209 protein-coding genes, 3 tRNA genes and 11 pseudogenes (1 of these 223 cut by a window edge) are annotated in these 227455 nt (G+C 63.1%); 94 read left to right on the top strand and 129 right to left on the bottom strand.

The annotated features are described in order from the left end of the window. From ACQUQR_RS09660 to ACQUQR_RS09680, 5 genes and pseudogenes are all read right to left on the bottom strand, one after another. A pseudogene (locus ACQUQR_RS09660) lies at positions 1 to 485 on the bottom strand (RNA-guided endonuclease InsQ/TnpB family protein); the annotation flags it as partial. Between the two features lie 163 nt (positions 486 to 648). Next, positions 649 to 882: a hypothetical protein gene (locus ACQUQR_RS09665; protein ID WP_435196268.1), complete on the bottom strand. Its 234-nt coding sequence runs from the start codon at positions 880 to 882 to the stop codon at positions 649 to 651. Next, positions 879 to 1001 (bottom strand): hypothetical protein, encoded by a 123-nt coding sequence (locus tag ACQUQR_RS09670; protein WP_435196269.1) that lies wholly within the window; start codon positions 999 to 1001, stop codon positions 879 to 881. The genes ACQUQR_RS09665 and ACQUQR_RS09670 overlap by 4 nt, the downstream gene beginning before the upstream one ends. Before the next feature lie 136 nt (positions 1002 to 1137). Next, on the bottom strand, positions 1138 to 2214 hold the full coding sequence (locus ACQUQR_RS09675) for an archaeosine biosynthesis radical SAM protein RaSEA (protein WP_435196270.1): 1077 nt from the start codon (positions 2212 to 2214) through the stop codon (positions 1138 to 1140). A gap of 42 nt (positions 2215 to 2256) precedes the next feature. Then, complete coding sequence (locus ACQUQR_RS09680; protein ID WP_435196271.1) at positions 2257 to 2643, bottom strand: VanZ family protein; 387 nt, start codon at positions 2641 to 2643, stop codon at positions 2257 to 2259. A 181-nt stretch (positions 2644 to 2824) separates the two neighbouring features. Between ACQUQR_RS09680 and ACQUQR_RS09685 the strand changes: the two genes are divergently transcribed. Together ACQUQR_RS09685 and ACQUQR_RS09690 are read left to right on the top strand one after the other, a co-directional pair. Next, a complete protein-coding gene (locus tag ACQUQR_RS09685; protein ID WP_435196272.1) occupies positions 2825 to 4747 on the top strand; it encodes an aldehyde ferredoxin oxidoreductase family protein in 1923 nt (640 codons plus the stop codon). A 203-nt stretch (positions 4748 to 4950) separates the two neighbouring features. Then, positions 4951 to 5883, top strand: a complete 933-nt coding sequence (locus tag ACQUQR_RS09690; RefSeq protein ID WP_435196273.1) for an alpha/beta fold hydrolase — start codon at positions 4951 to 4953, stop codon at positions 5881 to 5883. On the opposite strand, the gene ACQUQR_RS09695 is transcribed toward ACQUQR_RS09690, so the two are convergent. Genes ACQUQR_RS09695 through ACQUQR_RS09705 form a run of 3 tightly spaced genes read right to left on the bottom strand, consistent with a single transcriptional unit; the run spans position 5870 to position 6737 of the window. Further along, positions 5870 to 6220, bottom strand: a complete 351-nt coding sequence (locus tag ACQUQR_RS09695) for a hypothetical protein (protein ID WP_435196274.1) — start codon at positions 6218 to 6220, stop codon at positions 5870 to 5872. The two genes, ACQUQR_RS09690 and ACQUQR_RS09695, sit on opposite strands and share 14 nt — an antisense overlap. After that, positions 6217 to 6465: a hypothetical protein gene (locus tag ACQUQR_RS09700; RefSeq protein WP_435196275.1), complete on the bottom strand. Its 249-nt coding sequence runs from the start codon at positions 6463 to 6465 to the stop codon at positions 6217 to 6219. The genes ACQUQR_RS09695 and ACQUQR_RS09700 overlap by 4 nt, the downstream gene beginning before the upstream one ends. Continuing rightward, on the bottom strand, positions 6462 to 6737 hold the full coding sequence (locus ACQUQR_RS09705; RefSeq protein ID WP_435196276.1) for a ubiquitin-like small modifier protein 1: 276 nt from the start codon (positions 6735 to 6737) through the stop codon (positions 6462 to 6464). The genes ACQUQR_RS09700 and ACQUQR_RS09705 overlap by 4 nt, the downstream gene beginning before the upstream one ends. A 68-nt stretch (positions 6738 to 6805) precedes the next feature. Between ACQUQR_RS09705 and ACQUQR_RS09710 the strand changes: the two genes are divergently transcribed. Beyond that, positions 6806 to 7603 carry an N-acyl homoserine lactonase family protein gene (locus ACQUQR_RS09710; protein ID WP_435196971.1) on the top strand — a complete coding sequence of 266 codons (798 nt, stop codon included), beginning with the start codon at positions 6806 to 6808 and terminating at the stop codon, positions 7601 to 7603. A 46-nt stretch (positions 7604 to 7649) separates the two neighbouring features. Next, the gene (locus ACQUQR_RS09715) at positions 7650 to 8159 is read left to right on the top strand and encodes a hypothetical protein (RefSeq protein ID WP_435196277.1); all 510 of its coding nucleotides are present in this window, start codon (positions 7650 to 7652) and stop codon (positions 8157 to 8159) included. Positions 8160 to 8163: 4 nt separating this feature from the next. On the opposite strand, the gene ACQUQR_RS09720 is transcribed toward ACQUQR_RS09715, so the two are convergent. The 10 genes from ACQUQR_RS09720 to ACQUQR_RS09765 form a co-directional block, all read right to left on the bottom strand. Then, positions 8164 to 9015 (bottom strand): PGF-CTERM sorting domain-containing protein, encoded by an 852-nt coding sequence (locus tag ACQUQR_RS09720; protein WP_435196278.1) that lies wholly within the window; start codon positions 9013 to 9015, stop codon positions 8164 to 8166. Continuing rightward, positions 9015 to 10223 carry a dockerin type I domain-containing protein gene (locus ACQUQR_RS09725; RefSeq protein WP_435196279.1) on the bottom strand — a complete coding sequence of 403 codons (1209 nt, stop codon included), beginning with the start codon at positions 10221 to 10223 and terminating at the stop codon, positions 9015 to 9017. The genes ACQUQR_RS09720 and ACQUQR_RS09725 overlap by 1 nt, the downstream gene beginning before the upstream one ends. Positions 10224 to 10225: 2 nt before the next feature. Further along, positions 10226 to 16186 carry a PKD domain-containing protein gene (locus ACQUQR_RS09730; protein ID WP_435196280.1) on the bottom strand — a complete coding sequence of 1987 codons (5961 nt, stop codon included), beginning with the start codon at positions 16184 to 16186 and terminating at the stop codon, positions 10226 to 10228. 228 nt (positions 16187 to 16414) lie between these two features. Beyond that, a complete protein-coding gene (locus tag ACQUQR_RS09735) occupies positions 16415 to 18454 on the bottom strand; it encodes a histidine kinase N-terminal 7TM domain-containing protein (protein WP_435196281.1) in 2040 nt (679 codons plus the stop codon). A 70-nt stretch (positions 18455 to 18524) separates the two neighbouring features. Next, positions 18525 to 18917 carry a hypothetical protein gene (locus ACQUQR_RS09740; protein ID WP_435196282.1) on the bottom strand — a complete coding sequence of 131 codons (393 nt, stop codon included), beginning with the start codon at positions 18915 to 18917 and terminating at the stop codon, positions 18525 to 18527. A 43-nt stretch (positions 18918 to 18960) separates the two neighbouring features. Then, positions 18961 to 20709, bottom strand: a complete 1749-nt coding sequence (gene arcS / locus ACQUQR_RS09745) for an archaeosine synthase subunit alpha (protein ID WP_435196283.1) — start codon at positions 20707 to 20709, stop codon at positions 18961 to 18963. A gap of 35 nt (positions 20710 to 20744) precedes the next feature. Next, on the bottom strand, positions 20745 to 21947 hold the full coding sequence (locus ACQUQR_RS09750; RefSeq protein WP_435196284.1) for an LVIVD repeat-containing protein: 1203 nt from the start codon (positions 21945 to 21947) through the stop codon (positions 20745 to 20747). A 37-nt stretch (positions 21948 to 21984) separates the two neighbouring features. Next, positions 21985 to 23475, bottom strand: a complete 1491-nt coding sequence (gene tgtA / locus ACQUQR_RS09755) for a tRNA guanosine(15) transglycosylase TgtA (protein ID WP_435196285.1) — start codon at positions 23473 to 23475, stop codon at positions 21985 to 21987. A gap of 51 nt (positions 23476 to 23526) precedes the next feature. Continuing rightward, the gene (locus tag ACQUQR_RS09760; RefSeq protein ID WP_435196286.1) at positions 23527 to 24084 is read right to left on the bottom strand and encodes an NUDIX hydrolase; all 558 of its coding nucleotides are present in this window, start codon (positions 24082 to 24084) and stop codon (positions 23527 to 23529) included. Positions 24085 to 24106: 22 nt separating this feature from the next. Then, positions 24107 to 24775, bottom strand: a complete 669-nt coding sequence (locus ACQUQR_RS09765) for a DUF502 domain-containing protein (RefSeq protein ID WP_435196287.1) — start codon at positions 24773 to 24775, stop codon at positions 24107 to 24109. A 69-nt stretch (positions 24776 to 24844) separates the two neighbouring features. Between ACQUQR_RS09765 and ACQUQR_RS09770 the strand changes: the two genes are divergently transcribed. Further along, complete coding sequence (locus ACQUQR_RS09770; protein WP_435196288.1) at positions 24845 to 26440, top strand: DUF3604 domain-containing protein; 1596 nt, start codon at positions 24845 to 24847, stop codon at positions 26438 to 26440. Between the two features lie 93 nt (positions 26441 to 26533). Continuing rightward, on the top strand, positions 26534 to 27415 hold the full coding sequence (locus ACQUQR_RS09775) for a twin-arginine translocation signal domain-containing protein (RefSeq protein WP_435196289.1): 882 nt from the start codon (positions 26534 to 26536) through the stop codon (positions 27413 to 27415). 10 nt (positions 27416 to 27425) lie between these two features. On the opposite strand, the gene ACQUQR_RS09780 is transcribed toward ACQUQR_RS09775, so the two are convergent. The 12 genes from ACQUQR_RS09780 to ACQUQR_RS09835 all read right to left on the bottom strand — a co-directional run bounded on the left by ACQUQR_RS09780 (position 27426) and on the right by ACQUQR_RS09835 (position 38310). Then, positions 27426 to 28145, bottom strand: a complete 720-nt coding sequence (locus tag ACQUQR_RS09780; protein WP_435196290.1) for a hypothetical protein — start codon at positions 28143 to 28145, stop codon at positions 27426 to 27428. A 116-nt stretch (positions 28146 to 28261) separates the two neighbouring features. Further along, positions 28262 to 28987, bottom strand: coding sequence for a sugar phosphate isomerase/epimerase family protein (locus ACQUQR_RS09785; protein WP_435196291.1), 726 nt, complete (start codon positions 28985 to 28987; stop codon positions 28262 to 28264). Next, positions 28984 to 30063 (bottom strand): TrmB family transcriptional regulator, encoded by a 1080-nt coding sequence (locus ACQUQR_RS09790; protein ID WP_435196292.1) that lies wholly within the window; start codon positions 30061 to 30063, stop codon positions 28984 to 28986. Before ACQUQR_RS09790 ends, ACQUQR_RS09785 begins: the two co-directional genes overlap by 4 nt. Positions 30064 to 30190: 127 nt before the next feature. After that, positions 30191 to 30676 carry a hypothetical protein gene (locus tag ACQUQR_RS09795; protein ID WP_435196293.1) on the bottom strand — a complete coding sequence of 162 codons (486 nt, stop codon included), beginning with the start codon at positions 30674 to 30676 and terminating at the stop codon, positions 30191 to 30193. After that, complete coding sequence (locus ACQUQR_RS09800; protein ID WP_435196294.1) at positions 30673 to 30969, bottom strand: toxin-antitoxin system TumE family protein; 297 nt, start codon at positions 30967 to 30969, stop codon at positions 30673 to 30675. The genes ACQUQR_RS09795 and ACQUQR_RS09800 overlap by 4 nt, the downstream gene beginning before the upstream one ends. Positions 30970 to 31079: 110 nt before the next feature. Further along, positions 31080 to 31535 (bottom strand): universal stress protein, encoded by a 456-nt coding sequence (locus tag ACQUQR_RS09805; protein WP_435196295.1) that lies wholly within the window; start codon positions 31533 to 31535, stop codon positions 31080 to 31082. A 31-nt stretch (positions 31536 to 31566) separates the two neighbouring features. Then, on the bottom strand, positions 31567 to 31764 hold the full coding sequence (locus ACQUQR_RS09810; RefSeq protein ID WP_435196296.1) for a hypothetical protein: 198 nt from the start codon (positions 31762 to 31764) through the stop codon (positions 31567 to 31569). A 102-nt stretch (positions 31765 to 31866) separates the two neighbouring features. Then, the gene (locus tag ACQUQR_RS09815; protein ID WP_435196972.1) at positions 31867 to 32991 is read right to left on the bottom strand and encodes an ABC transporter ATP-binding protein; all 1125 of its coding nucleotides are present in this window, start codon (positions 32989 to 32991) and stop codon (positions 31867 to 31869) included. Positions 32992 to 33038: 47 nt separating this feature from the next. Further along, positions 33039 to 34298, bottom strand: a complete 1260-nt coding sequence (locus tag ACQUQR_RS09820; protein ID WP_435196297.1) for an oligopeptide/dipeptide ABC transporter ATP-binding protein — start codon at positions 34296 to 34298, stop codon at positions 33039 to 33041. Between the two features lie 6 nt (positions 34299 to 34304). Continuing rightward, positions 34305 to 35435 carry an ABC transporter permease gene (locus ACQUQR_RS09825; RefSeq protein ID WP_435196298.1) on the bottom strand — a complete coding sequence of 377 codons (1131 nt, stop codon included), beginning with the start codon at positions 35433 to 35435 and terminating at the stop codon, positions 34305 to 34307. Further along, on the bottom strand, positions 35422 to 36432 hold the full coding sequence (locus ACQUQR_RS09830) for an ABC transporter permease (RefSeq protein WP_435196299.1): 1011 nt from the start codon (positions 36430 to 36432) through the stop codon (positions 35422 to 35424). The genes ACQUQR_RS09825 and ACQUQR_RS09830 overlap by 14 nt, the downstream gene beginning before the upstream one ends. A gap of 9 nt (positions 36433 to 36441) precedes the next feature. After that, entirely contained in the window at positions 36442 to 38310 is a 1869-nt protein-coding gene (locus ACQUQR_RS09835; RefSeq protein ID WP_435196300.1) for an ABC transporter substrate-binding protein, read from the bottom strand. A 241-nt stretch (positions 38311 to 38551) separates the two neighbouring features. Here ACQUQR_RS09835 and ACQUQR_RS09840 point away from each other — a divergent pair, with 241 nt between their 5' ends. The 3 genes from ACQUQR_RS09840 to ACQUQR_RS09850 are packed head-to-tail and all read left to right on the top strand — an operon-like array spanning position 38552 to position 41738. Further along, the gene (locus ACQUQR_RS09840) at positions 38552 to 39643 is read left to right on the top strand and encodes a Gfo/Idh/MocA family protein (RefSeq protein ID WP_435196301.1); all 1092 of its coding nucleotides are present in this window, start codon (positions 38552 to 38554) and stop codon (positions 39641 to 39643) included. A 2-nt stretch (positions 39644 to 39645) separates the two neighbouring features. Further along, complete coding sequence (locus ACQUQR_RS09845; RefSeq protein ID WP_435196302.1) at positions 39646 to 40614, top strand: sugar phosphate isomerase/epimerase family protein; 969 nt, start codon at positions 39646 to 39648, stop codon at positions 40612 to 40614. A gap of 2 nt (positions 40615 to 40616) precedes the next feature. Further along, the gene (locus ACQUQR_RS09850) at positions 40617 to 41738 is read left to right on the top strand and encodes a Gfo/Idh/MocA family protein (protein ID WP_435196303.1); all 1122 of its coding nucleotides are present in this window, start codon (positions 40617 to 40619) and stop codon (positions 41736 to 41738) included. Between the two features lie 27 nt (positions 41739 to 41765). On the opposite strand, the gene ACQUQR_RS09855 is transcribed toward ACQUQR_RS09850, so the two are convergent. After that, a complete protein-coding gene (locus ACQUQR_RS09855; RefSeq protein WP_435196304.1) occupies positions 41766 to 43046 on the bottom strand; it encodes an RNA-guided endonuclease InsQ/TnpB family protein in 1281 nt (426 codons plus the stop codon). Positions 43047 to 43058: 12 nt separating this feature from the next. Beyond that, positions 43059 to 43131, bottom strand: a tRNA-Pro gene (locus ACQUQR_RS09860). 99 nt (positions 43132 to 43230) lie between these two features. Here ACQUQR_RS09860 and ACQUQR_RS09865 point away from each other — a divergent pair. After that, positions 43231 to 43632 (top strand): VanZ family protein, encoded by a 402-nt coding sequence (locus ACQUQR_RS09865; protein ID WP_435196305.1) that lies wholly within the window; start codon positions 43231 to 43233, stop codon positions 43630 to 43632. Positions 43633 to 43657: 25 nt separating this feature from the next. Here the strand turns inward: ACQUQR_RS09865 and trmY are convergent, their stop codons facing one another. Further along, complete coding sequence (gene trmY / locus ACQUQR_RS09870; protein ID WP_435196306.1) at positions 43658 to 44254, bottom strand: tRNA (pseudouridine(54)-N(1))-methyltransferase TrmY; 597 nt, start codon at positions 44252 to 44254, stop codon at positions 43658 to 43660. Between the two features lie 113 nt (positions 44255 to 44367). Between trmY and ACQUQR_RS09875 the strand changes: the two genes are divergently transcribed. The 3 genes from ACQUQR_RS09875 (at position 44368) to ACQUQR_RS09885 (ending at position 48460) form a co-directional block, all read left to right on the top strand. Continuing rightward, a complete protein-coding gene (locus ACQUQR_RS09875) occupies positions 44368 to 45054 on the top strand; it encodes a hypothetical protein (protein ID WP_435196307.1) in 687 nt (228 codons plus the stop codon). A 93-nt stretch (positions 45055 to 45147) separates the two neighbouring features. Continuing rightward, entirely contained in the window at positions 45148 to 46458 is a 1311-nt protein-coding gene (locus ACQUQR_RS09880) for a hydroxyacid-oxoacid transhydrogenase (protein ID WP_435196308.1), read from the top strand. 49 nt (positions 46459 to 46507) lie between these two features. Next, positions 46508 to 48460, top strand: coding sequence for an STT3 domain-containing protein (locus ACQUQR_RS09885; RefSeq protein ID WP_435196309.1), 1953 nt, complete (start codon positions 46508 to 46510; stop codon positions 48458 to 48460). On the opposite strand, the gene aglM is transcribed toward ACQUQR_RS09885, so the two are convergent. After that, a complete protein-coding gene (gene aglM / locus ACQUQR_RS09890; protein ID WP_435196310.1) occupies positions 48461 to 49753 on the bottom strand; it encodes a UDP-glucose 6-dehydrogenase AglM in 1293 nt (430 codons plus the stop codon). A gap of 87 nt (positions 49754 to 49840) precedes the next feature. Here aglM and aglF point away from each other — a divergent pair, with 87 nt between their 5' ends. The 5 genes from aglF to ACQUQR_RS09915 are packed head-to-tail and all read left to right on the top strand — an operon-like array spanning position 49841 to position 54482. After that, positions 49841 to 50587, top strand: a complete 747-nt coding sequence (gene aglF, locus ACQUQR_RS09895; RefSeq protein WP_435196311.1) for a UTP--glucose-1-phosphate uridylyltransferase AglF — start codon at positions 49841 to 49843, stop codon at positions 50585 to 50587. A gap of 43 nt (positions 50588 to 50630) precedes the next feature. After that, positions 50631 to 51620, top strand: a complete 990-nt coding sequence (locus ACQUQR_RS09900; protein WP_435196312.1) for an NAD-dependent epimerase/dehydratase family protein — start codon at positions 50631 to 50633, stop codon at positions 51618 to 51620. Between the two features lie 33 nt (positions 51621 to 51653). Further along, positions 51654 to 53063 carry a sugar transferase gene (locus ACQUQR_RS09905; RefSeq protein ID WP_435196313.1) on the top strand — a complete coding sequence of 470 codons (1410 nt, stop codon included), beginning with the start codon at positions 51654 to 51656 and terminating at the stop codon, positions 53061 to 53063. Beyond that, on the top strand, positions 53063 to 54166 hold the full coding sequence (locus tag ACQUQR_RS09910; RefSeq protein ID WP_435196314.1) for a glycosyltransferase family 4 protein: 1104 nt from the start codon (positions 53063 to 53065) through the stop codon (positions 54164 to 54166). Before ACQUQR_RS09905 ends, ACQUQR_RS09910 begins: the two co-directional genes overlap by 1 nt. Before the next feature lie 25 nt (positions 54167 to 54191). Continuing rightward, complete coding sequence (locus ACQUQR_RS09915; protein WP_435196315.1) at positions 54192 to 54482, top strand: hypothetical protein; 291 nt, start codon at positions 54192 to 54194, stop codon at positions 54480 to 54482. On the opposite strand, the gene ACQUQR_RS09920 is transcribed toward ACQUQR_RS09915, so the two are convergent. Both ACQUQR_RS09920 and asnB (ACQUQR_RS09925) read right to left on the bottom strand, forming a co-directional pair. After that, entirely contained in the window at positions 54429 to 55622 is a 1194-nt protein-coding gene (locus tag ACQUQR_RS09920) for a hypothetical protein (RefSeq protein ID WP_435196316.1), read from the bottom strand. The two genes, ACQUQR_RS09915 and ACQUQR_RS09920, sit on opposite strands and share 54 nt — an antisense overlap. A 19-nt stretch (positions 55623 to 55641) precedes the next feature. Further along, positions 55642 to 57540 (bottom strand): asparagine synthase (glutamine-hydrolyzing), encoded by a 1899-nt coding sequence (gene asnB / locus ACQUQR_RS09925; protein ID WP_435196317.1) that lies wholly within the window; start codon positions 57538 to 57540, stop codon positions 55642 to 55644. An 88-nt stretch (positions 57541 to 57628) separates the two neighbouring features. Here asnB (ACQUQR_RS09925) and ACQUQR_RS09930 point away from each other — a divergent pair, with 88 nt between their 5' ends. Further along, positions 57629 to 58747, top strand: coding sequence for a glycosyltransferase (locus ACQUQR_RS09930; RefSeq protein WP_435196318.1), 1119 nt, complete (start codon positions 57629 to 57631; stop codon positions 58745 to 58747). Positions 58748 to 58753: 6 nt separating this feature from the next. Here ACQUQR_RS09930 and asnB (ACQUQR_RS09935) read toward each other — a convergent pair whose 3' ends face one another. Both asnB (ACQUQR_RS09935) and ACQUQR_RS09940 read right to left on the bottom strand, forming a co-directional pair. Then, the gene (asnB, locus tag ACQUQR_RS09935) at positions 58754 to 60607 is read right to left on the bottom strand and encodes an asparagine synthase (glutamine-hydrolyzing) (RefSeq protein ID WP_435196319.1); all 1854 of its coding nucleotides are present in this window, start codon (positions 60605 to 60607) and stop codon (positions 58754 to 58756) included. A 128-nt stretch (positions 60608 to 60735) separates the two neighbouring features. Next, a complete protein-coding gene (locus tag ACQUQR_RS09940; RefSeq protein WP_435196320.1) occupies positions 60736 to 61890 on the bottom strand; it encodes a glycosyltransferase family 4 protein in 1155 nt (384 codons plus the stop codon). Positions 61891 to 62048: 158 nt separating this feature from the next. Between ACQUQR_RS09940 and ACQUQR_RS09945 the strand changes: the two genes are divergently transcribed. Beyond that, positions 62049 to 63008 (top strand): glycosyltransferase family 2 protein, encoded by a 960-nt coding sequence (locus tag ACQUQR_RS09945; RefSeq protein ID WP_435196321.1) that lies wholly within the window; start codon positions 62049 to 62051, stop codon positions 63006 to 63008. 26 nt (positions 63009 to 63034) lie between these two features. Here the strand turns inward: ACQUQR_RS09945 and ACQUQR_RS09950 are convergent, their stop codons facing one another. From ACQUQR_RS09950 to rfbC, 4 genes are read right to left on the bottom strand one after another with little or no spacing between them, the layout of a single operon-like run. Further along, a complete protein-coding gene (locus tag ACQUQR_RS09950; protein ID WP_435196322.1) occupies positions 63035 to 64450 on the bottom strand; it encodes a flippase in 1416 nt (471 codons plus the stop codon). 5 nt (positions 64451 to 64455) lie between these two features. After that, positions 64456 to 65340: an SDR family oxidoreductase gene (locus tag ACQUQR_RS09955; RefSeq protein ID WP_435196323.1), complete on the bottom strand. Its 885-nt coding sequence runs from the start codon at positions 65338 to 65340 to the stop codon at positions 64456 to 64458. Beyond that, entirely contained in the window at positions 65340 to 66548 is a 1209-nt protein-coding gene (locus ACQUQR_RS09960) for a DegT/DnrJ/EryC1/StrS family aminotransferase (protein WP_435196324.1), read from the bottom strand. The genes ACQUQR_RS09955 and ACQUQR_RS09960 overlap by 1 nt, the downstream gene beginning before the upstream one ends. A gap of 22 nt (positions 66549 to 66570) precedes the next feature. Then, positions 66571 to 67122, bottom strand: coding sequence for a dTDP-4-dehydrorhamnose 3,5-epimerase (rfbC, locus tag ACQUQR_RS09965; RefSeq protein WP_435196325.1), 552 nt, complete (start codon positions 67120 to 67122; stop codon positions 66571 to 66573). 72 nt (positions 67123 to 67194) lie between these two features. Here rfbC and ACQUQR_RS09970 point away from each other — a divergent pair, with 72 nt between their 5' ends. Both ACQUQR_RS09970 and rfbB read left to right on the top strand, forming a co-directional pair. Beyond that, positions 67195 to 68268: a glucose-1-phosphate thymidylyltransferase gene (locus tag ACQUQR_RS09970; protein WP_435196326.1), complete on the top strand. Its 1074-nt coding sequence runs from the start codon at positions 67195 to 67197 to the stop codon at positions 68266 to 68268. Between the two features lie 247 nt (positions 68269 to 68515). Continuing rightward, the gene (rfbB, locus tag ACQUQR_RS09975; protein WP_435196327.1) at positions 68516 to 69451 is read left to right on the top strand and encodes a dTDP-glucose 4,6-dehydratase; all 936 of its coding nucleotides are present in this window, start codon (positions 68516 to 68518) and stop codon (positions 69449 to 69451) included. 90 nt (positions 69452 to 69541) lie between these two features. Here rfbB and ACQUQR_RS09980 read toward each other — a convergent pair whose 3' ends face one another. Genes ACQUQR_RS09980 through ACQUQR_RS09990 form a run of 3 tightly spaced genes read right to left on the bottom strand, consistent with a single transcriptional unit; the run spans position 69542 to position 73328 of the window. Next, positions 69542 to 70624, bottom strand: a complete 1083-nt coding sequence (locus tag ACQUQR_RS09980) for a DUF1616 domain-containing protein (RefSeq protein WP_435196328.1) — start codon at positions 70622 to 70624, stop codon at positions 69542 to 69544. A gap of 53 nt (positions 70625 to 70677) precedes the next feature. Continuing rightward, positions 70678 to 71343 (bottom strand): ABC transporter ATP-binding protein, encoded by a 666-nt coding sequence (locus ACQUQR_RS09985; protein ID WP_435196329.1) that lies wholly within the window; start codon positions 71341 to 71343, stop codon positions 70678 to 70680. Beyond that, on the bottom strand, positions 71340 to 73328 hold the full coding sequence (locus ACQUQR_RS09990) for a DUF4129 domain-containing protein (protein ID WP_435196330.1): 1989 nt from the start codon (positions 73326 to 73328) through the stop codon (positions 71340 to 71342). The genes ACQUQR_RS09985 and ACQUQR_RS09990 overlap by 4 nt, the downstream gene beginning before the upstream one ends. 81 nt (positions 73329 to 73409) lie before the next feature. On the opposite strand from ACQUQR_RS09990, the gene ACQUQR_RS09995 reads away from it, so the two are divergent. From ACQUQR_RS09995 to ACQUQR_RS10005, 3 genes are read left to right on the top strand one after another with little or no spacing between them, the layout of a single operon-like run. After that, positions 73410 to 74807 carry a DUF58 domain-containing protein gene (locus ACQUQR_RS09995; protein WP_435196331.1) on the top strand — a complete coding sequence of 466 codons (1398 nt, stop codon included), beginning with the start codon at positions 73410 to 73412 and terminating at the stop codon, positions 74805 to 74807. A gap of 1 nt (position 74808) precedes the next feature. After that, a complete protein-coding gene (locus ACQUQR_RS10000; RefSeq protein WP_435196332.1) occupies positions 74809 to 75297 on the top strand; it encodes a hypothetical protein in 489 nt (162 codons plus the stop codon). Next, positions 75294 to 76151 carry a hypothetical protein gene (locus ACQUQR_RS10005; RefSeq protein ID WP_435196333.1) on the top strand — a complete coding sequence of 286 codons (858 nt, stop codon included), beginning with the start codon at positions 75294 to 75296 and terminating at the stop codon, positions 76149 to 76151. Before ACQUQR_RS10000 ends, ACQUQR_RS10005 begins: the two co-directional genes overlap by 4 nt. Before the next feature lie 29 nt (positions 76152 to 76180). On the opposite strand, the gene ACQUQR_RS10010 is transcribed toward ACQUQR_RS10005, so the two are convergent. The 9 genes from ACQUQR_RS10010 to ACQUQR_RS10050 are packed head-to-tail and all read right to left on the bottom strand — an operon-like array spanning position 76181 to position 88215. Next, the gene (locus tag ACQUQR_RS10010; RefSeq protein WP_435196334.1) at positions 76181 to 77155 is read right to left on the bottom strand and encodes an AAA family ATPase; all 975 of its coding nucleotides are present in this window, start codon (positions 77153 to 77155) and stop codon (positions 76181 to 76183) included. Next, a complete protein-coding gene (locus ACQUQR_RS10015; protein WP_435196335.1) occupies positions 77148 to 78116 on the bottom strand; it encodes a DUF4350 domain-containing protein in 969 nt (322 codons plus the stop codon). Before ACQUQR_RS10015 ends, ACQUQR_RS10010 begins: the two co-directional genes overlap by 8 nt. After that, positions 78117 to 78392 carry a hypothetical protein gene (locus tag ACQUQR_RS10020; protein ID WP_435196336.1) on the bottom strand — a complete coding sequence of 92 codons (276 nt, stop codon included), beginning with the start codon at positions 78390 to 78392 and terminating at the stop codon, positions 78117 to 78119. A 22-nt stretch (positions 78393 to 78414) separates the two neighbouring features. Next, on the bottom strand, positions 78415 to 80004 hold the full coding sequence (locus ACQUQR_RS10025; protein WP_435196337.1) for a sodium:phosphate symporter: 1590 nt from the start codon (positions 80002 to 80004) through the stop codon (positions 78415 to 78417). Then, on the bottom strand, positions 79997 to 82798 hold the full coding sequence (locus ACQUQR_RS10030) for an FtsX-like permease family protein (RefSeq protein WP_435196338.1): 2802 nt from the start codon (positions 82796 to 82798) through the stop codon (positions 79997 to 79999). Before ACQUQR_RS10030 ends, ACQUQR_RS10025 begins: the two co-directional genes overlap by 8 nt. A 10-nt stretch (positions 82799 to 82808) precedes the next feature. Then, on the bottom strand, positions 82809 to 84026 hold the full coding sequence (locus tag ACQUQR_RS10035; protein ID WP_435196339.1) for an ABC transporter permease: 1218 nt from the start codon (positions 84024 to 84026) through the stop codon (positions 82809 to 82811). Beyond that, entirely contained in the window at positions 84023 to 85252 is a 1230-nt protein-coding gene (locus ACQUQR_RS10040; RefSeq protein ID WP_435196340.1) for an ABC transporter permease, read from the bottom strand. The genes ACQUQR_RS10035 and ACQUQR_RS10040 overlap by 4 nt, the downstream gene beginning before the upstream one ends. Further along, positions 85245 to 85925 (bottom strand): ABC transporter ATP-binding protein, encoded by a 681-nt coding sequence (locus ACQUQR_RS10045; RefSeq protein ID WP_435196342.1) that lies wholly within the window; start codon positions 85923 to 85925, stop codon positions 85245 to 85247. The genes ACQUQR_RS10040 and ACQUQR_RS10045 overlap by 8 nt, the downstream gene beginning before the upstream one ends. A 43-nt stretch (positions 85926 to 85968) precedes the next feature. Further along, positions 85969 to 88215, bottom strand: coding sequence for a PGF-pre-PGF domain-containing protein (locus ACQUQR_RS10050; RefSeq protein ID WP_435196343.1), 2247 nt, complete (start codon positions 88213 to 88215; stop codon positions 85969 to 85971). A 108-nt stretch (positions 88216 to 88323) separates the two neighbouring features. Between ACQUQR_RS10050 and ACQUQR_RS10055 the strand changes: the two genes are divergently transcribed. Together ACQUQR_RS10055 and ACQUQR_RS10060 are read left to right on the top strand one after the other, a co-directional pair. Beyond that, a complete protein-coding gene (locus ACQUQR_RS10055) occupies positions 88324 to 89412 on the top strand; it encodes a PGF-CTERM sorting domain-containing protein (protein WP_435196344.1) in 1089 nt (362 codons plus the stop codon). A gap of 30 nt (positions 89413 to 89442) precedes the next feature. Continuing rightward, positions 89443 to 89976 (top strand): metal-dependent hydrolase, encoded by a 534-nt coding sequence (locus tag ACQUQR_RS10060; protein WP_435196345.1) that lies wholly within the window; start codon positions 89443 to 89445, stop codon positions 89974 to 89976. A gap of 231 nt (positions 89977 to 90207) precedes the next feature. Here the strand turns inward: ACQUQR_RS10060 and ACQUQR_RS10065 are convergent. Both ACQUQR_RS10065 and ACQUQR_RS10070 read right to left on the bottom strand, forming a co-directional pair. Beyond that, a pseudogene (locus ACQUQR_RS10065) lies at positions 90208 to 90704 on the bottom strand (metal-dependent hydrolase). Beyond that, positions 90704 to 91249 carry a hypothetical protein gene (locus ACQUQR_RS10070; RefSeq protein ID WP_435196346.1) on the bottom strand — a complete coding sequence of 182 codons (546 nt, stop codon included), beginning with the start codon at positions 91247 to 91249 and terminating at the stop codon, positions 90704 to 90706. Before ACQUQR_RS10070 ends, ACQUQR_RS10065 begins: the two are co-directional and overlap by 1 nt. 334 nt (positions 91250 to 91583) lie before the next feature. Here ACQUQR_RS10070 and ACQUQR_RS10075 point away from each other — a divergent pair, with 334 nt between their 5' ends. The 9 genes and pseudogenes from ACQUQR_RS10075 to ACQUQR_RS10115 all read left to right on the top strand — a co-directional run bounded on the left by ACQUQR_RS10075 (position 91584) and on the right by ACQUQR_RS10115 (position 102657). Then, positions 91584 to 92072: an SWIM zinc finger family protein gene (locus tag ACQUQR_RS10075; RefSeq protein WP_435196347.1), complete on the top strand. Its 489-nt coding sequence runs from the start codon at positions 91584 to 91586 to the stop codon at positions 92070 to 92072. Next, positions 92062 to 92987 (top strand): annotated as a pseudogene (locus ACQUQR_RS10080) (transcription initiation factor IIB). Before ACQUQR_RS10075 ends, ACQUQR_RS10080 begins: the two are co-directional and overlap by 11 nt. A 630-nt stretch (positions 92988 to 93617) precedes the next feature. Next, positions 93618 to 94618 (top strand): IS630 family transposase gene (locus ACQUQR_RS10085; protein ID WP_435196349.1). Its coding sequence is split into 2 segments (ribosomal slippage): positions 93618 to 94110 and positions 94110 to 94618, totalling 1002 coding nucleotides; the frame shifts between segments, so codons are not numbered across the junction. Positions 94619 to 94855: 237 nt separating this feature from the next. Then, positions 94856 to 96646, top strand: a complete 1791-nt coding sequence (locus ACQUQR_RS10090) for an ABC transporter ATP-binding protein (RefSeq protein ID WP_435196351.1) — start codon at positions 94856 to 94858, stop codon at positions 96644 to 96646. Between the two features lie 15 nt (positions 96647 to 96661). Next, complete coding sequence (locus ACQUQR_RS10095; protein ID WP_435196352.1) at positions 96662 to 98527, top strand: hypothetical protein; 1866 nt, start codon at positions 96662 to 96664, stop codon at positions 98525 to 98527. 41 nt (positions 98528 to 98568) lie between these two features. After that, positions 98569 to 98907 (top strand): annotated as a pseudogene (locus tag ACQUQR_RS10100) (IS5/IS1182 family transposase); the annotation flags it as partial. 291 nt (positions 98908 to 99198) lie between these two features. Next, positions 99199 to 99459, top strand: coding sequence for a hypothetical protein (locus ACQUQR_RS10105; RefSeq protein ID WP_435196353.1), 261 nt, complete (start codon positions 99199 to 99201; stop codon positions 99457 to 99459). A gap of 64 nt (positions 99460 to 99523) precedes the next feature. Beyond that, positions 99524 to 100726 (top strand): glycosyltransferase family 4 protein, encoded by a 1203-nt coding sequence (locus ACQUQR_RS10110; RefSeq protein ID WP_435196354.1) that lies wholly within the window; start codon positions 99524 to 99526, stop codon positions 100724 to 100726. Positions 100727 to 101076: 350 nt separating this feature from the next. Continuing rightward, the gene (locus ACQUQR_RS10115; RefSeq protein ID WP_435196355.1) at positions 101077 to 102657 is read left to right on the top strand and encodes a hypothetical protein; all 1581 of its coding nucleotides are present in this window, start codon (positions 101077 to 101079) and stop codon (positions 102655 to 102657) included. Positions 102658 to 102817: 160 nt separating this feature from the next. On the opposite strand, the pseudogene ACQUQR_RS10120 reads toward ACQUQR_RS10115, so the two are convergent. From ACQUQR_RS10120 to ACQUQR_RS10130, 3 genes and pseudogenes are all read right to left on the bottom strand, one after another. Continuing rightward, positions 102818 to 103643, bottom strand: a pseudogene (locus ACQUQR_RS10120) (IS5 family transposase). Between the two features lie 582 nt (positions 103644 to 104225). Further along, a complete protein-coding gene (locus tag ACQUQR_RS10125) occupies positions 104226 to 105323 on the bottom strand; it encodes a glycosyltransferase family 4 protein (protein ID WP_435196356.1) in 1098 nt (365 codons plus the stop codon). A 27-nt stretch (positions 105324 to 105350) separates the two neighbouring features. Beyond that, positions 105351 to 106847: a sulfatase gene (locus ACQUQR_RS10130; protein ID WP_435196357.1), complete on the bottom strand. Its 1497-nt coding sequence runs from the start codon at positions 106845 to 106847 to the stop codon at positions 105351 to 105353. Between the two features lie 99 nt (positions 106848 to 106946). On the opposite strand from ACQUQR_RS10130, the gene ACQUQR_RS10135 reads away from it, so the two are divergent. The 9 genes from ACQUQR_RS10135 (at position 106947) to ACQUQR_RS10175 (ending at position 118353) form a co-directional block, all read left to right on the top strand. Continuing rightward, on the top strand, positions 106947 to 108122 hold the full coding sequence (locus ACQUQR_RS10135; RefSeq protein ID WP_435196358.1) for a sulfatase-like hydrolase/transferase: 1176 nt from the start codon (positions 106947 to 106949) through the stop codon (positions 108120 to 108122). A gap of 29 nt (positions 108123 to 108151) precedes the next feature. After that, complete coding sequence (locus ACQUQR_RS10140) at positions 108152 to 109579, top strand: sulfatase (protein ID WP_435196359.1); 1428 nt, start codon at positions 108152 to 108154, stop codon at positions 109577 to 109579. After that, positions 109569 to 110831, top strand: a complete 1263-nt coding sequence (locus ACQUQR_RS10145) for a glycosyltransferase family 4 protein (protein WP_435196360.1) — start codon at positions 109569 to 109571, stop codon at positions 110829 to 110831. Before ACQUQR_RS10140 ends, ACQUQR_RS10145 begins: the two co-directional genes overlap by 11 nt. Beyond that, complete coding sequence (locus ACQUQR_RS10150) at positions 110828 to 112171, top strand: sulfatase-like hydrolase/transferase (RefSeq protein WP_435196361.1); 1344 nt, start codon at positions 110828 to 110830, stop codon at positions 112169 to 112171. The genes ACQUQR_RS10145 and ACQUQR_RS10150 overlap by 4 nt, the downstream gene beginning before the upstream one ends. Before the next feature lie 186 nt (positions 112172 to 112357). Then, positions 112358 to 113380 carry a GDP-mannose 4,6-dehydratase gene (locus tag ACQUQR_RS10155; RefSeq protein WP_435196362.1) on the top strand — a complete coding sequence of 341 codons (1023 nt, stop codon included), beginning with the start codon at positions 112358 to 112360 and terminating at the stop codon, positions 113378 to 113380. After that, complete coding sequence (locus tag ACQUQR_RS10160) at positions 113377 to 114333, top strand: GDP-L-fucose synthase family protein (protein ID WP_435196363.1); 957 nt, start codon at positions 113377 to 113379, stop codon at positions 114331 to 114333. The genes ACQUQR_RS10155 and ACQUQR_RS10160 overlap by 4 nt, the downstream gene beginning before the upstream one ends. Before the next feature lie 113 nt (positions 114334 to 114446). Next, positions 114447 to 115685, top strand: coding sequence for a glycosyltransferase family 4 protein (locus ACQUQR_RS10165; RefSeq protein ID WP_435196365.1), 1239 nt, complete (start codon positions 114447 to 114449; stop codon positions 115683 to 115685). A gap of 217 nt (positions 115686 to 115902) precedes the next feature. Beyond that, positions 115903 to 116670 carry a cytidylyltransferase domain-containing protein gene (locus tag ACQUQR_RS10170; protein ID WP_435196366.1) on the top strand — a complete coding sequence of 256 codons (768 nt, stop codon included), beginning with the start codon at positions 115903 to 115905 and terminating at the stop codon, positions 116668 to 116670. A gap of 999 nt (positions 116671 to 117669) precedes the next feature. Next, entirely contained in the window at positions 117670 to 118353 is a 684-nt protein-coding gene (locus ACQUQR_RS10175; protein WP_435196367.1) for a methionyl-tRNA formyltransferase, read from the top strand. Here ACQUQR_RS10175 and ACQUQR_RS10180 read toward each other — a convergent pair whose 3' ends face one another. Genes ACQUQR_RS10180 through ACQUQR_RS10195 form a run of 4 tightly spaced genes read right to left on the bottom strand, consistent with a single transcriptional unit; the run spans position 118354 to position 122591 of the window. Then, on the bottom strand, positions 118354 to 119403 hold the full coding sequence (locus ACQUQR_RS10180) for an N-acetylneuraminate synthase family protein (protein ID WP_435196368.1): 1050 nt from the start codon (positions 119401 to 119403) through the stop codon (positions 118354 to 118356). 41 nt (positions 119404 to 119444) lie between these two features. Continuing rightward, complete coding sequence (locus ACQUQR_RS10185) at positions 119445 to 120635, bottom strand: DegT/DnrJ/EryC1/StrS family aminotransferase (RefSeq protein ID WP_435196369.1); 1191 nt, start codon at positions 120633 to 120635, stop codon at positions 119445 to 119447. Further along, positions 120632 to 121567 (bottom strand): dTDP-glucose 4,6-dehydratase, encoded by a 936-nt coding sequence (locus ACQUQR_RS10190; protein ID WP_435196370.1) that lies wholly within the window; start codon positions 121565 to 121567, stop codon positions 120632 to 120634. The genes ACQUQR_RS10185 and ACQUQR_RS10190 overlap by 4 nt, the downstream gene beginning before the upstream one ends. Further along, positions 121560 to 122591: an SDR family NAD(P)-dependent oxidoreductase gene (locus ACQUQR_RS10195; protein ID WP_435196371.1), complete on the bottom strand. Its 1032-nt coding sequence runs from the start codon at positions 122589 to 122591 to the stop codon at positions 121560 to 121562. Before ACQUQR_RS10195 ends, ACQUQR_RS10190 begins: the two co-directional genes overlap by 8 nt. A 443-nt stretch (positions 122592 to 123034) precedes the next feature. Here ACQUQR_RS10195 and ACQUQR_RS10200 point away from each other — a divergent pair, with 443 nt between their 5' ends. The 3 genes from ACQUQR_RS10200 (at position 123035) to ACQUQR_RS10210 (ending at position 124609) form a co-directional block, all read left to right on the top strand. Beyond that, complete coding sequence (locus tag ACQUQR_RS10200) at positions 123035 to 123322, top strand: hypothetical protein (RefSeq protein WP_435196372.1); 288 nt, start codon at positions 123035 to 123037, stop codon at positions 123320 to 123322. Between the two features lie 93 nt (positions 123323 to 123415). After that, positions 123416 to 123763: a hypothetical protein gene (locus ACQUQR_RS10205; RefSeq protein WP_435196373.1), complete on the top strand. Its 348-nt coding sequence runs from the start codon at positions 123416 to 123418 to the stop codon at positions 123761 to 123763. A gap of 435 nt (positions 123764 to 124198) precedes the next feature. Further along, entirely contained in the window at positions 124199 to 124609 is a 411-nt protein-coding gene (locus ACQUQR_RS10210) for a hypothetical protein (RefSeq protein ID WP_435196374.1), read from the top strand. 1 nt (position 124610) lies between these two features. Here the strand turns inward: ACQUQR_RS10210 and ACQUQR_RS10215 are convergent, their stop codons facing one another. Further along, positions 124611 to 125858: a glycosyltransferase family 2 protein gene (locus ACQUQR_RS10215; protein ID WP_435196375.1), complete on the bottom strand. Its 1248-nt coding sequence runs from the start codon at positions 125856 to 125858 to the stop codon at positions 124611 to 124613. Between the two features lie 299 nt (positions 125859 to 126157). On the opposite strand from ACQUQR_RS10215, the gene ACQUQR_RS10220 reads away from it, so the two are divergent. Beyond that, positions 126158 to 127075: an NAD-dependent epimerase/dehydratase family protein gene (locus tag ACQUQR_RS10220; protein WP_435196376.1), complete on the top strand. Its 918-nt coding sequence runs from the start codon at positions 126158 to 126160 to the stop codon at positions 127073 to 127075. Between the two features lie 328 nt (positions 127076 to 127403). On the opposite strand, the pseudogene ACQUQR_RS10225 reads toward ACQUQR_RS10220, so the two are convergent. Then, positions 127404 to 128101 (bottom strand): annotated as a pseudogene (locus tag ACQUQR_RS10225) (nucleotidyltransferase domain-containing protein). A gap of 178 nt (positions 128102 to 128279) precedes the next feature. Between ACQUQR_RS10225 and ACQUQR_RS10230 the strand changes: the two are divergent. From ACQUQR_RS10230 to ACQUQR_RS10240, 3 genes are all read left to right on the top strand, one after another. Next, on the top strand, positions 128280 to 129473 hold the full coding sequence (locus ACQUQR_RS10230) for a sugar phosphate nucleotidyltransferase (protein ID WP_435196377.1): 1194 nt from the start codon (positions 128280 to 128282) through the stop codon (positions 129471 to 129473). Further along, a complete protein-coding gene (gene glmS / locus ACQUQR_RS10235) occupies positions 129473 to 131278 on the top strand; it encodes a glutamine--fructose-6-phosphate transaminase (isomerizing) (RefSeq protein WP_435196378.1) in 1806 nt (601 codons plus the stop codon). Before ACQUQR_RS10230 ends, glmS (ACQUQR_RS10235) begins: the two co-directional genes overlap by 1 nt. Positions 131279 to 131855: 577 nt before the next feature. Beyond that, the gene (locus ACQUQR_RS10240) at positions 131856 to 136742 is read left to right on the top strand and encodes a hypothetical protein (protein ID WP_435196379.1); all 4887 of its coding nucleotides are present in this window, start codon (positions 131856 to 131858) and stop codon (positions 136740 to 136742) included. A 164-nt stretch (positions 136743 to 136906) separates the two neighbouring features. On the opposite strand, the gene ACQUQR_RS10245 is transcribed toward ACQUQR_RS10240, so the two are convergent. The 8 genes from ACQUQR_RS10245 to ACQUQR_RS10280 form a co-directional block, all read right to left on the bottom strand. Next, positions 136907 to 138073 (bottom strand): phage NrS-1 polymerase family protein, encoded by a 1167-nt coding sequence (locus tag ACQUQR_RS10245; protein WP_435196380.1) that lies wholly within the window; start codon positions 138071 to 138073, stop codon positions 136907 to 136909. Then, positions 138066 to 140153, bottom strand: coding sequence for a VirB4 family type IV secretion system protein (locus ACQUQR_RS10250; protein WP_435196381.1), 2088 nt, complete (start codon positions 140151 to 140153; stop codon positions 138066 to 138068). Before ACQUQR_RS10250 ends, ACQUQR_RS10245 begins: the two co-directional genes overlap by 8 nt. After that, on the bottom strand, positions 140150 to 141238 hold the full coding sequence (locus ACQUQR_RS10255) for a hypothetical protein (protein ID WP_435196382.1): 1089 nt from the start codon (positions 141236 to 141238) through the stop codon (positions 140150 to 140152). Before ACQUQR_RS10255 ends, ACQUQR_RS10250 begins: the two co-directional genes overlap by 4 nt. Then, positions 141238 to 142362 (bottom strand): hypothetical protein, encoded by a 1125-nt coding sequence (locus tag ACQUQR_RS10260; protein WP_435196383.1) that lies wholly within the window; start codon positions 142360 to 142362, stop codon positions 141238 to 141240. The genes ACQUQR_RS10255 and ACQUQR_RS10260 overlap by 1 nt, the downstream gene beginning before the upstream one ends. Positions 142363 to 142365: 3 nt before the next feature. Beyond that, positions 142366 to 143028, bottom strand: coding sequence for a hypothetical protein (locus ACQUQR_RS10265; protein ID WP_435196384.1), 663 nt, complete (start codon positions 143026 to 143028; stop codon positions 142366 to 142368). 140 nt (positions 143029 to 143168) lie between these two features. Then, positions 143169 to 144947, bottom strand: a complete 1779-nt coding sequence (locus ACQUQR_RS10270) for a hypothetical protein (RefSeq protein ID WP_435196385.1) — start codon at positions 144945 to 144947, stop codon at positions 143169 to 143171. Positions 144948 to 144953: 6 nt separating this feature from the next. Further along, positions 144954 to 145388 carry a hypothetical protein gene (locus ACQUQR_RS10275; RefSeq protein ID WP_435196386.1) on the bottom strand — a complete coding sequence of 145 codons (435 nt, stop codon included), beginning with the start codon at positions 145386 to 145388 and terminating at the stop codon, positions 144954 to 144956. Between the two features lie 231 nt (positions 145389 to 145619). After that, on the bottom strand, positions 145620 to 146033 hold the full coding sequence (locus ACQUQR_RS10280) for an ArsR/SmtB family transcription factor (protein WP_435196387.1): 414 nt from the start codon (positions 146031 to 146033) through the stop codon (positions 145620 to 145622). A 98-nt stretch (positions 146034 to 146131) separates the two neighbouring features. Between ACQUQR_RS10280 and ACQUQR_RS10285 the strand changes: the two genes are divergently transcribed. After that, positions 146132 to 146752, top strand: coding sequence for a DUF7509 family protein (locus tag ACQUQR_RS10285; protein ID WP_435196388.1), 621 nt, complete (start codon positions 146132 to 146134; stop codon positions 146750 to 146752). On the opposite strand, the gene ACQUQR_RS10290 is transcribed toward ACQUQR_RS10285, so the two are convergent. The 3 genes from ACQUQR_RS10290 to ACQUQR_RS10300 all read right to left on the bottom strand — a co-directional run bounded on the left by ACQUQR_RS10290 (position 146736) and on the right by ACQUQR_RS10300 (position 150077). Further along, positions 146736 to 147704, bottom strand: coding sequence for a transcription initiation factor IIB (locus ACQUQR_RS10290; RefSeq protein ID WP_435196389.1), 969 nt, complete (start codon positions 147702 to 147704; stop codon positions 146736 to 146738). The genes ACQUQR_RS10285 and ACQUQR_RS10290 overlap by 17 nt on opposite strands. 70 nt (positions 147705 to 147774) lie before the next feature. Next, positions 147775 to 148692 (bottom strand): DUF955 domain-containing protein, encoded by a 918-nt coding sequence (locus tag ACQUQR_RS10295; protein ID WP_435196390.1) that lies wholly within the window; start codon positions 148690 to 148692, stop codon positions 147775 to 147777. 152 nt (positions 148693 to 148844) lie between these two features. Continuing rightward, positions 148845 to 150077, bottom strand: a complete 1233-nt coding sequence (locus ACQUQR_RS10300; protein WP_435196391.1) for an RNA-guided endonuclease TnpB family protein — start codon at positions 150075 to 150077, stop codon at positions 148845 to 148847. A 58-nt stretch (positions 150078 to 150135) separates the two neighbouring features. On the opposite strand from ACQUQR_RS10300, the gene ACQUQR_RS10305 reads away from it, so the two are divergent. After that, on the top strand, positions 150136 to 150273 hold the full coding sequence (locus tag ACQUQR_RS10305; protein ID WP_435196392.1) for a hypothetical protein: 138 nt from the start codon (positions 150136 to 150138) through the stop codon (positions 150271 to 150273). 138 nt (positions 150274 to 150411) lie between these two features. Further along, entirely contained in the window at positions 150412 to 151809 is a 1398-nt protein-coding gene (locus ACQUQR_RS10310; RefSeq protein ID WP_435196393.1) for an ATP-binding protein, read from the top strand. 197 nt (positions 151810 to 152006) lie between these two features. On the opposite strand, the gene ACQUQR_RS10315 is transcribed toward ACQUQR_RS10310, so the two are convergent. From ACQUQR_RS10315 to ACQUQR_RS10330, 4 genes and pseudogenes are all read right to left on the bottom strand, one after another. Continuing rightward, complete coding sequence (locus tag ACQUQR_RS10315; RefSeq protein WP_435196394.1) at positions 152007 to 152444, bottom strand: SWIM zinc finger family protein; 438 nt, start codon at positions 152442 to 152444, stop codon at positions 152007 to 152009. 98 nt (positions 152445 to 152542) lie between these two features. Further along, on the bottom strand, positions 152543 to 153133 hold the full coding sequence (locus ACQUQR_RS10320) for a DUF6735 family protein (protein WP_435196395.1): 591 nt from the start codon (positions 153131 to 153133) through the stop codon (positions 152543 to 152545). A gap of 158 nt (positions 153134 to 153291) precedes the next feature. Further along, on the bottom strand, positions 153292 to 153585 hold the full coding sequence (locus ACQUQR_RS10325; protein WP_435196396.1) for a hypothetical protein: 294 nt from the start codon (positions 153583 to 153585) through the stop codon (positions 153292 to 153294). 76 nt (positions 153586 to 153661) lie between these two features. Beyond that, a pseudogene (locus ACQUQR_RS10330) lies at positions 153662 to 154396 on the bottom strand (IS6 family transposase). A gap of 115 nt (positions 154397 to 154511) precedes the next feature. On the opposite strand from ACQUQR_RS10330, the gene ACQUQR_RS10335 reads away from it, so the two are divergent. Together ACQUQR_RS10335 and ACQUQR_RS10340 are read left to right on the top strand one after the other, a co-directional pair. After that, positions 154512 to 155312: a nucleotidyltransferase domain-containing protein gene (locus tag ACQUQR_RS10335; protein ID WP_435196397.1), complete on the top strand. Its 801-nt coding sequence runs from the start codon at positions 154512 to 154514 to the stop codon at positions 155310 to 155312. Further along, positions 155305 to 155823 (top strand): hypothetical protein, encoded by a 519-nt coding sequence (locus tag ACQUQR_RS10340; RefSeq protein WP_435196398.1) that lies wholly within the window; start codon positions 155305 to 155307, stop codon positions 155821 to 155823. The genes ACQUQR_RS10335 and ACQUQR_RS10340 overlap by 8 nt, the downstream gene beginning before the upstream one ends. A gap of 215 nt (positions 155824 to 156038) precedes the next feature. On the opposite strand, the gene ACQUQR_RS10345 is transcribed toward ACQUQR_RS10340, so the two are convergent. After that, positions 156039 to 156791: a DNA-binding protein gene (locus tag ACQUQR_RS10345; protein ID WP_435196399.1), complete on the bottom strand. Its 753-nt coding sequence runs from the start codon at positions 156789 to 156791 to the stop codon at positions 156039 to 156041. A 1113-nt stretch (positions 156792 to 157904) separates the two neighbouring features. On the opposite strand from ACQUQR_RS10345, the gene ACQUQR_RS10350 reads away from it, so the two are divergent. Then, the gene (locus ACQUQR_RS10350) at positions 157905 to 161345 is read left to right on the top strand and encodes an ATP-binding protein (RefSeq protein ID WP_435196400.1); all 3441 of its coding nucleotides are present in this window, start codon (positions 157905 to 157907) and stop codon (positions 161343 to 161345) included. 47 nt (positions 161346 to 161392) lie between these two features. Here the strand turns inward: ACQUQR_RS10350 and ACQUQR_RS10355 are convergent. Next, a pseudogene (locus ACQUQR_RS10355) lies at positions 161393 to 162043 on the bottom strand (zinc ribbon domain-containing protein); the annotation flags it as partial. 982 nt (positions 162044 to 163025) lie between these two features. Continuing rightward, the gene (locus ACQUQR_RS10360; protein WP_435196401.1) at positions 163026 to 163391 is read right to left on the bottom strand and encodes a DUF5802 family protein; all 366 of its coding nucleotides are present in this window, start codon (positions 163389 to 163391) and stop codon (positions 163026 to 163028) included. 140 nt (positions 163392 to 163531) lie between these two features. Between ACQUQR_RS10360 and ACQUQR_RS10365 the strand changes: the two genes are divergently transcribed. Together ACQUQR_RS10365 and ACQUQR_RS10370 are read left to right on the top strand one after the other, a co-directional pair. Further along, positions 163532 to 163810 (top strand): hypothetical protein, encoded by a 279-nt coding sequence (locus tag ACQUQR_RS10365; RefSeq protein ID WP_435196402.1) that lies wholly within the window; start codon positions 163532 to 163534, stop codon positions 163808 to 163810. Positions 163811 to 163929: 119 nt separating this feature from the next. Beyond that, entirely contained in the window at positions 163930 to 164310 is a 381-nt protein-coding gene (locus ACQUQR_RS10370) for a hypothetical protein (RefSeq protein ID WP_435196403.1), read from the top strand. A gap of 24 nt (positions 164311 to 164334) precedes the next feature. Here ACQUQR_RS10370 and ACQUQR_RS10375 read toward each other — a convergent pair whose 3' ends face one another. Together ACQUQR_RS10375 and ACQUQR_RS10380 are read right to left on the bottom strand one after the other, a co-directional pair. After that, the gene (locus ACQUQR_RS10375) at positions 164335 to 165294 is read right to left on the bottom strand and encodes an NAD-dependent epimerase/dehydratase family protein (protein WP_435196404.1); all 960 of its coding nucleotides are present in this window, start codon (positions 165292 to 165294) and stop codon (positions 164335 to 164337) included. Next, a complete protein-coding gene (locus tag ACQUQR_RS10380; protein WP_435196405.1) occupies positions 165291 to 166460 on the bottom strand; it encodes an NAD-dependent epimerase/dehydratase family protein in 1170 nt (389 codons plus the stop codon). Before ACQUQR_RS10380 ends, ACQUQR_RS10375 begins: the two co-directional genes overlap by 4 nt. Positions 166461 to 166543: 83 nt before the next feature. Between ACQUQR_RS10380 and ACQUQR_RS10385 the strand changes: the two genes are divergently transcribed. From ACQUQR_RS10385 to ACQUQR_RS10395, 3 genes are all read left to right on the top strand, one after another. After that, positions 166544 to 167284: a DUF4330 family protein gene (locus ACQUQR_RS10385; protein ID WP_435196406.1), complete on the top strand. Its 741-nt coding sequence runs from the start codon at positions 166544 to 166546 to the stop codon at positions 167282 to 167284. Then, entirely contained in the window at positions 167277 to 167621 is a 345-nt protein-coding gene (locus ACQUQR_RS10390) for a hypothetical protein (protein ID WP_435196407.1), read from the top strand. Before ACQUQR_RS10385 ends, ACQUQR_RS10390 begins: the two co-directional genes overlap by 8 nt. A 67-nt stretch (positions 167622 to 167688) precedes the next feature. After that, positions 167689 to 167820, top strand: coding sequence for a hypothetical protein (locus ACQUQR_RS10395; protein WP_435196408.1), 132 nt, complete (start codon positions 167689 to 167691; stop codon positions 167818 to 167820). Here ACQUQR_RS10395 and glmS (ACQUQR_RS10400) read toward each other — a convergent pair whose 3' ends face one another. The 3 genes from glmS (ACQUQR_RS10400) to ACQUQR_RS10410 all read right to left on the bottom strand — a co-directional run bounded on the left by glmS (ACQUQR_RS10400) (position 167821) and on the right by ACQUQR_RS10410 (position 171636). Then, a complete protein-coding gene (gene glmS, locus ACQUQR_RS10400; RefSeq protein ID WP_435196409.1) occupies positions 167821 to 169605 on the bottom strand; it encodes a glutamine--fructose-6-phosphate transaminase (isomerizing) in 1785 nt (594 codons plus the stop codon). Continuing rightward, positions 169605 to 170795, bottom strand: a complete 1191-nt coding sequence (locus tag ACQUQR_RS10405) for a sugar phosphate nucleotidyltransferase (RefSeq protein WP_435196410.1) — start codon at positions 170793 to 170795, stop codon at positions 169605 to 169607. The genes glmS (ACQUQR_RS10400) and ACQUQR_RS10405 overlap by 1 nt, the downstream gene beginning before the upstream one ends. A gap of 67 nt (positions 170796 to 170862) precedes the next feature. Beyond that, the gene (locus ACQUQR_RS10410) at positions 170863 to 171636 is read right to left on the bottom strand and encodes an undecaprenyl-diphosphate phosphatase (RefSeq protein WP_435196411.1); all 774 of its coding nucleotides are present in this window, start codon (positions 171634 to 171636) and stop codon (positions 170863 to 170865) included. Positions 171637 to 171750: 114 nt separating this feature from the next. Here ACQUQR_RS10410 and ACQUQR_RS10415 point away from each other — a divergent pair, with 114 nt between their 5' ends. From ACQUQR_RS10415 to ACQUQR_RS10435, 5 genes are all read left to right on the top strand, one after another. After that, positions 171751 to 172857, top strand: coding sequence for a mechanosensitive ion channel family protein (locus ACQUQR_RS10415; RefSeq protein WP_435196412.1), 1107 nt, complete (start codon positions 171751 to 171753; stop codon positions 172855 to 172857). After that, positions 172857 to 174131: a tRNA pseudouridine(54/55) synthase Pus10 gene (locus ACQUQR_RS10420; protein ID WP_435196413.1), complete on the top strand. Its 1275-nt coding sequence runs from the start codon at positions 172857 to 172859 to the stop codon at positions 174129 to 174131. The genes ACQUQR_RS10415 and ACQUQR_RS10420 overlap by 1 nt, the downstream gene beginning before the upstream one ends. Beyond that, positions 174132 to 174758 (top strand): ribonuclease HII, encoded by a 627-nt coding sequence (gene rnhB / locus ACQUQR_RS10425; RefSeq protein WP_435196414.1) that lies wholly within the window; start codon positions 174132 to 174134, stop codon positions 174756 to 174758. 39 nt (positions 174759 to 174797) lie between these two features. Further along, positions 174798 to 175277: a pyruvoyl-dependent arginine decarboxylase gene (locus tag ACQUQR_RS10430; protein WP_435196415.1), complete on the top strand. Its 480-nt coding sequence runs from the start codon at positions 174798 to 174800 to the stop codon at positions 175275 to 175277. Positions 175278 to 175360: 83 nt separating this feature from the next. Beyond that, the gene (locus ACQUQR_RS10435) at positions 175361 to 175681 is read left to right on the top strand and encodes a DUF5811 family protein (RefSeq protein WP_435196416.1); all 321 of its coding nucleotides are present in this window, start codon (positions 175361 to 175363) and stop codon (positions 175679 to 175681) included. Here the strand turns inward: ACQUQR_RS10435 and ACQUQR_RS10440 are convergent, their stop codons facing one another. The 6 genes from ACQUQR_RS10440 to ACQUQR_RS10465 form a co-directional block, all read right to left on the bottom strand. Next, on the bottom strand, positions 175682 to 175849 hold the full coding sequence (locus tag ACQUQR_RS10440) for a hypothetical protein (protein WP_435196417.1): 168 nt from the start codon (positions 175847 to 175849) through the stop codon (positions 175682 to 175684). Between the two features lie 186 nt (positions 175850 to 176035). Then, positions 176036 to 176476, bottom strand: coding sequence for a hypothetical protein (locus ACQUQR_RS10445; protein WP_435196418.1), 441 nt, complete (start codon positions 176474 to 176476; stop codon positions 176036 to 176038). Positions 176477 to 176479: 3 nt separating this feature from the next. Then, positions 176480 to 177025 (bottom strand): DUF7342 family protein, encoded by a 546-nt coding sequence (locus ACQUQR_RS10450; RefSeq protein ID WP_435196419.1) that lies wholly within the window; start codon positions 177023 to 177025, stop codon positions 176480 to 176482. A gap of 243 nt (positions 177026 to 177268) precedes the next feature. After that, complete coding sequence (locus ACQUQR_RS10455; RefSeq protein WP_435196420.1) at positions 177269 to 178315, bottom strand: hypothetical protein; 1047 nt, start codon at positions 178313 to 178315, stop codon at positions 177269 to 177271. Between the two features lie 109 nt (positions 178316 to 178424). Next, on the bottom strand, positions 178425 to 180227 hold the full coding sequence (gene infB, locus ACQUQR_RS10460) for a translation initiation factor IF-2 (RefSeq protein ID WP_435196421.1): 1803 nt from the start codon (positions 180225 to 180227) through the stop codon (positions 178425 to 178427). A gap of 355 nt (positions 180228 to 180582) precedes the next feature. Then, positions 180583 to 181182: a plastocyanin/azurin family copper-binding protein gene (locus ACQUQR_RS10465; protein WP_435196422.1), complete on the bottom strand. Its 600-nt coding sequence runs from the start codon at positions 181180 to 181182 to the stop codon at positions 180583 to 180585. Positions 181183 to 181292: 110 nt separating this feature from the next. Between ACQUQR_RS10465 and ACQUQR_RS10470 the strand changes: the two genes are divergently transcribed. Next, the gene (locus ACQUQR_RS10470) at positions 181293 to 181532 is read left to right on the top strand and encodes a PRC-barrel domain-containing protein (protein ID WP_435196423.1); all 240 of its coding nucleotides are present in this window, start codon (positions 181293 to 181295) and stop codon (positions 181530 to 181532) included. Continuing rightward, positions 181532 to 181990, top strand: coding sequence for an NOB1 family endonuclease (locus ACQUQR_RS10475; protein WP_435196424.1), 459 nt, complete (start codon positions 181532 to 181534; stop codon positions 181988 to 181990). The genes ACQUQR_RS10470 and ACQUQR_RS10475 overlap by 1 nt, the downstream gene beginning before the upstream one ends. On the opposite strand, the gene ACQUQR_RS10480 is transcribed toward ACQUQR_RS10475, so the two are convergent. From ACQUQR_RS10480 to ACQUQR_RS10490, 3 genes are all read right to left on the bottom strand, one after another. Next, entirely contained in the window at positions 181987 to 182142 is a 156-nt protein-coding gene (locus ACQUQR_RS10480; RefSeq protein ID WP_435196425.1) for a CopG family transcriptional regulator, read from the bottom strand. The two genes, ACQUQR_RS10475 and ACQUQR_RS10480, sit on opposite strands and share 4 nt — an antisense overlap. A 71-nt stretch (positions 182143 to 182213) precedes the next feature. After that, positions 182214 to 182969 (bottom strand): CPBP family intramembrane glutamic endopeptidase, encoded by a 756-nt coding sequence (locus ACQUQR_RS10485; protein WP_435196426.1) that lies wholly within the window; start codon positions 182967 to 182969, stop codon positions 182214 to 182216. Between the two features lie 36 nt (positions 182970 to 183005). Then, a complete protein-coding gene (locus ACQUQR_RS10490; RefSeq protein ID WP_435196427.1) occupies positions 183006 to 184292 on the bottom strand; it encodes a glucose-6-phosphate isomerase in 1287 nt (428 codons plus the stop codon). Between the two features lie 96 nt (positions 184293 to 184388). Here ACQUQR_RS10490 and ACQUQR_RS10495 point away from each other — a divergent pair, with 96 nt between their 5' ends. Together ACQUQR_RS10495 and ACQUQR_RS10500 are read left to right on the top strand one after the other, a co-directional pair. Next, a complete protein-coding gene (locus ACQUQR_RS10495; protein WP_435196428.1) occupies positions 184389 to 184925 on the top strand; it encodes a hypothetical protein in 537 nt (178 codons plus the stop codon). Between the two features lie 31 nt (positions 184926 to 184956). Then, positions 184957 to 185436, top strand: coding sequence for a DUF5812 family protein (locus ACQUQR_RS10500; RefSeq protein ID WP_435196429.1), 480 nt, complete (start codon positions 184957 to 184959; stop codon positions 185434 to 185436). Here ACQUQR_RS10500 and ACQUQR_RS10505 read toward each other — a convergent pair. Beyond that, positions 185433 to 186218, bottom strand: a complete 786-nt coding sequence (locus ACQUQR_RS10505; RefSeq protein ID WP_435196430.1) for an MOSC domain-containing protein — start codon at positions 186216 to 186218, stop codon at positions 185433 to 185435. The genes ACQUQR_RS10500 and ACQUQR_RS10505 overlap by 4 nt on opposite strands. 54 nt (positions 186219 to 186272) lie before the next feature. Next, a complete protein-coding gene (locus tag ACQUQR_RS10510) occupies positions 186273 to 186566 on the bottom strand; it encodes a hypothetical protein (protein ID WP_435196431.1) in 294 nt (97 codons plus the stop codon). Positions 186567 to 186678: 112 nt separating this feature from the next. On the opposite strand from ACQUQR_RS10510, the gene secF reads away from it, so the two are divergent. Together secF and ACQUQR_RS10520 are read left to right on the top strand one after the other, a co-directional pair. Further along, a complete protein-coding gene (secF, locus tag ACQUQR_RS10515) occupies positions 186679 to 187539 on the top strand; it encodes a protein translocase subunit SecF (RefSeq protein ID WP_435196432.1) in 861 nt (286 codons plus the stop codon). Then, positions 187536 to 189077, top strand: coding sequence for a preprotein translocase subunit SecD (locus ACQUQR_RS10520; RefSeq protein ID WP_435196433.1), 1542 nt, complete (start codon positions 187536 to 187538; stop codon positions 189075 to 189077). The genes secF and ACQUQR_RS10520 overlap by 4 nt, the downstream gene beginning before the upstream one ends. 596 nt (positions 189078 to 189673) lie before the next feature. Here ACQUQR_RS10520 and pan2 read toward each other — a convergent pair. The 6 genes from pan2 to ACQUQR_RS10550 all read right to left on the bottom strand — a co-directional run bounded on the left by pan2 (position 189674) and on the right by ACQUQR_RS10550 (position 196513). After that, complete coding sequence (gene pan2, locus ACQUQR_RS10525) at positions 189674 to 190897, bottom strand: proteasome-activating nucleotidase Pan2 (RefSeq protein WP_435196434.1); 1224 nt, start codon at positions 190895 to 190897, stop codon at positions 189674 to 189676. Between the two features lie 69 nt (positions 190898 to 190966). Beyond that, positions 190967 to 192757 carry an oligoendopeptidase F gene (pepF, locus tag ACQUQR_RS10530; RefSeq protein ID WP_435196435.1) on the bottom strand — a complete coding sequence of 597 codons (1791 nt, stop codon included), beginning with the start codon at positions 192755 to 192757 and terminating at the stop codon, positions 190967 to 190969. A gap of 72 nt (positions 192758 to 192829) precedes the next feature. Then, entirely contained in the window at positions 192830 to 193654 is an 825-nt protein-coding gene (gene truA, locus ACQUQR_RS10535) for a tRNA pseudouridine(38-40) synthase TruA (protein WP_435196436.1), read from the bottom strand. 25 nt (positions 193655 to 193679) lie between these two features. After that, positions 193680 to 194111, bottom strand: a complete 432-nt coding sequence (locus ACQUQR_RS10540) for a universal stress protein (RefSeq protein ID WP_435196437.1) — start codon at positions 194109 to 194111, stop codon at positions 193680 to 193682. Between the two features lie 80 nt (positions 194112 to 194191). Beyond that, the gene (gene hisS / locus ACQUQR_RS10545; RefSeq protein ID WP_435196438.1) at positions 194192 to 195496 is read right to left on the bottom strand and encodes a histidine--tRNA ligase; all 1305 of its coding nucleotides are present in this window, start codon (positions 195494 to 195496) and stop codon (positions 194192 to 194194) included. A 75-nt stretch (positions 195497 to 195571) separates the two neighbouring features. After that, complete coding sequence (locus ACQUQR_RS10550) at positions 195572 to 196513, bottom strand: thermonuclease family protein (protein WP_435196439.1); 942 nt, start codon at positions 196511 to 196513, stop codon at positions 195572 to 195574. Positions 196514 to 196622: 109 nt separating this feature from the next. Here ACQUQR_RS10550 and ACQUQR_RS10555 point away from each other — a divergent pair, with 109 nt between their 5' ends. Together ACQUQR_RS10555 and ACQUQR_RS10560 are read left to right on the top strand one after the other, a co-directional pair. After that, positions 196623 to 197306: a TMEM165/GDT1 family protein gene (locus ACQUQR_RS10555; RefSeq protein WP_435196440.1), complete on the top strand. Its 684-nt coding sequence runs from the start codon at positions 196623 to 196625 to the stop codon at positions 197304 to 197306. 38 nt (positions 197307 to 197344) lie between these two features. After that, positions 197345 to 197788, top strand: coding sequence for a hypothetical protein (locus tag ACQUQR_RS10560; RefSeq protein WP_435196441.1), 444 nt, complete (start codon positions 197345 to 197347; stop codon positions 197786 to 197788). Between the two features lie 51 nt (positions 197789 to 197839). Here ACQUQR_RS10560 and aceB read toward each other — a convergent pair whose 3' ends face one another. From aceB to ACQUQR_RS10600, 8 genes and pseudogenes are all read right to left on the bottom strand, one after another. After that, entirely contained in the window at positions 197840 to 199141 is a 1302-nt protein-coding gene (gene aceB, locus ACQUQR_RS10565) for a malate synthase AceB (protein ID WP_435196442.1), read from the bottom strand. 67 nt (positions 199142 to 199208) lie between these two features. Further along, the gene (aceA, locus tag ACQUQR_RS10570; protein ID WP_435196443.1) at positions 199209 to 200285 is read right to left on the bottom strand and encodes an isocitrate lyase; all 1077 of its coding nucleotides are present in this window, start codon (positions 200283 to 200285) and stop codon (positions 199209 to 199211) included. Between the two features lie 296 nt (positions 200286 to 200581). Further along, positions 200582 to 200725, bottom strand: a complete 144-nt coding sequence (locus tag ACQUQR_RS10575; RefSeq protein ID WP_435196444.1) for a hypothetical protein — start codon at positions 200723 to 200725, stop codon at positions 200582 to 200584. A 28-nt stretch (positions 200726 to 200753) separates the two neighbouring features. Beyond that, entirely contained in the window at positions 200754 to 200930 is a 177-nt protein-coding gene (locus ACQUQR_RS10580) for a hypothetical protein (RefSeq protein ID WP_435196445.1), read from the bottom strand. A gap of 353 nt (positions 200931 to 201283) precedes the next feature. Further along, positions 201284 to 201568 (bottom strand): annotated as a pseudogene (locus ACQUQR_RS10585) (type II toxin-antitoxin system RelE family toxin). Next, positions 201561 to 201842, bottom strand: coding sequence for a ribbon-helix-helix domain-containing protein (locus ACQUQR_RS10590; protein ID WP_435196446.1), 282 nt, complete (start codon positions 201840 to 201842; stop codon positions 201561 to 201563). Before ACQUQR_RS10590 ends, ACQUQR_RS10585 begins: the two are co-directional and overlap by 8 nt. Positions 201843 to 202318: 476 nt before the next feature. After that, a tRNA-Thr gene (locus ACQUQR_RS10595) sits at positions 202319 to 202390 on the bottom strand. A 29-nt stretch (positions 202391 to 202419) separates the two neighbouring features. Then, positions 202420 to 203046, bottom strand: coding sequence for a DUF7114 family protein (locus ACQUQR_RS10600; RefSeq protein WP_435196447.1), 627 nt, complete (start codon positions 203044 to 203046; stop codon positions 202420 to 202422). A gap of 59 nt (positions 203047 to 203105) precedes the next feature. On the opposite strand from ACQUQR_RS10600, the gene ACQUQR_RS10605 reads away from it, so the two are divergent. Then, positions 203106 to 203810: an enoyl-CoA hydratase/isomerase family protein gene (locus ACQUQR_RS10605; RefSeq protein WP_435196448.1), complete on the top strand. Its 705-nt coding sequence runs from the start codon at positions 203106 to 203108 to the stop codon at positions 203808 to 203810. Positions 203811 to 203835: 25 nt separating this feature from the next. Beyond that, on the top strand, positions 203836 to 204552 hold the full coding sequence (locus ACQUQR_RS10610; RefSeq protein WP_435196449.1) for a DUF3105 domain-containing protein: 717 nt from the start codon (positions 203836 to 203838) through the stop codon (positions 204550 to 204552). A 22-nt stretch (positions 204553 to 204574) separates the two neighbouring features. On the opposite strand, the gene ACQUQR_RS10615 is transcribed toward ACQUQR_RS10610, so the two are convergent. Continuing rightward, positions 204575 to 205393 carry an NAD+ synthase gene (locus ACQUQR_RS10615; protein ID WP_435196450.1) on the bottom strand — a complete coding sequence of 273 codons (819 nt, stop codon included), beginning with the start codon at positions 205391 to 205393 and terminating at the stop codon, positions 204575 to 204577. A 69-nt stretch (positions 205394 to 205462) separates the two neighbouring features. Then, entirely contained in the window at positions 205463 to 205750 is a 288-nt protein-coding gene (locus ACQUQR_RS10620) for a hypothetical protein (protein WP_435196451.1), read from the bottom strand. A 225-nt stretch (positions 205751 to 205975) separates the two neighbouring features. On the opposite strand from ACQUQR_RS10620, the gene ACQUQR_RS10625 reads away from it, so the two are divergent. Next, positions 205976 to 206046, top strand: a tRNA-Gly gene (locus tag ACQUQR_RS10625). Positions 206047 to 206077: 31 nt separating this feature from the next. On the opposite strand, the pseudogene ACQUQR_RS10630 reads toward ACQUQR_RS10625, so the two are convergent. From ACQUQR_RS10630 to ACQUQR_RS10655, 6 genes and pseudogenes are all read right to left on the bottom strand, one after another. Beyond that, a pseudogene (locus tag ACQUQR_RS10630) lies at positions 206078 to 206812 on the bottom strand (IS6 family transposase). Between the two features lie 141 nt (positions 206813 to 206953). Continuing rightward, positions 206954 to 208327: an RNA-guided endonuclease InsQ/TnpB family protein gene (locus ACQUQR_RS10635; protein WP_435196452.1), complete on the bottom strand. Its 1374-nt coding sequence runs from the start codon at positions 208325 to 208327 to the stop codon at positions 206954 to 206956. A gap of 2 nt (positions 208328 to 208329) precedes the next feature. After that, a complete protein-coding gene (tnpA, locus tag ACQUQR_RS10640; RefSeq protein WP_435196453.1) occupies positions 208330 to 208722 on the bottom strand; it encodes an IS200/IS605-like element ISHal1 family transposase in 393 nt (130 codons plus the stop codon). 214 nt (positions 208723 to 208936) lie between these two features. Further along, positions 208937 to 209299: a cupin domain-containing protein gene (locus ACQUQR_RS10645; RefSeq protein ID WP_435196454.1), complete on the bottom strand. Its 363-nt coding sequence runs from the start codon at positions 209297 to 209299 to the stop codon at positions 208937 to 208939. Between the two features lie 25 nt (positions 209300 to 209324). Further along, on the bottom strand, positions 209325 to 210044 hold the full coding sequence (locus ACQUQR_RS10650) for a hypothetical protein (RefSeq protein ID WP_435196455.1): 720 nt from the start codon (positions 210042 to 210044) through the stop codon (positions 209325 to 209327). A gap of 539 nt (positions 210045 to 210583) precedes the next feature. Further along, complete coding sequence (locus ACQUQR_RS10655) at positions 210584 to 211717, bottom strand: thiolase family protein (protein WP_435196456.1); 1134 nt, start codon at positions 211715 to 211717, stop codon at positions 210584 to 210586. A gap of 201 nt (positions 211718 to 211918) precedes the next feature. Here ACQUQR_RS10655 and ACQUQR_RS10660 point away from each other — a divergent pair, with 201 nt between their 5' ends. Together ACQUQR_RS10660 and ACQUQR_RS10665 are read left to right on the top strand one after the other, a co-directional pair. Continuing rightward, positions 211919 to 213265 carry an AAA family ATPase gene (locus ACQUQR_RS10660; protein ID WP_435196457.1) on the top strand — a complete coding sequence of 449 codons (1347 nt, stop codon included), beginning with the start codon at positions 211919 to 211921 and terminating at the stop codon, positions 213263 to 213265. A gap of 39 nt (positions 213266 to 213304) precedes the next feature. Beyond that, complete coding sequence (locus ACQUQR_RS10665; protein WP_435196458.1) at positions 213305 to 214126, top strand: MBL fold metallo-hydrolase; 822 nt, start codon at positions 213305 to 213307, stop codon at positions 214124 to 214126. On the opposite strand, the gene ACQUQR_RS10670 is transcribed toward ACQUQR_RS10665, so the two are convergent. Genes ACQUQR_RS10670 through ACQUQR_RS10690 form a run of 5 tightly spaced genes read right to left on the bottom strand, consistent with a single transcriptional unit; the run spans position 214114 to position 218342 of the window. After that, positions 214114 to 215400, bottom strand: coding sequence for an aryl-sulfate sulfotransferase (locus tag ACQUQR_RS10670; RefSeq protein ID WP_435196459.1), 1287 nt, complete (start codon positions 215398 to 215400; stop codon positions 214114 to 214116). The genes ACQUQR_RS10665 and ACQUQR_RS10670 overlap by 13 nt on opposite strands. Positions 215401 to 215438: 38 nt before the next feature. Continuing rightward, the gene (locus tag ACQUQR_RS10675) at positions 215439 to 216377 is read right to left on the bottom strand and encodes a DUF5787 family protein (RefSeq protein WP_435196460.1); all 939 of its coding nucleotides are present in this window, start codon (positions 216375 to 216377) and stop codon (positions 215439 to 215441) included. Positions 216378 to 216431: 54 nt separating this feature from the next. After that, complete coding sequence (locus tag ACQUQR_RS10680; protein WP_435196461.1) at positions 216432 to 217109, bottom strand: haloacid dehalogenase type II; 678 nt, start codon at positions 217107 to 217109, stop codon at positions 216432 to 216434. Between the two features lie 49 nt (positions 217110 to 217158). Continuing rightward, positions 217159 to 217443, bottom strand: a complete 285-nt coding sequence (locus ACQUQR_RS10685) for a hypothetical protein (RefSeq protein ID WP_435196462.1) — start codon at positions 217441 to 217443, stop codon at positions 217159 to 217161. Beyond that, entirely contained in the window at positions 217440 to 218342 is a 903-nt protein-coding gene (locus ACQUQR_RS10690) for a DUF7351 domain-containing protein (protein ID WP_435196463.1), read from the bottom strand. The genes ACQUQR_RS10685 and ACQUQR_RS10690 overlap by 4 nt, the downstream gene beginning before the upstream one ends. A 165-nt stretch (positions 218343 to 218507) precedes the next feature. Here ACQUQR_RS10690 and ACQUQR_RS10695 point away from each other — a divergent pair, with 165 nt between their 5' ends. Genes ACQUQR_RS10695 through ACQUQR_RS10740 form a run of 10 tightly spaced genes read left to right on the top strand, consistent with a single transcriptional unit; the run spans position 218508 to position 224517 of the window. Continuing rightward, complete coding sequence (locus ACQUQR_RS10695; RefSeq protein ID WP_435196464.1) at positions 218508 to 219734, top strand: translation initiation factor IF-2 subunit gamma; 1227 nt, start codon at positions 218508 to 218510, stop codon at positions 219732 to 219734. Then, a complete protein-coding gene (locus tag ACQUQR_RS10700) occupies positions 219735 to 220106 on the top strand; it encodes a PIN domain-containing protein (RefSeq protein ID WP_435196465.1) in 372 nt (123 codons plus the stop codon). A gap of 1 nt (position 220107) precedes the next feature. Then, positions 220108 to 220671 carry a DNA-directed RNA polymerase gene (locus ACQUQR_RS10705; RefSeq protein WP_435196466.1) on the top strand — a complete coding sequence of 188 codons (564 nt, stop codon included), beginning with the start codon at positions 220108 to 220110 and terminating at the stop codon, positions 220669 to 220671. Continuing rightward, positions 220668 to 220868 carry a transcription elongation factor subunit Spt4 gene (spt4, locus tag ACQUQR_RS10710; RefSeq protein ID WP_435196973.1) on the top strand — a complete coding sequence of 67 codons (201 nt, stop codon included), beginning with the start codon at positions 220668 to 220670 and terminating at the stop codon, positions 220866 to 220868. Before ACQUQR_RS10705 ends, spt4 begins: the two co-directional genes overlap by 4 nt. Continuing rightward, positions 220869 to 221408, top strand: coding sequence for a GTP-dependent dephospho-CoA kinase family protein (locus ACQUQR_RS10715; RefSeq protein ID WP_435196467.1), 540 nt, complete (start codon positions 220869 to 220871; stop codon positions 221406 to 221408). It abuts the gene before it with no gap. Positions 221409 to 221459: 51 nt separating this feature from the next. Next, positions 221460 to 221780 (top strand): 30S ribosomal protein S24e, encoded by a 321-nt coding sequence (locus ACQUQR_RS10720; RefSeq protein ID WP_435196468.1) that lies wholly within the window; start codon positions 221460 to 221462, stop codon positions 221778 to 221780. Further along, on the top strand, positions 221781 to 221921 hold the full coding sequence (locus ACQUQR_RS10725) for a 30S ribosomal protein S27ae (protein WP_435196469.1): 141 nt from the start codon (positions 221781 to 221783) through the stop codon (positions 221919 to 221921). A gap of 1 nt (position 221922) precedes the next feature. After that, the gene (locus tag ACQUQR_RS10730) at positions 221923 to 223503 is read left to right on the top strand and encodes a bifunctional N(6)-L-threonylcarbamoyladenine synthase/serine/threonine protein kinase (protein WP_435196470.1); all 1581 of its coding nucleotides are present in this window, start codon (positions 221923 to 221925) and stop codon (positions 223501 to 223503) included. Positions 223504 to 223561: 58 nt separating this feature from the next. Then, on the top strand, positions 223562 to 223828 hold the full coding sequence (locus ACQUQR_RS10735) for a DUF5808 domain-containing protein (RefSeq protein ID WP_435196471.1): 267 nt from the start codon (positions 223562 to 223564) through the stop codon (positions 223826 to 223828). Positions 223829 to 223872: 44 nt separating this feature from the next. Next, positions 223873 to 224517 carry a non-canonical purine NTP pyrophosphatase gene (locus ACQUQR_RS10740; protein WP_435196472.1) on the top strand — a complete coding sequence of 215 codons (645 nt, stop codon included), beginning with the start codon at positions 223873 to 223875 and terminating at the stop codon, positions 224515 to 224517. 85 nt (positions 224518 to 224602) lie between these two features. Here the strand turns inward: ACQUQR_RS10740 and ACQUQR_RS10745 are convergent. Both ACQUQR_RS10745 and ACQUQR_RS10750 read right to left on the bottom strand, forming a co-directional pair. Next, positions 224603 to 224815, bottom strand: a pseudogene (locus ACQUQR_RS10745) (DUF5615 family PIN-like protein); the annotation flags it as partial. Further along, on the bottom strand, positions 224812 to 225087 hold the full coding sequence (locus ACQUQR_RS10750) for a DUF433 domain-containing protein (protein ID WP_435196473.1): 276 nt from the start codon (positions 225085 to 225087) through the stop codon (positions 224812 to 224814). The pseudogene ACQUQR_RS10745 and the gene ACQUQR_RS10750, both read right to left, overlap by 4 nt. A 114-nt stretch (positions 225088 to 225201) precedes the next feature. On the opposite strand from ACQUQR_RS10750, the gene ACQUQR_RS10755 reads away from it, so the two are divergent. From ACQUQR_RS10755 to ACQUQR_RS10765, 3 genes are all read left to right on the top strand, one after another. Then, positions 225202 to 225711 carry an SDR family NAD(P)-dependent oxidoreductase gene (locus ACQUQR_RS10755; protein WP_435196474.1) on the top strand — a complete coding sequence of 170 codons (510 nt, stop codon included), beginning with the start codon at positions 225202 to 225204 and terminating at the stop codon, positions 225709 to 225711. Further along, positions 225712 to 225870 (top strand): HalOD1 output domain-containing protein, encoded by a 159-nt coding sequence (locus ACQUQR_RS10760; protein ID WP_435196974.1) that lies wholly within the window; start codon positions 225712 to 225714, stop codon positions 225868 to 225870. A gap of 103 nt (positions 225871 to 225973) precedes the next feature. Continuing rightward, complete coding sequence (locus tag ACQUQR_RS10765) at positions 225974 to 226765, top strand: helix-turn-helix transcriptional regulator (RefSeq protein ID WP_435196475.1); 792 nt, start codon at positions 225974 to 225976, stop codon at positions 226763 to 226765. A 645-nt stretch (positions 226766 to 227410) separates the two neighbouring features. Here ACQUQR_RS10765 and ACQUQR_RS10770 read toward each other — a convergent pair. Further along, positions 227411 to 227455, bottom strand: partial view of a hypothetical protein gene (locus ACQUQR_RS10770; protein WP_435196476.1) — the final stretch only. It continues 1053 nt past the right edge of the window; only the last 45 of its 1098 coding nucleotides appear in the window; its start codon lies off the right edge, out of view; its stop codon occupies positions 227411 to 227413.

The raw sequence follows: 227455 nt of genomic DNA on the forward strand, positions 1-227455 counted from the left end.
TCCTCGTCCTCGCGGTAGTGGAGCGTCCCCATCCGCTTCTCGTACTCGTCATCATCGAGGTAGGACTTCTGGTAGTCCCCGAGAACGAAGTCCACGGCAACTCTGCCGTTGATGGTCGAGAGGGTGGCCGACCTGTCTTTGATAGTCACCGTCCGCTTGTCGTAGACGGCAGACGGTTCATTGAACTGGGGGAGCGGTCGGCTGGTGCCCTTCTTCCAGTCAGCAACGGTGGACTTCATTGCTTCGACGGCCTTGGAGTACGCACGAACACAGAGGTTCGCGGGGAGATCTGTCTCGTCTCGTAGGTCGTAGTACACTTTGTCGTGTATCTTCGACTTGTTGAGGATGGGGTAGCCGTCGTCGTTTCTGCCGTGCTGGACGGTGTAGTTGCAGGCGTGGTTGAACTGCTCGATGGTCTGATGGAGGTCTTTTTCTCGGTCTTCTGGAACCGAGAGTTTGACCGGAACGGTTCGTTTGACCTCCATCTGCAATCTCACGTGCGAATCCTTCTTTTATAAATCATATCACTGGCGTGGGAGTCGGACTGCTATCGCTCGTGGTTGGTGGAGTGGATTGCGGATTCCTTTCACGTTCACAAGAGCGGAGCTCTTGTGCAGCCCGCCAGAACGCTCCGCGTTCTGGGGACGGCTAAAGCCGTGGGCTTCCTCCTTGCATATGTGTGAGCCACAGCGAGGCGGGCGGGGCGTAGGCCTCGTCTTCGGACGTGGCCGCAGACGCCTGGACGAACACGGGGGCGACCGCACAGCCGAACGCCGACTCCGCCGCGAGCGCCTCCGGTGTGGGCATGACGCGTGCGCCGCTTCCCGGATAGAGCAAGCCACCGGAGACGGCGAGGAGGTCGAGCGCGTGGAGCTGGCTCACGGCTCTACCTCCACGGGGGAGTCGGTGCGGATCCACTGGCCCGCGTGGGCAGTGTCCCGGATCTCGAGCCAGCCGTGGCGGCGAATCGTGCGGTAGTTGTCGGTCCTGTTCCGTGCCATAGGTCTTCACCACAGTTCCCCCTCTCGCGTGTGGTCATCGGGTGTGTTACTGTATGTCAGAGAGAAAGGTGAGTGAGTACATAAACCGCGAGTGTACCCCCGGGGCCGGACGGGGAGACCGGGGACGAATCCTCCCCTACCGGGTGAGGGGCGCGCCGTAGCCCGATTCCCGTTCGAGGACGGCGTCCCACGTCGCCTCGCAGTCACAGGAGACCTGCTCGAAAACCGTCGGGTCCTGCCGGAGGTCGAAGTCCTTGATGGCCTTCTGGACGAGCTCGTCGCACTCGCCGCAGTTGTGTGCGCCGCGGTCCGAGCCCGCGCCGACGGGGTCCGAGACGACGATTGCGTCGACGTCCGTCGTCGTCTCCAGCGCCTTCGCGACCGACCAGAGCCACGGCGGGCGGTACCCCCCGTTGTGGAACAGCTCGTTCACCATCGTGTGCCGCTGGACGTTGGTGGGGTTCATCGAGACGGTGTGACAGCCCTCGACGGCGGCACAGCGGCGGATGGACTCTTGCATGTCCTCCAGCGCCTCCGACTCCGTGAGGAACGGCGGCTTCATCAGGAGATACGCCTTCACGCCGGCGTCGGCGCGGACGGCCTCGGCGCAGGCCGCCTCGAAGTCCTCGAAGGCGAAGTACTTGTTCACGCAGTCGCGGCGCACGCGGTCCGTGGCGGTTTCGAGGCCGACGGCCACGTCGGTTTCGAGCCCCTGTTCCGTGAACTCCCGGAGCTTCGACGCGTCGACGAAGTCAGGAAGCGACTCGACGACCATCCGCGTGCGGTCCGCGAACGTCTCCGCGATGGCCTGCCGGGTCTCGGCGGGGACCTCACGCTCGTCGAGGAACGAGCCGGAGGTGTAGATCTTGATGAGCTCGGACTGCTCCTCTGCATTGGCATCCTCGTGGTCCAGACAGTGGCGAATCTGCGTCATGAGGTTCTCGTGGCCGACGCTCCCGCCCTCGACGGATTCGGCGACGTAGCCACACATCGTGCAGCCGCCGGCGCGCGCCCAGCGACAGCCACCGGTGTTGAGGATGATGGTCAGACTCTGGTGCACGCCGTCGGGCGTGTTGTCCTCGTCGAGCCAGACACGAGTGGGCTCGGTCGGGTCGTAGGTGTTGTCGTTGCGCGAGCGGATCTCGCGCATCACCTTGTTGTGGGCGTCCATGCCCTTCCCCTGCTCGTAGACCTCGGGGTTCGGCGTACTCATTGTCCTCTCTTCCCCGTCGACGCGGAAAGCGCCTTCGGGTCGCTACGGCCCGTCGAGCCCCCTGCGTGCCACTACCCACCACACCACCGTGCCGATGCCCGCACCGACGGCGTTCGCCACCATATCGAGCGGGTCGAAGCTGCGGGCCGGGAGGAACGCCTGTACGCCCTCGATTCCCAGTCCGTACGCGGCGGCGAGGAGCCACGCGAGCGCGAGCGCCCGCGGGTCGCGGGCGAGGCGGGCGAACCCGATGGCGAACGCCAGCACCGCGTACCCGACCGCGTGGAGCCACTTGTCGAGCGGGAGCCCCAGAACGAGATCCGGAGCACCCGACGCGGGCGGCGTGACGACCGAGGCGACGGCGATGGCGAGCGCCACGGCCACCGCGAGCGCGGAGCGAACCGACCGGGGCACCGCCGAGAGTCGCATACGGAGTCGCCGGCGAGCGGCCGGAAGAAGCCTGCGGAGCCGCTCGCGTCCCGTTCGACCCGAGAACCGGCAGTCGACGCCGGTAATCGCCGTCCGGCGCGGGGATGTAACCATATTTGGTTACTGGAGCGTGGCAACAATTACCCCGCTACGGACGAATAGTAAACTGTTACGGATTACCATGACAGACCTAGGTGGCTTTCAGGACCACGTCGCGCGCGTGGACCTCTCGAGCGGTGACGTACAGTATCAGGGCGTCGACGAGGAGGACGCCAAGAAGTACATCGGGGCGCGCGGGCTCGGCGTGAAGTACGTGTTCGACCAGGGGCCCGACGTGGACCCGCTCGGACCCGACAACCTGCTGGCGTTCATGAACGGCCCGCTCACGGGCACCCAGGTGACGATGAGCGGCCGCATCGCCGTCGTCACGAAATCCCCGCTCACGGGGACCGTGACCGACAGCCACCACGGTGGCTGGTCCGGCGCCCGACTCAAGTGGGCCGGCTTCGACGGCCTGCTGTTCGAAGGGCAGGCCGACAAGCCGGTGTACGCCCTCGTCGAGGACGGCGAGGTCGAGCTGCGCGACGCCTCCCACCTCTGGGGGCAGGGCGTCCACGAGTTCCGTGAGTCCATCCTCGACGAGGTCGAGGGGCAGTACGGCAAGAACCTCTCGTTCATGGCCATCGGGCCCGCTGGCGAAAAGGGTGTGAAATTCTCCTGCATCATGAACGAGGACGACCGTTCGTCAGGGCGGGGTGGCACGGGAACGGTGATGGGGTCGAAGAACCTCAAGGCCGTCGTCATCAAGTCCTCGACGAAGATGCCGAAACCGAAGGACCCGGAGACGTTCAAGAAGGGCCACCAGCAGGCGATGCAGGTGATCCAGGAGTCCGACGTGACGGCTCCGAACGAGGGCGGCCTGTCGCTCTACGGGACGAACGTCCTCATGAACGCGACGGAGGAGATGGACGGCCTTCCCACTCGCAATGCGAAGTTCACCTCCACCTCCTCGGAGGCGGAGGCCATGCCGGACGACCTCAATATCGACTCCGAGAAGGTGTCGGGTGAGAACGTCCGCGAGAACATCCTCGTCGACGAGCCGACCTGTCACTCCTGTCCCGTCGCCTGCAAGAAGGAGGTCGAGGTGTCGGTGATGCACAAAGGCGAGGAGATGAACGTCCGCATGGAGTCGTACGAGTACGAGTCCGCGTGGGCGCTCGGTCCCAACTCCATGAACGACGACCGCGACAAGGTCGCCGTCATGATCGACCAGTGTAACAACCTGGGGATGGACACCATCGAGGCCGGCAACATGCTGGCGATGGCGATGGAGATGTCCGAGCAGGGCAAGCTCGACGAGGGCATCGAGTGGGGCGACGTGGAGACGATGATCGACATGCTGGAGGCCATCGGCCACCGCGACGGCGAACTCGCCACCGAACTCGGCGAGGGGCCGGACCGCTTCGCCGACATGCACGACGGCCACGACAACAGCCTCGCCGTCAAGGGCCAGACGATGGCCGCCTACGACCCCCGCTGCATGAAGGGGATGGGCATCGCCTTCGCCACCTCCAACCGGGGCGCGTGCCACCTGCGCGCGTACACCCCCGCGGCCGAGATCCTCGGCATCCCGGAGAAGGTCGACCCCCACGACTGGGAGGGGAAGGGCCAGCTCACCGCGGCCTTCCAGGACCTGCATGCCATCTCGGACTCCTTCGACATCTGCAAGTTCAACGCCTTCGCGGAGGGGATCGAGGAGTACGTCCTCCAGTACAACGGCATGACCGGCCTCGACGTGACCGAAGAGGACCTCTTGGAGGCGGGCGAGCGCATCTACACGCTCGAGCGCTACTACAACAACCTCGTGGGATTCGACGGCACGGACGACTCCCTGCCCGTCCGCTTCCTCGAGGGCGACGAGGGCATCCCCGGCCAGGGCGGCTCGGAGGGTGAGCTCGTCGAGTTAGAGGAGATGAAAACCGAGTACTACGAGCACCGCGGCTGGGTCGACGGCGTCGTCCCGGACGAGAAGCTCGACGACCTCGGCATCGACATCGGCCCCGGTACCGGCGTCTCCTCCGGCACCGCGCCCGCCGACGACTAGAACCCACTTTTTGCTCGCGAGGACTCGCGTCCCGCTCGTCCTCGCAGCAAAAACTTGGGGAAAAACGGTGACTCGCTCCAGTCGCGGCCTCCGGCCGCGGTAGTCGCTCGTCACCGTCGGCCGCTCGTTCCTCGCGGCCTCTTGCTATCGGAACCATCGACCGCCAGCCGTAGGCTCATACGTCGTCCGTTCCTCCCTCGGGTATGAAGACGGCAGAGGACTGGGCCGACGCGCGGGGGTTCGACCGCGACCGCGTCGACGTGGGGGAGGTGGCGCTCCACTACGTCGCCGCAGGCGACGAGGACGCCCCGCTCCTGCTCCTGCTCCACGGCTTCCCCGAGTTCTGGTACGCGTGGCGCGACTACCTCGACCCCCTCGCGGAGGAGTACCGGGTCGTCGCCCCCGACCTGCGGGGGTACAACGAGTCCGACCGGCCCGAGGCGGTCGAGCAGTACGCGCTGTCGCACCTCAGAGGGGACGTGGCGGGACTCATCGACGCGCTCGGGCACGAGAGCGCCCACGTCGTCGGCCACGACTGGGGCGGGACGCTCGCACAATCGGTGGCGCTCCACCGCCCCGACGTGGTCGAGAACCTCGTCGTCATGAACGCACCCTATCCGGAGCGGTTCTTCGAGCAGGCCTCGCTGCGACAGCTCCCGAAATCCTGGTACGTGCTCTTTTTCCAGACACCCATTGCTGAACGGGCCATCTCGCTGTCGGAGTACCGCGCGTTCGCCGAGGGGTTCCGTCGCGGCACCGCAGTCGAGGACGCGTACTCGGAGGAGGACATCGAGCGCTACCGCCACGCGTGGGGCAAGCCCGACGCGACGACGGCGATGGTGAACTGGTACCGGGCGCTGGCACGCGAGGAGGGACGGACGGGACTGGAGGCGTTCCGCGCGCGGCTGACCGGCCGCGGCGAGCGCGCGTGGCAGGGTGGCCGCCGCATCAAGGCTCCGACGCTCCTGCTGTGGGGCGAGAAGGACGTGGCGCTCACCACCGACGTGGCGCGGTTCGTCGAGAACCGAATCGAGGACTGCGAGGTGCGGTGGTATCCCGACGCGACCCACTGGCTCCCGAACGAGTACCCCGAGCGCGTGCTGGGGGAGATACGGGCGTTCCTCAGCGGCCGATGACCGCGGCCTCACGCAGCTCCAGCGCCGTCTCGAACTCCGATTTGCGACCCGTCTTCCCCCCGAGGTGGAGCAGGAACTCCTCGTGGGCGCGGCGGACGGCGTCGGCCTCGCGGTCCGTCATCTCCAGCTCGTCCGCGAGGCCGGCCCAGTGGCCCGACTCGACGAAGAAGAGGTGGGCGTCGTCGGTCTCGTGGACGGTCTCGTAGCGGCGGTCGTACGTCTCGTAGTGCGCGGCGAGATAGGTCTGGGCGCGGTCGAGCAGGGGTGAGAGGCGGTCGGGGCCGACGCTCGCCTTCGCCGCGGCCAGCAGGAACGGCGGCCCGTCGATGGGGTTCATCCCCCGGCGCGCATCGCCTTCTGGGCGAACTTCTCGATGAGCGGCTCCAGCTCCTCACCCTCGAAGACGATGGTGACCTCGTTGAGGGTGAACGACCCGACGGGGTTCACCTTCTCTTCCGAGAGGTCGGCGCTCCAGTCGTCGCCCTCCACTCTGTCGTCGTCGATCGCCTCCCCACCGAGGTTCACGAGGTACTCCCGGGCGAGTCGCTGTGAGATACCCCGGAAAGAGCGTTCGACGGTCATCCGCCGGCCACCGGCGGGAACACCGAGAGACTGTCACCGTCGCCGATGGGGGTCGCCGGCCCCTCGATGTGGGCGACCTCACGCCCGTTCTTCAGGACGCTCAGCTGGGGGCGGATCTCTCCATCCTCGAGGAGTTGCCCGGCGAGTTCGGGCCACTCCGCCTCGATGGCGGCGAGGTACTCCCCGACCGTCGCCGCGTCGTAGTCCCGTTCGACGGACTTCTGGCCGACGGCGGCCCGGAACGTCGCGAAAAACCGCAGTTCCACTGTCATCGAGCGTGGTTTCGACCGGGGGAAGATAAAGGCTGTCGGGCGATAACGACTATCACGCACGACCGGGTCTGGGGAGTATGGACGTTCATCTCCTCGACCGCGGTTCTATGAGTATCGACCTGAACTACCCCCTCGAAGGGGCGGTCACGGCCACCGAGTCGAACCCGAACCCCGACGCCGTGCGGGCCGACGGCCCGGTCTTCAACCTCGTCATCGAGCATCCCGACGCCACCGTTCTCTGGGACACCGGCTCCCATCCCGAGGCGGGAGACGGGTACTGGCCCGCGGAGATCTACGACGCATTCACCCACACCGACGCGAGCGAGCACGACCTGCCCACCGCGCTCGGCGAGCGCGGCTTCTCGCTCGACGACATCGACGCGGTCGTCCAGTCACACCTGCATCTCGACCACGCGGGCGGCCTCCGGCACTTCGCCGGGAGCGAGGTCCCGATCTACGTCCACGAGCAGGAGCTGAAACACGCCTACTTCGGCGCGACGACCGGCACGGATAGCGCCTACATCCTCGACGACTTCCACCACGACCTGAACTGGGAGCCGCTGTACGGGGATGGCGGCTACCTGTTCGAGGGGATCGACTGGCTCCACCTCCCCGGGCACACGCCGGGGCACACGGGGCTGCTGGTGGAACGCAACAGCGCGGAGGACCTGCTCGTCGTCGGTGACCTGGCCTACTCCTCCGTGAACTACGAACACGAACACCCGATGGGCCGCGATTTGCTCCACTCCCGGCAGGACTGGTGGGCGTCGCTCCGCCGGTGTAAGGAGCTGGAGAAGCGCCGTGCTCTCGAGGTGGTCTACGGCCACGACCCCGAGCAGGTCGCCCACTTCCCGCCGACGTTCTGACGACGGGCGAACACTCTTGGTACATACACCCATGCGTTCTGGTAGGATGCACCGTCGGTCGTTTCTCCTCTGTCTGACCGCGCTCGCGGGGTGTGGGGGCACCACGAGCACGGAGACCGACACCCCCACGGAGCCACCCACAGCGATGGCGACGGCCTCACCCTCACCGGCCCCGTCCGGTCCGCTCGCCGCGTTCAGCCGCTATCTCGACGAGAACGCGGTCGCGGTGCGGGAGCTCGCTCGCGTCGACGAGACCGTCGAACTCCGGTACGTCTCCGCGGGTGAGCGTTGGCAGGAACTCAGCGCCGAGATCGGCACCATCGCGGGCGGCTTCCTCCGCGAAGCCGAGCGCGGCTGGGCCGTCAGACGACTGGACTCGACCATCGTCGCGGACGACGGGACGCCCCTCGCGCGGTGGCACGCCCGCGTCGCGTGGCTCGCCGAGTACCGGCGCGGCGACATCACGGGCGACGAACTCTCTTTGAAAATCCTGAACTCGCTCGAACGGGTGAGGGGGACCCCCATCGCCACGCCACCGGGGACGCCGGGCGAGTAGGGGCCTACGAGCGCGACTGGCGCACGATGAGGGCTGCAGCCAGCAGGGCCACCAGCGCCGCGAGCACGCCGAAGCCGGGCAGCCCCGTCTCCGTCGCGGTCGCGGTGTCCATCTCCGTCAGGGTCTCCTCCGCCGGCGGGCTGGTCGTCGGTACCGACGTCGCCGCTGCCGTCGGCGTCGCCTCGTCAGTCGGCGTGGCCGTCGGTTCGGGCGTCTCCGCCGCCGTAGCCGTCGGCGTGTCCCCGCTATCGGGTGTCGCGGTCGGCGTCGCCGTTCCCGAGTCCGAACCGTCGTCCGAATCCGGGGCCGGGTCTGGGTTCGAGCTACCCCCGTCGGACGAATCCGGCTGGGTGTTCGATGACCCGCCGCCCGATCGGGTCACCGTCAGCGATTCGTCCGACGTCGTGTGCGTGAGTGCATCCCCATCGGCGTCGGTGAGCGAATCGACGGCGGTCCCGAGCGTCGCCGTCCCAGTCCCCTCGCCGGTGACGGTGAGCGTCGCGAGCGTGACGGACCCGGTCGGTCCGGGGTACTCGCCGGTGTAGCCAACGATGCGCAAGACGCCCGGTTCGGGCGTCGAGGTCGAGACGTCGAACGTGCTCGTCCCCCTCGCGGAGAGGGAGACCAGCGCCGGGTCGTAGGTGACGTTCACGGTGAACGAGCCGACGCCCTGTGGGTCGCTCACGTCGGTGACGACGAGGCTCCCCGAGGCGCTCGACCCCACCTCGACGGAGGCGGGCGCGTCGACGCTCACGGTCGGCGTGGACTGGGCTGCTACGGACTGCGCCGCCACGGGGGCGGCGAACGCACTCGCCACGAGGGCGAGCGCACAGACCACTGCGAGTGTTCGGCGCATCAGCCCGACCTCCGGTAGTCGTCGTCACGATTCCCCGCCTCCCGTTGAGCGATGAGCATCGCGTCCACGGCGGTCACCGCGCCGTCGCCGTTCACGTCGGCGTAGCCGGTGAGCGATCCGTCGCTCCCGCTGGCGATGGCGTCGGCGATGTTCCGGGCGTCGGTGCCGTCGACGACCCCGTCACCGGAGGCATCGCCCGTCGCGTAGCCCGTGAGCGTGAGCGTCACGTCGTGCGGGCCTGCGCCGGTGAGTTCGACGAGCATCGTGCCGTCGGCGGCCGTCGTCACCGCGGCGTTCGACCCGTCGACCGTGGCCGTCACGCTGTCGAAGGAATCGGGCACCTCGGGGGGTGGCCCGACCCCGACGACCGTGGTTCCGGGCTCGCTGTCGACCGTGAAGGAAACCTCGAAGACCGTCGCCTGGCTGGCGTCACCGACCTTCGTCGTCCCGCGGAGGACGCTCCCCGCGAGCACCGAGCCGTTGCCGGTCGTGGCGAGCACGGTCGGGGCGGTCGGCACGCTGACGGCGGTGAAGGAGACGTTCGTCCCGGCGTTCGGGGGCACCGTCAGATTCACCGCGGGGAGCGTCACCTCCGACGCGCTCGCCGAGACGGTGTGGCTCCCCTCGGTGAGCGTGAGCGAGAGGTCGCCGCCCGTTCGGTCGGTCCCGTCCACGGTGACCGTCGCGCCCGAGAGCGTCGCCCTGCTCGCGTCGGTGACGGAGACGTTCAGGGTGCCGACGGCGGTCGCGGTTGCCGTCGCGGTCGCGCGGACGTTGTTCGGCTCGTTGTAGAGCGGTCGCACGTCCGCCTCGATGGTCCGGGAGCCGGCCCGCGACACGTCGAGTGAGACCACGTAGGTCCGACTTTCGCCCGCGGGCACCTCCTCGCCGTAGACGTACAGCGAATCACCGGTCCGGTAGCTCGCAGCCTGCACCGCATAAGTCCGTGACTCGGCCGTGCCGTCGACCATCGCCTGCGGGTCCGGCGCGGGCGCGGACAGCCCCGACCCGAGCGGGATCTCGATGACTGGGCTGAACAGCACGTCACCGCTCGCGGTGTTGTCCACGGTGACGCGCACCTCGTTCGTCCCGACGCGGAAGTCGTTCGGGAGGTCGACGGTGGCGTCGAAGTTCGGTGCGACTACCGCGCCCCCGGCGGGGGCGACGGCGGCGAGCAGGACGCTCAGACAGATGAGGATGGTTCGCATGCTCAGTCACCTCCGGTGTTCTCGGCGTACTCGTCCGCGTTTACGAGCTGGTCGTTCTCGATGCCGATAACGAGCTGGCCGACGCCCGTCGAGTCGATCGTCACCTGTATCGGTGGGCCGGTCCCGCGCAACGTCGCCAACTCGGCGTCGGTCAGCCTGACCGTCGCCTGCGGTGTCGCGTCGTCGACCGAGACGGTCTTCGTCACGAGTGACGGGTTCGTCGCCGTGCCGAAGGAGACCGTCGCGGTCTGCGAGGGGCTCGTGGCCCCCGTGTCGAGGGTCAACAGCGCTTCGATGGCGACTGCACTCGCACGGGTGTACCCCCACGAGCCGTCCGTGTCGTAGACGCCCACGAGGTAGGATGTCCCCCGCGTGATGGTCTCGTTGTCGGCCGGAATTCCCGTCTCGTTCAGCGCGAGCAGGGCGTAGCCGGTCGTCTCGCTCGCCGTACCGGTGGAGCGCCACGAGGAGGAGCGGTCCTCGCTCCACGCGCCGTCGGCCTCCTGATTGGCGAGGAGCCACGCGACGCCGTCCTCGATGGCGTCGTTCACGGCGGGAGTGTCCACGCCCGAGCGGGCGAGCCCCCAGACGGCGACGGCGGTGGACATGCCGTTAGCCTCCCCGTCGCCCCACGAGCCGTCGGCGCGCTGGGTCGACACCAGATAGGCCGTCGCGTTCACACGGATTCGGTCGGCCGCGGCCGACGCGGTGGCGTTGTACGGCTCCGCGCGGTCGAGGGCGGCGAGGGCGAAGCCGGTCATCGCCATGTCGTCCTCGAAGTAGTACTTGTCATTCGCGAGGCGGCCGTCTGTCTCCTGGTTCGCCTCCAGCCACAGCACCGTCGCGTTGAAGTCGGCCTGCGAGAGGTCGCTCGCCACGCCGGCCCGCGCGCCCTGCACGCCGTCGTTGCGGACGGAGCTGGTCGCGAACAGCGCGTACGCGGTGTAGTACATGTCGCCGCGGGGGTCGTTCCCCCACATGCTCCAGGCACCGTTGTCGTGCTGGGCGTTCTCGCCGGTCGTGAGCCGCGAGACGCCGACCGCGATGGCTCCGTCGGTCTTCGCCTCGTCGTAGCCACCGGGAGCCGAGTTCGACCGGTAGTACTGGTCCGTGTTGAGCGCCGTCAACAGCGGCGAGGCGGTCTGCTCGACACAGCCGTGCGGGTAGTCGAACAGGTAGTCGAGTCCGGCGAGCGTCCGGCCCGCGGGCCCGAGCTGCGCCGACACCGACACCTCGTGGTCGAACGTCGTCTCGTTGCGGATATCGAGCGTCACCGTCGCGCTATCGTCGTCGGACAGCGAGACCGAGCTGGCGTTCTGAACCCGGAGCTTGGGCACGACGACGGAGACCTGCGTGGTCCCGTTCTGCGTCTCACCGCGGGCCGTCCCCGTGACACCGATGTCGTAGGGCGTCCCGTTGGAGAGGTTCACGGCGCGTACCTCCCACGAGAACGATTCGTAGGATTCCCGCGTCCCGTTCTGCGTCACCGGCTCGCCGTCAACCAGTTCGAGTCCGTCGGGGAGTTCGATGGTCGTCGAGAGGTTCGACCGGTAGTTCGTGTCCGACCAGGCGTAGACGTAGAACGTCTCGTTGCGCACCACCTCGTCGGGCGCGCTCGGACCCCGCAGTTCGAAGTCGAACTGTTCGGTTCTGGTGTGGTCGCGGTCGAAGTTTCCGGCGGGGAGCGGGTCATCGGTCACGTTGACGACGACCGGGTTGGACCCCAGTTCGAACGTGTGGCTCACCGTCGTCTCGTAGCGTTCACGCCGGTCGAGACTGGGTACGGTGACGATCTCGTTCGGCGAGCCGTCGCCGAACGCCACCTCCGCGGTGTGCGTCGGCGACGCGATATTTCCGGTGTTGACGAACGTGAGTCGCACCGGGTGCGGTTCGCTCGGCAGGCTGTTGTACGGGACGTAGAGGTACGCCCGGATGTCGCTGTAGCCAACCTCCGTCTCGGCCTCCGCGACGTTGTTCCGTTCGTTCCCCTCGTCGACGGCGTCCTCGGCGTCGGCCGTCGCCACGAGGCCGACGCGCGGCCGCGAACTGGTGACGTTCGCCTCGGCCCACTCGGTGACATCGATATCGAGCGTCGCGGACTCGCCGGGAGCGAGGTCGCCGACCGACCGCTCGACGGTGTGCGTGTCGCTCTCGTAGTACGACACCCGCGCCGTCGCGTTCAGGCGGACAGTCGAACTCGCCGCCGTCGCCGTCCCGTTGTTCGTGACGGTGACGGTGGCGTTCGCGCCCTCGCTGAGTCGCTGAGTCGCCGGGGCCGTGACATTCACGACCAGGTCAGGCACGTCACGGACGAACACCGAGAGCGTCGTCGTGTTCTCGTTTCCGGTCGGGTCGCGCACCGTCACGTCGACAGTGTGACTCCCCGACGTACCGAACGAGAGGTTCGCGGTCGGCGACGACCCCGACACCGGGCTCCCCGAATCGGGTGTGAACGTGTAGCCCGCGACGCGGTGGTTGTCAGTGGAGTTGCTGGCGTTCACGGTGAACTCGGCCCCGAGGTCGACCGCGGCGGACGCGGTGGCGTTCGCCACCGGCGGAATCCGGTCGGTGACGTTGATTCGCGTCGTGGCCTCGAACAGGACCGTCTCGCCGTCGCCCCAGGCGACGACGCGGGCGTCGGTGAGCCCCAGCAGCTGTTCGTAGGTGTAGTTCGTCACCGGAACCGACCCGGAGTCCTCGAACTGGCCGTCACCGTCGAGGTCCCAGGTGTAGAACGTCGGCGTCACCCCGGTGACGCTCTCCAGCCGGAAGGTGACGTTCGTGACGTTCACGTCCGCCTTCGGCGGGTTGGCCACGAGGTCGCCGGTCGGTCGGCTCACCGTCACGGTGGCCTGGTCGGAGAACAGCACCGCGCCGCTCCCGTCGCGGGCGACGACCCGCACGGTGTAGGTGCCGGGCCGGTCGTAGACGTGGGTCACGTCGGCGTCCGGGTGGGTCGTCCGGGCCGTCGTGCCGTCACCGAACGTCCACTCGTAGCTCGCGGGAGCGGTCCCGCTTTCGTTCGCCAGCCCGAGCGTCACTTCCGTCGCATTCGCGTACGCCGGCTGCGGGGAGACGGTCAGGTCCGCGTCGAACGTCCCGCTGGCTTCGACCTGTCCGATGGCGACGAGCTCGCGGCCGGTCACCGAGTTCGTCCCGACGCGGAGATAGACTACGCCGTCGACCACGGCGGGGGCGACGACGACGGGCGCTGCAACCTGCACGAACTCACACTCGCCCGAGGTGGAATTGAACTCACAGTCATCCACGTCGGGGAGCTTGTAGCGCCAGTGCTCGGTCCCCGTCGAGAGGGCGACCGAATGGACCGTCCCGTTCGTCGTGGCGAAGACTACCTCGTTTCCGGCGACCGCGGGCGCACCGGTGACCACGCCGGTCGTGTTGGCCGACCAGACGAGGTCGCCGGTGTCTCGGTCCAGCGCACGGACGCCACCGGGGAGCCCGGCGGAGCGGTCCGCGGTGTACCCCTTCCCGACGATGACAAGCGAGTCGGTCACCGCCGCGGAGCCATCGGCACCGACGTAGCTGTCGGCACCGGACCACTGCTGGGTCCCGTTCGCGGCGTGATACGCGACCGTCGGGACGCCGTCGCGCGCGACGTAGACGACCCCGTCCGCGGCCGCGACGGCCGCGCCATCGTAGTTGAAGCCGAGGCTCGCATTCCAGAGGTGGTTCCCCGTGGTGAGGTCGAAGGCGTAGAGGTAGCCCCTCGCCCCGCCGCGCGACCAGCCCTGCGTGACGAACACGCGACCGTCAGAGATCGTGGGCGGCGCGACCACCTCGCTGTCGTGACGCGATTGGAGGTCGTCCGACCAGAGGACCGCCTGCGTGTTCGCGTCGATGGCGACCACCCGGTCGCTCACCGCGGAGGTGACGACCACCGTCCCGTCCGCGACCTTGGGTTCGGCGACGGTGATGCCATCGTCGAAGAAGCCGCCCCACGCGCTCGTGTACGAGACGTTCCACAGTTCGGTCCCCGTGGTCGCGTCGACGGCGTACACCCGCTCGTGGACGGTGCCCGCGCTCTCGTCCTCCCAGAACGCGCCGATGTAGGCGACCCCGTCGACGACGGTCGGCGCGGAGGTGAGGTCGAAGCGGTCACTGAAGGCGTAGTCGGCCGGGTAGAGCGACGTTGACCACGCGTTACCCCCGGTCGAGGCGTTCAGCGCGAGGAGGTTCGGGTCCTCGGTGCTGACGACCAGGCCGTTCCAGACGACCGGCGCGTGCGGTTCCGCGGCGCGAACGCTCGTGTTCCAGACGCTGGTGACGGGCGGCGCCGGAGCGCTGGCCGAGGCGTTGTAGCCGCCGTTCGCCGTGTCGTAGTGGAACTGCGGCCACTCGCCGCCGGTCGCCGTCACCGTCGGTAGCACGGTTATCGTCCGCGTCGTGCTGTTCGTCAGGGTGTCGTTGTCCACGACGGTCAGCCGCGCGGTGTGGGTCCCCGCACTCCTGTAGGCGTGGACGATGCTGTCCTCGAGGTCCGAGGTCGTCCGGTCGGCCGTCCCGTCGTCGTCGACATCCCACCGGTACTCGGTGATGGTGCCGTCCGGGTCGAATGAGTCCGAGCCGTCGAGCCGCACCGGGTCACCGACGCGGACGGTCGTCTCGTTCACGCCGAGGACGACGCTCGGGGGGTGGGTGGCCGGCGGCTCATTACCTCCGTCACCCTCGCCGACGACGACCTCCCGTGTGGCGGTGAACAGCAGCCGTTCCGTTCCATCGTAGGCAGTCACGCGTGCGGTGTATGTCCCCGCCTCCGCGTACGCGTGCGAGGTGCTGTTGTTCGGGGCCTGCGTGAAGTCCCCGCTCCCGTCGCCGAAGTTCCAGCTGTAGAAGCTCACGTTTGCATCGACTCCCAGCGAGACGTTCCGGAGGGTGAAATCCACCGTCTCGGAGGCGTTCGGGACCGCGGGCGTGGCGACGAGGTCGGCCGTCCCCGCGGGCAGGACCGTCACGGGCACCGAGTCGGTGTAGAGCGGCTGTTCGGTGCCGTTCCGGAACACCTGCACGCTGGCCACGTACTCGCCGGGCTGGCGGTAGCGATGGCTCGTGCTGTTGTTCGGTGCGGTCGTCAGGTCACCGAGTTCGTTCCCGAACGACCAGTGATACCGGTCGCCATCCTGCACGCCCGTCTCGTTCTCGATGGTGAAGTTCGCGGGCGTGAAGCCGGCGACGACCGGTTCGGAGACGGTGAGGTCACCGCTCGCCGAGGGCCCCGGTGGCGCCTCCTCGCCGAGCGTGATGGTCACGTTCGTCGATTCGCTGACCGTGAGCTCTCGCGTGATGGGCGGCGACTCGTACTCCGACGGCGGGAGGACGGTCACCCTGACGGAGCCATTCAGTTCGAGGCCGGGATCGACCTGGTTCGGATAGATGTGCCCGTCGGCGCGGGTGACGTTCGACCAACCGGCCTGCATGCCGTGGGAATTGGTCGCCACGAGCGTGACCGGGATGCCTTCGAGCGGATTCCCGGAGCCGTCGACCACCTGCACGTCCACGACGTAGCCGGTGGGAAGCTGTGTCAGCCCGATGAAGGTGTCCGCGGAGGTGTTCACCCGACCGACCGGGTAGATGTCCGGCGAGCCGTCGCGCGGCAGTACCGCCCCGGTATCGTTCGGGTGGCCCTGCACGTACTGGAGAGCGTAGGATTCCCCCGGTGCGACGGGGACGGAGTAGCTTCCGTTGGCCGCGATGCGTGCGATGGACTGTTGGAGCGTCACGCTACTGTCCTGCGTGTACGCGGTGATGCTGTCACCGGCGGCCGCGGACCCGTCCGCGAGGAAGACGCTCCCGGTGACGTTCACCGTGGTCGCCGCCTGCGTCGTGCTGGCCGGGGCGGCCACCGACCCCGTCGGTGTGGGGACCGCGGCGGCCATCGGCGAGAGCATCACGAGAAACGCGAAGATGACCGCGCCGGTCGCCCGCACGTGAGAGAAGCCGGTCATGTGCCGCTCGCCAGCCCCACGGCTGCCGATTCCACCCCCATTCGCCCGGTCGGAAACCAGGACTGTCGCCGCTGTGTCATGCCCCGCGTTCCAGGACAGCGGAGGTAAACCCTGCATCGAACTACTTCGTGTCGGCCCGGAGCTCCCCTCGACACGGCCACATCCGGCGCTCGACCGGCTGCCGAATCATCTCGCCTCAGTCTATCGATTAATCGATGCTTTAATCCGTTATTCGGGGTCGAGGTGCGACTCGATGAGCTTCGCCTCGGCCTTCCGAAGATGGCTGTGGAACGTCGACGGGGCGAGCCCCATCGCGTCGGCCACCTCCTCCGCAGTACTGTCACGGGGCCACCCGAAGTAGCCCGAGAGGTACGCGGACTCCAGCGCCTCGCGCTGGCGGGCCGTCAGTCCGAGCGGGTCGGTGGGCAACGTGTCGAAGTCGCGGCGCCGGCGTTCGCGTTTCGCCAGCACCGTCACGCCACCCACCGCAGCGTCGAGCGCGTCGGTGAGCGCCCGCACGTCGTTCCCGCTCGCCGTCCGAACCGCGAGCCGGAGGCCCGTTCGGTCGGCCGTCGCCTCGCGGACCTGCACGCCGTGGGCCGAGAGCGTGTGGAGCGCCGTTGGGCCGGCGACCCGGAGTTCGACCGTCCCGTCGTCGTCGACGACCCGCACCGTCCGCGCCGCGGCCTGCTCCGCGAGCCACGTCACCACGTCCGCCGCGGCCTCGCCCGCGTCGAGATAGAGGAGCAGTTCCTCGTCGTCGACGGTGACACAGCCGCGGAGCCCAAGCGTCGTCTCGGTCGCGGCGGCGGCCCCGGCGAGCAACGACCGCTCGGACGCGATGGCGTAGTCGATATCCACCACCGAGTCGGAGACGAGGGTCTGTCGGGCCTCCGCGGCGTTGAGCGCCAGCCCGATGCCCTCCCCCAGTTCGACCAGAATCGCGAGCTCCCGGTCGGAGACCCCCACCCCGTCCGCGCGGTCGACGAACAGCGTGCCGTAGGCCGTCTCCTCGTAGACGAGGGGAACGACCGCACGCTCGCCGCCGCCGTCCGGAAGCGGCTCGACCGCGGGCTCGTCCCGGCGTTCGCTCGTGATTTGCGCGTCGGCGTACGGTGCGGAGACCGCGAGCTGGTGGCAGACGCCGTCGCGGATGGTCTCGCGATCGGGGGAAGAGACGAGCACGCGCCCGACGCTCCGGATGACCCCGTTGATGTGGTTCAGCGCGTCCAGTTCGCTCCGCTGGCGTTCGAGTTCGGCCAGCCGGGCCTCGCGATCGGTCACGTCGTACAGCAGGTAGGTGACGCCGATGGGCTCGGCTCCACCCGTGATTCGGGAGGCGCTGACCTCGTACACCCGGTCGGCGAGAGGGCAGAGTCCGGTCGCGCCCGGCTCGGGATGGTCGGGAAGGAGCGTCTCGAGTCGGTCACCGACCGGAGGCCCGGTGAACACGGCCCGTGCCGCGGCGTTGGCGAAGACCACGACCCCGTCATCGTCGGTGACGAGGACGCCGTCGTCGAGGTCCGCGAGCGCGGAGTGGCGACCGCGTCGGAGGACGGCCGGCGACCGCTGGAACAGCCCGTAGCCGAAGATGGCGTACGCGAAGACGAGGCCCGTCACGGTGAATGCGTAGGGCGTCAGGTCCAGCCCCTCGACCGGCGAGAGCCCGTACACCGACGCGAAGTTGGCGAGCAGGGGGACGAGGATGCCAACCGCGGCGAGCAGCGACGACCGGGAGAACAGCCGTCGCGACCGGTAGATGGAGAAGCCGAGCAGGGCGACGCTCCCGCCGACGAGGAGGTAGGTGTACAGCAGGTTCACCCAGTACCACGGGCCGAACTCCTGTGAGGCGACGACGAGCCCCGCGGGCTGGCGGAGCATCGTCTCGGCCCAGACCAGCCGGTGCCAGGGGTTCGTCCAGACGAGTGCCAGCGTGACCACGGGGATGGAGACGAGCACGCCGACCGACAGCGGGGTGACGAGGTCGTCGTGGCCCGTGTACTCGACGATGAACAGGAAGAGAAAGACCGGGACGAAGACGATGCCGGGCCACTGCATCTGCTCCCAGAACAGCCGCGCCGCGTACATCGGTGTCAACAGGCCGACGACGTAACCGAGCGTCCAGACCGTCGTCGCGGCCATCAGCCCGACGAACGGCTTCGCTCCCGGACGACGCCGATACCACCAACCCACGACCCCCAGCCCCGCCGTCGTGAGTGCCGACACCGACAGTGCGGCGAGGTGGAACGTGGCCGCCGCTGACCCCATGTCCTATGTGACAGAGACCCACACTTAACGATTACTGCGCTGAGAGGTCACGCGGCGCCGATCGGCAGATTCAGTCTTCCGCCGCGTCCGAGAGCCGGATGCCGTCGTCGACGATACGGGCGTTGCGTTCTCTATCGAGTTGCTCCCCGATATCCTCGTGGTCGTAGAGCTGTTCGATGAGCGCGGCACAGAAGTTCCGCCAGCAGATGGCGTAAATCGGGGATTGGCCCCACGCGCGCAACTCGGGAACGAACTCGTCGTACGTCTTCGCGCGGTCCTCCAGATGTTCGATGACGTCGAGGACGACGCCCGCGGCCTCCGCCTCGCTCGTCGCGTCGGCGAGGGCGCGGTTCACCCGCTGTTCGTACCCCTCCAGGGCGCGCTCCATGTCCTTCGCGGCGTTGGAGTCACCCGGCAGCGAGTCGAGGATCTGGCGTGGGATACCGAGGTCGACAGGGTCCATGTCAGTCGGTATCGCCCCACCCGTGAAAAGCCTACGTCTCTCGTCAGCGCTCCTCGGTGTGGCGGACGTCCACCGCGATACCCCGAGTGGACTCGGCCATCTCGCGGCCGGACATCGCGGCCCGGCCGACGCCGAACGCCTTCGGCCCCTCGAAGACGATCTCGTCGCCCACCCGAATCGATTCCGAGGCGTCGATGATGCCCGGCGCGAGCACCGACCCCTGCGGGACGAACGCGTCTATCTCGACCCGTTTGGTGGGAACGTCGGAGTCCACCCACTGCCGGCCGCCTTCGAGCGTCAGCGAGAGCGTGCCGTACTGCGGGACGAGGGTCGCGAGCTGCTCGCCCTCGCTCATGACCCGCAGCGAGGGGTAGCGCCCCCCCGTCTGGATGTGGTCGCCAAAGAGTGCGTCGCCCGCGCCGTCGCCGAACTGGAAGTCGGCGACCGCACGGACGGTGTTGTGCTCGCGGGTGCGTTTCCGATACTGGTCGTACCCCTCCAGCGCGGCGTCGAGGTTCGCGAGCGAGGCGTCCGTCGTCGGGTGGTCCGCGACGGTGTACTGGAACGCGATGTCCAGCGACTCCTCGACGCGCTCGACGATGGGGCGGTAGTCCTCGGGGACGTGCGCGATGTACTGGGGGTAGTCGTTGCGTTCGAGGTAGCGTTCGAGGACGCTCGCGACGAACGTCACCTCGTCCTCGCTCCAGTCGCCCGTCACGACCGAGTCGTAGTGCTGGGCGGGGTAGGTGAGTTCGAGTTCGTTCGGGACAACTCCAATAGGAGAGGTCATCGAGACGATATGCCCACGATACGAGATGGCCCGCGAGTACTGCTTGTGGCTCTGTGACTCGCTGTAGGGCTTGCGCGCCGAGCAGGGAACCAGCACGAGCGGCGCGTCGAACCGGTTGCGGTACTGGGAGGTCACCCGGTCCGCGAACCGCTGGATCTCCACGCGTCGGAGCGACTCCTCGCTCGCGGCGAGCAGCTCCGAGCGCCGCTGGATCGGGGTGTGCTCCTCCAGATACGCGTACTGGCTGTCGAGCCGGCGGAAGAGGGCGGTGAGCCACGCCTCGTGGCGGGCCTGTCCCTCGATGTAGTCTCGCAGGCGGCCGCGGCGGACCCGCTCGCGGACCCGGGCGAGCTCCGCGGAGAGGGCGTTGACGTTGTGCTCGGCGCAGTCCTTCCGGGTGAACTCGGAGCGGGGCTTGCGGCAGGCCTCGCAGGCGCACGGGAGCTCTTCCAAGTCCTCGAGGAAGGACTCGCCGTCCGTGTGCTGGTAGAACCCCTCCAATCCCCTGATATAGGCCTTATCGGCGTCGAAGAGGTCGACGCCGGCCCACGCGAGCGTGGCGACGTTGGCGGGCGTGGCGACGCCCGGCAGCATGAGGGCGGTGTCCGCGGGAAGCGCCTCCTTCACCGAGAGCAGGGCGTCGACGAACGCGGCGGCGTGCCCATCCAGCCCGGGACCACCGGAGAGCACGTAGGCGTCCGCGCCGAAGTCCTGGGCCGTCTCCGTGCCGACGACGGCCGCGCTCGGGAAGTCGACGTCCTCGTACTGGACCTGAAACGCCTCCTGGACCTCCGTGGCCGTGCCGCCCGGGAAGCCGCGGTGGGGGAGCACGGTGAGCGTCGACTCGTCACCCTCGGGTGTCGGCTGGTCCTCGCGCCAGAGGCTCCCCGCATCGGACAGCACGTCGTCGACGAGCGCAGGGGTCACGAGCGGCTCCGAGAGGCGGAGCTCCCCGAGTCGCGCGGGGCCGTCCCGCTCGTGAACCTCGAAGTAGTCGGTCATGGGAGCGAATCCGAGACGGACGGCCAATAGGCTTCTTATCGGAGGCGGAAGACGTAGAGCCCCGTCCGCATGTCCGAGACGACGACGAGGTCACGGCGCTCGTTGTAGACCGCGGCCCACGCCCGCGGCGGGTCACCGGGGTCGATGGCCTCCGCCGCCTCGGCCATGTCGTTCGTCTCGTAGGTCGCCACGGCCGTCGGGGTCGTTGGGTCCGCGAGGTCGTAGACGACGAGTCCCTCCCGGTAGTCGCCGCTCACGAGCAGCTCTCTGGGCCCGAAATCGAAGTTGTGGCCCGTCCAGTCGAAGGCTTCCTCCTGCACCTGTGCGTTGGGAGAGACGACGTAGCCGATGGGCTCCGGTGTCCCCGAGGAGAGGTCGAAGACGTGTTTCCCGCCGGGGACGCCGAACGCGACCTCGTCGCCGACGACGGCGAGGTCACCGCGGCCCAGCGCGTAGTGGCAGTTCTCGAACGCCTCGACGCCGAGCCCAGCCTCGTCGGGCGTGATGCGCCCGGCGTAGTCGAACCGCATCGCCTCGACCGGGGCGAGGGGGTCGGAGATGTCCATGACGACGTAGCCGTCCAGCCCATCCCCGATGTACGCGAGGTGGGCGCGGTTCGTCGTCGCGTCGACGGTCACGTCGTGGAGGTCACCCCGGGGGCCGAACGCTCCCACCCGAACGGGGTTCCGCGGGTCGGAGACGTCCCAGACGTCCAGCCCCCCTGGCTCGTCCGCCTCGTTCGTCGCGTAGAGCACGGGCGCGGTCGGGTGGGCGACGAGGTTGTGGGTGGGCCCCGCCTCGAGCCGGGCGAGGACCACCGGGGACGCGGGCGTCCCCTCCGCGAAGCCGTAGTCGACGAGTTCGATGGCGCCGACCCCGTCGTCGTCGGTCGGCTCCATCGAGCGATAATACAGGCCGTCCCGGGGGTCGAACTTCACGTCCGGAATCCGGGTCTCGGGCGGCGCGGGGAGGACGTGTGCCTCCACGGGGTGCTGGTCGTCGTGGATGTCGACGAGGAAGGAGCCGCCATCGGGATCGGAGTGGCCCACGACGGCGAACGTCCCATCAGTACGCACGTCGACTTCGGCGTAGTCGCCGCGGGGGTCGGAGAGCAGCGACTGGCCGCGTTTGACGATCCGAGGAGGTTCGGGGCCGGGAATCGACGCCGCGACGCCCACGGCGCCCGCGGCGAGGGCCGTCGCGCCGATGAGCTGGAGGGTCCCACGTCGGGTGTACATAGCGAAGAATAGGACCCGCGGGCGGATGGCTTCGCGGCTACGTGTCGGAACCGCCGTCGCCCTCGCGGAGGTCGAGCAGGCCGACGGCGTCGGGGAGCGCGTCGAGCGCCGCCTCGGGCCAGTCGAAGTAGCCCACGGTGAACTCGGTCTCGGGGTTCGCCTCGACGAGCGCGCGGACGCCCGCAGCCGCGGCCTCGTACGCCGCGCGGTCGAACCGTTCCGGCGTCTCCGCGGTGAGGGGGTACGTCTTCGAGAGCGCGCGGGGGAACGGTCCGAACGGGGGGACCAGCCGCCAGGTCTCGTCGAAGCCGCCGTTGTTCCCGCCCTGGGTGAGCAGAACGGTCTCACCCTCGACCGGCAGCCGCGAGAGCCGGTCGTGGTGGCGTGTCACCTCCGGGCGACGGGCGCTCTCCGTCGAGACGTGGAAGAACGAGCCCTTCGAGACGGGGTCCGACGCTTCGAGCTGGTCCACGCCGTCGAGCAGGGCGCGGTAGCCGTCCAGCATCGCCGGGTGCGAGCGGGCGCGCTCCTCGACGAGTTCGAGGAGGTTCCCACTCCTGATGGCCTGTTTCACCCGGCGGAGCTCCTCGTAGGTGACGTGGAGGTTGTGCCGGGCGAGCGTTCGCTCCCGGGTATCGCCGTCAAGCGACCGCACCTCGTCCGGCGTGGTGTCGGAACAGACCGGACAGGAACAGGGGAAGTAGTCGAGATCGGCGAGCTTCTCGGTGCCCCGCACGGTCAGGTATCGGTCGTCGCGTGCATAGAGCGCGTAGGCCGCGGAGTCGAAGAGGTCACAGCCGGCGGCGACGGCCAGCGCGAACATCATCGGGTGGCCCGCGCCGAACAGGTGGACCGGGGCGTCGGCACCCAGCCCCCGTTTGGCAGCGAGGACGGCCTCCACCATCTCCGCGTACCGGTAGTCGTTCATCAGGGGGACGACGGCACCGACGGGGAACACGTCGAGGCTCGTGGAGTAGGCGTGTCTGGCCGCTTCCTCGCGGAGGTCGGGATAGGTAGAGCCCTGCACGGGTGCGTTGACGAGCATCTCGCCCACGTCGACGCCCTCGGCGATTTCCAGTCGCTGTTTGGTGGTGGCGAGGTCCCGTTCGGCCTGCTCCCGGGAGACGTCCGGCGGGGTCGGGATGTCGACGGGGGTCCCGATGTCCGACCCGATGTCGTGTTGGAACTGGAGAATCTCCTCGGTGGTGACGGAGATGTCGCCGTACTCCGCGAGCTGGAAGGAGCCCGAGTCGGTCATGATGGCCCCGGAGAAGTCGAGCAGGTCGTGGAGTCCCTCCGCCAGCGCCCGGTCGCGGAACTCGTCGGAGCCGTAGAAGATGTAGCCGTTCGTGATGAGGATCTGCGCCCCGAAGTCGGATTCGAGTTCGGCGGGCTCGATGGTCCGGATGTGGGGGTTGATGACGGGGAGCAGCGCCGGCGTCTCCACCGTGACGCCGGCTCTGGGCACCTCGAGGTCGCCGATGCGGCCGGCGCCGTCGAGGGTCCGCAGTTCGAAGCTGTCGCGCATACCCCGGCTAGCCCGGTCGCGGGTAAAAGCGGCGCGTTCGGCGCTCGCGGGCTACTCGCCGGCGAGCGCGTACTGGAGGACGGCGAGCGCAGTGCGGCCGTCCCGGAGCTCGCCCGCGAGCGCCCGGTCGCGGAGGTCGGCGAACGTCGTCTCCGAGACGCGGATGGACTCGTTGAAATCCAGCTCCTGTTCGCCCGTCGGCGCACAGCCACGGGCGACGAAGTAGTGGAAGACGGTATCCAGCAGGCCGTTCGCCGGCTCGTAGCTCGCGAGCGGTTCCATGCTCGCGGCCTCGTAGCCCGTTTCTTCTTCCAGTTCCCGGTGCGCGGCCGTCGTCAGCTCCTCGTCCCCGTCGAGCGTCCCCGCCGGCAGCCCGAAGTTCACCCGTCCCACGGCCTGGCGCCACTCCTCGATGACGACCACGTCGCCATCGGGGGTGAAAGGGAGCACCACGACGGATTCCGATTCCGTGACGAAGTGGAACGCCGAATCCGTCCCGTCCGGGAGGCGAACCTCGTCGCGCTGTACGTCGAACCCCGGACAGCTGTAGTCGATGCCGGAGGCGAGCGTCTCCCACGCGAGGCCATCGTCGGCGGTGGAATCGTCCATACCGGAACCTCACCGCGGGCGCCTAAAGGCTCTCCGAGGGCTCGCCGTGCGGGAACTCCGTCGTGAACTGCTGGAGCTCCTCCTCCGTGTCGGCCATCCCGGTGGTGACGAGCATCCGGATCCCCCGGCGGACGGGGAGGTCCGTCTCGTGGACCCTGGAGGCGGGGACGAGCACGAGCCGCCCCGCCGTCGGGTTCGGGCTGTTCGGCAGGAAGACGTTGTACACGTCCTCGCCCGCGATGCGCTCTGCGGCGCCGGGGGAGTCGCCCGTCACGAACCCCACCGAGTAGATCCCCTCGCGGGGGTACTCGACGAGGACGACCTGTTCGTAGCGGCTCTCCTGGGTGCCCAGCGCGTCCGCGACCTGCCGGACGCTGGTGTAGATGACCGAGACCAGGGGGATGAACCCCACCGCGCGGTCGAGCCCCCCGAACAGCCGGCGACCGAGGCTTCGCTGGGCGATGAAGCCCACCAGCGTGATACCGAGGAGGATGAGCACGACCGCGAGCGCCTGCGCTGCGAGTTCGACGTTCGCGGTGTAACGCGCCAGCCCGGCGGCTTTCGCCACGGGGTTGATGACCCCCGTGAGATAGCCGTAGCCGATGCGCAACACGAGGACGGTGACCGCGAGCGGTGCGACGAGCAGGGTTCCGGCGAGGAGACTCCCCTTCAGTTCCGTCCGGAGGTCCATGGGACCCAGAGAACCTGCGAGGGTAAAACAGTCAGGGCGCTTTTCTTCCCCCTCGGAGAAGAGGGGGGTATGCCCGGCCTCCGCGAGACCCTCGCCGTGTTCGCCGACAGTCGCCCCTCGCTGCGCGAGCTGTGGGCCAGCCGCACCGGGACGTTCACCGACGCACACGTCATCTGCCCCTCCACGGCCGTCGCGGGCGAGCGCGTGACCGCGAGCGTGCAGGCGTGGGACGAGTACGAACGGCTCCTGCCGGAGTTCGACGGGGCGTTCGCGGTGACGAGTACCGACGACGACGCGGAGACCCCCCGGCGACTCGCCTTCTCGGGAACCGGCATCGGCCGCGAGACCGTCGAGGTCACCTTTGGGGCCCCCGGCGTCCACTATCTCGTCCTCGAACGCGAGGGGGAGCGGTTCGTCTCGAACCCCGTCCGCGTCCACGAGAGCGACCCCGACACCCGCGTCTACTGGGGGGATATCCACCTCCACTCGAAGCTCTCGGATGGGGCGGGGACGATGGAGAAGGGGTACGCGTTCGCCCGCGACGTGATGGACCTCGACGTGGCCGCCTACACCGACCACGACACGATGGGCTTTTTCGTCCCCGCGCAGTGGCAGCGCCGGAAGATGCACCGGGGTGGGTTCGAACGCGCCCTCGACGCGGCCGAGCAGTTCAACGAGGAGGGCGCCTTCGTCACCCTCCCCGCCTACGAGTGGACCAAGCAACCCAACCGCGGGGGCCACCTCAACGTCTACTTCAAGCACTCGGAAGACGCGAAGCTGTTCGACTCGCTGGACCCGGAGACGCACACCTACCGCGACCTGTGGGACGCGCTCCGGGAGTGGCGCGACGCGGGCCACGACGTGCTGACGATCCCGCACCACCCAGCGGAGGCGATGTACCCCTTCGACTTCTCGGAGGCATACGACGACGAGTTGGCCCCCCTCGTAGAGGTGTACTCCCAGTGGGGCTCCAGCGAGCGTCGGGACGACAACCCCTTCCCGCTCGCGATGGGGCAGGGCGAGATCGGCGAGCCGGGCCACTACGTACAGGACGCGCTCGCCTGCGGCCACCGCGTCGGGATGCTCGCCAGTTCGGACTACCACGGGCCGTTCCCCGGCCACTCCCCCATCCACTGCGACCCACACCTCCCGAGCCTCCGCGAGTGGCGCGAGGACGGCATCGGCTGGGGCCACATCTGGCGTGTCTGGGACGAACGCTCCTATCCTGGGGGACTGGTCGCCTTCCGCGCCGCGGAGCGCTCCCGGGAGGGGATCTTCGACGCCCTGCAGTCCCGGGCCGTCTACGGGACGACCCAGCCCGCACGCCCGCTGCTCGACCTCGAGATCGACGGGGTCCGCGTGGGCGAGCAGGGGAGCGAGGTGGTCGCGGACGGCCCCCGCACCGTGCGCGTCCGCGCCCACGGGAGCGCGCCGCTCGCCCGCGTCACCGTCGTGAAGAACAACGAGCCGTGGCACGTCCACGAGCCCGACCAGGAGGGGTTCGACGGCTGGGGCTACGAGACGACGCTCACGGACGACACGCCGATCGAGGGGCTCAGCTACGACGCCGAGCAGGGGACCGACGCGGACGTCTACTACCTCCGCGTGCGACAGACCGACGGGGCCGCCGGCTGGTGTGGCCCGCTGTGGGTACACACCCCCTGACCGCCGCGAATCGCCCCGTCAGCCGTCGAATCCGGCAGTTTCCCCGGCATCCGCCCCCGACGTGTCATGCGGCGTGCCACCCCACCTGTGCGTATGGTCAATCGACGAGACGTACTCAAGCTGACCGCCGCGACGGGACTCGCGGGCGCCCTCGCCGGCTGTTCGGCCCAGGAGCCGACCGGAACACCCGAGCCCCCGACGCGAACCCCCCTTCCGCCCGCGGAGGATATCGCCCCCACCGTGGGCATCCGCACCCACCAGCGGTACGGGGCCATCCTCGTCGGCCCGAACGGCATGAGCCTCTACATGTTCACGCCCGACGAGGGCACGGAGAGCGTCTGTTACGGTGGCTGTGCGGAGGCGTGGCCACCCCTGCTCGTGGAGAGCCCCCAGCACGTCGTGCGGGGGGCCGGCGTCCGCGCGACGCTCGGCACCACCACCCGCACCGACGGGACGATTCAGGTCACCGCCAACGGGATGCCGCTCTACTACTGGTTCCGCGACGAGCGCCCCGGCGACGTGGACGGCCAGGAGGTCGGCAACGTCTGGTTCCTGCTCAACGGGGCGGGCCAGCCCATCATGCCCACCGTCTCCACCCGCGATATCGAGGGGCTCGGCCCCACCCTCGTCGACCCCCACGGGATGACGCTCTACATGTTCGTCCCCGACGAGCCACACGAGAGCACCTGTTACGGCGGCTGTGCGGAGGCGTGGCCACCCCTGCTCGTCGACGCGAGCCAGCGCCACGCCGTCACCGCCGGCCGGAACGTCACCGCCGAGCTGGATGCCACCCAGCGCACCGACGGGACGTGGCAGGTGACGGCGAACGGGATGCCGCTCTACTACTGGTTCCGCGACGAGAGCCGGGGCGACGCGACCGGCCAGGGCGTCAACGACGCCTGGTTCGTCCTCGACCCGGACGGCACCGTGGACCGGTCGGCCCCGCCCGCGACGGAAGAAACCGAGAACGAGTAGGGGACCGGGCTCACAGCTCGATCTCCCGCAGGTCGAGTTCGAGCCCCCGCACGTGCTCGTTGTACGCCTCGACGAACCCCCCGAACTCCGGGGCCAGCCGCCGCACTTCGGGGGCCCCCGCGGGCCCGTACTGCGAGACCAGATAGACGCCACCCTCCCCACCGACGCGGAGGTACGACGCGCGGTCCCCCTCCCACTTCAGCTCCCAGCGCGAGCCACCCACGCGAGCCGCGTAGCTCCCGTAGTCCGTCCCCTCGTACCGGTGGAGCTCCCCGGCCATCGTGTCGCAGACCGCTCTGATCGTCTCGGCGATGCGGTCCCGTTCGGCAACCACCGCCTCCGTGGATTCGAGTTCCGGGAACTCCGTATCGACCGAATCGAGCATCCCGTCGAGCGAGGCGACGTGCTCGTTGTACGCCGCGACGAACGCGTCGTAGTCCGCCATTGCCCGGGCGAGCTCCGCCGGTCCGGGTGGCTGTTTCGTGGAGATGACGTACACCTCCCCCCCGGATTTTCCCTTATATCTGAGGTATTCGAGATCGCCGGCCTCGTACTTCACCGTCCACTCCCCCCGCTTCGTCGAGAAGGAGCGCTGGCCGTAGTCACCGCCCTGCAGTCGCGCGAGTTCGTAGGCGATGCGCCCCGCGTGCTCGCGGACGCGGGAGACCACCTCGTTCCTGCGTTCGGCGGCCACGTCGGCACCCACGATGTCGGCGTCGAGTCCGTCCATTACCGGAGGGTGGGTTCGTGACCGGATAAGGGGTTTGGCACGACCGGTCGCGGCTGCTCGCGGTTGTACAGGAGCGTCTTCCCGGAAAGGGATATGAACGCTCTCGCCTATCGCAGCTACCAGTACTCCTCGACGAACGCGGCCGCGCGGTCGAGCGTCGCGTACGAGTCGGGGGCGTGTTCGGCCTCGTAGATGAGCCAGTCGACATCGTGGTCCCGCACCGCCGCAACGGTCGCACCGAGGTCGAGATCGCCCGCACCGACGGGGGCGGGAGCGGCCGCCGCGGCGTCGTAGTCCTTCAGGTGGACCAGGTCGATACGGTCGCCGTAGCGGTCGAGCAGGGCCAGCGGATCGTAGCCAGCGACGCCCGCCCACCCGAGGTCGAGCTGGAAGCCGACCTCGGTCAGCGCCAGCAGCGCGTCGAGCGCGCTCCCGTCGCCGAGCGTCCGGAACTCGTGGTCGTGGTTGTGGTAGTTGAGCTGGCAGCCGTGGGCTCCGACCGACCGCGCGATGCTGTCGAGCCGGTCGGCCGCGGCTGCCACCGCCGACCGGGAGTCGAACACCTCGGGCGGGAGCCACGGGACGGTCAGCTGCCGGCAGCCGAGGTTCCGGTACGTTCTGGCGACCGCGTCGGTCGATTCGAGCGTCTCCAGTCCGACGTGGGCACCGGCCGCAGCCAGCCCGTGCTCGTCCAGTGCGGCCGCCACGGCCGCCGGCTCCGTCCCGCCGAGGCCGGCGAACTCGACGCCGTCGAACCCGGTTCGGCCGACCCGGTCGAGGACGACCGGCAGCGGGTCCTCGATGCCGTGCAGACTGTACAGCTGGAAGGCGATCTCGGTCATGGTTCCACGCGGAGCGTGACCGAAGTGGCCTCGTAATCCTCGATGAACGAGCCCGGCCCGCCGACGCTGACGACGCCGTCGTCGGTCTCGAGACAGAGGCTGGTCTCCAGCGTGAAATCGTTCGTTCCCGGCTCGACCAACGCCTGTCTGACCTCGGTCACCCAGCCGGTGATGCGTTCCCCGTCGTCGGTCTCGACGTCCGCCCAGAGGTCGGTGCCCGCGTGCTGGTGGAGCACCGCGTGGAGGGTGGCCTGTCGGAACCACGCGAACGTCCGCGGGAGCGAACACGGCTCGGTCACGAACACCTCGGTGGCCGCCGGCCAGTAGGCGCTGAGGTAGAGCCCCAAGATCGCCCCGGCGAGCCCGGTCTCGGAGACCGAGACGGCGTCCTCCGTTTCCTGCGTGCTCGCCAGAATGTTCGCACTGCCGACCATCGCCGACTCCCCGTCCACCGCGTAGACGAGCGGCAGGCTCTCACTCCAGCAGCGGACGACGTCCGCGACACCCGCGAACCGTTGTGCATCCCCGTCGTGGGGGTCTCTCTTTCCGATCAGCAGGAAGACGAGCACGCCGCGTTCGACCGCGGCCCGCAGTTCCTGCTCGATAGATGGGAAGACGTGTTCCGGCACCGCGACGGCGATCTCACTGGTGGCCTGTGAGATGGAGTTCTGCAGGTGCTTGAGCGCCGTCCGTCGCGACTTCACCATCTGTATCTCGGGAGCCTGCGGCTGGATCTCGTTGTACCGCTCGTCCAGCGCGGGCGTCATCGACTCCAGCCGCGCGGAGAGCGACGAAATCGCCTCGTCGGGCGGGACGGCACGGATGGTCGTCGGCGACGCGTGGTCGTTGACGCGAACCAGTCCCCGGTTCTCGAGCCGCTCGGCGATGTCGTAGATCGCCCGCTGGGTGACGCCGGCGTCCTCCGAGACGGTGCTCGTGGTCGCCTCACCCCGCGACAGGAGCGCGAGATACGTAGCGATCTCCGTGTCGGAGAGCCCCAGAACACGCAACTCCTCTTCGAGCACCACCTCGTCTCGGTCGTCGGGGGGCTGTCCCCGGTCGTCGGATGTTGTCATCGTATGTGTTCGTTGTACGCCGTTATTCATATACTCCGATAGCGTTTTCGGGAACGGAAGAGAACGTTGAGACGAACGATTGACCTCCTCCCGCGCCTGAAGACGGGGATATGCGCTCGCAACTGTATCAGGCCGGTGATGACGTGGCCGACATGAGGTCATCACCTGGATGCGGGAACGGCAGTTCGATATCCAGCTTCTCATATGGAAGGTACGGGCGCTTCGACTGCCCGCGTTCCTCGACGGCGATCAGCCCGTAGTCCTCCAGCTCGTTCACGTTCTGGAGCACCTCTTTCGGGCCACGGTCGACCGCCCGCGCGAGTGCCCGGATACTCTCGGGTTCGTGGCGGGCGATTGCGTCGAGCAGTTCGAGGTTCGTCTCCCGCAGGACCCGTCCGAGGGTGGCGAGGCTTTCAACGCGGAGGACGGGGTCGGAGTCTGCTTCGACCTCCTCGCCCGCATCGAGCGCTTCGAGTACGTCATCAAGCTCCGAGCGGTCGTCCTCTGCATCCAGTAACCGGATATGGAGCGTTCGGCCTTCGGGATCGATTGGGTGGGTGTCGGTCATGTGGATCACCGTGAGCTGGGGGCAGGCGACGTGGCGTGGCGTCACCAGTCCTCGCGCTTCTTCGGCGGGAGTGCCGCCCGGAAGCAGTCGTTGAGGAACACGAACCCGGGGAACTCGATCTCGAACGTCCGAGCGCCGAGATGGAGTTCGTGAGGGCCGTGGTGGTTGTCGAACCGGATGATGGGGTGTTCCGCACCGGCTTCGCCGTAGTGGAAGGCGTATTTCACACCGGTCGGGAAGCGGTCAGACTGTGGGATACGAAGCAACCGGACCTTGACGATCTCGCCGTCGTCGTAGGCGAGTTGTTCGTCTCGCACCACGGTCACGTCGTCTGTCATCCCTATATGTAGGGATGTACCCCTACAGAATAAGCGTTGGGGCGAATCCCCACGGTAGAATATCGTACTGCTCTCGGTCGCCACGGCGGGGCCGTGGTAGTGAGGGAGGTCTAGCTCATCGAGACGGTGACGTATCCGTCGAAGGTGAGGATGACCCGCTGGGTACGGTCGCCGAAGACGGCCTTCCCGGTCGGCGAACGACGACGCCCCGAGAGGAACACGTGGTCGCAGCCGGTACGGGTCGCGAGGTCGAGTATCGCGTCGGCCTGCTCGCCCGTCTCTTGGACGGCCGTGTGGAGCTCGTATTCGACCGCGGGGGCGAGGACATCGTGGGCAACGTCGGCAACGTCTCCGAAGACGCCCTCTCCGATGTCGTCCACGTCGTACGTGGTGTGTTCGATGCGACCGATCTCCGCCAGCGTCTCCTCGACCGCTTCGTACTCGTCTGGCGTCGCGAGCGCGAGGACGACGATCTCCGTGTCCTCGCCCACGGCGAAGGCTCGGGCCCGTTCGAGTAGGTGCTGTTCGCGGCTCGGTTCTTCGACGACGACGAGTGCTCGTGACATGGTGTGTGTTGGTGTTGCTAGTTGGGTTCTGTTAGGCCAGTTCCTCCAGTGGGTCCCAGTCGAGGGCGATGAACAGCGCGGAGCCGAGGAACATCACCGACAGCATCCCGAAACTCAGAAGCGAGACCGTGTAGCTCCCGGTACCGGGCCGGATGAAGGGGGTCGAGAGCCCGAGCAGGACGAGGAGGACGGCGCTCGACCCCAGGAAGGCACGCCAGATGGCCGTCACGCGGGACCACCCCGGACGGCGGCGTGCGGAGCGCAGGCGTCGCAGTCGGCGTCGAACCGGGTGCCAGCCGCGCAGCCATCGAGAGCCCCGTCGGAGCCCATCTCACTCGTCCTCCGAGGGGAGTTCGACGCCGTCGGTTCCCTCCAGGGGGTCGCTGTCCCAGTACGCGTGGTCGGGGTCGGTCCGGTGGCAGGCCGCACAGTGGGTGCCGGGGGCGCCCGCCGCCTCGTCGAGGTCGGGTGCCTCGCTCGTGCAGACCGCGCGGGCCTCGGGACACCGGGTGTGGAACCGGCAGCCGGAGGGCGGGTTCACCGGGTCCGGGATGTCGATGGACCGCACCGGCGGGTCGGCGATCTCCTGCTGGCTCGGGTCGAGGTTGGCGGTCGCCCACCGCAGCACCTCGGAGTAGGGGTGCTTCGGGTCGCCAAGCACCTCCTCCGGCGGCCCGATCTCGACGAGTTTCCCGAGATACATGATGCCGATGCGCCCGTCGGCCTTCTCCGCGAGATAGCGGGCGTTCGACAGCATGTGCGAGATGAAGACGAAGGAGGTGTCGAACTGCTCTTGCAACTCGAGCAGGAGGTCCATCGTCTCCACCCGCAGCGAGACATCGAGCGCGCTCACGGCCTCGTCGGCCAGAATGACGTCCGGGTTCATCAACAGGGCCCGGACGAGCGCGATCCGCTGTTGTTCACCCCCGCTCAACTGGTGGGGGTACCGGTGGGCGTAGTCGGCGGCCGGCTCCATCCCGACCCGCTCCAGTAACGCGAAGATACGCGCCCGGCGGTCTTCGGTGGACATCTCGGGTTGCCACCGCTTGAGCGGTGTCTCGAGCGTCCGCAGGACCGTTCGGTTGGGATTGAGCGACGCGCCGGGGTCCTGGTGGATGATCTGGAGCGACTTGCGGATCTCCTCGTAGGGGACATCCACGTCGCCGCGGCCGTCCTTCGCGGCCCAGACGTCCTGGCCGCGGTAGGTGACGCGCCCCTCGGTCGGGCGTTGGAGACCGATCGCGGCCTTCCCGAGCGTGGTCTTGCCACAGCCGGACTCACCGACCAGCGCGATCACGTCGTTCTCCGGGATGTCCAGCGAGACGCCGTCGACGGCGTGAACCCGTGGCGCGTCGGTGAAAAGCGAGTCGAGGAGCCCCTGTTCCTGCTCGAAGCTGATGGAGACGTTCTCCAGCGAGACCACGATGTCGTCGTCCCCGCCGCCCGCACTGCCCAGTCGTCCAGCGTCATCCCCGGCCGCGTCCGGGGCCTGTTCGGGCTCGCTCACGACTCGAACACCCCCTCGGCGTCCATCGGGACGGCATCCGCCGCCTGCTCGTGGTGATAGCAGGCCGTCCGGTGGCCGTCGCCGACCTCGAACCACGGTGGCGGTGACTGGTGGCACTCCTGGGTTGCGAGCGGGCACCGTGGTGCGTAGTGGCACCCGTCCGGGACGTGCGCGGGATTGGGTGCGGTTCCGTCGATCGGCCGCATCGTCGAGAGCGGTGCGTCGAGGGTCGGGACCGCCTTCAGCAACGCCCGCGTGTACGGGTGTGCGGAGTCGCGTACGACCTGGTCGCTGGGGCCGACCTCCGCGAGCTCGAACGCATAGAGGATGGCCAGCCGGTCGGCCAGCCCCGCCACGAGCGGGAGGTCGTGGGTGATGAACAGGATGGTGAGGTCGTACTTCTCCTGGATGTCGTCGAGCAGGCTGAGGATGGAGCGCTGCATCAGCAGGTCCAGCGCGGCAGTCGGCTCGTCCATCAACAGCACCTGCGGCTCCAGCACGAGCGAGAGGGCGATGAGCGCCCGCTGGCTCATCCCCCCAGACAGCTCGTGGGCGTACGCGTCGAGCACGCGGTCGGGGTCGAGATAGAGGTCCGCCAGCAGCTGTCGAGCCCGCTCCATCCCGGCCTCGACATCGTAGTCGTGCGCCTCGAGCGTCTCTTCGAAGTGGCCACGGATCGTCATCGTCGGGTTGAACGACGAGAGTGCGCCCTGGAACACCATCGAGATCTCCTCCCAGCGGAGCGCTCGAAGGCGCTCGTCCGAGAGGTCGAGCACGTTCACCGGCTCCGCCCCCGGTTCGGGGTAGTAGCGGATCTCGCCGGTCGTGATGCCCGGCTCCTCGACGGCGTCCATCATCGCGTTGGCGAGCATCGACTTGCCCGACCCGGACTCGCCGACGACGCCGAGGATCTCGCCGCGGTGCAGGTCGATGTCCACGCCGTCGAGCACCATCGCGTCACGGTGTTCGAGGTCGTAGGTGACGCTGACGTCGCGGACCTCGATGATGGGGTCGGCGTCGTCGCGGTCGGTGGTGGTCTCGGCGCTCGGGTCGGTGGTGGTCTCGGCGCTCGGGTCGGTGGTGGTCTCGGCGCTCGGGTCGGTGGTGGTCTCGGCGCTCGGGTCGGTGGTGGTCTCGGCGCTCGGGTCGGTGGTGGTCTCGGCGCTCGGGTCGGTGGTGGTCTCGGCGCTCGGGTCGGGGACAGAGGCGGAGCCAGCGCCCGCCTCCGATACGGGGTCGTCGGTTGGTCGTGACATATCAGATCAGAGTCCTCCGGTCGTGGTGGTCGTTCCGCCCGATTCGTCGTCGCCGTCACCCTCGATGGACCTGGCGTGGCGGGCGCGGACGCGCGGGTTGAAGATGCGGTCGGCACCCTGTGCGAGCAGCGTCAGTCCAAGCGCGAGGATGATGATGGTCAACATCGGCATCAGCAGCCAGTGGAACGCCGCCGCCGAGGAGGTCGCCCCCGCTCGGTTGACGGCTGCGTTCATCATCACACCCCAGTTGACGCTGGTGTAGGGGAGTACGCCCAGGAAGTAGAGCCCGACGGAGCCGAAGATGACGGCCCGGGCCTGCTGGACGAAGTTCATCGTGATGTACGGCATCAGGTTCGGGACGATATCGCCGAGGATGATCTGTGGGGTCCCGATCCCCATGACGCGTGAGGCTTCGACGTACTCGGCGTCGCGCAGCGTGAGGACCTGCGAGCGGATGGCGCGGCCCAGCCCCGCCCAGGCGTTCACCGTGATGAGCACGCCGATGACGGCCGGGTTCCCCTCGATCTGTAGCGCCGCCGCGAGCACGATGGTGAGCGGCAGCCCCGGGATGGTCATCATGATGTCCGTCACGGTCATCAGCCCGCTGTCGATGCGACCGCCTTTGTAGCCGGAGACGGTGCCCACGACCGTCCCGAGCACGACCGTGAACACGGCCCCCGAGGCGATCATCACGAGCATCGACGGGGTAGCGTACACCAGCTGGGAGAGGATGCTGACGCCCGAGGTGGTCGTCCCGAGCGGGTACTGGAGCGTTCGAAACGCGCCCACCAGCAGCGGCCCCTGGTTGGGGCGCGGTGCCGTGATCAGCAGCGGGCCGACCAGCCCCACAAGCAGGTAGGCCAGCACGATCGACACGCCGACCCGGGCACGCCAGTCGTCCCAGACGATGCGTGCCGGGGCGAGCACCTTCTCGTCGAGCCACTGTCGGCGGCGCTCGGCGGCACTCATCGAGACGTCTGCCACCCGCTGGAAGTCGCCGACCGTCGAGCCGCCGTCGGTCGCGACCGGCCGCTCGCCGAGCGCGGCCACGACCGGGTCGGTGTCGTTCTCCGGGGCGGTGTCACCGTCCGGGGCGGCCGCGTCGGTCCCCGGGTGGGGGTCGTCAGTACGCTTCACGCGAACCACCTCCCTTGGCGCGGGGGTCGAGCCAGCCGTAGGTCAGGTCGGCGATCGTGATGCCGATGACCATCGCGACGGTGATGAGGATGAACCCGCCCATCATCAGCGGATAGTCCCGGGCGTTGATCGCCTGGATGAGGTAGAACCCGACGCCGGGGTACGCGAAGATGTTCTCGATGATGACCGCGCCGCCGAAGACGGTGCCGATGGCGATCATCAGGCCCGTGTACATCGGCAGGATGGCGTTGCGTGCGACGTAGCGGAAGCCGATCCGCCGCGTCGAGAGGCCGCGGAGCCGGGCCACCCGGAGATAGTCCTCGCCGAGCACGCGGATGCTGTTGCCGCGCATGTTCAGCGCCCACCCGCCGAACCCGACGACGGCCATCGAGAGGATGGGCAGCGCTCCGTGGTAGAGCACGCTCGCCAAGAACGGGACGTTGAACCCGGGAGTCAACGCGGAGGCGTACCGGCCGCCGGTCGGGAACAGCTCGAACCGGTAGCCGAGGAACGCGACCGCCAGCAGCGCGACGACGTAGTTGGGCGTGGAGTTGAGGACGAGGCCGACGCCCGTGCTGGCCACGTCGAAGGTCGACCCCTCGCGGTAGGCCATGAACGCGCCCAGTGAGACGCCCACGGTGAACGCGAGGAACAGCGCCGAGGCCGTCAGGAACACCGTCCACGGGATGGCCGGGCCGATGACGGTCGACACCGGCTCCTCGTACCAGATGGACCGGCCGAAGTCCCCCTGGAGGATGGCGGTCATGTACTCGACGTACTGGACGTAGAGCGGCTCGTTCACCGCGATGTTGGTCTGCGCGGCGATGCGGCGGTTGATCTCGCCCATCGACATGCTGCTTCCCCCTTGCTGGATCATCTGTGCCCGCAGGTAGTCGAGCGGGCCGCCCGGGAGCAGCCGGATGAGGCCGAAGCTGGCCGACACCACCACGAAGACGGTGAGCACCGATTGGCCGAGCCGTTTGACGAAGTAGCTCACGGAGACTCACTACTCCGATGCGGTCGACAGTGCGCTCACCAGCGACGCGGGCTCGAGGCTCTCCTGCTCGCGGGTCTCCGCGTGGAGGACCGGTGCCGAGAACTCCGACGGGAGGTTCCAGGCGTTCTTCGCGTCCCAGCTGTCGTAGAGCCACTTGAAGTGGAAGTACGGGTGCGACTGGTCGTACGACGCCCAGCCCTGGAGGCCGACGACGAAGTTCCCGTTGGGGTAGTCCTTCCCCCAGTACGTCGAGGTGTCTTTCATCCGGGACTCCGCTTCGATACCGAACTGCTTGAGCTGCGAGACGACGGTCTCCGCCCCGGCGACCCAATCGGAGAACCCGGCGGGGCCCTTGATGGGGAGCGTGAGCGGCTCGCCGTTCTTCTGCCAGGTGCCGTTCTGCTTCTCGTAGCCCGCGTCACGGAGCAGCTGTGCGGCCTGGTCGGTCTGGGCGGTCCCGCGGCCGTAGGTGTCGAACTCCTCGACGACACCCTCAAGCCACGTGCCCTCGATCTGGCCGTTGAACTCCCCGGTCAGACCGCTCGGATACGTGACTGCGATCTTGGAGTTGGTGCCAGCGCCGGAGTTCTTCGCGACCGCCTCCCGGTTGACGACGTGCGCGATGGCCTTTCGCACGCGGGGGTCGTCGACCGGCGACTCGTCGAAGTTGAACACGAGTCCGAGCCCCCAGTGGCGGGGGATGAGGCTGACCTGCACGGAGTCGGGAAGTTGACGGAGCTTGTTCGCAGGCATGAACAGCGTGGCGGAGCCGTCCGTCTCCTCGTTGATGAGCGCGTTCCAGCGCTTCTGGTTGGACGGCATGTACAGGTACTCCATCTCGGCGAAGTTGATGGTGCCCGCATCCGGATGGTCGTCGTACTCCGTGAGGAGCGTCCGCCGCGTGTCCGCGTCCTCGAACTGGAACGGCCCACTGCCGACCGGTTCGGGAACGGTCTTGCTGGTGAGATCGCCCAGCGCCGACGAGCGCGCCTCCTTCGAGCTGGCCTCGTCGAGCCGGGTGACGAACTCACCGTAGGTACCGCCGTGGGCGACGAGATACTTCGGCTGGAGGTAGGCGAGCAGGATTTCCTCGTTCACCGGCTCGACCAGCGACAGTTCGACGGTCGTCTCGTCAGTCGCGACGACCCGCTCGGAGACCGTCCCCTTGTCGTCCGGTGCGACGAACTGACCGAGCGACCCGCCGTTGTAGATGTCGAGTTTGATCTGGTTCGCCACGTCGGTGGCGGTGACGGCGTCGCCGTTGTGCCAGGTCTGCCCCTCCCGAACTGACAGGGTGACCGTCGTCCCGTCGACCGACCAGTCGGTGATGAGATACCCCGAGTACTCCTGTGTGGCGAGGTTGTACTTCATGAACCGGTCGAACAGCATCCGCCGCGGCTCGGCGAAGTTCTTCCCGTTCCAGGGGTTGTACTGGGAGTCCTGGGGGACGGCCCACTGGGCCATCGTCAGCCGGTCGTCGTCGGACCCCTCCACGGCCGACCAGGCACCCGACCGCGGCAGCCACTCGGTCGGCCAGTAGAGCTGGTTCTTCGGGCTGCTCTTCGAGGGGACGTTCCAGTCGTCGGTCGTCTGGAACGACTGGGCGAGCTTCTCCTGGAGCGGCAACACCGGGAGCGTCTGGTTCGTCACGTACGCGAGTTCCTGGATCTTCCGGAGTGCCTCGCTGTCGACGTCGATCGGCGTCGCGGTCTCCGACGGGGTCCCCGCGGTCTTGGACGTCGGTGAGCTCGTCCCGGCCGACTGGCGGCCGCCACACCCTGCGAGCCCCGCTGCGAGACCGGTCGCACCCATCGCCCTGACGAAACGACGACGTGAGAGCAGCGAACGGTTCCCATTACCATTGTCATCATCGAACATGGTTCGTTCCAGCTTGTGAGACACTCCCACAAAAACATTCTGGTAGAATATCTTCTTCGAGATTTCAAACAGATTTATGCGATCACCCCTGCGAATCACTGACGATGACCGTGAACCACAGCACCACACGACAAGAGAACACGAGACGAGTCGGGCGGAGACAGCCATATTCGGAGGATGTCGCGCCCACACCACGCCCGGCCGCGGCCGACGGTCGCGCGGTAGCCCGAGAGGTGGGGCGATGAGCCAACCCACCCGACCACGGATCGGCATCGTCGGCCTCGGGAACATCGGATTCGTCCACGCCGAACGCATGCAGGCGCTGGACGCGGAGCTCGTCGGCGGGATGGACATCCAGGCCGAGGCCCGCGAGCGGTTCGCCGCCGAGTTCGATGCCGCGGCCTACGCCGACGCCGAGGCGCTGTTCGCGGACGTCGACGCCGTCATCGTGACGACGCCGAACCGCTTCCACGAGGAGTACGCCGTCGCCGCACTCGAGGCCGGACTGGACGTCCTCATCGAGAAGCCGCTGGCGCACACGCTGGAGAGTGCACAGCGCATCGCGTCGGCCGCGCGGAGCGCCGACGGGTTCTGCATGGTCGGGTTCAACAACCGGTTCAGCAACGCTGCGAGGGTGCTCAAGGAGTATCAACGAGTCGGACGGCTGGGTGATGTCACCCACGTCGAAGCCAACTACCTCCGGCAGCGCGGTATCCCGGGCCGGGGGTCGTGGTTTACGAGCGCCGACGTCGCCGGCGGCGGCTCGCTCATCGACATCGGCGTCCACGCGATCGATCTCGCCCTGTTCTTCCTCGATTTCCCCGACATCGTCGAGGTCACCGGCGTCACCCGGTCGCAGTTCGGCGGCCGCGACGACTACGCGTTCGTCGAGATGTGGGGCGAGGACACCGGGCCAGTTGGGTTCGATGTCGACGACTCGGTGAGCGCCTTCCTTCGCTGTGCGGACGGCCGGACCGTCTCGCTGGAGGTGGCGTGGGCGGCGAACCGACCGCCGAGCGACGAGTTCTACGTCCGCGGCACCGACGCCGGGGTTCGGTTCGACCGCGGCGAGCAGTCGCTGACGCTGTACGAGACCCGGAAGGCCGGAGTCGACCACCTCGTAGAGAGCGACATCGAGACCCAGACGGGCCACACCCACGAGGCCGAGCAGGCCGTGTTCCTCGACGGCGTCCGCGCGGGCGAGCATCCCGGCTGCAACACGGTGGAGGAAGGGCTCGCCGTCCAGCGCGTCATCGACGCGATCTACCGGTCCTCGGAGACCGGACGGACGGTCGAGTTGAACGCCGACGCGCCGCTCCCGGGGGGTGACTGACAGTGGACATCGGGGTTCTCACGGTGCCGCTCGGTGACCGCCCGCTCGACGATGCGCTGGCGTACCTGTCGGAGCTCGGGGTCGGCGCGGTCGAACTCGGCTGCGGTGGCTTCCCGGGCCAGGACCACCTCGACCGCCGCCGCCTGCTCGACGACGCGGACGCGCGGGACGACCTCCGCGCGACGCTCGACGAGTACGGCCTCCGTATCAGTGCACTGGCCACCCACAACAACCCGCTCCACCCCGACGAGGAGCGGGCGGCGACCGCGGACACGGAACTCCGTGAGGCGATCGGACTCGCCCGGGAACTCGACGTCGGAACCGTCACCTGCTTCTTGGGGCTCCCGGCCGGCGGGCCGAACGACGAGGTGCCGAACTGGATCACCGCACCGTGGCCATCCGAGCACGCCGCGGCCCTGGAGTACCAGTGGGAGGTCGCCATCGAGTACTGGACGGAGCTCGGGGCGGTCGCCGCCGACCACGGTGTCGACCTCGCCATCGAGATGCACCCGAACATGCTCGTCTACGAGCCGACCGGGCTGTTGAAACTCCGTGAGGCGACGAACGAGCGAATCGGCGCGAACTTCGACCCCTCGCACCTCTACTGGCAGGGGATCGACGTGACCGAGGCGATCCGCGTGCTCGGCGAGGCGGACGCCATCCACCACGTCCACGCGAAGGACACGCGGGTGTACGACGCGAACGCGCGGGTGAAGGGCGTCCTCGACACGACCGACTACACCGAAGAGCGCGACCGCTCGTGGCTGTTCCGCAGTGTGGGCTACGGCCACGGGGAAGCCCACTGGAAGGACGTCGTCTCGACGCTTCGGATGGTCGGCTACGACGGCGCGCTCAGCATCGAACACGAGGACTCGCTCACCTCCTCACGCGAGGGACTGGAGAAGGCCGTCGACCTGCTCCAGCGCGCCGTCTTCGAGACCGAGCCCGGCGACGCCTACTGGGCCGAGTGACGATGCCGGGAGACACCATCTCCGTCGGCGTCCTCGGCTACCGGTTCATGGGCCGGGCCCACGCGAACGCGCTCGCTCGCCTGCCGATGTTCTTCCCCGACGCGCCCGACGTGGAGCGGCACACCCTGGTCGGCCGCGACGAGGACGCACTCAGTGACGCCGCCGACCGCCTCGGGTTCGCCCACACCGCGACGGACTGGGAGTCGGTCGTCGACGACGTGGACGTGTTCTACAACCTCGGGCCGAACCACCTCCACGCCGACCCGTCTATCGCCGCGCTGGAGGCCGGGACGCACGTCCTCTGTGAGAAACCGCTGGCGCGAAAGCTGGCGGAAGCCGAGCGGATGCGGGCGGCCGCCGCCGCGAGCGACGCCGTCGCCGCCTGTGCGTTCAACTACCGGTTCGTTCCGGCCATCCGCTACGCGAAAGGGCTCATCGCGGACGGGAAACTCGGCGAGATCCGGCAGGTCCGCGGCCGCTACCTGCAAGACTGGCTGGTCGACCCCGATACCCCGTGGAGCTGGCGCAACGACGCGGCGCTCGCGGGCAGCGGCGCACTCGGCGACCTCGGCGCACACACCGTCGACCTCGCGCGCTTCCTCGTCGGTGAGCAGGTGGGGGCGGTCGAGACGGTGTCCGGCACCCTCCGGACGTTCGTGAACGAGCGGCCCGTACCCGACAGCGACGAGCGTCGCCCGGTCACCGTCGACGACGCCTACACCGCACAGGTCGAGTACGCGTCCGGAGCCATCGGCACCTTCGAGGCCTCGCGCGTCGCCGACGGCCACAAGAACGACCACACCATCGAAGTCCACGGCTCGAAGGGGAGCCTCCGGTTCTCGCTCGAGCGCCTGAACGAACTGGCGTTCAAAGGCGAGCACCACCGCGGCTACGAGACGATCCTCGTCACCGACGAGTCGGACCCGTACGTGGACCACTGGTGGCCGCCCGGCCACGTCCTCGGCTGGGAACACACGTTCGTCCACGAGAACTACGAGTTCCTCTCGGCCGTCGCGGCGGACGAGACGTTCCACCCCTCGTTCGAGGACGCCTACCAGGTACAGCGCGTGCTCGACGCCGTCGAACGGGCCGACGAACGGGGGGAGCGCGTGGCGCTTCGGTAAGAGATGGACCGACCCGGATACCAGCTGTCAGTCCGTGACTGACCTGTCCGTGTACCCATCAAGCGACAAGGTACCGGACGCAAGGGCGCACTGGCTGACGCCCGTCCGGCGTGACGACGTGTGGCCACGGCGGACGTATTTTATCGCGATATTCTTCGCCGCGTTGTAGTCGGCGTTGAGTTCGTATCCACAGGATTGACAGCGAAATTCGTCTCTTGAGAGGCGGTTGTCGCTGTCCGTGTGCCCACAATCCGTTCGGGAACACCGCTGTGAGGTGTAGTGCGGGTCGATAGTCTCGACCACGAGTCCTCGTGTCTTCGCACGGTACTGGACGAATGTCAGCAGCGTTCGGAACGCCCATCGGTGGACCACTGTGGCGTTCGGTAGTCGACTCCGGATACCGGTCAGGTCCTCGAACGCGATGGCCGAACAGTCGTGGGTCATCGCCTCTTCGATGATGCCGTTCGCCACCCGATGGAGGTAATCGCGTCCGTATCGCTGGCTGCGTGCCCGGACCTGACCAATCGTCCGGTAGGCACTACGGGTGCCCGTCAGCTGAAGCTCTCGCTGCCGCTCGATGGCTTCACGCTGTTCATGTGTGAACTCTCGACCGGAGAAGAAGCGACCGGTGCTCGTGACCGCGAGCTGTTCGATTCCCAAGTCGACCCCGAGAACGGTTTCGTGCTCGGGTGTCTCGGGTTCGGGTCTCAGTCGGCGAAATCCAAGATGGAGATAGAACCGCTCATCGCGGTACGTGAGCGTGCTCTCGGTGAGCGACCACGCATCGTCGGCGAGATATCGATACTGAAATCCATCCGAATCAGCGGGCAAAACGAGGTCACAGTGGGCACGGGATTCTAACGTCGTCAGAGACACCTGCCAATCCTCGAACAGCGTCATCGTCCTGCCGTCGTAGGCTACGGTGGGCGAGCGAAACGATGGCTTGGATACCCGCTGACCCTGCGTTCGTCGCTCCTCCAGACTGGAGAGTGCCTCGGCGACTCGATGGCAGACGAGAATCGCGTGTTCACTCTTGAGGCCAGTCTCTTCACGGATCGTGTCGTACGTCGCAGACTGTATCGCACGGCGAGATGTGGTGCGTCCCCACGCGTAGTCGGTCGCAATTGCACAGCCCGCGTGCCACGCATCAATCAGGTCGTGGAGCTTCACCGCGTCTGACTGGGGAACATCGAGCCGAGTTATTGCGGTCCGATACAGATACTTATCTGCCACACCCTCGTTGGTCTCGTTTTCGTATATAAGGCTTGAGCCAACCCTAGAAGAGAACCTCTCCCCAGAAAGAGTCAACGAAATGACAAATGGGCTGACCCGGATTTGAACCGAGGTACCGAGGACCCGATCCTCGAAGGATACCAAGCTACCCCATCAGCCCGCATACTGACGAATGGCGGTTACGTGTTTAACGGTTGCGAATCGGACCACGTCGTGCGACACCCGAGCACTTACGGGAATCTGGGCTGACCACTTCACCGTGTCCCGGATCCCGTTCCCCGCGTTTCCCAGGCCGGTTCGCTACGCCGGCGTGGCCGCCGTCATCGCAGTCATCGCCTACTTCTCGCTATTCGGGGTCGTGAGCCAGCCAGGCACGGGACCGTGGTGGGACAAGAAGCTCCATTTCGCCGCGTACGCCGGGCTCGGGCTGGCGATGGGGTACGCGACGATCCACCACCGGGACCGCCCCGCCTACCGGATCGGCCTCATCCTGCTCGTCGCGGGCGGGTACGGCGCCCTCATCGAGGTGATCCAGTGGGGGCTGCCATACCGCTACTTCGGGTGGGGCGACCTCGCCGCGAACCTCGTCGGGGCGCTGCTCGCCGTGGGGTTGCTGGCGGCCGAACGGGTGATTCGCTACGTCCCCGTTCCGGCCCGGTAGCGACTCGATAGCGACTCGAAAGGGGTCAGTACCGAGTGTACGCCTCGGTGTCGAGCCAGTTGTGCGTGACCGTAATCGCGTGGTCGGCGTGGAGGATCTCGGGGCCGATGCGGACGCGTTCGGTCGCCGCGGCCGCGAGCAACGACTCCTCCTCGTCGGTGAAATCGCGGTGGTCCGAGAGCACGAACAGCGGGTTCTCGGGCGGTTCCACGTCCACGACGGGGGTGCCGTCCTCGTGGAGCTGGATGACGGTCGAGTCCGCCGCCGCCTCCTCCAGAATCGACGCGAAGCCGCGACGAGAGAGGTAGACACCCGGTGCGGGCGTGGCCTCCATGTGGCCGATGGCCTCCTCGCGCTGTTCGAGCGCCTTCCGAATCAGGGCCGCCGTCGAGCGCTCGTCGGGGTTGAGCCGTCGGAGCTCCGACCCCTCGAAGCGGACGGTGAACTCGTCGGCGAGGACGAGATAGACGCGGACGTCCTCGCGGATGGCGTGTGAGAGGAAGAAGGCGCTGTTGACACACCGGCAGAGCACGTCGATGCGCCCGCCAGCGGAGGGGAGGTCGTCGAGCGGGAACTCAGGGGTGGTCGGAGCCTCGTGACCGAGGACGATGAACTGGCGCATAGGGGGAGTGGGACGGGGAGCTACAAAGCCGGACCGTTCGCCGTCCGAAAGGGGAAGGAGGCCCGGGAACCGAGAGAGGGTATGCACCTGTACGCCCGGCATCGGGGGGGAGTATGAGCCCGCCCGACGCGAGCACGGACTCCGCGTCCGATAGCGCGAGCGAGTACGGCTACACGGAGTGGCGCTGTACGAACTGCGGGCACGGCGTCCCGAAGCAGAACCCCCCGTGTGACCGCTGTGGCAACATGTCCTTCGAGCAGGTCGAGGTCCGCGCCAGCGACTTCGACGAGGAGATCGAGGGGGCGAGCACCCTCGAACTCGTCCGCGAGAACATCGGCTCGGTGGGCGGTGGCCTGCTCATCCTCCTCGGCGTCGCACTGTTCCTCCTCGCCAACGCGGGCGTGTTCGTCCTCGCGGACCCGTTCGGGCTCGGGTATCGCTACGGCGCGGTCGAGCCCGTCGCGCCCGATTCGGACGGGACGCTCACCGCCGCGGAGTTCCACGGCACCGTCGCCGCGGAGTACGGGGAGACGAGCCTCGCGTGGTCCGGACGCACCCTGGAGCTCAGCTACACCTCCACGGCGAGCGAGAACGGGGCACTCACAGAGGAGATAACGGCCATCGCCATCACCTACGCCACCTACGTCGGGGACGGCGGGGACGCCGCAGCGCTCCAGATAACCGCCACCGTCGAGGGGCGGGGGCAGGCCCGCGTCACCGTCGACAGCGCGGACGCCCGCGCGTTCGCCGCGGGGGACCTCACCGAGAGTGAGTACCGGACCCGCATCTTCCAGCGGTAACGGGGAACGGGGCTAAAGTTAACACACGTCACGAGAACAGGGGTGTATGAATGGCAGCGTGCGAACGGTGATCGTGACCAGCGAGGGGACGCGATGAGCTACGACCGCTCCGTCTCCGCCGACAACCACCTCCCGATGCCCGAGACCGTCTGGAGCTTCCAGATGCCGAAGATCCGGTTCGGCAGGGGTGCCGTGGAGGAGCTGGGGTTCCAGCTCGGCGATCTGGGCGCCGAGGTGGGTGCCACGGGCCTCCTCGTCACCGACGAGACGCTCGTGGACCTCGGGCACGCGGGCCGCGTGCGCGAGGAGCTCGAGGCCGACGGCTTCGACGTGGACGTCTACGACGCCTGCGGCCGCGAGCCCTCCGTGAGCGACATCGACGACGCCGTCTCCTTCGTCCGCGACGAGCAGGGCGAGGCGGGCTACGACTTCTACGTGGGTGTCGGCGGTGGGAGCGTCATGGACGTGGCGAAGGCCACCCGCGTCGTCATCGCCAACGGCGGGAAGCCCCTGGATTACATCGTCGAGCCCACGGGCAACGGGAAGGCCGTCACGGAGTCGGGACCACCGCTGGTCCTGCTTCCCACGACGGCCGGGACGGGCTCGGAGATCTCCCCCATCGCCATCCTCGCCGTCGAGGAGCAGGAGACGAAGGAGGGGATCTCCAGCCACCACGTCCGGGCCGACGCCGCGGTACTCGACCCCACGCTCACGACGACCCTCCCCGCCGATCTGACCGGGAAGACCGCGATGGACGCGCTTGGCCACGCCATCGAGGGGTTCACCACCCACGAGTACGACAGCATGCTCCGCCCCGCCTCCGGGGAGGACCGACCGGTCTACGCCGGGCGAACGCCCGTGACGGAGCTCTTCTCCCGCGAGGCGATCAAGCTCCTCTCGGGCAACGTGAGGAGAGCCGTCCACAACGGCGACGACCTCGAAGCGCGGGAGAACATGCTCCGGGGCGCGCTGTTCGGCGCCATCGCCGGGCTCACCGCGGGCGCGAACCTCGCGCACGCGATGGCCTACCCCGTCGGGAACCGGTATCACACGTTCCACGGCGAGACCATCGCCGTCCTCACGCCCGCGAGCACCCTCGGCTACAACGCCGCGAGCGACCCCGACCGCTACGCGGAGATCGCGGAACTGCTGGGCGTGAACACCACGGGAATGAGCAACCGCCAGGCCGCCGACGCCGCGAAGGACACCTACATCCAGCTCCAGCAGGACCTGAACGTCATCCCGAGCGGCCTCAACGAGCTGGCCGGCATCGAGGAGGACGATTTAGAGTGGTTGGCGACACAGACTGTGGAACAACAGCAGCGGCTCATCCGGTGTAACCCGCGGCCGGTGACGAAGGCGGACGCCTACACGGTGTTCGAGGACGCGCTGTACAACTGGTAGCGCCCCGGAGAGCGGAGGGTTTACGAGCGACGAGTCGGAGATTGCCCGTATGCAACGCCGCGACGAGCCACCCGAGTCCGACCGTCGACTGGTCGTCGCCGCCCTCCTCGGCGCGCTGGCGCTGGTGGCACTCTTTCGACTCCTCTCCCTTCCGGCAGTCTTTCGGGATGGGGTCGTGGTCCTCTCCTCTAATGACCCGTATTTCTATCGTACCGTCGTCGAGGGGATTCATCGGGGTGCCGAGTACGGGCCACAGGTGACGGAGGGCGAACCGCTCTACGTCTTCACCATGGTCGCCATCACCGCCGTTCTCGGCGTGGACGCGACCGGGATGGTACTCGCGTGGTATCCCGTCGTCTCCGCCCTCCTCACGGCGGGACTCGTCTACCTCATCGCGCTCGAACTCACCGACGACCGGCGTGTGGCGCTCGCGGCCGTCGTGATGCTCGCAATCCTCCCCGCCCACGCGTTCCGCACGAGTCTCGGCTTCGCCGACCACCACGCCTTCGACTACCTCTTTCTGACGCTCACCGCCTACGGCCTCATCCGCGACGACTGGCTGGGAGCGGCCGCGATCGCGGTCGGCCTCGGCGCGCAGGTGCTCGCGTGGGAAGCCGGTCCCCTCCTGCTGTTCCCGGTCGCACTCGTCATGGCAGCCCGCGTCGTCGTGGACATCGAACAGGGAGGGTCACCAACACGTGTGAACGCTCCAGTCGTTGCCGGACTCGGTGGCGGCGCCGCCATCGCACTCCTCGGTCACCTCGCTCTCGGGTGGCAACAGACGGTCGTGGCCGCCGTTCCAGCCCTACTGTTCGTTGGCGCCGTCGCGCTCGTCCTCGCCGGGGAGGCCGCAGTTCGGTTCGGCCTCGATGGCCGGACCTTCGTTGGGGTCGAAATCGGCGCGGCCATCGTCGGGATCGCCGGCGTCGCACTCCTACTTCCGGGCCTCCTCACGCAGGCGCGACGCGCGACCGGGCTCCTCACCCAGCGAAACATCGCGGAGACCCAGTCGCTGTTCGGCCCCTCGTTCGGGTGGCTCCTGCTGTTCGGCTTCCTGCTCGTCATCGCCGTCCCGTATTTCGCCTGGGCAGTCAGCCGTGTCCGCCACATGGATCGGGGCTGGCCTGTCGTCGGGCTCTACGGTGGGTGGTTCCTGGCGCTTGCCACCGTTGAAATCAGGTTCGCGGGCGAACTCGGCCCGTTCGTGGCGGTCGTGGCCGGACTGGCGTTCGTCCATCTCGCTGCGAAGGTGGACATCACACACGCACCGACGGTGTTCGGCGGCGTCTCAGCGCTCAGACTTCCCACCAGACGTGAGACGTTCTCGCTGTTCGCGCTATTCCTCCTCGTCGGTGGCCTCGCGATGGTACAGGTCCCGATCAAGACCACTCAGATCACCATTAGCGACGCCGAATACGGCGCGGCAGCATGGATCGACTCGAATACCGAAGACGGCCCACCCGAGGAGTACGTCTTCTCGAAGTGGGGCCGCAATCGGATGTACAACTACTTCGTGAACGGTGGCGGACTCGATTACGCGTTCGCCCTCGACAACTACCGACCGTTCATGAGTGCCACCGACCCCGGTGGCTGGTACAGCCGACTCGACGGACAGGTATCGTACCTCGTTACCGAGCCGAGCGACGGCCCAACAGAAGCACTCGGGGTACGACTCCATACCGCCTACGGGAGCCGGAACGGGGATGTTCCTGGGTTGGCTCACTACCGCGCCGTGTACGTTTCTGACGGCGGAGAACGGAAGGTGTTCGAAGTGGTCCCGGGCGCGACCGTCCGGGGTACCGCGGACCCGAACAGCACGGTTCGCCTCGCGGTCGAAAAGTCGGTCTCCGGTGCGACGTTTACCTACGAACGGACGGTGCGGGCGAACGCGACGGGAGAGTACGCTGCAGTCGTCCCGTACACCGGGGAGTACCAGGTGGGCAACGAAACGGTGAGAGTCACCGAAACCGCGGTGCGACGGGGCGGGACGGTCGCGGCGTGACTACCAGGTGAGGCCCTCGTAGGAGAGCCCCGCTCGTCGCTCGATGACGCGACGCCCGTCGACCACGACCCGTTCGTCCATCGCGTCGAACTCCGTATCGAGGACCGCGAACTCGTCCCAGTCGGTGACGACGAGGGCACCGACGGCACCTTGGAGGGCGGCTTCTGCGGTGTTCGCGTACTCGAGTTCGGGGAACCGTTCCCGCATGTTCTCGGTCGCGACGGGGTCGTAGGCGGCGACCGTTGCACCGCGTTCTTGAAGCGCTTCGATGACGGGGATGGCCCGGGAGTGCCGGACGTCATCCGTCCCGGATTTGAACGCGAGCCCGAGAACGGCGACGCGCTCACCTGCGACATCGACGTGGGTCTCGAGGAGGTCGATCATCCGGACCGGCTGTCGGTCGTTGACGCCGACGACGGCCTCCAAGAGTTCCGGCTCGTAGTCCGCGCGCTTCGCTGCGGCGATGAGTGCGTCGGTGTCCTTCGGGAAGCAGCTCCCACCCCAACCGACACCGGAGCGGAGGAACCGTTCGGAGATGCGGTCGTCGAGACCGATGGCGTCGGCCACCTCGTAGGAGTCGACACCGTACGCCTTGCAGATGTTCCCGAGTTCGTTGATGAGACTGATCTTCGACGCGAGAAAGACGTTGTTAGCGTACTTTATCATCTCCGCCTCCCGCCGCCCAGTCTCGACGACCGGAACCCCGGCGTCGATGAGCGGCGCGTACAGCTCAGGAAGTCGGGCAAGCGCTCGGTCGTCACCATCCGTGCCGAAGACCAGCTTATCGGCGTTCAAGAAGTCCTCGACTGCCGTCCCCTCACGCTGGAACTCTGGGTTGACGGCGACGCCGAACTCCTCACCTTCGCGCTTCCCGGAGGCCGCCTCCAGCGTCGCCACGAGTCGCTCTTCCGTCGTTCCGGGGATGACCGTCGACTTGACGACGACGAGATGGTATGCATCCGTCTCCCGGAGCGCCTCTCCGACCGAGCGGGCGGCCGCGGTGATCGATGAAAGGTCGATACTCCCATCCGCCTCCGAGGGGGTCCCGACGGTGAGGAACGTGACATCCGTCTCCGGGACGACGCCGAACTCCGTCGTGGCCCGGAGACCGCCACCCGCGTACTCGTCGAGCAACGGCTGCAAGCCGGGTTCGTGGAGCGGTGACTCTCCCCGGTTCAGCGCTTCGACAGTCTCCTCGTCGATATCGATCGCGGTGACGCGATGGCCGAGGTCGGCGAGACACGCGGCGAGGGTCGTCCCGACGTAGCCGCTCCCGACGACGCTAATGTTCATGCCCCCTCGTTTGCGAGCACACCCCTTGAGCGGTTCGCCACGAGACTGTCAGCAAAGTATTTAGTTCCAACTTCCTTGCGCTACGGTATGCAAGCAGTCGTACTCGCCGCCGGGGAAGGGACGCGGCTCCGGCCGCTCACCGAGGACAAACCCAAGGCACTCGTCGAGGTCGACGGCCAGCCCATTCTCACCCACTGTCTCGACCAACTCGTCGATCTCGGGGCAGACGAACTGTACATCGTCGTCGGCTACAAAAAGGAGAAGCTGATCAGCCACTACGGCGACGAGTATCAGGGCGTCCCGATCACCTACTCACATCAACGGGAGGCACTGGGACTCGCGCACGCGCTGCTCACCGTCGAGGAGCACATCGACGACGATTTCATGTTGATGTTGGGGGACAATATCTTTCAGGCGAACCTCGGTGATGTCGTGGAACGTCAGCGTGAGGACCGCGCGGATGCCGCGTTCCTCGTCGAACAGGTCCCGTATGAGGAGGCCTCCCGCTATGGGGTATGCGACACCAACGACTACGGTGAGATCGTCGAGGTCCTCGAGAAGCCCGAGGACCCACCGACGAACCTCGTGATGACGGGATTCTACACGTTCTCTCCAGCCATCTTCCACGCGTGCCACCTCGTGCAACCGTCGAACCGCGACGAGTACGAACTCTCCGAGGCTATCGATCTCCTCATCCAGTCCGGACGGACCATCGACGCCGTCAGGATGGACGGCTGGCGCACCGACGTTGGGTACCCCGAAGACCGGGAGACAGCCGAGCGCCGACTGCGAGGTGGAGAGGTCGAACAGCCCGCCGAAGCCAGCGCCGAGTAGTCGCTGACGATGCATTTTTAGGAGTACCCCGGATTCCCCCAGTATGCAGATTCTCGTGACGGGTGGTGCCGGATTTATCGGGGGAAACCTCGCCGAGCGACTGCTCGCGACGGGCCACGACGTAGTCGTGCTCGATGAGATGCATCCGTACTACGACCTCGGCATCAAGGAACACACCATCGAGACCCATCGCAGTGTGGCCGCGGACGCCGGCTGCGAGTACGAGTTCGTCGAGGGTGACGTTCGGGATGCCGACCTCGTCGCCCAGCTCGTTTCGGATGCCGACTACGTGTTCCACCAGGCCGGACGGGCGGGCGTTCGGGACAGCGTCGCCGAACCCCGCGTCTACGACGAAGTGAACGTCGACGGGACGCTGAACGTGCTCGATGCGGCGCGCGAAAGCGACGTAGCACGTGTCGTGCTGGCGTCGTCGTCGTCGGTATACGGCGGTCGGGAAGAGTACCTTCCCTTCGCAGAGACGGACCCGACGTTACCGGTCAGCCCGTACGCCGCGTCGAAGCTCGCCGCTGAACGGTACGCCTGTGCCTACCACGAGGTCTACGGGCTGCCGACCGTCGCCCTCCGTTATTTCACCGTCTACGGGCCCCGGATGCGACCGAACATGGCCATCTCGAATTTCGTCTCCCGGTGTATGAACGGGGAGCCACCCGTGGTGTACGGCGACGGGACACAGACACGGGATTTCACCTACGTGGACGACGTCGTCGACGCGAACCTCCGGCTCCTCGAGACCGACGCCGCCGACGGGGAGGCGATCAACATCGGCTCGACCGACAACATCGATATCAGGGAGCTCGCCCGCGTCGTGCGTGACCAGATTGCACCCGACCTGGAGATCGTCTATGGCGACCGGAACGAAGCCGACGCGGAGCATACACACGCGGACGTGTCTCGGGCCCGCGAACTCATCGGCTACGAGTCGGAGTACACGATCCGCGAAGGAGTCGGCCGGTTCATCGAGTGGTATCGAACGAACCGGGACTGGTACGAGCCGCTCGTCCTCGCGTCGTAGTGTTTATCTCTCTGAACATCGGACGGTGAACTGATGATCGGTGGCTGGCGGTACCGGCTTGCCAGCGTACTCGGCACCGCTAGCGCCACCGCACTCGCAGTCGCGATCGCGAACCACTCGTTCGTCCGCAACGTCGTTAGCTTCCTGCCAGTGCTCAGCAGACTGCTGACGGAGCCACCGACAGCTCCGGAACTCGCTTTCGAGGCAACAACCGCGGTTCTGGTTGTCGTACTCGCGCTCGCGCCGCTGTACAAACCACGCCCGCGTCGCATCCTCGACATCGCGATGCGGACGCTCAAACGGACGGGCCTCGCGCTGCTCGCTCTCGCGGCCATCGGCTACTTCGACTACACGTATCGCCTGCCACGGGTGACGCTTCTCGTCGCGGGTGGGATCCTCCTCGTCGTCTTGCCGGTGTGGTTCGTCGTGATTCGACGGCGACCACGGGAAACGGGTGACCGGATCCTCATCGTTGGCGACGATTCGGAGACCATGGATGCGATCCTCGAAAGCGTCGAGAGCCCCGTCGTCGGGTACGTCTCCCCACCCTCCGCGTACTACGGGAGTGGTGGGCCTCGCGAACTCGCCGCCCAGTACACGGACGGCGGGTCATTCGACCGACTCGACGCTCTCCCCTGTCTGGGTGGGCTCTCCCGGCTCGATGAAGTGTTCGTACGGCACGAGATCGACACAGCCGTGCTCGCGTTCGCACACCCGGACAGAGAGGAGTTCTTCGGGACGCTCGACAGTTGCTACGAGCACGGCATCGCGGCTAAAGTCCACCGAGACCACGCCCACGTCGTTCTGAGCCGCGGAGTCCCGGACGGAGACCTCGTCGACATCGACCTCGAGCCGTGGGACTGGCAGGACCACGTCGTGAAACGCGCCTTCGATATCGGGTTCGCCCTCGCCGGGCTGCTGCTCGCACTCCCGGTCGTCGGCGTCATCGCACTCGCCATCAAACTTGTAGACGGCGGCCCCGTCTTCTACAGGCAGGAACGAACCGCCGCGTTCGGCGACACCTTCGAGATTCTCAAGTTCAGAACGATGCGCGTCGGTGGGGAACGGTCCTCGCCCACTGACGAAGAGAACGACCGCATCACGACCGTCGGGAAATTCCTCCGCCCCACGCACCTCGACGAGATTCCCCAACTGTGGGCGATTCTGCTGGGCCAGATGAGCGTCGTCGGACCGCGCGCGGTCTGGACCGATGAGGAGGAACACCTTGAGCGGGTCGCGGACAGTTGGCGGAAACGGTGGTTCGTCAAGCCCGGCCTGACCGGCCTCGCACAGGTCAACGGTGCATCGAGCCTCGACCCCGAAGAGAAACTCCAGTACGACGTGGAGTACATCCGTAGTCAGTCGTTCTGGTTCGATATGAAGATCGTCGTCAGACAGGTCTGGATGGTGCTCGAAGACGTTATGGAGATGGTCCGGAGCTAATGCGAATTCTCAGAGTCGCACAGAAGGTATATCCAGATATCGTTGGTGGTGGGCCGTATCATGTCCACGCGATGAGCCGCGACCAGGCCGAGATGGGTCACGACGTTACCGTGTTGACCGTCGGTGAACGGGGGGAGGAGCACCGGGACGGCTACCGGGTGGTTCGACGGCCTGCGACCACGACGCTCCTCGGGAATGACCTCTCCGTCGGCGTCGGACGCTTCATCCGGAATACCACGCGTGACGGCGAGTATGACGTGGTCCACGCCCACTCCCACCTGTATTTCTCGACGAACCTCGCGGCGTTCGCGAACAGGCTCCGTGGGTTCCCGCTCGCGATCACGAACCACGGTCTCTACTCGCAGACAGCGCCGAAGCCGGTGTTCGATGCCTATCTCAGGACGCTCGGCCGCTGGACGTTCAACCGCGCTGATGTGGCGTTCTGTTACACCGACGAAGACCGTCGTCGGCTCCGCGATATCGGGGTCTCGACGCCAGTCACGGTCGTGCCGAACGGCATCGATACGAGCCGGTTCACCCCAGCGGGGGCGACGAGCCCTCGACTCCCGGCAGGAGACGGACCGCTGGTTCTGTTCGTCGGTCGACTCGTCGAGGGGAAGCGGCCGGGGGACGCGGTCGAGGCCATCGCCCGCCTGCGCGAGGAAGTGGACGCACGGCTCGTGTTCTGCGGGGAGGGACCGCTCCGGGACTCCCTCGAGGCGATGACTGCAGAACACGGAATCACCGACGCCGTGACCTTCCTCGGGCACGTCCCGTACGAGGAGATGCCTGCGGTGTACCGGGGTGCCGATGCACTGATCCTTCCCTCTCGTGCGGAAGGCCTCCCCCGGACAGTGCTGGAGGCCCTCGCGACCGGTGTCCCGACCGTCGTGAGCGACCTTGAACACGTCGCGCCCGTCGTGGACGGCGTCGGCCGAGCCGTCCCGGTCGGCGACATCGAGGGGTTCGAGCGGGCGCTGCTGGACGTGTTGTCGGGTACCGACCACCCGCCACGGTCGGCCGTCGTCGAGAACCACGATTGGGAGCAGACCGTCGAGCGAACGACCGCCGCGCTCGAACGGATCGCTGACCACAACAGCTAATGACCTGCTGGCACTCGGTCGAGCCATGCGACTTCGGCGCGTCGTTCATGGATCGAAGCTCTCCCGGGTGCTCGGAACGCTCCGCCGATGGAGTGAGGGAAGTGTCGCCGTCGCGCTGGTCACGAACGAGCGCGTCCAGCAGGGGGCGCTCGCGCTCCTCTTGCTCTTCAGTTCGGCCTCCGTACTCGGCTCGTCGATGGACGCGAGCGTGAAGTTCCTGAGTTTCGTCGCCCTGTTCGCCGTCGTTACCGCGCTGGTGTGGTCAGTCGCGGGCCCGTTCGGAAACGGAAGCGAGACCGACGCGACCCAAGACTAGTCTCCACCACCGTTCGAGCGTCGGCCCCGCGAGAACGCACAGGAGGAAGGTGAACGGAATCCGATGGCGAACGGTGGTGCCGAAGTTCGAGTCGATGAGCCCGTACCCGATCACGCCGAGTACATATACGACCACGACGACTGCGAGCACGGACCGAGACCGGTAGCACGCTCGCGCCGACCGATACGCGGCCACGGTGAGCGCCACGAGGACGGGGAGCATCCCGACGGCGACGAGATCGAACGCGGACGAGACGTGGAGGGGGAACGGTGCGTACTGGAAGTAAACTGCCCGGATGGGGGCCGCAACCACGAGATCCACCCACGTCTCGTAGTCGGCGTGCTCCAGATACGCCGCGCCACCGATCGCTCGCGACTGGACCCGGGTGTTGATCGACTCAACGGGAAGGAACGGCCCGACGAACGGGGTTGCAGCAAGAGCGAGTACCGACGTGAGCGCGGTGAGCGACCGGATACGAAGCGGACGGATCAGGACCACATCGAGGAGCAGCAGCCCCGCTCCGGCCACGCCCGCGGCGAGGACGACGATACCGAGTTCGGGACGGAGCAGCGAGAGCGCACCCCAGACCGGGATCACGAGAACGGGCGGCCACAGATTACCGCGGACCCCTCGGGCGAGTGCAGCAAGAACAACGAAGAAGAGGAGTACGGACAGCGCGTCGCGCATTGGGACGGTCAGGAAAACGAACGGGAGCGGGAGAAAGAGCACGGGGATCGCGACGCCATGGCTGACCGGGAGCTCCGGATACAGACTCCGGGTGAGGTCCACGACGGGCACGACGACGAGCACGGCGAGGAGGCCGTTGAACACGGCGACGACCGTCGGGTCGGGTGTCAGGACCGCGTAGAGGACTGCCTCGAGGGCGGCGAAGGAGTTCACCGTCGGGTTGGGAGAGGGGAGACGCCCAGCGAGGATCGACATCGCGCGTCCGTGAAACTTGGCGATATCCCACGCGTAGGGGAGTCGTGGAAGGACGACGACCGCGAACAGAAAGTGGCCGAGGAAGGCGAGACTGCCGACGGGGCCGAACCACGACCAGCCGATCCGTCGGGCGACCCGCCGAATGACGAGCAGCGAGACGACGACCAGACAGCAGACGGAGAGGACGAGGGGCAACATCAGGTTGAGAGATGGGAGGTCATCGCTGGATACTGATTTCCTGCTCGCGGATGGTTCGCTCCCACCGTCCGTACACGTAGACGCTCCACAGGAACTTCGCGTGGTCCGCCGTTCCGGCACGCTGTTCACGGACGAGGCGACGAACGGCGCCCTCGTCGAGGAACGGGGCACGAACGTCGGTGAGGACCTCATCGAACTCGGAGGCGAGAGGACCGGTCAGCCACGCACCGATGGGCATATCGAACCCCTGCTTCTTCCGGTCGGTAATGGCCGGTGGGAGGACATCGTCGAACGCGTGTCGGAGCACCCGTTTCTGCGTTCCAGCGGTGAGCTTGTACTTCGGCGGAAGGGAAAGCGCGTACTCGACGACCTCCCGGTCGAGGAACGGGACACGAACCTCGAGGGAGCTGTACATCCCGGCGAGGTCGACCTTGTGGAGCATCTGGTTCGGGAGGCCGAAGCGTGTGTCCACCGCGAGCATCCGGGTGAACGCCTCCCGGTTCGGGACGAGTCGCTGCGCCTCCTCGTGTGCGGCCTCGAGCGTCGCGATACCTATTTTTTTCGATTCCAACGTCCCGGTAACCGACTCGGTTCCCTCAGAAGAGATCCGGAGCCATGCGAGATGGCGGGCGACCGGGTCGGGCTCGGACCCGCGTCGGAACTTCTGGGCCTGTCGCCCGAGTTCACCGAGTCTCGATGTTCGGTCAACGGGGACCCGTGACAACAGCGCGTTCGTCGCTCGACGCATCGGTTCGGGGAGGAGTCGGTAGTACGACGAGAGGTGTTCACCGCGGTACTTCGCGTAGCCAGCGAACAGTTCGTCCGCGCCGTCCCCGGAAAGCGCGACAGTGACGTCACGCGCGGTCTCACGGGCCACGACACTCGTCGGGATGAGAGAGGGGTCCGCGAACGGCTCACCGAGTCGGTCGAGGACAGTCGGGATCGTCTCCCGAACGTCATCCGCCGTGACGGTGTACTCCTGGTGGTCCGTCTCGTGATACGCCGCGACCGCCCGAGCGGCCGACGACTCGTCGAACCGTGGTTCGTCGAAGCCGACCGTGAACGTCCGGACGGGTTCGTCCATCAGCCCCGCCATCGTCCCGACGACGATGCTGGAGTCGATACCGCCCGAGAGAAACGCACCGAGCGGGACATCGCTCATCAGGCGCCGTTCGACGGCACGCTCCACCCGACTGCGGATTCCCTCGGCTGCCGTCTCGAGGGAAACCGACCGCGGTTCGATGGTCGGGTCGTAGTACCGTCGGCGGTCGATGGTGACGCCCTCCGAGGTGGGCTCGACGAGGGCCAGCTCCCCCGGCAGGAGCTTCTGCACGTTCCGAAAGACGCTCCGAGGCGCGGGAAAGAAGCCGAACAGGAAGTACGAGCCGAGCGCTGCACGGTCCAGTCCACCGAGATCGATTGGGGTCTCGTACAGCGCGGACAGCTCTGAGGCGAACGCGAACCGCTCCCCGTCGTGTGCGAACACGAGCGGCTTGATGCCCATCCGATCACGTGCGAGGAGGAGTCGGTTCCGGTCGCTGTCCCAGAGCGCGAACGCGAACATCCCGTCCAACCGCTCGACGAACGATGGCCCGTGCTCCTCGTAGAGGTGAACGAGAACCTCCGTATCCGTTTCCGTCCGAAGCGTGTGCCCGGAGGAGAGTTCCGCCCGAAGCGCCTCGTGGTTGTATATCTCGCCGTTGAACACGACGCAGACGGACCCGTCCTCGTTGAACAGCGGCTGGTGGCCAGCTTCCGGATCGATGATGGCGAGCCGTCGGTGGGTGAGCCCCACCGGTCCATCAACGTGTGTTCCGGAGCCATCCGGTCCACGGTGTTCGAGACGGGCGTTCATGCCGGTGAGCGTCGACTCCGAAGGACTGCCGTTCGGGTCAAGGACACCGGCGATACCACACATAGCACATCCCAGTCACCGCATCCGTGAGAAGGTTACTATCCAATCAGGTCCGAACAGGCTTTACCGTCCGCGGTGAAGGGCCGAACGAATGACCGATCGCGGCGACGACCGGATCACCGTCTGGTATCTCATCGGACGCCTCTCCGTTGGTGGGACCGAGAGAACGCTCGTCGACCTCGTGAACGGCCTCGACCAGGAGCGGTTCGCACCCGTCGTCTGGACGATCACCGAGCCCGGGCCGCTGGCTGCGGACCTGGATGACGACATCCCGCTCCGGTCGCTGGGTGCTGCAAGCAAGGTCGACCCTCGACCCCCCCTCCGTCTCGCGCGTGCCCTTCGACGCGACCGACCGACGCTCCTCCAGTCGTTCCTCTACTTCGACAACGTGCTCGCACGGCTCGTGGGGACAATCTCCCCGGAGACAACAGTCGTCACCGGCGTTCGAGAGGTCCCGGACGCGATTCCCCGCCACCGCTCGATCGTCGACCGGGTGACGCTCCCACTCTCCGACCATATCGTGTCGAATTCCAAAGCGGGCGCAGAGTGGATTATCCGCCGGGGAGCCGACCCCGCATCCGTTAGCGTCGTCAAGAATGGCCGCGATATCGATGCCTACGATGTCAACGCGCCGGCGGGGTTAGCTGAGGCCCTCGGGATCGATAGTGGACCGGTCGTCGGCACAGTCGGGCGACTCGTCGAACGGAAGGGCCACCACGATCTGCTGGACGCGTGGCCCGCCGTACTTAAGGACCACCCCCACGCGTCGTTGGTGATTGTCGGCGAGGGCCCGGAACGGGCAGCGCTCGAAGCACACGCCGAACGCCTCGGTATCAGTGATTCCGTACACCTACTCGGACGCCGTGGGGATGTCCCGGAACTGCTGGACCTGTTCGACGTGTTCGTCTTCCCTTCGCACTATGAGGGCCTTCCCGGGGCACTCATCGAAGCGATGGCCGCGGGCCTCCCCATCGTGACGACACCGGTCGACGGGTGCGCGGAGCTGATAATGGACGGGGAACACGGTCTACACGTTCCCGTGCGGGATTCTGACCGACTGGCTGGCACACTCATCGAGATTCTGGAAGACCCAGGACGAGCCGAACAGCTCGCCGCTGCTGCCCAGCGGCGTGCGCGAGAGCAGTTCACCATCGGTGCGATGGTCGAGAACACGGAGGCGCTGTACGGTCGCCTCACCGATATCGAGTAGCCGGTCTCAGTCGTCGATGAACCGCTCGTACCACCCCTCGAGCATCACGAGGTCCCAGATACGGTAGCCGTGGTCCTCCCGCCCGTCGAGATGTTCGTCGAACATCGCGTTGATACCCGCCGACTCGAACGGCCCTCGAGTACCGAGACGCTCTAAGTGCTCCTGGCCGAACTCCCGTAGCTCACCGCGGAACCACTCGTCGATCGGTACCCCGAACCCCTGCTTCTCCCGTGTCAGGATTGGGTCCGGAAGGAGGTCCTCGAACGCTCGCTTCAGGAGCCATTTCTTGTTTCCTCGCCGCCACTTGTACTTGGCCGGTATCCGTGCCGCGAACTCGACGAGCTGATGGTCGAGGAACGGCGATCGGACCTCCAGCGAGTGAGCCATGCTCGCCCGGTCGACCTTCGCGAGCAGGTCGTCGGGGAGGTACGTCTGGATGTCGACGTGCGTAATCTGGTCGATTCGAGTGGGGCCGTCGGCTCGGTCGAAAGCCCGGCGGAAGTTCCGGAGTTCGTCGGTTGGCTCCGGCCCGGACCACACCTGATCGACCTGCTCGTCCAGCGCGTGGCAGATGAACCGGGCAAATCGGCGTGTCGGCTCCTCATCCGCGATTTCGAGCGCGCGTTTCGCGTAGTGGAAGACCTGCTCACGCAGGATGGGCTCGGGGAGCGTCCGCAAGACGCCCAGCCCGGACTGCCGGGCAGGGCGGGGAACCTTCGCGAGCTGTGAGACGAACCAATCGCGTGTGTACCGGTCGTAGCCCGCGAAGAGCTCGTCACCCGCATCCCCACCAACGGCGACCGTTGTGTCCTGGCTCGCCACCTCCGAGACATAGTACGTCGGGAGCGCCGAGGGGTCACCGAACGGCATCTCGTAGTGCTCGATGAGATCCGGGAATACCGCCATCGCGTCCGGATTGACAGTGTACTCCGTGTGGTTCGTCCCGTACTCGTCGGCGACAATTCTAGCGAACTCGAGTTCGTCGTACGCGGCTTCGTCGAACCCGATGGAGTACGTGTTGACCGGCTCCTCGGAGAGGTCGCTCATCAACGCGGTTACGATGGACGAGTCAATGCCACCGGAAAGGAAGACGCCGAGGGGAACGTCGCTCCGCATCCGCAGCCGAGTCGCCTCCCGGAGTTCCTCACGAAGCCGGCCAGCCAAGGCGTGTGGGCCGGCATCGAGTTTGTTCGCGAACGAGAGGGACCAGTACGACTCGCGTCGCATCCCGTCTTCATCGACGACGGCGAACTCACCCGGAGAGAGCTGCTCGATTCCCTGAAACCCGGTTTTCGAGCTCGGAACGTACTGATACGTCAGGTACTCGCGGATCGCCGGCAGGTCAGGCTTTGCCTCGATAGCGGGGTCAGCGAGAATCGTCTTGATCGTCGATCCGAACCAGAACGCCTCGTCCGTTTGCCGGAAAAAGAGCGGTTTCTGTCCCAGCCGGTCCCTCGCGAGGAACAGACGCTCCTCGTTTTCGTCCCAGATTGCGAAGGCGAACATCCCGCGGAGGTACTGGAGACAGTCGGTGCCATACTCCTCGTAGAGGTGGAGCAGTACCTCGGTGTCGGTTTCGGACTGGAACGAGTAGTGTTCGACGCGCTCACGGAGTTCACGGTAATTGTAGATCTCACCGTTGAAGACGATGTGAACGGTCCCGTCCTCGTTCGCCATGGGCTGGCGGCCGGCCTCTGAGAGGTCGAGAATGGAAAGACGCGTGTGGGCGAGGACGGCTGGGCCGTTCGCGTAGACGCCGCTCGCGTCGGGCCCGCGGTGGGTCATACGGGCGTTCATCCGCTCCGCGAGACTGGGTCCTGGTCGAGAGGAGAAAGAGAGCTTACCGCCGATTCCGCACATGTTCAGATGAACGCGTGGCAACGTAATAATGAGTATCGATATACTGAAACACCAAAGAAAGGCACACCAATACTCTATCGGATAGAGGAACGACTCCGCTCAGAATTCTAAAATTAGAGGGCAAGAATCTACGAGCCGATCCCCGTTTGTCCGTGGAGTGACTCAAAGATGGACTCGTACTGGTCTGTGATGGCGTCGATACTGTGATTCCTGTCGAAGTAATTATAGATCTGTGCTGGACCGCCTATCTCCGTTCGAGGAGTGAGGCCCGAAAGGTAATTTGTCAGGGACTTGGCAAGCACGTCGAAGTTGCCATTCGCGCAAGCGCCGACGGCGTTCTCTGACAGTATGTCATCAGGGTCGACAGTCAAACTGAAAACGGGCGTGCCGTGAGCCCAAGCCTGGAGAAACGTGTTCGGAAACCCCTCACTCGTGGACGTATTGCAGAACGCATCGGCAGCGGCGAAGTACTCGTCAATCTCATTGTAGGGAACGAATCCACAGAATCGAACGTTTGATCTCGTGTCGGCCTCCGCTTTCACGGACTTGAACAGGTCTGCTTGACCATCCGCTGCCGGTCCGATGATGACGAAATCCGCCTCCTGGATACGGTCCGCCAACTTGAGTACCACTTCTGGTCGTTTCCATGACCGAAGTGTCGACACCCAGAGCACGACGGGGCGTGAATCAGTTCCCGTGTCGTCGTGGGGCCTCGCCGGACGTGGATATCCGTTGTAGATTTGGACGACACGCGAATCGTACTGCTCACACGCTAAAGCCTGCTGAGACTCGTTCTGTACTACGAGAGCGTCAGCCCTGGCACGGGCCGCATTGACGAGACTGCGGTACAATAAATTATCAGTATATCGACTAGTGAAGTAGGCAGGCGAGCCCTGAAGTTCGGAATCGTGGGCGAACCCATAGACGAGCGAAGTGTCCGAAACCATACAGTACGCCGCTGTAGGAAGAAGCTCAAACAACGGCATCCGAACATAGCAAACGTCCGGCGACAATTCAGCAAGAAGGCTAAGCAACCGGTAGGGACGGAAGAGCGCAGAGGTAAGGCGTGAGGACTCAGATGAGAGAGACTGGGTAACAATTCTGATCCCATCAACGGTAGTCTGGTCCTTGTGAGTCCCTTCGTTCTCGATAAAGACGACATCGTGACCCCGCGCAGCAAGCTCGCGACCGAGAAGGACCTGCTGGAGCTGCGCCCCACCGACGGTATCACCCTCGCCAGTGAGCATATCATATGCATTGAGTGTTAGAAAGGCGATTCGCATTCTACAGCGCCTTATTCACACCCACAGTAAAATGTTTCTGAGGCCGCGTCTTCAGACGGGGAACAGGACAAAGATCCGCCAGAAGGGTGTGATTATTGAACCAATATCATTTCAGTGACCCCAAATACTTACCCCGACCTCTTGCAGTTTAAGTATCAATGCCAAAGGTATCGGTGTTATTGACGACATACAACGGGGAAAAGACGGTACGCGAGGCGATTGAGAGCGTCCGTGAGCAGGATTTCGAGGACTACGAACTTCTGATAGGCGATGACAGCAGTACCGACAGTACACCCGAGATCATCGAATCGATGGCACGAGGGGACCCACGTACTAACGTCTATCTCAGAGATGAAAATGTAGGGATACCAGAAAACATGAACCGGTTAGTTGAGGAAGCAACAGGGGAAATTTTGGCTTTTCTGGAACAGGACGACTACTGGTTAGACACGAAATTGAGAACGCACACAGATCGGCATGAGCAAGCCGATGCAGCGGTTGTATACTCCGATTTCGAGGTAGAGAACCGGTCCGGGAAAGAGCTCGGTACGGTGTACACCCCAGATCCGAAGCCGGCTGGGAAGCCCTTGGTTGAGCAACTGTACCAGCACCACAATTTCATTGGCGCCTTTTGCAACGTATCGATGAAGCGGTCGACATGGGAAGAGATAGGCGGAGCGGACACTCGTCTACGCGTCTCCGCAGACTTCGATTTATGGCTCCGTCTGGCGGGGAGATACGCATTCGAACACATCGATAGCGTATTAGCAACCAAACGGGTCCACGACCGAAATCAGTCGAGTAATCATGCTGTAAAGTACGCTGACAACCGACTCATTCTCTCCGAGTCGCTCTCACGGTATCCGTATCTAAGGAAAAAGGAAAAGAAAATCAGGTCAGAGTTATTATACCAATACGCGAACGGAGCATTTCACGATGGAAACGCCTCGCAGGGGTGTTACCGTTCGCTCCAGAGCCTCACGTATGCTCCGACGTTTAGGGCCGTTGCCATCGCAGTTCTCTCATCGCTCGACGCGATAACGGGAGGCATCAATCTCGGGACGAGGATATACGAGGTGTTGTCACGAAGCGACCGCACTCAGTTAGGTTGGCCCTAGGCGATAACGTAATCACTGGCCGCCAGTCACGCTACCACTTGACGGAGATTGTTGACGATTGTATGTCGTAGATTGCTATCCAAGAACACCAGTGAATGATAGATAACTACGCCGAGGAGAATCATCAAGATCAGTTGGAGGATACCGTCCACCGGGTAGGCTGACTGAATTACCCAGAGGCAGGTCGCCATGCCGCCAGCGGCAGCCACCATCGAAAAGATTCGAGCATATGGGAGCCGCAAATCCACAAACCGGCTCAGGTAGTAGCCGTGCAAGGTCGTATTGATCAAAAACGATACGGCAGTAGCTACCGCTGCACCAACGATTCCGTACGCTGGAACAAGCAGAAGGTTCAGTACACCATTTGAGGAGAGCGCAACGAGGCCAGCCCGTGCAGCAAGTTTCGGTTGGTCGATCCCTTGTAATGAGTTTCCAAGTATGATGTGAACGGACTGGAACACTTTTTCAAACATCAGTATGCTGAGGACAATCCACCCAGCAGTGTATTCGGAGCCGAAAACGACCGCCAAGATGTTCTTTGACAGGATAAGTGTCCCAAAAAACGCGGGGATGGTGAAAAACAGCGAGGGAATCAGAACTCGCGGAAGAAGTGCCTCGATTCGAGCGGTCACGTTCTCGGCACTCCACTTACTGACTTCCGGAAAAATCGAAGTTGCAATAGCAGAGCTGAACAACATGACAACTCCAGAGACACGCCAAGCGACTTCGTATACGCCAACGAAGTACTGTGTGAGGAACCAGCCGATCACGATGATGTCCATCCAATTGTAGAAGTATCCGGTAATAGAGGACACGACCGAGTACCGCGAGTAGTCGAACAGCGACCGGGCATGGGAGAGAGTTGGCCGCCCTATTGGTGTAGACACCTGTCTAGCAGAGAAGACGAACAGAGCGACGAGACCGAGCATGAAAGCATAAATCAGGCCCAGCACGCCAGATCCGAACAGCAGAAACGCGCTCCCCAGACCGACGTACACTACTTGTCGAGAGATAATTGGAAAGGCGGTTTTACCGACCTGTCGCTCGCCCTGCAGGACATGTAAACACAGCAGAGCGATTTCCCGAAGGCCGAGAGCTACGATCAGGTGGAAAGCTAGTTCGGCACCGAGGAACGAGTTGATTCCATCGCCGAAGGCGAGTACCAGTGTGGAGATGACGACGAGTGGAACCATCTTCAACAGCATCGACGTAGAGATGATTCCGGCACTATCCCCGCCCTCACTGAGGCGTTTAACAACCGCGTCGCGAAAACCGAAGTCTGCAGGGACCGATAATAGTTCGATCAGCGCCTGGAATAGAAAAAAAACCCCGATGGCTTCTGCACCGAGTTCACGGGCGAAGAATGCCAGCCCAACGAATGCCAGTCCCTTCGTGAAGACGCTTGCTGAAAACAGTTTCAGGCTTGATTTCCGTATGGTCATCGCGCTCAGGATACCCGCCTGATCTCGATAAGCCCGCTTTTGACAGACAAAAACGTCGAGTTCAGTTCACTCTCGGTTTGAGCCCTATCGAGTCGAACGTTCGGGCGTGTGGCCGGAAGATCGGCCTTCAAACACTCACTAGGAACAATGCGGTCAACCGGGTAGTCAAAGACATCACAGATGATGTTAGCCCACTCATATCGACTGAGGTAATCCGGTCCGACGGCATGATACGTTTCGAACTTCCCGGTAAGGGCGATCTCGATTATAGCGTCCCGCAGGTCAGGTAGGAACGTTGGTTGATTATACCAATCTGTGAAGACAGGGAGCGGTCCCCCGTTAGCGACGTTCTGGAGTATCCACTGTACCATCGTCGGACTCTGCCACTCGGTCGGCTTGCCGTACGGCTGGTCCGTCCTCACGATAGCAGAGCTAACGTTTGAGGCTTCGACATACCGCTCAGCATCCGCCTTGGTGTGGCCGTATTCGTTGATCGGGTCTCGATGGTCGTCCGGTCGGTACTCGGCTCGGCTCCCATCGAAAACGAAAGATGTCGAAACGAATACGAGGGACGCATCGTTCCGTTCACACGCGTCGACAACGTGTTTAGTCCCTTCCGTGTTAACACGCCTGGCAAGCGTGGGGGACCGTTCGCACTCATCGACATCCGTCATAGCTGCCGTATGTATAACAACATCCGGATTGACGGAGGAGATGACACGGTTCACCGAGTCAACATCGCACAAATTAACGCGGAGGGCCGTAGCATTCGTGTGCTGTACGGAGTTGCTGTGATAGGAATAAGCTACGTCGACCTGGTTGTCAGCCGCTAGGCTGCACACGACCTGCCAGCCGACGAATCCCGATCCACCAGTCACCAAGATGTTCATCAGAGGCCGTCGAAGAACTCGGTGAAGGTCTCGCGGACGTACTCCCGCTCAGCCTGACCCATAGATTGGTGTGCCCCGATGACGAACGCGGACTGCATCACCCGGTTCGCGTTCGGATAGGAATCAAGTGGGAGACGACATTCGATATCCTCGAACCCGGGGTGTTTCAGCAGATTACCGGACCACAGAGAGCGGGTTTGGATTCCGTTGTTCTCAAGATGCGTAACGAGTTCTGCACGCGTGAACGGCGCTTCCTCTCGGATAGTTAATGGGAATGCCAGCCAGCAAGTCTCGACATCGTCCCGCTGCTTGGGGAGCACGAACCAATCGTCATATTGAGAAAAGAACTGGAGATGGCTCTGGAAGTTGTTCTTGCGGAGGGAAGAGAACGTCTCGAGCTTCTTCAGCTGTTCGACGCCGAAAGCAGCGCTCGCCTCAAGCGGGAGGAAGTTGTACCCCAACTCGTCGAAGATGAATTTAGAGTCGTATGTGATATCTCCGAGTTGAGTGTTCAAGCGATCTGTGATACTCTCGGTTTCGTCGACTGCGGATTTCCTCCCCCATCCACGAAGTTTTTTGAGCCGTTGCATCCACTCGTCGTCATTCACAGCGACCATTCCGCCGCCGCCGAACGCGGTGATGATGTGCGAACCGTAGAAGCTCGTCGTTGAGATATCGGTGAAGACCCCGGTTGGAGATCCTGCAATCGATGCTCCGATAGTGTCGGCAGAGTCCTCGATAAGATACAGGTCATGCTCATCCGCAAGCTGTCTGAACTCAGGATAGTTCGGGATGTTTCCGAGGAGGGAGGGGATCATAAGCGCTTCAGTGTTTTCCGTAATCACGCTCCGAACCTGGTCAATATCCAATAGGTAGTCTCCGAGTCCAATGTCAACAAAGACCGGGACCAGTCCCTTCTGGACCAGTGGCGCTACCGTCGTTGAGAACGTGACCAGCGGGGTAATCACTTCTGCTCCCCTCGGGAGATTCAGGAGTTCAACCGCGAGGAGATTTGCCGAAGAACCGGAATTGACCATGACTCCGTGGTCCTTCCCGAACCGATCCGCAGCACGGCGCTCCATCTCTGCCGTCTTCGGCCCGCCCACTAACGCTTTAGGATTGTCAAGTACAGCATTGACAGCATCCCGCTCCTCAGACCCATATGTAGCACGAGCGTAGAGAACCTGTCTGGTATCGTCCTTCGTCATAGTGCGTGACTATTCTGATGCGTCACTTATTATTATACACACTCTTCGAGAGTACGGGCCAAGACTCGTCCTTCTCCGACACGATAGGGTCATCGTGCGGCCATTGAATATCGAGTTGCGGATCATCCCAACGGATACCGCGTTCATGCTGTGGCGCGTATTCGTTGTCGGCCTTGTAATGGACGATAGCCGCATCGCTCAGCGTTAAAAACCCGTGCAAGAATCCCCTCGGGATGTAGACGGCGTTCTTGTTCTCGTCCGAGAGGACGAACGAGACGGACTGACCGTATGTCTCAGAACCCTTCCGGACGTCGACTGCGACATCGAAGATTCGTCCACGGATACATCGAACAATCTTGGCCTGTTGGTATGGGTCTGCCTGTTGGTGCAGACCCCTGAGAACACCTTTCTCGGAGCGTGAGTAGAACTCAAGTATGAAATCCGTGTCGAGACCAGCATCCTCGAAAACCTCCTTATCGAATGTTTCGAGTAGATACCCTCGGTCGTCCTCGAACACTTCCGATTGGATCAGTGTAACCCCGTCTATCTGGGACTCCTCGAACGAGAAAGGCATACCAACCCTATCGAACAGAGATACTTCAATTGTACCGAAGCCATTTATCCAGACCGTGATGAAGAAGTGATCATGAAGGGAGTTCTCCTCGCCGGAGGCACCGGGACACGCCTCCGCCCAATTACGCACACAGGACCGAAACAACTCGTTCCGGTGGCCAACAAACCGGTTATCCAGTACGCAATCGAGGACCTCAAACAAGCAGAGATACAAGAGATAGCTGTGGTCCTCGGGAACAAAGGACAAGAAGATGTTCAACAGTTCTTGGGTGACGGATCGTGGTTAGGGGTGGATATCACATACATCGTACAGGGCGAACCGCTCGGCATAGCCCATGCGGTAGGCTGTGCAAAGGAATTCGTTGAGGATGATCCCTTTGTCGTGTATCTCGGGGACAATCTGTTGAGAGACGGTGTCGTCGATCTGGTCGAGAGTTTTCAAGCGGGGGATTTCACTGCGGGTATCGCGCTACAATCCGTAGATGACCCGAGTAGGTTCGGGGTTGCAGAGTTAGACGAAGACGGCCAAGTGAGAAGACTTGTCGAAAAGCCGGACGAGTTTGTGAGCGACCTTGCACTAGTCGGAATCTATGTTTTCAGCCCGAGTATATTCGAGATTATAGAGGGACTCACCCCCTCCGACCGAGGAGAGCTTGAGATAACGGAGGCGATAGATGTGTTGGTAGATTCGGGCGAGAAAGTGGATTCACATGTCGTCAAGGGATGGTGGAAAGACACCGGTAAACCGGAGGATATTCTTGAAGCGAATCGGCTAGTTCTGGAAAGCCATACCGGTTCGCAGAACGGTGTTATCGAGGAGGATGCGGAAGTCACGGGGAGTGTAGAGCTCCACAAAACGGCAGAGGTTCGAGACGGTGCAGTAGTAAGGGGACCCGTCAGTATCAACCGGGGGACGGTTATCAGAGCGGGAGCCTACGTGGGACCGTATACCTCAATCGGCCCCAACACAGTCGTGGAAGGAGTCCACGTCGAAAACAGCGTTATCGTGGGCGACAGTACGATTACGACGGACGGGAGGATAGTCGACAGTCTCATCGGCAGGGGTGCAGCCGTGACGAGCGCGAGGGATTTACTCCCGGAAGGACGCCGACTCGTCGTGGGAGAGAACTCGAAACTGAAACTCTAACAATGCGTATTGAGACACTCTCTTGCCCAGGTTGTGGAACAATCGTCGCGGGAAACGTCCTCGAGACGGAGCGCGTGATGAAATGTCCGCGGGTAGCCTGCGACCGCGTGCTCCGGTTCGAAGACCTTCCAGACGAGATACAGGCACATTACACCGAGAACAGAGAACGGTACCAGATGAACTGATGGGGTAGAGACAAAGCGTTTCGGAGCGCAAGCTAAATTACTGCCGGTGGCCACCGTCCGATATGCGACTCCTCGTCACCGGTGGTGCGGGCTTCATCGGCTCGAACTACGTCCGGTACGTACTTTCAGAGACTCACGCCGAGGTCCTCACGCTCGATGCGCTCACGTACGCTGGTGACCGATCGAACCTCGATGGCATCCCCGAGGAGCGCCACGAGTTCGTCGAGGGTGACATCACCGATAGAACTCTCGTCTCCGAACTCGTCGCGGACGTAGACCAAATCGTGAACTTCGCCGCGGAATCGCACGTCGACCGCTCGATCGAAGGGGCACGGCCGTTCGTCGAGTCGAACGTCGCCGGCACACAGACGCTCCTCGACGCGGCGGTCGAACACGACATCGACCGCTTCGTCCAGATATCGACCGACGAGGTGTACGGGGAAATCGAGGAGGGTGTCTTCACCGAGACGGACCCTCTCCACCCCCGAAACCCCTACGCCGCGACGAAGGCGGCCGCGGACCATCTCGCCCTCTCGTATCACGAGACCCACGACCTCCCCGTCGTCGTCACGCGCTCCTCGAACAACTTCGGCCCGCGACAACATGCAGAAAAGCTCATTCCGAAGCTCATCCAGCGTGCCAGTACTGGCAAATCACTGCCCATCTACGGCGACGGGTCGAACGTCCGCGAGTGGATCTACGTGGAAGACAACTGCCGAGCGGTCGATCTCGTTCGGCGTGAGGGAGCCACCGGCGAGGTGTACAACATCGGAAGCGGTGACGAACGGACGACGGTCGAGGTCGCACGGGCCGTCCTCGAGGAGGTCGGTGCGAGCGAGGACCTCATCGAGTTCGTCGACGACCGGCCGGGACACGATCAGCGATACGCGCTCGACTCGACGAAGCTACGGAAGCTCGGTTGGGAACCGAAGTGGTCGTTCGCGGAGGGGCTGGCCCGCACTGTCGAACGGCAGTTACAGCCAGAGCGGGAGCGCTGAGGGCGAGAGAGTTCTGGACGGGATTCACCAGACCGGTGAAGGGGCGTTCGGAGTGACCGGAGTGACCCCCCAGGAGGTGGGCAGACGCTATCAGGCCTCCCTGAGCGGCGGCGCTTCGACGCTGTCGGCCGGGGCAGACACGTTCACCCAGAGGTGGACCTCGCGGTAGGCGTTCTCCGTCGTCGGGTTCGCTGGGGGCTCGCCCCTGTAGAGGAAGTAGGTGAGCCGGAGGTTCTCGCCCGTCATCGCCGGGGCGACGGAGTGGTTCCGGTGCCACGTCTCGTTGTGTGGGAGCGTCACCTCGAACGTTCGGAGGCGCTGGGAGTCGAGCACGCGTGTCGTATTGTTGGCTGTGAACTCCACGTCCTGGATCGCCGTGACGACGGTGTAGTTCACCCGTCGGTGCTCCTGGTTGCCGATGCCGACGTAGAGATATCGCGGTTCACCGCTCGTGAACTCCTGTGGGTAGCCGTCGGCGACGAGCTCGCCGTCCTCGCCCTCGGTGAGGAGATAGAGTTCGGTGAACGCCTCGCCCTGTTTCGGGACGGCGACGGCGTAGCCGACGCTCCCGACCGCGAGGAGGATCGAGAGTACGAGCAGGACGTTGAGTGCACCGTCGGTCCGCGTCTCGGGCTCGAACAGTTCCCCTCGGGCAGCAGCCAGCCACGTTCGCCACGGGACGGCAAACCGGTCCTCCGGTGGCAGCTCACGGCGGCGGACGGCAGCGATAGCCGTCGCACCGAGCGTGAACCCCGAGACGCCGACCATGATGGGGACGAGCCGGATCCCCCACGGCGTGAAGTTGAGCACGAGGCCGATGAGCGGGACGATGGCGATGGAGGTCCCGAAGGCGAGCGCGACGCGCTCGATGCCGTCGATTCCCTCGCGGTCGGTCTCGGGGGGCTCGGAGGGCTCGGAGGACTCGGAGGACTCGGCAGCCGCCTCCTCGTCGAGGTCGTCCGGCGTCGCCCCTGCCTCAGGAAACAGCGCCGCGATGAAAGCGTAGCCGGGGACGAACAGGACGAACGGGAGCCCGACGACGACGCGGAGTGGTGTCTCGTTCACCACCGGGAGGAAGACGGCTCCGACGGTGAGCGCCACCAGCACGAGGACGGCGGCGAGATCGGCCGGAAGCGTTCGGAGCCACGAGGGCAGGAGGAACCGCCAGCGCATACGCCTCGATGTGTCTACCGACATAAAAGTGAGTCGGTCACGCATGCAGTCGATTACCGCTGTAATCGGCCGCCTGTGAGGGTACGCGTTCGCTCCACGCCCTCGAACGACGCGTCGTGGCTCACGACGACGAGCGCGACACCCGTGTCCCGCTGCACCGAAAAGAGGAGCTCTCGGATCGCGGCAGCGGTGTCGGGGTCCAGCTGCCCCGTCGGCTCGTCGGCGAGCACGATCCGAGGTCGGTTCGACAGCGCACGGGCGATGCCGACGCGCTGGCGCTCCCCGCCGGAGAGCGTCGCCGGATACTGATTGTGCAGGTCAGCGATACCGAGCCGGTCGAACAGCTCGTCGACCCACGCGTCGTCCTCGCTTCCCCCGTGTTGCTGCGGGAGGAGCGCGTTCTCGCGGGCGGTGAGATCCGGGATGAGCTGGAAGTCCTGGAAGACGATACCGATGTGGTCGCGCCGGAGGCGCGCTCGCTTCCGTTCGGAGACCGCCAGCGCGTCGACACCGTCGACGACCAGCGCTCCGGAATCGGGCTCCTCGAGGAGGCCGAGGACGCTGAACAGCGTCGTCTTGCCGGCCCCGCTCGTCCCCCGAACGAGCGTTCGGGAGCCCGCGGGGACCTCGATGTCGAGCCCGTCGAGGATGGCCGTGCCACCCCGCGAGAGCCGGAGATCTCGGGCGTGAAGCACCGAATCGCTCGCGTTTTCGCTCATCGCACCGCCTCCGCGGCGTCGATGGCCTCGGCCGCCGTCGTCGCGTCGATACCCTCGGGACTGAACGCGGCGGCCTCGTAGGCTCGCGTGAGCCGGTCGAGCGCGTCGGCGTCCGACACCGTCGGCTCCACCGCCCGGTAGAACTCCCAGTGGGTCGCACTCTCGAGGCTCGCGTCACCGACGCGCTGCCGGACCGCCGCGTAGGCCCGCTCGACCGCGGCCGTCGGGTCGTCCTCGAGGATGGAACGGGGCTCGGTGAGGGGTTCGAACGGGTCCGCGGGTGTCTCCATGGCACCGTCGGGCGAATCGGACTGCGGTTCCTCGACTGCGGACGAAATCGGTCCCTCGTCCGCTGACACGCGGCCCCAGGCGAGGAACAGCCCGACGCCACCGAGCGCTAATACGATGAGACTCCCGACGAGAACGAGAACCGAGGGAGTATTCGAGCCTTCACCGTTGCGGCCCAGAACCGGGAAATCACTCGCATCATCCCCACGGGCTGGAATCCGAAGTCGGGTCGACGCCTCGCTCCCATTGAGGTTTCCTCCCCCCGAATAGACCGCCGTGACCTGTGCGACAGATGCGTTCGGAACCGGAACACTCGCTGCGTACGCACCCGTCGCGTTCGTCCGGACTGTCGCGACCCGCGAGCCGTTCACTTGAACGGTAACGGGTTGTCCCGAGAGTGACAGGCCGTCAGCCGTTTCGAGCCGCCCAGTCACGTCGAGCGTGTCTCCGACCTGTGTGGCCACCGTGAGTCGGGTGGCCGTCGGCTCGACACGGAACGACGCGTTCGTCGATGCGGGCCCGATGGCCCGGTCGTCCCCACCCACGCGAACCGAGAGCTGTTCAGTGGCCGTGCTAACGCTTGCTGGGAGCCGGCCAGACAGTGAGAAGCTACCGTTCTTTCCCGTCGTACCCCTCGCGAGTACGTGCCCGTCCGCGGTGAGCACCACCGGCACGTCTGAGACTGCGGCGTTATCGACGGTTACCTCCCCCGACGCGTCGACCGGGTCGCGGTAGCTCGCACGGTCGGTCGATGTAGAGAGAGAGACCGTCGGTATCACCATCGAAACCGAGACGTTCGTCGTAGCGTTACTCCCGAGGTAGACCGACGTGGAGTCGGGGACGTACGCCACGCGGACTGCTGTCGTCCCCGTCGGAAGCCTGACCGGGCGATAAGCCAACGAGAACGCCCCCGTCTCGTTCGTACGTGTGGTAATCGACCTCCTCTCGATGCGGAGTCGAATCCGGCGGTCCGCGAGGGCGGTACCGTTCTCGTCTGTGAGCCGCCCCGTGAGCGAGAGCGGTTCGCGAAACGAGATCGACTCGTCGTACTCGTCGAGTGTGACCGTCGTCGGCGTGAACTCCGCCGCGCGGATATCGGCCTGCTGACGCTGTATCTCGTCGGTCGTGTTCTGCGTCACGTTCGTCGCCACCGACAGGTCGGCACCCGTCTCGTTCTCCACCACTGTGTACGACCGCGTGACGTTCCGGCTCGCCTGTGTGACGTTCCGGGCGTCCCGCTGGAGCTCGCGGGCGAGTCGACGGGCGCGGCGTTCGTTCCCGTTCTCCTTGGCCTCCAGATACTCTCGGCGTGTCTCGTTGTACTCCTGTACCCGCTCGGCGTACTGCTGTTGTTCGGTCCGAGCACGGCGGAACGACTCCCCATCACCGTCGTTTCCAGTGTCACCCGCCACGTCCACGTATTTGCCGAGCGTCTCGCTGTACTCGTCGCCGAGGAGGTCACGCCCCTGTTCGTACTGCCCCTGCGAGATCTGGATGGCGCTCTCACGGAGCCGACTGGCGAGTTCCCGTTCGAGGACCCCTGAGAGTGCATCGAGATCCCCGTTTCCGTTCGTCGCATCGGGGTCGACGTGCTGCGTCGTCGTGTTGTTGTCCGCCGCCTGTGGCGTGAGTGCGGCCCCGGCTGGAATCGCGAGGAGGGCCACGAGCAAGAAGGCGATGGCGACGGCGCGGTTCACATCCCGTGAGTGTAACTGCCGATATATCAACGTGTTCCTCCGGACGGGAACATTCAACACGTTCCACGCAGGAGTTCCGGCGTGTACGTCACGCGCCACTACTGGCAAACGGCAACGCTCGGGGGCGCACTCGCCGTTGCCGGCGTCGTCCTCTCCCGGCCGGAGCTACTGGTGGGGACGGCGGGTATCGGCGCGTGGCTCCTCTCGACACAGCTCCTCGCTGGCCGTCGGTTCGCCCGAACGGACGACGCACTGTCGGTCTCGCTGGTCGCGGACCGCGACCGCGTGCTGGTCGACCACCCCATCGGATGGACGCTCCGCGTCGAGGCCGCGGCCCCGCTCCCGGCTCCGGTCGACGTTCGTGCCGCGCTCCCGCTTCCCGCGAGACTCGAGGACGGCGACCGTCACCTGACGCTCGCCGCCGGTGAGACCGCGGCCGAGACGCACTTCACGGCGCGGCTCACCGTCGCCGGCCGGTTCGAGGTTCCCGAGCCGACCGTGACGCTTCGGGAGGGGAACTATTACGAGGAACTCGAACGCGGGACGACACCGACGCTCACCGTCGAGCCGGCCGCCCCCCGCGAGCTCCACGTCGGCGAGGGCGGGGAACGCATCGCCGCCTACGGCGTCCACACGACCGGGCGTCAGGGGACGGGGCTCGACCCGAGCGAACTCCGGGAGTACGTCGCCGGAGATCCCGCCGACCGCATCGACTGGAAGGCGACCGCGCGGCTCGGTGCGCCGTACGTCCGCGAGTTCGACATCGAGACGGACCGCCAGACCCTGCTCGTCGTCGACCACCGGGGGCGGCTCGACGTGGGCCCCGCCGGCGAGACGATGCTCGCGTACGCGACGGAGGTCGCGCTCGGCCTCGCGAACGCCACGAGCGCCGCGGACGACCCGCTCGGGCTCTACGCCGTCGGCGACGAGGGGCTGACCGTCCGCATGCCCCCCGGGACCACGACGGAGCACTACGACCGACTCCGGACGCACATCCGGGAGCTGGAGCCGACGGCGGGCCGGATGGCCACCGATGCCGTCGGCCGGCCCGACGAGGCCCGCGCGCTCCAGCGCGCCCTCGACGGTGACGACGCCTTCGCGGCCCGGCTCCGGCCGTTCCTCACGGACTCCACGGCCTACGTCGAGCGGCTCGGCGCGGACCCGCTGTTCGACGCCATCCGGAGCGCCCAGACTCGCGTCCCCGGCTCCACATGGACCGTCATCATCACCGACGACGGGGACCGCGCGCAGGTTCGGGAGGCCGCCCGGCTCGCGGCCCGCGGCGACGACGGCGTGGCCGTCTTCCTCCTCCCGCGCGTGCTGTTCGCCCCCGAGACCGACCCCGACGAGACCTACCGTGAGTACGTCGCGTTCGAGGAGTTCCGTCGCGAACTCGCCCGGCTGCCGGGCGTCACCGCCTTCGAGGTCGGGCCCGGCGACCGCCTCGACCGCGTGCTCGCCGCCGCACCCACCAGCTGATATGTCCCGTCCCACCCGTTCCACGATCCGAGACGCACTGCGGCCGACCCCGCTCGGGGCGGCAGGACTGCTCGCGACCGCGCTCGCGTTCGTCGCGCTGGGCGGCGGCCGCGGGGTACTCGCCGGGGGAGCGCTCGTCCTTCTCGGGTCGTTCCTCCCCGCGCCCGCCGCGTACGCGCTCGGACAGGGGCTCGCGCTCGCGGCGCTCCCGTCGCCCGGCATTCTCCCGCTCGCCGTCGTCCAGTCGCTCCTGCTCGTCGTCCTCGTCGGCCCCGCGACGGCGGACCACGCCACCGGCCGACTCGTCGGCCTGACGGCCCTCCTCACCGGCGTGCTCGCCACGGGAGTCTGGACCGCGACGCAGACGAGGGACCTGCTTCCCGTCGGTGCGGCGCTGGTCGGCGGGGTCGCGTTCGTCGCCTATGCGTTCCACCGGTACGAGCGCGTCCGGCTCGGGCTCGCTGGGGGAGAGGGAGGTGAGCCGGCGTGAGCGCGACGAACGGAAGGCGGCCGGACGACGCGGAAGCCGACCCGGAGGAGCCCCTGGACGGGGAGCCGGACGCGGAACTCCTGCAGGCCCGTATCGACGCGCTCGAAGCCGAGAACGATCGCCTGCGAGAGCAGTACGCGACGGCCCAGCGGAGCCGGTACCGGAAGAGCGCACTGGGCTTGTTCGTGGTCGGCGGCGTCGCCGCGCTCGCGGCGTTCATCTTCCCCGCCGCCGCGGACGTACTGTTCGCGCTCGCTGCCGTCGGCGCCTTCGGCGGCGTCCTCACGCTGTATCTCACTCCCGAGCGGTTCGTGCCTGCGTCGGCCGCGGAGCGCGTCTACGCCGCCTACGCGACGAGCGAGTCCGAGCTCTCCGCGGCGCTCGGGCTCTCCACCACCCGGACGTACGTCCCCACCGACGGCGAGCAGCCCGCGCGGCTGTTCATCCCGCAACACGCCGACGCGCCGGTGCCCGCCGCCGACGCCATCACGGACCCGCTCGTCGCCACCGCGGAGACCCGGGGCCGGACGCTCGTCCCGACGGGCGCGACGCTGTTCGATGCCGTCGAGTCCACGTTCACCGGGGGGATCGCCGACGAGCCGCGCACCATCGCCGACCAGCTCGCCGACGCCCTCACCGAGGGGTTCGAGCTGGCCGACCGCGTGGAGACCGACCTCGCCGCGGGACGGGCGACGTTCGCCGTCTCCGGCAGCGCGTTCGACGAGGGGTTCGACACGCCGCCCGCATCGCTCATCGGTGTGGGGTTCGCGGTGGGGCTGGACGAGCCCGTCGAGGTGGAGCTCTCGGAGGCAGAAGACGCCGAGTTCGCGGTGACTGTTCGCTTCGACACCTGAGAGTCGACACCTGAGAGCCGATGCCTGACTCAGTCGTCCGCTGGTGCCGGTGAGAGCTCGTCAGCGCCCGGCGGCGTCACGTCGTCGAGGATGTCCTCGATGATCTCGTCGGCCGAGACGTCCGAGAGCGTCGCGTCCGCGGAGAGGATGAGCCGGTGCCGGAGGATCGCCGGCGCGAGCGCCTTCACGTCGTCCGGGATGACGTAGTTCCGGCCGCGGATAGCCGCCCGGGCCTTCCCGGCGTTGAGGAACGCGAGCGTCGCCCGCGGGGAGGCCCCGTGTTGGACCAGGGGTGCGTCGCGTGTCGCCGCGACGATATCGAGGACGTACTCCCGGAGCTTCTCGGCGACGTAGACCTCACTGACGGCCTCGCGGGCCTCGCTGATCTCGTCCGGGGTCGTGACCCGCTCGACGGTCTCCGCGTCGAGGTCCGGGCGGTCGTTGAACCGGTCGAACAGCTGGCGTTCCTGCTCGCGCTCGGGGAGGTCGATGGTGAGCTTGAACTGGAAGCGGTCGCGCTGGGCTTCGGGGAGTTCGAAGGTCCCCTCCATCTCGATGGGGTTCTGCGTCGCGACGACGAGGAACGGGTCGGGAAGCTCGAGAGTGTCGCCCTCCACGGTGACGCGGCGTTCCTGCATCGCCTCCAGGAGCGCGGACTGCGCCTTCGGCGTCGCGCGGTTGATCTCGTCGGCGACGACGACGTTGGCGAACACCGGGCCCTTGCGGAGTTCGAACTCACCCATCTGTTCGCGGTAGACGTACGTGCCCGTGATATCCGCGGGGAGGATATCGGGCGTCATCTGGATGCGGCGGAAGTCGAGGCCCGTGGTGCGGGCGAACACGTTCGCGAGGGTCGTCTTGGCGATACCGGGGACCCCCTCGAGCAGGACGTGGCCGCCCGTCAGAAGCGAGATGGTGAGTCGTTCGAGCGGCTCTGCGTTGCCGATGAGGACGGTCGAGGCCTCCGCCCGGACGGACTCGTACAGCGTTGCCGGGTCAGTCATCTGTCCCCCTCTGGGGGCGCATCCCCCATACACCTGTCGTCAGCCGCACGACACGAGCGGGGATCGACCTCAGTCGGCCCGCACCGACCACGGCCCCGACGAGCAGCGCCACGACCCCGGCCTGCAGGAGTGCGTTAGCCCGGACGCGGAGCAACAGCGCCGCGAACGGCGGCTGGCTCCCGGCGTGCGAGTAGTCGAGGAGCACCCGGTCCGCGGCCAGCACGTTCCCGGCGAACGCGCGGTTCCCCTCCCGATCCAGCATCGCGTTGATGAACAGCGAGGGGTCGCTCACGACGATGACCCGCCCCTCGCCGACGGATTCGGCGGTGACGACGGGATACGCACGCAGCGGTTCGGCGTCGTCGGGCTGGCCGTTCGCGTTCGCGTCGAGGTAGGCGAAGCCGGACGCGCGGGCGACGACAGTGGCGTTGCCGGGCTCGACGGCCGTGCCGTAGTTCAGCGTGAGCTCGTCGACGCCCTCGGTGTACGGCTCGACAAGCGAGCGATTCATCGGCTCGTCGACCGGCTCCGCGAGCGGGAGTTCTGGGGCCCGGTAGTGGGTGCGCTCGTCGCGCAGCAGCGTACCGTTCACGCGCGCCGTCGCGCCGACCGACCGGAGGAGGGCGCTCCCGTGCGGGCCGAAGTCCTCGGCCACGACGAGGGTGCCGCCGCGCCGGACGAACCCCCGAATCCGGGCGCGTTCGCTCTCGTTGTAGCCCGTCTCGGGGGAGAGGACGAGTGCGACCGTATCGTCGCCCGTGAGGGCGTATGCCGAGGTGTTGAGGAGTATCTGCGGCTCCGCACCCTCCGACTCGGCGACCGCGCGGAGCTCGCTCGCGCCGTCCCACGCGGGGTTGTACGCACCGAACGCCGTCCCGGAGGTGAAGCCGGCGACGACGACCCCGACGAGCACGGCGCAGACGAGCGCCCCGAGCAGGACGCGTGGATACTCGATGCGCACTCAGAACACCCCCGGCGGGAGGATCTGGAGGATGCGCCGGATGACGATGTAGCCGAAGACGAGCAGGCCGAGCCCGATGAGCCACTTCAGCCGAGAGCGCCACCGCGGCGTCACGGCGAACGGGGCGGTGAGTTCGGTGACGACGAGAAAGCCGATGAGCGTCGTCACGAAGAACAGCTCCTTCGAGAACGCATCGAGCAGGGCGAGCGCGAGGACCATCGCCACGGCCCACGCCACCTGCGCGCGGACGAACCGTTCCCGCCGAGCCGTTGCCATACCCCCTCTGTGTGGTGGTCCCTTACGTAGCTGTCGGCTCACAATCACCCGGCGCGACGACGGCAGCCGCAGGGGTCCCGCCCGACGAGTAGACGAGGTCGTTGCCCGCGCGGAAGCGGTTGTACCGCCCCGCGTCGAGCGTCTCGGCCGGCAGTGGGTAGAAATGCGCCCCCTGCGTGACCCACGAGCGCACGAGCAGCGTGGGGCAGTCGGGTGGGGGCCCGCCCCGGAGCCACTCGCGGGCGGAGTTCACGCTGGCGTTCCCCGCGGCGTAGTAGAGCGGGCCGGGGCGCGAGAGTCGGTGGTCCGCGACGTAGCGGTCCGTGTGGTCGGTGGCGAAGGAGATGGCCGCGAACTCCGTCGGCTGGACCGTCTTCGGGGCCGTCCCGGTGTCGAGGTGGATGTACGCGAACGGCACCGAGGCGACGGCCGCGAGGACGAGCGCGACCACGGCGACCGTGCGCCATCGGGTCCGGACCCGGAGCGCCACGAGCGCCGCGAGCGCGAACACGCCCGGATGTGCGAACGTCTGGGCGCGGATGACCGTCCCGAAGAACTGGATTCCCGGCGAGGTCGTGAGTGCGAACCAGACGACTGCGAGTGGGCCGGCGACCGCGGCGAGCAACGCGCCGGTACGGCCGATCGACCCGCCGCCCCACACGGCGAGCCCGACGGGAACGACGAACAGCGCGACGAGGCCGAAGACGACGGGCGGGGTCTCGGTCGTGCCGGGGAATACGGGTACCACGAGGTTCACCGCGGCGACGAGGAACAGCGACCCCATCGCAGCCCCGAGCGCCAGCCGTCGCCCCGTGTGACCCGTGCCGACGAACCACGTGACGAGCACGACGAGCAGGCAGACCCACGCGAGCAGCGCGCCGGGGTACTCCCGCACCAGCCCGGAGTACGTGAGTTCGAGGCCGACACGCTCCGCGACGGTGTAGTAGCCCGCGAAGTACGCGGCGAAGCCGAGGCTGCTCGCGAGCGGGAGGGCCGCGGCCCGCGGGCGTGGGTCGCGGACGAGCGCCCACGTCGCCAGCGCGGCGAGCGAGACGACGGCGATGAGGCTGCTGAGGTTATGAAGTGGCGGATACGCCAGTGCCAGCAGCACCAGCACGGCGAGCCACGCGCGCCGGCGCGTCCGGAACGCCTGTGCGGCGGCGAGGAGGAACACGGGCAACAGGAGGATGGCGAACAGCTCCTCGTCCGGAACCCCCGTCCGCCGGAGGACCATCCCCGAGACGGTGAGCGTGAACCCGGTCAGGAGCGCAGCGGCTCGGCGGTCGACGCCGAGTCGAGGGGCCGTCCGGGCGGCGAGCGCCATTCCGGTGAGCCCCGTCGCAGCCCCCGCGACCGCGACGAACGGCTGGGCGAGCGTGAGGGTTCGGACCCCGGTGACCTGCCCCGCCGCGGTGAGCAGGAGCGTCGTCACGAGTTCGTCCGACTGAATGTCCGTCGCGGTGAGCGACGGGGAGACCTCGGCCGCGAGCCGGGCGTACCGGAACCCATCGAGCGTCGCGGGCAGCGGGCTCCAGTAGAGGTAGGCGGTTCGGAGTGCCAGCCCCACGGTGAACACTGCGAGGACGGCGAGGACGCCGATGCGCTTACGCATCCGACGCACCTCCGAGCAGCGCCGCCGGTGGCGCGCGGAGCAGACGGGCGAGCGCCACGCCAGCACCCGCGAGCGTGACCGCGAGCGCCCCGGCGACGGTGGCGAGGATGAGGGGAGGTGAGGGGTACGGCTGTATCTGCACCCCGTAGACGGTGAGCAGGCCGAGCGCGTCGAACGCGAGGAGCGCGAGCGTCCCCCCGACGACGGCGAGCAGGCTCGCGGCGAGCCCGATGCGGAGCGCGTCGGCGAGCACCAGCCGGGCGACCGCAAGGGGCCCGGCACCGACCGCACGGTGGACACCGATGGTGCGCCGCCGGCCCTGAATCGCCCCGGAGAACGTCGACGCCGTGCCGCCGACGGCCATCAGGCCGCCGAGCAGCAGCAGCGCGGCGACCGCGAGTTCGAGGTTCCCGAAGGCGACGGCGACGGCCTGCCCGATGCCCGTGGTGCCACTGCGCCCCCCGACGGCGAGTGCGGCGACCAGTCGTTCGTCACCGGTGACGGTGTACGTGGTCGCGGCGACGGCCTCCCCGTCACTGCTGACCGTGATATCGTAACGCCCCGGAGATTGCCGGGCGAGCGTGTGCTCGATGATGGTTCGGTTCCCCGCCGTCAGCGTGACCCGTCGCTCGAAGGCCGCGCTCGGCGTCTCGACCGTGAGCGTTCGGGTTACCGTCTCGTTCCAGGGGTTCCGAACGCGGAGCGAGAGCGTCGGGCGGGTGACGAGACTCGGCCGCGACGGGGAGACGCTGACCGTCGCGTCGAGGTCGCGGCTCGCGCCCGGAGCGACCGTCGTTTCGACGCTGGTCGTCCGGTTACCCCGGGTCGCGGTGACGGTGACGGAGCCCGGCTCCGAGAACTGCAGTCGGGCGTAGCCGTTCGCGTTCGTCACCGCGGTTCGGTTCCGTGCGTGTACCTGGACCCCCGCTACGGGGGTTCCGCCCGCGTCGACGACGCGCAGGAGGGGGTCGCCGTTCGTCGGTATCTCTCTGGGCACCTCGACGAGCCGAATGGCGTCCCGGTCGAGGACGGAGACGGGTCGCGTCTCCTCGCCCGCAGAGAGGGTCGTCTCGCCCGTTTCCTCCGGGGTGAACCGCACCGTTGCGGTCCGGGTCCCCCCGGCCGGGACCGTCGCAGTCACGGACTCCACGGTGTCGCCGAACCGAACCTCGACCGTGTGCTCGACCCGGGAGAGCCCCTCGTTCCGGAGGGTTACACGAGCCCGGAACTCGGTGCCGACGGCGACGGTGTCTGGTGCGTCGAGGTTCGCGACGGTCACGTCGCCGGACGTGCCGGAGACCTCGGGGAGCCGAGCCGCACGGATGAACTGGACCCGGTCGGCGCGCATCTGGTGGAGGTGGCGAGCCGTTGCGAGGGGAACGACCAGCTGGTCGTCCGTTGAGCCGGCCGCCGTGAAGGTGCCGACGACGGTGACGCGGGTGACCCCCGCGTGGGTGCTCCCCCCGAGGAGGACCGTCTCGCCGGTCTCGACACCGAGGGTGTCCGCGAGCCCCGCCCCGATGACGGCCTCGTCGGGGGCTGTGGGGGGACGACCCGCCGTGAGCGTCGCATCCGAGAGCTCGGCGAAGGCGGAGAAGTTCGCGCCCCTCGCCGGAAACGCCTGGCCGTCGCGGACCGCGAACAGGAGGATTTCGGCGCTAGCATCGACGCCGCGCGATTCGAGGACCGCGGCGTAGTCGGCGGGGACCTGGCTGGCGATTGGGTGGGTCGCCCCCGGTTCCGTTACCGTCGCCGTGTCGGTGCTGGCGACCGGGGCCGCGACGCTTGCGACGCCCGCGAGGAGGAAGACGAACGCGATGAACGCCGTCAACGTCGCGGCCGTGGGGACGACCGTCCGGGAGTCGAGAAGCGAGGGGGTGAGCCACGAGCGGGCGGAGCCGTTCGAGGACCCGGCCGAGGCCTCCCCGGAGAGTCGCGCGGGTGCGCGCCGGGACGCGGGCCAGACGGCGACGAAGGCCGCGAGCAGGGAGACCCCGACGAGACCGCCGTAGAGGACGACCAGCACTCGCGCGACCTCGCCGGTGACGCGCGTGGCGAGCGAGGTGGGGAGGCCGGCCATCACCGCGACCGTGACGACCGTGTTCGTCAGGACGACCCCGAGGCCGTAGCCGAGGAGGACGGCGAACCCGACGACGAGACCCGTTCGGGCGAGGAACAGCCGACGGACCTGTCCCGGCGTCGCGCCAGTCGACCGGATGACCCGGATCGCGGTGGTGCGGGCGCGGACCGTCGTGCGCGTGACGCTGAAGACGACCACGCCCACGAGGAGCGCGGCCAGCACCGCGACGACTCCGAGGACGGCGAGCAGGTCGCCCGTCCCCGCGAGGAAGAAGGCGAGGGCACCCCGGAGCGGAACCCCTTCGTCAGGGACCGTCTCGCCCGGCCCGAGGACGAGCGCGCCGTCGGGCGCGTCGAGGCTGCCGGGCGGAACGACGGCCCACGCGTCGGGGAACAGCGGTTCGACGGCCTGTCCGGCGACCGTGGCATTGGTCGGGACGGCGACGGCGAGCGGGCTCGCGCCGGCTTCCGGTCGCTCGGCGTACGGGAGGACGAGGTCGTCCGGGGTCGCGGCGGCCTCCGCGGCGGCGACCGAGTCGTAGCCGTCGGCCGCGCCCACCGAGTCCAGTTCGGCCGCGATGCTCGCGGTCTGGCCCCCGACGGCGAAGACGACGAGCGTGGTGCCCGTGAGGAACGCGACGGCCAGGCCGACGGTGAGGACGGCGAGCTTGTCGCGCCGAGAGAAGCGCGTACAGAGTGCGCGACGGTAGCTCATCGGGCCCCCCTCATCGCAACACCGACACGGGTGAGAGCCGTGCCACGCGCCACCCGGCGACGAGCGAGCCGAGTGCCCCCATTCCGACCGCGATACCACCGCCCAGTCCGTACACCCACCACGGCGTCTTGATGAGGTTCGGGAACCCCGAGAGATCCGCGGCGACGCCGTTCACCAGCTCGACCGCGAACGGGGTGAGCCCGAGCCCGAGCACCGCACCCGCGAGGCCGAGCCAGACGCCCTGTGCGACGACCATCGCGACGAGCGACCGGCCACGGACGCCCGCGGCCTTCACCGCCGCCAGCTCCTCGCGCTGCTGGTAGACGAGCAGGGCGAGCACGTTCACCACGAGGATGAACCCCGTGACGACGGCGAGGACGACCATCGTGATGGCCCCCGCGACGACCGCGGCCTGCCCGCCGACGATGGCGCGCACCTGCTCCTCGTTCGTCCGCGCGTCGAGTTCCGGGTGGGCCCGTTCGATGTTCGCCGCGACGGCGTCCGGGTTCGCGCTCGACTCGACGTTCACCGCGATGAGGGCGGCCGGGTCCGTGCCGGTCGTCCCCGAGACGGTCTGGAGTTCCGCGAGGGGCATCGCTACCGTCGGCGACCCGAGGAACGTCGAGAACGAGCCCGAGACACCTACGACACGGAAGGGGTTCCGGCGGGCGGCCGCGAGCGTCCCCCCGATGTAGAGGGTGTCGTTCACACCCACGTCGTACCGCTCCGCGACCTCGCGGCTGACGATGACCCGGTGGGTCATCGGCCCGTCGTAACTGCCGTTGGCGTAGCGGGGGTCACCCGGGGCGAGCCCCGGGCCGTCGACGAGGATTTTCGAGTCGTTGCCCTCGCTCACCCCCACCCCCACGACCGAGTCGAACTCCGATTTGTTGGTGCTGACGTAGACGGCCTGGAAGGCGAGCGCCTGGGCGTCCGTCACCGCGGGGCGTGACTCGATGTCGGCGGCCACCTCGTGTGCCTCGTGGATCGGGTTCTCGACGCCGCCGACGCCGGGCGTCAGCGCGAGCGTCCCCCCGGAGATCCAGAGGTCGCGGTCGATCCACGAGATGGCCTCACCTCCTGTCGTGAACAGGCCGTAGCCCATCCCGACGAGGAGGGTGACGAGGAGGACCGCCAGTGCGACGCCGACGACGGCGTACAGCGCCTGGCGGCGGTGGTGCCGGAGCTGGGCGACGGCGAGCCCGACGAACGCCCGGAGCCGCGTCACGGGGCCAGCACCTCCGAGGCGCTCCCCCGTGAGACGAGAAGCAAGTAGGGTACCGTGAGCAGACCGATGGCGAGGGCGACGGCGAGCCCGTAGCCCGCGAGCAGCGGGGAGAGGGAGGCGATACCGCCCGCGCCGAGCGTCGCGTCCGCCACGGCGTTGATGAGCAGCGAGGTGCCGACCCAGAGGCCGACGCCGAGAACCCCTCCGAGCGCACAGACGACGAGCGTCTGCGTGGCGACGACGACGGTTCGGCTCAGCGGCGTGAACCCGACCGCCGCGAGCACGGCGCGGGTCTCGCTGTCCGCGGCGAGTTCGAGCCCCATCGTCGTCGCGACGAACAGACAACCGATGACGACGGCGATGAGCAGCGAGGCGACCCCCATCGCCAGCGAGAGCTGCGAGGAGGTGACCTGCTCGCGGACGCGCTCCTCGCGGGTGAGCACCCGGGAGTTCGGGTAGATCCCCTCGAAGTCCGCGGCGGTGGCGGGGGGCTCGGCGTCGACGAGGATACGGTCCGCGCTGTCACCGCTCGCGCCCGTCAGCGTCTGGAGTTCGCTGAGGTGGACGACGGCGACGGGGAGCTGCCCGAGCCCGGCAGAGCGGGGCTGTTCGACGGCCGTGACACGGAACGAGCGGTTCGCTCGGGGGGCAAACCGAAGCCCGGCCCCTCGGTCCACACCGAGCGTCTCGGCCGCCCCCTCCGAGAGCACGACCTCGTTCGTCGGCGCGCCCTCGTAACCGGGGTCGCCGGGGGTGAGTCCTCCCGTGGGGATACCGACGACCGGCGCGCCGCTCTCCGGGGGGATGACGCCGAGCGCGAGCAGGTAGGCGTCCTCGGTCGCGTTCCCACTCGCCTGCACACTCGCCCCCGTCGCGTTCGCGCGCACGACCGACACGAGCACGGGCGTCGCGTGCGTGACGCCCTCGATGTTCTCGATGCGGGTCGTCACGCGGTGGACCTGGCCGAGCCGCTGCCCCTCCACGCCGGTGACGACGCTGGAGGCCGACTCCGAGGGGAGGATCCAGTAGTCCGTCGCGCTTCCCGCGACCGTGTCGCCGGTCGCGAGGCCGAGGCCGACACCCGTCACCGTCAGCATGAGCGCGATGGCGACGGCCACGCCCACGACGGATAGTGCGGTCTGCGTCGATTCCGACCCGCGCAGGCGGCCGACCGTCCGACGGACACCGAGACCGAGGAGGCCACGGAGCCGGGCGAGTCTACCCATCCGTGCGCCTCCCGTCGCGGAGTTCGAGCACGCGGTCGGCGGCCGCGACGACCGCGTCGTCGTGCGAGGCGACGACGACGGCCCGGTCGCTCGCCAGCTCACCCAGGAGGTCGATGACGCGTGCGCCCGTCTCGGAGTCGAGTTCCCCCGTCGGCTCGTCCGCGATGAGGAGCTCCGGCTCGGTCGCGAGCGCGCGGGCGATGGCCACCCGCTGTTGCTCCCCGCCCGAGAGCTCGCCCGGTCGGTGGTCCGTCCGGTCGCCGAGGCCGACGCGGTCGAGCAGCGCCGTCGCGCGCTCGCGGCGCTCGGCCTTCGGGACGCCCTGCTCGACGAGCGGGAGCGCCACGTTCGCCCGGGCGGAGAGCGCCGGCAGGAGGTGGAACCGCTGGAAGACGATGCCGACGTGGTCGAGCCGGATGCGTGCGCGAGCCCGTTCGGAGCGTGCTCCGACGTCGTGGCCCGCGATAGTGACTCGCCCGGAGTCGGGCGTGTCGAGCCCCGCGAGGAGGTGGAGTAACGTCGATTTCCCGCTCCCGCTCGCCCCCGTGATACCGACCAGCTCGCCGGCATCGATGGCCAGGGACACCTCATCGAGTGCGACGACGGTGGGGGCACCGCGGCCTCGCCGATAGGTGCGGCGGACGGCGTCACAGGTGACGACGGGAGTGGACACTGTCGGGCGGTTCGTGTCCGCAAAGAAGAAACTATGGGTTCGGTTACTGCTGCTCGCGGTAGTAGTAGACCCCACCGGCGATGAGGCCGAGCAGCACGAGGAGACCGAGCCCGAACAGCAGCGAGAAGCCACCGCCGTCACCGTCCGGGGTGTCCGTCGGCGGTTCCGGCTCCGGCGTGGGTTCGGGCGTCGGCTCCGGCGTGGGTTCGGGCGTCGGCTCCGGCGTCGACTGCTGTTCGACGGTCACCGTCCCGACGCTGGTGCCGCTGATACCGATGTCGTAGGTCCCCGGCTCGTCGAACGACTGCGTGAACGAGACCTGGCGGGTCTCCCCGCTCGGCACCTCGATCTCGCGCTGGTCGACCCGCTCACCGTTGACGGTGAGGTTCGCGAGGAACGTCACGTCGTTCGTCCCCTGGTTCTCGACGGTCGCACGGGCACTGAACGTCTCACCGGGTTCGACCGTCGACTTCGTCAGCGAGGTCGAGGTGATCTCGGCCTGCGATTCGGACTGGCCGACGGCGAAGACGGACAGGCCGGGTGACGTCGCCTGGAAGGTGTAGTACTCCGAGTCCTCACCCGTGAGGGTCGTCCGGAGCTCCTGCCACTCGCCGTCGTGGAACCGGTAGAGTGCCGCCTGTCGGGGGGCGATACCCTGTGCGTCGAGCGTCGACTTCTTCACGCGGAAGGTGAACGTCACCTCACCGATCTCCTCGTCGCTCTGCGTGTGGGTGATGTTGAGGTAGCCGGCCGCCTTCCCCTGGCCCTTGTCGAGCGGCGGGGTGCCCGGCGGGAGGGTGTCGCTGGCCTCGACAGTCATGTCGAAACTCGCGTTCGACGTGGGCGTGATGGTCATCCCGTCGAGAGTGATGTCCGCAGACCCGCTCGCGGTGTTCGTCTCGATGGTGATGGTCCGACCGCGCTTGACGGTCTTCACGGTCACCGAGACGCCCGTCGTGGTCTTCGTCACCGTCACGTCAGCCCCCTGTGCGGGCGGCTGCGTCGGCTCTGTCGGTGGGAGCGGGTCCGGGTTACTGCCGCTGTCGTCATCGTCACCGCCGGCCGGCGGCGGCAAGTCGCCACCACCCGTCGAGGTCTCGAGGGTGATGGTCCCCGTGGAGGTGGACACCTCGGAACCCTGTTCGGCGACGTGGAGATACCGGTAGGTGCCTTCCGACATCGCGCTCGTCGTCTCGACGGTGATGTCCTCGGTGCTCTGGCCTTCGACGGCCGTCGCCGATGCGAAGAGCGTCGTCGAGGACGACGACTGCACGGCGGGCACGAACTGTCCGTCAGCGACGCTGTTCCGGAGTTCGTCGGCGAGCGCGACGATGGAGACCGGGCCGGACGTCTGGCCGCTCGTGAGCGTCGCCCCCTGGAACGATGGGGAGCCGACCACGCGCGAGATACCGTCGACCTCGGCGATGGTCGTCGTGAGCGTGGCGTCCTGCTGGAAATCGAGCGTGTCCGGCAGGTCGTTCGTATAGGAGAAGGTGAACCCCTGGTTCTGGAACGTCGTCTCGTCGTAGAGCACGACCATGTGGTCCGTCGCGCCCGACCCGAGGTTGCTGTTCGCGGTGAACGTCACGCTGCTCCCCGGTGCGACGCTGGTCGCCGAGGGCGTGACCGACGAGGCCGTGGTCTGCACGCTCGCCTGGTCGACGCCGACGATGGTGGCCGAGCCGTCGACGGAGAGGTCACCGTTCGAGACCGTGAACCCCTCACCGCCCGACTCCGTCGCCGCGAGGAAGACGTACTGGCCCGACGTGCTGAACGTGTAGCCGAAGGAGGCGTACCCGTTCGCGTCAGTCGTCACTTCGCTGACGTGCTCGAAGCTCCCGACGTCGTTGAGCTTCGAGACGGAGAAGTCGTCGAGTGCCGCCTCGAACTCGCTTTGCGTCCCCGTGACCTTCACCGCGACGAGGTCGATGTTCTCGTTCGGGAGCGCCTCTGCGCCGGTCCGTTCTTCCAGCTCGATGGTCGTCGACTGGCCAGGGCTGAACACGCCGAGCGTGTTGTAGTTGAGGTCGATGGGTGCCTCGTTCGGCGGGTCGACCTGGATTCCGGCGTTCGGGATCGTCGTCGCCGCCCCCGACTGATCGACCCGGAGCGGGAACGCGGCGCGCTCCCACAGCGACACGTCGTTCGACAGCGAAACTACTTGCCCGCTCGGGGGTGGTGCCGTCGTAGCTGCGCCGCCCGCGACACCGGCGAACGGGGCGAGCAGCAACAGCGTCACCATAACGGCCGCTTCGACGGAACGGCGTCCCTCAGATGTAGGTGATGACATTCTATTTCAAAACTATTTACCAAGCATATAATACTTCACGTTCATCTGAACGTCGATAGATACTCCAGAGTCCCAACACTTTTGCCGCGATTGGCGAATACGTGTACGATGACCGCCCGACTCGTCGCGTGCTGTCTCGCACTGCTGCTCGTCGCCGCCACGGGGGGAGTGGCGTTCGGCGCGCAGAGCGCGACCCTCTCCGTCCGCGAGAGCCAGCCCATCCCGCAACAGACGCTCAACTTCGAGAACGAACAGTATCGGACGAGCGCCCTCCGCACCGCCGCCCCCGGCGAGACAATCGTCGCCGACGTGACCGTCGACTCCAGTGACCCGTTCCGCGTCTACATCTACAACGCGGACGAGCAGATCGTCGCCCAAAAGCGCCTGTCGGCGTCCGGGACCGCGGAGTTCGAGCTCACCGACTACACGGCGGGGACCTACCTCGTCACCGTCGTACAGGACGGGACCTACCTCGCCATCCATCCGCTGCTCGTTCGGGGGTATACCGTCGACGTGACCGCCCCGGACACCGTCTCGAAAGGCGACGCCGTCGAGCTGCGCGCGGACGTCACGAAACAGCGGGGTCCCAGCGCGGAGTTCGTGGAGTTCGTCGTCACGGACGGCGACGACCGCGTCCGCGTCCGCGCCGAGGAGACGGCCGCCGGGACGTACACGGCGACGACGAGCCTCGAGTCGCTGCCGACCGGCGACTACGAGGTGTACGCGACCGTCCGCGGCGGCTCGACCGCGTTCGGCGAGAGCGAGTTCCTCGGCGTGAACGACGGCCAGTCGATGCGGGTGACCGACCCCACGCCGACACCGACCGAGACGGACAGCAGTTCGCCGGACGGCAGCCCCTCCAGCGGGACCTCGACGACGCCAGCCACCTCCACCCCCACACCGACGGTGACGCCCACCGAGACGGCGACCTCGCCCACGCCGAACCGCTCGACAGCCGAACCGACCACCCCGCCGACGGCCACACCGGAGCCGACCGCGACGCCGACCCCCGACGAGGGGCAGGCGACGCCCACACCGTCGGCCTCTCCCACGCCGACCGACGACGACATCGTCACGCCGGCCCCGTCGCCGACGCCCACCGAGACCCCGACGGAGTCGGCCCAGCCCGGCTTCGGGCTCGGGGCCGCACTCACCGCACTCGCCGGGAGCGCCCTCCTCGCGCGACGGAAGCGATAGCCCTTTTCCGCTCCGCGCGAACCCCCACCCGTGTTACCGTTCGGCCACCTCGCCGTCGGCTATCTCTGCTACTCGCTTCTCTCCCGCGCCCGTGGCCGCGTGCCAGAGGCGTGGCCCGCCATCGCGCTCGCCGTCGGCACGCAGTTCCCCGATCTCGTCGACAAGCCGCTGGCGTGGTACACCGCGGTACTCCCGTACGGCCGGACGCTCGCGCACACGCTGCTCGTCGCCGGCCCGGTCGCACTCGGCTGTGTGCTGCTCGCGCGGCGCTACGGCCCCGCCCCGCTCGCGTTCGCCGTCGGCTGGCTCTCGCATCTCGCCGCCGACGGCGTGGGCATCCTCCTCGAAGGCGAGCTCTTCGAACTCCGATATCTCGTCTGGCCGCTGTTAGGGGTGCCAGCACAGCAGCACTCCGGAGTGACTTCGTTCGTTGCGCAGTTGGAGGTGACTGCCCTGGTGCTGTTCGAGGGGGTGCTTCTGGTCGCGGCGCTCGTGCTCTGGCGACACGATGGGATGCCGGGGCTCTCTGTGGCTTGGGAGGTGTTCAGGTGGAACCGGGGGTAGTATAGCCGCGGTATCTCAACTGGTGAGTGAGGAGCCGCACTCCAGACAGACCGCCCCCAACCAGGGCTTGTCGCTGAACGTTCGTCGAGTATCTTCGCAGGTCGGACAGTATGTCTCCCCCATGCGAGAAGTAGTTGGAAGATTGACTAATAAATCCTTGCCTGCCGATTCAGAAGGGTCTGAGGACGCAGAATCCCTCCGTTTATCTACACGAGGGAGGCTCAATGAGGATTATTTCGTGGATGCAGTGGCCCGACGAACCGCGAGCCACGCCCCCATCGCGAGCCCTGCCGTTACCAGACTGGGCCAGAGGTCGGTACTGAGATAGAGCCCCGGAGTCGGAGGGTGATACTGGGTCAAGGGCCAGAAGAGCGCATAGGACTGGCCGGAGGCCTTCACGAGCATCGCATCTGCGAGAAGATGAGTGCCCGCCCCGAGCGAGAGCAACGCGGCCACGCGGCGGCGTTCAGAGGTAGCTACAGCGACTACTCCGATGAGGACTGCGATGAGGGATCCACCGAGCGTGTGGATACCGAACCAGCTGAACGGCACTCCGAGCGCGGCCGCGATTGTGTTTCCATCGATGAGGAGGTCGATCTTCGCCATATCGGGGATGAACGCGCCGGCCATCCCCACGGTGACGTACTGGGACGTGAGCCAGTCGTAGCGAGTCGAAGGAGGGTACAGAGAGCGAACGCGATGAGGGCGTGTGAGAGCAGGTCCGGCATTAGTCGGCCTCCGCGATGAACCGGGTTGTAATCGTCTCGATGGTGAGTGGGTCTTTTCGGCGAGTCACTGCGCCCGTCTCCCAGTCAATGCGCCAGCCACGAACCAAACGCCCGAGTACCCACAGGCCAGCGAGCGCTGAGACGATGTACATGTAGCGGAAGTTCCCTGCCGGGACGACCACGACGTTCGCGGCGATGATGGCTCGGTCTCCGGTAGCAGTTCCATACACCTGGACGAACTGACCGCGTTCAACTGGCTCATCGATATTGGTGATGGTGAGTTCGATGGTGCCTTTTCTTCGGGTGCCTTGGGTGTACTGGTCGTACTCGGCGGCGATGACGACTGGGTCGGTTTCGATGACCGTGCCGGCGACCTGCACGTGCTCGTCAACGTACGCATTATAGTTCGTCGCTGGGTCGTTCTCCGTTGGGTACGCGCCCAGTGTGGGCGCTGGGGTGAGCACCCCGTAGCCGACCATGAGGACGAACAGGACGGCAAGCAGGCCGACGATGGCGGTGAGTCGATGTCGCCACGACTTCGGCATTGTCCTCCTGCTGTGGGCGACGGTGGTAAACTCTACCGGGTTTGTCACAGAGTTTTGGGATGTATGGCCTCTGTGGGGTGCTGTCCTTGAGATGACACCCTGCTCATACTGTTTGGGTCCTCCTGTCTCGGAGACGGTGTCGACGGGTTCTCCACCTGTGCAGTAATGGATGAGACGAACAAGGCTTGGCCGGAATAAACGCGCCCCTTCAAATACGGTATTGCACCCTGTTCACAGCATTGGCCTGCACGGGTGGTTTGTATGCGCCCCGGCGGGCGAGTTGCTCCTCAGAGTACCCGAGTGACGTGCCAGCCATGTACTTACCCACCTTGAGGTGTCGAATCAATTCCTGAAACGCGCCCAGTACGAGGCGTTCTCCTTCACCGTGCTCGAGGAGGGAGTACTCGTGCGCAACGGGAGCTACACCAACCCCGACGACCACGAGTATCTCGTCTCCATTCGCGATGGCATCCCAACGCGGTGCACCTGTCCGGCAGATCGGACGTACGCTCCGGCCTGCAAGCACCGACTCGCCGTGGCGATTCGCAAACCGGTTCTTGATGCGGCTACGCAGTCCGCCTCCAGACAGCCGGTGACCGACGGTGGCTCGCGGGCACTACCTCAGGATGAATCCGAGCCCGCCGAGGAGCTTCCAGAGTGGTGTGACTGTGCCGAGCTCTCGGGTGGGTTCCCGTGCTGGGAGTGTTATTCTCGGGGCGGAAGCCGCTCCCAGACCGCTAACGGCGACCGCGGGGCGTTTTATCGGCCCCTGTCGGGCGAGGGGCGCTGGACGGCGTGCCTCGTGACCTCGAATGCGTGTTGATGTGTATGAACGACGGTACGATGAATCGACCCACCAGACGACAGCGAACACCTGTCCCGAGTGCGACGGCCGGGTGACGATGAATGTGGCCGAAACGGTGTGTGACGACTGCGGGCTCGTGCTTGCCTCGAACGGGGTGGACACTGGCCCGGAGTGGCGGAACTTCGCGGACCGTGACGACCGACTCGGGAACGGACGGGGGCTCCCCGCACGCCCGCACGACACGACAGAGGCCTCTCCACCGAAATCGGGTATCAGAAGGACGCACGTGGGCGGCTGCTCTCGGCGAAGAAGCGGCGACAGCTGCACCGGCTTCGGCGCGAGCACTCGCGTGCGCAACATCGAAGCAAGGCGGAGCGGAATGAGATGCACGGCTTAACCGATATCAAACGGATGACGAGCGCGCTTGGCTTCGACACTGGATTCCGTGACCGGGCGTGCCGACTTTTCTCGACGGCACAAGGTGAGAATCTCCTGTGTGGTCGGTCGATCGAATCGATGGCGGCCGGGAGTGTGTACGCGACGTGCCGATGTGATGGTCGGCCACAAACCCTCGCCGATATCGCGGCAGTCGCTCGAGTCGACAAGTCGACGCTGCGGAACGCCTACGGCGTGTTGAATCGCGAACTCGGGTTGCCCGCTCCACCGCTCGCTCCGTCGCGGTTCTTGCCGCGGTTTTGGTCGGCGTTGGACTTTTCTGGGGCAGTGGAGCAGCAGGCGGCTGCGTTGCTTGAGCAGGACGGGACGCCCGAGACGACCGGGTCGATGCCCGCGGCGGTGGCGGCGGGCGCGGTGCTGGTAGCGGCTGGGGAGGTTTGGTCTCGGTCGTTTTCGCAGGCGGACTTAGCGGAGGTCGCGGACGTGAGTGTGCCGACGGTGCGGCGGTATCGAGACGAACTTCAGGTGCGTGTCTAGGAAGCGTCTCCCAGCGTCAGGCTCCCGGGCGTCCGGGTAGTGCCGATACGGAACGATGTGAGGTCGAAGGCTCACTAAGAGCTGTAGCCGGTATGAAATTGGTATGTAGGTCCAAAACACCCTCCGCTTTGTACTCGTTCCACTTCGCGCACAGCCACGACCGTGGTGGCGCCGCATCCAGGGGGCGATCATGCACCCACTAGTCACGTTCCCCGGGATCGTTGCTGATGGCATCACAGTCGCACCTACACGACTGCTCGGTCGGTCTGTGAGGGGGATTTGTGCCCCACCAGGGGGTGGGGGCACAATAATGTGCGTCTCAGATTCTGATGTCCAAGTGACGAACCTTCGCGTTTGGTTTCGACAAACAGCACGACGACAAGACTGCGTTCCCTGCGCCCGCGTGTCCTGACCGTGGGGCGCCACTACAGGCGACGCGCCCTGAAACGGTGTGTCTCGACTGGCGAGCTTGTGGTCGCTTCCGAACGGGGTGTCTGAACGGATGGCGACGGCAGACATCGACTCTGTGTCGTTCGACGAGACCAACAGTCGACGCGACGAAATGCATGAGAGAATCGACGCCTATAGTAATCGTTAGAACTTTTTGCTCAGAGACTGTTGTAAGAGATAGTGGAACATCTCGACGAGATCTCCGTCGAGGAATTGCAAGACGCTCTCGACAACGTAGACGGAAAGAAGCCGACACAACGGCTCTTAGCAGCCATCGCGTACAAGAACGGTGTAACTCAGACCGAGCTAGCCGAGTGGTACGATGTTCAGCGACGGACTATCTACAGCTGGCTCAAGCGACTCGACACCGACGAGTCGCTTGAGCAAGCCGTTTCTGACGATAAACGAACTGGAAGAAAACGTAAACTCTCAGAATCACAGCAAGAAAAATTCGAAGAAACCGTTCACAAACCACCTGAAGAGGTCGGGATCGACGCGCCGGCGTGGACGCCGGCGCTTGCCCAAGAGTATCTCGAAGAAACGTACGGCGTTGAGTATTCAATCCCGAGTTGTCGGCGGTTGCTGAAAGAAGCGGGATTGAGCTACCAGAAACCACGCCGAAAAGCCGCCGAAGCCGACGAAGACGAGCAAGAAGCGTTCCACGACGAGCTCAAAAAAAGCGGCGGGAAATGGACGCCACCGTAGTCTGTATCGACCAAACCAAGAAATCCGTGCAAGTTGAGCCGCGTGCCGCGTGGAAACCACGCGGCACGCGGCCCTCGGTCGAACTGTCTGGCCAACGTGATTGGACGTGTCTGTTGGGCGCGATCACCGAGGACGGTGATCGCTTCTTCTCTCGATTTACCGAGTACGTCACGGCCGAACACGCGAAACATTTCATTTTAGCATTATGCAAAGAATTCGAAGATGATCTGATCGTCGTGCTGGACGGAGCGCCGTATTTTCAGGCGTCGGCCGTCACGGACCTAGCGGCCCGTGACGACCTCACCTTCGTGACGTTACCCTCGTATTCACCGGAGTTGAATCCGGTCGAAGAATGCTGGAGACAGCTGCAAAAGGCACTTAGCAACCGATTCTTTGACTCTCTCGACGAGCTAACAACAGCGATTGACACCGCTCTCGACAAACTCTCTGTTCCTAAAGTGAGCAATTACTTCTAGTGTCTACTATAGCGAGCGATTCTAAAGTTCGGATTACGGGCCTCTGCCCAAACACAGTAGAATGGGTAAGGTGGGAGCGGTGAAATATAGTACAACCTATTTATAGAACTAACAGTCGATTGCAAGCCGCCTTGTCAATTAGGAGATACAAACTCCTGAGGAGTAAAAGATACAGTTCAAGAATTGGTGGAACGCCAAGTATAAACGACAAACTCTCTCATACAAATATAGCTCAAAATGGATGGTGACGAGATCTCTCTAAAACAGAAGTACCACGCACTTCAAAATGTCGCCAGTTACCGGCCGGCATATACGTTATTCATTATTGTTTTTAGTTTCTTTGCTACTCTGTTGGAAGCAGTCGGACTGACCTTCTTATTGCCAGTTATTGAAGCAGCCCAAGCAAGTAAGGGTCAGATTCAACAGGCAGAGGGCATCTCTGGGTTGTTCTTTCAGATATATTCTACATTGGGTGTCCCATTTACATTAGAAAATTTGATTATTGGGTTGGTGGTGGTGATGATAATACGATATTCTTCTACTTTTGTTGCCAAGTGGTTAGCCATTAGTCTGAGCAAGGGGTATGAACAAGATTTTAAAATTCAGGCGTTTGATTTAGCGCTTGATGCTAAGATAGCATATTACGACGAGAAAGGATCTGACGAGATCCTCAATGCAATTATCACACAGACACGCTACGCTGGTCGGGTAATACGTTGGGTTGTGGAACTGTTTCAGCAAATATTGCTGAGTGTGATGTATGCCGCAGTTGCATTAATTGTAGCACCTATTTTGATGCTATTAGCCGCGGTATTTCTCGGAGGTATTACAGTTATAGTTCGGTATGTGATTGAACCAGGCTATACGGTTGGTGACCGGGTCGCCATTGCGAATGAAAAGATCCAGCAACACACACAAGCTGGGACTCAAGGGATTCGCGATGTGAAGCTGTATGGTGTTTCGCAGGACATATTCAACAAATTCCAAAAATCTGTTATTTCATATACTAACTCAAGCATTGATCTAGAACGTAATCAAGCTGGGATTCAAAGTCTCTATCAACTATTAACAGCTATTATGCTATTTGGCTTACTGTATCTCGCAATAAGTGTTCTCTCGTTATCGATAGGGGCCTTAGGTGTATTTTTATTTGCTATGTTTCGGCTAGCACCTCGTGTAAGCAATCTGAACACAAAATTATACCAAATTGAAGGTGACCTACCACATTTAGTACGAACACAACAGTTTGTGGATCGGATTGGTAAACATCAAGAGGAACGGACCAGCTCATCCTCTGTACCAAACTTAATAAATAGAATAATATACCAAGATGTCTCGTTTTCATATTCGGAGGAAGAAAGAGTAATTAGTGATATGTCATTTGAAGTTGAGCGAGGTGAATTTGTTGCTTTTGTTGGTCCGTCTGGTGCTGGTAAATCAACTATTGTATCTCTATTAGCACGAATGTATAGTCCAGATACAGGTGTGATAACTGCAAATAGCATTCCAATTAGTGAATTTGATGTTCGTGATTGGCGCGATAAATTATCGATGGTGAGACAAAGTCCGTATATATTTAATGAATCTCTAAGATTTAATATTACTTTGGGAAAAGAGGTATACCAAACAAGATTGGAAAAAGTTATGAGGATTTCTCAAGTAGATGAATTTCTATATGAACTTCCAAATGGGCTTGATACTGTCTTAGGCGATAATGGAGTCAAACTTTCTGGAGGACAGAGGCAAAGGGTTGCATTGGCAAGAGCTTTGGTCTCTGATTCAGAAATATTGATTCTTGATGAAGCTACTAGTGACTTAGACTCAAATTTAGAAAAACAGATTCACGAAGCTATCGAACAACTTGATGACGAAAGAACGATCTTCGTGATTGCCCATCGATTGTCAACTGTGCATAATGCTGACCGTATCTATACTGTAGAATCTGGTGAAATAACTGAGATGGGAACCCATAAAGAGCTGATTAAGGATGGTGGGAAGTATGCTGAGTTATATGGTATACAGTCATAATTCAACTAAAGTAAAATGACTCGGACAATTTTGTTATCCAATGAGGGGCAGATAGATAAGCTTGATGACTGGATAACAGACAATTCGGTAATACTCGAATTAAATCGAGTGATGGGGTGCCCGCATAAAACAATTCATTATTCGAAAGTTATTGATAATTATAATTCCTGGAGAGAATGCACATATTTAGCAGCAAATGCTTTCCAGCATTGGCATCGCTCAAATATTACTCCAAATCCGCTAAGAAATATCATCTATACGAACTCATCTAACTTCTTGAGTTCGCATGATGAGTTATTAACAAAGGTAATATATATGTACGGGATTATTGATTCCATAATTGATGAAATATGCCCTTCCGAAATTATAACTCTTTCACCCATAGGTGACTGGGAGCGTGTTGCGGAGGTGGCGTGTATGGAGAATGACGTGGGCTTCTCTAATACGTTGGACAATTCGGAAAGGTTATTAAAAAATCTTGGAAACAACTGCTTCAATACCGGGGACATGTCGGGTTCGGAGTTTAACATTTCCGCACCGTTTCAAATAATACCTCTGATATATGTGCTGAAGATTTTCTCTGACCTCATTCAAAGCGGGGACTGGCAATCAACTAACTTTAGGAATGTAGATGTTGCAATGTATATTGAAAATGATAAATGGGTGCGGACGATGGAACCTGTATTCGAAATTCTTTCAAGTGACTTTTCGATGGATCTATTTCTATTAACTGGCGGGTCGAATTATTTGACTGATAAACTTCCGAAAGATAATCAAAGAAGCTTAAACGAGTATTCCTGTGGATCTACGGTGTTGAGCGTGGCTGCTAGGTATTACACCATACTTTGGCAGTACCTGAGTATATTCTCTACTGGGGATTTCACAGAGGGAATGTCAAATATGTTTGGAGAGGGGGTTAAAGATCTTCTGTCGCGGAGGATAAAAGAAACAGTGTACTTTTCATATAGTGAGCTGAATATTGAAGAGCAATTCCGGGAAGTTATTTCAAAACACTCACCCAAGTGTGTTGTCATGCCACATTATGCAACAAGTCAAGCAAAGTCAATCAATTCCATTTGTGGTGATTATGACATTCCGACGATAAATTACGTAGGAGGTGCAGCTTGGGGAAATCCTACAAGCCAATATAGTAGTTGCAATGCAGACAAAATACTAGTGCCAGGTAAAGTACTTCGGCAGAGATTCATTGACTATGGGATGTCTCCAGACAAAGTAGTAGAAACGGGCAGCCCCAGATTCAAAACTTTACAAAATAAATTGGCGCGTGACGACGAGATAAAAAGGAAATATAAAAAGGAACTAGGAATCGACCAAACTACTTACGTTGTAACTTACCTCACTCAGTCTTTCAATACCTATTATGGTGCTAAAGATCGAATCAATGAAGCAACAGCGATTATTAACTCAATGACTGGAATTGATGACTGTCACTTATTAATAAAAGTGCACCCTAGCGAGTCTAACATTGGGGTTTATAATGATATTGCAAGTGACTGTGGGTTATCGGATTATTCGATCTTGAGGTCAGACTTACATGAGTCTTTGATAGCAGCTGATACTGCTATTGTAAAGGAATCCTCTACTGGCTTCGAAGCGTTATTATCCAATTGCAATTTAATTGTTACAGACATTAGTGGGGGAAAGATTGAGTACACACCATATAACCACCAATCTCCAGCACTATTGGTAAATAATGAATATGAGCTTAAGAAAACTCTTAGAAAACTAAGATCATGCAACAGTATATCAGGGTGTGATCCGGATATAATACAATTTATTTCCAAGTACTATGGAGATATCGATAGTAATCCATCAAAAGCTATTGCACAAATAATTGTGGATGAAGTCGATACCACCTGAGGTGGTCTGTGAATGAATTAAATTCACCTATACGATTGAAACGGAAGAATACAACGTACCTAACCCTGCTTGATGAACTCATCAAGATGCCTCAGACTCGGAGCGCTATCGGCTCTGAGGAGCTCCCATCGCCTTCAGCGTTGTGTGAAGGATTCAACGACTCGACCTGACTGTTTAGCGTGTCCTGCTCACTCTCTTGGTCACACCGCTGCTGACCAACAGTGTCGTCGGATATCGATACATTCGGGTTCGACCGGAGTCACGCCTCGAAGCACTATACAAAGCGGACAAAGCTGACGGTTCAGCAGTTGAAAGTCACACTTCTAGTAGACACGAACTCGAACGCAATCATTGATCTACACGTAACGACGACCAGAAAGTTCGCACAGTAGTCCGTGAATTGGTGTACGACTGCTCATCACCCCGCGAGTTTTCATTGCTACAGAATGAATGTACGCTCGGCTGGATGCCGATCTCAGAGTACACTCGTTTCGGTAGTCCATATGTCCTCCCTAAGCCTACAGTGCTTAGGCATTAGCGGCTCGAAGATGAAGTCGAAGGTGAAGTCCCTGCTTGTAGATCTCTGGAATTTGTAGTCAATTCATAGTACCTACTTCCCTCCTTATTCAAAAGAAAACGCTATTGTAGGATGGATTCACCCCTACGAACAGATGCCTATAGACTGGAGCAATCCATCGGTTCTCCGAACGGCGGGCGCAGGATTCATAGAATCGATCCTCCTAGAAGAACTCGTTAACCGCGGTGCTGACGTTCATGTTGCAAATCATTTGATTGGAGAAAAGATTGATATAACCAACCAACTTGAAGCGGATATTGAGCCTATCCATTCGGCCCTCACGATTGCAGGATGTGCCGATACTCTCAATAGTAACCAAGATGAAAATGCGGGCGGGGACTGCCCGGTTTGCTGATGTACCATACTACAACTCACGAAATTACCACTGTCTTTATCGATAAAACTCCCATTAGATAATAATGAATGTTCTATATTTCACCTCTAGAGAAATTTTGCCCCTGGACTCTGGAGATGCAGTTAGGGCAAATAATATTTGCAAAAATTTAAAAGAGATGGGGAATAATATATTTCTTGTATACTTTGGAGGAGAACCTGATAACCCTTCGGAATTATTTAATATATGTAATGATTATAAGGCAATTAAATTCCCAAGTTATCTTGACACGATACCCGGGCGAATTTATAAAACAGCTTTAGCATTTTTTCCTGCTCAACATCTCCCAACACCAGAAGTAATAAGACAAGTGGAATCGGAAATTGTCGAATTTGGTCAGAAGAATAATGTTGACGTTCTTCAAATCAATTCACCAAGAGCTCCGGGGTGGGTTACGATTGAACTCGACACCTTCACGAAAGTAATTGATTTTGGGGATTCGTTTTCACTTCAATTTAAGCGCGATATGAATAGTTCCCAATCAATAGTTGAGTATTTAAATAATTTCATTAAATATGTGTGGATGAAAAACCTGGAGGAAAAGATGATTTCCGCCTTCGATGGTAGTGTTGTGGTCTCAAATCAAGATGCCAATGCATTACGTAACGTAGCTTCTGGAGGTGATATTTCTGTAATTAAAAATGGAGTGGACACCGTTAAGTTCATGCCAGATAACAAACTGAGGGGGAGTGATAGTGAGTATGATATTGTATTCCATGGGAATTTAGACTTCCCACCAAATAAAAAGGCTGTTGAGTATATTTTACAGGATGTCTATCCACAGATCGTAAACAAGCGCCCTAACACCAAATTCCTCATTGTGGGGCCAAATCCTCCAATGGAACTTCAAACAGAACAAGTCAACAATGTTGAATTCACTGGATATGTGGATGACATAGTAAAGACCATATCAAATGCAAAAATTGCATTATTACCTATGGTTAGTGGAAGTGGGATAAAAAATAAGATATTAGAAGCGATGGCTTTAGAAATCCCGGTAGTATCGAATCCTTTGGGCGTTGAGGCACTCTCGGATAATGCCGTAAATCAAATTAGTGTCGGGAATGATGCAAATGATCTTGCAAATCGTTCTCTATCTCTACTAGATGATAGATGTAAACGACATAAAATTGGCGAGCAAAGTAGACAAGTGATGATTGATGAATATTCTTGGAGCGAAGTATCTGAAGAGTTTGAGAGCTACTATAATGAGCTACATTGTGAATAACGGAATCTTATACCACGATTCATATAGGTTCAGAAATGTTTGATGGTATGCCTAGATCTAAAGATTTTTTGAACGCAAAGTTACTTCTATCATTTCAGACAATATCTGTTTCCATTGTATTTGCTACTATTGCAATTATGCCTCCAATAGAGGGGTATGAACTGTCAATTTATGGTGTATTTCCTGCGTACTTTTGGATGTTAATAGTGCTAACTTTCGCAATTCCCGTTATTACAACTGTTCTATCTTCATACACGACAAAATATGTCGAACATTCTAAAATTTTATGGGTGTCAGCTATAATTTCTCTGTTGGTAATTATTTATCTCCCTCTACTGAGACAATATCCAGTGATAGACTTTTACGATACATTAACTCATATCGGGTATATCAAGGAGATACTAAATCATACCTCCAATCAAACGATGGAGAATATAAAATATCCTTTACTTCATATTCTGGCATCCGAATTGATTTTAATATCATCATACAATATCCAAAGCATAGTTTACATAATTCCGGGAGTGTATACTATTACCTATATTTTAGGAATGAGGGCCTTGGCGGGAGTAATATTTCCAAACAAAAATGTGGAGGATATTTCAATAATTGCTGGAATCGTATCCCTGCCGTTGGGTATTCAACTGTTTGCACCTTGGTCGGCTGCAATATCCATAATCCCACTTGTTTTATTCATATACTATCTATCGTCGTCCACAAAGCGGCATTGGGCGATATTGGCATTATTGCTACTTGCGTCTGTTTTTATTCACATCATCTTATCCATATTGGTGTCAATAATAATTTTGGCCTTTTTAGCTGGCCATATTTTAATTTGGCGCACCGGGAATATATTTGATATTAACAGTTGTAGAAAAATAAATACATTTAATATGTATGAATTGATTCGAAATGACGTAGTTGTTGTGGCAACAGTATTACTATTTGCATTTCCATGGCTCTTTCACAGTTATGATCTCCAAATACGAGCAAACCTTACAGTTTTTCTATCAAGTTTCCTTGGTTCAGGTGGCTTTTCTTCTACTCCGCAAACTGGTGGAACCACCAGCTTCCTTCAAAAGAATTTATCACTCTTAAGAAAGGCAGATCTCTCCGTATTTGGATTCATCCAAGTATTTTGGTTTCACAGGGGACGATTTCTAATATTATATATGGTTCCAATAATATCGGCATTATATCTCTTTGCAGACTTCTCACTTTCTAAATTAAATTCCTTACGAGATCTCATAGATATATTTAATTTATACTTGATTTTTGCAACATTGTCTGTGGCATCACTTATTTCATCTGGACCTCCCTTCTCTGTTATTGGACTTGGAAGATTTACTCCAATAGTATATGTGTGTTCTGGAGTGTCCATAATTTACATGTATATAAATTCCTTATCGAATGATAAATCTGGGTGGAAACGCGAGGTGACCGGTCTAATGAAAATTATCTTTGTGCTGGCATTGATCTCCACACTCATTTTTACAATGCACCCCTCGCCAATCCGAGAAAAATCAAATCCTGGGGGAACAGAAATGCGGGTCGAAGGTACCACCTGGTATTTCGAGGTCGGCCAGCAAAATAATCGATTTGAAATATATACGAATACATCGCCCATATCTCGATATGAAGATTACTATTATGGGAAATATCATAATGTGGGTGTGCCTGTTTTGAAAAATGGCTTAATCCCAGATAAATTTGGGTATCAAAATCACACTACGTTAAGCTCTGCACTTAATAATAATGGAAATAAGACCTACGTTCTATTTACTGAGCGAGATCGTGTCCATCATAAAGTGTACGGAGACAATGAAACCGGTCGATCATATCCAAAATCATCTCGAGTTCAATTGCGTACGGATCCAACAGTAAATAAATTATACACAAATGGAGAAGTTGAATGGTGGATAATATACTAATCTGGTACCAGACTACAGAGTAGGTTTTGTTATAAACAATTTCACATTTTCATATAAGCGACTGTGTAGTTACCCTCTCTAGCTGTCGTTCGCCTGTCAAGAGGTGGTTGCAATCGTTGGAAATTAATGGCTCTGGTGAATCGCCATACTGCGGTTGATTTCACGGTGTGACAGCTCGCTTGATGTTGTGAACGACACATTTCAAGACGATCTCTCGAAACTCACGAAACCACGCTCGCGAACGCACGGCGCCGCCGAGCGTGCGCTTTATCGTGGAGAAGACGGTCTCACACATCGATCGCTGGCAGTAGCGAGGCCCATCGACCCGCGCGTTGTGCGCGTGGTCGATGGGCCGGAAGATGCGATGCTTGATCAGCGGCCTCACGCCCTCTTCCCTAAGTTCTCACGTAATTCCATCCAGTCGTAGCCCTTATCGGCGGCGAGGCTGGCGAGGTCGCTCGCGTTGCGGCGGGCGACCTGCCAGCCGAGCTGCGTGTCGTGCGGTTTCCCGGTCGAGCAATGAACGTCCAGAACCGCTTGTGTTTCTGTGTCAACCAGAGCGGTCGTTTTCAGCGTCTGAACGCGGTAGTTCGTCCGGCGACAGTAGTGCTTGCTCGCGGTTTCCCGGTCGAAGAACGTCGCGTCGATCGCGGCGTGCCCGCTCGGGTCGTGCTGCTCCGACGAGAGTCGGAGCAGCACTCGCCACAGCGCCGTCTTGAGCCTGTCGAACGCCTTCACTAGCGTCGAGTGATCGGGGAGATCGGCCTCGTCGAGGCCGATCTCGGCCAGTATTTGTGGCATCTCGCTCAGCAGATCGAGGGTTTCCCGGTACGATTCTCCAAGTAAACCCGCAGACAGTGCAGCGACACGACCGCGTAGTCGGCGAAGCCGCCACCCCCTTCGGGGGCGGCGACTTCGCCTCGATCACCAACAGCATTTTTAGCTAACGTGACCGCTTTCAGCGTGAAGCAGGAGATCTTCGACATGAATCATCGCCGATTTCCCGCTTCAACTCCCTAGTTCTGACGGTCGATTCCTACGCAGTCCAGCGATTCACCAGAGCCGTCTATTTGGACCAGTTTGAGATACTAGTAGGCCGTTGAGTATCGTAGGCCGTTGAGTAACTTGGTTACAACGCTTGCAGATCAAACCAACAGCTCTTAGATACCATCTCTCTCTCTTGGAACAGTCGGCTATCCGACTATAATCTCTCGGCTTGGATCAAGCGGGCAGGTTGACTACACCGATCAATACCTCCTCGAAGAGCTGATTGGCACTCTCAAACGGGGAGTTGGCTGCTTCCATAATTCGTGGGGGGTCAGCAGTAGAGTGTTCGCAAATACCTTGCGCTACTCACGCAATACTACAACCACCACAAACTGTATCAATCGCTCGAAGGACGAATGCAGGGGGTTATACGAGGCGCCTGAAATACATCTCTTGAGCAATTCACAGCTACTTAACGGCTATTTTGACAATGAATATGCTGAATAATATATCCCATATGAAATAATGGTGGCAAATTATAACGCGGTCTCTATATCAAATTATGCACTGTATTGGAATTGTTATTTGGAGGTCATTGATTCAGTTATTGATTCAAATGCACTAGTTACAGCAGATTTTGAATAGTTTTCAACCACATGGTCGCGAGCATTACGCCCAATATCTGATAGATCGTCACGGTTATTAATATATTTGACACATTCGGCAATACTTTCTGGGTTTGTATTTGAAAGAAGGAATCCTGTCTCGCCATCTCTGATCAAATCACTAATGCTACCGACTGGGGTTGCGGCTACAACTACTCCACAACCCAATGCTTCTACTAAGCCCGTAGGTAATCCTTCAGCCTTTGAGGGTGCAACTAACACCTTCATTTTATTGTACTCCTCTGCTATAGTATCATGGTTAACCCACCCAGTGAGTGTAATTCGGTCGTAATCTGAGACCAACCTTTCTACAAGAGCAAACTCCGGACCTTCGCCGACAAGTCGAACTTGGTAGTCGGGGTTTGTGTTTACGAGAATTATGGCTGCTTTTGCGACTTCAACAACACCTTTTACTTCACTGAACCGGCCAACGAATCCCATGTTAATTGGTCTCTTATTATTTGGGCAACTAATATCGAACTTGTCGAAGTCCCTATAATTGGAAAACGCGACAAACACATTTTGATTGGGAACCGATGGGATCTCAGTCTCCGTGAATACAACTACCCCATGTGCAGCTCGAAATGTCCCAAACTGGGCGAATGTTACCAGTTTCGAAACAAGAGACGGTTCACCAGTTCTTTCATTGTGAAATGCTCCAATCTTGATGACACAAGTTCGGATACCTAATAGGCGTGCAATGGTAACAGGAAGTATCAGGCCCATTGCTCCCTTATGAAGATAGAGTAAGTCAAGCTGGCGACGATGTTGGAAGATTTTTATACATATATACAATTGTAATAGCCCATAATCGATAAATGAAATGCCAAGGAAGCTACCGTCACCTATATCAACATTTTGTTGATGTGGGAGTGGAGATTCTCGGATTACGATGCCACCCCCAAAGAGGAAAATCCTCTCTGCTGTTGGTTCTAGGATTGATAAAAATCGAGTTACTGGTCTAGCGAATGACTTATCATTCGAGGGTGTTGTAATCACCCCGATATTACTCACACATATCCCCCCCTCTTACAGGCGACCTCATAGATACCCAAGATCCCCGAGCCTCTCTTGCACGGTTTCTCCCGGCGATGCCATTGGCTGGTTCAGTTCTGAACTGTTCGCCTTGATCCACTCCTCAATGACCTGTTCTAATTCCTTAGCCCGTTCCGGCCGTTCATTCATTATATTCTCTGATTCCTCCGAATCTGTTGAGAGATCATACAGTGCACGGTGGCCATCAGTTCCAGTGACGAATTTGAGATTATCAACATAAATAGCACGTAGTTGACGGTCATACTTTGAGACATCAAACGCCGGGTTTTCGGACTTCTCGCGAAGCCGTTTGATTGGGGGCATTGGATTGAGATACTCCGAAAATATCCTACGTTGAGATTCGTTCCTATTTTGCAGGGGGACCCCATGTTGTTGGCTCTTAAAAGTTTTATTACATTTACGTTGATTAGCCATTAACCGTTCAATCGTTGCTGGCACATCAAGTGATGAAACCCGGTCATTAACTACCTCGCCACCGTCAAAAACTCCTGGATAATTCACAATAAGTGGTACATGTGTGAGAGTCTCGTGGACGCTATAGTGGTGAGCCATTAGTCCATGATCCCCGATATTTTCCCCATGATCACCAAGCACAATCACGATTGTATTCTCTAATTGACTCGATTCCTCTAATAGAGTTAGGATTCTTTTTATTTGTCGGTCGACGTGATAAATCTCCGCATCGTAAAGACGCTCAAGAATATCAAACTCAGTAGCATTCATCTCTACATTTCGGATATTATACGCCGTTGCGTCTTGGTTAATCGATTCAAGACGATCGTCACTGACATCATCAGGGATGAATCGTCGACGACAGTCAGTTGGCGGCTTGAATGGGAGGTGGGGTTCTAAAAAGTTAATAAATAAAAAATATGGGTCTGGTTGACCAATAGTCTCGCTAGCATGCTCAACTGCTTTTCTAGCGCCGTCATCGTCCTCATCGACAAAATGACGATGTGTTGCAGTAATACTATTTCGTGCTAGTTCAGTTAGAGATTGATTAGAAAGAAGGGCATAAGCGCGTTCTGGAATCGATCTTCTTGAGTCTGTAAGTGACATCACGAATTCTCGATAAGAACTCGTTGCAAACGGTCCAAAGAGATGGTGGAACTTGTCGAATCCTCGAACTATTCCAAACTGCGATGAGAACCAGGGGTTTGCAGACATTCCAATTGTATCATATCCATAGCCACGAAGCATCTCTGCCATTGTCGTTAGTGAGTCTGGTAATTGACTTTCGAGTGAGTTAGTTTGGTGAATGGAGGGGGGAACACCTGTAAAGAGGCTTGAGTGGCTGGGTAATGTCCACGGGGAAATTGATGTCGCTCGCGAGAATCTGACACCATCTGCGGCAAGAGCGTCAATGGCTGGCGTGGTTTTTCGATCGTTTCCGTAACAAGAGAGATTTCTAGCTCTCGCAGTATCGAGAACCAGCATCACGATGTTAGGCGGCCCCCCTCTTCGTTCACCTGAATGCCCCATTTGTCGGGGATACAAGAACTGAAGCCATGTAGCTTTCGCCTCGATGATTCATCCGACTGAACCACAATTTTGATTGGATGGGTCGACCATCTATGATTAATGGAACAGGGGTCAATAGAGAATATTGTATTATTTGTAGGGGATGCTGTTCGCTTCGATGCGTCTGTCGACCAACTTTCGAAATTGGGTGAAACATATAAATCCATTGCAGGGTCTCTACACACGCCTGCCTCCTTCGGAAGTCTCCTAACAGGATTGAACGTACCTGCACACGGGATTACCGGTTTCCAAAATGTGCTTCCAGATGTGATCCCATCACTTCTGGATATTGAAAGCGTTACAACAGCGTTCTCAGATAAAACTGGCACGATGCACGAGGACATGCATCGGATCTTTCGGTCAGACGCTCGAGCATCGCTCAATGATATTGAACCACCATTCGTCTGGATCGTGCGCGATCCCGGTGGACACGCTCCATTTAATGGGTACGACAGTGAGACATACGACCAGATTAACGAAACTGGCGGTGAATATTTTCGGCGAGTAATTGGGAGTCAGGAAACAATTCAGCAAGATTATCAAAGAGGGGTAGAGAGTTCGATTTCTCGGTTCGAAGACGCCATTGAAACCATTCAACGGCGAGGGCTTTCAGACGAGACATTACTCATCTACACCAGTGACCATGGAGAGCTCCTTGGTGAGTATGGGCTCCTGGGACACAATCATGTCGCTTGCCCTGAACTTGTGTATGTGCCAACGGCCTTCGTGCACCCGAGTCTTGAACCGGGACGTATGGAACGAACACTCAGAAATGTCGACATCGCCCCGACAGTACTCGATTGCTTGGGCCGAGAAGTCGATATCGAGCTTGATGGTGACTCCCTATTTGAGGAAAGCAATGGAATTGGATACAATCATTTTGAGATGACGTTTTACAATAATGCGGCCTTGAGTGGATTCTCAAACGAGATGAGGAGCTGCTGGGATGCTAATGGTGGCCACGTCTTTGTGGAGAATTCTCTTATTGACTCGCTTGCTATCTACATGGGATTGCTTCTTGCAAGCCACAATGGTAAGAGCATTCGCCAGAGTAGAACTTTCGCTACACCGCTACGGAAACTTCTCTCGGGGCACGAACAATACGGGACCCCTGAATTTTCGGAGCAAGAGGCGAGATTGCTTGTAGAACAGGCGAATGAACGAACTGTCGAAGCAGTCACAGCAAGCCTTGATACAGAAACGAAGGAGCGACTCGCTGACCTCGGTTATTTGTAACACCCCGAATACAATCCTATCATCAATCAATGAACGTCCTCATTTACGTCCTTGACGCGCTCCGGGCCGATCATCTCTCGTGTTACGGCTATGACCGAGAGACGACGCCGGCCATCGACGCCCTCGCTACCGACGGTGTGCGATACGATCAGTGTTTCTCGCCAGCGACTTGGACCAAACCCGTTGGCGCTTCACTACTAACGGGTGCGTACCCACCAACACACGGAACACGTACGCGAGAAGATTTGTTCGACGCTGAAATCACACGCCTCCCAGAGATTCTCTCTGATGAGAATTTCACGACTGTAGGATTCTCAACGATGGGTAATGTCTCGGCGACCCTCGGTTATGACCGAGGATTTAGCGAGTTCGCAGACCTCTACAAAGATCCTGACATCATCGCAAAGCGTCGGACAAAAAGTACTGACACCGAAGAACTTGAGCAGGAGTCCGCGTCAGAAATCGCACTCCCTCGAGCAGAAGATTTGACAGACCGGATTCTCAGATGGTTGTCGCCCGATATGGAACCATTCTTTGCGTTTTCCTGGTCAATAGAACCGCACATACCGTACGATCCTCCGGAAGACTTCAGAGATTTCCTTGACTCCGAGTACCAGGGCTCAGTTGATGGTAGACGAAAATCACTCCCAAACGTTGAGTCTGATGCTGATATAAACCAGCTCATCGGCTTATATGATGGCGAAATCCAGTATAATGATCATGAGTTTGGGAGAATTATTTCTCGGCTTAAAGAACTCGACTTATACGATGATACACTCGTTGTAGTATTAGGAGATCACGGCGACGCATTCAACGAGCATGGACAACTCACGCATGGCCACCTCCCATATGATGAATTGATACACGTTCCATTAATAATCAAACCACCAGCAGAACATGACTCCCCCTCCGTTATCGATGAGATTGTTTCTCTTGTCGATATTCTACCGACGGTAGCGACGGCAGTCGGCCAGACTGAGTTTCCTGAGACTGTCCAAGGACGACCGCTCCCGCCGTACGGTCCGGAAGGTAGTTCGGCTCCGGTCTACTCCGAAACGCGATCGCGAGATATCTACCCCGCATTCTACTCGGTCCGAACAGAGAAGTGGAAGTATATGGAGGTCGAATCACCGGATAGATCGCCTTCAACCCTCATCGAAACGGCGAAACAGCTGTACAAGCGTGGGCTCATTGGAGATATTCTTCGCAACCCGATGTACTTCCTGCGCCGGTACTACCAGGGCCAAGACAAGTACCTCTTTGATGTAGAATCGGATCCCAAGGAACGCCAAAATCTCATTCAGGAGTATCCGGAGAAGAGCCGTGAGTTCGAAGAGAAACTTTCTGCATGGCTCGCTGAGTCGGAGCGAATTCATAGTTCATTGAATGAGGTCTTGGGGATGGAGATCGACGACCAGACGAATGAACAATTAAAACAACTTGGGTATGTCGACTGAGAGCCCTCGTAGCAACGCGCCCTCAATATTAAATGTGGTAGTTGCAACTCCAAAGGCCAGAGGCGGAGCAATACGAGCGGGTCTACAATTTGGAGAGCACCTTAATAGATATCTTCCAACACGCACGGTAAAGATGCGTGGCAAGCACGACGAACTACTTGTTGAGGAACTTTCGCTCAGTGATGGAATAACACCAATTCCAAGTAACACTGGACTCCGTGATATCTGCGAACTGGCCATCAATTCGGACGAAAATATTTGCAATACGTTTGTCTGGACACGGCTCAATCAACCAGATCCTTTGAAGTCATACGATTTTGTTCACATCCATAATGCAGTTCCCCTTTGGGGGATGGTGAGCGTGGCGCTGTCCTGTAAGGCTGCAGGCGTCCCGTACTGTGTAACTATGCATGGAATTAGCAAGATACCAGAACTTCCCGAGAGCACGAACATGTCGAAGCCAGTCAAGTTCATGTTTGAGAACGGCTTCCTCCGGCCATATTGGTGGGTCCTCAGAAATGCAACTCATCTCTTCGCCCTATCAGAAGGAGACGCCCAGACGGTACGGAACCGATTTCCTGATCAGTCAGTAAGCGTCCTCCCGAACGGAGTGTCTCCGAATCCACCGTCCGCTAATGCGCAAAAAACTGTGGCTCAGGAAATCGATATAGCAGCCTCGACCCCCTTGTTACTCTTCGTCGGGAAGCTAATTCCAGGAAAAGGAATTGAAGACTTATTGACCGCATTTGAGCAACTCGACCACCAAGCACGCCTGCTGATTGTCGGGCCTTGCGAAAATCCGAGCTACGTAGAACGAATCGATAATAATCCGGCTGCGGACTATCTCGGGTATGTTGATCAGTCACGTCTCGATTCCTTGTACCAATGTGCGGATGTATTCGTGTTTCCGACTCGATCCGACGTATTCCCTCTGGTGACGCTTGAGGCGATGGCAGCACAAACTCCCGTTATCACAACGGAAGTCGGGGGGCTCCCTGAGCAAATTACAGAGGAAACGGGGATCCTTCTTTCACCACAAACTCCTACCGAACTCACTAATGCTCTCGATGAACTTTTAAATGATGAACAACGTCGAATTGAAATGGGAAAGAACGCAATCGAGCGTGTTCGGAGACAGTATTCGTGGGAAAGCATAGCAGAACGTGCTGCTAGCGTCTATGAACGGCTGTATCCCGAACTCAATGTTACCCGTTCGAATACAACGGATAGAGAAACTGAATCCAATCGATGACGAAGAACGTCCTGCTGCTGACTATCGACTCGCTTCGCACCGACTATCTCTCACTGTTCGGGCATCAATCAAACAGTGATGAGATCCTGAATGAGTTAGGTAAAAATCATGCCTCCTTCATAAACGCCTACGCAACCGGTCCAGGAACAACCCCATCTTTCCCTGCACTTCTTACAGGAACCCTTCCACTATCATACGGGGGGATGGGTCCCCTATCCGATGACCGACCCCGCGTCAGCGAATTCATCAGCGAAGCCGGGCTGAAAACGGCAGGCTTTCAGTGCAACCCATTCCTCTCTACTCACTTCAACTACGATCGCGGCTTCGACCGATTTGAGGACTACCAGAACCCCTTGATGGGAATCGCCACCAAGGTATTTCCCCGGGGAATCGAGATTAACAACCCGAAACTTAGCCGGGTTGATGAAGTCCTCCATATCACGGATGCGATTAAGAAATCGTACCAGCTAATCAGGGGGAAGCCTCGACCATATGTTAGCGCCGAGGTGATTACCGATGATACATTGGGTTGGCTTGACGAAACTCCTGAGCCATTCTTTTGCTGGACCCATTACATGGACGTTCACCATCCGTGCTTCCCACCGAAATCGTACCGGCAACAGTACGACGTTGATCATGTTACGCAGTCAGAAGTCTCGACGCTGTACTCACGGATGCTGGACGAGTCTGAAACACTAACAGAAGACGCGCTTGCGGACCTGAGACAGCTCTACGACGCTGCGATCGACTACGTCGATGACCAAGTCGGACGGATTATTGACCAGTTAAAATCTTCTGGCAGATTCGGGGACACCCTCGTAATCGTAACGTCTGACCACGGAGAACTCTTCGGCGAACACGGCCAGTTCGGGAAGCCGGAACGGATGTATGACGAATTACTCCACGTCCCGCTTATTGTAGCAAACGGCCCAGACTGGGTAGAGGATGCGACCAATAACCTCGTAAGCTTACTCGATATCCCCCCACTGATTCACGAAGTCCTCAACACTGAGGTGCCAGATGTCTACGAAGGACAGATACCAGGCATTGCTGAAGCTCGAGAATCCATTATTGCGGAACACGAAGTTCATGGGGACGTAATCGTTGGTGCTCGTTCCGAAGAGTGGCTCTACGAAGCCGACGAGATTCGAGATGAACACCGCTTGTTTGATCTACGGGATGGTGACTTTCAGCAAGTGCCGATATCGGAGTATCCCGATGTCCCTGTCAATACTGTCGTAGCTGAGCGACTAAAGAGCTTAGATGTTAACACTAGGCGGCTTGAAGACGAGGTCGAAGGAGATGTTCAATCCCGGCTTGAAGACCTAGGCTATTTGTAAGCAATTCTGAGCATACAGATCTTTCAACTGATCGAAGTTAGATTATCATTCGTCAATGTATATCGTTATTTAGTATCTGTGGCGCGGTATTGTAGTTAGACCGAACCGAATCGTTCAAGTCTTGAATTCACAACAAGACAATAACGGATGAATCTCAGATCACGATTCGTTGACCGACCTGTATTCGTGACCGGGGCAGATGGGTTCATTGGATCTCATTTAATTGAGACATTAGTTGAATTCGGCGCGGATGTCCACGTGTTCGTCCGCGCTACGTCAAGTGGCGAACTCAGAAACATCCAGCATCTCCAAGATGAGATCGCGGTCCACAGGGGAGACCTTCGCGACAAACACTCTGTGACGGAGGCTCTGAAATCAATGAAAGATTATTCCGATATCATTCTATTTCACCTTGCCGCGCAGGCGCACGTCGGAGAATCATGGGACCGACCGTACGAGACTATCGACACCAATATTAATGGCACGCTAAATCTTCTCCAAGCTTGTGTAGACCTCGACCTCGACCTCTACAAGTTCGATACCGCGGGAACTAGTGAGGAATACGGTAATGTCGATCAACAGATGGAGGACTTACACGAGTATGAGGAAGACGGGCGAGTCATCCTTAGTGAACGGTCGCCGGTTAACCCCACTTCTGTGTACGCCACATCCAAACTCGCTGCGGACTTCCTCACGATGAACTATCACGACGCCTACGGGTTGCCAGGGGTCACCACGCGGATGTTCAACAACTACGGTCCTCGACAGAATCCGCGATACATTACAGGCACCATCATCACGCAAGCACTTGAGCGCGAGATTGTTGAACTCGGGAACCTCACCCCGAAACGTGACATGTGCTACGTCGAGGACGGCATCCGCGGTCACATGCACGTCGCACTCGAAGGCCGGCCCGGTGAGGAGTATGTCTACGGCTACGGCGAGAACATCTCGATGCGCGAGTGGGCCAACCTTTTGCTGGAGGTCGGCTCCGAAGAAGACTACTGGGACAATCCCGAAATCGTACAGCGTGACGATCGCTATCGCCCCGGCGACAGCGACGTTGAAGAACTGCTCGTCGGGTATGAGAAACTCCACGAGGAAACCGGCTGGGAACCCGAAGTCGAGTGGCGTGAAGGAGCCCGTCGAACTATCGAGTGGTACGCCGGCAACACGGAGACATGGATGGGCCGCGTCGACTGGCGATGACTACACACGACTACTGGAACGGTAAGACGGTGATGGTCACAGGGGGCGCAGGCTTCCTCGGCAGCCACGTTATCGACGAACTCGAAGCTCGAAGCGATGATGTGGACATCTTCGTCCCACGCAGTAGCGAGTACGATCTCCGAAACCGCGATGCAATCCAGCGAGCGTTCGAGAATTCTGACGCGGACGTGGTCATCCACCTCGCGGCGACAGTCGGCGGCATCGGCGCGAACGCGAAGAATCCTGGTCGGTACTTCTACGACAACGCCATCATGGGTATCGAACTCATGGAGCAGGCGCGGCAGTACGACATCGAGAAATTCACTGTTCTCGGGACGATTTGTGCGTACCCGAAACAAACGCCGATTCCGTTCGAGGAAGAGAACCTCTTCGAGGGGTATCCCGAAGAGACGAACGCACCGTACGGCATCGCGAAGCGTGCCCTGTTGACGCAATCGAAGGCTTACCGCGACCAGTATGATTTCGACAGTATATATCTCCTCCCTGTGAATCTCTACGGCCCGCGTGACGACTTCGACCTTGAGACCTCCCACGTCATCCCCGCTATCATCCGCAAGTGCATCGAAGCGCGCGAGGCAGGAGACGAGTCGATTACTGCGTGGGGCACCGGCGAGCCCACCCGTGAGTTCCTTTATGTAACTGATGCAGCAAGGGGTATCCTTGATGCGACGGAACTATATAACGAGAGCGAGCCAGTAAATCTGGGGACTGGTGAGGAGATCAGCATCAAGGACCTCATTGAGTTGATTGCAGACTTGACAAACTTCGAGGGCGACATAAACTGGGATACGTCAAAGCCAGACGGCCAACCGCGGCGGTGTCTTGATGTCTCCCGTGCGAAGGACCGCTTCGAGTGGGAAGCTGAAGTCTCATTTGAGGATGGGCTACGGCAGACCATTGAGTGGTATGAGAAGAACCGTCCGCTCGTGTAGAGTTTAGACAGGTAGTTTCATCCAAGCTTTTCTACTTCATGTCTAATTCCAATACCGAGTATGCCCTCGTCACCGAGTATTTTCACCCGGATACGGCTTCGACCGGGCAGCTGATGACTGACCTCGCGGTGGGGCTCCAAGACCGTGGACTGGACATGAGGGTTTTCACCGGCCAGCCGAACTACCACAGCGGCGATAACGGGAAACAGCCTACCCACTCAACCCACGAAGGTGTCGATGTGACCCGAATTAGGGCCCCTCAAGTTCGACAGTTGTCGTTCCTTCGCCGGGGCTTCAACTGGGTCGTGTTCACGGTCTGGATGTTCCTGCGATTACTGGTCTCACGGCCCGGCCGTGACCGTGAGCTCGTGTTCGTTTCCAATCCCCCGTTCCTCCCCGTGGCAATGTGGTTGGTCTGCAAGCTCCGGGGCTGGGAATACACCTTCATCGTGCACGACCTCTATCCGGACTTCACTATCGAGACGGGATACTTCGAAGCGGATGGCCTTGTCGACCAAACGTGGTCCAAACTGAACGAGTACGTGTTCGGTGACGCGAAGCATATCGTAGCATTAGGGCCTGTAATGCGATCTCGTATCGCCGCCAATGCTGGCCCTGGCTTCGATACGTCGAAGATTGCCATCATCCACAACTGGGAAGACGAGGAGTTCATCCAGCCCAAAGCGAAAGAAGAGAACTGGTTCGCTGAGAAGCACGGTGTGGATGAGACGTTCACACTGCTCTACTCGGGGAATATCGGTGAGAACCATGACCTCGAAACCGTTGTCGAAGCGGCCGCGCAGCTTGACGACGAAGTGGACGTAACAATACTCATTATCGGAGAGGGTGACAAGAAGGCAGCCATAGTCGATCTCGCTGAAGAGTATGGCCTTCGCGGCTCCCGAATCAAGTTCCTCCCATACCAGCCTCTCGACGATCTCCCGTACTCACTCACGGCTGGTGACGTGTCGATTGTGACCGTCCAAGAGGGCATGGAGGGCATCTGTGTATCGAGCAAACTCTACACCGCAATGGCTGCCGGGATGCCTATCCTTGTCATCTCCCAACCAGACGACGACGAAGCCCAAATTGTGGGTGCATTCGACGCAGGGATCAACGCTGCCCAAGGAGACACTGCAGCGGTAGTGGAGGCAATCAATACATGGACAACCAACCCCGATCTTGTTCGGGAGCAAGGCGAGAACGCTCGGACTGCGTTCGAAGCTCGGTTCACGAAAGACGAGTCCATCGATCGGTACTACGACATCCTTGTAGACAGCCAGTCGGTTGCCCCCGACCCGGTCGCTCAGGCGTCGGATGACTCCTCAAACCTCGATCGAGACAACTTCTAATACTCAGGCCCGATTTCCTCGGTCGGCGTCGCAATCAGTTTCAACATATCAGAGGTTTCGGACACTTAGAAATAAGTTTCAAATATCTAATTCACTTCTGCGGGCGGTTCGACTGTCTCAATGATTATGTATTCTAGCTCATTCAAATAGTCGCAGTAGCATGCTAAAGATCACATAACGAACCTGGATTTATTATCTCTCTCCCTATGTACTAAGCATGGGCGGACATACTGTCGCAATTATCCAAGCTCGGATGGGTTCTACTCGACTTCCCGGGAAAGTTTTACTCCAATTAGGTGATGAATTTGCCTTAAATCATGTAATTCGGAGGGTTAAAAATGCAAAAGAAATTGATCAAGTGGTTGTAGCAACTTCGGATAAGTCTGCCGATGATATTTTAAAGTGGTGCGGTGAGAATAACGAGGTTCCGGTGTTTCGTGGCAATGAAACAAACGTTCTTCTTAGGATGTATGATGCGGCTGAATGTGTTGGAGCGGATGAGGTCGTTCGTGTCACGGGCGATTGTCCACTCATAGATCCACGGGTTCTTGATGCGGTCGTTAGACAACGCAGGAAGGCCGATGCTGACTATGCATCGAACATACTTGACCGAACCTTCCCGAGAGGACTGGACGTTGAAGCATTCACCCTGGAGAGTCTCCAGCGTGTCTATGAGGAGGCTACGGAGGCCGCTCATCTTGAACACGTGACTCTCTACTATCGGGATAATCCCGGGGTATTCGAATTATCGAATGTTGCATCTCAGGAAGTATTTGAGAATGATGAATTACGTGGCCGCACCGATCTCCGACTAACACTTGATGAAGCCGCAGATTATCTACTACTACGAGAAATATTCGAACGCGTGGATTACAGCATCACCCCTGAGTTCGCTGACGTTGTGGCGTATATCGACGAACATGGGTTGGCTGATATGAACGAATCTGTGTCACAGAAAGCTGCGCACGATGCATCTCGCAATTAGAGCTGATGGTGGTCCGGAAATTGGCTACGGGCACCTCGTTCGCTCCGGGGCACTAGCTGCGAAAATCGTCGATCGAGGACATCGCGTTACGTTCGCCACGACGACACCACGACACGTCAAAGATGTTTGTCCGACTCAAGTTAATACATTCAAACTGCCAAAAAGAGATGACCCAGAACCGTTCGTCGAGTGGATTGATACGGTGTCACCTAACATGGTGTTCACCGACGCGTACCCTGTGGACACGTTCTATCAACGCATAGTGCGTAGCCGTGTTCCACTCGCAGTACTCCAAGACGACGACATTCATGATATCTGTTCTGACCTGTTCATCAATGGAAATTTGTACGCAGAGTCATTGGAGTATAACTTTATAGGCCAGCCTCCGAAGTGGTGTCTCGGACCTGACTACGTTCTTCTCCGTGATGTAATCCGAAACCTATCCACACGAGGCCAAATATACCGAGACCCCCCGAGGAAAGCAATCATCACGATGGGGGGCAGCGACGTGGCAAACCTAACACCGAAGGTTCTCCAGGCATTCGATGGCCTTTCGGTTCGCGTGGATACTATTATTGGCCCTGGGTTTTCCGAGGAACAAGAACACGAGATTCGAACGACTGCAGAGAGCATCTCGACACCTGTCGTTGTGACCCGTGACCCCCGTGATCTCCCGGAACGAATGTTGCAAGCAGATATCGCTGTCAGTACAGCAAGCACGACAACATACGAACTCCTCGCTTTGGGAACCCCAATTGTGAGTATTCCTGTTGTTGAAAACCAAGTGCCAATTGCTGCGGCACTCTCCGGACGTGACATTGCAAGTGTGGTACAACCAGCTGATTGTACAAATGGCGTGCGACGTGCAATCAAACAGTATTTAGACCATCCAAAACTCTGCCGGAGGCGCTGTAGACGGGGCCGCCAGCTCGTTGATGCGCGAGGAACAGAACGAGTCATCCAACAATTACTTTCGTTGGCAGAGGAAAACAGAGCCGTATGAGTGAAGAACTTGACGTTGTTTTTCTGGGAATCAATGATGCTGGAATGCGGATCTACGAGTGGCTCTGTGAGCGGGATGGCATCTCTGTTCATTCACTACTTACTACCAAAGACCAACTCACGGTGGTCCCAGAGGTAGAACCGGATTATCTCATCTCATGTGGCTACCGGCATATTGTCCCGAAGGAGATTCTGGACGTTCCAAAAGAAGCCTGCCTGAATCTCCACCCAGCGTACCTCCCCTACAATCGTGGCGCAAATCCAAACGTGTGGAGTATCGTTGAAGGAACACAAGCGGGGGTCACCCTCCATCACATGGACGCATCGATTGATACGGGTGATATCGTTGCACAGCGAGAGGTAGATGTGGACTTTGCAGACTCGGGAAAAGATCTATACAAGCGGCTTGAAGACGCGCAAGTCGAGCTATTCACTGATGTCTGGCCGGAGGTTGAGGAAGGTACCGCCCCCCAGGTCGAACAGAAGCGGGAGGCAGGAACGTACCACGAAACAGCAGAGTTTCAGGAGTTGTGTGAACTCTCTCCCGAGGAGGAGGTTACTGTGAAAGAGTTAGTAAACCGATTGCGAGCACTAACGTTCCCCCCCCACGATAATGCTCGAATCGAAATTGATGGGGAAACGTATTATGTAGAGGTGGATATTCAACCCGAAAGCAGCTAGCTACTCTTCCAAATCATCCCACTGGATACCACTACCTTCTTGAATATGTTTGGCGGCCGTTTTTCCAACTACTTCGTCGTAATGTTTTGGCAATAGACCTTGCTTTTGCTCTCCTGGGCGGAGAATATTAATCTTATCTCTGGTAACTTGATCTCCTGGATTAATTTCGGTGACCGCCTGAATCGTTCGTCTCGCTTTATCATGGAGCTCTTCTTCGACCTCCAGGACCCGTTTGCCCCCCCCCCCGAGTGCACGTTCAGTATCTCGGATAGCTGCGATCATAGAGTTCAGCTCATCTGGTTCTAACGCGAACTCGTGGTCAGGACCTTCCATGTCCTTATCGAGGGTGAAATGCTTTTCTACAACTCCCGCTCCGAGGGCGACGGCCGCAGTTGGTGCCGTCGTGGGCTCGATTGTGTGATCCGAGATGCCACTCATCACGTTAAATTCCTCTGCCAAAGTTTTGACCACTTGAACGTTAATGTCAGACAGTGGGGTCGGATATGCCGCCACACACTGGAGTAATACAAGATCTTCAACGCCCGCGTCGCGGAGCCCCTCGACAGACTCCCGAACTTCCGCTAACTCATGCGCTCCCGTGGACATAATGATCGGTTTGTCCGTCCCAGCGAGATGTTGGAGAAATGGAAGGTGACTGCTTGTGTAGGAAGCTACTTTCCATGCTGGAACGTACGGCTCCAGTTCCTCGGCAGATCGCTCATCAAACGGGGTTGACATGAAAACCACGTTTTGTTCGTTGCAGTAATCGTGGAGTTCCGGAATCCACTCGTAGGGCATCTCCATCGACTCGATAATGTCGTAGATACTCCGTTCGTCGTCAAGGTACTCGACGTTCCCGCTATCTTCTACGTAGAGGTCCTCTGCCCTGAATGTTTGAAACTTAACTGCATCAGCACCCGCTTTGGCGGCCACATCGATGAGTTCCTTCGCGATGTCGATGTCACCGTTGTGATTCGACCCAGCTTCGGCAATGACGAATGTGGGCTCGTCGGGACCAACAGGTCGGTCGCCGATTGTGAACGACTTCATGTAGAACACTCCTTCGCTTCCAGATATAAATGTCCTGCCCGCTACGTCTCGTAGTCGTGGAGTCGACGAATCGCAGCAATCACGTGCTCGACCGTTTGGCCGTCCATCGCAGGGTACAGCGGAAGCGAGACAACCCGATCGTAGACCGCTTCAGCGTTCGGGAATTGTCCAGGTTCATAGCCGAACTCCGACTGGAACAGCGGATGGTAATTTAGTGGGACGTAGTGAACTTGGACATAGATGTTCTCCGCATGCATCGCGTTGACGAACCGTTTCCGGCCACAGCCGAATCCTTCGTCGATCTCGACTGCATAGAGGTGCCACATCGGGTCCACATCATCTTTGACCGTAGGCGTCTGGAGTCCCGAAATATCTGCAAACGCTTCCTCGTACCGGTTGATGATGTCAGCTCTTCGCTGTTTGAATTCCTCGATTCGCTCGAGTTGCGACAGCCCGAGAGCTGCCTGAAGATCGGTGACGTTGTAGTTGTACCCAACCCCCTCCGTGACTTGGAACCACGGCTCGTCCTCGTGTCCAGCAGGGTCGTATTCCATATCGAACGAGCGGAGCGACCTAACACGTGTAGCCAGGTCGTCGTCGTCGGTAACGACCATCCCTCCTTCAGCAGTGGTGATATTTTTGACCGGGTGAAAGCTGAAAATCGCCGCATCTTGGTGACTCCCAACTGGCTCTCCACGCCACGTTGAGCCAATAGCGTGACAGGCGTCCCAGATGAGAGTCAGGTCGTGTTCGTCCGCGATGGCCAGCATTTCGTCGAGCTCACATGGTTGGCCTGCATAGTGCATCGGAATGAGGCCTGCTGTGTCATCCGTAATCTTTTCGCGAACCGACTCTGGGTCAATATTTCGCGTATCTCGTTTGACGTCCGCAAACACCGGCGTAGCGTCATTATAGACCGCGGCGTGCGCTGTCGATGCGAATGTGAGCGGCGTTGTGATTACTTCGTCTCCCGCTCCGAATCCTGCGGCCTTTCCGATCAGGTGTAATGCGGCGGTGCCTGAGGTCACTGCAACGGCGTGGTCGACACCGACATACTCGGCTACGGCTGCCTCGAACTTGTCGACAGTTGGTCCACGAGTAATATAGTCACCCTCCATCGACTCGAGGACTGCCTGTTTATCGTCCTCGGAAATCGACTGTCCGCCATAGCCAATCCCCTCTTCGAACATCGGCTCCCCTCCCTCTATCGCAGGTAGTGGTTCGTCAATCATTTGTTCGACCGGTTCGAAAGCCAAGTTCGTAACTCCTCGATGCCTGCTTCGAGGCTGTACTCTGGCTCCCACTCGAGTACCTCCTTCGCCTTCGATGGATCACACAACAGTTTCGGAACCTCACTTTGTGGGTGGTGATGTTCGACGTGCTCAATGTTTCTTCCATCACTCGCGATGAGTCTCGCGAGTTCGTTGATTGAGACGTCCTCCCCGGTGCCAGCGTTCAACACCTCTCCCACCGCTGCTTCGCTGAACGTCGCGTCAACTACGAATCGCGCACAGTCGGTGGCGTATAGCAAGTCACGTGTCTGTGTACCGTCTCCGTAAATCTTCAACGGCTCGCCGTTCAAATCACGCTCGACGAATATCGGGACAACCCCAACCTCTTGGTACGGGCCATAGGTGTTGAACGGACGTAGGATCGTTACCGGTAGATCGTACCCATGGTAATACGATTCGGCGACATTCTCTGCAGCGAGCTTCGTGCCTGCATATGGAGATGCTGGCTTTACAGGATGCGTTTCGTCGATGCCGTCCTCGGAGTCTGCCATATCATACACCATACAGGTGCCCATTAGTCCAAGTCGCGTGTCCGTGGCCCGGCATGCTTCGAGAACATTTCGCGTCCCGACAACGTTCACCTCGAAGTGATCGTTCGGACGCTCAAGACTTTCATGGACATCGATCTCTGCTGCAAGATGAATGCAGGCTGCAGTCTCCTGATTGATTAGTCGCTCAATAGCCGCTTCATCACGAATATCGCCTTCGAAAAACTCGAATCGTGGCTCATTATGGAACTCTTCGATGTTCTCTCGACGCCCGTTCGAGAAATCATCAAGGCTAATAACTGAGTATCCCTGATTTAGCAATTCATCGACGACCCATCGCCCAATGAATCCAGCAGCCCCGGTGACGGCGACTGGCTTACTCATCCTTGACCTCCGAAACGATTTCGTCCTCAACGAATGAACGAACTTCGGCAGGAGCCAGTAAGTCAGCCTCTCCCGAAGACCGTTCTACAACTTCTGGGGCGGAAAACCCTTCAAGCCCTTTATGAGTTAGGTAGCCGTTCTCAGTTGTTTTCTCGGGTGGGATTGCATACAACTCCCCGTTCTCCACAGCTCGATGGGCTTCCCGTTCTGTCATTATATGTTCGTGGATAGTCTCACCGATACGGCGTCCGATTAGCTCAACCTGAACCTGTTCCGGGTCGTATCCATACTGAGGTGCGAGAACATCTATCATTGCCTGAGCAAGATCCTCGATACGCATTGCTGTCATCTTCCGCAAGAACACTTCACCACCTTCCATATGTTCTAACGCGCCTAAAACGAGATCTCCAATCCCCTCGAAGGTCAGGAAGAACCGGGTCATTCGTTCATCTGTAAGGGTTACTGGTCCACCGTTCTGAATTTGTTCAGCAAATAATTGGACGACGGATTCTGAGGAGTTTACAACGTTACCGAATCGAACTGAGGCGAGGGTAATCTCGCGATTACCGCGATACTTGTTACCGGCAGTCACAAGCCGTTCACCCAGGAGTTTGGTCGTTCCCATAGTATTCGATGGGGCGACGGCCTTGTCGCTGCTTGTGAAGACAAGTTTTTCGACCGATTCATCGATCGCGGTATCGACGATGTTCTGCAATCCAAGAACGTTCGTCTTGACCGCCTCGAACGGATTGTATTCAGAGATATCGACGTGTTTCATCGCTGCAGTATGGACGACAATGTCGACATTTTGCATTGCACGTTCTAACCGATTCTTGTCTCTTACATCACCGACGAGGTACCTACAGCGATCGTCATCTAGACGGCGACGAATTGAGGCAAGCCCCGGCTCATTATTCTCGAAAATTCGGATTGATTCGAGATCACTTTCTAGAAATCTGGGGATCAATCGTTCACCAACGGACCCTGCCCCCCCCGTAATTAAAATCGTCTTACTGTCAAGCATTGGATTGAGATTATTGACACAACGAATCAATCTAACGGTACTGGGTACATTTTCATTACCAGACCGACCAGGGCGGCGTTGACTATCTGTAGTGCGAATAATACGTGCCACAGATACCGACTGTAGTAAGCTGACCGTGGCGTTTTACAGGTCGAGTATTTCCTCACTCGAGTGGCCAGTGGTCAAGAACGTCTATTTCGACTTGGCCAGACCCGAATCACTGTCGAATAATCCTCTAGTTAGAAAATATAAATCAATTAAGTACAACGAGTAATTTGCACGAAAGAGGTCTCTACGCCGAACAGAGACAACCGACCACTCAGTCACATATGGACTCGCGTCGTGACGCAATCCCAAGTCGCACCAGAATCGCATCGCTGACCAGTCTCCCAGCGCACGCCGGGGTGACAACGTTCCCACTCCTACTTGTCGCCTCGACACCCGTGGCCGCCCAGTCAACGGGCCAGGCGTTCTGCAACACGCAGCTCGCTCAGACCATCCAGAACATGTTCACGCTGGTCCAGTTCGGCGGCCCGCTCGTCGGGGGACTCATCGCCCTTGGGGCAACCGTCACCATCCCGATGACGCGCCGCGCCGACCGAAAGAAGGAACTGAAGGAACTCCGCAACCAGGGCCTCATCTACGGCGTCCTGATCGCGCCACTGGGTACGGCCATCATCACGTTCCTGCTGAACAACGTGGTCGCCGGGGGCTCGAGTTGCGGGTTCTGACCGTACTCACCTGCACACTCCTGCTCATGGCCACGCCCGTACTCGCCCACGCCCCCCCCGGACCTGCCTCCACCGAACAGCACCGACCACAGCGTGAACGACACTACGTTTCCCTTGCTCTGGTCCGGCGACCGTGACAGGACCAATCTGACCACCAACACCAGCGCCATCGACGAACTCGCGGCGGGCACGGACGTACCGTTCGACAGCCCACCCAAGGCCGTCGCACGGTGGAACCGCGGTGACCACGCGGAGTTCCCTGTAACGAACGACTCTACATCCATCCACCCACCGGACGCCACTTTCGACGATAGCGTGGTCACCGAGGACGCGTCCGTCGAGGTGTTCGCCGTTCAACCTGCAACCCGAGCACGCCAGACGACCAACCGCTCTACGTCGCGCCCACCGGGACTGTCCGGGCGACCGTGGACTACCGGCTGACGAGCCATCGATTCGCAACGCGACTGTCAAATGGACCCACCGAATCGACGACATTCGATTGCTGGTCGATGGTGAAGTCGTCGACTCGACGCAGGATACGCACACGCCGGTACTCGAGTACATTTACCGAGACGTATCGCGCAGGCCAGCATACGATTACCACCGAAGAGAGGTGCCCACGGTGCGTGCATACAGGGACGCAGCACTCGAGCGGTGAGAGCGACAGGGAAGAAGCGGACGCAAAGGCGACCGTTGGGCGACTCTCCGTGGAGCCAGATCTAACGCAGACCATTCTCTGCACGAGAGGACGACAATAAGCACAGAAGATCACTGTCGTAGAAGCGAATCCACAAACGTTGGAGAATGCATCGAAATGTCACCAAATACACTGAACACATCCAAATAGTAAAGTCATCTAACCTTGAATAACTCTCTATGCCATTCGAGAAATTCGAGGAGGCCGGAAGCGGCCGGGGACGCCCAGCAGGAACGGAGCCGATGATCTCGATTCGAAAATCGGGGAGTATCGGCATCAATCAGGCTGCAATCGAGGCGTATTTCGAGGAGAGCGACGGGGCTGTGATGTACTACGACGAGGATGAGCATCACGTCGGCATCGAGCCGGTCGCGGACAAGGACGCCGACGACGCGGCGTACACCATCACGAAAACGGACTCCGGTGGAACGGTCGCCCCGAAGGCGTTTCTCGAGCGATACGAGCTCATCCCCGTGGTGACGACACAGTACGAGCCAACGCTCCTCGAAGATGACGGCCTGGTCGTTATCGACCTCGATGAGCCCATCGGAACCCACGGTTCGCCGGACGACGAAAGCGAAGGAGAATAATCTATCGCGAGTGCGTCTCCAGCGAGTGCAAAATAATCGCGGTGAACGCCGCGAAGATCCCGGCCAGCGTGAAGAACACGGACACGAGCGCTAATCCCAGTGGAAACACGCCAGAGTTCAGGAAGTTCGAGAACGTCGCGTAGCCAAAGCCCAGCCCAACCACAGCACTCAGAAAGCCTGGGACTCCCAGCACCGTCACCGGCCGTTCTCTCTCTACCGTTCGCAGAATATTGTTCACTAGCTGTAGTCCATGCGAGAGTGGATGCTGACTACTCGCGTTCTCGACTTCGTAGTCGATGGTCGTTCCCACTTCCTCTACAGTGTATCCCTGCTTGTGGGCGTGATACAGGATATCCGTGCTTGCGCCCATGTGGTCACCAACACCACTGTCAGCCGCGAGCGACGCAATCGCCTGCTGATTGTACGCCCGAAAGCCACTCTGTGTGTCAGCAATTCTCGAATTCCTTCGAACCACACCCAGACTCAAATTTGTGAGCAAGTTCACAACACGCAATCCAAACCGCCGATACAACGGTAGTTCCGTCTCCGAGCCCTCCTCGAACCGACTGCCGATAACGATATCCGCGTCGTTGGCACGCTGCTGTTCGACCAAGTCCGGAATATCACTCGGGTCGTGCTGGCCGTCGCCATCGAGAATCACGAGATGTGCAGCGTTCGCGAGGTCGGCTTCCTGAAACGCCGTCTTCAACGCCCCACCGTATCCCTTGTTCGTCTCGTGTTCGATGACGGTCGCGCCAGCATCGAGCGCCTGCTCGACGGTCGCATCCGAGCTCCCGTCGTCGACGACGAGTACCTCGTCAGCGTGGGGCGTCGCCTCCGCCACCACGTCTGCGATCGTCTTCGCCTCGTTGTAGGCCGGGATCGCGGCCAGGACGGTGGGCGCTGAACCCACCGCGGCCGTGAACTCCGGCGCGACCGCATACGAGGTCGACTCGGTGGCCGCCGCCACGCTCGCCTCGTAGTCGATCGTTCGGCTGAGGGTGCCGTGCGTCAACAGCCCGGGATAGCCGATGTCCCGGGCCTCGTTCGCGAGCGTCTGCCAGAGCACGTCCTCCCTCTGTCTGGTGTGCTCGGGGACGACGACCGTCGCCCCGAGCTGGTCCGCGAAGCGAGCACCTTCGACGCCTGGATCGGTCGCGATGACGAGCACGTCGTGGTCGTGGCTTTGCGCTCGAAGCACCGCCCCCGCGACCTCGTTGCCGTTGTCGGCTGTCGCGATAACGCCCACGGCTGGTCGCTGTAGTGCTGTCCCCCTCGATTCGAGTCCCCGTTGTGATTCAGTTTCCGACATCTTCGTTGGTTACCTCCTCCCTCCCGTTCCCCTGCGAGCGGGATCGTGTAGATTCGTCTGAATGGTTCAACTGCTCCACAATAAACGCTTTCGTCCGTCTAGAATCACTGTATTATTTTCAATGGTTCTCCTGAAATCCGGTATCCGGGATACGCTGTCGTGTGATATTGCGTCATAATCACTATTTCTATCAAACAATCAACTTAAGAAGATAGTCGGGGAATGAGTACCCAACAGTGGTCTCTGAACTGTCCTCAATCTCTGCACTCGTCACCGGTGGAGCGGGCTTCATAGGGAGCCATCTCACGGAGTCCCTCCTCGAACACGGCGCGACCGTCACGGTCCTCGACCACCTCGAAAGCCACACACCCAAAGACATTCCCACCCAGGCCGAGCTCATCGAAGCGGATGTCCGGGACACCGAAACCATGGACGAAGCCCTTCACTCGGTGGATGTCGTCTTCCACCTCGCCGCGGTCGTCTCAGTCGCTCGCTCCGTCGAGGACCCGATCGGGAGCCACACGGTCAACGCGGATGCGACGCTGAACCTCCTCGAGCTGGCTCGCAAACACGACGTTAGGGTGGTCATCGCCTCCAGCAGTGCCATTTACGGCCAGCCGGAGTACACGCCCATCGACGAAGCCCATCCCATTCAGCCGGAATCGCCGTACGGTATCGACAAGGCGACCATCGACCAGTACGCCCGTGCATATCACGAGTTCTATGGCCTCGAGACCGTCGCGCTTCGCTTCTTCAACGTCTACGGCCCGGGACAGACGGCCGGTGACTACGGGGGCGTCATCAGTATCTTCAAGGAGCAGGCGGAAGCGGGCAATCCTATCACGGTCGACGGCGACGGCTCACAGACACGGGATTTCGTCCACGTTTCGGATGTCGTCGACGCACTACTGCTCGCAGCCCGGACCGACCACGTCGGCGAGGCGTTCAACATCGGGACCGGAGCCGAGACCAGCATCGCCGAGCTCGCGGAGACGATACGCGAGGTCACCGAAACTGACTCCGAGATTACGTACACGGATCCCCGACCGGGAGACATCGACCACTCCGTCGCCGAGATCACGAAGGCACGCGAACAACTCGGCTTCGACCCGGGGCTGTCACTTCGGGCGGGACTGGAGACGTTTCTTGGGTAGCCAGCAGTGGGTGGAACTTTCGAAAACGGATACCCCGTCTCGGAATTCCACGAAATCGGCTTACGACGGGTTGCAGAGACACTCGTGTCGCTTCGCGGATTGGTTGACGATGAACTCGTGGGTTTCCGCGGCTAGCTCGAACAGTATTTCAGCACGCGCCCGTGCTGCCAGCCCGTCCTGATAGTACGTCTTTGCACTGTGGGTTGTGGACGGATTGTCGGCTCCTCCTCTCCCTACTCCGGTCGCTTCGCTCACTCCGTTGAGGAAGGGGCCTCCGCCTCGAAAATGTAGGTGAAAGCCTCCTTCGAGCAGTGTCTCGATTCGATTGCTACTCATCTTGTAGTACCGTTTTTCGTACCGACTGGAACGTCTCGCCACTATCCACCGTCACTCCCTCGTGAAACATCTCCGCGAGTTTGTCTCCCGCCCGAACTGCGCTCTCGGCAGATTCGACGAAGGGTTCAAACGTATAGCGATTCCCATCGAATCATTCCTCCCCGAGTTCGGTCGCAACCTCAGTGACCACACGTCGTGCTACTGTTCGGTCGCCATCGAGAAGGACGAACACGTCGATATCGCTTTTCCGGTCGGCTGATCCCGTGGCAACACTCCCAAAGACGAGTACACCGAGCAGTTGCTCAACGCCGTCTGTATTCTCGATGGCACGCGCCACCCGATCGATGAAGCTTCGAAGCGGTTCGTGGTACTCGGGTTGTTGGATACCGAGTATCGGGTCGTCTTTCTGTAGATGGGCGGAGTCAATACTGACGTATTTCCGTTGGGGCGTCTCACGAATTCGAACGACATCAACCCCTTCGAGGAGCTCAACCGCTCGCCAGATCGTCGATCGGCTGTAGTCCGTCGCAGCCACGAGTTCGTTTATTGTGAACTCCGATTCGTGGGCATCGACGAGATGTCGCAGGACATCGTCAGCAGAACGATATCTGAATATCTTTAGCTCGTCCCCAGGTTGACTCGAAGGCAGACCCTTATCCCTTGTTTCGCTTTGTCGGATACTGTCCGAATATATAGGACAAGATATAATAGATGTGGTGGCCGATTTTATTCCGTTGCCAGACGCCGTCTGGCGGGCAACCAGAAGGCCCCACGTTCCGGTGACGCCCTGCAGGGCAAGGATTTCGCCTCGAATCTGCTCTAAAGACTATCAACACTTAACTGACTGACTTGACAACAGTGTATCCTGATGCACATCGATTCGGCGGTGGTGCTTGCAGGGGGGGAGGGGGAGCGACTTCGGCCGTTGACGAGAAATCGGCCGAAACCGATGCTTTCGGCCGGAACGCGGCCAATCCTATCACATGTCCTCGACGCGCTCGTCGACGCCGGTGTCGAGGAGCTCCACATCGTCGTGGGGTACAACCGAACCCGAGTCCAGAACCACTTCGGGCCGACGTACAGGGACTGTCCGATCACCTACCACACCCAGGAGAAACAGCTGGGGACGGGACACGCCTTGCTTCAAGCTCGGGACGACATCGACAAGGACTTCGTCGTCGTCAACGGGGACGAGCTGGTGCGAAGTGGCGTCGTCGACAGCGTCATCGACGCGCACACGATGGATACGATTGGGACGCTCGCCGTCCTCGAGAGCGAGCGTGTCGCGGAGTACGGGGCCGTCCGGCTCGACGGGGATCGGGTGGTCGAACTCGCCGAAGATCCGAGGGATGACACCTACCGATTCCTCAATCGTGGCGTCTACGCGTTCGGCCCGTCGATCTTCGAGACGGTCGACGGCACGGAACAGCGAAACGGGGAACGCAGGCTCACGGACGCGATCGGGAAGCACATCGACACCGGAAACCAGATCCGTGGCGTGAGAACCGACGGTGCCTGGCAGGGGGTGACCTACCCGTGGCATCTCCTCGCGGTCACCACGCAGGTGCTCTCACAGGGGTGGCTCCCGTACTCCGAGCGGAGGACGGGCGTCTACGTCGATGACTCGGCGAGCGTCCACGAGGACGCCACGCTCGTCGCTCCGGTCGTCGTGAGCGAGGATGCCGTCGTCGACGCCCAGGCGGTCGTCGGGCCGTACAGCGCGATCGGGCAGAACGCGACCATCGGCGCGGGCGCGATCGTCCGGCGAACCCTCGTCGAATCGGACGTCACCCTCGGCGCGAACGCCACGGCCGTCGACTCCGTCCTCGCGCAGGGGGCGACGCTCGATGTCGCCGTCACCCTCGCCGGTGGCTCCTCGGACGTCCACGTCGGCACGGCCGTCCACGAGGACCGCACGCTCGGCTCGGTCGTCGCCGACCGCGCGCACGTCGGGGGTGGTGCCACGGTGAAACCGGGGACGCTCATCGGGCCGAACGCCCGCATCGAAGCCGGGAGTACGGTGGCAGAGAACGTGGCCGCTGGCGTGGAGGTGAGACAATAATGTGCGGTATCATCGGCTGTATCGGCCGGGGGGGCGACACGAAAGAGACGCTGCTCGCGGGCCTGAAGAACCTCGAATACCGCGGCTACGACTCCGCCGGTATCGCCTTCGGTGGGGAGACGGTGACCGTCGAGAAACGCGAGGGCGAACTGGAGAACCTGCGTCGCCAGCTCGAGACGACCGAGGCGTTCGACGGCTCGCTCGGCATCGGTCACACCCGCTGGAGCACGCACGGCCCGCCATCCGACCGGAACTCACACCCGCACATGGACGAGGCCGGTCGCGTCGCGGTCGTTCACAACGGCATCATCGAGAACTATCAGGCGCTTCGCGACGAGCTCCGGGTGGAGGGCGTCGAGTTCACCAGCGACACGGACTCCGAGGTGGTACCGCACCTCATCGCTCGACAGCTCGATGCCGGAAAACCACCGGAGGAAGCGTTCACAGCGGCGGTAGAGCGGCTCGACGGGAGCTACGCACTCGCAGCTGTCGTCGAGGGCGAACACGCCATCTTCACCGCCCGCAACGACTCACCGCTCGTCATCGGCGTGGATGGGGACGCCACCTTCGTCGCCAGCGACGTGCCCGCGTTCCTCGAGTACACCCGCGATGTCGTCTACCTCGAGAACGGCGAGTACGCCGTCCTCCGACCGGGGAACTGGACGGTCTTCGACGGGGCGAGTCCCGTCGAGAAAGTTGTCAAGACCGTGGAGTGGAGCCCGGAGCAGACGGGGAAAAGCGGCTACGACCACTTCATGCTCAAGGAAATTCACGAACAGCCGACGGCGCTCCGACAGTGTCTCCGCGGGCGCGTTGACGAATTCGGGGGGCGCTTCAGCGTCGACGAACTCGACGAACTCGAACGCCCCGACGCCGTGCAGTTCGTCGCCTGCGGCACCTCGTATCACGCCGCGTTGTACGCCGCGGAGCTCCTCCGCGATGCGGGCGTCCCTGCCCAGGCGTATCTCGCGAGCGAGTACGCCCTCGGGCCGGCACCGATCACGCCCGACACGCTCGTCGTCGGTGTTACCCAGAGCGGGGAGACGGCGGACACCCTCAGTGCGCTGCGGGAGGCGAGCGTACGCGGGGCGCGGACGCTCGCGCTCACGAACGTCGTCGGGAGCACGGCCGCCCGCGAGTGCGACCACGCCCTCTACATCCGTGCAGGCCCCGAGATCGGCGTCGCCGCGACGAAGACGTTCTCCTCGCAGCTGGTTGCACTCAACGTGCTCGTCGAGCGGCTCACCGCTGCGACGGGTGTCGAGCAGACCCGTTCGCTCATTTCCGCGCTTCGCGAGCTCCCCGAGCAGGTCCAGCAGGTGCTCGACGACTCGAAAGCGGCCGATGTCGTCGACGAGTTCGGGGACGGCAACGCGTTCTTCTTCATCGGCCGCGGACTGGACTTCCCGGTCGCGCTGGAGGGCGCACTCAAGTTCAAGGAGATTACCTACGAGCACGCCGAGGGGTTCGCCGCGGGGGAGCTAAAACACGGCCCGCTCGCGCTTGTCACCGAGAACACGCCCGTCTTCGCGGTCGTCACGGGGGACGACGAGCGGGCACAGAAGACGATCGGCAACGTCAAAGAGGTGGAGTCCCGGGGCGCTCCCGTCATCGCCGTGACGGACGGGCAGAGCGACGTGGAGCGCTATGCGGACGCTGTGTTGGAGATCCCACGAACGACCGCGCGAACCGCGGCGATGCTCGCGAACGTCCAGCTCCAGCTCGTTGCCTACCATACCGCGTACGAGCTCGACCGCACCATCGACAAGCCCCGGAACCTCGCGAAGAGCGTCACCGTCGAGTGACCACGGATCGGAAAACTCCTAACGGAACCGTAATGTTCTAGTAATTGACTGATAGAGACGAACCATAGTGAAGTCAGCTATAAAGAATGTATCTGTATTTGTTATCATCGCTGCGCTAACAATCGAGTTATCGTTAGTGGGGGTTCCGATTGCGAGTGCTGAGACCACTTCGGGTGGGAATACAAGTATCGATAGCGTCGCATCGAGTCCGGGGATCGCCCTTCCGGACGCCACGATCGACTCCAGTTCGGAGTCAACAATTCAGCTCGCGTACAAGCTTCCGTCGGGGGCAGACCCGGCGAATTACGAGCTGATGGTGAGTGGGCCGAAGCTGTATGCCAGTTCGGCTCACTCAAGCAACAACGGACTCTCCGGGCCGGTCGATTCCCGAGAGGGAACGCTCACCCTTACCCTTCCGCAGGGGTACCTAGGTGGGGGAACCCACACGTTGACCGTCCGTCTGCGTGACGGAAGCGGACGGCGAGTCGCCGGCGACGAGGCGACACTCCAGGTACAGAGCCCAGTCACGATCACGGACACGCAGATTCAGAGTCCGCCGTGGCGTTCCGGAACCGACGTGACTACCGACGTTACGGTCGAGAATCCCGGGAGTGGCCAGGAGACGTTCACGGTTGCGACGTACACGGAGACCGGAAGCGTCGCGTCAGCAGGCTCCACGCCCGTGGAAACAGTGACACTAGCAGCTGGTGACACACGGACCGTTTCACTGAGTTCAGGGTTCTATTACGCCCGCGAGGACGCGTCACTTCGAGTAAACGGCCAGTCGCCGATGACCGGCGATGTCCTCCCGCAGATCTCGATCGACAGTGGAAGTGTTACCCCGACGGATGCAACCGTCGGTGAAGCGCTCACCGTTGAGGTGACCGGGACGAACCACGGGTCGAGCGACACCTCACGGTTCGTCGAGGTCGGGACGGTCGATAGTCAAGGCCAATTCGTGCGGAAGGCGACGATCGACCTCGTCGTGCCAGCTGCCTCGACAGCGAGTGCGTCAACCACCGTCTCGTTCGCGGGTGAGGGCTCCTACGCGCTACAGACACGGTCGGGCGTCACAGTCGGAACGGTCGACGTAACGAATCCGCTCACGATGAGCGGTATCGTCCCACCGAGTACGGTCTACACGCAGATTCCGCAGGGATACGATGTCACGGTGAAGAACCCGACCGCGAGTGAGGTCACGGCCCCGGTCGCACTCCAGAACGGACGCGGGCAGACAATCGGATCGAAGTCCGTAACGGTAGCTGCGGAGAGTTCAAAGACGGTCACGGTCGACGCCGTCCTCATGAGTACATACACTGAGACGGTGACGGCCGGGGCGGCTTCGGCGAGTGTCTCACCTGAAGCGCCGGTATCCGTCGATTCCCTCTCGCTCTCGTCGGAGAGCGTGGCGATCGGCGAGCAGGTTGCGGTGACGGCGACGGTGACGAACAAGGTACAGGCTGGTGACTATGTCGTGAGTGGGAATTCACAGCCATCGTACAATTCGCTCAGCAAGACCGTTTCGTTCAGTGCGCAAGGGGAGACGAAGGACGTGAGCTTCACGACCGCGTTCGACTACGCCGGGAGAGGATCGATTACTATCGGCCAGCAGTCGGCATCCGTCGACGTGACGAGTCCGCTCGACGTGACGGGTGTCACGACACCCGAGACGGTGTACGCCGGCGTCGCACACGCGTACGAGGTATTGGTCACGAATCCCACATCGAGCGAGGTCACGGTCCCGGTCGCGTTCCAGGACCAGAACAACCGTATCGTCGGCGAGAAATCGGTGACGCTCGCGGCGGATGCGTCGAAGACCGTCACGGTGGACGTGACGCTCGATAGCGCCCGGACGCAACTCCTGCACGTGAACGGTCAATCGGTACTTGTCTCTCCGGTTTCGCCCATCTCGGTGCAGGACATCAGCCTCAGCGCCAACAGCGTGGGGATCGGCGAACAGGCGACAGTGAGCGTCACGGCCACGAACAACGGCCCGGCGGGCACCTATACCCTCTCTGGACAGGTTTCGCCGACGATGTCGTATACCTCACTCCGGAAGGACGTGAGCTTCGCCGCGGGCGAGACGAAGACGGTGACATTCACGACTTCCTTTCCCATCGCCGGGGAAGGGACCGTCGAGTTCGGCAGCGCTTCGGCGACGGCGACGGTCGCGAGTTCACTAACGGCGACGGACCTCTCCATCCCCACGGAACCGGTGACGCGGACGGAGACGGCCGTGAGCGTCACCCTAAAGAACCCAACCTCGAGTGAGGTGACCGAGACGGTCGCGGTGGTCGACGAGTACGGTCGCGTGCTCGGCTCGACATCTGCGACGGTCACAGCCAGTCAGACCACGTCGGTCGAGATCCCGACGACGTTCAGTTCGGACTACGAGCAGGCCGTCTCCGTGCTAGGACAGTCGGCAACCGTCGATCCGGTTCCGGCGCTCACGGTTACCGATCTGACAGCCCCCTCGAGTGCTGTCACGCCCGGGGAGGCCATCACTTTCACCGCGACAGTGACGAACCAGAACGGCCCAGCGAAGGCGTACAGACTCAGTGGCTTCGGCGGGCCGTTCGCGAGCTACGCTTCAAAGACCGTCTCACTCTCGAAGGGTGAGACCAAACAGGTGACGTTCACCACCGATTTCGGTATCGCCGGTACGGGAACGTTCACCGTTGGCGATGCTACACAGAGCGTCGAGGTAACCTCACCACTAACGGTCTCAGATATCTCCTTCCCAGACACGGTGGTCGCGAAGGAGGACACGACCGCGCAGATCACACTCTCGAACCCGACGAGCAGCGCGGTAGCGGAACCAGTCGCCGTGCTCGACGAGAATGGGAACGTCCTGACATCCATTCGCGTGTCACTCGCGGCGGGTGAGACGAAGATGGTCGACGTGACGCTCCGATTCGATCACGGCTACCAGCGGACGGTCAGCGTCCTCGGTGAATCCCTGGTGGTGTCACCGCAGAGCCCGCTGCGCGTCGACTCCGTGTCGCCCGCGTCAGAGACGGTGACGGCCGGCGAGCCGGTCACGTTCACCGCCACGGTGACGAACACCGCCTCGAAGAAGGCGACGTTCGACCTCTACGGCTCGAACTACGAGAACTCGGACTCCTCGCAGAAATCGGTGACACTGTCCGCCGGCGAGACGAAGACGGTCTCGTTCACTACGACGTTCAGCCTCGCAGGCGAACGCGAGTACGCTGTCGAGAGTACCAGTGCATCGGTGACCGTCGAGAACCCGGTGTCTGTCACGGACGTGAGCTACGACGGGTCGGCCGATGTCGAATCGCCCGAGACGTTCACGCTCACAGTGGAAAACACCGGTGAGACGGCAGGGACGTATCCCGTGACTCTCCGCGAGAAGTACGGCGAGACGTTCGCCCAGACGGACGTGACGCTGGCTGCCGGTGAAAAAAAGACCATCACCCTTGACGCGACGTTCCCGAACGGTCGGTTCTACGACCTCGTCGCGAACGACTACACCGACTTAGGCGTCTCCGTGAACAACCCGGTGACCGTCACCGACTACAGCATCTCTCCGTCGACCGCATACGTCGATGAGGAGGTGTCCGTGACGGCGACAGTGAAGAACACCGGTGAGACAGGCACCTATCCGGTCTCGATTACCGACCACCAGCGTGAGCTCGTCTCGAAAGAGGTCACCCTCGCAGCGGGGGAGACGACAACGGTGACGCTCACCACGGCGTTCCGCGACCGCGTCGAGAAGGGCTCACAGTGGGGGCCGGAACTCAACGGTCAGCTCCTCGAAACGCTCGCCGTCAAGCAACGCATCGTCGAGGAGTCCGTCACCGTCAACGACGGCGTCGAAGTCGGTGAAGATGTCAGTCTCGAGGTGACCTACACGAACCCGACGGACAAAACGGCGACGACCTACGAGGACATCTCGCTCGGAGCGACCTACGCAGCTCGGCAGCTCACGCTCGCCCCCGGTGAATCGAAGACCATCACGATCACCGGAAGCTTCGACGAACCCGGAAGACACTACCACTTCCTGAACACGCGATACGTCCAGTTACACGTGTTCGAGGATGCGACCGGAACAGCTGATCTCCAATTGCCGGACCAGCCGATCCCCAGTCGGCTCGTGGTCGACAAGCAGAGTTACATTCCCGTCCAGGTCGAGAACGTCGGGGACGCCGCAGGCGTCCGCGAGGTCACGATCTCGGTCGACGGAAAAGAAGTCGCGACCAAGCGCATCGCCGCTGAACCCGGTGAGACCGGATCGGCCGGATTCTTCCACACGTTCACCACGACGGGGACTCACGAGATCTCAATTGACGGTGAACAGACCGTGTCGGTCGAGGTGACGAGCCCGGTCGTCACACAGACGACCGTCGAGCACGTGAGCGGCCCGGTACCAACCACGACACCCGACATCGCTACGGGTATCGGCCCGTACGGCGGTGTGTACCTGACGCTCAAAACACCGAACAACCGTGTGGAGCTCACGAAGATTGGCGCGACCTCCGAGACGAAGTTCCGTGTGACGGCCGTGCTCTCTGACTACGCGGCACGGACGTTAGTGACGAACGGCCGGAATCCCACCTTTACCACCGAGTATCTGGGTGATGGGCGCACGCGTGTCAGCACCGTGCTTTCACCGTCGGACCTCAACTTCCGCACCGATGCCCCCCGCCTCGAGAACTGGAATCGTGGGAACGACACCGCGGATATCGGTCTTAGCGCGGTCGCCTACGTGAAAGTCGGTGATGGAACGACTGGTGCGATTGAGACGAGTCCGGAAGCTCTCTCGGGACTCACCATCTCCACGAACGCCCAGCGGTTCCGCCAGCCGCAGTACGAACCCGGTACCAGTGAGACGCCGCCGAGCATTAGTGTCCAACTCGCCGGGCCTCACGAGACGGTCGACGGCGAGATCCACCAGGGCTACTATAAGACGTTTATCCCGAACAGCCTACTGCAGGCATGGGATGTCTCCGACCCGAGCCAGCTCGCCGTCACCTACAAGGGTGATTCGGCGAGCTACACCGTGACAGAGGTTACAGGTGGCCTTCGCGTGAACGTCTCGCTGACCTACTCGACAGGAACTGTGACACTAGCTCGGAGCAGCCCGATTACGTCCACGAGTGACAGCAGATCTGACTCGTCGAACACCCAAACCGACGATACGAGCTCACGTACGTCCTCGGTTGATTCGACGACGACACCGACAGCAACGCCGACCCCGACACCCACGGCTACGCCAACTGCGACTGCCACCCCGACTCCGGAGTCGACGGCCCCACCGACCCCGGCACCGTCGCCAACGGAGACCGTAGCACCCACGAGCACGCCAACGCCGACCGCGACCGGGCCATCGGCGACGCCAACGCAGGCAGCCACGCCGACGAGCACGGGTCAGCCAGGATACACGCTCACAGCGAGCGTACTCGTACTCCTGGCGCTCGCTCTGCTGGTCCGCCGAGACTAATTAACGCACTCGCTGTTTTTTGGGACCGCGCAAACGACCGCTACTCTGCACACCGGTTTTAACCAACAGACGCAGTCATGTAGAGAGTCTGTTGGTTAAGTCGCTGATCCCCCGTGCCAGACTCGCTGGAGCCCCCCGGCTGATGGTGGCGTGGGAGCGTCCGACTAATTCCAGATCCAACTGAGCCAGCCAGATGTCTCCACAGCAGCTAACTCCTCTTCAAGTGTTTCTCGCCGATTGCGTTCAGCTTCGAGCTCCTCCGCCAATTGCTCGTTCACCGCTTCTAGCTGCCGGATTTCCGCCACCAACTGCTCGACTACCTCGCTATCGACGGAACGTCTCGAATCCTCACTCGGTGGATCATGACCAGCAACAGTCTCCTCAGCCTGTTCAGGGAACAGCGACCATTCACCACCCCCGTCATAGAACGCGTCCGTCCCCGCGATCGCCCGCTCGGTCGTGCGCTCACCGTAGGTCGCCCCATCGGCGAAATGCACCTCGTCCCACTTCTCACGAAGCAGTCCCGAACCGCGGAACAGCCGGTCCATCTGTCGGGCGTCACCACCCGTCCAGAACGCCAGCATCGAACAGAGCGCCATATCCGCCTCGGAGTGGCTTGCGTAGCCACCCGTCTCCCCGCGATAGAGCCGGTCGAACTTCTCGCCGTTCGCCGCATTTCGGGCCTTTCGCAAGAGTTCCTCGTCCTGGAGCTCAGTACTGCCCTCCGGGGGGTTCGACGCCGAAGGTTCTCGTTCGGGCTCCCCCGACGAACCCGAGTCAGTCTCACTCGATGGGGCGACGTACGCCTCGTGGACCGCAGCGAGCGCCTCCGAACGTGCCTTAGCCGTCTCTGGAGTACCATCGAGGTGGTCGCCCGTGACGGTGAAGAAGCGTGCCGTCTCGTAGAGCTCGACATCACCGTGGCGGTTGCGGCCCTCGGGGAGTATTCCCTTCACGATGACGTGCACGCCCGTTCCCGATGGGCTGATTTCGGTGAACGAATCGAGGCGAGCGACGATATCGTCGGCCCAGTCGGTGAGCGACCCGCTCTCAACACCACGGCAGTCGTCGAGATCGACGCCGACGAGTGGGTCGTCGTCCGTGAACACGAACCCCAGCCCGGTCCCCTTGGCCACGCTGTACTCCCGCGCCGTGGCGAAATCCGTCCACGTCTCCGGATCGGTCGTCGACGCGTACCGGCCCGTCGATGGATTCACGGGAATCTTTGTCGTCTTCTCTCCACGCGCTTCCGCCCGCCAGCACACCCACTGTGGTCGGGTCACCATCGCCGCAGGGAGGTCATCGGCGACCGGGAGTTCGTCCTCAGTCATCGGCAGCCTCCACATCCGCCGTGAACACGGACGATTGGTCGAGACCCTCAGTCACGCGGGGGTCGAACTCGATCACGTCTCGTTCCTTCTTCAGCGCACGAACCTCCATCCCGCGCCACTCACCGTCGACGCCGAGTAACGCCTGTGAGTAGCCCTTCGCCTCATCACCCGGAATCGCGTCCTGCACGAACCGCATCTGGGCGTGGTTCAGCCCGAACCGCTCTGCAACCGATTCGTCCATCCCATCGAGCTTGTGGAACTGCTTGACCGCACACTGGTCTAACACCATCTTCGCGATGTCGTGCTGGAAGAACTCGTCGACCGTCTGGGTCACCAGCCGAATCGAGAGGTCGTGATGCCGGTGATGCCGGAAGATCGTCTCCAGATACTGCAGCGTCGCCGCGTCCTTCATCAGATACCGCGCCTCGTCGATGACGAACACGACCTCCTTCTCCGTCTCCTTGGCCCGCTCGTACACGAGCGAAATGAGCAGTTCCATCAGCAAGCTCGTATGCCCACCGAGGCTTCCACCCTGCTGAGCGAGATCGAGGTAGATGATCTTCTCGTCGCGGATGTCGAACTCGCTTTCGCGACCCAGATTCTCGAACTGGCCACCGGCCGCAAAGGGCCGGAGCTGGTCCAGCAACCAGATCGCGTCGGATTCGATCTTCTCCGCCTCTGCCGTCGTCCGAACCACGTACTCCTCGGGGGAGTCGCTCATCGTGTCGAGAATGTCGAGGACGTCTCGAACCGTCGGGCTCGGATTGCCGTGTGTGGAAACGTTCTCGGTGATTCCCTGCTTGGCGTACGCCTCGTCGAACGCCGTCTCAAGAGTCGTTCGGCGGTCGCCGAGTCCGACGCCACGGGTGGCGAAGAAGTTCGTGAAAAACGATATCGCGCGTTCCTGCCGCTCTTTCAGCGGGCTCGCGTCGTCGCCTCTGGCCTGCAACACGTGTTCGGGCGTCGGCTTGATTTCGAGGGGATTCAACCCAAGCGTCCCCCCAACGGTGATCTGCTTCCCGCCGAGGGCCTCACTCACGCCGTTCCAGTTGTTCAGCGGTTCGAGGATGACACCAATCCGATTAGGGTCCTGCTCGATACTCCGGATGAAGTTCTGTTTCGCGCCGAACGACTTCCCCGAGCCGGGGTCACCGACGGTGAACATCGCGTAGCCGTCTTCGCGGGCGAACGGGTCCACGACGAGCGGGCTTTGGGTGTCTTTGTGGATGCCGTACTCCACGCCGCCAGGTTCGAGGATCGTCGCGTTGTGCGGAGAGGCCAGAAGAGCACCGATGGCACCCCCAAGGGCAATCGCTCCACGGCCGAGTTCGTCACCACCGATCGGTGCAGCCGACTGGAGTGCCTTGTCCTGAAGAGCAATCGCCGTCGCAGGCTCGAGTCGAGCTGGCGGTTCTCGGAGCGCGGCGCGGACTTTCGTAACGGCTTCGCGGAGAGCGTCACGCGTATCGGCACGAACGGTGACGAACAGCGACTGAGAGAACACGTGTTGGCCGTTCTCGACCGCTTTGTACGTCGCGACGGCCTCACTCGCTCGCTCCTGCAGGTAGGCCCCACGAACGCTGTGTTCGAGGTCCGCATCGGCTTGCAGGTCGTCCGCGGTGTCCTGCAGTTCGTTCCGGGCCCGGCTCTGGTTCTTGGGTTCGATATGTGCTGTGAGATCGAACTCGACATCCGTGAGCTCGAACAGCCCGCTCAGATACCCGTCGCTCGGATAGTCCGGGTACGCTGCAATGGAAAGCGTCGTCGTCCACTGGTCACCCACACGGGCGGTCCGAGTGTCCCATTCGATAGCTGCCGGCGCGATCACCGACTGATGGCGGTCGGCAAGGGCATCGAACGCTTGCCGTTCCTCATCACCTCTCGTGCGTGTCTCCTCGTCGAGGATATCCGCTAATTCGACCTCCTCTGCGCCCCCTCGTTTCCACTCGAGAAGCCGAGCGATGGCGATGAGGAGGAGGACCGTTCCGAGACCATAGACGAACACACCCCCCGGTGAGAGCACGTCGGGGAGACGACTGAGCAGCCGCTCCAAGAGTTGGAAGAGTTCACTCCGCGTCATTCGTCGTCACCCCGCCGACCCGCGGCCATCGCTGGCTCCGTCCGCAGGAGCCGTCCCGAATCTACGTACTCCTCGCCGTTCCAGAACTCCGCGGCGAGGACGAACACGTCGAGCGTGCTGAGCCGCGTCGCCGACCATCCCGGCACGTCCTCCACGAACTCCGTTCGGACGGTCCGGATCCGCTCGTCGAGCTTCTCGAACATCGCCTGGCGCCGCTCTGCCGCAGCGAAGTCCTTCCGCCGGGTGACGAACGGCGTGAACAGCACGCCGAGAATCGGGAGTTCGGTCAGCTTCTCACCGGGCGTTGGCTCCTGCGTGTATCGGTTGTACACCTCCAGTGGCGACACCTCTACGCCGAGGTAGTAGTGGTGCTGGCGCGTGTCCGCGAGCTCAGCCGGTCGCTGTTCACGGTACTCCGTGAGCAGGTCCTCGAACGCGGGATTCACGGCCACGTCCGGGTCAGCCAATCGGTCTTCGAGCTGGTCGACCAGCTGATCGGCCGGAAATGAGCGAGTCGTCGTGTAGAGCGTGAGTGGGAACCGAAGCTCGGTATTGGCAAACGCCTCCCCCGCCGCCTGGACTGATTGCCAGTCACCCGACATCGCGAAATCCATGTTCGCCGGCTGCACCTCGATGAACGCCTCCATCGTGCTGTCGGTCCGTTCGATGACCCCCGTCCCGGGCCACGCACGCTGGACGCTCGTGAGATCCTGTGTTCGTTCACTCGGCGTGAACGGCAGATACTGCACGACGCCACCGGTCGTCGAGTCGTGGGCTGCGGCAGCTGGCTTCGAGAGCGTCATCGCTGGCCGAAACAGGTAGAACCGTGCGAGGTCGCGGACCCACGTCCACGCAGTGAGATGGGATGGAGCGGCGTACACGGCTGCGACACCCATCGTCACCCCCACCAGAACGAGCGGAACCACGAGGACCGTGCTGATGAGACTGCCCACGAAAAGTCCGGCGATCGGTAAGCCGAACAGGAGGCCCACGTCGCCTTCCTCGACGTTGAGAAGGGGGATGCGTCGCTGTTCACCGAGGCGATTCATGATGCGTCGTGCCGCTGCAGATGTATCTGGATTCATCAGTAATACCCTGGGTCGTTCTCACTGCGACGATAGGTCGGAACCCCGCCTGTCGCGTCCGTCGCGAGATTGTCGTGACTGGTCGATCGCGGTGGCTGCGAGTGCCCACCCCGGTCGTCGTTCGCCAGCCGGTCGACGGCTGCATGGGTGAGGCCAGCTTTCGGCCCCCGCCGAGCTGCGGTCATCGCTGCCCGCGTATTCACGCCGTAGCCGAGTCCAGCGACGACCCCCAGGCCGACCGCCGTTCTCGACACCCGTCCGATTGCACCCGAAACGAGCGGGCTCGCATAGCGGAACGTCTTCCACGTCACGTACAGGGCGAGGACCGGCAGTGACACCACGACGAAGTAGCTCAAGAACGCGTCAGTCGGCGTCACCATCTGGTCACTCCCGAAAAGGAGTGCGTAGCCACGGAACAACACGGCGGCAGGCAGGGGAAGGATTGCCAGCGGGAGGAACTGCAGACAGAGCCGTTTCGCGATACGAGAGACGACGGGGATGTTCCCGTACGTGATCGCGATACCGACCGGCATCCCGTAGAGGTAGACGAAAAGCAGGATATCACGGATGAAGTAGATCGCTTTCAGGAGGACCATCGCAACGCCACCGAGCGCAGCGAGCATGAGCGTCAGCATCGGGTTTCCGGCTGCAACAGGGAGCATCGTATACAGTGCCTCCCCAACTCGAGAGAGATCGGGTATCAATCCGATCGTGAGGCCCTTGACGAGATATAGAATGAGAACAGCAATCCAATACCAGCCAACAATGAGGACCGCACCGGTCCAACTACTCCGGCGTGAGCGCCGATCTTGGTATGTACTGCCTACGTTGAAGATTCGAACGAAATGGCGTGCCTGAACGGAAAGGAACAGAACCACCAAGCCAAGGATCATCATTTCTCCGCCGACAACGCTCTGATAGATACTGTACCAGGGCTCATCGCTACTGCCCGGAATTCCGAATACGACATCAACACCGGACTCCTGTGGGAGAGGAGTGCTGAACAGTTCGTTTGTAAGCGTCTGGTAACCGGAGACGAGTTCTTCGGTGAACCAGCTTGTTACTTGCCCGACGATATCCTCGAACCATTTCACCCCGAAGTCAGAGAACGGAATGTCCGGCATCTCTTACTCCTCAGCACCCTCAGCAGTTACCGAGCATCCATCGTATTTGGAAGCTCCTGAGTACCGGATTTCAAATTGTGACTCGAGTTCAATACCCGCCACAGAGGGAGCCAATGAGACCGTGAAATCTCCCGAATATGGTGTCGGCTTGCAGTCTCGACCTTCACCTTCGAACGAGAACGGGATAGTCGTCGAGAACAGTGTAATGGAACTCCTTCCGAGGAGGGTAACTTGCTCAACTTCACCACTGTCACGTTCCAGATCAAAGATGCCGCTTCTGGAATCCGATTCCCGTAACTCGGGAGAAGGATTTGGGACATCACCGCGGAACATTAAGTCTCGAAGAGCGACTGGACCGTTACCAGAGTTCTCTACGAAAACATATGCTTCTTCTTCCTGCATTGTACCCAGCCCGTCTGGCATCCGCTCCATATGGTTCGCACCGACACCGACTTCGAGTATCTCCAGTTCTGGGCGAATCTCTATCGAGGTCTCGGCTCCCGAGTCCGAGGTGACACGGAAGGTTCCGGGAGCATAGCTCGTCCCGAGTGCAAATTCAACACGAGTCTCGCCACTGACGACCTCAGTAGACGCGAACTTGCGCCCATCGGGGGCGATCAGATTCACCTGCTCGACGCTAGCGTCTGGAGCAAGCATGACGACCACTGTCTGTCCTTCAACCCGAACGTCTTCGAACGAGTCAGTTGAACCACGTTGCTGAGTCCCAGCAGTACAGCCAGCGAGTCCAGCAATCGCTCCGACGATCCCTCCAAGTACAGTTCGACGTGAGTGTGAGTGCGTATCCATTAGTATCGACTCCGTGATCCGAAGACGGTCCCCAACTGCCTGCCAGCGTAGGCCGCCAGCGCGAACGGCAGGAACCAGATGAGTCCAGTCGTCAACAGTTCGAGCCACCCGGTGACGGTCCCGAGTGGATGCCAGCGCGCTGTATCGGCCGCGGTTGTGTACGCCGGGTCGTGCGTCAGCCACGACCCCGGCACGTAGCGAGCGGTGTACACGCCCGGCTCAGAAACGGTGACTGTCGCCATCCCCGAGGCGTTCGTTTCTAGCTGCTTGCCCGCGAGCTCGATGTAGCCATCCCGACTGTCCACGATCGGCTCGTACCGGACATCGTTCGTCGGGGACAGCACGATCGGCTCGCCGGTCTCGGCCTCCGAGAGCTCGACGAGCAGACGAGCCTGCGCGTCAGTCTGGGAGAGAACCCGAACGTCGATGGTGCTCTCACGGATGACCCGCGGCTCGCTCTCTCGATGGAGGGTGGCGTTCACGCCACGGACGATGCCACGAACGCGAGTCGTCTCCGGCTGCCCCACGCTCGTCCGAATCGCGAGGCCGTAGGAGGTGGTATAGGGCTGCTCGACGACATCGACAGTCACGTTCTCGGGGAGTCCAGCACTCGGGGAGGGACGCTCGATTCCCCACACCTCCAGCAGTTCCGGTCCGTTGCCCGTCGGCTCCGTACGAGGCCCGAGCTTCGACGGGTACGCATGCACCGCGACGGGAAGCGCGGGGGATGGGGTTCGCGTGGTCCCCCGTACAGTCGAGCGGACGAGCGTATCCCAGCGCGTGTCACGCGCGGTGTAGAACCGCCATACGCCACGCACGCGGTGTGAATCCGTCAGTTGGATGCCCTGCCACGGCACGTTCCGGAGGACGGCAATCCCCCGATCGCCGTCTGGATACCGAGCGGTGGACACCTGCGTACGGAGGTCGTAGGTGTGGAGCTCGACGGTATCCGAGACGGTTACCGTCTCACTGGTCACCGTGGTCCGGGTCGTTGTGTGCGTTTCGTTGCTCCACGTCCTGTTTGCCGACGTGACGTTCGCCCCGTTTGCCGACGTGACGTTCGTAGTGTTCACGATCGTGACGGCTTTCGTCACCTCGACATGGATGTCGGCTTCCAGTCGAAGCGTTTCCGAACCGCCCGACAGTTCGTACGGGAGTTCTGGTCGATGCGTGCCGGCGTCGGTTGCGATCACCTCGCCATCTCGGCGGAGGCGGACCTCATCGATACGATGGCTCGCCAGCGAGTAGCTCGTGGTCCGTGAGCCGACGGTGGCCTGCTCGGGAACCGCCACTCGGTAATCAACGATACCACGAAGCGTTCCGGTCGGCGCGGCGTATACCACACTCTCGGTCGGCGTGGGATGCGTCGTCGTCGAGGGCGTGACGGCGAAGACAGTCGCATGGGCATCGCGAACGAGCAGACCGTTCATGACGGCGGCGTGTGGCGGGTACAGCGAGACGTCTGCCCCACCGGGAGTGAACTCCTCGTGGTCGGCCCGCGTCCACCGAGCGGCGGTCGACGGCGGCTGTGTGAACGTCAGGTCGGTCCCGTTCGCGAGCTGGTGGACCGTAGTTCGGTTCTCGCCGTAGGCATCGCGATACGCCGCGTTGGTGATGTAGCGGCTGTCATTGTCGCCGCTCCACAGCGTGGCTGCCTCGCTCTCGTTCAGACCGTTATCGTCAGTCCCCGGCCGCGGCGGGTGTGCTCCCGAGATTGGAGCGAGGCTACTCACGAGGAGTACCGTAAGCAGCATCGTGACGACCGAGGTGTGGTACATCCGGATTCAGAACGGAATCAGGTCGACACACTGGGCGATCGGCAGCTCCATCGCCGAGCCAGCGACGGTGAAAAGCGGGCCCAGTACGACGAGCGTCACGGCCGACTTCGTTGCCCCGCGCTTGTGCTCTTTCAACCGGGCCTTCTGCTCACGCCCGAAGGTGAACATCGACATGAGTGCATCGGACTGCCAGACGACGAGCAGGCCCATGAGCCCCAGCCCAGTCGTGATCTGGACGAACCCCTCGATCATGTTCGCGAGCGTGCTGGAGTCGTCCTGACACACGGGATTCGCGGCGGCAGATTGGGCGGCAGCCGGACTGGATGCCAGGACCGTCACGAGCACACAAACGAGGAGCAGCTGGCCAATCGCACGACGATGAGGAAGTTGCCGTTGGAGACCGATGACGATACGAGTCAGCGAACTGAACAGATTTTCCATTACTATCACTCACTCTCACAACCCCATATTAAAACAATTCGATTGAGCTGAAAGTTAGTCTATAAATTCACATATAGAGAATAGAAGTACTTGTCTGACGTTCATTTGGCTAGTTCTATTCTAGAAATATACTATTTGGTACGAGAATGTCTTCGTGAGCTCGTTTCGAAGGCCACCAGAACATGTCAACTACCATTCAACAGCGAGAGAGTCCCGCCTTGCGGTGGGCAGTCACTCCATAGTTGAACTGTCGTACATCGCTTTGAACGCTTGCTCACCGCGAATCAGTGTATCGACGCCATCGGTGAGCGTCACCTCACCGAGAACGGTCGCTCGGTAGTACGTGTACAGACCGTCCTGGCCCCGCTCGGTGCGCTGCCGCTTCTCGACGAGGCCGACATCGACGAGTTTGTTGAGGTGATAATGAAGGGTACTGTCGTCGATATCGATTGCTGCTTCCAGTTCTTTGGGACTCATCGCCCCGCTGTGGACGAGCCGGTACAGGATCTCATAGCGGGTCCGATGTCCCACGGCAGCGTGCATCGCGAGATACTCATCGAGAGTGAGAACACTATCCTCCGGCAGAAGGTCTTCCGGATCCTCCGGGAATTCCCCACCGACGGCCTGTGTGTTGTTCGTCGCCATCTTGAGTGGGAGTACGGACGAGAGAAACTTAGGTGTTCTCAAGCCAGTTATTACTGAAAATGCCGTATTTTAAATAGTGTCGGCAAGCATAGCCGAGTATGACTGTAGAGGTCACGCGCGAGTTGATTATCGAGCGGTTAGGCCGCGTCAGATATGACCGGTTTCTCTTCTATCTGATGGGGCCGTACAAGTCGTTCAACCTCAACTACGTGCTCAGCGAAGGGGAACGGCGCGATATCGACGTGGAAGACCTCCCAGGCCCGTTGCGCCGTCTCTTTCAGAGCAAAGACGACATCGACGCGGCACAGGCCCTCTTGCGGCGGGTACAGGGCGAACTCCGCGTCACTCCAGGGGTGAATGCGTTTCTGGCGCTCGATGTCGATGTGGATACCGATGAGGTGGACGCGGCAACCCAGAGTATCGAGTATACGAGGTGTAGTAATGCGACTGCGTTCGTGCTACCGTTTCTCGGACACAACTTCGGCGTCGGAGAAGAGGCAGGGAGTATTCTAGAGGCACTCGCAGAAACACACGGAGACCGGCTGGTCTTCGTTCACGAGAACGAGGTCACGAGTGCAATGATTCGGTCGGCACGGGTACGGTGGGATTTGCGAGTCGAAACATACGAAACAGAAGCAGAGCTCGTTGCGAAACTTCGGTTATTCGCGGGCAACATCATGCACCGAGAGCGCCGCGGCGAGCTCACTCCACTGGACTGAGTGGTGGAATCCCCTCTGGAAGCGTTTCGACAGTCGCGTCCAATTCGTCTCGATACCGCCGCGCCGTCGGGATCGAGACATCGGCCACCGACGCAACTGCTTCCTGGGTAACCCGATGCTGTTCACCGGCCAGTTGCATCCCGACGAGAAGCGCTCCAGCAGCGACCCCCGAGGGGGTTGACCCGCGCACATCCGGCGTCTCATCCGCGTCCAGCACGGCTCTCGCATGGCGTTCAACCGCTTGTGAGAGTTCGAGTTGCGAGACGAACCGCGGAAGGAATCGCGTTGGACAGATGGGGGCCGCCGGAAGTCCGAGCTCCCGATTGAGGACGCCGTATCCGTTTCGCACTCGCTCTGTAGAGACTCTCGCCACCCGGCCGATGTCTCCAACCGTCTGTGGTCGGCCGTCGCACCGACACGTCGCGTAGACACTCGCTGCAGCAATCGCCTCAATCGACCGCCCGCGAAGGAGATCTGCATCCTGTGCTGTCGAGAAAAGTCGACACGCCCGGTCACGGAATCCAGTGTCGAAGCCGAGGGCACCACACATCCGCCGGATCTCGATGAGCCCCTGCATCTCGTTCCGCTCCGCCTTGCTTCGATGTTGCGCACGCGAGTGCTCGCGCCGAAGCCGGTGTAGCTGTCGCCGCTTCTTCGCCGAGAGCAGCCGCCCACGTGCGTCCTTCTGATACCCGATTTCGGTGGAGAGGCCTCTGTCGTGTCGTGCGGGCGTGCGGGGAGCCCCCGTCCGTTCCCGAGTCGGTCCATCGTCGAAATCCCGCCACTCCGGTCCCGTATCCACCTGCTGGTCCGCGAGAATCAGCCCGCAGTCATCACACACCGTCTCCTGCGTGTTCATCGTCACCCGTCCCTCGCACTCCGGGCAGGTGTTCGCGCTCGTTTGTTCGGTCGATTCGTCGTAGTGCCGTTCGTAGACATCTATCCTCTGCATTCAACTCACGAGACACGCCTTCCAGCGCCCCTCGCCCGTCAGGGGCTCATAAAACAAACCGCGGTCGCGGTCACGCTGCAGTGAGCGTCTCGATTAGCTCCACCGCCGTCGCGCTGATCCGCCCGAGGCGTTCCTGAAGCACCCCCGAATCGTCCCCCTGCCACGCCGCGATGTAAAACGCCGACCTGCTGGTGTCCAGCCCGAAATACCGACCGACGATGGACGCGACCGCCTCCGCTTCCACCTCGCGTTTCAGTCGTTCATCCTCGGCGATGGTCCCACTATGCAGTAGTGCGTGGGCGTACTCGTGTACCAGCGTGGTCGCGAGATCGGCCTGATTCGACCGGGACTTCGCCTCGACGACCGGTGGAGACTGGTACTTGCAGACGCCCTTCGAATCACCATGCGTCCAGTCGTCGCCCTCGACGACACGGACGGTCACTCCGAGGTCGTCCGCTGCATCCAAGAGCGTCGGAACGAGTTCGTCAGCCTCGCCAACCGCCGCGGTATCCAGGTCGGGGAGGGGTTCGCCCTCCGTCTGGGAGATGTCGAACACCGGCACGGGTCGGAAGCCGACGAGTCCTTTCGACCACTCCGCAGGAGGGGTCTCGTCGTACGCACACTCACTCTGCTCATGATAACTCGGGGAGTTCTCGCACTCGGGACACCGCGTCGTGATGATCGGAGCCCAGATCCAGATCGCCTGCTCGCCTTCCTTGACATGCCGGTCGAACTCGCTTCGCCACGTGTTGTACCCCGCAACCTTCGTCGCCTCGGGACACTGGAGCGTTATCAAGAGCGTGTTTCGATGGGAGTAGTCGTGGAACCGACTCTGGACATCGAGCCACTCTTCGAACTGCTCGCTGGTTCTCGCGTCGTCAACGCCTGCGGCGAGGTCGTCCAGCCATTCTTGGATCGTACTGTGCATCTCGTCGTGTCGCGTCTCGCTCTCGTCGAACGAGACCGACGGGTCACTGGTCATTGCCATAGTTTTCAGAAACTCGAATTACTGCGAGTACGTCAGTTCAGGACGCCCCGCACCCGTCAGGGGGCGACAAAACGAGCTGTATTGCAGTGACATCCTCGCCCGCCCTAAAGGGCGGGGCTTCCTACAAGGGAAGCCTCGCGTCGAGGGAGGTTTCAGGACTGAAACGCCGCAAGCGTCGTCTGTCCGGGTTTCGGACTCGGCGTGCGGTGTCCTGTGGTGCTGTCACAAGCACTCCCGTCCCGTGGCGAGTCATCGCCCGTCGGTTTCAGCGACAGGCTCTCTCCCCACGGGTTGAGGCGACCGGCGATGTTGGCCGCCGCGTTGATGTCCGCTTGGTACTCCGTCACCCAACACTCCGAGTTCGTGCATCGGAACGTCGCCTGCGAACTTCGAGAACCAAGATGGCCGCAGGCGTGACACGTCTGACTCGTGTACGCCGGGTTGACCTTCCGCACCGGGATACCCGCTTCGAGGGCTTTGTCTTCGATGCGTCCGGTGAGACGTGCGAACGCCCAATTGTGGAGGCGACGGTTCATCCACTTGCCGTAGTCGAGGTGTTCGCGGATGTACGACAGGTCTTCGAGAACGATAACCGGGTTCTCGAACTGTCGTGCGTACTCGACGGCTTCGCGGGATGCCTTCTCCACGATGTCCGTGAGGGCGTTCTGGTAGTGGTCGAATCGTTCGTCCACGCGCCACTCGGCGTCGCGCGCTTGGAGACGACGGAAGGTCGTGAACATCTCTTTGCGGAGGTATCGCGCCCGTCCGCCGTCGTAGATGTACGGTTGGGTAGGAGTACCGTCCCGACAGGCACAGCCCGTCAGGAGTTTGGATTCACCGATGTCGAATCCGACCGGCGTCGGGTCGTCCGGTTCCTCTGGTTCCGCGACCGTGTATTCGACGGTGACGTGAAGCACCCAGTTGGTGCGGTTCTCTTGCAGTCGGAACTCTCCGACCGTTACGTCGCCGTCGAGCAAGTCCGCCCACAAGTCGTGTTGGGCGGGGTTGATGCGGAGTGGTATCCAGAAGGCGTTGCCACGCCCGGCCTGCGGAACGCGCCAGCAGAACTCATGTGTTCGGTCCTCGGAGTGGTCGAAGTTCCACCCGCGGTTCGTGAACCGAACGGGGTGGTCGTCGTCCAACTCCGAAGCGTTGTACGTGTCGCGGAGTTGCGGGACGTAGTTCTTGAGCGCGTCCTTCGCGTAGGACGTGAGAGTGTAGCCGGTGACGACATCGTTGACCGCCGTCTGCGTGTCCGCACCACTCTCAAACGCGTCCGAGAGCGCACGGCGGTAGGTCGCCACGGTCCGCTGAAGCCGACGCTCTTTGTGCGCCGTCGGGGGCGCAAGCGTGGCTTCGAGCGTTTTCGTGGCGGTGGCGGTCATCCGACAGTACCACGGACAACCCGAAGGTACATAAGACTATGGGATAAGATACTCATGTATGCCAAAGAGCATCCACATCAAAGTAGACGAGGAGCAGTACGAGGAACTAAGCGAGTTCAAAGAGCGGCGCGGGTACACGTGGAAAGGCCTCCTTCTCGAAGGCTACCGCGCGCTCGACACCGACGGAACGCAGTAGTTGGACAGATGGCTAAGTGTCGCATTCCTCCCCGCCCCAAGGGGCAGGGTTTCCTGCTTGTAGAAAGATGATGGAGGGATTTTACTCGTCGACCGCCGGAAGCCATAAGTCATTATTGCGATAATGATTATTTAGAGTATGACCTTCTACAACCGTGTGGACGAACTCGAGACACTCACGTCCGGGGTCGAGTCCCCAGGCTCGGACTTCATCGTCGTCTACGGTCGCCGTCGTGTCGGCAAGACGGAGCTGCTCAAGGAGTTCTGTACTGACGTACCGCACGTCTATTTCCTCGCGGCGCAGGAAGCAGAGCACCGCCAGCGCGAGAAGTTCATCGACCGCATTGCAGACCACTTCGACGACAGAGTTCCCCGCATCGATGGGTGGGACGACGCCTTCCAGTATCTCGGTGAGAAACTCGCCACTGAAGATCTAGTCGTCGTCATCGACGAGTTTCCCTATCTGGTCGAGGAGAACGATTCGGTTCCATCCTACATGCAGGAGTTCGTCGATGAGCACCTCCACGAGACTGATTCGATGTTGGTGCTATGCGGGTCGAGCGTGAGTACGATGGAATCGGAGGTCTTGGGCCACGAGAGTCCCTTGTATGGCCGTCGAACGGCACAGCTCGACGTGCAGCCGTTCTCGTTCAAGCAGGCACGTGAGATCATCGAGTACGATATTGCGGATGCGATTCGGTCGTATGCAGTCACTGGTGGGACACCGATGTACCTCACGCTGTTCGACTACGACCGATCACTCAGGGAGAACGTACGATCGCGACTTCTGTCACCGACAGCGGTCCTGTACAACGAGCCGGAGTTCTTGCTTCGCACCGAACTCCGGAACCCTGCTCGGTACATGAGCATCCTGGAAGCGATCGCCCTGGGACACACGACGCCAAACGAGGTGGCCGGCGCGACGGCGATCGACTCGGGCCCGCTCTCGAAATACCTACAGACGCTTCGGCGACTCCGACTGATCGAGCGTGAGGTGCCCGTAACTGCCTCTCAAAAGAAGTCGAAGCGGTCACAGTACCGAATCGCAGATGAGTTCCTACGGTTCTGGTTTCGGTATATCGAGCCGAACCGCTCCAGTATCGAGGAGGCCCCGAATATCGTGTACGACGGGACGATCGCGCCCGATCTCCCGACCCACGTCGCGACGACCTTCGAAGACGTGTGTCAGGAGGCCGTCTGGGAGGCCATCCGACGCGGCGACGTTCCACCCTACTCCGCGGTCGGTCGGTGGTGGTATCGAGAACACGAGGTCGATATCGTCGGCCTCGCGCCGAACGACGACCGACTCCTGCTCGCCGAGTGTAAGTGGACGTCGGAGCCTGTCGGAGCGGCGCTCGTCGAGCGTCTACGAGAGACGACAGCGCATGTCCGGTGGGGGCCTGGCGACCGAGAAGTGCGCTATGCCCTGTTCTCGAAATCTGGCTTCGTCGAGGGGCTCGAAGACGACCTCTCCGAGTCGTGGTCGCTGTTCACGCTCGATGATATCGACAGCTTGCTGCGTTCTGCGTCGCGCTGAGCACCGAATACGAACGTAGACGGTGTTTCTGGCCACGTCTCTCACCACGGACTCTCACCGGAAGCGTGGTGTGTGCCCTCCGTCACACGACACTGAGACAACAGTCACGCTCCCGGTTACAACCCTCGCACCCGTCAGGGGGTTATAAAACGAACCGAGCGCCCCTGCTGGACGTACGGTGGGCCTCGGACCTGCGGTCAGTCCTTGGGGAGCGGCTTCAGCCCTCGATGAAAACACTCCCAACACGGGAAGTCATCGCAAAGCTCCGGGCAGGCACACCACTCCGGCCGGTCCTCCTCATCCTCAGGAGGGGACGCGTCGACGGCTTCCGTGCCACCGTCCGCGATTGCCTGTGGAGCGTCCAGTTGCTGTGCAGCTGCAAGCACCGGAGTACGAATCGCCACGGCCAATCGGTGCTTGCACGCTGGCGAGTAGTGGTTGTCGGCCGGACAACTGCAGTGGCTGGGAACGCCGTCAGCGACCGTGACGAGATATTCGTGTTCATCGGGATTCGCATGGCTCCCGTTGCGGACAAGAACGCCTTCGTCTAGGACAGTAAAGGAGAACGCCTCGTACTGCGCTCGTTTCAAGAATCGATTCGATACGTCGAGTTTGGTAAGGACATGATCTGGCACGTTGCTCGGGCACGTGGGGACGCGCCTCGCCCGTCGAGGCGCAAACAAAATCTCCCAGAGGTGGCTACCGCTGGCGTCGAACCCGAATCGTGGTCAGGTCACCGACCGCCGCGCGTCTGTTCGCGCACGTATTCGAGTGCTTCGTCGAGGTCGAAGGCGCCCCTATCGATCATGTCCCCCACGACGCGTTTCACGCCCGCGAACTGCCCCTGGATGTAGCCATCCCCGACTGGCTGCCCATCGTGCCAGCGAACCTGCTGCAGGACGCCATGCCCGACCGTGGGACTGTCGGCGATGCGCTCTGAATCGTACTCCAACCCCAGCCAGAGCGTCCGAAACGCCGTCACCTCGAACTCGTGGCAGACCGTGTAGAACGCCTCGTGCTGCAGGAAATCCAGGTGCTCCGTAATCGCCTCCTCGAACGTCACGTCCGTTGCCCGTGGGACCGGCTCGACGTCAGTCAAGATATCACCCGCCAGATTGTACCGATACGAGAGATCCTCGATGGCTTCACCGGCTGCCAGGGCATCGAAGACCTCCCGTGCCCACTGCGAGGGCACTTCACCACCGAAGGGAGTTGCCTCCGCAACCCGGTGTTTCAGTCGGAGTTGACACGCTCCCCAGTGGGAATAATGCAAGTTGAATCGTCCGTTCTGCCGTTCGTACGCGATGAGTGCTCGATGGCCCATTTGAAATCGAGGCACGCTTTCTGGTGCGCCCCTCGCCCGTTAGGGGCCAATAAACTCTCTGTGCGACCAACTAGTCGCAACTGGGGTGTATGCTAATACAATGGATTACTACCCCTTTCCGTGACTCTCCACATTCCGACCGAGGGACCGAAGCCGAGTTATCTCGAATAGCTTCCCAATGCTAGGAAGAAGGCTACCCCTAACCATGCAAGAATGAACCCCCCGAGTCCGGAGAAAGCATCTGTGATCATTGCGGAAATTGCGGTTGTACTCAGCGCTACAATGATAGTGATCACTGAGAAGAAAACTACTCCTGGCCAGAATGGCAGCAGTCGCCCGTCGCTCCGGTGAACACCGATCGAGCTGCGTCTCCCGCCGAACATCTCGTTGAAGGAATACCCAATAAGTACTCCAATCAGGGCCGATACACCCACAGTGGTTAATGTTGCCATATATTCACACGAGAGATGTAGAGGATAATAACGATGTCCTGACCGGAGTGTAAGTGTTTCCTCTGGCTGGCACTGTCTAGTTTAGCACCTCCTCGACCGGCGTTCGTCCGTCGAGCGATTATGCGGTCGCTGAAAATTATAGTAATGAACGAACACTGCAAGCCACTGGCGGACGCTCAGCGGACTTCCCACCCACGAGTTGTGGAAACGGTCGACCCTCATTTTGAACGTGTGAAACCACTTTTCGATGAGGTTTCGCTCGGTGTAGTTGACCCGACCGTTCACACCTAATCGAAAGAATGCAGTCCGATAACCGAACGCATCGGCCAGAAACACCGTATCTGAACAGTCGTGTTTCTCGCAGAACCCGTGGAGAAACGCAGCCGCGAGATCGGTTCCGTGACGCTTGAACAGCGCGACATCAAGAATCACTTTCGTGTCGAGGTCTATTGCAGCATACAACCAAGACCATTCACCATTGATCTTGACAGCAGTCTCGTCGACCGCGACCCGCCTCGGCTGCGCCGTCCTCAGAACGCTTCGCGTTCTGATGGGCTGCGGGAGAGCATTGCTCTCCCGAACGTCGGCGGGTCGGAAACACTGTCAGCCAGCCGATGTACCCACTAAAAAATCGCTTGAAACGAGCGTTCTACGCCGAGAAGTCGGAGAATAGCTTCTATCTCTCTAACGACAAACCGGCAGCGTGGAGTCGAACGGCGAACGCCTTGACGGGCGTCGCCGTTCGCTCCCGCTGCCAACATTCATAATTCGCCGTTTCCAACGACTCTGTGAGCAGTTCTAGGTCGAGCAAAGCACTAGGTCTACGAACTGCTCGCTTCTCAAATTAGCCTAACTAGACAATGCCGGGCAGTCTACAGCCCCCATAGTACTAAAAGTATAAATATTAAAGAGAACTAAGGTGCCGTATGCAGAGTAATAGTTCAGAGCCACAAAAAGTTCCTCGGCTCGATGGAGGTGGGCTTGCCATTCCGCTTCCGATACGGGACGGCTCCCTGTTCAAGCACAGCTCCACTGCCTATATTCTCAACTTCCTCAGTGACAATCCCGACATCAACGTCTCGATCAGACAACTCTCACGAGTGACACCCCACAGCGAACGCGCGACCCGTGAAGCCATAGACGTCCTCGAAGCCAACGAGCTCATCGAAACGTTCCACAAGGGAAACGCCCGACGGGTGCACATCAATAGATCGCTGCTCCACAAGCCCACTGATCCCATTCGAAGCATTCCACAAACGGAGTTCCACACCCCGGTCCGGATCGCACAGCACTACATCGAAGACGAACTCGAAGATGTGCTAGGCATCGTTCTGTTCGGGAGCGTCGCCCGAGGCGATGCCGACCGGCAATCAGATATCGATCTCTGGGTCCTCGTCGGGGGGGATCAGATGCAGCAACGGCACGCCGCGAACAAACTCTCGAAGCAACTCGATAGCCTCCAGATACCGCCTTCAGTCGCCGTCACCGATGCGTTGAACGCGGATTTCGAAAGCGGTTGGAGCCAAATTAGAGACACGCTCGAGAGCGACGGCTGGAACTGGTCTTCAGCACAACGATATCGCTTCGAAATCATCGTCGAAACCCCGCAATCCATCATCAACCAAGCGGACAGAGTCGACGCCGAACAACTGTTCGGGGGCGGAATCACGCTCCGCTCGTCGGAAACGCTCGAACGAGTCAAGATGGAGGTTCTCAATCATGAGTGATCCCACCGAGCTGCTGGATGAGATTGCGGCGGCAGAGGACGCCTTCGGTCACGCGGATGGCCGTCCGACGTTCGAACCCGGACTAAATGCCTCCCCCGACGCTAGCGAAGGCGAAGTGCAGATACAGAAAGCCTGCCGCCTCCTCGAAGTATCCACAGTGCTTGATAACGCTGGCGACTACTACGGCGCAATTCTCGAGCAGTCGTTCATCGTGATTGAACACACGTTCCAAGGATATCTCATTGCAGTCGCAGGAACAGACCCGCATGAACTCCGCAATCACCAGTCTCCCTACGAGTTCGCGAAGGGACAGGTCCCGCTGGAAGACGCGACGATCGAGTCGCTTCACGGGCTCTACGACACTCGGCGGACAAGGCACTACTACGGGACAACTGTCACGACCAAGACGCAGGCCAAGCGGATGCATTCTGTGGCGAGCCAGATCCATTCCCACATCGTCTCATTCGACCACGACCTTCAGGCATTCTGTCACTGCTCCGAGTGCGGCTGAGGGTGCGAACAGGGTCGACAATGGCTCCCACATAATACTCCGTTTACTCATACCCTGAAGTATGATTATTCAAGGTACGATAGTTGCCACTATCGGCAGTCAGTTTGTTGACACCGACAGGTCGTGGCTGCGCGCACAGCGCCAGCGAGCACGGAGCGGAGGGTGGGGAGGAGGGCGTGGAGAGGTGGCTCATAAAAAGAAGAAAACGACCCCGGCTACGCTCGCTCCGGGAAGACGATTCTCGACTCACCCGTCAAAGCCACTGACACGCGCCCGCCGTACCAGTTCTTGGCCACATCCCGCATTCGCACCTCGTCGCCCGCCTCGACCACTGTACATCGCGACGCCCGCCAGACCGTGAACTTCGTCGTGCCCGTCTCGTCCTCGATGAGCCCGACTTGTTGAATCGCCGGCGACGACGCTTCGAACAGCCGCGTTACTTCGCCCTGAATCGAGACCTCCCGACGCGAGAGCTCCTCCAACAGCCCGATCGGCACGATCGACCCCCACCGCCGTTGCTCCGCTTCCATGACGGCCACTGACGCGCTCAACAGTGAATCCCCATCTGCGACCCGTTCGGCCAACCGCCTGCTCACAGCCGCCGGACTACTGCTATCTCGCACCTTCGAAGCAATGTGTCGCGCTTGCTGATTTATCGCCGCCAACTCGTCGCGCTCCAACATCTCCCGTGGGTCGCCCCGACCCGGAGCTTGCCACGAATCGACGCTCGCCGCCCGCTCTTCGAACGCACGCCGCGCCTGCTTCCGTCCACGCGCCACGCTCACCCGACTCCCCCACTCACGCACCGACGACTGCGTCTTTCGCCGTTCACGCGTTCGTGCCTTCTCCGCTTCACGCGCCTCCCACTTTTCCTGCGCTTCGAGCGTCATCCCGTATGGGTGCTCACCCGTCCCGTCCACCTTCGCAATCGCCTCCGAATCGATCTTCGCCTGCGACCGCAACTCCACCGTGGGACGCAGCTCCGAGCTCTTATCGACCGCGTACTGTTCATCGTCCGATTCGACCGAACCTTTTTCTCGAAGAATGTTCCAATTCGACATGGGTTATTCCAACCTGAAGGCGCTTACTGAGCGTCCGACTCCCCGTGTTCCAGCACGGGGGTTTCCACAGACATCGACCGACCAGTCACCACTACGCGCTCTCGCTCGCGCCTTCGCGAGCGCCCCCAGGGCGCGAGCGAGAGCGCATCGCAGGAAGGAACCCAACCAGCCACGCGCGCCGTCCTGCCGAGCGCAGCGAGGCAGGGATTGTCGCACGAACGCAGTGAGTGCGACAGCGACCCGCCCGGAGCGAGCGGCCAGCTTTAAGCCGTTTCTCGTGTCCGGCCCGGACTGCGGGTCCGTGTCCAGGGCGACGGTCGTGAGCACGGCGAGCTGTAGTGTGGCTCGCCGCGCGGAACGGCCCAAAGCGCTGGAACGCGAAAGCCCGCGAGGGGCGCAACCGAAAACGCGCTTAATGCTGGCGTCGAGACCAGATTCACTTTAGCCCGGAACGGGCGCTCGCGGTGTGGAGAGCGCCCGCATGCCCGGAATGGTCGGTCGCGAGCGACGCGGAGGGCGGTAGCGGCGAGCGGGGCGGGCCGTGACGACACACCAGAGAAACCCGAACCCGACACGATGCCGACCAGTCCACCAGGGCGGGACTGAAAGGGGCCGGGTGCTCGACGAAGACGCGGAGCACTGAGCACCGCAGCATGCGAGGAGCGCAGTGCCCGCATCGAGTCGAGCATCCGGGGGCTTTCGTCACGTTCCGAACCGCACTCGTGATTGCAGCAATCTGGTGCAAGATGACGAACTCATCTAGAGGCATCGTGAACGACCTCCATCTGGAGCACGGTCGTGGTGAACAGGGGGGAACCTTCGAGGAGATGTGAGACAGGCTGGCGTACAGTAGCATGTTCGCCGAGTCCAGAATCGAGATAACAAAATTCTTTCTGTGGCTTTCGAAGGAGTCACACAGATGCAAGGAGGAAGCCCACGACTTCAGTCGTGGGTAACTGACAGCGCCAACCGTTAGTCGAACCGGCTAACTCATTAGTGAGCTTTAGAAAGCAACGTATAATGGCCGCGGATTTCGCGTATCTTCGCGTTCGGCCGAGTGAGGAGTCACTTCCGGCCGACCGCATCACGGGGCAGTTCGAGCAACTCCACCGAGCACTCGATACACCGATCGAGTGTCTTCTCGTGAGCGACGCAGGGAATGAGGAGGTTGCCTACTACTTCGGCACTACACCAAGAGCCTCCGGCACGCTCTTTCGAATCCTCAATCGGCTCACACCCGATAGCTATCGCATCGATGACGTCGAGGACAACCCACTACCCGAACTCGACGCCCCCACAGCCGCAGAGTTCCACGGCATTGGCGAGCGAGCACAGGACTGGCAAACGAGACTCCGCCCGCCATCGCTCGCGGATGCCCCGGAACAACACGACACCGCTCGCGTCGAGGCCGCACCGAATCTCCCGCTCGAATCGGTCGTCCAAGGAATGGCCACCACGAACAGCACCGTCGTCTATCAGGCACTCCTCACACCGAAACTGGATTGGAGTGGCGACGCCGAGTACCGCATCCGGCGACTCGACCAGAACCGAGACACGGTCGGCCAACGGCTGTTCAAATCGATTTTCGGGTCGATAGAGGACGACGAAGAACGCCACTCCCCACGCCGGTCTGCACACCGCCGCGGCGACTCGGGGAGCATCCCCGGCACGAGAATCGACGCTATCCTCGCGAAATCCAGCCGGAACAGCTTCGATATCAATGCACGGCTCCTCGCAGACGGCCCCGACGCGGAGACCACGCTCCGTGATCTCGCCTCGACGTTCAACGCCATCGGTGGCGACTTCTACGACGTACGGGCCACGCTCGATAGTGATGCCGACGCCCTCAACGAAGCGATTGAAAATCGCACCGTCAAAGACGGCACCTCACTCACACGGACGCTCACACGCAAGTTCCCGCTCGCCCCGAACAACTCCCCGCGGATCGTCGCCGACTCGACGACCGTTCCCCATTTCTGTCTCCTCGATGGGGCGTCACTCACAGACGCGGCTCGCCGCAGTCTCCGGTCGATTCCCGCCGAACGCACGGGCATCACGCCTCCGGACGACGACAAACTCGCCTACTACGAGACGGGCCTCCCGCTCGGGAGGCCGCTGGCCCAGGACGGCACGGCACACGAGACGCCCGTCGCCCTCCCACCCAGCCTCCAACCGATGCACGTCGCCTGGTTCGGGAAGACCGGCTCCGGGAAGACGACCGCCCTCGAGAACGCCATCCTCCAGAATCACGCTGCGACGGATGGCGCGGATATCCTCATCGCCCCGAAGGGCGACGGCATGCCGACCGAGTATCTCAGAGCCCATTTCGCCGAGTACGGCACCCTCGAGAACGTCTACTACTTCGACTGTGCCGAAACCCTTCCCGCGTTCTCCTTTTTCGATATCCGCGACCAGCTCACCGACGGGGTCTCCAGAACCACAGCCGTCCAGGACGTCGTCGACCACTATATCGAGGTTCTCCGGGGGGTGATGTCCGAAGAGAACTTCGAGAGTGCCGTCCGCTCACCCGACGTGATCCGGTATCTCGTGAAAGCCCTGTTTGACCCGGAGTACGGGGCGGATGCGTACACCCACCGCGACCTCCAGCGAGCGACGCGGCAACTGCGAGAGTCGAAGACCCCGCCACAGGTGACCGACGATGATTTGAGGGGAATGCTGACTGGCGTCACGGAGAACGACAAGCGCGCCTTTGATGCGATCATGCAGGGCGTCGCCAACCGCATCGAAAAGATCCCGCTCGATGAGCGTCTCGGCCGAGTCTTCAATCACATCCCGAGCGAAGACACGCCGGCGTTCGACCTCCGCGACATCCTCGATGAGAACGCCGTCGTCATCTTTGATCTGGGCGGACTTCGGCCACAGAGCCAGCGCGCGCTCACACTCGTCGTGCTCTCGAAGCTTTGGACGGCGCTCCAGCGACGGAAACAGATGGATGAGAATCCACCGCTGGTCAATCTCTATCTCGAGGAGGCCGCGAGTCTCGCCGTTTCCGAGCTCCTCACAGACCTGCTCGCGCAATCCCGGGGATTCACTCTCTCAGTCACGCTCGCCATGCAGTTCCCCGCCCAACTGCGCGAGCAAGCCCCCCGGACCTACGACGAGGTGATGAACAACGTCGGCTCCATCGTCACGGGGAACGTCGCCGTCGATACCCATCTCCAGCAACGGTTGGCGACCGAGGCGATGCCCGCCGAAGAAGTCGGCAATCGGCTTCGAGCGCTCTCCCGCGGCGAGTGGCTCACCTCGCTCGCCGCACCGTTCGGTGAGCCGCGTCCACAGCCGTTCGTCATGCAATCGCTCCCGTTACCGCCGGGACACCTCGAAGGAGACAAGTCGCTCTCTGAGCCACGCGAGCTGGCCTTCCAGGCGCTTGTTGACGCCGTGGAGGAACGGACACGAGAGAGACATGGGCTATCGCTGGAGGGGAAATCCACACGACAGCCACAGACTCCAGAACAGGCCCGGAAGTCCACCAGCGCCGACTCTGTGCTGTCGTACACCGACCGACTTCCAGCGTGCGTCGCGTACGACGAACAGGCACACGCGCTCGTCTGTGGAGCCTGTGGCGCTCGCTACGATGCCGCTATCGACGGGATGCGACGCGCGATTAGCTGCTGTCACGATCTGGAAGCCGTGGACAGAGACTCGATTCCGATCTGTGAACTCTCGCTCACGCTCACGCCCAACGAGCGGCTGGATAGCGGGTATTCCACGCAGCAACTCCTGTTCTTGCAGGCAGTATACAACGCACAGCACGGTCGATTCGATCCGCTGGAATACGATCTCCTCCGCGACAGTATGGACCTCTTGCAGGCGTACACAGGCGTGGCTGATGCGGCCATCACCGAACTCATCGATGCTGGATTGCTCCGGAATGATGGCGACTACGTCCACCAGCTCTACACGGTCACCCACGAGGGTCGAAAGCTACTCCATGAACCCCACCGCGAAGGCGATACCCACGGCCACGGGAAGGGTGACGTGGCCGAATCCAGTTACCACACCGTCCTCGTCGAGCTCGGCCGCCGATACATCGAGCAGGCGTTCGTCGACGACACGGATTCCCCTGTCGTCGAAGCGCAGTCGTACTACGACGTGCCGGATGGAGAGGGGCGCTTCGATGCCGTTGGCCTGGATGCAGATGGGCGCATCGTCGTCAGCCTCGAAGCCGAGCGCTCGAACAACGATCTTGCTGAAGCGGTCCCCGCGGACTTCGACAAGATGGCGGCCGTCGACCCCGACGAAGCGATCTGGGTGGTCCGGACGCAGGCGATCGCCCACGAGGTGCTTGGCGCACTCAACCACCCCAGCGACGGGCAGCCCCGCGTCGAGAAAACCTACAGTGAGAACTCCCCACCGAGTCGCTGGACGATCGACGAACCCGGCTTCTCACAGGTCCGTACGGTCAGTCAACTCCAGCGTGAGCTCGACCGTGATTGACATCCTCCCCGCGGTAAAGCGCGAGGATTCCTCCGTTGGGGGTTCGGCTACCGACCCACGGAGGCAACTTGCGGGTTCGTGCGCACTTCTTTGGGACTTTCGTGAGGGTGTGGTTTCCCCGACCAGTCGTGGTCGTCCCACTCGAATCGCACGGGCCGTGGCATCGGCCTGATTTTGCAATCGCTGTTTTCCCGAAGGAACGTCTTTGACGCCGTGAGGTCGGCGTGTCCCTCGAAACCGCATGGACACGTCAGCGTATCCCCGTGGCGAACCGTCTCCTCGTGGTCGCCACACTCGGGACACGCCTGACTCGTCCACGCTTCCGACTCGGCTTCGAGAGAGATGCCGTACTCCTCACAGACACACGCGAGACGGTGGATGAACTTCTTGAACGCCCAGAAGTTGTGCGTTTTCTCGTTCACTCTGACCGACCAGTACGTTTCCAGCACGTCGGTCAAGTCGCCTACGTACACCGTCGCCACGCCCTCGTCGTACAGTCGTTCAACGAGGTCGCGCACCAGCGCGTTCTGTGCGTGGTCACGACGCTTCGTCCGCTGTCGGTACAGCCGTCGAATCCGATTCGAGGAGTAGCGCCCCTCTCGGAGTCGTCCGGAAGACTTCGTCTTCCGTGATTCCGAGAGACTGCGTCTCTCGGGCAATTTCGACTGTAGGCGGGCGATTTCGTCAGTCGTTTCGCGTAAAGACAGGACCCTCTCCTTGAGTCAGGTAGTCGCAGTTGGAGGGTGATTCGTTCCACTCGAAGTGCTGGTCTTACAGTGGCCACTCGGGATGAAACAGCCGGGGTCGAATGAGTGGCGTTCGTATCCTCGGGCGAGCGCCATTCTCGCCAGTCAAACTGGTTGAATCGGGGGCATTCGGAGGTAGAGAGGGGCGTACAGACGGCTATTCCCCCGCTAGAGAGTGTGACACCTGTGTGTGTACAGAGTACCGCGTGAGCCCAAAGGAGTGACCCGCTGCAGACCGAAACGCCCGAATAGAGAACGGGGGGAAGACCGCCTGTATCGTGGAAATACGAATCGGCGAGCCGAAGAGAGTTGGGCCCGTATTCCGTCGAACAACGGCGTTTGAGACGGGTGTATCACTCGTATTCTGTTTCGGAGTGCCCACGAGGGAAACGAGATCAAATTCGACCCCGGAACCAGTATCGTACGTATTCCACGAGTAGAGTGGGTATAGCCGACAGATACGACCGTCAGAATCCACACCAGTATCGCCCGTCCGGAAATCCGTATTACCCCGATAGCGACGGCCAACGGCCGGTGTACGCCGGATTCGTAGTTTTCGGTTACAACGACGCACCGCATCGCGATTCAGTGGCGATAGATTCGCGTTCGAATATCACCGTATTAGCGCTATTCTGGGCGAAAAACGCGGGATTCGACGACTCGACAAGCGTGTCTGCAGTCGGCCTCGAGTGGAGGCTCTTTGGAAGTACCACGTACACGGCTTCTACACGGATGTTTAGCGGATGGTGAGCCAACCGTACACCGGAAACGACGGTATCTTCGTGCGGTCAAATCTCGGATTCGACCGCAAGTAGCTCTGAGACACGAACGTACGAACTCGGTCGCTCGATTACCGTCAAAATCACTCCGTTTCCCCAGGAAATGAATGACCCCAATTTCGGGTAGAGCTCACAGCACGATCGTTCCAGGCGCCTCACGCGAAGTCCGCGGCCCTGACGGTGTACGGCGTGGCCCATTCCAGCAGTTGGGCAGCTCGCTCCGCTTTGGCGACGAGGACGGTCTTCAGCGTCGGTGGAGCGTCGACACGGGTCGATTCGAGCACCGGTTCGGGTAGGCCGAGCGTATCCATTCCGATGTCGTCGGCCGCGAACACCGGGAAGTGACGCTGGTCGACCTTCACCACGAGCGGGTGATCCAGCCGTTCGACGTCCGCGCCGGTCGCGTACACCCGCTCGTTCGCCTCGACGTGCTGCTCGTGATCCATGACGACGTGGGCACCGTCGTACGGCTCGACGTAGAACCGCCCGACGTAGTAGCCGTCCGAGAACTCCTCGAGCATCGCTATACACTAGCATGGTACGGATGGCACAATAATAAGGGCACCGTGGAGACGACCGCCGTGGTCGATTCGAGTATGTGGAACGTGAGCAAGTAACAAAAGTATAACCACGTCGAACGACAAGTATTACAGGTACCGTCATGCGATTCCTCCACGAACTGATCCGGTGGTATAAGCTCAACCACGGCATCGGGAAGGCGATGTGTGCGGCGGGTGCGGAGATCATGGCGTGTCCGCACTGCGGCGATGGGACCCCGATCTATCGGTCGGCGTACGACTCCGGTGGGACGCCGCTGTCGTTTACGGTCTGTCTGTGGTGTGAGGGGTTCATCGAGTACAGTCCCACGTTAGGCCGCCCGCACGAGCCGTACGCCAGCGCTCGAGACGTTCGACTCGAACGCCGCCAGTCCAAACCGTGACGCGACGGCGTTCCCCCCGGCGACCGACGGGTCGCGTTCGACCGCTCGTGACCGGGGACGGGAACGCCATCGCTCACCGCCGCCCACAGGGTTTTCCCTCGCTCCCCCGTGTTAGGAGTATGGCCGATACCAGGGACGGACGGGAGAAACAGGCTCGGGACGAGGAGACGCGACAGCGCGAGCGGGAGCTCGAGGAGGCCATCGACCGAGCTGACGAGGCCGAACCGGTGGACGAGTCCGATTCGCCGCCGGTCTGTCACTATCGTAACTGCGAGGAGCGCGCCGCGTTCCGCGTCACGGAGCGGTATCAAGAGGAGACCGGTCACGGGCTCGTCACCGCCGAGGCGGTCATGTGCCGGGCGCATGCGGACGACGAGAGTCCGACGAACCTCGATCGGGCCTCCGCCGAGTACGTCTTCCGGGTCGAACCGCTTCCGGGTGTCTTCGCCGACTCCGGCGAGACCGAGCCGTCGGCGAACCTGGATAAGACGACGACGTGACGGGAAAACGGGGGGCTCGGTCGGCTACGGCCGGGTCAGGAGTTCGCGGATGCTCTCCTGGACGGACTGCTTCGATTCCCATCCCAACCGATCACGAACCGCCGACGTGTCCACCCCGAACTCCTCGACCATCGTCTCCCCACTCCGGGGGTTCTCGACCAGTTTCACCTCGACATCGACTCCCAACTCTTCACCCGCAATCGACTGCACCAACTCCGCGACCTCCATCACACCGGGATCCTCATCTGACGCAACTTCGAACTTCTGCACCCCGGTCACACCAGCCGCACGCTCCTTAACCAACTTCTCTACGCTCAGACAGAACGCGTTCGCCACGTCCTTCACGTGGACGAAGTTCCGGGCCTGCGTGCCCGGCTCATAAACCGTCAGCGGCTCACCCGCGAGCGCCCGGTTCACGAAGAAGTTGATCACCGTTCCCTTCGAGACCTCCGTCCCGTCGATCTCGTGGCCCCCGTACAGGTTCGAGACCATGAACAGATGCGCAGGGAACGCGTCCTGAGCGAAGTCCTCGATGGCGGACTCCCCGAGCACCTTCGTCCGGCCGTACCAGTTCAGCGGGTCGCGCTCCATCTCGACGGTGATGGGGAACGCCGTCGGATCACCGATCACCGCCATCGAGAACGGGAACCCCAGCGCAGCCCCGGTCTTCTTACAGAACCACGCGACGTTGTTCGTCCCGACGACGTTCACCTCGTAGGCCAAATCGGGGTGGTCCTCGCAGTCGTCGACGCCGGAAATCGCGGCGAGATGCAACACCACATCCGCACCCGCAAGCGCCTCTTCCAGCTGGTCACGATGCCGGATGTCGACGTGGTCGACCTCGACATCCCCGATCTGGCGAATATCCCCGAGATAGAAGTTGTCGATGGCCGTGAGCTCCCAATCGGGGTGGTCGCGCTGCAGCTGGTAGACCACGCGGCTCCCGATGTAGCCGGCCGCGCCGGTGACGGCGACGTGCGTCATTCCTCCAGCACGCCCGGGAGGAAGCGGTCCTCGTAGGCCTCGATGGTGTCCTGATACCGGACGAGCGTCTCCATCACGTCGCGCATGCCGGCCTCGAAGTCCTGGCGGGACTCTCCGATGAGCTCCATGTATCGCGAATTCTCGATCTCCATCTGGTGGGTCTCGTCCTCGTCGCGCGGGTTCTCGAAGTGCTCGATATCCACGTCGAGGTCGAACTCCGAGGCGACTGACTGCATCGTCTCCGCCATCCCGACGATGGAGATGGGGGCGGTGACCTGGTTGTACACAGTGAGTCCGTCCGGGCGGTCGTCGGGGTCTTCGAGCGCGAGGCGGGCGAGCCCCTCGACGGCGTCCTCCAGCGAGATGAACGGCTTGCGCTGTTCGCCCTTGCCGTACACCGTCAGGGGATACCCCGCGACGGCCTGCGCCGCGAAGCGGTGGGCGACGACGCCGAAGTAGTAGTCGAAGTCGAAGCGGGTCTTCAGCCGGTCGTCGTCGCGCGTCTCCTCGGTCTCGGTGCCGTACGTGATGGCCGTGCGCACGTCCGAAATCGGGATGCCGAACTGCTTGTGCGCGAGTCGGAGGTTCGCCGCGTCGTGGGCTTTCGTGAGGTGATACCAGCTCCCGGCCATCGCGGGGAACGGCACCTCGTCGCGTGCGCCCTGGTTCTCCATCGTCGCCCCACCTTCGGGGATGGGGAACTCCGGCGCGCCGTAGACGCCCGTCGTGGTGGTCTCGATGAAGTGCGTCTCCTCCAGCCCGTTCTCGTGGAGCCCCCACACGAGATTGCGGGTCGCCTGCATGTTGTTGTGCTGCGTGTAGTTCGCGCGCTCGCCGTTGATTTGCGAGTAGGGCGCGCTCGGCTGGGCCGCCGCGTGGACGATGGCAGAGGGCTCGTGCACCTGCAGCAGCTCCTCGACGAACGCCTTCTCGGTCAAATCGCCCTCGACAAAGGAGAGGTTCGAGAGCCCGAGCGTCTCCTTTGCGGCCTCCAGCCGCGTCTCGATGTGGGCGACGGGCGTCGCGCTCGTCGCACCGACCTCCTCCACCCAGTTCCGGCGGGCGAAGTTGTCGACGAGGACGACTCGCTGGTCCGTGCGCGATGCGATGCGGAGCGCCGTCGGCCACCCGATGTAGCCGTCCGCGCCAGTCACGAGGATGGACATGGTTACTCAGTAGATGAGTAACTATCGGTAAAAGCTTTCCGTCCGACCGGAACCGGTAAGGCGGCCGACACACCGACTCCGGTATGGACTGGATCGACGAGAAGGGACGGCTGTTCGGGCGCGTCAACGTCATCGACGCGCTCGTCGTCCTGTTCGCCCTCGCCGTCGTCGTCGCTGGGGCCGCGTTCGTGCTTGGAGGAGGGGGAAGCGATAGCTCCGAGACGGTGACCCAGCACGCGACCGTCACGCTGGGCGAACAGCCGGCGCAGGTGAGCGCGCTCGTCACCACAGGGACGGTCACCGTCGACGGAACTGAGATGGAGCTGACCGACGTGTACCGCACCCCCGCCGAGGACGGGAGCACCATCGTCCGACTCCGTCTCGCCTTCGAGGGCCGCGACACGGAAGACGGCTTCCGCGCCGCGGGCCAGCTCGTCCGCTCCGGAACCACGGTCACCCTCGCGACCGACGCCTACGAGCTCCAAGGGACCGTCCGTGGACTCGCCGATGATGGGAGCTTCGAGACGAGCACCACATCCACGACCGTGACCGCGACCGTCACCGACGAAGTCGCCACGGCCATCGCCACCGGTGACACCCGGACACTCGCCGGAACGGAGGTGCTCCGCGTCACCGGCGTCGACCGGGAGAGCGTCAATACGACCCACAGCCGCGTCCGCGTCGACCTGGCGCTGCGAACCCTCTCCACCGCGGAGGGGCCCGCCTACGCCGGCGGACAGCTCCGACTCGGACAGCGGCTCCCCGTGGTGACCGACCGCTACGAGTTCACGGGCACCGTCGTCGCCGTCGCGACCGATGACTGACCTCCTTGCCGGGTCGCGGGTGGCCGGCGCAATGGAGCGGGTGACGGAGACGCTCACCGCGTGGAGCCGTGGGTCGTGGCTCTACGGGTGGCTCACCGCCGAACCCGACCCGGAGGTCATCGTCATCGACCTCCGCGAGACGTACACCGTGGGGCCGGTCATCGCCCTCATCGACCGGGTGGCCGGCTGGGTCGGCCCACGCTGGCACGGGTCGGGGCCGGAACGCCTCTGGACGCGACTGAAAGGAGGGATAGAACGCGCGAGCGAGGGCTCGCTCGTCGTCGAGCTCCTCGAGAAGGTCCTCGTCCCACCGGAGACGTACGAACAGGACCGCTGAGGAATTTGGGTGAGACGCGGGCGAGAGTTCGGACAATCCCCTTATCGGTGGTACGGCGAGTAGGAGCATGGCAGTCGAACACCGACGCGAACCGGGGCTCGCCGCGATGAAACTCGAGGACGGCGCGGTCATCATCTTCGACCCGAGCGAAGACGAGGCGTGGATCCAGTCGGACGCGCCCGTCGATCCGCCCGCGTAGCTACTCGACGGTCACGGACTTCGCGAGGTTCCGGGGCTTGTCGATAGGCCGGCCGAGGGTGTTCGCCGTGTGGTACGAGACGAGCTGGAGCTGGACGTTCGCCAGCACCGCCGCGGTTCGCGGGTGGGTCTCCGGGATTTCGAGCACGTGGTCGGCGTAGCGCTCCACGTCGCTTTGTCCATCAGTCACGGCGACGACGGGCGCGTCGCGGGCTTCGACCTCCTTCACGTTCCCGATGGTTTTGCGTGCCTGCTCCCCGTCCCCGGTGACGACGGCGAAGACGGGGGTGTTCTCCGTGACGAGCGCGAGGGGCCCGTGTTTGAGCTCCCCGGCCGCGAACCCCTCCGCGTGTTCGTAGGTGATCTCCTTCATCTTCAACGCCCCCTCCAGCGCGACGGGGTACTGCAGCCCGCGGCCGATGAAGAAGTAGGCGTCCGAGTCGAGATACTCCTCGGCGATCTCCTCCGCCCGCGTGCTGTCCAGCACGGACTGCACGTCACCCGGGAGGTCACGCAGCGCGGCGATGACCGCGCGGGCGTCGTCGGCCCCGACGGTCGCGAGCGCGAGGAGATTGAGCGCGGCCTGCTGGCTGGCGAACGTCTTCGAGGCGGCGACGCCGATCTCGGGGCCCGCGCGGATGAACAGCGCCTCGTCGCACTCGCGGGCCATCGTGGAGCCCACCGTGTTCGTGACGGCGACGGTCTTTGCCCCGCGGCGACGGGCCACCCGGAGCGCGGAGAGCGTGTCTGCGGTCTCACCGGACTGGGAGACGCCGACGACGACCCCGTCGAGCGGCGGGGGTGAGGTGGCGTACTCGCTGGCGAGGAACGCCTGTGCCGGCACGCCGGCCTGCTGGAACAGGTGGACGGCGTAGAGCGCGGCGTGGTAGGAGGTGCCACAGGCGACGAACTGGACCCGCGTGGGTTGGAGCCGCTCCAGCCCGTCGAGGTCGACCTGCCCGCGCATCTCGTCGACGCGCCCCTGGAGACACTGCCGGAGGGCACGCGGCTGCTCGTGGATCTCCTTCAGCATGAAGTGGTCGTAGCCGGATTTCCCGGTCTCCTCTGCGTCCCACTCGACGCGAGAGACCGACTTGTCGACCGCACTCCCTTCGAGCGTCGTGACGGTCCACTCGTCGGCGGTGATGCGGGCGAACTCCCCGTCGTCGAGGTAGACCACTCTATCAGTAAACGCCCGGAACGCGGGCACGTCGCTCGCGAGGTAGTGAGCGTCGTCTGCGATGCCCAGGACGAGCGGTGAGTCGTTGCGCGCGGCGAAGACGGCGTCCACACCCGAGATGACGACCGCGACGGCGTAGCTGCCCTCCAATCGAGCGACGGCCTCGCGGACCGCAGCCTCGGGCTCGGCCCCCGCGGCGAGCGCGTCCTCGATGAGATGCGGGACGACCTCGGTGTCGGTGTCGCTCAGGAACTCGTGGTCCTCCGAGAGCTCGTCGCGCAGTGCCTGGTAGTTCTCGATGATGCCGTTGTGGACGACGGCGACGTCACCCGTGCAATCCTGATGGGGGTGGGCGTTCGCGTCCGTCGGCGGGCCGTGGGTGGACCACCGGGTGTGACCGATGCCGACTGTCCCAGCGGGAGAGTCGGTTTCGAGCGCCTCGCGCAGCGCATCGAGTTCGCCAGCCTTCTTCACGACCTCCACGTCCGCACCCGCGAGCGCGACGCCCGCGGAGTCGTAGCCCCGGTACTCGAGCTTCGAGAGCCCGTGGACGAGGGTGTCGAGCGTCGCGTCGCCGCGCCCGGCACAGCCGATGATGCCGCACATCAGCGGACCACCTCGGCCTCGTCGTCGACGTTGCCGGCGACGTGCGCGCCGGTGGCGATGGTGGCTTCGGTGCCGACGAGGGCGCCGGGGGCGACCGTCGCCCCGCCACCGAGGGTGACGCGGTCGGCGAAGACGCCGCCGAGCCGGGGGCCCTCGAACACCTCCGTCCCGATGCGCACGTCCGCGGGGCCGCCGGGGACGACCGCGCCGGGGCCGACCGTGACGCCCTGTCCCGTCACGGTGTCGACGAGCGTCGCGCCCGCGCCCACGCGAGTATCGGAGTCGACGACGCTGTCGACGACCGTCGCGTTCGCCTCGACCGTGACGTTCCGGCCGAGCGCGACGTTCGGCCCGACGACCGCGCCCGCACCGACCTCGCTGTCGGGGCCGACGGCGACGGGACCGGCGAGCGTCGCGTCGGGGTGGACCCGGGCGGAGTCGTGGACGTACACGTCCCCCTCACCCGGTTCCTCGACCCAGCCCTCCGCGAGGACCCGCCGGGCGACGGTGAGCAGGTCCCACGGGTAGGTCGCGTCGACCCACATCCCGTCGGTGCGGACCGCGTGGATGGGCCCGTCCTCGTCGATGAGATACTCGATGGCCGAGGGGAGCGGGAACGCCCCCTCGGCCGCAGGTGCCTGCTCGATGGCGTCGAACACCGATTCGTCGAACGCGTAGATCCCCGCGTTGATGAGCCGGTGGCTCCCCTCCGAGGGTTTCTCGATGATCTCCGTCACGTGGTCGCCCTCCAGGGTCACGGCACCGTAGCGGTGGGCCGCGTCGTGGTCGAGCACCGCGAGCGCGGCCTCGCCCGTCCGCTCGAACGTCTCGCGCACGTCCGCGACGATCCCCTCCGCGACGATGCGGTCCCCGTTGACGACGAGCATCGGCCCGTCGACGGCCTCGCGCGCCTGCAGGAGGGCGTGCCCGCTCCCGAGCTGTTTCTCCTGAACGGCGTAGGTGATGGGCACCCCGCGGTAGGCGTGGCCGAAGTGCTCCTGAACGCGTTCCTTGCGGTAGCCGACGACGAGGACGAGCTCCTCGATGCCCGCCGCGACGAGCGTGTCGAGGACGTACTCGAGGATGGGTCGGTTCGCGGCCGGCAGCATCGGCTTCGGCCGATTCCGGGTGAGTGGACGCAGTCGCGTCCCCTCCCCGGCCGCCAGCACGACCCCCGTAGCGAGTTCCATACCGCGTAGTTACTCGCCAGCGTAGTAAACGTTATCCCGTCGGGGACGTGGCCGGTTGACTGCCCGTTCAGGGGAGGAGGACGCCACCGAGGACCGTGAGCGCACCCAGGCCGAGACAGACCGCCCAGAACGGCACCCGGTCGACGACCCGCAGGAGGGCGTCGATGCTCGCGTAGCCGACGACGGCGGCCGTCCCGACGGCGACCCCGGCCGCGGCGAGCGAGAGCGACGGGAGCCCGTCGAGCGCGGCGAGGACGCCCGCCCCGAGTGCGGCGGGGATGGAGAGGATGAACGAGAGCCGGAAGGCAGCGGGCGCGGCGTAGCCGCGGACGAGCATCGCGCCGACGGTCGACCCCGACCGCGAGACGCCCGGGAGGACGGCGAGCCCCTGGAGCACCCCGACGAGCAGCGCGTCCGGGAGCGTCGGCTCCTCACGCGTGCCGAGCGAGGCCGCGGCGACCCGCTGGAAGACGCCCGTGAGGATCAGGAGGACGCCGATGAGCGCGAGGAACGCCCCGCCCTGGAGCCCGGAGACGGCGTCGGTGAGCAGCTCGTACGCGGAGAGCCCGACGACCACCGAGACGCCGGTGGCGGCGACCAAGAACCTCGTTTCCAGGGGGTCGCGTTCCCGCGCGAGCGTCGCGAGGTCGTCGCGGTAGTAGACCGTCGCGGAGAGCGCGGTGCCCGCGTGGAGGAACAGCGCGAAGCCGACGGCCGCCTCCGGGGAGGTGCCGTCGATGAGCGTCAAGAGGAGCGCGATCTGTCCCTCGCTGGAGATGGGGAGCCACTCGACGATACCCTGGACGACCCCGAGGAGCAGCGCGAGCAACAGATCCTTCATACCCGATGGCGAGCGTGGAATGATAAAGACGATGCGGTTCGTGGCGGTCCCGACGCCACCCCCCGTCGGTGCGAGCCCCGACAGGGTTTTGCTCACCGGCGAACACCCGGAGGCATGGCAGTCCCCGACCCCGCATGGCTCGACGCCCTCCTCGCCTGGCTCGAGTCGCTCCCGTCCTGGCTCGCGCTCGCCGTCATCGTCGGGGGGTCGCTCCTCGTCGCCCGCGTCATCCAGGTCGGCGGCGACTGGCTCATCGGACGCGTGACGAGACGGATCCCGGGCGACGTGGACGACGTGGCCTTCCGAACCGTCCACCCGGCGCTCTACCTCTCCGTCATCCTCGCCGGGGCGTATCTGGCCCGTGGCCCCATCGGCCTCGAGGGCACGCTCGGCCAGAGCCTCGAACGCACCGTCGTCTCCATCGGCATCCTCATCTGGGCGCTCACCCTGATCCGGCTGGGCCGTCGGGTGTCGAAGGAGCTCGTCGAAACCGTCGAGGGGAGCGTCGTCCCCATCTTCCAGAACGTCTGGACCGCCGTCATCCTCGGTCTGTCGGGCTTCCTCCTCTTCCGGGTCTGGAACTACGACGTGACCCCCCTCCTGGCCTCCGCGGGCCTCATCGGTATCATCCTCGGGCTGGCCGCACGGGACACCATCGCGAACCTGTTCGGCTCCATCGCGCTGTACGTCGACGGCACCTACAAGGTGGGCGACTACATCGTCCTCGACTCGGGCGAGCGCGGCCGCGTGGAAGACATCTCCATCCGCTCGACGGTCATCCGGACCCGCGACGACGTGCTCGTCACGGTCCCCAACTCCGTGTTGAACTCCGCGCGCATCACGAACGAGTCGGCCCCCCAGCGGAAGCGCCGTATTCGGATTCCGGTGAGCGTGGCGTACGGGAGCGACACGGACCACGTCGAGGCGACCCTGATGAAGGTGGCAGAGGCCGAATCGCTCGTACTGGGGGAGCCGACCCCGCGCGTGCGCTTTCGGGCGCTCGGTGACTCCGCGCTGGAGTACGAACTGCTCTGCTGGGTCGCAGACCCCGTGTTGCGAGGGCGGGCGAGCCACAAGCTCCTCACCGCCGTCTACAACGCCTGTAATCGAGAGGGAATCGAGATTCCGTTCCCCCAGCGCGAGGTGTACCTCCGAGGTGACCCGGGGGTACCCCACGACAACCCGGAAGCCACTTCCCGGCCCGAAACCGAACGCCGATAATGACGATTCTCGAGACGGCCCGCGAGCTGCTCGCCACCGGGCCGCTGTGTACCGCCTGTCTCGGCCGGCCGTTCGCCGACCGGAGCTTCGGCCTCCGCAACGACGAGCGCGGGAAGGCACTCCGCGTTACCGCGAACCTCGAAGACGACGAGCCCTACGAACCCGACGACGACTGCTGGGTGTGTGAGGGGCTCTGTGAGGAGTTCGACGCCTACGCCGACCGCGTCGTCGACGCGCTGGAGGGGATCGAGTTCCGCACCTACCAGCTCGGCACGCGCGTCCCCCCGCTGCTGGAGGAGAACGAATCCCTCCTGCGCGAGGACGCCGGCCTGGAGGAGGACGCGGGCGAGCCCCTGAAATCCGAGTTCAACCGCGAAGTCGGCCGTCGGGTGGGTGTGCGTCTGGAGAAGGAGGTCGACTTCCAGCGGCCGGACGTGCAGGTGCTGCTCGACCTGGACGAGGACACCGTCGAGGTGCAGATCAACTCCGTCGCCGTGTACGGCCGCTACCGGAAACTCGAACGCGATATCCCGCAGACGAAGTGGCCTTGCTCGAACTGTCACGGCTCGGGGCACCTGACGAACCGCCCCTGCCCCGAGTGTGACGGCACCGGCTTCCGGTACCCCACCTCCGTCCAGCAGGAGGTCGCTCCGACGCTCGTCACCGCCCTGCGGGGGAGAGAGGGCGTCTTCCACGGGGCCGGGCGCGAAGACGTGGACGCGCTGATGCTCGGGGAGGGCCGCCCGTTCGTCCTCGAGGTGAAGGAGCCCCACCGGCGGTTCGTCGACCTCGAAACCCTCGAAGAGGAGATCAACGAGCAGTCCGACGGGAAGATCGAGGTCGAGGGGCTCCGGTTCGCGACCTACGACATGGTCGAGCGGGTGAAGGAACACGACGCCTCCAAGCGCTACCGCGCGCAGGTGGAGTTCGGGGCGAGCGTCACCGACGAGGAACTCCAGTCGGCGCTCGAGAAGCTGCAGGGGGCGACCATCGAGCAGCGAACGCCCCACCGCGTCGACCACCGGCGGGCCGACCTCGTGCGCACGCGGGAGGTGTACGACATCGAGGGTGAGTTGGAGGACGACACCCACGCCACCGTCGACGTGCACGGCGCGGGCGGGCTCTACATCAAGGAGCTCATCTCCTCGGACGAAGGGCGGACCACCCCCTCGCTCGCCGGCCTGCTGGGGGTGGAGGCCGTCGTCACCCACCTCGACGTGCTGAGCGTGGAGGGGGAGGCGGAGGCGTTCGAGGACCCCGAGTTCTTTTATTAAATGTTCGGCGTCGACGAGGCCGGGAAGGGGCCGGTGCTCGGGTCGATGTTCGCCGCGTGCGTGAAGGGCGAGGAGCCGGCGTTGCCCGAGGGCGTCGTGGACTCGAAGCGGCTCTCCCCGTCGAGACGGGAGGAGCTCGACTCGGCCATCCGCGACCGGTTCGCGGTGAGTGTTGCCGAGGTTCCGGTCGCGCGCATCGACGGCGAGGAGGACATGAACACGCTCACCGTCGCGGCGCAGGCCGAGGCGCTGGCGGAGGTCGCCCGCGAGGGTGACGAGGGCATCGTCGACGCGGGAGACGTGGACGCCGCGCGGTTCGGCCGTCGAGTCGCAGACGCCGTCGAGGTCCCCGTCACCATCACCGCGGAACACGGGGCCGACGACCGGTACCCCATCGTCGCCGCGGCCTCCATCGTGGCGAAGGTCGCGCGGGACGCACACGTCGCAGAACTGGAAGCCACGTACGGCGAGGTCGGGTCGGGATACCCCTCCGACCCCACGACCCGCGAGTTCCTGCGCGCGTACGTAGGCGAGCACGGTGAGCTGCCCGCGTGTGCCCGGGCCTCGTGGGCGACGAGCCGGGACGTGCTGGCCGCGGCCGAACAGCAGTCGCTCGACTCCTTTTGAAACCGTAATCCGCTTTTCCGCGGGCGAGTGAAAGGAGGTATGGAACCAATCCGTATCGTCTGGGGGTCGGCGACCGGGCCGACGACGATGGCCAGCTACGACGCCGCGCTCGCCGATGCGGGCGTCCACAACTACAACCTCGTCCCCGTCTCGTCGATGATGCCCGCGGGGGCCGAGGTCGACCGGGTCGGGACGGCCCCGGAGAAGGAGCTCGGTCCCGTAGGCGGGAAACTCCTGGTCGTCGAAGCCCGCGCGACGAGCGCGGAACCGGGGCACGTCTCCGCGGGGCTGGCGTGGGCGCAATCGCCCGACGGGGGGCTGTTCTACGAGGCCGCGGGCGACACCGACGCCGCGGACATCGAGGCGCGCGTGGCGGCGGGTATCGCCCACGGCCAGACGCTGCGTGAGTGGGAGTTCGGCCCCGTGGAGACGAAAGTCGAGACGAAACAGGTCGAGAGCGGGACGTACAGCACCGCGGTCGTCCTCGCCGTCTACGGGTCGAGCGAGTCGATGCTGTGAGTTACCCCTGTGACAGACTCTCACACGAGTCGAAGGGGTTAAGCTATTACACCCAGTAGCCGGGGGCAGCCTTGCACGGAAACATGCGCGACGCCGGCTCGGTCGGTGACGACGAGATGACGCCCGCACAGCGCCGTGCGCTGCAGCGTGACTGTTCTGCCGTGGCCGCGAAGGCCCGCGCGCTCCTGCCGAGCGAGTTCGTCGTCGGCGGCGAGATTACTCGAGGAATGAACGGCCCGCAGGCTACCGTCGCGGTCCGGCCGCCCCACGGCTCGGTCGTCTCGGCGGGCTTCACGGCCGACGAGGAGGCCGACCACGCGGAGCTCGCGACCGAGCTCGCGGCGGGCGCGGCGCTCGAAGTGAAACACGCGGGCGACCACGGCGACGACCCCGTCGCCCGCTAATCAGGTCGGCGGCGCGACGAACAGCGTATACAGAAGCGGGATTACTGCGAGCAGACTCCCGACGGCGAGTGACACCGCCGTAGAGACGGCTGTCGCGCCCGCGAGCAGGCCGCTCGCGAGCAGGGGGATCGGCAACACGGCGAGCACGGCGTCGTACTCGTTGGCCACATCGGGACGTGTGGCGAGAGCTAATTAAATGTTATTGCAGCGTCAGCGGCCGCGAGGGCTCCCAGGAAGCGGCGGTACTTGCCCCAGAAGGGGTCCATGCGCGGTAGGGTGTGACGGTCCCGGTCCGAAGCGATCAGAGATGAGACAGCCGGGTCGACGGCCCCCGTTCGAAGTCGACAGCGGGCGTCAGTCGTCGGAGAGCAACCGCGGGAGCTGTTCGTCGAGCAGCCGGTCGAGTGCCTCCCAGAGCACCTCCGTCGGTACGGTCTTCTCGAACTGCACGGGCTCGTGTGTCGACCCCATCTCCGGGTGCTCGAACTGAAAGTGCACGGGGCCGAGGTCAGGGTGGTCGTCGTCGCGGTGCCAGCCACAGTTGAAGCCCGAATTCGGATCGGCGTAGTGGATGCGGTAGAACGACTCCTCGCCGACGAACCGCCACTCGACATCGAGCGTCGATGCCTCCGGCCCCACCGGGACCGAGAGCCGGGCCGGGTCGATGCGTGCCCGAAGGAACCGCTTCGAGATGCTATCGGGCTCGTACGTGACACTCGTGACCTCCGGCTGGCGACGGAGGACGTTCTGCAGCCCCTCGTAGACCGTCGGGTCGATGGTGCCGGGCAGCCCCATCGGTCACGCGGGGAGGCTGTCGTGGGTTCCAGCGAGGTCGTACTCCGCGAGTGCCGCCCGAAGAACGGGAATCCGCTCCGCGAGATGCTCCCACTCGCTCGCGACTTCGCGGCGACGGGCGATCTCGTCGGCGTCATCGAGGTCGGCGATGCTCGCCCGGAGTTCACCCGGTCGCTCGACCCCGTAGGTCCCCTCCCACTCCGCGATGCGGGCGCGCATCGAATCGAGCGCGCTGGTGAGCTCCTCCCGGTCATGTTCCCGCTGGAGCGAAGCGACCTCGCGATAGAACGCCATCAGCCGGTCGATGCTGTAGAGCGTCTGGTCGCCACGTTCGACCTTCTGGAGGACGCCGTCCTCGACGAGCTGGTCGAGATATTTTCGAGCCGTCTTCACCGAGACCTCGGTCTCCTCGGCGACCCACGCGGCCGTTCGAGGCGTCCGGAGCGTCCGCGCCGCCGCACGGACGCGCTCGCCGCGAGTCATCGACGGGCGCTCCCAGCGGTTTTCGGGTGCGTCGTCCCCGGATCGGCTGTTGGACTCCTCGGGCATGGGTTTCGATAGGCACTGGGGAAACATATATCCTGTGTGCTGGATATTTGTTCTAGAAACTGACGCCGTCGCGCACGGAGTGGTGCGGCGAAAGCTACGAAACAGTCGCGCCAGGGCTTACAAATAGTTTATAAACAATCACTGTGGAGGACCTCACACGATAATTAAGAAAATCTTATACGTCGGGAGTCGCGTACGTACACATGTGAATCGCGCCCCACCGGGGCGCGGTGACACTCCTCTTCACGAAGTTAATTCATCAATTAGCTCATCGCTATCCATTATTTCGAGTTCTTTTGTGGGATGTAAATCCTGTAACAGGCGAGGGACGGAAGAATCACTCCCTTTCGTGTAAACAATTACGTCGTCACTGCGAAGGATTCCAGGTAGTCTGCTCGGTTTAAGATTGACGACACACCCGTCATTCTCGTAGGCCCATTTCCTAGCGATTGCATGGAAATCTGTTCTTGGTAGGACACTCTTGTCCTCGCCGCTGAGTATCTCATCGTGGATAAACAAGACTGGGTGGGGGTAGTGGATTGAATCTTGGATAGTGTATGGGAGTGTGGGAACGATGTGATCGGTATATCGTTCGTTCACTGCCTCTGCATGAATATATGGTTGAACGTCCCAATTACGGCGCTGGATAATATATTCAGAAGCAATGTCAGGAAAATTGGTCAGTTTATCTTCTTCATGACCAGCCAGATAAGTGCCCAAATTATAAGCTATAATATCAGCAGTTGAGAGGCTGGGATAAGTCAAATCACCGTTCGGGATGAAATTTAAATCAAACTCATTTCCGCAGTATTTCCATGCTTTAGTGATATGTCCCTGGACATTGTCAATAAGTGCCTCTGGTGCGAGATTTTGAGTGTGTGACTTATGGTATCGCCATAAGGCCACAATATTGAAGTACTGCTCAAGATAATCTGACGCGAACGTATTGCCATTCAGGTTAGCACTATCTTTGAAGCCTAATTGAACATCGGCACCGTACCATCCAATACTAATATTGATACGGCTAATGCCGGGATTTGAAATCAAATCTTGTACCAGCCTTTGATTCCCGTCCCTAATTTCATAGCTCGGAAGGTTATCGACGATAGTTCGGGCTTTGATTACGGGGAATGGGATTTCGATTTGGTGGGTGCGAAGAAAATTGCGAATTTTTTCAAAATAGTAGCTTCTAAATTTGTCTTTGTCCGATATTTCGACCACAACACCGACCGTGAAAAATAAATCGCCACCAGGAGGACTTGCAGTATCAACTGCTACATATTCACTCATAGCAAATAGCCTCGACTTTGTGTAGATGTGAAGCTAATTCAGGAAAGTCCTCAAATGAGTTGTTCATTACTCATCAGTTGACTGGCCTTGATAAAATAATTTCCCAGTGTTACTTGCCCCAGAACGGGTCCCGCTTCCGCTGTTTCTCCAGGTACAGCTGGAGCGCCTCGATCTCGTTCGCGGGGAGGTCACTCGCGAGCTCCTGTTCTAAGATCTTCGCATGTTTCTCGGGGAGGTCGGTCCAGAGCTCGTCGCCCTCCTTGATCTGGCGGCCCACGGTGGGGCCCTCGATGGAGACGGCGACCTGCTCGCCGGTCTGGGCGGAGTCCACGTCCTCGCCGCCGGCCTGAATCGACTTCAGGAGGCCCTTCCGCTTCAACTCTCCATCCTCCCACTTCCCGACGTGGGTGTTGCGCTTGAGGGTACCCGAGAGCACCTCCACGCCGACGACGGCGGGGTCGGACTGCCGGAAGGTGTGGTCGTCGAGGATGCGGAACCGGCAGGGGCGGATGATCTTGTCCATGATCTGCTCCTGCTGGGCGCGTTTGATCCCCTCGACGTACTCCTCGTACTCCTCGATGAGCTGGTAGATGACGTCGTCGCGGAAGATGCGGACGCCCTGCTCGTCGGCGCGCTGTTCGGCGTCGGGGAGCACGTCGACGTTGAACGCGAGGATGGTCTCGTGGATGGGCTCGTCGGCCGTGGAGGCGACGGCCACGTCCCGCGGGGCCACGTCGCCCACCTCGGCGCGGACGATGGGGACCTCGGCCTCCGACAGCGCGCTGGCGATCGCCTCCAGCGAGCCGAGGGTGTCGGCCTTGACGACGATGCCCTCCTCCTCGGTGTGGACCTCGATGTCGGCGAGCTCGGCCTCGACTGCCTCGATGACCTCCTCGACGGGCTGGTCGCGAACGACGCGCACGGGGGCGCCGGCCATCGCGTCGTCGAGCTCCGGCGCGGCGATCTTGATCCCCGACGCGGCCCGCACCTCGTCGACCTTCTCGAACTGCTTTTCCGTCCGGATTTCTGCCAGGGGGCGGGGCTGGAGCAGCGCCCGCACGTCGGTGACGATGGTGTCGTTCTTCCCGCCCACGACGATGGTGTCGTCCTTCGTGACGGTGCCGTCGTACAGCACCACGTCGATGGTCGTCCCGAACCCTCGCTCCTCTTTCACCTCGAGGACGGTGCCGGCACCCGGCCCGGACACGTCGACGCTCATCCCGTCCTTGAGATAGCGCTGGGAGAGCCCCATGAGCACGGCAAGGAGGTCCGGGACGCCCTCGCCGGTCATCGCGGAGACGGGCACCACGCCGACGTTGGCCTGGAAGTCCTGCACCCGCCAGTACATATCGGCGGGGTAGCCGTTCTCCGAGAGCTCGCCGATGACCTCGTAGAGCGCGGTGTTGAGCCGGCTCTCGGCCTGGTCGGACTGCTTCTCGAGCGTCTGCTGGACCGGGAGGTCCGGCTGGGGGTTCCACCCCGGCACGGTGTCGATCTTGTTCGCGGCCACGATGAAGGGCGTCTTCGTCCGCTTGAGGATGTCGATGGCCTCGAGCGTCTGCGGCTGGAAGCCGTCGTTCACGTCGACGACGAGGACGGCGATGTCCGCGAGCGCGCCACCGCGGGAGCGGAGCGTCGAGAAGGAGTGGTGCCCCGGCGTGTCGATGAACAGCAGCCCCGGCAGGTCGAAGTCGTCGGGGTTGACGAGCGCGCCGGCCATCTCGGAGATGACGTCGAGCGGCACCGCCGTCGCCCCGATGTGCTGGGTGATGGCCCCGGCCTCACCCGCCTGCACCGTCGAGCCCCTGATCTTGTCGAGCAGGCTCGTCTTCCCGTGGTCGACGTGCCCCAGCACCGCTACGATGGGGGTTCTGAGCCCCTCGTCCCGTGTCGCCGAATCCGTATCAGACATAGAAAATCCCTTGGCTCACGTTGGCCTTCGGCTGCACATAACTCTTTCAGAAGTAGTGCGAGCGACCACAGCGACCGGAGGGAGCGAGGACGCTCGCACGCGGGCGACCACCCGACCACAGCGAGCGAACTGATCGAGGACGCTCGCACGCGGGCAACGCACTTGACCACAGTGACCGAAGGGAGCGAGGACGCTCGCAGACAAACGCGCGAGCGACCGCGAGCAACGAGAAGAGAGGACGGTCGCAGGCGGACATCGACACCGACCGCAACAAACAGCAGCGAGCGAGGACGGTCGCGATTCAGGAACGTCCGCGAACGCGACCGTCCTCGCTGGCGCTGCGGTCGGTCGCGCCCTACTCCACCGTGAACCGGCCGGTCATCCCGGCGCTCTGGTGGGGTTGACAGACGTACTCGTAGGTGCCGGCGGTCTCGAAGGTGTGGACGTGGACCGTCCCGCTGCTGTAGAGCTTCGCGTCCTTCCCCTCCCAGGAGCTGCCGTCGGGGGCGGCGGTGACGGCGACGTTGTGGCCCGAGGAGGCCCACTCCCATTGGACGGTCTCCCCGACCGCGATGGTGAAGCTCGCGGGGTCGAACCGGAGCGAGCCACCGGGGCCGACGATGACCCGCTGGTCGGGGTTCTCGACGGGGGTCTCCGTCGGCGTTTCCGTGGGTGTCGACTCCGCGGTCGGGGTCTCCGTGGGCGTCGACTCGGGCGTCGGGGTCTCCGTGGGCGTCGACTCGGGCGTCGGGGTCTCCGTGGGCGTCGACTCGGGCGTCGGGGTCTCCGTGGGCGTCGACTCGGGCGTCGGGGTCTCCGTGGGCGTCGACTCGGGCGTCGGGGTCTCCGTGGGCGTCGACTCGGGCGTCGGGGTCTCCGTGGGCGTCGACTCCCCGCTCGAACAGCCGGCGAGCGCGACGAACGGGAGGGCAGACAGCAGGGTGCGGCGTTTCATACCGGAGGGGCGGCGCGAACGCCCTTGAACGTTGACCCGAATTCGACCCGGATGACGGCCGTCAGACGGGCCCCGTGGCGTTTATGGTGCGGCGCGCTCACCGTCCGAGCATGCCAGAGATACTCGCCGAGAACCTCTCGGGGAAATCCGTCGTCGGGAGCGATGGTGCCGAACTCGGCCTGCTGTACAACATCACGATGGATCTCAAATCGGGGACGCTGGAGAACCTCGTCGTCGACCCCGCCGAGACCGCAGGCAGTGCCACCTTCCCGCGTGACGCACAGGGACACTATCTCGTGCCCGTCGCGAACGTGCAGGCAGTGAAGGACCACATCGTCGTCGGCCGGTAATGGACGTTCTCGATTCCTCCGCGTTTATCAACGACTACACGACCGACGAGGAGATCGTCTCCATCCCGATGGTCCGCGAGGAGCTCGAGGACTCCGCGAGCTACCGGTTCGACGCGCTGGAGGGCTCCGGAATGACGCTCCACGTCCCGAGCCCGGACAACGTCAGCCGCGTCGAGCGCGCGGCCCGCGAGACGGGCGACCTGGAGGTGCTCTCCGAGACGGACATCCGGCTCATCGCCACCGCCTACGAGCTGGACGCACGGCTCGTCACCGACGACTACGCGATGCAGAACGTCGCGAGCAAGCTCGATGTCGCGGTCGAGGTCATCGCACAGGAGGGGATCGACCAGCAGCTCGACTGGGACTACCAGTGTCAGGGCTGTGGGCGCACGTTCGACGAACACCACGAACGGTGTGTCATCTGCGGCAGCGACCTCGAGCGGAAGAACCCGGCTTAGATCCGAAGCGGGGTCTCGGGGTCTTCCACGGACTCCAGCCCGATCGCCACGAGCTGGTCGAGCACCTCACCCTCGGTCAGGCCGTACTCCTTCGCGATACGCCCGATCTCCTGCGCGCGCTCGTCATCACACACGAGGGTGTATCGCTTCATAGCGTGGGGTATGCTACCAAGAGGTATAAACACTCGTCAGACGAGCGTCACGCGGCCGTTCAGGCGGCCGTTCACGCGACCATCCCGGTCGCCTGCGCGTAGATGGCGACGAAGAGGATGGCGTCGTACGCGCCGTGGACGAGCGACGGGACCACGAGGTTCTCCGTGTACTCGTAGAGCGCCCCGAGGATGAGCGACAGAGCGAACAGCGCCGCGATGGTCGCGGTCTTCGCGGCCAGCGAGGGGGTCGTGAGCGCGGTGACGTGCGCGACGGCGAACAGCGCCGACGAGAGCACGATGGCCGGCACCGCGGCGTACGACTCGCGCATGATGCCCTGGATCGCCCCGCGAAAGAGCAGCTCCTCGCCGGGACCGATGACGAGGAAGGCGAGCGGGATCATATACAGCATGATCTCGGGGTTCTGGGCGCCGATCTCGACGATCTGGTTCGAGGCGGCCTCGACGCCGAGTACGGTGAACACCACGTTGACGCCCGCGAGGGTGGCGATGAGGGCGATCGTTCCGAGGACGGTGAGCCCCAAGTCCGAAAGCGAGGGGAGCCGGGCTTTCACGAGCCCCGTGCGTTCCGTCGCGTAGAGGAACGCGGCGACGGTGAGCCCGAAGCCGAGCCCCTGGAGGATGACCGTCGTCGGGTACAGCAGGACGAGCTGGTCGCGGATGTTCGTGAACGTCCCGAGGACCGTGATGCCGAGGACGATGACGATGGTGGCGACGAGGAACCCGCCGAGGGTGAGGCCGATCCCCGCACCGACCGCCCGGAGCCGGTCCCCGGCGTCCCCGCCATCGAGTCCGGTGTAATCTGACACGGTCGGAGTTGGAACCGACCGCTCATACTCCTTTTCCTATTCGATGACGAGCCGTTCCTTCGCCGCGACCGCCTCGGCCTCCGCGAACTCGCCGCCGCCGAGCAGGCCGCGGGCGGCCTTCTTCCCCCACTCCACCGCGGGCTGGGTGAACGTCTCCACGCCCATGAGTTCCCCGACGAGGATGCACGCCGCCTCGAACGAGAACAGCAGGTCGCCGATACCGTGAGCATCGACGCGCTCCACCTCGACCCGGACGTTGGGCTGGCCCGCCGCGGCGAGACTCGCCTCGGTCGCCTCGAACTCCGCGTCGAGCAGGTCGCCGAGCGTCGCCCCGCTCAGGTAGGAGAGCCCCTCGACGCCCGTCTCGGGGATGGCCACGTCCGCGCGCTCGCGGGGCCGGATGAGGGTGACGAGCTTGTCGTGCCGTCCCGCGCGATACAGCTGGAGCTGGGAGTGCTGGTCCGTCGCCCCCAGCGCCCGTGCGGGGGTCTGGCCCTGGCCGTCTTTGCCCAGGGATTCGGCCCACAGCTGGGCGTACCACTCGGCGAACGGCTCCAGCGCCTCGGCGTAGGGCATGAACGCCGAGACGTTCGCCCCGCGCTGGTCGAGCGCGTAGGCGACCGCTCCATATCCATAGGCGGGACAGTCGAGGAGGCTCCCCGACAGCGAGTCGCGGGCCTCGCGAGCGCCCGCCAGCACGGCCTCGATGTCGTGCCCGAGGATGGCGGCGGGGACGAGTCCCACGGCAGAGAGCGCGGAGAAGCGCCCCGGAACCCCTTCGGGAACGTCGAGTGCGGGCAGGTCGTGCTCCGCGGCGAGCTCGCGGAGCGGCCCCGCCTCGCCCGTCGTGACGACGGTTCGCTCCGTCCAGTCGACGCCCGCCGACTCCATCGCCTCCTGCACGACGAGGAAGTTCGCGAGCGTCTCCGCCGTCGTTCCCGACCGCGAGACGACGTTCACCGCGAGCCGCGAGAGGTCGAGCGAGTCGAGCAGGTCGCGGGTGTACTCGGGGTCGACGTTGTCGAGGACGTAGTGATTGTGTTCCCCGAGCGCCCGCGAGAGCGTGAGCGCGCCGAGCGCGGAGCCCCCGATACCGACGGTGAGGACGGCGGTGGCGTCCACCTCCGCGACGGCCGCCTCGATGGCGGCCGCATCCGTGGTCTCGGGGAGGTTCAGGCTGGCGTAGCCGAACGCGTCGTCGGCCATGCCGCGGGCGATACGGTCGTGTGCCTCGGCGACACGGGAATCGAGCCGATCGAGGGCATCGGCGCTCACACCGGGCGTGACCACGGTGTCGAGCGCGTTGCCGATGTCTACACGCATACTCCCGCTCCCGGGGGAGGAGGGAAAGCCGTTCCGTTGGCTGGGTGGAGAACCGAAGACGAAATCGGTATTCGACTCCTCCCCCTATCACCCACAATGACCGAGGACGCCTACTCCGGGCTGTTCGGCGCGTTCCCCTACGCCTTCCGGCGAAGCGACTCGCGGCTCTTTCGCGGGTACGTACTCCTGGGGGGGCTCGTTGCACTGCTGCTGGCGCTGGTCTTCGTCTTCGCGCTCATCACCACCGTGGCGAACACCCTCGGCACTGGAGGAGGGACGTTCACCTTCGCCCGGGCGTTCGTCATCGTCGTCGCCCTGCTCGTGCTGTTCCCCGTCATCGCCCCGGTGTTGCTCGTCGCCCGTCGCCACCGGCGAGCGGGGAGCGACACCCGCTACGACGCCGCGCTCGCCGGGATGGGCCTCCTGTTTCTCCTCTCGCTGTATCTGGGCCTCGTCGCCTCCGTCCCACCCGAGTTCGTCCTCGACGGAGAGCCCGTCACCCGACCCGCACCGTCCGGGCTCTTCGCCCCGCTCATCCGCGTCCTCTACGCGGTCCCGACCGCGGGCGCCGCCGGGATTCCAGCACTCGTCGCACTCGCCATGTACGGCGTCCACCGCGCGCTCGACCGATGAACGGAAAGGGCTCGCCATCCATCATCGGGTGATGACCGAGAAGTCGGGCACCTTCCTCGTGACGCACGCAGAGCCGGACTCCGCCGTCCTCCAGGACGTCGACGGGGGCCAGGTCCACACCCTCGCCGAGAACCCCGGCGTGGAGGAACACGACGTCATCGAGGGACAGCTCTCCGCCGACCCGCCGATGGAGGTGACCTGGCGCGTCACCGAGGTGGAGCGTCGCCGCCGCGTCCGCGTCGAGACCAGCGAGGAACCCCCCACGGTACAGGAGCGCGAGATCGCCACGGAGCAGGGCGTCGGCGAGCTCACGCGCCGCGAGCGCGCCGGCAAAGGCGAGATCCACGTCCTGACCGTCCCCACCGACCAGCTAGAGGAGGCCATCGAGGACGTGCGCGGGGACCCTGGCACGCTCGAACGGGCCGCCCGCATCCCCGAGGTCGAACGCGTCGAAATCAGAAGCGAAGTGCGCGAGGGCGTCGGCGTCCTCGCCGTCCGGTATCTCCCCTAACTCGGGGAGACCGACCCGATCTCTACCTCGTCGCCGACATCGAGCACGGAGCCGACCGTCTCCTGTGGGACGCGGGTGTTCACCATCAGCCGGAAGTAGTGGTCGAACCAGTCCTCGTTCGCCCACTCGGGAAGCGTCTCCTCTCGCTGCTGTACGAACTGCTCGCGGAAGCCCGGCGTCTCCGCGCCCGTATCCGGGTCACGCGTCGGGACGACACACCGCTGGCAGGGGTTCACGCCCTCGAAGGTAGCCTCGCCGATGGAGAACCCCCTGACCGAGTCCCGGTCGGCGTAGAGCCGGTCCTCCCAGAACGGCTCGACGCCCCCGATCTCGAGGTTCGGGCGGAGCCGTCGCCGCGCGTCCTCGACCGTCCCGCCGTACCACTCCGCGACGGCTTCGAGCGTGGCCGTGGCGATCACCGTCGGCCCCGCGGCGTGGGTGTCGTCCGGGAACCCCCCGCGGGCGTCGCGGTCGAGCGAGACGTCCATCCCGAAGTAGTCGGCGAGCCACGCCTCGGCATCGTCGCGCTCGGTTTCGAGGTCGAACCGCTGGCCGTCGTCGGTCCCGTGCTCTCGGAGTTCGAGCGTCGCCGGCCGTTCGTACGCCGAGCGGAGCCGATGGGTGCGCTGCTCGGTCTTCCCCGTGATTGCCTGCCCGCCCGAGCGCATCACCCACTCGCGGTCGAGCGAGAGGCCGCCGGCGGGGAGGACCTCCGCCGACTCCAGGTCGAGCGAGTCGAGCGATTTCACGGGATAGACGCGGATCCGGGAGAGGTGGGGCATGGGTGACCCTTCGGCCGCGCGGGTATGAATCTGTTCGGGGCGGTTCGTGACGGGCTACTCGGGAGCGGCCTGCGACTGGACGCGCCAGCCACCCTCGATGCCACAGGCCTCGCGCTCCTCGTAGATCACCTCGCTCTCGAGCGAGAGGGGTCCGTCCACCGCCTCGACCCGAAGCGGGACCGTGAGCGAACTCCCACAGCAGCCCACGTCGAGGAACTCCTCGTAGACATCGCCCTCGGTCGCGTCGGCGTGCGCGCGGAGGAGCCACGCACGGAAGTGCCGGGTGTCGAGCTGTTGGCGGCCCCACAGCGAGAGGTCCGCCGGATAGGAGACGACGAGTCGGCTCATGTGCGGGGGTACGCACCCCGGAACCGAAGGGTTTGCGCCCGTGTGAGAGCCCCGCACACGCCCGCTGGCGAGAGTGAGAAGGCTTATCCGGCCCGTATCCGGAGCCGTGAGTATGGTTTCGTTCGACGTGCCGGAGGTGGATTACACCCGGTACTCGAATCGTCAGCTGGTCGCGTTCCCGCTTGCTGTGTTGGGACTGGCCGTGCTGGTGATTCTGGTCAAGTTCCTCCTCACCGGCAGTCCGGTGGCGCTCGGCATCGCCTTCACGGGCGGGACCGAGCTCCAGCTCCAGACGACCGACTCGCCCGCCCAGATCGAGCAGGCGTTCGACGAGGATATCGAATCGATACAGCCCATCCAGTCACAGGCGAACACCTACATCGTCACCTTCCAGTCGGAGGATACGACCGCCATCCAGAATCAGGCGGAGGCCGTGGGCTACGACATCAACTCGATACAGGGCCGCTCCGCGAGCTTCGGCGGTGACTCACAGCGCCAGGCGCTGTTCGGCGTCGCCGTCGCCTTCGTGGGGATGAGCGCCCTCGTCTTCCTGCTCTTCCGAACGTTCGTCCCCTCCATCGCCGTCGTCGCCTCGGCGTTCTCGGACATCGTCATCCCCGTGGCGCTGATGAACGTCTTCGGCATCGAGCTCTCGCTGGGCGCGGTGGCGGCACTCCTGATGCTCATCGGGTACTCCGTCGACTCCGACCTGCTCCTGAACAACCACGTCCTCCGGCGGCGTGGCGGGTTCTACGAGTCCACCTACCGCGCGATGCGGACCGGTGTGACGATGACGCTCACCTCGCTGGCCGCCATGGCCGTCATGGCAGTCACGGCGAGCCTGTTCGGCATCCCGCTCCTGCCGGAGGTCGGCATCATCCTCGTGTTCGGCCTCACCGCAGACCTCATGAACACCTACATGCTCAACGTCAGCCTGCTTCGCTACTACAAGTACGAGGGGGTCGCCAAATGATCCGCGAGAACTGGCGTATCGTGTTGATGGTCGTGCTCCTCGTCGGGAGCGCGGCCGCGCTGTTCGCCCCGTCCGGCGCCTCCGCTGACGGGAACGCGACCACCGCCGCCGGGCCGACGAACCTCCAGTACGGCCTCGAACTCTCCGGTGGGACCCGCGTGCGCGCCCCGCTCGTCGGGATGACCGCGACGGGCGTCCCCGTCTCACCCACCGACGAGAACGCCGTCGAGACGAACGTCTCACAGCGGCTCGACCTCTCGCTGTCGGACGTACAGGTCCGCCCGCAGCTGCAGACCGTCGAGGTGTTCTCACAGAACGTCACCCGCGAGCAGGTCGCCGAGGCGCTTCGCGCCGAGGGCTACGACGTGCAGGCGAGTGACGTGGAGAACCGCGTGACCGAACCCACCCGCCAGACCGCCGTCCAGGTGTTGAACCAGAAGATCAACAAAGGTGGCCTGACCGGCGGCTCCGCGACCATCTCCCGCTCGGCGACGGACGACCGCGCGTTCATCCTCGTCGAGGTGCCGAACGCCAATCGAGAGGAGGTGCTGGAGCTCATCAGCTCGCGCGGGCAGGTGGAGATCGTCGCCGGCTTCCCGACCGAGAACGGCACCTACCGCCGCGTCCCGCTCATCTCGCAGAACGACCTCGCGAGCATCGGGACGGCGACGCAGCCCCAGCGCGGCCCGCCGTACGTTCCGGCGACGCTCACTCAGCCCGCCGCCCAGCGCTTCGCCGAGGCGATGCGCGAGTTCGGCTTCACCTCCGATCGCGGCATCGAGAACTGCCGCTGGCAGGCCGACGAGGAGAACTACGGCTACTGTCTGTTCACCGTCGTCGACGGCGAGATCGTCTACGCCTCGTCGATGGGCAGCGGGCTCGCCGAGATCATCAACAACGGCCAGTTCGTCGCCGACCCCGGCTTCCGGATGACCGCCTCCTCGATGGAGGAGGCCCGCGAACTGCAGGTGAACCTCCGGGCCGGCGCGCTCCCGACGAACCTCGCCATCCAGGGGCAGGGGACGACCTACTTCCTCGAGCCCTCGCTCGCCCAGGAGTTCAAGACCTTCTCGCTCGTCACCGGCTTCATCGCGGTGCTGGCGGTCGCGCTCACCGTCTTCATCCGCTACCGTGAGCCCGGCGTCGCCCTCCCGATGATCCTCACCGCTGGCGCGGAGGTGTTCCTCCTGCTCGGTTTCGCCGCCTCGGTCGGGCTGGCGCTCGACCTCTCGCACATCGCCGGCTTCATCGCCGTCATCGGCACGGGTGTCGACGACCTCATCATCATCGCCGACGAGATCCTCCAACAGGGTGAAGTCAGAACCGGGAAGGTGTTCGCCTCCCGCTTCCGCAAGGCGTTCTGGGTCATCGGCGCGGCCGCGGCGACGACCATCATCGCCATGAGCCCGCTCGCGGTGCTCTCGCTCGGCGACCTGCAGGGCTTCGCCATCATCACCATCGTGGGCGTCCTCCTCGGCGTCCTCGTCACCCGTCCCGCCTACGGGAACATCCTGCGGAACCTCGTCCTAGACGAGTAATCCGTCTCACGTCTCTTCGCGTTCGACATGGCCAGCGGCAGCTCCTCGAGAAATTGCGAACAGGCGACCCATCGCTGTCGAGTGGGGTGGGTCGCACTCCCGTCTCGGCCCCGACTCGACGCCGTTCAGACGATGGGGCCGCTGGTCCCGGCCTCGTATTTGAATCCTCGTACGCTCACATACGCCCGGCTGCAAGCGGACGAGAGCGCAGCACTGCGCGAGAGCGCGAGGCTGTGTGTACGTGCGGCCTCGCCAGCGCGAGAGGCCGTCGCACCACAGGAAAGGTAGGTGCGGTGCGGAGGCAGTGGGCCGGGAACCCACCGGAGCGCAATTCGCGCGACGGTGGGTGAGTCGGGGAAGGGCTGGGCTGTTGCGGTCGCTGTGCGGTCGCGGACGAGCATCCGAGTGAGGGCGCGTGCGCCCTCACGAGGTTCAGTGCCGACGAGCCAGCCCTCGGCTGGCGAGGAGCACCGTGAGACTCGCAAGGCTCGCCTCACGAGCCTTCGCTCGCGATGCTCACGAAGATATTTTTTGGTGCAGATTTTTTGGCGGGGTTCGAGGGCACGAAGTGCCCGAGGACCCCGTAAAAAAAGGTGCTACTGGAACGCGATCGTCGGCTTGCTGCCCGCGCCCTCGTCGTTCTCGAACTTGTCGAGGGCGTCCTCGAAGTCCTCCAGTCGGACCTCGGTGCGCTCGTCGCGGATGGCGAACATCCCGGCCTCGGTGGCGAGACTCTCGATCTCCGCGCCGGAGAAGCCCTCGGTCTCCTCGGCGAGGGTGTCGAAGGAGATGCTCCCCGAGAGGTTCATCTCGCGGGTGTGAATCTCGAGGATGCGCTTGCGGCCCTCCGCGCCGGGTTCGGGCACCTCGATGAGGCGGTCGAACCGGCCGGGACGCAGGATGGCGTCGTCGAGCATGTCGAAGCGGTTGGTCGCGGCGATGATGGAGATGTCACCGCGGTCCTCGAAGCCGTCCATCTCGGAGAGGAGCTGCATCATCGTCCGCTGGACCTCGGCGTCACCGCTCGTCTTGGACTCGGTTCGCTTCGAGGCGATGGCGTCGATCTCGTCGATGAAGATGATACACGGCTCGCGGTCGGCAGCGAGCTGGAAGAGGTCGCGGACGAGCCGAGCACCCTCGCCGATGAACTTCTGGACGAGTTCGGAGCCGGCCATCTTGATGAACGTGGCGTCGGTCTCGTTCGCGACGGCCTTCGCCAGCATCGTCTTCCCGGTGCCCGGCGGGCCATAGAGGAGGACGCCCGTCGGGGGTTCGACGCCGACAGCTTCGAACTGCTCGGGGTTGGTCAGCGGGTCCTCGACGGCCTCGCGGACCTCGCGGACCTGCTGGTCGATGCCACCGATATCCTCGTAGGAGACGTCCGGGGAGGCCGTGACCTGCATGGCCTGCGCCCGGGCGTCCGTCTCGTCGTCGAGGATGGACTGGATGGCGAAAGAGTCGTTGATGGCGACGCGGTCACCGGCGTCGAGACGCTCCTGCAGGCGGGGGGCCACGTCCGTGAGCACCTCCTGGTTGTTACCGTGCTGTTTGAGAATGACGCCCTCGTCGGTGAGCTCCTCGACCGTCGCCAGATACAGCGAGGCGGTCTTCAGCGTCTCGTTCTCGCGTTGCAGCTCGTCGACCTCCTCGCGGAGTTCTCCCTGCCGGTTCTCGGCGGTTTCGAGCTGGTCGACGAGCTCGTCGTGCACGCCGACGATGTCGATGAAGTGCTCTCTGAGCGCCGTCAACCGTTCCTCGGTGGACATCTCGGGGTCCAACTCGAGCTGAGGGCGCTCCGGGAGCGAAGGGCTACGGGACATCTGGGTATCGGGTTTAGGGCCGTCCGCGTAAATGTGTCTTTGGGTTGGCTCACCCCGATTTCGGGGGTGCTACAGCAGCGCCGAGAACCTCGTGACGTACTCACCGTACGTCTCGATGGCCGACTCGACCGGTTCGGGCGAGGCCATATCCACGCCGGCGTCGCGCAGGAGGTCAAGCGGGTACTGCCTGGACCCCGAGCGCAGGAAGTTCCGGTAGCGCTCGGCCGCGGGCTCACCCTCCTCCAGGATGCCGTTGGCGAGTGCGACCGCAGCCGAGATGCCCGTCGCGTACTGGTAGACGTAGTAGCCGTAGTAGAAGTGCGGGATGCGCATCCACTCGCGGGCGATCTGGTCGTCGACGTTCGCGGGCGCGTAGTACGCCGCCTTGAGGTCGCCGTAGACCTCGTCCAGCACGTCGGCGGTGAGTGCCCCACCCTCCTCGCTACGCTCGTGGGCCTGTAGCTCGAAGTCCGCGAACATCGTCTGGCGGAACAGCGTCGACCGGAAGCGTTCGAGGTAGTTGTCGAGCACGTGCTGGCGGAACCGCTCGTCGTCGACGGTGTCGAGCAGGTGGTGGGTAAGAAGCGCCTCGTTCACCGTGGAGGCGACCTCGGCTACGAAGATCTCGTAGCCCGAGTAGACGTACGGCTGGGTGTCGCTCGTCAGGTCGGAGTGCAGCGAGTGGCCCAGCTCGTGGGCCAGCGTGAACATCGAGGTGATGTCGTCCTGATAGTTCATCAGGATGTACGGCTGGGAGTCGTAGGTCCCGCCGGAGTACGCGCCGGACCGTTTCCCCTCGCTCTCGTAGACGTCGACCCATCGGGATTCGAGCCCCTCCTCGACCCGGCGCTGGTAGTCCTCGCCGAGCGGGGCGACGGCCTCGACGACGTGTTCTTTCGCCTCCTCGTAGCTCACTTCCGGTGACTCCCCCTCCGCGATGGGGGCGTAGAGGTCCCACATCTCCAACTCGTCGACGCCGAGCGCCTCCCGCTTGAGATCCGCGTGGGCGTGGAGCACGTCGAGGTTCTCCCGGACGGTGTCGACGAGGTTGTCGTACACCTCGACGGGGACGTTGGCGCTGTCGAGACTCGCCTCGCGGGCCGTGTCGTAGTTCCGGGCGCGGGCGAGCTTCACGTCCGCCTTCACGCTGTTTTTGTACGCCGTCGAGATGCTGTTGCGGTACTCTCCCCACGTCCCGTAGAAGGCGTCGTACACCTCCTTGCGGAACTCGCGGTCGGGGTTCTGCTGGAGGGTCGTGAAGTTCGACTGGGTGATCCGCTGCTCCTCACCGTCGGGCGTCTCGACGGTCGGGAACTCGATGTCCGCGTTCGTCAGCATCGAGTACACCTCGCTGGCGCCGTCGGTGACCTCCGAGAGCTCCGCCAGCAGCTCCTCCACCTCGGGCGAGCGCGTGTGGGGTTTCATCCGCAGCACGTCGTCGAAGTAGTGCTCGTACGTCTCGAGGGCGGGCTCCTCGTCGATGAACGTCTCGAGGGTCTCGCGGTCGACTCCCTGGAGCTCCGGCTCGATGAACGAGGCCGCGCTCGACGCGTCGGAGGCGAGCGACTGCGCGCGGGCCGAGAGAGCCTGGTACTCCTGGTTCGTCGTGTCCTCGTCCGACCGCATCCGGGCGTAGGCGACGACGTTCGCGACCTGCCGCATCAGCTCCTCGCGGAGTTCGAGCAGCTCGAGCAGGGTCCCGGCGTCGTCGGTGACCTGCCCCTCGTACGCCTGCAGCTCGTCGAGCCGCTCGGAGACCGCCGCGAAGGCCGTCTCCCACGCCTCGTCGTCCGCGAAGAGGTCCGTGAGGTCCCACGTGTACTGTTCGTCGATGTCGCTCCGCTCGGGAACCGAACTCATTGGCTACGGTAGGACCGGGCAGCCCCTAAACCCGTCGCGTTCACCGACGGAGCCGGCGTCAGCGAGTGGGCGTCAGCGAGTGGGGACCCCCTCGGCGAGCGCCCCCGCGACCCGCGCCCCCGCGAGGCGGTCGGCCCGGCGCGCCGCGAACACCGCCCGGCGACTCGCCGCGGCCTGCTCGTCGACCGTCCAGTCGAGCCGGTAGGCGACGCTCGTCAGGAGGAGGGGTCCCGGCGGGGCGGGCGCGATTCCGTCGGGGCCCTGCAGGCGCTCGTCGGAGCAGACGCGTTCGACGAACGCGAGGTCGCGGTCGCCCGCCCCCACCGCCCGGAGGAGGGTGACGGCCCGGCGGACGAACTCCCGGGGGAACCCTCCGGCGCGGAACCGGACGACGAGGAACGGCCCCTCACGGTCGACCCGTAGCCTGAGATGGCGGTCCGTCCCGTCCTCGTCGGGCGTGAGGTTGTGGAAGTCGTGGCGGCCCCCGAGCACCTGTGCGGCGTCGCGCAGCCGTAGCTCGCTGATCGGGGCCGAGGCGCCCGGTGGGGTCTCCCCCTCGGGCGCGTAGAGGTGATACGCGTAGCGCCGCTCGCGGGCGTCGTGGGTGGCGTGGAACCCCGCTGGCGCGTCCGCGTGGGCCCACGAACGGACGCTCGCGGGGAGCTCGCTGTTCAGCGCGCGGGGCGTGAGCCAGTCGGGCGCGTCGAAGGCGACCGTCTGGTGGGTCGCGGAGACGCCCGCGTCGGTGCGACCCGCGGCGGCGTAGCCCTCGGGGGGCGTGTCGATATCCAGCCGATCGAGCGCCCGGAAGAGCGCGTCCTCGACGGTGTCACCGTGGGGCTGTCGCTGGAAGCCCCGAAAACGAGTCCCGTCGTAGGCCACCCGGAAGGCGCGCATTACCCCCACTGGCGGGTGAGGGGTCTTAATCCTCGCGAGCGCGGACCGTGAGCACCGGAACCGACGACCCGCGGATGACCCGCTCCGTGACGCTTCCCAGCAGGAAGCGGTCGAGGCCGCGTCGGCCGTGCGTCCCCATGACGATGAGGTCCACGTCGTGGTCGTCGGCGTACTCCAGGATTCCCTCGTGGGGCGAGCCGTGGACCACGGCGGTCTCACAGCTGACGCCCGCGTTCGCGGCCGCCTCGGCCGTCTCCTGGAGCACCTGCCGCCCCTCCGCCTCGAACCCGTTGACGATGATGCTCGCATCGGGGTCCAGATGGCCGAACGCCGCCGCATCGACGACGTACAGCGCGTGGAGGTCGGCGTCGTACGTCTCCGCGAACTCCAGGGCCCGGTCGAGCGCGGCCCGCGCCGGGGCGCTTCCGTCCGTCGGCAGGAGGATTGTGCGGTACATGCTAGCACAGTACGTCTTCAGGGGAGAAAAGTGACCCCCCGGAGGGGCGTCACAGCGGGCGAGAACGGGGACTCGAGGCCTCAGGCGTAGTCGTCGTACGTCGGCGCGTCGGCGTCACCGGGGAACTCATCGAAGGGGGCGGTCGTCTGGTCACCCGACTGCATATCCTTCACCGTCACCTCGCCGTTCGCGAGGTCCTGCTCGCCGACGATGACGACGGTCTTCGCATTGATGCTGTCCGCGTACCCCATCTGCGCGCCGAACGACCGGTCGGAGACGTCCGTCTCGACGACGTGGCCGCGGGCGCGGAGGTCGCGCGCGACCCGGGAGGCCTCCGGGCGGGTGTCGCCCACGCTGAGGACGTAGTAGTCGGTCTCCGGCTCCTCGTCGGGCCAGACGCCCGCGCGCTCACACAGCAGCTGGAGGGTGGCGTCGCCGAGCGCGACACCGACCGCGGGGGTAGGCTGCCCGCCGAAGTCCTCGATGAGGTCGTCGTAGCGCCCGCCGCCGAAGACCGCACGCGAGACATCGCCCGTGGTGTCGAAGCACTCGAAGACGACGCCGGTGTAGTAGTCGAGGCCCCGTGCGGTGCGCAGCGAGACCTCACAGAACTCCCGGACGCCGAGGTCCGCGGCGGCGTCGAGGACGGCCTGCAGGTTCTCGACCGCGGCGACGAGCTCGTCCGTCTCCGCGTACGCGAGCAGTTCGTCGAGGTCTTCGTTCCCCGCGGCAAGGAGGTCGTCGAACGCCTCCGCCTCGTCGTAGGTGAGCCCCGCGTCCGAGAGCAGGCCGAGATATTCCGGGTGCTCGACCTTCGCGGACTTGTCCACGGCACGGACCGCCGCCCGGACGTCGACGCCCTCGTCGAACGAGCGGAGCAGGCTCCCCAGGATGTCGCGGTGGGAGACCCGGAACTCGAAGTCCTCGCCCGTCAGCCCGAGGTCGGTGAGCGCGTCCGCGGCGACGGCGAGCACCTCGGCGTCGGCGACGGGCTCGCTGGAGCCGAAGACGTCGATGTTCGTCTGGTAGAACTCCCGGAAGCGGCCCTGCTGGACCTGTTCGTAGCGCCAGAACGGACGAGTGGAAACCCACTTGATGGGCTTCGAGAGCGCCTGCTGTTTGGCGACGACCATCCGGGCGACCGTCGGGGTGAGCTCGGGGGTGAGCGACACCTCGCGGCCACCCTTGTCCTCGAAGGCGTAGAGCTCCTCGACGATCTCCTCGCCGGATTTGTCGACGTACATCTGGGTGCGTTCGAGCGTGGGCGTCCCGATCTCCCGGAAGCCGTAGCGCCCGGCGGCGGCCTCGACGGTGTCGAACACCTGTCGGCGGGCCCCCATCTCGCCGGGGTAGAAATCGCGGAACCCCTTCAGCTTGTCGTACATGGATGGGGGTTCGCTCGTGGCCGATTGAAACCTTACGGTCGCTCCTCCCCGCGTGGGAGGTGTGCGGACACCGCGTCAGTAGGACTTCGCCGCGACCACTGCGCCCCCGTCGTCCCGAACCGTCACCGTATCCCCGCCGTTGTTCCACACGGCCCCGGAACGGCCCCAGTAGACGTCCGTCGTCGTGTCCTCGCCCGCGCCGGAGTGGAGCGTGACGCTCGCGCCGGAGTCGAGGGTCATTGCGGGGAAGGTGTACGTCTTGCCCGACTCGTCGGAGACGGTCCACCCCTCGAGGTCGATAGCGGTGTCACGAGTGTTCGTCAGCGTCACCGTCTCCGCGTCGAGGTTCTCGTTGTCGTTCCCCGGCGCGTCCGCGGTGATGGCGATGCGGAGGCCGTTCTCGCTTGCGGTGGTCGCGGTGGGAGTGGCGGCGCTCGCGCTCGGATGCGCCGTGGCGCACGCACCCCAGAGTCCCCGGCCCTCCTGTTGTGCGGCGGCCTCGGCCTCGTAGAAGCGGTCTTTCCGCTCGAAGGAGGAGTCGTAGACGCGGGCGTAGCCGTTCTCGACGAGGCCGTAGTTGAACGGCTCGCCGTCGACGACGACGTAGGCGAGCAGACGGCCGTAATACCCTCGGGGCCCCTCGGTCGCGTCGAACTCGAGAGTGACCTGTTCCCCGGCGAGGGTCTGTTTCGCGTAGGCGCTGGCCTTCTCACCCCACGCGCGGAGGCAGTCGCGGCCGGCCGCGGTCTCGGGGACGCCCTCGAACTCGTCGGGGGTGTTCTCCGCGTGGACCTCCGGGGTGTCGACGCCCAAAAGCCGGACGGTGTCCTCGGTACCGTTCTCGTAGGCGATCTTGACCGTGTCGCCATCCACGACGCGGATGACCTCCACGGTGACCGCGCCGCTGTCGACGGTGGCGCCCCCGTCGCCGGAGTCGGACGGGGCATCGACCGGAACGCCGGTCGTACAGCCCGCGAGCACCGTGAGAACGGCGAGCAGGAGGGCGAGCCGTTGCATATCCGTGTCTCGTCCTGGAGAGACATAACCCCGATGGGCGACGGCGACCGACTTCCGAACGCTTACGGATTTGGCGTGGCTAAATTCCAGCTGAGAGGAATAAAACACGATGACGACACCGTGGCTCGAAGTCGCGACCATCGCCTTCTTCGCGCAGCTGACGGTGCTGCCGGGCGAGAAGGCGCAGTTCATCATCGCGGGGCTCTCGACGCGCTATCACCCCCTGCTCGTCGTGAGCGCGGCCGGCAGCGCCTTCGCCGGCTGGACCGCCGTCGAGATCCTCGTCGGGAACGCCCTCCAGGCCGCCCTCCCGACCCGGGCGCTCAACGTGCTGACCGGGGTGTTGTTCCTCGGGTTCGCCGTCACGCTCGTCCGGTCGGCCCCCAGCGGGAGCGAGACGCGGAGCATCGAGGCGGCCACCCCCGACGAGCTCGAGATTCAGGTCCCGTATCTCGGCTGGGACGTCCCCCGCGTCGCCGGCGGCTTCCTCCCGGTGTTCGCCCTGCTGGCGGTCGGGGAGGTGGGCGACAAGACCCAGCTCGTCACCATCGGCCTCGCCGCCCAGTACGCCCACGGGACGGCCATCTGGGCCGGAGAGATGGCCGCCATCATCCCCGTGAGCCTGGCGAACGCCCTGCTCTTCTTCCGGCTCGGCCACCGGTTCGACCTCCGGCGGGTCCACCTCGCCAGCGCGGCCCTGTTCGGCTTCTTCGGGCTCGACACCCTCCAGTCGACGGTGACGGGGGTCGCCCTCTGGGAGCTGCTCGTCGCGAGCGTGACCGGATTGGTGTGACCCGGCGACTTATCCGGTTGTCAGCCCTACTGTGAGTGATGAGAGACCTCCGACGAGTGCTGCTCTCCCACTCCGACCACCGGGCCTGCCGGGCCGCGTGGGCCCACTACACGGGCGGGACGGCGGAGATCGCGGACCTCGTGGAGTCGCTGCGCGTCACGCGCGGCGAGCTGGCGCTGCTCGGGAGCGACGGCGCCGCGGACGTGTACACACGCTGGCACGCGGGCGGGTTCGAACTGCTCACCGTCTCACCCCCGTGGACCGTCGAGACCGAGCGCTACAGCGACCCGGCGGAGCTGTTCGAGTATCTCGACCGGCTCGACGACCTCCGGCTGGTCCACCACGACGAGACCCCGTTCGTCCAGCCGGGGCCCGAGGAGCCGACGCCCGCCGTCGAGCCCGTCGAGGAGGCCGAGGAGCCGGCGGACGACGCTGACGACGAGGACGAAGAAGAGGAAGAAGAAGAAGAGGAAGAAGAGTAGCCGTCGCTGGTCGGTCGGCGCCGGAAAAAATCGCGTTTCGGGGTTCTGGGGTTAGTTCCCGACGTTCATCGCCCGCTCGACGACGTCCTCGGAGTAGAGCTCCGCGAGGTCGTCGTGCTGGTCCGGGCGGTTCTCGTAGACGTCCTGGAACAGCGTGATGGGGGTCTGGGCGGCCTGGTAGGTCGCCTCGTCCCACATCCGGTCGGCGCTGAGCTCGATCTCGATGCCGTCGATGCGGACCGTGGTCGACTGGGTCATCGCGATGGCGCCCTTGCCGGCCTCGATGGCCGCCTCGAACTCCTCCATGGAGTCGACGATGTCGTTCATGCTCGGGACGTACTCCGTCAGTTTGAGGAGTTCCTCGTGGAGCTCGTCGTGGTCGAGCTTCTCCGTATCACCGTCGACGGTGAGCAGGTAGCCGTCACCCGACTCCTCCAGCGAGACGCGGTTCCCGCCGTAGACGTGGACGCCGTCCTCCTCCTCGAGTTCGACCGTCTGGCCGCCGGCCTCGAGATGCCAGCTCCCCTCCGCGGGCGGGAGCGGCCCCTTGTTGGCCTCGACGACCTGTCCGGGGGTCAGAGACCAGATGCCGAGCATCCCCTTCGCCTGGTTCTCGGTCATGCGCTCGCGGTAGCCCTCCACGTCGCGGATGTCGTCGTACGGGCCGTCCACGGCGATGAGGCCGGCCGCGCTCGCGCCGCGGGAGGTGTTGTGCCGAAGCTCCGGCCACGCCGGGAGCGCCCCCGTGGGCGTGATGGCGCGCATGTCCTTCGTGTAGTCGACCTCACCGTCGACGAGCAGGAACAGCCGTTCGAGGTTGTTCGTCGGCTTGCCCATCTCCTCGCGGAGCTTGCCCATCGCGAGCTCGGCCTGGCCGCTCTCGATGATGACGGACATCTTCAGCGAGCCCTCCTCGAGCCCGTGTTCGGTCTCGACGATGGTGAAGAACTCGTCGGCCTTCTTCCAGTCGTCGATGTCGCCGACTTCGGGGATGACGAAGCCGTCGATGTTCTCGACGGCACCGTTCTCGGGGTCCGCGATCTCGAGCATGTGTTTAAAGCCCTGATACCGGGTCGAGGGGGAGTCACGGTGCCAGACGACACGCGGGTGGATCTCACCGGGGAAGTCGGCGCCGTGCTCGGCGACGACCTCGATGATGTTCCGGGCCCCCTCGTCGCGCATCGACGGCGCGGTGGCGTCCTCGTTGTCCGGCACCCACACGTCGGGTGCCTGCATGCCGCGGAGCTGTGCTGCGCGGCGGATCATCTTGGCGGAGTCCTCCTCACCCTCGACCGCTGTCGGGGAGGTGAAGAAGGTCCGCACGAACTTCCTGTCGTGTTTTCGTTCAGCCATATTGGTAGTGTGGATTCGGCAGTGGATTAAATATTAACGTAGGGGTAGTTCTGCGCGGGAACCGCGATCAGTCGTCGTCGTTGCTGCTCGCGGACGTGAGCGGCTCGTTCTCGTCCTCCGTGAAGCCGGCGGACGACTCCATCCGCGCCTTCGCCTCGGGGTCGAACTGCGCTTCGATGTCCTGGAACCGCGAGACGAACGAGAGCTCGTGGTGGCTCTCCGTCTCGTGACCGAGGTAGCGACCTTCGAGGTCCCACTGCGCCTCCTCGGCGTTCTCCGCGATGTTCTTCATGTCCTCGTAAACGGCGTGCGCGCCCGAGTGGAGCGCATAGAGGGTAATGAACTGGTACTTGTAGCCGAGGTCACCCAGCTCCTGGAAGGTGAGCGCGTCCTCCTCCTCCGACCACGCGAAGGAGCTGGAGTAGTTGAACGCGAGCTTCAGGTCGGGGTGGGTCTCGTGGATGGTCTCGGCGTACTCGACCGCGTCCTCACGCGAGGGGTCCGGCATCTCGGGCCAGACCAGGTCGACGCCGCAGTCGGCGTACATCCGGCCGCGCTCGAGGTGCTCCTCCCAGTCGCCGTTCGCGGAGCCGTAGGCGTCCGTGCGGGCGATGATGATGGTGTCCTCGGACTGCTTCGCGTCGACCGCGGCGGAGAAACGGGCCTTCGCGTCCTCCCGCGAGACGATCTGCTTGCCCGCGATGTGGCCACAGCGCTTCGGCGTCGTCTGGTCCTCGATGTGGACGGCGGCGACGCCGGCCTTCTCGTACTCGCGGACGGCGCGGCGGACGTTGTGGACGCCACCGTAGCCCGTGTCACAGTCGGCGATGACCGGGAGGTTCGTCGCCTCGACGATGCGCTTTGCGTTCTCGACCATCTCGGTCATCGTGACCATCTCCAGGTCCGGGAAGCCGAACTGGCCCAGAACCGTGGAGTAGCCCGACATGTACGCGGCGTCGAGCCCCGCCATCTCCGCCAGTCGGGCGTCCAGCGCGTGGTAGAGCCCGGGGGCGAAGACGTAGTCCTGATTGTTCAGCTTCTCTCGCAGCTCTCGCGCCGCGGGGTTGTCGACCTCGCGGATGATGGATTCCGTGTTCTGAACGCGACTCGCGACCTTATCCTCCGAATCGTTGTTGTGTCCCATGGTGTGTGGTCGGCCGTGTGGCCGTGGTGTACTGCGAGCGTCACCCGACTCCGGCAAACGTCGCCGCCGGGTGCGGGTTCCGCTCGGCGTGTGCATGTGGTGCTGTCCGGAGGGGATACAAAACTGTAATGATTTATCATGTTAATATTCGTTAATGGGTTATGCTTCCTTAGGGGCCATGAATCGATATTATTGGTAGGGACTATCACGGCCCGTGGTTCGGGAGGCGGCATCGAACTGTCGAGGACCGACGAGTCCGCGTTCGGAGGCGCTCTCGGGCGGTTAAAAACGGGGAGTCAGGACCCGCGCTGGTAGAGGTCCATCAGCACCGCAAGCACCTCCGTGTCGTTCGGTTCCCGATCGAGCACCTCCGTCAACTCCGCTTTGATCTCGTCGAACCGTCGTTCCTTGTCCCGGCCGAGTCGAATGTACGAGCTCACTGGTCAGACCTCGTTTCGTGGCCCATAGCTACTCCAACAGCGTCTCCCGAACGCTGTTGCCATTCGAGCGACCGTCGTAGGTCCCCATGAGGAGCCCGACCACCTCCGGATTGGACGGTTCATATCCCAGCTGCGCTTCGAGCTCCTCTTTGATCTGCTCGAACCGCTCGCTTTTCGAGCCGTAGAGTTTGATGTGTGATGTCATTGTCCTTCGGATGTCGCTATCGGTACCCACCCCCGACCGATCCCACGCCCACCACCCCGATCCTCGTCGAAGGGCGACTGCATAGATATTGTTGCTCGCCGAACAAATATCTGTTCTCAGTGTGCGAACCGCGTGCGTTCCGCGAGAGAGTGATATACTGAACTCGGTCTCTCCCCGAAACGCGCAGAACGCAACCGATACGTCTCGAAACCGCGCTCACAGCGATCGCGGGGGACCGAACCGAAGCCAGACGGTCGCCTCACTTCGTTCGGCGCTGCGACTGAGAGGCTTCAAATTCCGCGCGGCTTTCGTTCACTCAGCGACCCCTCGTTGCTACTCGGATATTTCGTTATCTAATCGTCGTCAGCGGTGTACGCGCCGCCCCGACGCTTGATGCGGGCGACGACGAGCCGCCCGTCGTCTTGCCGGAAGCTCACGGAGAGCCGGAACTCTCCGATGCGTATCTTCTTGTACGGGCTACTCTGGAGCGGCTCGCCGTAGTCCGGCGGGTCGCGCCACGGCGAGGAGACGATCTCGTCGAGCTTGTCGAGTATCCGGTCTTGGTCGGTGGGGGACAGGCCGTCGAGGTCGTCTTCGGCCGTCGAGGATAGTTCTCACGTCCACCCGTCGTCACTCATCGCCCGTGCCGAACCGCTCGCGGGCTTCCTCGGCGCTCGTCGTTCGTCCCTCGCGGATGTCCTCCTCGGCTTCGAGCAGGGCGACGAGTTCGTCGCGGTCGAACGTCGGGAACTCGACGGCGTCTCGAAGCGTGTACCGAATGAACTCGCTTCGGCTGTTGAATCCGCGTCCCTGCCACGTATCGTCTATCTGTTCGAGGAACGACTCGGTGACTTTGAAGTTGACCGTGGCGATCTCGTCCTCGCCGTCGTCGTTCGTGGCCGCTTCAGACATACAGACGTAATATGCTAGTCTTACCGATAGGCGTTTCGGCGGAGCTTCACTCGCCACGTAACAGATGTGGAGAACCGCATCGAGGGAACTCTATCACAATCCTGACTACGGTTCATCGTCCGTCCTGTGAGTGTGGATTAGCGAAATCCGTGGTGTCCCTGAGGGGATGCGCCCCCGGTCGATTTCGGGTCTATCCCGCCGCTGTCTGCGAATAGTTTTGTGTGTCCTGACACCTCACCGAATCGCAGTACGGCGAGGGATGTCCTGTTTAGCGAGAGAAGCGAATCTTGAACGGGTTTCGTTCAAACGAGCGTAGTCAGAAAAGTGTGCGTACAGGAAGTGTACGGAGGAAAGAGCCTAGGCCGGGATTTGAACGTACTCGCAACGCTTCGCGTTGCTCGATGCTCAAATCCCGTGCGGCTTTCGTTCACTCAGAAACCCCCTTGCTGTCGCTCGGGGGTGTTGAGTTCACAGAAAGCCTAGGCCGGGATTTGAACCCGGGCTCTCGTCCTTACCAAGGACGCGCTTTACCGCTAAGCTACCCAGGCAGGCAATCATTCGTAGCCCGGAGTCGTTTTTAATCATTTCGATTCAGTGCCCGCCCGGTATCGCCTGACACGGCGGCGATTCGCTCGCGTGCCGCGTCGGTGAACAGGCCCTCGGGCGAGGGGAAGCCGTCGGCAGCGAGGCCAGCGGCGGCGGTCTCGGGGTCGTCGGGGTCCACGCCGGCGGCGGTGACGCCCGCGATGAGCGCGAGTTCCAGCACGTCGGATTCGAGCCGGTCGTCGAGCTCCTCGGGGGCGTCGGCGGTGCGGCGTTCGGTCTGGTCCTGTCCGAACGCGCGGACGACCTCGACGGCGGCCGCGGCGGCCTCCGTGCGGGCCAGAAGGTGGAAGCCGCGGGCGACGAGCACGTCGGCGGCGAGAATGTCCATGTTGGCCGCGTCGTCCTCGCCGTACGTCCACGGCTCGTCGTGGGCGAGCCGGCGGGTGAGCCGCAGGCCGTCGTAGATGAGCTGGACGCCGGCGGCGCGGTCGTCCAGGTCGGCGGTGACCCCGGCCTCGCGGGCGGTGAGCAGCGTGAGGATGCCGGGGACGAGCGAGCCGTCGGCGATGTGGCCTTCGAGGTCGGCGCGAAGGGCGTCGGGGGCCACGTCGGCGACGGCGTCGAGAGCGGCCCGGCGGACCGCGACGGCTTCATCCATCGCCCGGATTTTGGGGCGGGAAGGGCAAAGACCTTTGGAAACCCCCGCCACGCGGGCACATGATTACCGTTCGCGATGAGGGCCCGCTCCGGGTCGTCACGCTGGATCGCCCGGACGCGCGCAACGCGCTCACGCCCGCGGGACTGGACGCGCTGGCCGAGGCCGTGACCGACGCACCCGCGTCCGTCGTCTACCTCCACGGGGCGGGCGGGGCCTTCTCCGCCGGCGCGGATCTGGGGGAGGTCGCCCGTATCGCCGAGGAGGGTGGTGTCGACGCGTTCATCGAACGCGGCCAGGCGACCGCGACGGCCATCGAGTCGGCGGACGCGGTGGTCGTCGCCGGCATCGACGGGCCTGCCCGGGGCGGTGGGGTAGAGCTGGCGCTCGCCTGTGACCTCCGGGTGGCGACCCCCGACGCGACGTTCGGGGAGCCCGGCGTCACCTTCGGGCTGTTCGGCGCGTGGGGCGGGACCGTCCGGCTCCCCGAGGTGGTCGGGATGGGTGACGCGCTCGACCTCTCGCTTTCGGGGAGAGTCATCGACGCCGCGGAGGCACACCGCATCGGACTCGTCTCCCGCGTCGTCGAGGAGCCCCGGGCCGTCGCCGAGGAACTCGCGCGCAACGACCCGAGCGCGCTGGCCGCCATCAAACACCGCGTGCGGGATAGGGCATCTCGCAGCGAGCAGGAGGACCGCGAGAAACGGGCGTTCGAAACGCTGGTCGCGGAGCACGCCGACGCCCTCGCCGACTACCGGAAAGATTGACACGGCGGGGGCAGTATGGGGGGTAATGGTTGAGTGCGACTACTGTGGAGCGGCGTTCGACGACGAGGATTCCTACCTCGACCACCTCCGCGAGGAGCACCTCGAGGACCTCGGCCCCATCGACAAGCGCCGGGTGTCGGGCGGGGCGTCCGAGGAGTCGAGTTTCCCGACGGGGCCGGTCGTCCTCGGCGCCGTCCTCCTCGCTGCCGCCGCGATCGTCATGTACGTCGTCTTCCTGCCGGGAGGCGGCGGTGAGGTCGGCGGCATCGAGGGTGAGCCACTCCCGGAGAACGGCGACCCCGCGGTGATACAGGAGGTCCAGACGTTCCCGAACGAGGGGAACCAGCACGTCGAGGCGGGGACCGAGATCGAGTGGGACACCTCACCACCGACCTCCGGGCCACACTACAGCACGACGGTGGGCGCGGGGTTCTACACCGAGCCGCAGCCGCTCGGCGCGGTCGTCCACACCCTCGAACACGGGGGCGTCGTGATCTACTACGACCCCGCCGCGTTGACCCCCGAGGCCGAGGAGAGCCTCCGGGCGTACGCACAGGTCCACACCGACACCTGGGCGAGCGTGGTCGTGATGCCGTACCCCGAGGGGACGGACACCGGTGGCGCAGCCTACACGCTCACCGCGTGGCGACACATGTACCGGATGGACGAGTACGACGCCGAGACGGTCCGGGCGTTCCTCGCGGAGTATCTCGGCCGCGGCCCGGAGAACCCGGTGCGGTAAGCCCGGCGTCGCGCGGTCGAGGTTACAGTTCCGGCGGCGCGGGCGGCATCTGCCGCTTGTGCTCGCTCTTCGAGTAGAGCTCCAGCACGCGGTCGATGGCGGACTCGGGGACACCAAGCGTCTCCACCGTCGCCGTCTTCGAGAACGGCCCGTCGACGTGGAGCGCGAGGATCGCGTCGAGCGTGTCGTAGGTCAGCCCCATCTCCTCCTCGTCGGTCTGGCCCTCCCACATCTCCGCGCTGGGGGCCTTCGTCACGAGGTCCGCGGGGACGCCGATGTGGCTCGCGAGCTGGCGCACCTGACACTTGTAGAGGTTCCCGATAGGGTTGCAGTCGACGGCCTGGTCGCCGTACTTCGTGAAGTAGCCGGTGAGCGCCTCGCTGCGGTTCCCGGTCCCCAGCACGATGCCCGATTCGGCGTTGGCGACGAAGTAGTTCAACACCGCACGCGTCCGCACCCGGACGTTCCCGAGTGCCATCTGGTCCTCGGCGCCCTCCGGGTAGGCGTCCACGAAGGCGTCCACGATGGGGTTGATGTCGATCACGTCGTACTCGATCTCCAGCAGCTCCGCGACCCGCTCGGCGTCGCTCATGTTCCCCTCGGTGTTCACCTCGCTGGGCATGACGAGCCCATGAACGGCATCGGCCCCCAGCGCCTCCACCGCGAGATGCGACGTGAGCGTCGAGTCGATCCCCCCCGACAGGCCGATGACGGCCCCATCCGCGCCTGCATCGGCGACGACGTCTCGGATGAACGCCGTGATCTGCTCGCGGTGCCGCTCCAGCTCCGCCTCGGAGAGATCGAGGGTGATGCCGGTCCCCTCGACCAGTTCGTTCGTCATTGTCAGCCGATACGGAATCCGGTGACAAATACCTGCCCGTAACGGCCGCGTTTGTGGACGTTCGTCCGGTCACTCGTCGGTCGACCGCACGCGGACGTACGCGGCCGCGATCGCCACCGCGAGCGCGTAGTAGACGGCGACGAGGACGACATCCCAGCCGTCCCCAAGCGAGATCCCGCTCACCCGTTCGGCCGCGTCGAGCGCCAGCATCGGCAGGTACGCCGGCAGCGCGAGCAGCTGGCCGGGGAGCGAGCCGGCGTTCACCGATGCTCCCACGAGAAACAGCAGGAACACGGCCCACACCTCCCGGCGATAGAGGGCTTCGGGGACGAGGGGGCCGGCATTCGAGCGCGCCATACGTGTAGCTTCGGTGTCACCACATATGAAGATACGGACGGGCCGAAACGCTACGTTCAAGTGTCGGGGTTTGGTAAAAGTGGGTGCAGGCGACGTGAGCGCCGGTGGCGAGCCGTCCCGAAGGGACTGCGAGGCACGGCGCGAGCGAAGCGAGCGCCGGTGGTCCAATGGTAGGACATTAGCTTCCCAACAGATGTGGGAAGTAGGCCGGTTAACTTAGACCGCGTACCGGTGGTCTAATGGTAAGACTTAGCCTTCCCAAGGCTACAATCCGGGTTCAATTCCCGGCCGGTACATTATCTGACATTTTGCTTACTCGGGCACTGTCTAGTTTAGCACCTCCTCGACCGGCGTTCGTCCGTCGAGCGATTGGTGCGGTCTGAGATGGTTGTAGTAATGCGTGAACAGCACAAGTCATTGGCGGACGCTCCGTCGACTGCCCACCCCACGAGGTATGGAAGCGGTCGATTCTCATTTTGAGGGTGTGAAACCATTTTTCGATGAGGTTTCGGTCGGGGTAGTCGACCTGACCGCTCAATCCGAGTCGTGAGAGGACAGTCCGATATCCGAACTAATCGGCGAGAAACACAGTGTCTGAGAGATCGTGTTTCTCGGCGAGGCCGGGCAGAAACGCAGCTGCCGGACCGGTACCGTGCCGTCCAAACAACGCCACGTCGAGAATCAACTTCGTGTCGAGGTCTATTGCAGCATACAACCAAGACCACTCATCGTTGATTTTGACAGCGGTCTCGTCGACCGCGACCCGCGACGGCGACGCCGTCCTCAGAACGCTTCGCGTTCTGATGGGCTGCGGGAGAGCATTGCTCTCCCGAACGTCGGCGGGTCGGAGATATTATCAGTAATCGGATTTATCTAGTTCCAAACAGCTTCGTGCGGGCGTTCAGCGCCTAATTCAGCCGGAATAGAAGTTGTCTCTCTAAGCGAATATCTGGTCGCGTGGAGCCGGACGGCGAACGCCCTGACGGGCGTCGCCGTCCGCTCACGCTCCCAAGTTTCTTCTAAATCCGCTGCGAAGCACTCGCTGAGCAGGTCTACGAGCATTCTGACCAAGAAACTCAACGACCTGCTCGCTTCTCAAACTGGCTTCACTAGACAGTGCCCTTACTCGGCATATCTGTTCCCAAGCTAGTGACATCCTCCTCGCCGTAAACGCCGAGGCTTCCCACGCATGGGGAATACCAGTTAGTCGTCGTCCCCAGACTCGGGGGATCTGGTGGGCTGCACGAGACCGTCGGTCTCGTGACTGCTGGCAGAGGGTTTCGACTCTTCGTAGGCCGTGAGCGTCATCTGCGCCGGTACGCTCGTCTCACGGTGTCGTTCGAGAGACGCGTCGCGTCTCTTGTGACCACGAGACGGCGGAGCCGTCTCGGTCGGAGTCGTGGCGGTGTCACAACCGCTCCCATCCCGAGGTGAGTCATCGCGTTCCGCCTTATCAAGCGGGACGCTCTCTCCCCACGGGTCAACCCGTCGCGCGATATTAGCGGAAGCGTTGATGTCTGCCTGAAACGTCGAAATGTGGCAGTCGTCGTTCGGACACCGAAACTCGGCTTGTGAGTCCCGCCGACCGATACGGTGGCACGAGTGGCACGTTTGCGAGGTGTACGCCGGATTCACGTACTTGACCGGGATGCCTGCTTCCGTCGCCTTGTCCTCGATGCGCCCTTGGAGCCGGGCGAACGCCCACGAGTGAAGGCGACGGTTCATGTACTTCCCGTAGTCGAGACGCTCACGGATGTGCGTCAAGTCCTCCATCACTAACACCGGGTTCTCGAACTGCTTTGCGTACTCGACGGCTTGCCGAGACGCCTTCTCCACGATGTCGGTGAGCGCGTTCTGGTAGTGGCTGAATCGGTCTTCAATCCGCCACTCGGATGCGTCACGCTCTTGGAGTCGTTTCAGGGTCGTGTGCATCTCTTTGCGGAGATGCTTCGCTCTGCTTCCGCTACACACGAACGGGTCAGTCGGAGAACCGTCCTTGAGGGCACAGCCCGTGATGAGAGCGGTTTCTCCGATGTCTAAGCCGATGTGCGTGGCGTCACCGTTCGTCGCTGGTTCTTCGACCGGGTACTCGACGGTGACGTGCAGTACCCAGTTCTTCCGGTGCTTCTGAAGCCGTATCTCGCCCGCCTTCGCATTCTCCGATACGAGGTCGTGCCAGAGGTCTTCCTGTTCGGGATTGATACGGAGCGGTATCCAGAAGTTCGTTCCCCGACCGGGACGCGGAACCCACCACGTGAACTCGTAGTCGCGTTCGTCGGAGTGGTCGAACTTCGCAGCCTGATTCGTGAGCCGTATCGGGTGACCGTCGTCCAACTCCTTGGCGTTGTACGTCTTGCGGAGTTTCGGGACGTAGTTGCAGAGTGCGGCTTTGGCCTGATACGGGAGGTCGTAGGGCGTCACGATGTCGCTCACCGCCGACATCGTACTCGCCCCGGCGTCGAACGCCTCTTGTAGACCGTCACGATACGTGTTGAGCAGGTCGTTGAGTTTCGACTGTTTGTGCGCGGTAGGTGGCACGAACGTCGCCTGCAACGTCTTCGTGACGGCCGTGGACATCGCTACTGCTCCTCGACGTACTTCATGAGTACGTCGATGCTCACTTGGCCGGTGGTGGCGAGGAAGTACCCCGGTTGCCAGAACGCATTATCGAGCGCCTGCCGAACCTCGGGATTCTCGTCACGGATTTTGCGGGACGTGACGCCCTTGAGTGAGTTGATGAACTTGGTGAGGTCGGTCGTTGGCTTCGCCGTGAACAGAATGTGAACGTGGTCGGAACCGCCGTTGACGTTCTGGATGTTCACGCCGAAGTCCTCGGAGATGTCGCTGGCAATCTCACCGATGCGTTCGGCTATCTCGTCGGTGAGGAGGTCTGCGCGGTACTTCGTGACGGTCACGAAGTGATATTGGAGTGCGTAGACCGTGTGCGACCCGGTTTCGAGGTTGTACTTCATTTGGCCGTACTGATTTCCAGACATCCAATTCTAATAAAGATTTGCAGTCGTGCGGTATTCGGCCCGCAACCGACGGTGGAACGTGTAGGAGTTGTCGGCTTCACGCCCGCCCTAAAGGGCGGGATTCTCGCCTTGAAAAATGGTTCCCCACCGTGTGCACGGTGGCCCACTAGCTATCCCTACGCCGAGACGGAGGAAATCCTCGACGGCCGGCTTAGAGCCACGCCGCCTCGTTCGAGAGCTCACTCTCCTCGACGTTCCCGGTGTTCTCGGTGCCGGCGGGCTCGAACAGCAGGACCTGCACCTCCTCGTCAGCGACCGGGCGGTGCTCCACCCCCGCTGGGATCGCCACCAGCTCGCCCGCTTCCAGACGCAAGTCGTCCTCTTCGCGGAGTTCGATGACCAAGCGCCCCTCGACGACGAGGAACAGTTCGTCCGCGTCGGCGTGGTGGTGCCACTCGAACTCCCCCTTCAACCGGGCGAGTTTGACGTGCTGGCCGTTCAGTTCCGCGGCGATCTTCGGCGACCAGTACTCTTCGATGGAGTCGAAGCCGGCCTCGAGGTTGACGACGTTCATGCCCGGGGGAGGGGTCGGAGCTACTTCACTCCTCGAAACAGCGGTCGTACTCGCGGGTGTCGATGATCTCCAGCAGCTCTTCGGTCTCCACGCTCCCAAATCGGAGGACGCGACGCCACCAGGGCCCCTTCCCCGAATCGCTGGAGAGGTCGGTGACGATGCGGTTGGCGTCCACGCCCCGTTCGCGCGAGGAGAGGGGGACCGCTTCACGATAGAGTTTCGATCCCCAGGGGTCGCCGAGCAGCATGACGCGGGCATCGAACGCCTCGCGTTTCACGTGGGCGTTGTTCGAGAACGGTTCCTTCGCGGCGTCGGAGAGTGCCTGATACGCCTCGCCGGAGAGCGGGTCCTGCGCGAGTCGGAAGTGGCCGATGAGGTACGCGCCCCAGTCGGGGGCCTGCCAGCCCGGGCGGTCGTCCTCGGCATCGAGCGTGGCGTAGAAGAAGACGAAATCGCCCGCGGAGAGCTCGAGGAGGGGCGTGGCCTTCACCCCGAAGGGGTCGCCGTAGGTGTACGCCTCGCCGTGGTCGAGTTCGGGCCACTCCGGGTCGAAGTGGACCGGCGTCTCGCGCACCGACTCGGGGATCTCCATCCGCAAATCGAGGTCGCCGTAGGTGGGCACCGACTCGCTCGTCGGCTCGCTCTCGGGGATGGGGACGTACTCGAAATCCCCGTATTTTCGAATCGGGGCTCGAAAGCCCGGTTCGTTGGTGTTCGCGCCGACGTTGACCGCGACACTTCTCATTATTCTCTGCCCGGTGGTTTGGTGGCGGTCGGCTTGTATGCTCGTTTCGCGATTCCGAATCCACAGACACCTGCAAAGCCCTCTGTCGTGGGGACTTCTGGACTGAAAACACCGGCAAAGCCCTCGGCCGCTCGCGGTCGCTGCGCGAGATATCCGCTTCGCGAATAGGGCTCGCGCACCGACTCCCCTTCGGCGCGACCGCCCTCGCCCTTTGCATGTCCACCAGGCCCGCACCGCGACCGCACAGCCCCGCACCGCACCTACCTTCCCCGTGTGGTGCGACCCGCTCGCGAGTGCGAGCGGGCACGCACACACAGCCCCGTGTACACGGGCAGTTCTGCGCTCCTGCCCGCCCGCATCCGAACACACGTACGAACGTTCAAATACGAGGCCGGAACCAGCGGCCCCATCGTCTGAGCATCGTCGAGTCGGGGCCACGGCGGGAGCGCGACCCACCCCACTCGATAGCGATGGGTCGCCTGTTCGCCCTATCGGAGCCGTGGCTCACGGGAGCGAAAAACGGGAAAACGGAGCCCGAGTTACCGCGAGAACTCGATGGCCGCACCCTGCCCGAAGCCGACGCACTCGGTGGCGAGGCCGCGTTCGGCGTCGCGCTTCTCCATCTCGTGGAGGAGCGTGACCGGCAGACGAGCACCGGAGGCCCCGAGCGGGTGGCCGATGGCGATGGCCCCGCCGTTGACGTTGTAGATGTCGTCGTCGAAGCCGAGTTCCTGCTGGCAGTAGTAACACTGGCTCGCGAACGCCTCGTTCAGCTCGACGAGGTCGTAGTCGTCGGCGGTGGTGCCGGAGCGCTCGAACAACTCCTCACACGCCGGAATGGGACCGATGCCCATCACCTCGGGCTCGACGCCGGCGACGGCGTTGTTCCCGATCTCGGCCATGATCTCGAAGTCGTGCTCCTCCGCGAACGCGCGGGAGGTGACGAGCAGCGCGGCCGCGCCGTCGGAGATCTGCGAGGCGTTGCCGGGGGTGACCGTCCCCTCGCTTTTGAAGACGGTCGGGAGCTCCGCGAGCTTCTCGGCCGTCGTGCCGGGGCGCAGGCCCTCGTCCTTCGTGATGATCTCCTCACCGTTGTCGATGGGGACGATCTCGTCGTCGAAGCGCCCCTCCTCGGTCGCGGCGCAGGCGCGCTGCTGGGAGCGTGCGGCGAACTCGTCTTGCGTCTCACGCGAGACGTCGTAGCGTTCGGCGACCTCCTCGGCGGTCATCCCCATCGAGAGGGCGGCAACGTTGTGATACTCGTTGAGCCCCGGGTTGATCTCGTTGTTCGCGCCCATCGGGACGCGGGACATGCTCTCGACCCCACCGGCGATGATGGCGTCGCGCTGGCCCGCGCGGATGGCGTCCGACGCGGAGATGACCGCCTGCGCGGAGGAGGCACACCAGCGGTTGATGGTGGTCGCGGGCGTCTTCTCGCCGAGGTCGGACATGAGCGCGATGACCCGCGCCATGTTGTTCCCCTGCTCGCTACGCTGCTGGGCACAGCCCCACATCAGGTCGTCGACGTCCTCGCCCGTGAGCCCCGTCTCATCGAGTATCTTGTCGATGAGCGGGATGGAGAGGTCCTCCGGGCGCACGTCGGCGAAGACGCCACCGTCTTTCCCCTGCGGGGTTCGATACGCCTTCACGACGACTGGCGTGTTGGCACTCATACACCCCACCTATCCGTTCCTCCATGTTAAATTTACCAGTACACACGGTTGCTGCTGTTAATCTCTCGGCCACTCCATGTTATCGCTGGAAACCACGAGCCGACAGGCGGACGACAGGTCCGCGGACGAGGAATCGGCAGGGATTGCGACGGAATCACGTCCCGACGGCCTTATCACGCGGCTTCCCCAATATCTGCGGAGATGAGCACCCCGGAGCTCGACGTCGTGGAATTCCTCCTGACGGCGCACCTCTACACGAAGCATCGGGACCTCGACGAGCGAGACCTCCCGCCACAGTACCGCCGCGTTTTCTGGACCGACGGGGAAGTGGAGCGACCGCTCGCGACCACCAACTCCAGTGCCGCCGCTGCGACGGGTATCGACCGGCCGTGGGATGCCGTCAAGGGCCTCATGTTCACCGACCGGGACGACTTCTCCGGCACCATCGACTTCACCGACGAGGGGATGGCCGAACAGTGGTACCTCGACCGCACCTCCCCCGAGCGGCTGATGGAGAACCCCACCCTCGCGTACGCCTTCGAGTCGGAGTTCGACGACGTCGAGTACGAGCGCGCCCGCACCTCCAACCGCCCCATCCACGCCGACCGCGTCTGGATCGACGGCCTCCTCGACGAGATGTTCGACGAGGACGACGAGGAGATGCTCGACCTGGTGGAGATCCGCGCCCCCGAGGAGATCGAGATCACCCTCGACAACCTCGTCCTCACCGAGGACCAGGAGGGGGAGATCGACAAGGTGATGAAAGCCATCGAGCACCGCGACTACCTCGCGGAGATCGGCCTCCGCGAGATCGGCAAGCTCCTGTTCGTCGGCCCGCCGGGCACCGGAAAGACATCCGTGGCCCGCGCGCTCGCTCACCAGCTCGAACTCCCGTTCGTCGAAGTCAAGCTCTCGATGATCACGAGCCAGTATCTCGGCGAGACGGCGAAGAACGTCGACAAGACGTTCGAGGTGGCGAAACGCCTCTCGCCGTGTATCCTCTTTATGGACGAGTTCGACTTCGTCGCCAAGACCCGCTCCTCCGACGAGCACGCGGCCATCAAACGCGCCGTCAACACCCTGCTCAAGTCCATCGACGAGGTGAGCCTCATCCAGGACGAGGTGCTCCTCATCGGCGCGACGAACCACCCGAACCAGCTCGACGCCGCCGCGTGGCGCCGGTTCGACGAGATCGTCAACTTCCCGAAACCGGATTCGAGCATGCGCTCGGACATCCTCCGGGTCGTCACCCGCCGGATGGACATCGAGGGCTTCGACCCTCACGAAGTCGCCGACGCCACCGAGGGGCTCACGGGGAGCGACCTCCGGCTCGTCCTCCGCGAGGCCGTCCTCGACGCCTTGACGGAAGAGCGCACCACCCTCACGCAGGACGACCTGCTGCGCGCCGTCGAAGGCTTCGAGGAGCGTGACAACCTGAAGAACATGGAGGACTTCGACAACTGGCGCGGCTCGCCCGGTAGTTCCTCCTCGGACGACGAAGATGGCGGTCACGACCACGACGACCACGACCACAGTCACGACGACTGACCGAGGGCTTTAGACGCCTCCATCCCCTCTCACGAATCGATGGACGTCACCCTCCTCGGCACGGGCGATACGACCGGCACGCCCACCGCCGGCTGCTCGTGTGACACCTGTACCGTCGCCCGCGAGCGCGGCATCGAGCGCACCCGCTTTTCGGTCCACGTCTACAACGAGCGCACGGACGAGTCCCTCCTCGTCGACGCCGCGCCCGACTTCCGCCAGCAGTTCCTCACCCACGACGTTCCCCTGCCCGATGCCGTCCTCGTCACCCACATCCACTTCGACCACCTGGACGGATTAGGGAACCTCTACCGCCTGCGAAAGGGGGTTCCCGTCCACGCCGCGAACGAGACGGACCCGAAGACGGGGGAGTCCGTCGCGGAGACCATCGCCCGCAAGTACGACTACCTGAACGCCATCGACGTGCGGCCCGAGACCCCCTTCGAGCCGTTCGAGGCCTGTGGGTTCGAGGTGACTTTCGTCCCCGTCGTCCACCCACCCCTGGTCTGTTACGGGGTGCGAATCGAGGACCCCCATACTGGAGGAATTCTCGCCATCTCCGGTGACACGAGCTACGGCATCTCGGAGGAGTCACGCGACGTGCTCCGGAATGCGGACCTGCTCCTCGCCGACGGCATCGTCCCCGCGCGGTTCTGTAAACACCACCCCGCCGGCGGGAGCCACGAGGTGGATGGGGTCTACCGTACCTTCGGCACGAAACACATGACCATCGAGGGGGCGACACTCCTGGGAGCGGATCTGAACGCGACGGAGACCCGAATCGTCCACGTCGCCCACTATCTCGACCCCGAGGAGGCGTTTGCCGAGCCGCTCGCCGTCGACGGGGAGCGTTACTCGCTGTGAGCCCTCGCGAGGACGGCCAGACCCACCGTCGCGAGCGCCAGCGCCGCACCGAAGCCCGCACCGGCCCCTCGCGTGGGCGTCGCGGACCGCGGCTGGACCTCGGTACCACCGGCTCCCGAGACCTGCCTGACCTCGTTCGGTCCCACGGCCTTCAGCGCCTCCACACAGGCCTCCTGTTTCGCGGTCGACCAGACGTCGCCCCCCGTCACCGCGTAGCGCCCCTCGGCCCCCTGTTCCGCGATGGTGGGGCCACCCGCCTCGTCGCCGTAGGGCACACGCTCCACGTCGTAGACCAGCCACGGCGCGTACGCCTCCCAGACCACCTCGCCCTCGGGGGTGACCTCCAGCACGCGGTTGTGCTTCGAGTCGCCGACGAGGGTGTTCCCGTTCGGAAGTCGGTCGGCGTCACGCGGCCAGTGGAGCGTCTCCCGCGAGCCGAGCGTCCACGTGCGCTCCCACTCCTCGCCGTCGAACCGGTACTCCGCGACCCGGTTGTTGTCGGAGTCGGCGACGAGGATCGTCTCGTCGTCGAGCAGCACGGGGTTGTGCTGTTTCTCGAGGACGGCGTGGTTCCCGTACTCGCCGAGCTGGTGGACCACCTCGCCGGAGGTGACGTTCACGAGGATGACCACGTCGAAATTGCGCGGCGAGAGCAGATACTCGTGGGCGTTCACCCGGTCGATGTCGTTCACGTGGGTCCAGTCGTCCTCGTACTGGCCGCCGATCTCCTTCGAGAAGTGCTCGCGGAAGAGCCACTCCTGTTCGTACTCCTCGGAGGTGCGGTTGTAGATGAGCAGGCGGTCGTCGTTCCGGTCGGCCGACTCGTCGTACGCCCGCATGTTCGCGATGGCGATGCGGCCATCGGGGAGGAGGTCGGCGTCGTGGGTGTCCACGAGCGGGAGGACTTCGGTCCAGACGCGTTCCTGCGTACGCGGGTCGAACTCGAAGAACACCGTCTCGTCCGGGCGGGTGCCCGTGACGAACAGGTTCCCGTTCGGAAGCGGGTCGACGTCGTACGACCAGACGAGGCTCCGTGGAGTCTCGTACACCCATTTGATCTCACCGCGGGGGCCGAACCCGACCAGCCGGGCGGTCGTCTTCTTCGCGGGGGAGGTGTCGAACCGCGCGCCCTGCACGCTGACGACGGTGACACCCTGCGCGGGCGAGTCGATGGTGCCGGCACAGGGGGCGGTCGACTGCGCGGCTGCGGGGCCGACGAGTCCGACGCCCGCCGGAGCGAGGAGAAGGAGGACACAGACGAGGGCGAAGCGCATACGCATGCTCACAGGAGCGATGAGTTAGGGGTATCGGCTCACTCTCCGAACCGGTCCAGCCCCGATTGCGTTCGGGCGACACCCGCGGGGTCGCGCACCCACTGGGAGTGCGCTGCTCTGAAGGAATCGAGGTCCGTTTCCGGCGGGTCGCCCGGCGCACACGCCTCCGAGGGGTGGACGACTCTGTCTCGCGTCGGGCAGTAGGCCACGCCACCCACCCCGTGTATCTCTCGGTACTCGCCGTGCGGGCAGGCGAGGGGGACGCGCCAGCCCTTTCCATACGCTCGCTCGGCGAGCTTCAGCCGGGCCGTTCGTTTCTCCGCGACCGTGACGGGGCGAATCTCGGTGTGGCCAGGGTGTTCCTCCAGCACCTCGATGCCGGGCTCGCCGGGGGCGAGGGGGGCGGGCTCCCGGATCACCTCGCGGTCGCCCGTCTCGGGGTCGAACCGCCAGACGCCCACCTCGTCGGGGATGCGGTTGAGGTGCGCACCGGTGACGTAGGATTCGGTACAGAGGATGATCTCGTCGAGGAGTGAAAGGGAGACGTCCTTTCGTAACTGGAGTTCCAGCTCCCCCGGCCGGCCGAGGTCGGGTTTGTTCTCGATACCCGTCAGCGAGCCGAACCAGTCCGGGTAGCGCGCAGTCTGGCGATAGCGACGCTGGCCGCCCCGGCGCTCGGCCTCGAAGAACCCCACCGCCGCGGCGCGTTCGGCCACGCTCCGCGCGTGCTGTGGCGAGCAGTCGAACGCCCGGGCGGGACGGCGCGCGCGGCCCACCCCGATGTCGCTCTCGATAGCCCGGACCGGGATGCTGTGGGGGGTGATCCGGGTCCGCGCGTCGAACTGGGGGCCCGGTTCCACGAGGAGGGTGTCGATGACCCGTTTGCCCGCGATGGAAGCCCCCAACTGGCGCGAGACGAGGTGGCCCTCGCTTTCCAGTCGGGCACACAGCCGCATCTCGAAGGGGAACTCCCGCACGGGACGCTCTTCGCGTGGAGACGGAAAAAGCCTACTCGGTCGGCCGTCGCCGGGTTACAGCCCGAGGTGGTCGGCGAACTCGAGGAACGACTCGACTTCGAGCGCGGGCTCGCCGTCGAAGTTCACCCACGGGCCGTCGTCGCGGTTGACCCAGATACCCTGCATCCCCGCGGCTTCCGCGCCCTGCACGTCGAACCAGCCCGCGGAGACGTGGGCGATCTCCTGGATGGGCGTCCCGGTCCGAGCCGCGGCGTGGCGGTAGATCTCGGCGTCCGGCTTGAACGTCTCCACCTCCTGGGCGGAGACCACGCCCGTGAGCAGGTCCCCGATGTCGGCGATGTCGACCATCGCGTCGAGCATCTCGGGGTTGCCGTTCGAGACGATGTAGAGGTCGTATTCGCTCCCGAGGCGTTCCATCCCCTCACGCACGTCGTCGAAGACGTAGAGGTCCATGTACACCGAGAGGATCTCGTCGCGCTCCGCTTCAGTGAAGGTCGCGCCCGCGCCCTCCAGCGCGTAGGTGAGCGCGTGGCGATTCAGTTCGTAGAAGGGTTCGTACGCGTCGATGTCGTTCGCGGCCATCGTGAACATCAGCGAGTGGGTCCGCCAGACACTCGCGACGTACTTCGGCTCGTCCACGTACGGCTCCAGCGCCTCGATGGCCGAGTTCACGTCGACGACGGTGCTGTACGAGTCGAAGGTGATGGTGCTCACCTTGTCGGCGTCGAACATACGCCCCCTTCAGACGGGTGTGTCAAAAACTGTCGGGGCGTGTGCGCGGCTATCGCTCCAGTCGGGAGAACACCGCGGAGCCGGCGCGGAACGCCCCGATGGGGATGGCGAGCGCGAGGGTGAACATCGCGATCCAGCCGAGGATGACCCCCGGCGCGGACGCCGTATTGAGGAGGATGCCGAGCAGGAGCGCGACGGCGACGAGGATACTGACACCGGCGACGACGGTCACCGCGAGGATCGCCGCGCCGTCGGTGAGCCGGGCACGGGCCGTGTTCCACAGGTCGGCGCGCCGCTCGGGTGGGAGGAGTCGGTCGACCGCCGCTCTGATCATGCGGTCGCGCGCTCCCGGCGCTCCCGCCCGATGACCGAGAGGTCGCCGTCGAGCGTCAAGACGAGTGCCTCGTCGTCGACGGGGACCGTGAGCTCGATTCGCCACGGGTCTTCGTCCACGACGCGGGTGTGTGAATCGGCGATACACCACTCCAGCGTCCAGAACGGGACGGTGTTGAGGTCGATGTCGTGGTCGCGGTAGAAGGCGACGATGGCGGCGTCGTCGAGGAGGACGAGCCCCACCGAGGAGACGATGTGGTTCCGGCAGCGCTGACACTCGTGGTCGACGCGGACGTCCATCCCCCGGAGCTCCGTCGCCGTCGACAGCGAGGTCTCCATCCGCCCGTTACACTCCGGACAGACCCCGTCCGCGGAGAGACACGAGAGGTGGCGGGCGCGCTGGTTGAACGCGTCCATCACCTCCGCTCTCGTCCGGTCTTCGAGGCCACCCGGCGGGAAGCCGTACCCCCCGTGTGGGCGGCCACACTCGCCGCAGGCGATGGAGATGCGCTCGTCGGCGTAGCGGGCTTCCAGCCCCGAATCGCACTCGACGCACGACCCCTCGACGGGGAACGGCTCCAGCGTCGGGTCCTGGTTGATGGTGCCGGAGAGGACGGCGCGGATGACCGCCTCACCCGCCCCCCGGAAGTCGTACCCCTCGTCGGTCTTGCGGACGAACTGGCCCGTCAGCTGCGAGAGGTGGTAGTTGAACTGCGCGGAGTCGCGCATCCCCACCTCCCGTCTGAGATCGGAGAAGGAGACCGGCCGCTCACACCGCCACAGCGCCTCGAGGATGGACAGCCGCGTCTCGTTGCCGACGACGGCGAACGCCTCGGCGGGCGCGAGACACTCCTCGCAGGCGAGGATGCTCTCGGTGTCGGAAGCGGACGAATCGCTCATATCCCCATCTGAGATCCCGGGACGCTAAAACCTTGGCTGAACCACAGTTTTGTACGCAGACTGGGAGGTCTCGACGCAAAGCGTGTCGCGCCCCCGCACGCGGGTGGAGAAGCGCGACACGGTACATTTATCACTCGTACGCGGCGAAGTTCACCCAATTACTCAATGACTCACACTCACCGACAACCGGAGGTGAACATCGGACTGGTCGGCCACGTCGACCACGGGAAGACGACGCTCGTGCAGGCGCTTTCGGGCGCGTGGACCGACCAGCACTCCGAGGAGCTCAAACGCGGGATCTCCATTCGCCTCGGCTACGCTGACGCGACGTTCCGGCGGATTCCCGGCCGCGACGCGCCGGACTGCTACACCGTCGAGGAGACGGTCGACGGCGAGGAGACGGAGGTGCTCCGGACGGTCTCGTTCGTCGACGCACCCGGTCACGAGACGCTCATGGCGACGATGCTCTCGGGGGCTGCCATCATGGACGGCGCCGTGCTGATGGTCGCCGCCAACGAGGAGGTGCCCCAGGCCCAGACCCAGGAGCACCTGATGGCACTCGACATCATCGGCATCGAGAACATCGTCATCGCGCAGAACAAGATCGACCTCGTCGACCGCGAGCAAGCGACGCGGAACTACGAGCAGATCAAGGAGTTCACGAAGGGCACGGTCGCGGAGGACGCCCCCATCGTCCCCATCTCGGCCGAACAGGAGGTCAACATCGACGCACTCATCGGCGCCATCGAGGAGCAGATCCCGACGCCCGAGCGCGACGAGGACGCCGACCCGCGGATGCAGGTCGCCCGCTCGTTCGACATCAACCGCCCCGGCACGACGTTCGACAAGCTCACCGGCGGCGTCATCGGCGGGTCGCTCACGCAGGGCACTCTCGAGGTCGACGACGAGATCGAACTGCGCCCCGGCCGCCAGGTCGAGGAGGGCGGCCAGACGGAGTACCGCCCGGTCCAGACGACGATCCGGTCGCTCCAGGCCGGCGGCGAGCAGGTCGACTCCGTTCATCCCGGCGGTCTCATCGGCGTCGGGACGGGGCTCGACCCCTCGCTCACGAAAGGTGACGCCCTCGGCGGGCAGGTCGCCGGGCCGGAGGGGACGCTCCCCCCGACGCGAGAGTCGTTCGTCATGGACGTCGAACTGCTCGACCGCGTGGTGGGGGACGAGGCCGAGGAGGTCGACGAGATCAACACCGGCGAGCCGCTGATGCTCACGGTCGGGACGGCGACGACGGTCGGCGCCGTCACCTCCGCCCGCACCGGCGAGTGCGAGGTGAACCTCAAGCGCCCGGTCTGTGCCGGGGACGGTGCCAAGATCGCCATCAACCGCCGCGTGGGGACGCGCTGGCGGCTCATCGGCGTCGGCACGCTCAAATAAATGCGAATCGTGATGGACACGAACGCGTACATGATGCCGGTCGAATGCGACGTGCGGGTGTTCGACGAGCTCTCGCGGCTCCTCGGCACCTACGAGTCCATCACGCCACGCGCGGTCATCGAGGAACTGGAGAAGCTCTCGGGGACACACGGGACGGAACGGGTCGCGGCCAGCGTCGGTCGCGACCTCGCCGACCGCAGCACGGTCGTCGACACCGACGCCGAGTACGCGGATGACGCCGTCCTCGAATGCGCCGCCGAGTGCGACTACGCGGTCACGAACGACGGCCCCCTCAAGCGACGCCTGCTCGATGCGGGTGTTCCCGTAATCTGTTTACGCGGGGGGTCGAAACTGCACATCACGAATCCCTAGCATGTACAAACGGGTCAGACTCAAGGACACGGTCGAGGTGCCGCCCAAGCACCTCGCGGATGTAACGCCACAGCTGGTGAAACAGCTCCTGCAGGACAAACTGGAAGGTCGGATGGACGAGGAGGTCGGCTCCGTCGTCTCCGTCATCGAGGTCCACGACATCGGTGACGGCGCGGTGATTCCGAACCGCCCCGGCGTCTACTACGAGGCGGAGTTCGACGCGCTCACCTTCGACCCCGAGATGCAGGAGGTCATCGACGGGGAGGTCGTCGAGGTCGTGAACTTCGGGGCGTTCATCGGGATCGGCCCGGTCGACGGCCTGCTCCACGTCTCGCAGATCTCCAACGAGTATCTCGCGTTCGACGACGAGAACCAGCAGCTCGCCTCGCGCGACTCCAACGCCGTCCTCGGCGTCGGCGACGCGGTTCGCGCCCGCATCGTCACGAAGAGCATCGACGAGCGCAACCCCCGTGACTCGAAGATCGGGCTCACGGCGAAACAACCCGGCCTCGGCAAACACGGCTGGCTGAAAGAGGAGCGGCAGAACGCCGCGGCGAGTGAATAATGGCGCAGCGACTCGTCTGTCGGGAGTGCCACCGCGTGCTCGACACCGACGACGGCCAGCAGTGTCCCTCGTGTAACTCCACCTCGCTGACGGAGGACTGGGCCGGTTACGTCATCATCGCCCACCCCGAGCAGTCGGAGATCGCCCGCGAGATGGAGGTCACGGAGCCCGGTCGCTACGCGCTGAAGGTCCGGTAGATGGACGTCCTGCTCGAACTCCCGGAGTCGCTTCGGGGCGAGCTGAAAGACCCGCTAGGGCCGATTTTCACCGAGGCAGACACCCTCCTCTCCGAGAGCGACGGCCCCGTCATCGCCGTCGGCGACATCGTCACCTACCACCTCCTGCAGGCCGACGCCCGCCCGGACGTGGCGCTCATCGACGGGAAGACGAAACGCGAGCGCGTCGAGCGGGAGGTGCTGGAGGCCATCGACGGGTTCGACCACCGCATCGAGGTGGAGAACCCGCCGGCGACGCTCACCGAGGGCCTGCTGCTCGCCCTCCGCGAGGCCGTCGCCCGGAAGGGGACGACCGTCATCGAGGTCATCGGCGAGGAGGATCTGGCCGCGTTACCCGCCGTGCTCGTCGCGCCGCTCGGCGCGAGCATCGTCTACGGCCAGCCCGACGAGGGGATGGTCCACGCCCTCGTCACCGCCGAGCGGCGCGAGCGCGTCCGCTTCCTGCTGGGGGAGATGGTCGGGGACCACGACCGGGTCGCCGACCTGCTCGCAGAAAGATAGCCGACTCGAAATCCTTTTACGCCTTTCGAGGGGAGTAACGGACAACGAACCATGGAAATCGAAATCATCGACGAGGATGAAAATCCCATGTTGCACCGGACGGACGTTCGGTTCACCATCGTCCACGAGGACGCGAGCCCCTCGCGGCTCTCCGTCCGCGACTCGCTTGCTGCGAAGCTGAACAAGGACTCCGACGAGGTCGTCGTCCACAAGCTCGATACGAAATACGGCATGCGCAAGACCGTCGGCTACGCGAAGGTGTACGACTCCTCGGAGTTCGCCCGCGACGTCGAACAGGAGTACATGCTCGACCGCAACAAGATCGGCGCGGACGAGGAAGCAGAGGCCGACGTCGAGGCGGAGGAAGCGTAGATGGCCCGCCACGAGTACTACAACGACGACGGGACGCCGAACAAGGAGCAGTGCCCCAAGTGCGGGGACACGTTCCTCGCGGACCACGGTGACCGGCAGCACTGCGGCAAGTGCGGCTTCACCGAGTGGAACGTCGAATAAGGTGACCCGCGTTCTCGGTATCGAGGGGACCGCGTGGTGCGCGAGCGCCGCCGTCTACGATACCGAACGTGAGGACGTGTTCATCGCCTCCGACGCCTACCAGCCCGAGAGCGGCGGCATTCACCCGCGTGAGGCCGCCGAGCACATGCGGGAGGCGATTCCGGAGGTCATCGCGGAGGCGATGGCATATATACGAAAGGAGTACGACGGCCAGATAGACGCCGTCGCCTTCTCGCGCGGCCCCGGCCTCGGCCCCTGTCTCCGTATCGTCGCCACGGCCGCCCGCGCGCTCGCCGGCGCCCGCGACGTGCCGCTGGTGGGCGTCAACCACATGGTCGCCCACCTCGAGATCGGCCGCCATCTCTCCGGGTTCGACTCCCCCGTCTGTCTGAACGCCAGCGGCGCGAACGCGCACTTACTCGGGTTCCGGAACGGCCGCTACCGCGTTATCGGCGAGACCATGGACACCGGTGTCGGCAACGCCATCGACAAGTTCACCCGGCATCTCGACTGGGCGCATCCGGGCGGCCCGAAGGTCGAAGCCGCCGCGGAGGACGGGGAGTACATCGACCTGCCCTACGTCGTGAAGGGGATGGACTTCTCGTTCTCCGGCATCATGAGCGCGGCGAAGCAGGCGGTCGACGAGGGCGAGCGCGTCGAGGACGTCTGTTTCTCCTTACAGGAGAACATCTTCGGGATGCTCACCGAGGTCTCGGAGCGGGCGCTCTCGCTCACCGACGCGGACGAACTCGTGTTGGGCGGTGGCGTCGGACAGAACGCTCGTCTCAGGGAGATGCTGGAGACGATGTGCGCCGAACGCGGCGCGGACTTTTTCGCACCCCCCGGACGGTTCCTCCGGGACAACGCCGGGATGATCGCGGTGCTCGGCGCGCGGATGTACGAGGCCGGGGACACCATCGCCATCGAGGAGTCGCAGGTGGACCCGGACTTCCGCCCCGACCAGGTGCCCGTGACGTGGCGGGCGAACGAGGCCGTCGGACGGACCGGGGAGACCACCGAGATCCGGGGTGCCGAGGCGCTCGTCCAGCTCGGTGACGACGTGGAGAAGGAACGGCTTCCGAAGGCCTACCGCCACCCCGAGCTCGACGCTCGATTGCGGAAGGAACGCACCGCGAGCGAGGCGCGGCTGACGAGCGAGGCGCGGCACCACGGGGTGCCCACCCCCACGATTCGGGACGTGGACCTCGACGAGTCCGTGCTGGGATTCGAGTACGTCGGGACCGCCGACCTCCGGGAGGAGCTCACCGAGGCGCGGGTCCGGGACGTGGGGCGACATCTCGCCCGACTCCACGAGGCGGGGCTGGTCCACGGCGACCCCACCCCCCGGAACGCCCGCGTCGCCCCCGAGCGAACGTACCTCATCGACTTCGGGCTCGGCTACTTCTCGAAGGACGTCGAGGACTACGCGATGGACCTCCACGTCTTCGGAGAGGCGCTCGCGGGGACGGCGGACGACGCCGATTCCCTCCAGAAAGCGTTCGAGGCCGCCTACGCCGAGGAGGGCGACGAGCGCGTCGTCGCCCAGCTCCGGGAGGTCGAGGGCCGCGGGCGCTACCAGTGACAGCTGTCACCACACCCACACCAGTAAGCCCTTAATGTCGCCGAACGTACGGGGAGACATGGCCGACAAACCGCAGTCAGGCGAACTCTTCGGAATCCCGTACAACTTCGAACGGCCGAGTCTCGGCCGGCTGCTCTCCTCCTACTGGCAGCCCGACGAGGGGATGTTAGTCGAGAAGCCGTTCGGCATCGGCTACACGCTGAACCTCGCCAACTGGCGCTCGTGGGTCGTCCTCGCCGTCGCCGGCGCGCTGTTCTACCAGCAGCGCAAGGGCGGCGAGGAGGGTGAGGAGGAGAGCGAGCCCGTCGAAGTGCTCGTCGACTGACCCGGAACCGGGAGACTCTTTCTTCGCGCCGCGGATGTGCTCGCATGCTCAGATACGTGACGACCAACCCCGGGAAGGTCCGGGAGGCGCTGGAGTATCTCGGTGAGGGCGTCGAGCAACTCGAGTTCGACTACACGGAGATCCAATCATCGAGCCTCGAGCGCATCGCCGCCGTGGGCGCCCGTGAGGCCTTCTCCCATGCTGGTGAGCCGGTCATCGTCGACGACGCCGGCCTGTTCATCGAGGACCTGGATGGGTTCCCCGGCCCCTACTCCTCCTACGTGGAGGAAACGCTCGGCGTCGAACGCGTCGGCCGCCTCGCCCGCGAGGAGGGGACCCTCCGTGCGAGCTTCCGCTGTGTCATCGCCTACTGCGACGGCGAGCCCTTCGAGGCGACGCCCGAACCCGTCGACCGCGGGGACCGCCGTGGGCAGGACCTCGCCGCGGCGGACCGGGATACGGCCACGACCTCGGATACCGTCGACGAGGGGGCGGTCCCGGTGAAGCTCTTTACCGGGGCCGTCCCGGGGCGCATCGTCGAGCCCCGTGGCGACGGCGGGTTCGGCTACGACCCCATCTTCGAACACGACGGGCAGACGTTCGCCGAGATGGATTCGGAGGAGAAGAACGCCATCTCCCACCGCGGGCGGGCGTTGGCGAAGTTCGCGGACTTCTATGCGGAACGGTAGTGACGCACACCTCGTCCACGGTTCGGGCGAGCCCCTCGGGGTCGGTGTCGAGGAGCCTCTGATTGTAGTAGGGAGGAATCCCCGCGTGGTCGTGGTCCGCGTGGAGCGACTCGAAATCCTTCGCGTTGTTCGTCAACAGGACGACACCGTGCTCGACGCACCAGGCGAGGAGGTCCGCGTCTCGCGTGTATTCGCCGAACCGGTCTTTCGCCTGCTCGACGTCGAATCCCCGCTCGCGGAGCAGACGCTCGAACACGCGACCGACGTGTTCGTCGAGGAGGAGACTGTCGCCCGTCACTTGACGGGCTCTTTCGGCTTCAGCGAGGACCCACGGACGCGGTCGAACGCGTCGTCGTTCGCCCGTTCGAACTCGCGCATCGACTCGATGTTGGCGTAGTAGTACGAGAGCGTCTCGTAGACCTGCGCGAGCAGGAGGTCGAGCTGGTCGGCCACGTGTGCGGGGGACTGCCCGCCGTCGACGACTCGCGCCGCGACGTGGCGAACGCCGACCCGCGTACCGTCGATGCGCGGCTCGCCGCCGAGCACGTCCGCATCGCGGGTGATGGACATACACCGGAGTAGGTGACGTTCTCGTTTATAGCTTTTCGGCAGGAGCCCATCCCGTCAGCGGGAGAGCGGCCCCCTGACCGGAAGGGCTACCCGCCCGACGAACGTCCTCCAGGTATGACAGAAACCGCACTCGTCACGGGTGCCTCGGCAGGTATCGGCCGCGAACTCGCCCGGCAGTTCGCCCGCCGTGGCCACGACGTGGTGCTCGTCGCGCGGCGCGAAGAACGGCTCCGGGAGCTCGCCAGGGAGTTCGAGGACACCTACGGAGTCGTCGCGCACGTCGTGGTGCAGGACCTCGCGAGCCGCGAGGGTCGGGAAGCGCTCTTCGAGGAGACGGAGTCCCGCGGCATCGCAGTCACCTACCTCGTGAACAACGTCGGGATGGGAACGCAGGGGAGCTTTCTCGACATCGACACCGAGCGCGAGTTGACACAGCTCGAACTCAACGTCGTCACGCCAACACACCTGACCAAACTGTACGGCCCCGGTCTCAGAGCGCGAAACGGCGGGGTGCTCAACGTCGCCTCCTCCGCGGCGTTCCAGCCCGGGCCGTACATGGCCGTGTACTTCGCCTCCAAACGCGTCATCCTATTCGCCCTCGCAAGCCCCGAGAACGCCAAATGAATCGACCTCTCGAGCCCGCTCTACGAACAAGTCGACGTAGAAGCTCTGGACGCCCTGTTGCAGGGACAGTCCATGAGTGAGACCGCGGTCGAGTTCGAGTACGAATCCTACAACATCCGAATCACTTCTACGGGCCATCTCACGGTTCAGATTTCGTAGTTTCTACTCTTCTCGAGTCACCGAGTAAGACCTATCTGCGACATTTACAATCAGTTATAAATTTATGAATAGAATTATTACATCTACGTTGTCACTTGCAGTCATGACCCGCCCTTCGGTAACGGAATTCGTGCCTATTCTCCTCCAACGCGTCAACCTGTTCAAATATCTCTTGGAGACCCCCGCTGACCAAAGTGAACTCAACCGTGAACTAGATGAGTCACGATCCACAATCTATCGCGGACTCAAACGCCTCGAAGAGAACGGCCTTATAGAGAAGCAAGATAGTGTTTATCAGCCGACTAACTACGGAATCCTCGTCTTTAAAGAGTACCAGCGGTTCGCGGATACAACGAACAGCTTGCTGGACTATAAAGAGATATTCGACACGAAACAGCCAATCGGTTCTCTTCTCCACCCGTCTCTCCTTCGAGACGCAACAATTCTCTCAATGAACGACCATATGCCGGATGAGCTCTACGAAACGTTGCATGAATCTGTTGCTGAAGCGTCTTTTGTCTACGGTATTGCGCCGACGATATTCTCCAACCAAGTGGAGCCCCACCTGGAGAAGACGACCGCAGACGAGCTGACCGCAGAATTCATCCTCCCGTCCAGTGGCGTTGAATACTTCCAATCGAAGTTTAGTGATGAATTAGAAACGCTCCTCGACACCGGTAACTTTTCCATACAGGTCTGTCAATACACTCCTCCGTTCGGTCTCGTCGCTGTCGTGGAACCAATCGAAAAGACTGTCCTCGTCATCCACGATGAGATCGGCACGGTTCGGGGAATAATAGTCTCACAGAATCCCGAAGCCATTGTGTGGGGGCGAGATACCTACCAGAACTTCCGAGAGGAGTGTGTCAGTTACGACAAGTTCCTTGACCAATAATTCGTCTAAGCGCACCGAAGTACCGTGAATTTAGGCGATCTTGTAATATTTGAGTATTTTTCGATATGTGACAATAAGATTATAGATTTCGATGTTTAATACTATGATTATTTACTGAGTGATTCGCGGCAGGACCGGTTTTCGCACTCACACCATTCTGTTCAACGATGAACTCTGTCTTACCATCGTACCGGACTTCAAGCGTATCAGCTTTTTCCGGCAGCTGAACAGTGGATCGATAGGTTACGAACCGGCACTCTGAGTTATCTTTGTTTCGAGGTGTCAGCGTGAGGACGTACTTCCCATCTTGTTGTTGGAGATGCGCGTTAAGACTGGACGGTGGTGCGTCTGTTTTAAACGAAACGTTGAGAACTAACCGCCGTCCCACATCTGATTTGACATCATTAACCCGGATGTATCCGTCACCTTCCCCACAGGTAACGGAACTCCACGTAAAGGACATGATCGTCGCATTCTCGGCTGTTGGTCGATCGGGGCTACCACTGGGTAGTCCTACGTCGATTCCGATTGCATATCCTGTAATGCTGAGTGCCAGTATTCCAACTATGGCTGCGATTACGAACAGGGGGCGGTGAATGAAACTTGAATCCATATTAAAAGAGGGAGGGCGGTTTCTCTTAGTTTTTAGCAGGTTCCGAAGTCCCACCAGAGAGTCCAATCGTAGTAAAG

It is taken from the genome of Natronomonas sp. EA1 (assembly GCF_051195035.1).
Classification (GTDB): Archaea; Halobacteriota; Halobacteria; order Halobacteriales; family Haloarculaceae; genus JBNTJV01.

What these genes read in the sequence shown, in the direction of transcription:
- aceB (WP_435196442.1), bottom strand. Translation starts at nt 199,141, where the DNA reads ATGGCTGAACGAAAACACGACAGGAAGTTCGTGCGGACCTTCTTCACC.
- ACQUQR_RS09725 (WP_435196279.1), bottom strand. Translation starts at nt 10,223, where the DNA reads ATGCGAACCATCCTCATCTGTCTGAGCGTCCTGCTCGCCGCCGTCGCC.
- ACQUQR_RS10410 (WP_435196411.1), bottom strand. Translation starts at nt 171,636, where the DNA reads ATGAAGGATCTGTTGCTCGCGCTGCTCCTCGGGGTCGTCCAGGGTATC.
- ACQUQR_RS10095 (WP_435196352.1), top strand. Translation starts at nt 96,662, where the DNA reads ATGACTCGGACAATTTTGTTATCCAATGAGGGGCAGATAGATAAGCTT.
- ACQUQR_RS09730 (WP_435196280.1), bottom strand. Translation starts at nt 16,186, where the DNA reads ATGACCGGCTTCTCTCACGTGCGGGCGACCGGCGCGGTCATCTTCGCG.
- ACQUQR_RS09765 (WP_435196287.1), bottom strand. Translation starts at nt 24,775, where the DNA reads ATGGACCTCCGGACGGAACTGAAGGGGAGTCTCCTCGCCGGAACCCTG.
- ACQUQR_RS09805 (WP_435196295.1), bottom strand. Translation starts at nt 31,535, where the DNA reads ATGTCACGAGCACTCGTCGTCGTCGAAGAACCGAGCCGCGAACAGCAC.
- ACQUQR_RS10335 (WP_435196397.1), top strand. Translation starts at nt 154,512, where the DNA reads ATGCAGAGTAATAGTTCAGAGCCACAAAAAGTTCCTCGGCTCGATGGA.
- ACQUQR_RS10340 (WP_435196398.1), top strand. Translation starts at nt 155,305, where the DNA reads ATGAGTGATCCCACCGAGCTGCTGGATGAGATTGCGGCGGCAGAGGAC.
- ACQUQR_RS10655 (WP_435196456.1), bottom strand. Translation starts at nt 211,717, where the DNA reads ATGAGTGCCAACACGCCAGTCGTCGTGAAGGCGTATCGAACCCCGCAG.
- ACQUQR_RS10520 (WP_435196433.1), top strand. Translation starts at nt 187,536, where the DNA reads ATGATCCGCGAGAACTGGCGTATCGTGTTGATGGTCGTGCTCCTCGTC.
- ACQUQR_RS09915 (WP_435196315.1), top strand. Translation starts at nt 54,192, where the DNA reads ATGCGACTTCGGCGCGTCGTTCATGGATCGAAGCTCTCCCGGGTGCTC.
- ACQUQR_RS10725 (WP_435196469.1), top strand. Translation starts at nt 221,781, where the DNA reads ATGGCCCGCCACGAGTACTACAACGACGACGGGACGCCGAACAAGGAG.
- ACQUQR_RS09835 (WP_435196300.1), bottom strand. Translation starts at nt 38,310, where the DNA reads ATGTTCGATGATGACAATGGTAATGGGAACCGTTCGCTGCTCTCACGT.
- ACQUQR_RS10365 (WP_435196402.1), top strand. Translation starts at nt 163,532, where the DNA reads ATGCGATTCCTCCACGAACTGATCCGGTGGTATAAGCTCAACCACGGC.
- ACQUQR_RS09785 (WP_435196291.1), bottom strand. Translation starts at nt 28,987, where the DNA reads ATGACCGAGATCGCCTTCCAGCTGTACAGTCTGCACGGCATCGAGGAC.
- ACQUQR_RS09705 (WP_435196276.1), bottom strand. Translation starts at nt 6,737, where the DNA reads ATGACAGTGGAACTGCGGTTTTTCGCGACGTTCCGGGCCGCCGTCGGC.
- ACQUQR_RS10495 (WP_435196428.1), top strand. Translation starts at nt 184,389, where the DNA reads ATGACCGAGGACGCCTACTCCGGGCTGTTCGGCGCGTTCCCCTACGCC.
- ACQUQR_RS10185 (WP_435196369.1), bottom strand. Translation starts at nt 120,635, where the DNA reads ATGATTGACGAACCACTACCTGCGATAGAGGGAGGGGAGCCGATGTTC.
- ACQUQR_RS09720 (WP_435196278.1), bottom strand. Translation starts at nt 9,015, where the DNA reads ATGCGCCGAACACTCGCAGTGGTCTGTGCGCTCGCCCTCGTGGCGAGT.
- secF (WP_435196432.1), top strand. Translation starts at nt 186,679, where the DNA reads ATGGTTTCGTTCGACGTGCCGGAGGTGGATTACACCCGGTACTCGAAT.
- ACQUQR_RS10020 (WP_435196336.1), bottom strand. Translation starts at nt 78,392, where the DNA reads ATGGCAACGGCTCGGCGGGAACGGTTCGTCCGCGCGCAGGTGGCGTGG.
- ACQUQR_RS10275 (WP_435196386.1), bottom strand. Translation starts at nt 145,388, where the DNA reads ATGGAAAATCTGTTCAGTTCGCTGACTCGTATCGTCATCGGTCTCCAA.
- ACQUQR_RS09880 (WP_435196308.1), top strand. Translation starts at nt 45,148, where the DNA reads ATGAGCTACGACCGCTCCGTCTCCGCCGACAACCACCTCCCGATGCCC.
- ACQUQR_RS10480 (WP_435196425.1), bottom strand. Translation starts at nt 182,142, where the DNA reads ATGAAGCGATACACCCTCGTGTGTGATGACGAGCGCGCGCAGGAGATC.
- glmS (WP_435196409.1), bottom strand. Translation starts at nt 169,605, where the DNA reads ATGTGCGGCATCATCGGCTGTGCCGGGCGCGGCGACGCGACGCTCGAC.
- ACQUQR_RS10510 (WP_435196431.1), bottom strand. Translation starts at nt 186,566, where the DNA reads ATGAGCCGACTCGTCGTCTCCTATCCGGCGGACCTCTCGCTGTGGGGC.
- ACQUQR_RS10250 (WP_435196381.1), bottom strand. Translation starts at nt 140,153, where the DNA reads ATGACGCGGAGTGAACTCTTCCAACTCTTGGAGCGGCTGCTCAGTCGT.
- ACQUQR_RS09940 (WP_435196320.1), bottom strand. Translation starts at nt 61,890, where the DNA reads ATGCGAATCGCCTTTCTAACACTCAATGCATATGATATGCTCACTGGC.
- ACQUQR_RS09780 (WP_435196290.1), bottom strand. Translation starts at nt 28,145, where the DNA reads ATGGACGGACTCGACGCCGACATCGTGGGTGCCGACGTGGCCGCCGAA.
- hisS (WP_435196438.1), bottom strand. Translation starts at nt 195,496, where the DNA reads ATGTACGACAAGCTGAAGGGGTTCCGCGATTTCTACCCCGGCGAGATG.
- ACQUQR_RS10470 (WP_435196423.1), top strand. Translation starts at nt 181,293, where the DNA reads ATGCCAGAGATACTCGCCGAGAACCTCTCGGGGAAATCCGTCGTCGGG.
- ACQUQR_RS10025 (WP_435196337.1), bottom strand. Translation starts at nt 80,004, where the DNA reads ATGCGTAAGCGCATCGGCGTCCTCGCCGTCCTCGCAGTGTTCACCGTG.
- trmY (WP_435196306.1), bottom strand. Translation starts at nt 44,254, where the DNA reads ATGCGCCAGTTCATCGTCCTCGGTCACGAGGCTCCGACCACCCCTGAG.
- ACQUQR_RS10465 (WP_435196422.1), bottom strand. Translation starts at nt 181,182, where the DNA reads ATGAAACGCCGCACCCTGCTGTCTGCCCTCCCGTTCGTCGCGCTCGCC.
- ACQUQR_RS10740 (WP_435196472.1), top strand. Translation starts at nt 223,873, where the DNA reads ATGCTCAGATACGTGACGACCAACCCCGGGAAGGTCCGGGAGGCGCTG.
- ACQUQR_RS09920 (WP_435196316.1), bottom strand. Translation starts at nt 55,622, where the DNA reads ATGTTGCCCCTCGTCCTCTCCGTCTGCTGTCTGGTCGTCGTCTCGCTG.
- ACQUQR_RS09740 (WP_435196282.1), bottom strand. Translation starts at nt 18,917, where the DNA reads ATGGACCCTGTCGACCTCGGTATCCCACGCCAGATCCTCGACTCGCTG.
- ACQUQR_RS09715 (WP_435196277.1), top strand. Translation starts at nt 7,650, where the DNA reads ATGCACCGTCGGTCGTTTCTCCTCTGTCTGACCGCGCTCGCGGGGTGT.
- ACQUQR_RS10000 (WP_435196332.1), top strand. Translation starts at nt 74,809, where the DNA reads ATGTCCCGTCCCACCCGTTCCACGATCCGAGACGCACTGCGGCCGACC.
- ACQUQR_RS10660 (WP_435196457.1), top strand. Translation starts at nt 211,919, where the DNA reads ATGAGCACCCCGGAGCTCGACGTCGTGGAATTCCTCCTGACGGCGCAC.
- ACQUQR_RS10605 (WP_435196448.1), top strand. Translation starts at nt 203,106, where the DNA reads ATGATTACCGTTCGCGATGAGGGCCCGCTCCGGGTCGTCACGCTGGAT.
- ACQUQR_RS09960 (WP_435196324.1), bottom strand. Translation starts at nt 66,548, where the DNA reads ATGACGAAGGACGATACCAGACAGGTTCTCTACGCTCGTGCTACATAT.
- ACQUQR_RS10090 (WP_435196351.1), top strand. Translation starts at nt 94,856, where the DNA reads ATGGATGGTGACGAGATCTCTCTAAAACAGAAGTACCACGCACTTCAA.
- ACQUQR_RS10385 (WP_435196406.1), top strand. Translation starts at nt 166,544, where the DNA reads ATGGACTGGATCGACGAGAAGGGACGGCTGTTCGGGCGCGTCAACGTC.
- ACQUQR_RS10245 (WP_435196380.1), bottom strand. Translation starts at nt 138,073, where the DNA reads ATGACTGAGGACGAACTCCCGGTCGCCGATGACCTCCCTGCGGCGATG.
- arcS (WP_435196283.1), bottom strand. Translation starts at nt 20,709, where the DNA reads ATGACCGACTACTTCGAGGTTCACGAGCGGGACGGCCCCGCGCGACTC.
- ACQUQR_RS10540 (WP_435196437.1), bottom strand. Translation starts at nt 194,111, where the DNA reads ATGTACCGCACAATCCTCCTGCCGACGGACGGAAGCGCCCCGGCGCGG.
- ACQUQR_RS10190 (WP_435196370.1), bottom strand. Translation starts at nt 121,567, where the DNA reads ATGAGTAAGCCAGTCGCCGTCACCGGGGCTGCTGGATTCATTGGGCGA.
- ACQUQR_RS10350 (WP_435196400.1), top strand. Translation starts at nt 157,905, where the DNA reads ATGGCCGCGGATTTCGCGTATCTTCGCGTTCGGCCGAGTGAGGAGTCA.
- ACQUQR_RS10135 (WP_435196358.1), top strand. Translation starts at nt 106,947, where the DNA reads ATGGAACAGGGGTCAATAGAGAATATTGTATTATTTGTAGGGGATGCT.
- ACQUQR_RS10255 (WP_435196382.1), bottom strand. Translation starts at nt 141,238, where the DNA reads ATGAATCCAGATACATCTGCAGCGGCACGACGCATCATGAATCGCCTC.
- ACQUQR_RS10260 (WP_435196383.1), bottom strand. Translation starts at nt 142,362, where the DNA reads ATGCCGGACATTCCGTTCTCTGACTTCGGGGTGAAATGGTTCGAGGAT.
- ACQUQR_RS10380 (WP_435196405.1), bottom strand. Translation starts at nt 166,460, where the DNA reads ATGTCCATCCTCGTGACTGGCGCGGACGGCTACATCGGGTGGCCGACG.
- aglM (WP_435196310.1), bottom strand. Translation starts at nt 49,753, where the DNA reads ATGAACATTAGCGTCGTCGGGAGCGGCTACGTCGGGACGACCCTCGCC.
- ACQUQR_RS10195 (WP_435196371.1), bottom strand. Translation starts at nt 122,591, where the DNA reads ATGCTTGACAGTAAGACGATTTTAATTACGGGGGGGGCAGGGTCCGTT.
- ACQUQR_RS10765 (WP_435196475.1), top strand. Translation starts at nt 225,974, where the DNA reads ATGACCCGCCCTTCGGTAACGGAATTCGTGCCTATTCTCCTCCAACGC.
- ACQUQR_RS10430 (WP_435196415.1), top strand. Translation starts at nt 174,798, where the DNA reads ATGGAACCAATCCGTATCGTCTGGGGGTCGGCGACCGGGCCGACGACG.
- ACQUQR_RS10320 (WP_435196395.1), bottom strand. Translation starts at nt 153,133, where the DNA reads ATGGGCCATCGAGCACTCATCGCGTACGAACGGCAGAACGGACGATTC.
- ACQUQR_RS10145 (WP_435196360.1), top strand. Translation starts at nt 109,569, where the DNA reads ATGTCGACTGAGAGCCCTCGTAGCAACGCGCCCTCAATATTAAATGTG.
- ACQUQR_RS09930 (WP_435196318.1), top strand. Translation starts at nt 57,629, where the DNA reads ATGACCGATCGCGGCGACGACCGGATCACCGTCTGGTATCTCATCGGA.
- rnhB (WP_435196414.1), top strand. Translation starts at nt 174,132, where the DNA reads ATGTTCGGCGTCGACGAGGCCGGGAAGGGGCCGGTGCTCGGGTCGATG.
- pan2 (WP_435196434.1), bottom strand. Translation starts at nt 190,897, where the DNA reads ATGTCCCGTAGCCCTTCGCTCCCGGAGCGCCCTCAGCTCGAGTTGGAC.
- rfbB (WP_435196327.1), top strand. Translation starts at nt 68,516, where the DNA reads ATGCGACTCCTCGTCACCGGTGGTGCGGGCTTCATCGGCTCGAACTAC.
- ACQUQR_RS10130 (WP_435196357.1), bottom strand. Translation starts at nt 106,847, where the DNA reads ATGGGGCATTCAGGTGAACGAAGAGGGGGGCCGCCTAACATCGTGATG.
- ACQUQR_RS10720 (WP_435196468.1), top strand. Translation starts at nt 221,460, where the DNA reads ATGGAAATCGAAATCATCGACGAGGATGAAAATCCCATGTTGCACCGG.
- ACQUQR_RS10445 (WP_435196418.1), bottom strand. Translation starts at nt 176,476, where the DNA reads ATGGGGCTGCCCGGCACCATCGACCCGACGGTCTACGAGGGGCTGCAG.
- ACQUQR_RS10300 (WP_435196391.1), bottom strand. Translation starts at nt 150,077, where the DNA reads ATGACCGCCACCGCCACGAAAACGCTCGAAGCCACGCTTGCGCCCCCG.
- ACQUQR_RS10600 (WP_435196447.1), bottom strand. Translation starts at nt 203,046, where the DNA reads ATGGATGAAGCCGTCGCGGTCCGCCGGGCCGCTCTCGACGCCGTCGCC.
- ACQUQR_RS10590 (WP_435196446.1), bottom strand. Translation starts at nt 201,842, where the DNA reads ATGTCTGAAGCGGCCACGAACGACGACGGCGAGGACGAGATCGCCACG.
- aglF (WP_435196311.1), top strand. Translation starts at nt 49,841, where the DNA reads ATGCAAGCAGTCGTACTCGCCGCCGGGGAAGGGACGCGGCTCCGGCCG.
- ACQUQR_RS10040 (WP_435196340.1), bottom strand. Translation starts at nt 85,252, where the DNA reads ATGGGTAGACTCGCCCGGCTCCGTGGCCTCCTCGGTCTCGGTGTCCGT.
- ACQUQR_RS10435 (WP_435196416.1), top strand. Translation starts at nt 175,361, where the DNA reads ATGCGCGACGCCGGCTCGGTCGGTGACGACGAGATGACGCCCGCACAG.
- ACQUQR_RS10650 (WP_435196455.1), bottom strand. Translation starts at nt 210,044, where the DNA reads ATGAGAAGTGTCGCGGTCAACGTCGGCGCGAACACCAACGAACCGGGC.
- ACQUQR_RS10755 (WP_435196474.1), top strand. Translation starts at nt 225,202, where the DNA reads ATGACAGAAACCGCACTCGTCACGGGTGCCTCGGCAGGTATCGGCCGC.
- ACQUQR_RS09800 (WP_435196294.1), bottom strand. Translation starts at nt 30,969, where the DNA reads ATGACAGACGACGTGACCGTGGTGCGAGACGAACAACTCGCCTACGAC.
- ACQUQR_RS09980 (WP_435196328.1), bottom strand. Translation starts at nt 70,624, where the DNA reads ATGCGCTGGCGGTTCCTCCTGCCCTCGTGGCTCCGAACGCTTCCGGCC.
- ACQUQR_RS10160 (WP_435196363.1), top strand. Translation starts at nt 113,377, where the DNA reads ATGACTACACACGACTACTGGAACGGTAAGACGGTGATGGTCACAGGG.
- ACQUQR_RS09950 (WP_435196322.1), bottom strand. Translation starts at nt 64,450, where the DNA reads ATGACCATACGGAAATCAAGCCTGAAACTGTTTTCAGCAAGCGTCTTC.
- ACQUQR_RS09675 (WP_435196270.1), bottom strand. Translation starts at nt 2,214, where the DNA reads ATGAGTACGCCGAACCCCGAGGTCTACGAGCAGGGGAAGGGCATGGAC.
- ACQUQR_RS10325 (WP_435196396.1), bottom strand. Translation starts at nt 153,585, where the DNA reads ATGGCAACATTAACCACTGTGGGTGTATCGGCCCTGATTGGAGTACTT.
- ACQUQR_RS10700 (WP_435196465.1), top strand. Translation starts at nt 219,735, where the DNA reads ATGCGAATCGTGATGGACACGAACGCGTACATGATGCCGGTCGAATGC.
- tgtA (WP_435196285.1), bottom strand. Translation starts at nt 23,475, where the DNA reads ATGCGCGACAGCTTCGAACTGCGGACCCTCGACGGCGCCGGCCGCATC.
- ACQUQR_RS10110 (WP_435196354.1), top strand. Translation starts at nt 99,524, where the DNA reads ATGAATGTTCTATATTTCACCTCTAGAGAAATTTTGCCCCTGGACTCT.
- ACQUQR_RS10560 (WP_435196441.1), top strand. Translation starts at nt 197,345, where the DNA reads ATGAGAGACCTCCGACGAGTGCTGCTCTCCCACTCCGACCACCGGGCC.
- ACQUQR_RS10395 (WP_435196408.1), top strand. Translation starts at nt 167,689, where the DNA reads ATGGCAGTCGAACACCGACGCGAACCGGGGCTCGCCGCGATGAAACTC.
- ACQUQR_RS10140 (WP_435196359.1), top strand. Translation starts at nt 108,152, where the DNA reads ATGAACGTCCTCATTTACGTCCTTGACGCGCTCCGGGCCGATCATCTC.
- asnB (WP_435196317.1), bottom strand. Translation starts at nt 57,540, where the DNA reads ATGTGTGGTATCGCCGGTGTCCTTGACCCGAACGGCAGTCCTTCGGAG.
- ACQUQR_RS10695 (WP_435196464.1), top strand. Translation starts at nt 218,508, where the DNA reads ATGACTCACACTCACCGACAACCGGAGGTGAACATCGGACTGGTCGGC.
- ACQUQR_RS10505 (WP_435196430.1), bottom strand. Translation starts at nt 186,218, where the DNA reads ATGCCCCACCTCTCCCGGATCCGCGTCTATCCCGTGAAATCGCTCGAC.
- ACQUQR_RS09770 (WP_435196288.1), top strand. Translation starts at nt 24,845, where the DNA reads ATGCCCGGCCTCCGCGAGACCCTCGCCGTGTTCGCCGACAGTCGCCCC.
- truA (WP_435196436.1), bottom strand. Translation starts at nt 193,654, where the DNA reads ATGCGCGCCTTCCGGGTGGCCTACGACGGGACTCGTTTTCGGGGCTTC.
- pepF (WP_435196435.1), bottom strand. Translation starts at nt 192,757, where the DNA reads ATGAGTTCGGTTCCCGAGCGGAGCGACATCGACGAACAGTACACGTGG.
- ACQUQR_RS10735 (WP_435196471.1), top strand. Translation starts at nt 223,562, where the DNA reads ATGGCCGACAAACCGCAGTCAGGCGAACTCTTCGGAATCCCGTACAAC.
- tnpA (WP_435196453.1), bottom strand. Translation starts at nt 208,722, where the DNA reads ATGAAGTACAACCTCGAAACCGGGTCGCACACGGTCTACGCACTCCAA.
- ACQUQR_RS10055 (WP_435196344.1), top strand. Translation starts at nt 88,324, where the DNA reads ATGACCGCCCGACTCGTCGCGTGCTGTCTCGCACTGCTGCTCGTCGCC.
- ACQUQR_RS09910 (WP_435196314.1), top strand. Translation starts at nt 53,063, where the DNA reads ATGCGAATTCTCAGAGTCGCACAGAAGGTATATCCAGATATCGTTGGT.
- ACQUQR_RS10690 (WP_435196463.1), bottom strand. Translation starts at nt 218,342, where the DNA reads ATGAGCGATTCGTCCGCTTCCGACACCGAGAGCATCCTCGCCTGCGAG.
- ACQUQR_RS10450 (WP_435196419.1), bottom strand. Translation starts at nt 177,025, where the DNA reads ATGCCCGAGGAGTCCAACAGCCGATCCGGGGACGACGCACCCGAAAAC.
- ACQUQR_RS10580 (WP_435196445.1), bottom strand. Translation starts at nt 200,930, where the DNA reads ATGACATCACACATCAAACTCTACGGCTCGAAAAGCGAGCGGTTCGAG.
- ACQUQR_RS10670 (WP_435196459.1), bottom strand. Translation starts at nt 215,400, where the DNA reads ATGCGCTTCGCCCTCGTCTGTGTCCTCCTTCTCCTCGCTCCGGCGGGC.
- ACQUQR_RS10665 (WP_435196458.1), top strand. Translation starts at nt 213,305, where the DNA reads ATGGACGTCACCCTCCTCGGCACGGGCGATACGACCGGCACGCCCACC.
- ACQUQR_RS10620 (WP_435196451.1), bottom strand. Translation starts at nt 205,750, where the DNA reads ATGGCGCGCTCGAATGCCGGCCCCCTCGTCCCCGAAGCCCTCTATCGC.
- ACQUQR_RS09760 (WP_435196286.1), bottom strand. Translation starts at nt 24,084, where the DNA reads ATGGACGATTCCACCGCCGACGATGGCCTCGCGTGGGAGACGCTCGCC.
- ACQUQR_RS10280 (WP_435196387.1), bottom strand. Translation starts at nt 146,033, where the DNA reads ATGGCGACGAACAACACACAGGCCGTCGGTGGGGAATTCCCGGAGGAT.
- ACQUQR_RS09750 (WP_435196284.1), bottom strand. Translation starts at nt 21,947, where the DNA reads ATGTACACCCGACGTGGGACCCTCCAGCTCATCGGCGCGACGGCCCTC.
- ACQUQR_RS10285 (WP_435196388.1), top strand. Translation starts at nt 146,132, where the DNA reads ATGACTGTAGAGGTCACGCGCGAGTTGATTATCGAGCGGTTAGGCCGC.
- ACQUQR_RS10455 (WP_435196420.1), bottom strand. Translation starts at nt 178,315, where the DNA reads ATGAGTGAATATGTAGCAGTTGATACTGCAAGTCCTCCTGGTGGCGAT.
- ACQUQR_RS10360 (WP_435196401.1), bottom strand. Translation starts at nt 163,391, where the DNA reads ATGCTCGAGGAGTTCTCGGACGGCTACTACGTCGGGCGGTTCTACGTC.
- ACQUQR_RS10705 (WP_435196466.1), top strand. Translation starts at nt 220,108, where the DNA reads ATGTACAAACGGGTCAGACTCAAGGACACGGTCGAGGTGCCGCCCAAG.
- ACQUQR_RS10175 (WP_435196367.1), top strand. Translation starts at nt 117,670, where the DNA reads ATGAGTGAAGAACTTGACGTTGTTTTTCTGGGAATCAATGATGCTGGA.
- ACQUQR_RS09820 (WP_435196297.1), bottom strand. Translation starts at nt 34,298, where the DNA reads ATGTCACGACCAACCGACGACCCCGTATCGGAGGCGGGCGCTGGCTCC.
- ACQUQR_RS09790 (WP_435196292.1), bottom strand. Translation starts at nt 30,063, where the DNA reads ATGACAACATCCGACGACCGGGGACAGCCCCCCGACGACCGAGACGAG.
- ACQUQR_RS09695 (WP_435196274.1), bottom strand. Translation starts at nt 6,220, where the DNA reads ATGAACCCCATCGACGGGCCGCCGTTCCTGCTGGCCGCGGCGAAGGCG.
- ACQUQR_RS10680 (WP_435196461.1), bottom strand. Translation starts at nt 217,109, where the DNA reads ATGTTCGACGCCGACAAGGTGAGCACCATCACCTTCGACTCGTACAGC.
- ACQUQR_RS10375 (WP_435196404.1), bottom strand. Translation starts at nt 165,294, where the DNA reads ATGACGCACGTCGCCGTCACCGGCGCGGCCGGCTACATCGGGAGCCGC.
- ACQUQR_RS10305 (WP_435196392.1), top strand. Translation starts at nt 150,136, where the DNA reads ATGCCAAAGAGCATCCACATCAAAGTAGACGAGGAGCAGTACGAGGAA.
- ACQUQR_RS10750 (WP_435196473.1), bottom strand. Translation starts at nt 225,087, where the DNA reads ATGTCCATCACCCGCGATGCGGACGTGCTCGGCGGCGAGCCGCGCATC.
- ACQUQR_RS10555 (WP_435196440.1), top strand. Translation starts at nt 196,623, where the DNA reads ATGACGACACCGTGGCTCGAAGTCGCGACCATCGCCTTCTTCGCGCAG.
- ACQUQR_RS09945 (WP_435196321.1), top strand. Translation starts at nt 62,049, where the DNA reads ATGCCAAAGGTATCGGTGTTATTGACGACATACAACGGGGAAAAGACG.
- ACQUQR_RS09840 (WP_435196301.1), top strand. Translation starts at nt 38,552, where the DNA reads ATGAGCCAACCCACCCGACCACGGATCGGCATCGTCGGCCTCGGGAAC.
- ACQUQR_RS10230 (WP_435196377.1), top strand. Translation starts at nt 128,280, where the DNA reads ATGCACATCGATTCGGCGGTGGTGCTTGCAGGGGGGGAGGGGGAGCGA.
- ACQUQR_RS10615 (WP_435196450.1), bottom strand. Translation starts at nt 205,393, where the DNA reads ATGACGAACGAACTGGTCGAGGGGACCGGCATCACCCTCGATCTCTCC.
- ACQUQR_RS10010 (WP_435196334.1), bottom strand. Translation starts at nt 77,155, where the DNA reads ATGACTGACCCGGCAACGCTGTACGAGTCCGTCCGGGCGGAGGCCTCG.
- ACQUQR_RS10390 (WP_435196407.1), top strand. Translation starts at nt 167,277, where the DNA reads ATGACTGACCTCCTTGCCGGGTCGCGGGTGGCCGGCGCAATGGAGCGG.
- ACQUQR_RS09670 (WP_435196269.1), bottom strand. Translation starts at nt 1,001, where the DNA reads ATGGCACGGAACAGGACCGACAACTACCGCACGATTCGCCGCCACGGC.
- ACQUQR_RS10295 (WP_435196390.1), bottom strand. Translation starts at nt 148,692, where the DNA reads ATGGCAATGACCAGTGACCCGTCGGTCTCGTTCGACGAGAGCGAGACG.
- ACQUQR_RS10180 (WP_435196368.1), bottom strand. Translation starts at nt 119,403, where the DNA reads ATGAAGTCGTTCACAATCGGCGACCGACCTGTTGGTCCCGACGAGCCC.
- ACQUQR_RS09680 (WP_435196271.1), bottom strand. Translation starts at nt 2,643, where the DNA reads ATGCGACTCTCGGCGGTGCCCCGGTCGGTTCGCTCCGCGCTCGCGGTG.
- ACQUQR_RS10165 (WP_435196365.1), top strand. Translation starts at nt 114,447, where the DNA reads ATGACTGACCTCGCGGTGGGGCTCCAAGACCGTGGACTGGACATGAGG.
- ACQUQR_RS10290 (WP_435196389.1), bottom strand. Translation starts at nt 147,704, where the DNA reads ATGCAGAGGATAGATGTCTACGAACGGCACTACGACGAATCGACCGAA.
- ACQUQR_RS10685 (WP_435196462.1), bottom strand. Translation starts at nt 217,443, where the DNA reads ATGATCAGAGCGGCGGTCGACCGACTCCTCCCACCCGAGCGGCGCGCC.
- ACQUQR_RS10490 (WP_435196427.1), bottom strand. Translation starts at nt 184,292, where the DNA reads ATGCGTGTAGACATCGGCAACGCGCTCGACACCGTGGTCACGCCCGGT.
- ACQUQR_RS10645 (WP_435196454.1), bottom strand. Translation starts at nt 209,299, where the DNA reads ATGAACGTCGTCAACCTCGAGGCCGGCTTCGACTCCATCGAAGAGTAC.
- ACQUQR_RS10715 (WP_435196467.1), top strand. Translation starts at nt 220,869, where the DNA reads ATGGACGTCCTGCTCGAACTCCCGGAGTCGCTTCGGGGCGAGCTGAAA.
- ACQUQR_RS09875 (WP_435196307.1), top strand. Translation starts at nt 44,368, where the DNA reads ATGAGCCCGCCCGACGCGAGCACGGACTCCGCGTCCGATAGCGCGAGC.
- ACQUQR_RS10500 (WP_435196429.1), top strand. Translation starts at nt 184,957, where the DNA reads ATGACCGAGAAGTCGGGCACCTTCCTCGTGACGCACGCAGAGCCGGAC.
- ACQUQR_RS10170 (WP_435196366.1), top strand. Translation starts at nt 115,903, where the DNA reads ATGGGCGGACATACTGTCGCAATTATCCAAGCTCGGATGGGTTCTACT.
- glmS (WP_435196378.1), top strand. Translation starts at nt 129,473, where the DNA reads ATGTGCGGTATCATCGGCTGTATCGGCCGGGGGGGCGACACGAAAGAG.
- ACQUQR_RS10610 (WP_435196449.1), top strand. Translation starts at nt 203,836, where the DNA reads ATGGTTGAGTGCGACTACTGTGGAGCGGCGTTCGACGACGAGGATTCC.
- ACQUQR_RS09850 (WP_435196303.1), top strand. Translation starts at nt 40,617, where the DNA reads ATGCCGGGAGACACCATCTCCGTCGGCGTCCTCGGCTACCGGTTCATG.
- ACQUQR_RS09775 (WP_435196289.1), top strand. Translation starts at nt 26,534, where the DNA reads ATGGTCAATCGACGAGACGTACTCAAGCTGACCGCCGCGACGGGACTC.
- ACQUQR_RS10475 (WP_435196424.1), top strand. Translation starts at nt 181,532, where the DNA reads ATGGACGTTCTCGATTCCTCCGCGTTTATCAACGACTACACGACCGAC.
- ACQUQR_RS10405 (WP_435196410.1), bottom strand. Translation starts at nt 170,795, where the DNA reads ATGGAACTCGCTACGGGGGTCGTGCTGGCGGCCGGGGAGGGGACGCGA.
- ACQUQR_RS09955 (WP_435196323.1), bottom strand. Translation starts at nt 65,340, where the DNA reads ATGAACATCTTGGTGACTGGTGGATCGGGATTCGTCGGCTGGCAGGTC.
- ACQUQR_RS09970 (WP_435196326.1), top strand. Translation starts at nt 67,195, where the DNA reads ATGAAGGGAGTTCTCCTCGCCGGAGGCACCGGGACACGCCTCCGCCCA.
- ACQUQR_RS10415 (WP_435196412.1), top strand. Translation starts at nt 171,751, where the DNA reads ATGGCAGTCCCCGACCCCGCATGGCTCGACGCCCTCCTCGCCTGGCTC.
- ACQUQR_RS10150 (WP_435196361.1), top strand. Translation starts at nt 110,828, where the DNA reads ATGACGAAGAACGTCCTGCTGCTGACTATCGACTCGCTTCGCACCGAC.
- ACQUQR_RS09905 (WP_435196313.1), top strand. Translation starts at nt 51,654, where the DNA reads ATGATCGGTGGCTGGCGGTACCGGCTTGCCAGCGTACTCGGCACCGCT.
- ACQUQR_RS09685 (WP_435196272.1), top strand. Translation starts at nt 2,825, where the DNA reads ATGACAGACCTAGGTGGCTTTCAGGACCACGTCGCGCGCGTGGACCTC.
- ACQUQR_RS09985 (WP_435196329.1), bottom strand. Translation starts at nt 71,343, where the DNA reads ATGAGCGAAAACGCGAGCGATTCGGTGCTTCACGCCCGAGATCTCCGG.
- ACQUQR_RS10050 (WP_435196343.1), bottom strand. Translation starts at nt 88,215, where the DNA reads ATGTCATCACCTACATCTGAGGGACGCCGTTCCGTCGAAGCGGCCGTT.
- ACQUQR_RS10105 (WP_435196353.1), top strand. Translation starts at nt 99,199, where the DNA reads ATGCCTATAGACTGGAGCAATCCATCGGTTCTCCGAACGGCGGGCGCA.
- ACQUQR_RS10270 (WP_435196385.1), bottom strand. Translation starts at nt 144,947, where the DNA reads ATGTACCACACCTCGGTCGTCACGATGCTGCTTACGGTACTCCTCGTG.
- ACQUQR_RS09735 (WP_435196281.1), bottom strand. Translation starts at nt 18,454, where the DNA reads ATGGGGTCAGCGGCGGCCACGTTCCACCTCGCCGCACTGTCGGTGTCG.
- ACQUQR_RS10550 (WP_435196439.1), bottom strand. Translation starts at nt 196,513, where the DNA reads ATGCAACGGCTCGCCCTCCTGCTCGCCGTTCTCACGGTGCTCGCGGGC.
- aceA (WP_435196443.1), bottom strand. Translation starts at nt 200,285, where the DNA reads ATGGGACACAACAACGATTCGGAGGATAAGGTCGCGAGTCGCGTTCAG.
- ACQUQR_RS09900 (WP_435196312.1), top strand. Translation starts at nt 50,631, where the DNA reads ATGCAGATTCTCGTGACGGGTGGTGCCGGATTTATCGGGGGAAACCTC.
- ACQUQR_RS10030 (WP_435196338.1), bottom strand. Translation starts at nt 82,798, where the DNA reads ATGAGCTACCGTCGCGCACTCTGTACGCGCTTCTCTCGGCGCGACAAG.
- ACQUQR_RS10310 (WP_435196393.1), top strand. Translation starts at nt 150,412, where the DNA reads ATGACCTTCTACAACCGTGTGGACGAACTCGAGACACTCACGTCCGGG.
- ACQUQR_RS10420 (WP_435196413.1), top strand. Translation starts at nt 172,857, where the DNA reads ATGACGATTCTCGAGACGGCCCGCGAGCTGCTCGCCACCGGGCCGCTG.
- infB (WP_435196421.1), bottom strand. Translation starts at nt 180,227, where the DNA reads ATGTCTGATACGGATTCGGCGACACGGGACGAGGGGCTCAGAACCCCC.
- ACQUQR_RS09700 (WP_435196275.1), bottom strand. Translation starts at nt 6,465, where the DNA reads ATGACCGTCGAACGCTCTTTCCGGGGTATCTCACAGCGACTCGCCCGG.
- ACQUQR_RS10210 (WP_435196374.1), top strand. Translation starts at nt 124,199, where the DNA reads ATGCCATTCGAGAAATTCGAGGAGGCCGGAAGCGGCCGGGGACGCCCA.
- ACQUQR_RS09885 (WP_435196309.1), top strand. Translation starts at nt 46,508, where the DNA reads ATGCAACGCCGCGACGAGCCACCCGAGTCCGACCGTCGACTGGTCGTC.
- ACQUQR_RS10370 (WP_435196403.1), top strand. Translation starts at nt 163,930, where the DNA reads ATGGCCGATACCAGGGACGGACGGGAGAAACAGGCTCGGGACGAGGAG.
- ACQUQR_RS10070 (WP_435196346.1), bottom strand. Translation starts at nt 91,249, where the DNA reads ATGCCGAAGTCGTGGCGACATCGACTCACCGCCATCGTCGGCCTGCTT.
- ACQUQR_RS09690 (WP_435196273.1), top strand. Translation starts at nt 4,951, where the DNA reads ATGAAGACGGCAGAGGACTGGGCCGACGCGCGGGGGTTCGACCGCGAC.
- rfbC (WP_435196325.1), bottom strand. Translation starts at nt 67,122, where the DNA reads ATGCCTTTCTCGTTCGAGGAGTCCCAGATAGACGGGGTTACACTGATC.
- asnB (WP_435196319.1), bottom strand. Translation starts at nt 60,607, where the DNA reads ATGTGCGGAATCGGCGGTAAGCTCTCTTTCTCCTCTCGACCAGGACCC.
- ACQUQR_RS10635 (WP_435196452.1), bottom strand. Translation starts at nt 208,327, where the DNA reads ATGTCCACGGCCGTCACGAAGACGTTGCAGGCGACGTTCGTGCCACCT.